Here is a 189,937-nt window from a genome sequence, read left to right as displayed (position 1 = left end):
TGTCGACGATGACGGTTGCGCAGATGCGTGACTATGTTGATGCCTACATCGACTTCTATATCCACCGTCGGTTGAAGTCGACACTCGGCAAAGGGTGCACCACCATCGCCGAGCACCGGCAAGCATTAAGTGCGTAACAACGAGACAACGTCCCCCAAAACGCACTCCAACTTTTTGTCCGCACCCCCGAGCCGATTAGCTGGATCCTGGTAGCTGGATCCGCGAAGGCGGCGTGCGGGCGGCCAAGCCGCGGCTGGGCGGGACGACGTCGATAGGCAATATGCTCTGCACTATGGCAGTGAACATGACGATCAACCTCAACGACGCGACGTTTTCCGACTTGGTCGCGCTGGTGGATGCCGCGCGCGTCGCGGGCGTGGACCCGCGAACCGCTCTCGAACTCGACGGCGAAACGCTCAGCCTCACCGTGGAGCCAGGCGCCCGCACCGCCGAGCCCGTGCGGGAGAAGCCGGAGACCGGCCGCACCCTCGCGCCGCTCGGGGACGCCGCGATCCGCTCGGTGGTGGATATTTTGACCGGGCGACAGGAACCGCCCCGGACGTAGCGGCGTATGCCGTAGAATTCGCGGGGTGGACTACATCTCAACTCGCGACGCAACGGCGAAGGCACGCTCCTTCACAGACATCCTGCTCACAGGCCTCAGCCCCGACGGCGGCCTGTTCATGCCGGCGGTGTACCCGTCCCTGACCCCCGAGCTGCTCGGCGAGTGGCGCGAGCTTCTGCTTCACGACGGCTACGCAGCCCTCGCCGCCGAAGTGCTCAAGCTGTACGTAGACGACATTCCGGCGCGCGACCTTGAGGCGATCGCGCGCCGGGCATACCGCACCCCCGTGTTCGCCGACGAGGAGATCGTGCCGGTGACCCGCCTGCACGACGGCCTGTTCATCGGCCACCTCTCCGAAGGGCCGACCGCCGCCTTCAAGGACATGGCGATGCAGCTGCTCGGCGAGCTGTTCGAGTACGAGCTGGGCCGGCGCGACGAAGAGATCAACATCCTGGGCGCCACCTCCGGCGACACCGGTTCGTCCGCGGAGTACGCAATGCGCGGGCGCGACAACATCCGCGTGTTCATGCTAACCCCGGCTGGCCGCATGACGCCGTTCCAGCAGGCGCAGATGTTCGGTCTCGACGACCCGAACATCTTCAACATCGCCCTCGAGGGTGTCTTCGACGACTGCCAGGACGTGGTCAAGGTGGTCAGCGCGGACGCGGCGTTCAAGTCGAAGTACGCCATCGGCGCGGTGAACTCCATCAACTTTGCGCGCCTGCTCGCGCAGGTGGTGTACTACATCGCCTCGTACCTCAAAGTCACCGACGCCCCTGCTGAGGGCGAGGATCCGCAGCGCGTGTCGTTCTGCGTTCCCACCGGCAACTTCGGCAACGTGTGCGCAGGCCACATTGCCAAGCAGATGGGCCTGCCCATCGACCGTCTCATCGTCGCCACCAACGAAAACGACGTGCTCCACGAGTTCTTCACCGACGGCGAGTACCGTCCCCGCACCGCCGCGGAGACCCACGCGACCTCCTCGCCGTCTATGGACATCTCGAAGGCCTCCAACTTCGAGCGCATGATTTTCGACGCCACGTCCCGCAACTCCAACCTCACCAGCGAGCTGTTCGGCGCGAAGGTCAAGGACGGTGGCTTTGACGCTGCCGACCTCGGCGGCGAGGGCGTCATGGAGCGCATCCGCACCGAGTTTGGCTTCTGCTCCGGTACCTCCACCCACGCGAACCGCGTGGCCACCATCCGGCGCATCAACGACGAGTACGGCGTGCTGGTGGATCCGCACACCGCTGACGGCGTCTACGTCGCGGAGCAGCTAGCAGGCCAGGTGGACTCGCCGATCGTGGTGCTAGAGACAGCGCTGCCTGTGAAGTTCGCCGACACCATCGCCGAGGCGATCGGTGAGGCCCCCGAGGTGCCGGAGCGCTTTGCCAAGATCATGGACGCCGAGCGCCACGTCACCGACCTGCCCAACGACGTGGACGCGGTGAAGGCGTTTATCGCCGACGCCATCGAGCGCACTGACGTGTAAGGAGGACGCCATGGCGCAGGTGCAGTTTGCGGGCCCACGAGGACGGCAACGCCGCCGACGAGGGCGCGGCGGTTGACCAGCCCGAGTAACCACCCCGGGCAGTTCCCGCCCATGACGGGGCAGCGGCGGTCGGGGTCCACCGTCCGCGCGCGGCACACGGGGCTGCGCACCGGCGGGTGGATCACCATCATCGTGGCGACGGCGATGCTGGTGGGCATGGTGGTGTGGCTGGGCCTGAATGCATCCAAGGTGCCCACCGCCATGGTGGAGGAACGCCAGGCGCTCTCCGAGGTGCAAACACCGAGTGAGGTCGCTCCCGTCCCCGAGGACCCCGCTGCCTCGAACGTTCTCGTACCGGCGTTCGCGCCGTGGGCGCCGGGCACGAAGATTCAGGTCACGGACCACTACCCGGCACCCGGCGAGCAGTTCACGGCCCAGTCGTGCACTGTCGCGTTCTCGTTCACCGGCCAGGATGGCCGCGCGTACGCGGTGACGGCCGGCCACTGCGGCCACGAGGGGGACTTGGTCTGGCCCACGAACGCGTCCACGGCTTTTGATTACGCCTCGGAAGTCGGCCGCTTCATCTTCTCCGGCCTGTACAGCAGGCAGACCCCGGAGACGAAAGGTGCGGACGTGGGCATCATCGAGATCACGGACACGCAGCGCTACATGGACCTTGTCGGTGCGCCGATACCCACCGGCATCGGTGACAACCTCGGTCCCGTTGAACGGGTGTGCAAAACCGGTGCCACAACCGGCTACACGTGCGGTGCCTTCGAGGCCACCGAACGCGTGCAGATCGTCAATGTAGAACCCGGCGTGGAGGACGAGACGTTCGGCGACATCGCCGCCGTATGCGCCGCGTCGGGCGACTCCGGCGGGCCGGTGTTCGCCGACGTTAACGGCCGCGCCACCATCATCGGCGTCGTCTCAGGCACGGAGGCCGGCCGCTCGTCGGAGGAGTGCCGCGAAGGCATGGACAGCCCCCACTTGATGAGCTACTCCAACGCCGGGCAGGTCATGGCCGCCATCCGCCATGCCGTGCCCGATGCGGAACTCATTCCTCAGCGTTGGTGAACCGCGGCCAGCGCTTGATGGCCTCGCCGGTTTTCTTGTCGTTGTCCATCACGACGACCTCGTCGTCGGTGTAGCCGTTGAACGTAATGCGGTCGATTTCATCGGGCCGCTCCACCTCTTGCCACTGCTCGATCAGCTCGTCGGCGTCGTCGGTGTCGCCGACGTCCATCCAGTTCAAGGTGATCGTGTGGAAGTTGCCCTGAACGGGATAGACGGCAAATGACACGGAGTCGGCCCCCTCGTCCACGCCGAAGTCCATGAGCTGGGCGATGGTGGCCGGAGGGAGCGTCGAGAAGCAGAAGCCCCAGAAGTTGAACCGCATGCCGCTTTTCGACGTCAACGTCACCGTATCCAGGCAGTTCTGCTCCAACAGCCGCGACAGGTGGCCGGCGATCTCGGTGGTGTCGTCGAGCGCGCCGTTGACAATGTCGCCGCGCATCATGGCACCCGAGTCGGTCTTGCCCACGCGGACGTCGGTAATGAGGTGGGACCGGATGCTCGCTGCCACGTTGTCCGGGTTTGCGGGCGGCGGGTTGAACGGCCGCTCCGGCTGCGGCAGCCGCTCACTCTCCGCCACAGCTTCTGCGCCTGCGGTGTCTGCGGTATCGGCGGTATAGCCCGCCGCCATCGCCGCGCCGAAGACGACGAGGATCACCAGCGCGCCGTACACCACGGTGAACAGGGGAGCGGGGATGCGCTTCAGCCAGGGCTGCGGGGACGGCTCGGGCTCGGTGACGGCGGTGCTCATAGTTCTGGGGATTGTACACTTGCGCCTATGCCTATCCCGGAGTTCATCGTGGAGACCCGCAAGAAAATTGGCACCGACCTGATGTGGGTGCCATCCGTGTGTGCGGTGGTGCTGCGCGATTCCACGGTGGATTCGCAGTGGGCGGTGCCGGACGTGCTCCTTGTGCGCCGCGCCGACAACGGGCAGTGGACCCCGGTAACGGGGATCGTTGACCCAGGGGAGGAGCCGCACGTCGCCGCCGTGCGTGAGGTGCTGGAGGAGACCGGCGTGAAGGTCACCGCCGCCGCGATTGTGGGAGTGGGGTCTCACGGGCCTGTCACCCACTCCAACGGGGATCAGGCCAGCTACATGACGGTGCAGATCCGCTGCGAGCCGCTCGACCCGTCCGTGGAGCCGGTCGTCGGCGACGACGAAAACACTGAGGCGGGGTGGTTCCCGATCTCCCAGATGCCCGTGACGGATCCGAAGTGGCGCCTCGCCATCGGCGACGCAGCCGCGCAGCGCCGGCACCCGGGCAGCTTCGCGCCGCGCATGGGGTTGTCCAAGCGGTGAAGCTCGGTGTCGACGTCTCGGAGCACCAAGCCGGCCTGGACGTCTCCGCCTTCGATTTCGTGGTGGCCCGCACCACCGACGGCACCTACCAGGACGAATGCTTCGCGTCGTTTGCGCCGCACGTAACGGCGGCGTACCACTTTCTGCGCGCGCCGTCCGAGGGCACGTCCATCGACGCGCAGGTCGGCGCTGCGCTCGAGGTCCTTGGGGAACGCCGCGTGCCCGTGTGGCTCGACGTGGAAAGCCCGGCGGGGCTTTCGCTTCACGACGTCCGTTCCGCCCACCACGCCTTCACCTCCGCAGGCGCGCAGGTCGCCGGCGTGTATACGAATGCCTGGTACTGGAGGAAACACATGCTGCTGGCGGATGTGTCCGAGTTCGGTGCGCTGTGGCTGGCGGACTGGCGTGACAACCCCGTGGTGGACGCCTGCGCGCCGATCCCTGACCCCGGGGCATGGCCGCGCCCGTGGGGATTGCCTACGCCCGCGGTGTGGCAGTTCACCTCCCGCGGTCAGGCCGGCGGCGTGGAGGTGGACCTCAACCTGGCCCGGTAACCCGCGGGTGTGCCGTCTTAACGGGCCGAGGGCAGTGACTGGTTGCGGGCTTGTTCCCGGCGGCCCTCAAACACCCAGCTGAGGAAGCGGGCGGAGCATAGCGACCAGTGCACGAGCAGGAGTAGCGGCACGGTCAGGGCGACGACGTCGAGCCAGTGCTGCCCGCTGACCAGCGCCATCTGGTGGCCGCCCATGCTCACGGTTCCCGGCGGGAACGTGCACGACCACCACGCGGGGGAGTAGTCCACCCAGCGCGCCACATTCGGGTAGAACTTCGCCATGGCGTAGAGGCCAAGCGGGATGGCAAATAGCAGCGCGACGCGCCCGTAGTAGATGGAGAACGGGCCGGGGTAGAGGATCTGCATCGCCGTGGTGGATTGCCCGATGACGCCGAGCGGCACCCACGCGGTGGCGGACAGCGGCCCGGACAGGTCGACCTTGCCGTGCCACGCGGCCCAGTACACGCGGATGAAGGTCGGCACCGCGGTAAGCAAGGACATGAGGAAAAACACCGTGCCCAGCACGTGGTACAGCTGGCCGTAGTCGCGGGCCAGCCACCCGGCGACAGATGCGGAGATCATCGGGCCGACGAGTGGCAGGCCCCAGGTGAACCTCGGGTCGCCGTCGAAGCGGGAGAGCTGGATGCCCCAGGTGATGGCCGTGGTGGGCGCGCCGATCCAGAAGCCGATGAGGCGGTAGACGCCCTCGTCGGTGAGCCCGGAGAGCGCGGCGCCGAGCGCGAGGATGCCGATGAAGAACATGGACCACTCCGCCATCGTGGTGCGCCCGAAGCTGGGGTGGCGGTAGCGCGCGAACCCGAACACGAGCACGACCATGATGAAGCATGCGATGGCGGCAAAGAACGCGGCCGCGAAGTGCAGCTCCATCTCCACCAGCAAGCGCGAAACGATGGATGTGCCCATGAGGCTGCCACCCCACGCGGGGCCGGGCGGTGGGAGTTGCCGGAACTTGTCAGTCACTCAGGGCATGGTAATCCCTATGGCCTGACGGTGCTCGTCCGGCCCACCGGCAACGCCTGCCTAAGCGCCGGGCGCGGTACGGCTGCGCCTAGCCCACGTTCGCGCCGAACAGCGAGCCGATGGCGAATGTCGCCACGAGCGCCAGCGATCCACCCACCACGATGCGGGCCACAGACCGCGCAATCGGCGCCCCGCCCAGTTTGGCGGAAAGCGCCCCCGTCAGCGCCAGCGCAAGAAGCGTCACCCCGAAAATGGCGGCGATTCGCCATGAAACGGGGGCAAGCAGCGCCGTCGCAAAGGGCAGGCACGCGCCCAGCAAAAACGACAAGAAGGACGCAATCCCCGCGGACCACGGGTTGACCTGCGCTTCCTCGGACATCCCCATGGCGCGCTCGGAGTCGCGCTGCGAGGACACGGACACATACTCGCCGAGCGCCATCGAGACCGCACCGCCAATTACGGCCGCGAGGCCCGACATCGCGATCGTCGTCTGGTCCGACGTCGCGCCCGCAACGCCCACCACTACGGCGGCGGTAGAGACAATGCCGTCGTTCGCGCCCAACACCGCGGCACGCAGGCGGTTCAGCTGTTCACCGGTTCCGGGCTCTTGCCTATCGACGCCGAGCTCCGCCCCGGCCACCTTCATCTCGGTCATAAGGCCCATCTTGGCGGGCCGTGACGGGCGCGGCAAGCAAGTTCGGCTTGCCTTACTGCAGGTCAGGCTATGCAAACCTAGCAGTCGAAGTACATCTCAAACTCCTGCGGCGTGGGGCGCAGGCGGACCGGTGTGATCTCGTTGTCGTACTTCAGCTTGATGTAGGTCTCGATGAGGTCCTCGGTGAACACGTCGCCCTCGGTGAGGAAGTCGTGGTCCGCTTCCAAGGCCTGCAGTGCAGCCTCCAGCGAGGTCGGCGCCTGCGGGATGTCCTTGGCCTCCTCCGGCGGCAGCTCGTAGAGGTCCTTGTCCACCGGGGCGTGCGGCTCAATGCGGTTCTTAATGCCGTCGATGCCCGCCATGAGCATCGCCGCGAAACCGAGGTACGGGTTGCCGGACGGATCCGGGGCGCGGAACTCGATGCGCTTGGCCTTCGGGTTCGCGCCGGTGATCGGGATGCGGATGGCCGCGGAGCGGTTGCGCTGGGAGTACACCAGGTTGATCGGCGCCTCAAAGCCGGGCACGAGGCGGTGGTAGGAATTCAGCGTCGGGTTGGTAAAGGCCAGGACCGCGCCAGCGTGCTCGAGCAGGCCGCCGATGTACCAGCGGGCGATGTCGGACAGGCCGCCGTAGCCGGACTCGTCGTAGAACAGCGGCTCGCCGTCCTTCCACAACGACTGGTGCGCGTGCATGCCGGAGCCGTTGTCGCCGGCCAGCGGCTTGGGCATGAAGGTCACCGTCTTGTCGTACAGGGTGGCGGTGTTCTTCACGATGTACTTGAAGTCCTGCAGGTCGTCGGCCGCGTGCAGCAGGGTGTTAAAGCGGTAGTTGATCTCCTGCTGGCCGCCGTTGCCCACCTCGCGGTGGAAGCGCTCGATGTCAAAGCCGGCGGTTGCCAGGTTGCGCACCATTGCGTCGCGCACCTCGACGGTCTTGTCGTGCGGCGGGACGGGGAAGTAACCGCCCTTCACGCGGTTCTTGTAACCCAGGTTGGGGGAGCCGTCCGCCTCAACCTCATTGCCCCGATTCCACCAGCCTTCTGCCGCGTCGATCTCGTAGAACGCGGAGTGGCCCTCTACCTCGTAGCGGATGGAGTCGAACAGGTAGAACTCGGCCTCCGCGCCGATGGAGCAGCTATCCGCGATGCCGGTAGAGCGCAGGTATTCCTCCGCTTTCTTGGCCACGTTGCGCGGGTCGCGGGAGAACGGCTCGTGGGTGAACGGGTCGTTGACGAAGAACTTCACGTTCAAGGTCTTGGAGCCGCGGAATTGGTCCAGCTTGGCGGTTGCGAGGTCCGGCATCAGCGTCATGTCGGATTCCTCGATGGTGGTGAAGCCGCGGATGGAGGAGCCGTCGAACGCGAGGCCCTCCTCCATCACGTTTTCGTCAAACATCGATGCCGGGATGGAGAAGTGGTGCTCGATGCCGGGCACGTCGGTGAAGCGCACGTCAACGAATTCCACCTCCTCGTCGGCGATGAATTTCTTGACGTCTTCGATGTTGTCGAAGGCCACGGGCGGTACTCCTCGTCTGTTGGCTGACACAAGTGTTTTCAAGTCTACGCGCGCAGACCGCTACGCTTCGTAAGCATGGCTGCTAATCGACGACATGACTGGCGCAACGGCCCGGAAATCCCGAACCAATTCACCGGCGAGGACACGATGCCGGAGTACCCGGGGGAGTTTCTCGGCATGCCGAAGGAGGGGCCGGGCGCGCAGGCGTCGGTAATGCGCAGAATGGGCGGCGTGTTCATCGACTGGGCCATTTGCGCGGTCGCCGCGTCGTTGATCGTGCAGAATACTGACGCGCTCGGCGACAGGTACACCGCCACGTACCTGCTGTGGATTGTGTTGGGCATCATCTGCGGCTGGCTGTTTGCGCGCACCCCTGGCATGGCGGTGCTGGGGATGGGTGTGGCGCGGGTGGACAAAGAAGCGCCCGTGGGGTTCTGGCGCGCGGCGGTGCGCACCATCCTCACGGGCTTTGTGCTGCCGGCCGCGTTGGTGGACGCCGACGGTCGCGGCATGCACGACCGGGCCACAACCACGACCGTGATCCGCACCTAGTTGTTGATGGGGCGCTCTTCGCCGACGAGCTGGTGGCCGAAGTCGATGTAGCGCGAGAACGCCCAGTTCGGGTCGGTGAGCATGCGCCCGACCGAGAGGCCGCCGGCGATAAACAAGACGACGAACGACACCTCCGTGAAGCGGGACAGCGCGTTAATGATGTCGCCCACTGCGAAGTTGTGCACCGCGGCGTAGATGACGGTGCCGGGGATGGTGACGGTGGTGCGCGGTATCTTCGCCACCCGCCCGAGGATCCCGCCAGCCACGCCGATGAGCAACGCCGCGCAGAACGCGGCCGGCCGCCAACAGTAAAACGCCGAAGCGGAGGCAGGTGCTCGCTTCGGCGTTCATGCGCGGGTTGGGCTCGGTCACTTGCCGCCCTTGCGCTCCTGCATGCGGCGCATCTTGCGGTTCATGCCGGCCATGTTTTGCGCCTGCTTGGGCAGGGGGCCGCCCGGCAAGCCAGCGGCCTGGGGGCCGCGGCCGCGGGAATCCATGGCGTCGAGCTTGGCGGAGAGGTTGTACACCTCGTTCTTCTGGTAGTTCTTCGGCAGCTTGAGCAGGTGCTTCTGCAAATCCCTGGTGCGTACCTGGCCCTCGCCATCGCCCGCGTACACCTCGTGGACCGGCACTCCGGCCAGCAGGCGTTCAACGCGCTTGTGCTCCTTGGCCATGAGCGGCTTGAGGCGGTTCGGGTTGCCTTCGCCGACGAGCACAACGCCCGGGTTGCCCACCACGCGGTGGACGGTGTCCATGTGGGTGTTTGCCTGCACGCCGGTCTTGGTCAGCCACACGATGCCCATCGTGTTGCGCATGTTCTCCAGCGTCCAACCGGCTGCGCCGGGGGTGTCGCCGACCTCGTCGTACATGGACTTCTCCAGCCGGCGGGAGAAGACAAACATGGCCAGCACCGCGCCGAGCAGCAGGCCGAGGACGAGCATGAACCACTGGCCGCCGAACAGCAGGCCGATGAGGAAGAACAGCAGCCCGCCGCCGAGGACGCAGGCGAGCATGATAGGAATCAGCGCCTTGTCGCGCTTGCGCTGGATGTCAAACGCCTGCTTGAGCTGTGAGCGCGTCGCCTTGCCCTTTGCGCGCTTCGCGGCGCGCTGTTCCTTCTTGGCGGCCTTCGCGGCCGCCTTGTCCTGCGTCGTAGCCATGGCCCTAACTGTATGCCACAGCCACAACGCAGGCCAAAGACACTTAGCGGGTTGCCACCGGGTGGTCGGCGGATGCGCCGTACTTCTTCAGCAGCGTGGAGGCCTCCTGGGCAGTGTCGCCTTGCGAGGTTTCGGCCAGGTGCTTCAGGTTCTCCGGCAGTGCCAACCCGCGGTGGGCCATCGCTTCGACGTACAGCTTGCCGGCGCGGTAGGAGGAGCGCACCAGCGGGCCGGACATGACGGCACCGAAGCCCATCTCGTAGGCGGCGTCGCGGTACTCGATGAACTCTTCCGGCTTCACCCAGCGGTCGATCGGGTGGTACGTCGGGCCCGGGCGCAGGTACTGGGTGATGGTGATGATGTCGCAGCCGGCGTCAACCAGGTCGGCGAGTGCCTCGAGCACTTCCTCGCGGGTCTCGCCCATGCCCAGGATGAGGTTGGACTTGGTAATCAGACCGAAGTCGCGCGCCTGACGGATGACGTCCAGGGAGCGGTCGTAGCGGAACGCCGGGCGAATGCGCTTGAAGATGCGCGGCACGGTCTCCACGTTGTGGGCGAAGACCTCGGGGCGCGCCTCGAAGACTTCCTGCAGCAGGTCAGACTTGCCGGAGAAGTCCGGGGTGAGGTTCTCCACACCGGTGTGCGGGTTAAGCTCGTGGATCTTGCGCACCACCTCGGCGTACAGCCACGCGCCCTCATCCTCCAGGTCGTCGCGGGTCACGCCCGTGATGGTGGAGTAGTTGAGGTTGAGGCTTCGCACCTCTTCGGCCACACGGCGCGGTTCGTCGCGGTCCAGGGGATCGGGGCGACCGGACGCAATGTCGCAGAAGTCGCAGCGGCGGGAGCAGCGGGAACCGCCGATGAGGAAGGTGGCCTCACGCGACTCCCAGCATTCGTGGATGTTCGGGCAGCCGGCTTCCTGGCACACCGTGTGCAGCCCGGCCCCTTTGACCTTTTGCTTCATGTCCTCGTATTCGGGACCGGTCTTGACGGAGTTGCGGATCCACCGCGGCTTTTTCTCAATAGGAGTTTCGGAGTTGCGCGCCTCAACGCGCAAGAGCTTGCGGCCTTCTGGTGCTACAGTCACACCCTTACCGTACCTTCCGTGTCAAACCCTTTGAGGGGTCTGGCCGGGTAGCGAAGGTGTGGTCCGCTACCACCAGCTCACCGGCCAGCGCGCGTTCGAGCTCGCGCACCACCGGAGCTGCCATCTCGCCCGGTGTGACGTCGCGGCCAAGCTCGAACGAGAGGGTCGTCACGTCGGCGTCGTCGATACCGCAGGCCACGATGTGGTCGTAGTGCTCGAGCGTGTTGTTGCAGTTCAGACTGAGCCCATGCATGGTGACCCCGCGGGTGATGCGGATGCCCAGGGCGGCAATCTTGCGCTCGCGTGACGACGCCTTCGGGTCCGCCGCCCGAGTCTCTTCAGGCACCCACACCCCGGAGCGGCCGTCGACGCGCCCCGCGGTGGTCACGCCAGCCGCTCGCACAGCCTGGATGAGGGCCTCCTCGAGCCTGCGCACGTAGTCCACCACGTCGACCGGCTCGGCGAGCTTGATAATCGGGTACACCACGAGCTGGCCCTCACCGTGCCAGGTGATGCGCCCGCCGCGGTCCACGGGCACCACCGGCACGGGGTAGGCGGGGTCGGGCATGTCCTCCGGCTGCGTGCGCTTGCCGGCCGTGAACGTGGAGGGATGCTCGAGGACGAGCACGGTGTCCGGCAGCTCGCCTTTGGCTCGTCGAGAAGCGATGTCCGCTTGGAGGTCCCACGCCTCCTGGTAGTCCACGAGCCCCAGCTCGCGCACGTCGATGGGCGCAGCTGAGGCTCGGATGGATCGGTCGGCGGGGAAGAACGGGTCGCGCGGGGCTGTCATTTTCCCAACCCTAGTCCCCGGCGGGGGCGGGGACTACACGCCGTTGGCGGAGCCGTACTCGTCTGCGCTGAGCAGCGGTCCGACCTCCTCGACCTCCACCTCGAAGAGCCAGCCCTCGCCGTAGGGGTCGTTGTTGATGGCCTCGTAGGCGCCGTCGATGTCCTCGTTGACCGCGGTGACGGTGCCGGTGACGGGGGAGTAGAGGTCGGAGACCGACTTGGTGGATTCGATCTCGCCGCAGGTCTCGCCCGCGGTGACGGTGTCGCCCACCTGCGGCAGCTCCGCGAAGACGACCTCTCCGAGGCGATCCGCGGCCACGTGGGTGATGCCCACTCGCACGGTGTTGCCGGCGGCGTCATCCGGGGTGGCGTTGATCCACTCGTGGTCCTCGGAGTAGTAGAAGTCAGGCTGCAGTGCCATAATTATGCGTCCTCTCGGGAGTAAAAGGGGGTTGGTGCAATAGTAAACGGGTAGCGGCGGCCGCGGATGTCGATCTCCACGTCCGTGCCCAGCTCCGCGCGCTGCGGATCCAGGTGCGCAAGCGCCACCGGGTGACCCAGGGTCGGCGACGGCTGGCCGGAGGTGACCACGCCGATCTTTTCGTCGGAGCCCGCGAGGAACACCTCGGCGCCCGCACGGGCGGCGCGGCGCTGCTCGGAGGTCAGGCCCGCGATGACCACGCTCGGCGCGCGGCCGGTGAGCGCCTCCTTGCCCACAAAGTCCGCCTCCTTCGTCGCAATCGCGCGGCTCATCCCAGCTTCCACCGGGGTGATGTCGGCGGTGAGCTCCTGGCCGTAGAGCGGCATCGAAGCTTCGAGGCGCAGCGAGTCGCGCGTCGCCAGGCCGCACGGGGTGCCGTGATCGATGACGGCGTCCCACACCTTCTGCGCGTCCTCGCGGGTGCAGAACAGCTCGAAGCCGTCCTCGCCGGTGTAGCCGGTGCGGGCGACGATCGTTTCAACGCCGTCGAGGGTCATCCACGCGCTGGAGTAGTAGGCGAGGGCGGAGGCGTCGTCGCTAAGCAAAGGCTCCAACACCTCAAGCGCACGCGGACCCTGGACCGCAACCAGCGCGAACGCCTCGGAATTGTTGCTGAGCTGCACCTCGAAGTCGCCCTGGCGCGCCTCAAACGCCGCCCACACCGCGTTGGTGTTCGCGGCGTTGGGCACGACCATGAAGTGGTTCTCGCTGAAGCGGTAGGTGATTAGGTCATCGATGATGCCGCCGTCCTCGGCGACGATCATGGAGTACTTCGCCTTGCCGTCCTTGAGTGCGGTGAAGTTGGAGATCAGCGCGTAATCCAAAAATGCGGCGGCATCGGGGCCCTGGATGGTGATCTCGCCCATGTGGGACAGGTCGAAAATACCCACGTCGGTGCGTACCGCGCGGTGCTCCTCCAGCTCCGAGCCGTACTTCAGCGGCATCTCCCAGCCGCCGAAATCGGTGAAGCTCGCACCAAGCTTTTCGTGCGTGGCGTGCAGCGGGGTCTGTGGCATGGGGTGCTCCTTAGTACTTGGCGTTCTTCTCGGAGACCGCAACATCGACGTCCTCCACAACTTCCGGCGTGATGTCGAATGCCTCAGGCGGCGGGCAGGCGCACTGGAGGTTGCGGTCGCCGAAGGCTTCGTCGATACGCCGCACTGGCGGGAAGTACTTCGCGTGCACGAGGGAGTCGACTGGGTACGCGGCCTTCTCGCGGGAGAAGTCGTACGGCCACTCATCGCGGATCACGCTGGCGGCGGTAAACGGCGCGTTGTGCACGACGGACTTCTCGTACTCGATGCGGCCGTCGATGATCTCCTGGATCTCGGCGCGGACAGAGCGCATCGCCTCGATGAAGCGGTCAAGCTCGGCCAGGTCCTCGGACTCGGTCGGCTCCACCATGAGTGTGCCGACGACCGGGAACGCCAGGGTGGGGGCGTGGAAGCCGTAATCGATCAGGCGCTTGGCCACGTCGGCCGCAGTCACACCGGATGCATCCGTCAGCTCCCGCAGGTCCAGGATGCACTCGTGGCCCACCAGGCCGTCGTTGCCGGTGTAGAGCACGGGGAAGGAATCGTTCAGCGCATGGGCGATGTAGTTCGCGCCCAGGACCGCGTGCTCGGTGGCGCTGCGCAGACCGGCGGCGCCGGACATGGCGATGTAGGCCCAGGAGATGGGCAGCACGCCCGCCGAGCCGTACAGGGTTGATGCCACCGGCACCCCGCCGTCGGCGTCCGCGGACGTGTCGGTCGGGTCGCCCGGCAGGAATGGAATGAGGTGCTCGCCCACACCGATCGGGCCTACGCCCGGCCCGCCGCCGCCGTGGGGGATGGTGAACGTCTTGTGCAGGTTCAGGTGGGAGACGTCGCCGCCGAAATCGCCCGGGCGGGCGATGCCGGTTAGAGCGTTCATGTTCGCGCCGTCGATGTAGACCTGGCCGCCGGCTGCGTGCACCTTGTCGCAGACCACGCGCACGTCCTCTTCGTACACGCCGTGCGTGGAGGGGTAGGTGAGCATGATCGCGGCCACCGCATCGCCGTGCTGCTCCAGCTTGGCGTCGAGGTCCGCCAGGTCGATGGAGCCGTCGTCGGCGGTCTTGACCACCACAACGCGCAGGTTCGCCAGCGTCGCCGACGCCGCGTTCGTGCCGTGCGCGGACGCCGGGATGAGGCAGATGTCGCGCTCGGCGTCACCGTTTGCGACGTGGTACCCGCGGATGGCCAGCAGGCCCGCCAGCTCGCCCGTGGCGCCGGAGTTCGGCTGCACGGACACTTCCGCGTAACCGGTAATCTCCACAAGCCAGGTGCGGATCTCATCGATCAGTTCGCGCCAGCCCGCGGTGAACTCGTCGGGCGTGTAGGGGTGCACGTCGGCGAAACCCGGCCACGTGATGGCCTCGAGGCCCGCCGTCGGGTTGAGCTTCATGGTGCACGACCCGAGCGGGATCATCGTGCGGTCTAGGGCGAGGTCCTTGTCGCCAAGGGCGCGGATGTAGCGCATCATCTGCGTTTCGGAGTGGATGCGGTTGAACGTCTCGTGGGTGAGGAACGCGGTGTCACGCGCGAGCGCGGCGGGGATGCGGGTGTCGCCCTCGGCAGGCGTTGCGCCGAAGCCCTCCAGAAGGGCGGCGACGTCGGTGTCGGTGGTGTCCTCGCCGAAGGACACGCCCACGGTCGTCTCGTTGATTGCGCGCACGAGGTAGCCCGCGGCAGCAAGCTTGTCGACGACCTCCGGCGCCCGCTCAACCTGCACCGCGACCGTGTCGAAGAAGTCGGCGTGTTTCACCTGCACACCGCTGGCCTCCAGCGACGCCGCGAAGTCGGCCGCGCGCTCGTGCACGGCGCGCGCGATGTTCTTCAGGCCCTCAGGGCCGTGGTAGACCGCGTACATCGACGCCGTGACAGCCAGAAGCGCCTGCGCGGTGCAGATGTTTGAGGTGGCACGCTCGCGCCGGATGTGCTGCTCGCGGGTCTGCAGCGCGAGCCGGTACGCGGGGTAGCCCTCGGCATCCTTCGACACGCCGACCAAACGGCCCGGCATCTGGCGCTGCAGCTTCTCGCGCACCGCCATGTACGCCGCGTGCGGGCCGCCGAAAAACAGGGGCACACCGAAGCGCTGGGTGGTACCGATCGCGATATCCGCACCGAACTCGCCGGGCGATTCCAACAGCGTGAGGGCCAGGATGTCCGCATCCACGGCGACCAGGCCGCCGCGCTCGTGGATCGCATCGATCACCGGGCGCGGGTCCGCGATGTCGCCCTCGGTGCCCGGGTACGCGAAGACCGCGCCGACCAGGTCTTCGCCGACAACGCCCTCCGTGAGATCTGCAACCTCGACCTCGAGGTCGATGGCGCGGGCGCGCTCTGCCGCCACCTTGATCACCTGCGGGTGCAGGCGCGCATCCAGGAGCACCCGGCGGCCCTTCTTCACCACGCGGGACATCAGCCCCACGGCCTCTGCGGCGGCGGACGCTTCGTCGAGGAGCGAGGCGTTCGCGATGTCCAAGCCGGTGAGGTCCTGCACCATTGTCTGGAAGTTCAGCAGCGCCTCCAGGCGGCCCTGGGAAATCTCGGCCTGGTACGGCGTGTACGCGGTGTACCAGCCGGCGTCTTCGACCACGCCGCGGCGGATCACTGGCGGCGTGAGCGTGGAGGAGAAGCCCTGCCCGTAAAACGCGCGCAGGACCGTGTTCTTGCCGGCGAGCTCGCGCAGTCGGGCCTGGGCCTCGTACTCCGTCAGCGCCTCCGGCAATTCGAGCGGCCGCTCCGCCACGATGCCGGGCGGCACTGCCGCGGCGATCAGAGCGTCGATGGAGTCGTAGCCCAGCGCACCCAGCATCTGCTGCTGTTCCTGCTGGTCGGGGCCGATATGACGGGAGATATAATCCAACTGAAGCTCCTAGCGTTGAAAGTCATACAACGCGCCATCTTAGCCACCCAGCCCCTGCTAGAAGCCCTTTTGCACAAAGCTGTCTAGAATTCGTCCACCGCGGCGTCGCCGAACAGCCACGTCACCGCGATCGCGCCGGGATCCGGCACATCCTTCGCGGATTCGCCGAGATAGGAGGCGCGGCCCTTCTTTGCCTGCATACCGCGGGTGGACTTTGCGCCCTCGACCGCTGGGCCGAAGACGAGCTCGAGCACCTCCTGGACCGACCCGCGGGAGTCCTTCGCCGCCCGGGCTGCCGGCGCCAGCGCGTCGACAAGGGTGTTGTCGCCCTCCTTCGCGCCGCCGAGCTCCGTGATCGCATCCACGCCGCGCTGCAGCCCTTCCGCCAGTGCCGCCGCAAATTCGTCGCCGTCCGCGGCGCGCGAATCCACGCCTGCCGCCTCGAATGCGTCCGCCATCTCGCGGAAGAACGTTCCTAACACCGCGCCAGACGTACCTCCGGCGCGCACCAGCATGCGGTGGGCGAAGAAGCTCAACACCTCTGCGTCAGCGCCGCGCACAGGCGTCTCGACGTCACCGAAGGCTGCCTCCATATTCTGGCCGAAGTCGCCGTCGCCGGCCTCGCGGTCCAGCACAGTCAAGTCGTCGAAACTGCGGGAGAGACGCTCCACGAACGCGGTGAGCCAGGTGTTTTCCTCGCCTTCGTCGGGCTGGGCCTCGTCGTCGACCATGCGCGCATCGGCGTACTCGGGCTCGCGCACGACGCCGGGCCAAGCGGGGGCGGAGGTCTCGGCGTCGATGAGCTCGATCAGCTCGTCATCCAGCGCCGTGACGGTAAGCGAGATGCCCGCCATGTTCAGAGACGTGACAAGGGTGCCGCGCATACCGCGGCGCACCTTCAGCCCGCGTTGCGTCAACTGTTTGAGGGCCTCACCGAAGACGAGGTCCTGCTCCAGCTGGCTGGTGCCGCCGAGCCCGTTGACAAAGAGCATGACGTCGTCACCCTCGACTCCCGCGTCGCGCAGCGACTGCAGGACCCCGTCAAGCAGCTCCGCCACCAAGGCCTGCGCAGTGGGTTGCGCCTGCGCGATATCGCGGCGCTCCACTCCGGGCTCGCCGTGGATGCCGACGCCGACCTCGATCTGCCCCTCGTCTAGGTCGAAAGTGTCGCGGTCGCTAGTCGGGGAGTGTCCCGGCTGCAGCGCTACCGCCATGCTGCGGGACTGGTCCGCGGCGCGCTGGGCGATGCCGGCCACGGTGCGCAGGTCGTCCCCGCGGGCAGCTGCGGCGCCAGCGACCTTTTCCACAATCACAGTCGCGCCGGTGCCGCGACGGCCGGGGGAATCGTCGTTGTCAATCTCGGTGGCCACGTCGTCGGCGATCCGGACGTGCTCTACCTCCGCCTGGGCGTGGTTGGCCGCGACGGTGAAGTTCATGACGTCGCCGGTGTAGTTCTTCACCACATGCACCACGCCCGCGCCGCGGTCTGCCCACTCGGTGGCGGCGTCGATCTGTACAGCGTTGGGGGAGGTGAACAGTAAGCCCGGGCAGGCTGCGTCGAGCATGCCCTCGCCGATGAAACCGGCGTGCATCGGCTCGTGGCCCGACCCGCCGCCGGAGATGACCGCGACGCGGCGCGCGCCAGCGGAGGTGTCGGGAAGCGAAAGCCCGACGAAGCCCTCGTCGTGCCACTCGGCGCATGGGTGAGCGGCGACGAGGCCGCCGAGGGCCTCCCGCATGAAGTGATCGGTGGTGTTGCGGAACGATTTGAATGTGTGCGTCATACCGCCACTTTATGTGCGCGCGAAAAACCCGGCACCGAGCAGGGTGCCGGGTTACGCGCAAACGGGGTTAAACGTCGAGGTCAGCCTCGAAATCACCCTGCTCGATGCGGTCCTTGATCGTGGTTACGAAGCGGCCTGCATCCGCACCGTCAATCAGCTGGTGGTCGTACGTGAACGGCAAGTAGCACATCTGGCGGATGGCGATGGAGTCGATGCCGTCCTCCGTCACGATGACCGGCCGCTTCTCAATCGCAGCGGTACCCAGGATGCCGGCCTGCGGCGGGGTGAGCACCGGCGTATCCAGCAGCGCGCCCTCGGAACCGATGTTGGTCACGGTGAAGGTTGCGCCAGACAGGTCGTCTGGGCGCAGCTTCTTGTTGCGGGCGCGGTCCGCCAGGTCGGCGATTGCCTTCGCGATCTCCGCCAGGTTCATGTCCTGCGCCTTCTTGATCACCGGCACCAGGAGGCCCTGCGGCGTATCGACGGCGATTCCGATGTTCACGTCCTCGTGGTACGTGATCTCCTTCGCGTCAGCGTCGTACGAGGCGTTGACGTTCGGGTGGGAGACCAGCGCTTCGGCCGTAGCCTTGATGAAGAACGCCAGGTAGGTGATGTTCGCGCCGTGCTTCTCCACGAACGCGGGCTTAACCTTCTTGCGCAGCTCGGCGACGCGGGTGACGTCGACCTCCTGCACGTGGGTCAGCTGCGCGGTGGTCTGCAGCGACTCCACCATCTTCGCGGCGGTGATCTCGCGGATGCGGTTCACGCGCTGGGTGGTGCCGATGAGCTCAGCCTTGGCCGGGTCCACGGACTTGGTCGACCAGTTAGCGCGGGCGCCCTTCGGCTCCTCCGTCTGTTCCTCCGTCGCAGACGAGGAAGCAGATGCGGCCTCGGTTGTGCCACCCTCGGCTGCGGCCAGCACATCCTGCTTGCGGATGCGGCCGCCGACGCCGGTGCCCTCGATAGCGTTGAGGTCCACACCGTGCTTGTCCGCAAGCTTGCGCACCAGCGGGGTGACGTACGGGACGTTGCCGCCGTTGTTGACCTTGGCGGAGGCGTTCTTGGACTCGGTCTCCTGCTTCTCAGCCTTGGCAGGCTTCTCTTCGTCCTGCTTCGGCTCCGGCTTGGCTTCCGCTTCTTCTTCCTGCTCGGCGGGCTCGTCGGTGGTTTCGGGCTCGTCGGCCGTCTCAGTCTCGTCGTCGTCCTCAGCTGCAGCTTCCGCGTCGCCGATGATCACGATCGCCTGGCCCACCTCAACGGTGTCGTCTTCCTCGGCGAGAATCTCCAAGATGGTGCCCTCGACCGGGGACGGGATCTCGGTGTCGACCTTGTCGGTGGAAACCTCGAGCAGCGGCTCGTCCACCTCGACCAAGTCGCCGACTGCCTTCAGCCACGTGGTAATGGTGCCCTCGGTGACGGACTCGCCCAGCTCCGGCATCTCGACCTTGGTGGACTCGCCAGAGCCCTTCTTGTTCTTGGAGGAAGACTTCGCGGCGTCTTTCTTCGGGGCATCTTCCGGGTTGTCGCCCTCGCCCTCCGCGGAGTTGTCGTCCTCGACCTTCTCGTCCTCGTCTGCGACGTTGTCCTCGGCTGCGCCGTCGTTCGAATCGTCGTCGGAGTCGTCGTCAGAGGCGTTGCCGGACGCGGCGGCGTCCGCGTCGCCAATGCGCGCAATCACGTCGCCGACCTCGACGGTGTCATCCTCGTCAGCGAGAATCTCGATCAGGGTGCCCGCAACCGGGGACGGGATCTCGGTGTCGACCTTGTCGGTGGAGACCTCGAGCAGCGGCTCGTCCACCTCGACCTCGTCGCCGACTTCCTTCAGCCACGTGGTGATGGTGCCCTCGGTGACGGATTCACCCAGCTCCGGCATAGCAACGTCGGTGGCGTCGCCGGAAGACTTCGGAGAGGATTTCTTCTCCTCGTTCTTCGGCGCCTCGTCCTGCTCCTCAGCGTCGGCGTCGTTGTCCTCAGCGTCTTCCGCCTCGTTAGAGGCGCCGGAGTCGGAAGAGGTATCCGCTTCCTCGCCCTCGTCACCGATGATGGCGATGACATCGCCGATCTCAACGGTGTCGTCCTCGTCAGCCTTGATCTCCAGGATCACGCCGGCGACGGGGGACGGAATTTCGGTGTCGACCTTGTCGGTGGAGACCTCGAGCAGCGGCTCGTCGACCTCAACGGTGTCGCCGACTTCCTTCAGCCACGTGGTGATCGTGCCTTCGGTGACTGATTCGCCCAGCTCGGGCATCTCAACTGAGTGCGCCATTTTGTAAAGTCTCCTCATCGAAACGTTGGAAGCTATTCAGGCACAAAGCGTACCCGGAACATGCACCGTCCGTTGCCCAAGGGGTGACCTTTTCTGCCCCGGGTGCACCGTATGATGTGGAGCGTGTTCAACCTGTTCGGCAGAGGCAAGAAGGCTGTGGCGTTCAGACCGCCCCGCGCGCCGGGACAAACGGCCCGCGCCGAGGATGCGCAGTACTTGCGCGAGTGGGTTGCGGGGCGCGCCTACGTGGAGGGGTTCGTCGAGCCGGAGACCATGGTCAACGAAATGTCCGTCGTGCTGGTCGACGAGCAGGGCAACTACACGCGCCGTCGCATCGGCGGACCCAAGGGCGTCGACCACGTGGCGAAGATGCTGGGTATCACCCTGTACGACGTTGAAGAGACCGGCTATCCAGATCGCATGCGCAGGAAGATCGAGCAAGAGCGCATCCTGCGCAAGCGGGAGGAGCAACGGCGGCGCCGCGCGAAGTTCGAGCGCGGCGAAAACCCGTATAGCTAGCGAGCGTGCGCTACTGCGTCTTCGCGAGACGCGTCAGCGCCTCGACGATGGTGCGCACAGGCGCGCCAGTGGCCCGCTTCGGGGTGTAGCCGTGCGGGCTGCCGCCGTTCCACGCTGGCCCGGCCACGTCGATGTGCGCCCACTCGATATCCTCGGGCACGAAACGGGACAGGTACAGGCCCGCGAAGAGCATGCCGCCAGTCCTTGCGTTGTGCGTGTTGCGGATGTCAGCGATGGGGGACGTCAGCTCTTCTTCCTGCTCCTCCAGAAGCGGCATGGCCCACGCCTGCTCGCCGACGTTGCGGCCGGACTCCGCGATGAAATCGCGGAACTCGTCGGAGCCCATCACGCCGGCGGTGCGCTTGCCCAGAGCGACGAGTTGCGCCCCGGTGAGCGTGGCCGTTTCGATGAGGTAGGACGGCGCATCCTCGCAGGCGCGCGCGATGGCGTCGGCAAGCACGAGGCGCCCCTCCGCGTCGGTGTTGATGACTTCGCTAGTGATGCCGCCGTAGTGGGTGATCACGTCGCCCGGGCGGGTGGCGGTGCCCGATGGCATGTTCTCGGCTAGGGGCAGCCAGGCGTCAACGCGTACAGGCAGCTCGAGGCGGGCTGCTGCGGCAATGACGGCCAGCTGCGCAGCGGAGCCGCCCATGTCTGAGATCATGTCCTCCATACCGGAAGCGGGCTTGAGCGAGATGCCGCCGGTGTCGAAAGTGATGCCCTTGCCCACCAGCGCCACCTTCGTGGGCGCGCCCGCGGGCGCCCAGGTCAGGTGCACCAGGCGCGGCGGGCGGGTGGAACCGCGGCCGACGCTCAAGATGCCGCCGAAGCCCTGCTGCTCCAGCTGCGCTTCGTCCAGCACCTCAATATCCAACCCGGCAGATTGCGCGACTTCTCTCATCACGCCGGCGTAGCTTTCCGGGTAGAGGTAGTTCGCCGGTGTGTTCACTAGGTCGCGGGCCAGGTTCACGGACTCGGCCACAATCACCGCGGCGTCGTGCTCCGCCTGGTCTGCGCCGATGACGGTGATCTCGGTGGTTTGCGGCGTCTCAGCGTCGCTGTTTTCGCCGCGGACATCGGCAGTGGACTTCAGGCCGGCGTAGACGTAGGCGCCCAGCAGCAGTCCTTGAACCACGGGGCCCACGCCAAACTCCGTGGACACGGCTGCGTGCTCCACGTTGTTTAGCGCACGCGCAGCAGCGCCCGCAGCGCGTCGCACGGCCTCGTCGTCAATGTCCGACGCATCGCCGAGGCCGAACGCGATGACCAGGCTGCCGTCGATAAGCAGGCGCGTGACCTCGCCCGCAGCGCCCTTGGCGCCGACGGCGACCAGCGCCTCAAGCAGGCCCGAGGGGGCGAGCACGGTGACCGGGACCTCAATGCCGTCCTCGCCGCTGGCCACCGGGACAAGCAGTGCCGCCCCGTCGGGGACAGCCGTGCCGGGGCTTGTGTGCACCGTGGTGCCATGTGCTGGGAGGCTGAGTTCAAACGCCATGAGAAATCCTTTCACCGTGCGGGCAGTTCCGCCCACCGAGCGTACTCAAGCGGGGAGTACCCTAAGCCCTATGGCTGAGATTGAGTTCACAATTGCCCCGACCGATAACCCCACCCCAGACGACGAGCGCAAGGAGATTCTCGCAGACCCGGCGTTCGGCCAGCAGTTCACAGACCACATGGTCTCCATCGACTGGACGGAAGGGGAGGGCTGGCACAACGCGCAGGTGCGCGCGTACCAGCCGGTAACGCTGGACCCAGCCTCCAACGTGTTCCACTACGGCCAAGCCATCTTTGAGGGCCTAAAGGCCTACCGCCACACCGACGGCAGCATCACCGCCTTTCGCCCGGAGCAAAACGCGCAGCGCATGAACCACTCTGCGCGTCGCCTGGCAATGCCGGAACTGCCCGAGGAGACGTTCCTTGAGGCCGTGCGCCAGATCGTGGAGATTGATAAAGACTGGGTGCCGGAGGCGGGCGGCGAGGCGTCGTTGTACCTGCGTCCGTTCATGATCGGCACGGAAAAAACGCTCGGCGTCAAGCCGTCTTCGAGCTACACCTTCTACATCATCGCCTCGCCCGCCGGCGCGTATTTCACCGGCGGCGTGAAGCCGGTGAGCGTGTGGATCTCTGAGGACTACGTCCGCGCGGCCCCCGGCGGCACCGGCGATGCGAAGTTCGCCGGCAACTACGCCGCGTCCCTGCTCGCGCAACAGCAGGCAGCGGAAAAGGGCTGCGACCAGGTGGTGTGGCTGGACGCGATCGAGCGCACCTACATCGAGGAAATGGGCGGCATGAACCTCATGTTTGTCGAGGGCACGGGCGACACCGCACGAATTGTCACGCCTGAGCTGTCTGGTTCGCTGCTGCCGGGCATCACCCGCAAGTCGCTGCTGCAGGTCGCCGCGGATCTGGGCTACGACACCGAGGAGCGCAAGATCACGGTGGAGGAGTGGCGCACCGGCGCGCAGGACGGCACCATCTCCGAGACCATGGCGTGCGGCACCGCCGCCGTGATCACCCCGGTGGGGACGGTGAAGTCCAACGAAGGTGAATTCACCATCAACGGCAACGAGGCCGGCGAGATCACCATGGCCATGCGCGAGCGCCTCCGCGGCATTCAGACCGGCGATGCGGAAGACACGCACGGCTGGAACACCGTACTTGTCCCCGGGGACAGCGAGCGCTAGACGCTTCTCGACGACCCTTCGGCCAGCACCTCGCCCGCGAGTTCTGCGGCGAGGTTGAGCTGGGGCAACGCGGCCAGGGCACCTGCGCCCTGGCCCGTTTTCATCTCCAACGCCAGCACCGGCTTCAGGTCAAGTGCCTCAAGCCAGCCAACATGCGCCGGTTCCGCGGTGACTTGGCCAGCGATGAGCCACGCTTTGACTCCGGGCGCAAGGCGCTCGGCCACGTAGGCGGCGGTAGCGGGGTAGGCCTCGCCGATGAGCACCGGCGTTCGGCGGGCGGCCGCGCGGGCGATCAGGCCCACCAAAAACGCGAAGTCCGGCCCGGTCAGCTCCGCGCACACGCGCTCAGTGTCGTCGCGGAAACCGCGCACACGGAACATGGCGTCGCGCACTGCGGCGGCTTTGACCTTCCACACGTTGTCGTTGATGCCGGAGCCGCGGCCGATGGCCTTGACCGGCTCAGTGCGGGTGAAGGTGCCGTACACCGCGGCAACGACGGTGGTGTTGCCCACGCCAATGTCGCCAGGGATGATCAAGTCCGCCCCCGAGTCGATCTCGGAATCGGCTACCTCTGCTCCCGCCGCGAGTGCGGCCTCCCACACCTCGGGGGAGATTGCGGGCTCCACGTCGATGGCGCCAGTGGGAGCATCGAGGTAGTCGTCGACAAAGCGTAGGCTGGCCCCGGCTAACCGCGCGGCGGCGTGAGCAGGCCCGCCGCCAGCGCGCAGTTCCTCCGCTTGTGTGGCTCCAGCGTCGGTGGCCCATGCGGACAAGCCACGCGCGGCGACGCCGTGGTTGCCCGCAACGACCACGGCACGCGGGCGGACAAACGGCCCCGGCACATCCTTGCCCTGGACAGAAGCGATCCACGCGGCGAGAGAGGCGAGCCTGCCCAGCGCGAGACCGCTGACGGAACCCGCGAGCGCGTCGGCGACGGCGTGTGCGTGCGACTGCTTCGGCGCTTCAACCGGCTGGAACTCCATGGATTACACCTTCGCGCCGACGGCCACGCGCGGCTTCGGTGTGCGCCAGTTTCGCGGCTGGGTTGCCCGGGAGAAGGCGTACATGCCGATGCCGAAGCCTGTGTCCGCTTCAGGGAACTTCTCTCGAACAGCGCGGTTGGCTCGGCTGCCGATGATGAAGCCCTCGATGAAGATGGTGAGCATAAACAGGAGGCTGAGCAGCGACAGCACGGCGGACACGCGCGGCAGCCATGTGCCGATCAGCATGATCACCAGCAACACAAGCGCCGCCGGCATGACGTAGTTGTTAAAGAAGCGCTTCGAGTCCACCCAGTCGCGCACGAACCCGCGGACTTCGCCGCGGTCGCGGTCGGTGAGGTAGCGCTCGTCGCCAGCGTCGATGCGGGCCTGGATCTCGCGGTTGCGCGCGCGGTTTTCTTCGCGGACCTTCTTCTTGTGCGCCTTCCATTCCTCTTTGGACATGGATTTCTTCAGCTCTTTTTCGCGCTGACGCATCTGGGCCGGGGTCGCGGCGTTCGGGTCGCGCACCACACCGCGCTTGATCTCTTGGTCGATGCGCTTCGGCGTCGGGCGGCCCTTCGGCGGGGTGTAGCCTTTCGGCAGCTTATTCTCGGCTTTTGCCTCCGTCTTTACCTCTGCACTGTGCTGGGTGTCGGGCAGCTCGACCCTCGTCGAGCCCGCGGTGGTTGCCGCGTCTGTGCTCTGCTCGGTTTTCTGCCAGGGAAGTTTCACGCTCATAAGGCTACAAGGCCTCCCGACGCGTGGGGAATAGCCCGGTCGGCCGGCCGGTTGTAGTACGTGCGACGAGTGGCGCGTAGCATGGGCGCACACTCCGTAGAGAAACTCCACGAGCTTCTCGTAGCTTGACGTCGACGCACTAAGGAGACTGCAATGACTGCCCCTACCTCTACTACCGGTGTAAACCTCACTGAGGCCGCCGCGGCGAAGGCGAAGGCCCTGCTTGACCAGGAAGGGCGCAATGACCTGTCGCTGCGCATCGCGGTCCAGCCGGGCGGCTGCGCTGGTCTGCGCTACCAGCTCTACTTCGACGACCGTGACCTGGACGGCGATAAGGCCGACGAGGTCGGCGGCGTGCGTCTCGTCGTGGACAAGATGAGCGTGCCGTACCTGATGGGCGCCACCATCGACTTCGCGGACACCATCGAGCAGCAGGGCTTCACCATCGACAACCCGAACGCAGGCTCCTCCTGCGCCTGCGGCGACAGCTTCAACTAAGCGCCGCCTGCTTAGCGACGAAGAGCACCTCCGGCCCGCCCAGGACCGGGGGTGCTTTCACGTGCCTGGAGGAACTAGCTGCCCAGCGACATCACTAGGTTGATGCTGGTGGCGGTGATGGCGATGCCGAACACGAACGCGTAGATGCTGTGCACCAGAGCGACGCGGCGCATCTCCGATTGCGTGATGGCCGTGTCCGAGATTTGATAGGTCATCCCCAGTGAGAACCCCGCATACGCAAAGTCGAGGTACGTGGGGTCTTCCTCCTGGTTGAACTCCATGCCGCCAACAGGAGAGTGAGCGTAGTAGACGTCGGCGTAGCGCAGGATGAACACCGTGGTGATGAGCAGCCAGCTCGCCGCGACCACTGCCAGAGCCGCCAGCCCGGTCGCCCACGCCTCAAGGCCCTTCGCCCCGGCGGCATCCACCATGAGGAGTCCGACGGATGCGAGCGCCGTAAGCGTGGCCAGGTTGACCAGCAACACACGCGAGATCTTCGACGGCTCCTCGGAACTGGCGTAGGCCGCGGTGCCGGAGGCGTCGAGACGCGAAATGTGCCCCCACACCAGGACCAGGTAGACGATCGTGGCGACGCCCCAGCTGTAGGCGGGCGAGCGCCACGGGTCGGTCAGTGCCGCGATCAGCGGCATCGCCGCGGCCATGACCGCGACGAGCACGATGTTGTGGCGACGAGCGAGCGTCTTCCGGGAGCGGCCACGCACGGTTACAGCTGAACAGGGTAGTCCTTGTGCTCAATCTGCGGGTCGATGCGGTGCTCGACGAAGATACCGTGCCACACCATAAACGCAAGCACCGTCCACAGGCGGCGGGAGTGGTCGGACACGCCGTCGCGGTGCTCTTTTAGCATCTCCAGGACCTGGTCCTTGGCGAAGATGTCGTCGGTCTGGGACTCGCGGATCGTGTCCTGGGCCCAGCCGAAGAGTTCGTCGCCAGCCAGCCAGTGGCGCATCGGCACCGGGAAACCCAGCTTCTTGCGGTGCAGGACGTGCGGGGGCACGATCTGCTCCATGGCCTTGCGCAGCGCGTACTTGGTGGTTCCGCCTGCGATCTTTTGGTCGTACGGGATCGTCTGTGCGACCTCGAAGACCTCCTTGTCCAAGAACGGCACGCGCAGCTCCAGCGAGTTAGCCATGTTCATCTTGTCGGCCTTCACCAGGATGTCGCCTCGCATCCAGGTGAACAGGTCGAGGTTTTGCATGCGCGCGACCGGGTCCATCGCCGTCGAAGCGGCGTAGATCGGTGCCGTCACTTCGCGGTGGTCCCACTCGCGCTTCGCCCACGGGAGCACCCGCTGCAGCTGGCCGAAGTTAAAGGAGCGAGCGTTGCCGTAGTAGCGGTCCTCGATCGAGGTGGTGCCTCGCTCCAGCAGGCTCTTGCCCTTCACGCCGTCTGGCAGGACGCGGCTGAGGCGGTTCAGCCCCTTGTTCAGTGCGCTCGGAAGCTTCTCAAACGGAGCAAGGGAGAGCGGCTCCTTGTAGATGGTGTAGCCGCCGAAGAGCTCGTCCGCGCCTTCACCGGAGAGCACCACCTTGACGTGCTTTCGGGCCTCCTGCGCAACGAAGAACAACGGCACCAGCGACGGGTCTGCCACCGGGTCGTCCAAGTACCACATGATCTTCGGGATGGCGTCCGCGTACTCTTCCGGCGACACGATCTTCACGATGTGCTCGACACCGATCGCCTCGGCCGACTCCGCGGCCACGTCGACCTCGGAGTAGCCTTCGCGCTCGAAGCCGGTAGTAAACGTGAGCAAATTGGGGTTGTGTCGCTTAGCCAGGGTGGCAATTGCGGTGGAGTCGATGCCGCCGGAGAGGAACGACCCGACGGTGACGTCCGCGCGCATGTGCTTTTCAACCGAATTTTCGAGGGCACGCGCGATCCGGTCGTACAGGTCCTGCTCTCGGCCCTTCACAACCGGGGTAGGGGTGAAGTGCGGCTTGAAGTACCGGTCGGAATGCACCTCGCCGCCCGGCTTGAGGGTCACGGTGCACCCGGACTCCACGCGGCGGATCTCGCGGTGGAGGCTCTCCGGCTCCGGCACGTACTGCAGGTCCACGTAGTGCTCAATCGCCCGGCGATCAAGTTCCAGGCCTAGACCCAGTGCTGGTGCCATCTCCAGAATGGACTTCTTCTCAGAGGCGAAAACCGTGCCTGCGGCAGTAGTCGCGTAGAACAGCGGCTTGATGCCGAACTGGTCGCGGGCGGCGAACATCGTCCGGGTCTCGGTGTCCCAGATGACAAAGGCGAACATGCCGCGCAGGTGCTCGACAACATTGGCTCCCCAGTGGTGGTAACCCACCACAATCGGCTCCCCGTCGCCTTCGGTGTTGAAGGTGTAGCCGGCAGCGGCAAGTTCCTCGTGCAGCTCGACGTAGTTGTAAATCTCACCGTTGAACGTCAGCGCGTAGCGCTCCGGGTTATCCGCGGGGCCCCAGCGAAGCGGCTGGTGGGAGTGCTCGATGTCGATGATGGCCAAGCGGTTGAAGCCGAAGACGGCGTCTTCGTCGTTCCAGGTGCCTGCGGCGTCGGGGCCGCGGTGGTACATGCACGGCAGGGCGTGCCCGACCGGATCAACGAACTTGGCTGCGTTTGCGTCCGCGGAAAGCAGGGCAAGAAGGCCACACATATCGAAACCTCTCCGTATGTATAAGGTGCGCCGCCGCAAGCGGCGAAGAGTCCCCTCAACAATAGGGTTCTCGCCGCCTTTTCCGTGAACCGGAGACGCCAAACTTTCGCCGTGCCCCATAAGGGGGCCAACTTATGGATGAACTTTTTACCCCGTATGCGGCGACGGCGGAGCTATCGCGTCGCTAAGCAGTTGCTTACCGACGATCCTCCGGCCAGCACCGCTACCCGCAGCGCCGGGATTCAGACGGCCTATGCCAGATGAACTATTCTGGCCGGGTAGGAATGTTCTGTCGTAAACATGGGCATTCAATGTTTTTAGTGTGGACAGGAAGGCAGACACACGTGGATAAGGAAGTAAACCGCGGATTCGCCAAGAAAGCCGGCGTCGCGGGCGCGCTCCTGCTTGGCAGCCTTGCGCTGACGGGCTGCGACGTTGCTGCGCCGGATGCGCTCGCGAACATCCTCGACATGGGCTGGCCGGATCCGGTCACGCCCGAGGGCACCCAGATGTACAACTTCTGGGTTTGGACATGGCTCGCCGCCTGGATCATCGGCATCATCATGTGGGGCCTGTTCATCATGGCCATCGTCCGTTGGAACCGGAAGGCCCGCGAAAAGCAGGGCGCCGGCGAGTTCCCGAAGCAGCTGCAGTACAACGTCCCGCTGGAGCTGACGCTGACGGTTGTGCCCATCGTCATCGTGATGATCCTGTTCTTCTTCACCGTTCAGGCCCAGACTCAGACCACCGCGCTTGATAAGGACCCGAAGGTGACCGTCGACGTCACCGGCTACCAGTGGAACTGGAAGTTCGGCTACGCCGAGGTCGACGGTGATCTGACCGAAGACGGCCAGGACTACGACGGCCTGGATACTGAGCGACAGGCGCTGGCCGAGGAGACGAAGTTCGATGCGGAGGACGCGCATAACGCGAACCCGATCCACGGCACCTCCATGGGCGACCTCTCCTACCTGAACTTCAACGAAATTGAGACCCTGGGCTCCACCGAAGAGGTCCCGGTGCTGGTACTGCCGACCGACACCCCGATCGAGTTCCGCCTCGCATCTGGCGACGTGAACCACGCGTTCTGGGTTCCGGAATTCCTGTTCAAGCGCGACGTCTACGCGCACCCGGAAAGCAACCAGCAGCAGCGAAAGTTCCAGATCGAGCGCATCGAGGAAGAGGGCGCATTCGTCGGCCGTTGTGCCGAGATGTGCGGTACGTACCACGCAATGATGAACTTCGAGGTTCGCGCTGTGAGCCCGGAGAAGTTCGAGCGGTACATCCAGTTCCGCCGCGACAACCCCGGCGCACCGAACTCTGAAGCCCTGCGTTCCATCGGCGAAGAGCCGTACGCCACCTCCACCCACCCGTTCGTCTCCGACCGCACCGCAACCCGCGACGGCGAGAACACTGTCGACCCGAACGCGAACGTTTAAGAAAGAGAGAGCGAAGCCATGGGAACTGGATCAAAGGTTTTCTACGCCATCGGCACCTTCCTTGCCTTGATGGCTGTGTTCTACATCCTCGCCACGTCGTGGATTGGTGAGGACGCGTACCTGTTCGGCATCGAGTGGATCGGCTCCGTCGGCCTCGTGCTGGCCGCCGTCTTTTCGTTCATGCTCGCCGGCTACCTCAACATCACCGAGCGCCGCATGGACATCGTCCCGGAGGACTGGGAAGAGGCTGAGATCGAGGACGGCGCCGGTGTGCTCGGCTTCTTCTCCCCGGGTTCCATCTGGCCGTTCGCCATGTCGATGTCCATCGGCGTGCTGGGGCTGGGCATTGCCTTCTGGCAGCTCTGGCTGCTGGCCATCGGTGCGGTCCTGTTGATCGGCACCACCGCGATGCTGAACCTGCAGTACGGCATCCCGCGCGAGAAGCACTAACAGCGCGACGGCAAAGCCCCGCCACGGTGATCCGTGGCGGGGTTCTTCTGTATCTCTGGCGCCATCAACCGAAAGTTTGTCCCCCCACGAGCGTGAGCGCCGTGCGCGTTGCGTGTGAGATGCGGCACAACTGGGAACTCTCGGGTTACTTGTAGGCCCTAGCTTCCAGCACGGGTGAAAAACGGCATCGGATGAAAGGGGCGGGGGAGTGGCCCGATGACCAGCAGGGATCGCGTCGTAAATTCCCGCAGAAAGTTCCCGTCGGCTCGAAGTTCATGTTTTCGCAACATCGACGTGCGCGAAAAGCGCAGGCTGGGGTGTCGTTCACAGGGAAATTACGGGGGTGAGTGAGATGAATATCAGGGCGAGATAGGGGATAATCTCCTCCGTGACGACCGCAATGACAAACCAAGATATGGCGACGCCGCAAAATCGCGTCCCAGCGCTGAACCGACCGAACATGGTCAGCGTGGGCACGATCGCGTTCCTCGCCCAAGAGCTCATGTTCTTCGCCGGTTTGTTCGCGATGTACTTCACGTCGCGCGCAAACGGCCTCGCCGCAGGTGACTGGAGCAATCAGACGGACCACCTGAACGTTTTGTTCGGTGGCATCATCACCGTCGTGCTGATTGCCTCCTCGTTCACCTCCCAGTTCGGTGTGTTCGCCGCAGAGAGGGGTGACGTGTTCGGCCTGCGCAAGTGGTTCACCGTGACCGTTGTGCTGGGCGTCATCTTCCTCGGCCTGGTGGCATTCGAGTGGACCGAAATGGTGATGGCGGGTGTGACCCCCCAGTCCAGCGTGTACGGCTCGGTGTTCTACATCATCACCGGCTTCCACATGGCCCACGTGACCGCCGGCATCATCGCCTTCATCGTCGTTTTGATGCGTGTGGCGAAGTCGAAGTTCACCCCGGCTCAGGCAACCGCCGCGATGGCCGTTTCCTACTACTGGCACTTCGTCGACGCCATTTGGATCGGCGTGTTCATCACCCTGTACCTCGTGCAGTAGCTCAGCTAAGCCGCACAGGTACCGGACAAATTCTGAAAAGTCGCTAAGGGAACACAATGGAAAACTCACCCAAGAAGAAGCGCCAGGGACGCAAGACGCAGCGCACGCTCGCTGGCGCAGCTGCCCTGACGCTGGGGTTGACCGGCGCGGGGCTGCTCGCGTCCGCGCTTACCCCCGATACGCAGGTGGCTACCGCTGCCCGTGACGACCAGGCGATGATCCAGGAGGGCAAGGACCTCTACGACGTTGCTTGCATCACGTGCCACGGTGCGAACCTCCAGGGCGTGGAGGACCGCGGTCCGTCGCTCATCGGTACCGGTGAAGGCGCCGTGTACTTCCAGGTCAACTCCGGCCGTATGCCGATGATGTCCAACGGCGCCCAGGCTGAGCGCAAGCGCCCGCGCTACACCGAGGAACAGGCACTCGCTCTCGCTGCCTACGTTGCAGCGAACGGCGGCGGCCCTGAGCTGGTCTACAACGAGGACGGCTCGCTCGCGATGGAAGAGCTGCGCGGTAAGGACTTCGACGGGCAGATCCAGGCTGCAGACGTCGCCCGTGGCGGCGAACTGTTCCGCCTGAACTGCGCGTCGTGCCACAGCTTCACTGGCCGTGGTGGCGCTCTGTCCTCCGGTAAGTACGCGCCTGAACTGGACCCTGCGAACGAGCAGGAGATTTACCAGGCGATGCTCACCGGCCCGCAGAACATGCCTAAGTTTTCCGACCGCCAGCTGACGGCGGACGAGAAGAAGGACATCATTGCCTTCATCAAGTCCACCAAGGAGACCCCGTCCCAGGGCGGCTGGGACCTGGGTGGCCTCGGCCCGGTCTCTGAAGGTATGGCGATGTGGATCATCGGCGTGACCTTGGTCGCTGCCGCTGCTATGTGGATTGGATCTCGCTCATGAGTGAAGTGAAGAAGAATTACTCGGTAGAAGAGCTCGACCGCATGAACAATGCCGAGCTCGCTGCTCTTGGCACCGAGCTTGACGACGTGACGGTTGCGTACCGCAAGGAGCGTTTCCCGGTTGAGGGCGACCCGCGCGAGAAGTCCGCTGCCACCGGCATCGGAATCTGGCTGACCATCTCGGTCATCAGCGCACTCGCGTTCCTCGGCGTCTACCTCTTTTGGCCGTGGGAGCCGAAGTTCCACGGCGACGATGGGCTGTGGGTATACACCCTGTACACCCCGCTGCTCGGCCTGACCTCCGCGCTCGCATTTTGCGGCCTCGGCATCGCCATCATCCAGTACGTGAAGAAGTTCGTGCCGGAGGAGATTGCGGTGCAGCGCCGCCACGACGGCCGCTCCAGCGAGCTGGACCGTCGCACCACTACCGCACTGCTGAACGACGCGTGGGAGACGTCGACCCTGGGTCGTCGCAAGGCACTGCAGGGCCTTCTCGGCACCGCGGGTGTCCTCGCGGGCCTGATGGTCATTGCTCCTCTCGGCGGTCTGGTCAAGAACCCCTGGAAGGTCCGTCACGAGCTGGATTACCACGGCGACGGCACTCTGTGGACGCACGGCTGGACCATCCAGGACCAGGGTGTGAAGGTGTACCTTGGCCGCGATACCGGTGCGATCGCCGAGCTGCACGAGAGCGAGACCGGCTCGCACTACTCCACGGCGGGTGTGTCCCGTCTGGTGCGTATGCGCCCGGAAGACCTCGCCGCTGCTGCAATGGAGACGGTCTTTCCCCTGTACCCGGAGGACGTCAACGACGGTTCGGAGTACGACCCGGAGCGCGACGTCTACGAGCACCACATGCACTCCATTCACGGCCCGCGCAACCCAGTTATGCTGATCCGCCTGCGTTCGCAGGACGCTGAGAAGGTTGTGGAGCGCGAGGGCCAGGAGGACTTCCACTACGGCGATTACTACGCCTACTCCAAGATCTGCACGCACATCGGTTGCCCGACCTCGCTGTACGAGGCGCAAACCAACCGCATTCTGTGCCCGTGCCACCAGTCGCAGTTCGACGCGTTGCAGTACGGCAAGCCGGTCTTCGGCCCGGCCGCTCGCGCCCTGCCTCAGCTGCCTGTGACTGTTGACGAAGACGGTTACCTCATCGCCAACGGGAACTTCATTGAGCCCGTCGGCCCGGCATTCTGGGAGCGTCAGTCCTAATGAGCACTAAACTTGAGCAAGCCGCGGACAACGTTGATTCGCGCTACACCATCTCGGGCGTGCTGCGCCCGCAGCTGAACAAGGTCTTTCCCACCCACTGGTCCTTCATGTTGGGTGAGATGGCGCTGTACAGCTTCATCATCCTGCTGCTGACCGGTATCTACCTGGCACTGTTCTTCGACCCGTCGATTACCAAGGTCATCTACGACGGCGCGTACCTCCCGCTGAACGGCGTGGAAATGTCGCGCGCGTACGCCACGGCCCTGGACCTCTCGTTCGATGTCCGCGGCGGCCTGTTCGTCCGCCAGATGCACCACTGGGCCGCGCTGATGTTCATGATGGCGATGTTTGCCCACATGATGCGCGTGTTCTTCACCGGCGCGTTCCGTCGCCCGCGTGAGGCTAACTGGCTTATCGGTGTGACCCTCGTGCTGCTGGGCATGATCGAGGGCTTTATGGGTTACTCGCTGCCGGACGACCTACTGTCCGGTGTTGGCCTGCGCATTATGTCCGCGATCATCCTGGGCCTGCCCATCATCGGCACCTGGATTCACTGGGCGATCTTCGGCGGCGACTTCCCGTCGGACCTCATGCTGGATCGTTTCTACATCCTGCACGTGCTGATCCTGCCGGGCATTATCCTCGCCCTCGTTGCAGCGCACCTCGCGCTCGTCTGGTTCCAGAAGCACACCCAGTTCCCGGGGCCGGGACGCACCGAGAACAACGTTGTCGGTGTGCGTATCCTCCCGGTGTTCGCAACCGAGGCAATCGGCTACATGATGGTGGTCTTCGCCGTCCTTGCTGGCATGGCGGGTCTGACGTCGATCAACGCGATCTGGAACCTGGGCCCGTACAACCCGTCGCAGGTTTCTGCTGGTTCCCAGCCGGACGTCTACATGTTGTGGACTGATGGCGCCGCCCGTGTCATGCCGGCGTGGGAGCTCTACCTCGGCAACTACACCATCCCGGGCGCGTTCTGGGTTGCACTGCTGTGTGGCCTAATGGTCGTGCTGCTGATCACGTACCCGTTCATCGAGCAGAAGGTCACCGGCGACACCGCCCACCACAACCTCCTGCAGCGTCCGCGCGACGTCCCGGTGCGCACCGGCGTTGGCGTGATGGGCTTGACCTTCTTCCTGCTGCTCACGATCTCGGGTGGTAACGACCACATCGCGCACTTCTTCAACATCTCGTTGAACGCGATGACGTGGTTTGGCCGCATCGGCTTGATCGTCCTGCCGCCGCTGGCCTTCTTCATCACCTACCGCCTGTGCATTGGCCTGCAGCGCTCCGACCGTGAGGTCCTGGAGCACGGCATTGAGACCGGTGTGATCAAGCGCCTGCCGAATGGCGCGTTCGTGGAGATCCACCAGCCGCTCGGCCCGGTGGACGAGCACGGCCACCCGGTGCCGCTGGAGTACGCCGGTGCCCGTGTGCCGAAGCAGATGAACCAGCTTGGCTTCGCGGACTCCGACACCATCGGTAAGTTCTCGCCCGCTGAGCTCGGCGTAACCGAGCGCGTTCGCGACGCCGAGGAGCAGAAGCACCACGAGGCCGTTGAGACGATGCGTGCCCTCGAGGAGACGAAGGACCGCTTCGACCGCGACGCAACGCACAACAGCGCTGAATAACCTCGCGAGTTTGCCCACCTAGCGGTCGCGTACAAACCCCCTTTTCCCGGGCCCGGGAAGAGGGGGTTTTACTTTGTTACAGGCCGATAAAGACGGTATGTGATGAAGCGCACAACCTCTAATTAGAAACCGACTCGGGCCGGCAAGGCGGTGCCGGGGGAGTTGTGGTGGGCGAGCGCAAACGCACTGTTCAGACGTATATTCCTGCGATTCGGGGCCGGCTGTACAGGGTTGGCAACGGGCGCGGCGACAGCCACGCCGGCAACCCGAACCTGTTGATAACGGAACAATAACGCTGCGGCGGTTGGACACGGATGTTGCCGTTTCGTAACCTGTTCGAGACATTGCGACAACAACCGTTGGCAGCATGTACCGCAAACAACATATAAGCCGTTACCCAGGTTGACGCTCCGCACACCCGCGGGCCGCCCGCCGAGGGGACCGGGGAACCACAGTGGGGCTCACGCTCCCGTGGGGCGCAGGGCCTTTTCTCAACACCCCGCCCGACAGCTAACCCGGTTGGCGAAGAGAAGATATGGAGAAAACTATCGTGGCAAAGCACCGTCGCCAGGAGAACACCGCAGCGCGCGCAGCAGCGGCTACCGCCGCTATCGCAGCTGGCGCAGCACTGGTCGCGCCGGCCGCCGCCTCCGCAGCAGAGGTCCGTGTTCCCAACACCCCGGTTTCCGTCGAGGTTCCGGGCATTGAAAACGTCCCGGGCATCGCAGCCATCCCGGGCATCGAGGCGTGGATCCCGTCCCTGGCGGGCCAGTCCGCTAACGCAAGCATCCAGAACGCTATCGCGTCCGTGAAGGCAATCCCGGGCGTGTCGAACATCCCGGGCTTCAACCAGTTCCTCAACACCGTGGAGCAGCAGGCACTCGCAGCAGTGCCGGCACCGACGAAGCAGACCTACTCGGCTCCGGCCGCTGCGCCCGCGCCGGTGCGCCAGCCGTCCGTCGGCGAGCGCATCGTGGCCATCGCCCAGTCCAAGATCGGCTCCCCGTACGTGTACGGCGCCGCCGGCCCGAACTCGTTCGACTGCTCTGGCTTCACCTCGTGGGTGTACGCACAGGTGGGCAAGACCATCCCGCGCACCTCCCAGTCCCAGGCGTACTCCGGCCAGCGCGTCGCGCTGAGCGACATCCAGCCCGGCGACATCGTCGCCTACTACGACGGCGCATCCCACGTTGCCATCTACGCCGGCAACGGCCAGATCATCGATGCGCTGAACTCAAGCACTCCGGTCGGATACCGCAGCCTGCACATGATGCCGATCCACTCTGTGGTTCGCTTCTAGGCCAATCCCCCTAACGCCCCGCTACCGTACGGCCAGCGGGGCGTTGCTCATTCGAGGCCAGTTTTCACATCAGTCACGTCCGGCGCATTTTGCTTTGCGACGGCCTTCGGAACAGCTATAGTTTGTTCGTTCTCGTCAGCACATGAAGAGGTATACACGTGGGTAAGCACTCCCTTCGCCGAAACCGCTCCCGTTCCGTAACCACTGCGGTCCTTGCAGGCGGCATCGTCGCATCTACCGCGCCGCTGCTTCCCTCCGCGCACGCCGACGACGTGGATGCGCTCATCGAGCAAATGGAGTCCGCCTCCCACGACGCCACCGCCAAGGCGGAGGAGATTAAGGGTCTGGAGGACCAGATCGCGGATTCTGAGGACAGGGAGCGCTCCGCCATTGCTCGTGCCACAGAGGCCAAGGCGCAGTTGGAGGCGATCCGTGGCGACAGCGACGCGCAGCGCAAGAACGTTGGCGACATCGCTCAGTCGCGTTACCGTGTCCCGGCAACGGACGCGCTGCTCACCACCCTCGGCTCCGGCACCCCGCAGGACGCGATCGACCGCTCTGCGTACTTCGCAGCGCTGAACAGGAACTCCCAGCGCGCCTTGACCGAGCTGAACGACGCGAACCGTGCGGCCGCCGACCGCGCGAACGCTGCGAACATCGCAGTGGCGGAAGCGCAGTACGTCCGCAACGAGCTTGACGGCAAGCGCAAGAAGCTGGAGCAGGAGCGCGCGGAGCTGGACCAGCGCGTCGCCGACATTGAGCGCCAAGTGGACAGCTTGAATGAGGCCGACCGCGAGCGGTGGGTCAAAAAGGACAATCCTGTCGAGACCTCGGCACTACCGGCGGTGGATTCCGGCATTGTCGCCGCAGCCATGGCGCAGCTGGGCAAGCCCTACGGTTGGGGCGCGGCTGGCCCAGACGCGTTCGACTGCTCCGGTCTCATGATGTGGGCCTACGCACAAAACGGCATCAGCATCCCGCGCACCTCCCAGGCCCAGCTCGCTGGTGGCACGCCGGTTTCGCTGGACGCACTGCAGCCCGGCGACATCATCGGGTACTACCCGGGTGTGACGCACGTGGGCATGTACATCGGCGACGGCATGGTGGTCCACTCGTCTGACTACGGCATCCCGATCCAGGTTGTTCCCCTGAACAGCATGCCGGTCCAGGGTGCCGTGCGCTATTAAGACGCTACTGGTTACCAATGACTTCCCGCCCACCGTGGGCGGGATTCAGTCGTATTTGCGGGACTTCGCCGCGGAGCTCGCCCGGCGGGTGGGGCCTGAGTCGCTGGTGGTGTTCGCCTCCACGCAGGATGTCGCCGCGGCGCGCAAATGGGATGCGTCCGTGCCGTACACGGTGGTCCGCTGGCCGCACCACGTGATGCTGCCTACGCCGTCGACGGCGCGTGAAATGCAGCGCCTCATCCGCACGCACGGCATTGACACGGTCTGGTTCGGCGCCGCTGCGCCACTTGCCCTCATGGGGCCCGCGGCGAAACGGGCAGGCGCCTCCACCGTTATCGCCTCCACGCACGGTCACGAGGTGGGCTGGACCAAGGTCCCTATCGGCCGCCAAGCGCTGCGCGGTATCGGGCGCAGTGCGGATATCGTGACCTACATTTCGAACTACACCTTGCAACGACTCCGCCCGGCATTCGGCAGCGGCCCCAGATTTGTTGCGCTCCCGTCGGGCGTGGACACGGCGTTCTTCCGGCCGGCTACCGTTGCCCAGCGCACCGCCACCCGCGAACGCCTGGGCGTCGGCGATGCGCCGCTCGTTGTCTGTTCGTCTCGGCTGGTCGCGCGTAAGGGGCAGGATGTGCTGATACGGGCGCTGCCGGAGGTTCGTCGTCAAGCGCCCGGCGCGCGGCTCGTCATTGTTGGAACGGGGCCTGATGCACGACGGTTGCGCGCGGGCGCCGGGGAAGAGGTGGTGTTCACGGGCGCCGTGCCGGGGGAGCAGCTGCGCGACATCGTGGCGGCTGCGGACGTATTTGCCATGCCCGCTCGCACCCGCCTCGGCGGTTTCGACGTTGAGGGCCTCGGCATTGTGTACCTCGAAGCCCAGGCGTGCGGCGTGCCGGTGGTCGCAGGTCGCTCCGGCGGCGCGCCCGAAACTGTTACGCCCGAAAGCGGGGTAGTGGTGAACGGGCGCGACACCGGCGAGGTCGCACGGGCGATCGGGGGGATGCTTGTCGACGCCCAAGGGCATGCCCGCATGGGTGCAGCCGGGCGTGCCCATGTCGCCGAGCGCTTCTCCTGGGACGTGCTCGGCGACCGGCTAGCAGCGTTATGCGGGGCGGCGCAGCCGGGGGGCTAGACTGCCTTGACATGGTTGCTCACTCACCCGTGACCGTCGGTTTTGATATTGGCGGCACGAACACCCGCGCCGCCGTGGTGGATGCGACAGGCGCGATTGTGGAATCGCTCGGCACCCCCACGCCCCACGACGCCGAGGGGCTTACAGACACGATCGTGCGCATGGTGGGGGACCTGCGAGCGACACACGATGTTGGCGCTGTCGGCGTCGCCGTCGCCGGATTCTTGGACCCGTCGTGCGAGGTCGTGCGGTTTGCGCCCCACCTGGCGTGGCGGGACGATCAGCCCGTGCGCCGGGATCTGGAGGAGGCGCTGGGCCTGCCGGTGCGCCTGGAGCACGACGCCAATTCCGCGGCCTGGGGTGAGTACCGTTACGGCGCGGGGCGCGACCTGGGAACGTGGGTCTTTTTCGCCGTCGGTACCGGTATCGGCGCGACGCTGATGCACCGAGGTGAAATTTACCGCGGAGCGTTCGGCACCGCCCCGGAGTTCGGGCACATCACCGTCGTACCGGGCGGGCGGGTGTGCTCGTGCGGAAAGCAGGGCTGCCTGGAGCGCTACGCATCCGGCACGTCGCTGGTGGATTGCGCGATCGACATCGCCACGGAGGGCAGCTTCAAGGATTCGGCGGTGTACCGGGCGGTCGTCGAAAAGCGGGCGAGCGGGCACGACATCATGGCTGCGGCGCGCGGCGGCGACGAGTTGGGGCTCGCGGCCCTGGACAGCTTTGCAACGTGGCTGGGGCGCGGGCTGGCGATAGTCGCGGACGTGCTCGATCCTGCCCACATTGTGCTTGGCGGTGGAGTCAGCGACGACGCGGATTTGTTCTTGGACCACGCCCGCGCTTCCATGGAAGCGAACATTGTGGGTGCCGGCTACCGCCCACTGCCGGAGATCCTGTGCGCTGAGCTGGGGTCCCGGGCGGGTATGATCGGTGTCGCTGATTTGGCCCGCGAACTGCTGTAGAAGGCGAACAACGATGAACAACAAGTGGTATTCCCTGTTCAAGGTTTTGCTCGGGCCGCCCCTGTTGGTGTGGAACCGTCCCACTATCGAGGGCGCGGAGAATATCCCCGACGAAGGGGCCGCGATCTTGGCGTCCAACCACCAAGCGGTGCTGGATTCCTTCTATCTGCCGCTGCTCGTGCGCCGTCAGATCACGTTCCCGGCCAAAAAGGAGTACTTCACCACGCCGGGTCTTACCGGGCGCATCCAGAAGTTCTTCTTCTCTTCGGTGGGCCAGATCCCCGTCGACCGCGGTGCGAAAGACGCCGGCGACGCGCTGCAGGCGGCGGCCAAGAGCGTGCTGGACAAGGGCGACCTCCTCGGTATCTACCCGGAGGGCACGCGTTCCCCGGACGGCCGCGTGTACAAGGGTCGCACGGGGCTTGCCCGCATCGCGATGCCGAGCGGAGTCCCGGTTGTCTTGATCGGCATGATCGGATCCGGAAAAGCCAACCCCATCGGCACCACCATTCCGCGCCCCGCCAAGGTGCGGATCCTGGTGTCCGAGCCGATTGATCCGCGGGCGTGGGCCGTGGAGAACGGTTTCGACCCCGACTCGCGCGAGGTCATGCGGCCGTTCACCGACTATTGCATGCGCCGCCTCGCGGCAATGGTGGGGGAGGACTACGTAGACGTCTACGCCTCTGACGTGAAAAAGGCGTTGGAGGAGACGGGGGATTACCCAGAGGAGGCGCGCCCGTGAACAGATCCCTCATTGTCCGCTTCGTCCTCGTTGCCGTCGTGGTGGCGTTGTACCTGGTTGCGTCCCAGGCCGGCTGGTACCCGAAGCTGGCGGGGCCGATCGCTGTGGCCGCGGTGGCGGCGGTGATGTTTTGGCCGCGCCGCGACCGGGGGCCGAAGGGGCCGTCGCGACGCGAGCTGCTCAACGACATACGGGCGGAGCAGCGCAAGTAGATGCGGTATTTCTACGATACGGAGTTCATCGAGGACGGCTCCACGATCGAACTAGTCTCTATCGGCATCGTCGCAGAAGACGGCCGGGAGTTTTACGCCGTCAGCAACGAGTTCGATGCCTCGCGCGCCAATGAGTGGGTGCGCGACAACGTGCTGAGCAAGCTTCCGCGGGCTTCGCACCCAGCCTGGAAGCCGCTGCGCCAGATCCGGGAGGAGGCCCACGCGTTCCTCGCCGCCGGCCGCGGCGTTCCGGAGCTGTGGGCGTGGGTCGGTGCGTACGACCACGTCGTCTTCGCACAGCTGTGGGGTGACATGTCCGGGTTGCCCAAGGATTTGCCGCGGTACACCCGCGAGCTCAAGCAGTACTGGCAGATGGCGGGTAAGCCTCGTTTGCCCAAGGTGCCGGACGGCAACCACGACGCGCTCGTTGACGCGCGCCACAACCTGCGAAAATTCCGCGTGTGCATGGAGGCGCTGCCTCTCGACTCCTCCGGCGCCGCGTCCGGATAGTGAGATCAGGCCGCCGTAGTCTGGGAACCTGCAGGTGAAAAGTATTGTGGCGCAGGGATAAATCGTGCTACTACTAAACGGGTGAGTTGGACTATTGACATCCCGAAAGACGTGCTGCCGGATCTGCCCCCGCTGCCGGGCGACCTGAACGAGCAGTTCCAAGACGTTATCTCCCGCGACGCCAAGCAACAGCCTTCCTGGGACCCTGCCCAGGCTGGGTATGTGCGGAAGATCCTCGAGTCCGTGCCCCCGGTGGTCCTCGCACCCGAGGTGGAGCAGCTCAAGGCCAACCTCGCGGATGTCGCCTTGGGCGAGGCCTTCATGCTGCAAGGCGGCGATTGCGCCGAGACGTTCGAATCCAATACCGAGCCCCACATCCGCGCGAACGTGCGCACACTGCTGCAGATGGCGGCGGTGCTGACGTACGGCGCGTCTATGCCGGTGGTGAAGCTGGCGCGCATCGCCGGCCAATACGCCAAACCGCGGTCCTCCGACTTAGACGGCAACGGCTTGCCCAACTACCGCGGTGACATTGTCAACGGTGTGGAGCCCACCGAAGAGTCCCGCCGTCACGACCCGGCCCGCATGGTGCGCGCCTACGCCAACTCGTCGGCCGCGATGAACCTCGTGCGCGCCCTGACCACGTCTGGCACGGCTGACCTGCATCACATCAACGACTGGAACCGCGAGTTCGTCTCCAACTCCCCGGCTGGGGCGCGCTACGAGGCGCTCGGCCGCGAGATTTCCCGTTCCCTCGCGTTCATGGACGCCTGCGGCGTGCGCGACGACAACCTTCGCACGTCCGAGGTGTACGCCTCCCACGAGGCACTGCTTGTGGATTACGAGCGCGCGATGCTCCGTCTCGCCACCGATTCCAGCGGTGAGACCAAGCTCTACGACCTGTCGGCGCACCAGCTGTGGATCGGCGAGCGCACCCGCGGCATTGACGACTTCCACGTCAACTTCGCCGCCATGATCTCCAACCCCATCGGCATCAAGCTCGGCCCGACCACCACCCCGGAGGAGGCTGTCGCCTACGCCGACAAGCTCGATCCGAACCGCGAGCCCGGCCGCCTCACCATGGTCATCCGTATGGGCCAGGACAAGGTGCGCGACGTGCTCCCCAGCATCGTGAAGGCGGTGGAAGCGTCCGGCCACAAGGTGGTCTGGCAGTCCGACCCGATGCACGGCAACACCTTCACCTCCTCCAACGGTTACAAGACGCGTCACTTTGACAAAATCTTGGACGAGGTGCAGGGCTTTTTCGAGGTCCACCGCGAGCTGGGCACACACCCGGGCGGCATCCACATCGAGCTCACCGGCGAAAACGTCACCGAGTGCCTTGGCGGCGCCCAAGACATCACCGACGTGGACCTGCCGGGACGCTACGAGTCCGCCTGCGACCCCCGCCTGAACACCGAGCAGGCCCTCGAGCTGTCCTTCCTGGTCGCGGAGATGCTGCGCTACTAAGGCGCTTTAGAACAAGGGGACGATGATCTCGGGGATTTCGCCGTACATCCCCGAGCCAAACCACCACGCGCCCAACCCGATGGCCACGACGATGCCGATGGCCAGCACCGTGTAGATGGCCACGCCGATCGGGGAACGGTTCGACACCGGGCTGACGGTGGGCCGCTGAGGCGAGGGCTGTCGGGGCGTAGGTGCAGGCGCTGGCACCCGCTCCACCGGGGCCTGCGGCGCGTCCGCGGGGGGTGGCACCGCTGCCGCAGCAGGCCGCTGGTCGCGGGAGGGAGCCGGTGCCTCTGGGGAAGGCCGAACCGCAGGCGCGGAGACGCGCGTCGGGACGCCGTCGCCCGGAAACAGACGCTGACGGGTGACAGTCGGGGCGGCTTCCGCCGGGGGAGCCGAAGGGTCAGCAGCGGCGAGCCCGAAATTCGTCGGATGCTCGGCGGCACGGTGCGCGGCCGAGTTTCGGGGCGCAGGCACCGTGTAGGCGGGCAGGCGCAGCTCGCGGGACACGTCGTCGAGCGCAGCGAGGAAATCGGCCGCGTCGTGGAACCTGTCAGCCGGGTTTCGAGAGGTGGCGGTGGCCACCAGCTCGTCGAAAAGCTTCGGCACGCCGGCGATGAGCGCGGACGGCGCAGGCACGTCCGACCGCAGCCTCGCGTACGCGTGCGCGAGGGGTGTATCACCGTCGAAGGGTGTTTGCCCCGTGAGAAGTTCGAACAGCACGAGGCCTGCGGAGTACACGTCGGATGCGGCGGTGGTGGGGCTGCCGTCGACCTGCTCGGGGGATAGGTAGGCGACCGTGCCCACGATCTGGTCGGTGGATTGAGTGGTTTCCGCAGCGGCGCGCACCAAGCCGAAGTCAGAGAGTTTGACGCGGCTGGACGCGTCGATGAGCACGTTGTCGGGCTTGATGTCGCGGTGGACCATCCCCTTCTCGTGCGCAACCGCTAGACCGGTGAGCATGCCGCGCATCACCGCTGCTGCCGCGTGCGGCGGCATGGGACCGCGCTCGGCGAGGAGTTCGCGCAGCGTGCCCCCGGTGATCAGCTCCATGACCAGAAAAACCTCGTCGCCCGAGGCGGAGAAGTCGTAGACATTGACCAAGTTCGGGTGGCTGAGCTGCGCCATCGCGCGAGCCTCCCGGCGGAAGCGTTCGCGGAACACCTCGTCGTGGACGTACTGCTCGTGCATCACCTTCGCCGCCACTTCGCGGCCCAAGCGCCTGTCCACGCACCGGTAGACGGTGGCCATCCCCCCATGCGCGATTGGGCGGTCGACGACGTAGCGCCCGTCCAATGTCGTGCCTGCACCCAAGGTAGCCATGCGCACCAGCGTAGAATCGCCAACCGTGAGTGCACAAACGAATCTTGAGCAATTGCTTGCCGACGAAACATTGCTGCCGTTCCCGGATGTCGCCGACGTTCTCGGCGTGCCAGTGACCAAGGTGCACGACTACATCGGTGCGAAGAAATTGGTGCACTACGTCCGGGATGGGAAGAAGGTCATCCCGGCGAGCCTGCTGGGCGAGGACGGTTTGAACAAGTTCGTCTCCGGCGCGATCACCGTGCTTTACGACGGCGGCTACGACGCCAACGAGATCTTGGCGTTCCTATTCACGCCGGACGAGACTCTGCCGGGGCGTCCTGTCGATGCGCTTCACGGCCAGAAGGCCCGCGAGGTGATTCGTCGCGCGCAGGCCATGGCGTTTTAGGCACGTCACGGAACAACCATTCCACCGCAATTACGGCGCCGATCGCGGCTAGAGCGAGAAACCACGCGTCGTAGAGGCGGTGGTTTCCGCTTCCCTGGAACGCCAGGGCGACCACGATCGACGCCCCGGCTGCCCCCTTGACCACCCACGGCGGCGGGCGGAACGTGCCGGTCAGCGAGATGAGTGAGGCGTAGTACCACGGCAACGTCACAGCATTCGCGGCAAACGCCACAGCGTAGGCGGCGGTGGTGCCAGCGACCGCGCGCGGCTCGTAGGCGGTGCCGGGCCGGGGGCGGAACAGCCACCACACTGCAACCAGCCCCACCAGCATGAGCACGGAGAAAACGGAGCGGGTCCAGCTCAGCGCGGTGTTGTAGCGGAACGTGTCGTCGAAAAGCTGCAGCAACGGGGTGAGCAGCTCGGCGGCGAACGTGGGGCCGGCGAGCGGGTTAATCACTTTGGAGTTGCCGGTGATCTGCGCCAACCAGCCCCAGGTGGTGCCGGAGGCCACGGTGACCACGTGGATCACGGCGGCGTTGACGACAAGCGCCCATGCGCCGGAGACGACGAGCATGCCCGCGCGCCCGAGGGCGGTGGAGCTATGCCGCTGGACCATCAGCCACACCACAAAGGGCAGCGCGATAGCTGCGGTCGCTTTCAGCGAGACCGCCAGCGCGATGAGCGCTATCCCAGGGGTGCACCAGCGTCCCCGCAGGCAGGAGAGCAGGCCAAGGCTGACCAGCCCAACCATCACGGCCTCGTTGTGCATGCCGCCGATCAGGTGCAGCAGCATCACTGGGTTGGCCACGCCGAGCCAGAGCGCGAGAGCGGGATCGCCACCGATTGCTTTGGCGATTCGGGGGACGGACCACACGATGAGCGCGAACCCGGCCACGGAAATCAACCGGTACGCGATTAACCCGGCGGTGACGTTGTCGCCGACAAGCGTCGTCACCGCCTTACCGAGTCCGAGGTGAAGCGGGCCGTAGGGGGTTGTGGTGTTGCGCCAGTCGTGGGAGACCTCCCAGAGAAACGGGCCAGGGTTGACGGCGGCGCCCTCGGAGTACGGGTCGAAGCCGTCGCGCAGCATCGCCCCCTGCATCAAGTACGAGTACACGTCCCGCGAGAGGATCGGCGCGCTGCACGCGAGCGCTCCGGTCCACCACCACACGGTGCGCCGCAATTGCCGTTCAGACGGCCGTGCCTTCCACAGCATCACCCACGCCGCGACGAGTCCGACGATGCCGGCGGTGAGCAGGAGGTCCATGAGTCCGCGGCCGTGGCCGAACGCCAGGAAATCCAGCCCGAGCTCCCGCAGTACCCCACCGCGGTAGCGGGTCGCGCCCGCGCCGAAGGAGCCAACCGCGATGAGCACGCATGCCGCGAAGCCGAGCACGTGAGGATGACGCCGCATCACTTGCGCCGGGCTGTGGCTTTGTGCGCGAGAGCCGTGAGCGCGTCCACGGCAGCGTCGTTGATACCTGCGTCCTCCAGATACTCGAGGCCCGACGCGGTGAGCTGCTCAATGCGCTGCTCCACCGCGTCCTCGGCACCGCTGCCGCGGATGAGCTGCGCTAATCGACGCAACTTCGCGTCGTCCGCCGTCTGGCCAATTCCGGTGCGCAGCTCCTCAGCGCCATCCGGGTCTGTCTCCGCCAAGAGCCCCACGGCAGTGGCGAAGAGCTCGGTGCGCTTGCCCTCCCGCAGGTCGTCGCCCGCCGGCTTGCCCGTGATAGCTGGGTCGCCGAACACGCCGAGGAGGTCGTCGCGTAGCTGGAATGCGATACCGACATCGCGCCCGTAGCCGCGGAACGCGTTAATAGTCGCCTCATCCGCACCTGCCAGCGCTGCGCCGAGGTGGAGGGGCCGCTCTATGGTGTACGCCGCTGTTTTGTAGCGGTTGACGCGGTTGGCCATCTCCACGGATTCGCTGCGCAGGCTTTCTAACATCATGTCCAGCAGCTGGCCGCCGATGACCTCGGTGCGCATGCCCACCCACGGCTCCGCGGCCCTGACGAGGGCCTCTTGGGACACACCGGAGTAGCGCCACATGTCCTCCGCCCAGGCCAACGCGAGATCGCCCAGCAGAATCGCCGCATTCGTGCCGTACGCCTCGGCGGAGCCGAGGAGATCGCGGTCGCGGTGCTCGGCTTCGAGGGCGCGGTGCACGGTGGGGTTGCCGCGCCGGGTGTCGGAGGCGTCGATGATGTCGTCATGTACGAGCGCACACGCCTGGATCAGCTCCAGCGCGCTCACTGCGCGCAGTACGGCGTCGGGGTCTTCTGCGCCGCGCTCCAGGCCGCCGGCACCAGCAAAACCCGCCCAGCCGTAGGTCGGGCGGACGCGTTTGCCGCCGCCGAGCACGAACGCCTGGAGGTGGCTCACTGCGTGGGCGACAGGCTCACCGATGGCCGCGATGGCGTCGGCGCGCGCGTCAAAGAAGGCGGCGAGGTTGCGCTCAACCCGCTGCGGGATCTCCGAGAGTTCCAGATGCGTTGTGGCCACGTTTTACAGCTCCTTGTGCCCGTTATCCGATACGTCAGTCACCCTACCCAGTGTGTTGTGGAGATCGAGGGCGAGGATGGCAAACGGCCGGCCGTCGCCCTCGTAGAAGAAGTTCCGGGCTACGTCCGTAAAGCCAAATTTGCGGTAGAGGCCGAAGGCGTTGTTCGCCTCTCCGGCGACTTCTGGGGTGGAGAGTAGGGCCCATCGGGCCGTCACCTCCCGCAATAACGCCGCCAGTAATTGTGCGCCGATGCCCTCGCTTTGCCGGGAGGGGGCGACGTGCACCTCCGCCACTTCGAAATAGTTGTGCAGCATGTCGCGGTCAAGGGCGCTCAGCTCACCCTTCGCCTTCATCGCGCGCACCAGTTGCTGGTCCCACCAACGCTCCCGCGTGCCCAGGAAGCCGTATGCGACGCCCACGACGACGTCACCGTCGACAGCCACCAAGGCAGTAAACCCGGGGGAGCGGACCTCGCCCTTCCACACCTGGATGCGTTGTGGCCGCATCGAAGGGGCGTACCCCATGGCCTCTATATAGATGTCGACGAGCGCAGGGGCGAGCATGATGAACTCGGCGGGGGTGAGGCGCTGAATGGTCGCAGTCATGTCTCTATCGAAGCACTTGTATAGCCGGCGCGGGGCAACGGCATGCGGACGATGTCGAACGTACGTTCGAAACGGCGCAGGGCGTGTCGAACGAGTGTTTTAGATTGGGCCCATCGCACAAACAGGAAACGCCTCGAGGCAGGAGGAACCGGACATGGCAAGCGTAGTTTCGGCAACGACGGGATCGGTCTACGGGGCTGGCGCACGTGTCAGCCGTGCCGGCCAGTTTCTCGCGGCCGCGGAAAGCCTCATCGCCCAGGCGCACGACGACTTCGAGGCCGGCCGGCACGACCTCGCAATGGAAAACGCCTACCGTGCGGCACTTCGCGTCGCCGGTGCGCGCAGCGCCCAGTCGCCGGTGGTCCGCAAACGGAAGCGCCTGCCCACCAACGCCTGGGACAAACTCGCACTCACGGGCGCGGCTGGCGCCGACTGGGCGGCCGTGTTCAGGCGCTACTCTGCGCAGCGGGGCAGGGTGGCGTCCGGGATCGATCTCAACCCGGGGTCCGCGGTGGTGTACCGGCTGCTGGCGGATGTTGAGGACTTCTACTCTGCGACTGTGGCGGGTGAGTCTGCAGTCGCTGCGTAACCGTAGGGGTGGGTGCGGGGAACAATCTGCGTACGATGGCCGTTATATGAGCAATTGCAGTCCGCCAACGGCATCTGGAGAGTGAGCAGTGTCTCTTTCTGAGCAGGAAATGCGGGCGTTGCGCGAAATCGAGCAATCGCTCTTCGCGGACGACCCGAAATTCGGCAGCAGCGTGGTCACCGATTCTGGTGTGGGTTCTGCCCCGAAGACCGGTCAGCTCACCATGCGCAGCCTGGCACTGATTGTGCTGGGTCTCGTGTTACTTCTCGGCGGCGTTGCCCTTGCGAGCCTGAGCATCTGGACTGTCGTTCTGAGCATCATCGGTTTCGCAGTCATGCTTTTCGGGGGCGTCATGGCGCTGCGCACACCCGCGCAGGCCGCGTCGGTGACATCGCGCGCGTCGAAGCGGTCGAAGCCACGCTCGCAACGTGGCGCAAGCATGGAGGAAAGCTTCCGCCGGCGTTTCGAGGACCGGCAGTAACCCTTCACTGGCGCCCCTATCTCCTGCGCCCTCCCGTCACCGGGAGGGCGCTTTTTCGTGCACCCGATTAATCTCCCACTTCTCCCCACAGTGACGCATTGTGGCGCTAGTTCGCCCGTCGGCCCCCGTACAGCCGGTGAAAATTGCGTCTTTTGAGGTTGCGTCTGCCTCAAGTGAGTGGTGTTACTCGCGGCGGCGGGAAGTTCCCCCACTTGACTATTTACTCATTTACCTGCAACAACAGCCGTTTCCAGTGAGAAGTTTCGCGTAGGTGTGGCGTTTGTGGGGAGAAGTGGGTTAAAGTGGGGCGCAGCGGAGTGAAATGGCGTGCATCTTGACTACGTGCGCGCCGTGGAACGAAGCCGAGAAAATTTCACAGCCAACGTCTGAAAGTGAAGGAAGGTAGGTCACCGGATGTTTCTGGGTACCTACACCCCCAAGCTGGATGACAAAGGTCGCCTGACGCTCCCCGCGAAGTTCCGAGAGGATCTTGCGGACGGGTTGATGGTGACTAAGGGGCAGGACCACTCTCTCGCGGTGTATCCGCGCGACGAGTTCGCCGCCCGCGCCCGTAAGGCCGCGGCGGCATCCCGCACGAACCCGAAGGCACGAGCGTTCATCCGAAATCTGGCTGCCAGTGCGGATGAGCAATCGCTGGACGGGTCTGGCCGGATCACCTTGTCCCCGGCGCACCGCGAGTACGCAAACCTGAGCAAGGAATGCGTGGTCATCGGTTCCGTGGATTTTCTCGAGATCTGGGACCTCGAGTCCTGGAATAAGTATCAAGAAGAAACCGAAGCCGCGTTCTCCGCGGCGGACGACGACGACATTCTCTCCGGCCTGCTGTAGGACTGACTACCCGGCAGCGGACATCGATAAGGAGAGTGTGTACGGACTCTGTCCGGGGCGTGAAGCGTTCTGGTGTACTTCCCCGACATCAGAACAGCCGCCCCGGGCAGGGCTCTACGCGCTCCCCGCACTGCATACACACAACGCGACTCAACGGGACACGGAGGGCACGACATGGCGAAATTCACGCTCGCTGACGACCCGCACGGTCACGTTCCCGTTCTGCGTGACCGGATGGCTGAGCTCCTCGCACCGGCTGTCGAGGCCTTTGGTCAAAACGCTGTGCTTGTGGACGGCACCCTCGGGGCGGGGGGACACTCTGAGCATTTCCTCACCGTCTTTCCCCACGCCCGTGTGATCGGTGTGGACAGGGATCCGGATGCGCTCCGTCAGGCGTCGCAACGCTTGGCTGCATTCGGTGACCGGTTCGTGGCTGTGCAAGCCCGCTTCGACCACATCGACGACGCCGTTGCAGACAGGCAGGGCCCGATCTTTGAGGCAGCCCGAGAACACGGCATTGCCGGCGCACTGTTCGACTTGGGCGTGTCCTCCATGCAGCTCGACCAGGAAGAACGCGGTTTTTCCTACCGTGGTGACGCCCCGCTGGACATGCGGATGGATCAAACCGGTGGCATCACGGCGGCTAAGGTCCTAAACACCTACAGCCACGGCGACCTGGCACGCATCCTGAAGACCTACGGCGACGAAAGGTTCGCGGGCAAGATCGCCTCCGCGATTGTGGCGGAGCGCGAGCGCGAGCCGTTTGACCGCGCAGCACGGCTGGTGGAGCTGCTGTACGACACGATCCCCGCCGCCACCCGCCGCACCGGCGGGCACCCCGCGAAGCGGACCTTTCAAGCGCTGCGCATCGAGGTCAACCGGGAGCTGGAAGCGGTGGAAAACGTCGTGCCCGTCATCACAGACATGCTGGGTGTCGGCGGCAGGGCCGTGTTCATGAGCTACCAGTCGCTGGAAGACAAGATCGTCAAGGCCGCGTTTTCCAAACTCACCGCGTCCAAGACGCCCGCAGGGTTACCGATGGATCTGCCTGGCTCAGAGCCGGCGTTTCGCACCGTGACCCGGGGCGCGGAAAAAGCCGATGCTGCAGAGATCGAACGCAACCCGCGCGCCGCGCCCGTACGGGTGCGCTGCATAGAAAAACTTCGCCCCACCGATTAGCCCCGACACCACCTACCCAGCCCGCAAAGGACGGACACCATGGCCGCACGAGCAACGCGATCTGCAACGCTGAACCGCACCTCGCGCCGAAGCGAGCAGTCTTCTGCCCGCACCATGCCTGGTGTCAAACCGCATGAGAAGCACTCAAGGTCTCGCGGCCGTTTGGGGTCGAACCAGGTGGTGTCTGTGCGCGGACGCCGGGTGGCCACTGCCAAGGCCCGCACCAAGTTCTCATCCCTGTCCCAAATTGCGCTGCCACTGCTGTTCGCCGGTATTGCGGCGGCGATGATTTTGTCCGGTATTGCTACCGCCCAGACCTTTGCCATCCAGAAGTTGCAAGCGACCGAGCAGCAGCTTGCAAACGAGGTGGAGTCGCTGAACCGCGATCTGGAGGACCGGCAATCTGCAGCCTCGCTGGCACAGCGTGCGGACGCCATGGGCATGGTTGTCCCTGGCGAGCCCGGAGTCGTCGCGGTGGGTGAAACCGGGCACGCGGAGGAGCAACGGCCGTACAACCCAGAGTCCGCCACCAAAATTGTCGACGTTAACGGGACGGGGTCGCCTGCTTCGCGGGCATCGTCTGACGAGCGCGCGACGAAGGAGCTGGAGGATTCCCTGACCCAGCGACCGGGCCGCTCCGCGGAGGCGCCGCGAATTGCCAACCTCGCGCCGTATCAAGCGAACGTCCCCGCTCAGCCATAGCGCTGGGCGTGGCGCACCGCTGCACGAGCAAGAGGCGGTGCATGATTGACGGCGGCAGAGACAAACCTGCAGTGGCATAACGGAGGCGGACGAAGGAGGTGGGGCAGTGAACAAGACAGGCGGAAACACCGGCGTACAAGGCACGGGACCCCGTCGCGGCCAGCCCAGCTCACAGCAGAAGGCTCCGGTATCTCAAAAGCGCATCACGGGCACGCGCGTCTATTGGCTCGGTGTGGCGTTTTTGGCTGTCGCGGCGCTGCTCATCGGGCGCCTCTTTTGGGTGCAGGTAATCATCGGCGACGAACTGCGCGAGCAAGCCAACGACCAGCGAAGCCGTACCTACGTGGATCGCGCCCGTCGCGGCGAGATTGTCGACCGTGACGGCAATACGATGGCGTACACCATGCAGGCCAGGTCCCTGACCGTTTCCCCGGTCCAGCTGCGAAGCGAGCTGAAAGAGCAGCAAGAGCTGGAGTTGCGCATGGACGGCCTGTCCGATGCTGACATTGCGGCGCAGGTGGACGCGCGCGTCGAAGACGTGCTGCGGACCATGGCCAACGAGATCCCGGGGATGATCGGCGACGGCGAGGTCAAAGGCGACGCGCCGGCCAGCACGGCAACCGGGGAACCCACCACGCAAGTGGGCCAGGTCAGCGCGAAAGAGATTCTGGACAAGCTGCACGCAGATTCCAGCTACGAAGTGCTCGTGCGCAATGTTGACCCGGACGTCGCGGCGACAGTGGCGGACGCATTCCACGGCATCGCAGCCGACCACCAAGACATTCGCCAGTACCCGAACGGCGCGGTCGGCGAAAACATCATCGGCAAAGTCTCGATGGACGGCCAGGGGCAATTCGGGCTGGAGGCTGCGAGGGACGCTGACCTCACCGGGATCGACGGCCGCTCGACCGAGGACGTCTCGGCCGGCGGGCAGTCCATCCCTGGATCCCTGCGCGACGTGGTCCCGGCCGTTGAAGGCTCCCGTATTGAGCTCACGATCGATCTGGACCTGCAAACCTATGTGCAGCAGACACTGGAGCAGGCGAAGGCCAACTCGCAGGCCAAGGATGCCCAAGCCGTCGTGCTCGACGCGCACACGGGCGAGGTGTTGGCCATGGCCAACACGGGCACCATCAACCCCAATGGGAATATCGAGCAGCAGCTCAAGCAAGGCAAGGGATTTGAAAACCCCAACGTGTCCCACCCGTTCGAGCCCGGCTCGGTGGCGAAGGTCATTACGGCCGCAGCCGCGATCGACCAGGGCTTGACGGACCCGTATGAGGTGCACCAGGTTCCCGGGTCAATCGACATGGCCGGCATTACCGTCCGGGACGCATGGGAGCACGGCGTCATGCCGTACACCACCGCTGGCATCTTTGCTAAGTCCTCGAACGTGGGCACGCTGCAGCTCGTGCAGCGCCTGGGCGAGGAACGCTACTGGGATTACCTCAACCGCTTCGGCATCGGCCAAAGCACGGGCGTCGAGCTGCCGAACGAATCGTCCGGCCTGCTCCCGGTGCTGGAGCAGTGGTCGGGTGGCACCTTTGCCAACCTGCCTATCGGCCAAGGCATGAGCTGGACGGCGCTGCAAATGGCGGGCGTCTACCAGGCCCTAGCCAACGACGGCGAGCGGATCCAGCCGCGCATCATTTCCAGCATCACCGGCCCGGACGGCGAGGAGATCCCGCAGCCCGCGCCGGAGCGCACTCGCGTGGTCAGCCCGGAAGCAGCCCGCACTACCGTGGACATGTTCCGCGCCACGTTCCAAGAAGACCCCGCAGGCGTGGATAACGGCACTGCGCAGGGCAACAGCGTGGAGGGGTATCAATTCTCGGGCAAGACGGGCACCGCACAGAAGGTCAATCCGGACACCGGCGCCTACTCGCAGAGCGCGTACTGGATCACGTTCGCGGGCATCGCGCCTGCGGACGACCCGCGATTTGTCGTGGCCGTGATGCTGGACGAGCCGCAGCGGGGCGTGCTGGACGGCGGAGCCGGCGGGCAGTCGGCCGCCCCGGTGTTCAAGCAAATTGCTGGCTGGCTGCTCAACCGCGAGAATGTGCCGTTGAGCCCGCCCGCCGAGCCGTACAGGCTGCAGGGGGAGTGACGGGGAAACGATGGAGGAAGACAGGATGACAACCCCAACCACCACGCTGCAGGACCTCGCGCGCATTGCAGACGCGCGCATTGTCAACCCTCCGAGCGCGACCATGCCGGTGACGTTCGTCGGCCTCGACTCCGCCAACGTCGAGCCTGGCGGGTTGTTCGCTGCCCTGCCGGGCACGCGCGTGCACGGCGCAACCTACGCGTTCGATTCCGCGGCGGGCGCCATCCTGACCGACGAAGCCGGCCTGGCCATCATCCAGCAGACGGCGGATCGCCGGCCGGTGCTGGTCGTCGAGGATGTGCGGGCGATTTTGGGCCATGTCGCGGCGGAGGTGTACGGGCACCCGTCGAGAAGCTTCACGTTGCTGGGGGTCACAGGCACCTCCGGCAAGACCACGACCACCTACATGCTGGAAAAGGGCCTCACCGCAGCCGGTTGCAAGGTGGGGTTGATCGGCACTACGGGCACGCGGATCATGGGCCGCGATGTCGCGACTGAGCTGACCACGCCTGAGGCGCCGATGCTGCAGAGGCTGTTTGCGCAGATGCGCGACGAGGGGGTCACGCATGTGGTGATGGAGGTCTCCTCCCACGCGCTCATGCTCGGGCGCGTGACGGGGTCCGACTTCGACATCGCCGCATTTACCAATCTGTCTCAGGACCACCTGGATTTCCACCCGACCATGGAGGACTACTTCCAGGCCAAGGCGCTCTTCTTCGACCCGGCAAGCGACCTGCGCGGCAAGCGCAGCGTCATCTGCATCGACGACGAGTGGGGCACGCGCATGGCGGCGCTCGCTGACAACCCGGTCACCGTTGCCACCACCCGCGCCGCGGACGTCACTGCTGATCTCGTTAGCGTCCGCGACCAAGGGTCGCAGCGCGTCAGGCTCAACGCCGACGGCAGCCACGAGTTCACGCTGCCCATGCCGGGCGCATTCAACGTCGCCAACGCCGCGCTCGCAGCCGCAGTGGCAACAACCGCCGGCGTCGATGTGGACGCGTTCCTCAGCGGGCTGGAGCGGGCAGCGGTGCCGGGGCGCATGGAGCGTATCGACGAAGGCCAGCCCTTTGTCGCCGTCGTGGACTACGCCCACAAGCCGGCAGCCGTCGGCGCGGTGCTGGCCACCCTGCGTGGCCAGGTGAGCGGTCGCGTCGGCGTCGCTGTCGGCGCCGGCGGGGACCGTGACTCCTCGAAGCGACCGCTGATGGGGGCGGAGGCCGCGAGCGGCGCAGACTTTGTGGTTGTGACCGACGACAACCCGCGCACGGAGGACCCGGCCGCCATTCGCGCGGCGGTTCTCGAGGGCGCCCGCGGCGCCGGCACCGACGCCGAGATCGTCGAGGTCGGCCCGCGCGGGGAGGCGATTGACGCCCTTGTCGCCTGGGCCCAGCCTGGCGACGCAGTGATTGTGGTGGGCAAGGGCCACGAAGTGGGTCAGCTTGTGGGCACGCAGAAGCTGCACTTCGACGACCGGGAAGAAATGCGCAGGGCGATACAGGAAAAGGAAGCGCAAGCATGATTGACATGACGCTGGCACGCATTGCTGAAATCACCGGGGGGCGTCTGAGCCCGGAAGCGGATCCGGACGCGCGCGTCACTGGGTTCGTCGAGTTCGATTCCCGCAAGATCGGTCCCGGGGGCTTGTTCGTCGCATTCCCGGGCGCCCGCGTGGACGGGCACGATTACGTGGACAAGGCCGCACAGGCAGGTGCCGTCGCGGCGCTCACTACGAAGGAGGTGGGAAGCCCTGCGGTGATCGTCGAGAAGCTCCCGCCCCGCGAAGGCGACAACTCGGACTTGGCCGCCAACGACCCCGACGGCTCAGCCGCGGGCGTGGTCGACGGCATGTCCAAGCTCGCGGCCGCGGTCGCGCGTGAGCTCAGCGACGAACACGGGCTGACCATCGTCGGCGTGACCGGTTCGGCGGGAAAAACGTCCACGAAGGACTTGATCGCGGCGGTGCTGTCGCGCGCGGGTGAGACGGTTGCGCCTCCCGGCAGCTTCAACAACGAGATTGGTCACCCGTACACCGTGCTGCGCTGCACCGAGGACACCGATTTTCTGGTTGCGGAGATGTCGGCCCGCGGCATCGGCCACATCGCGCACCTAGCCACCATTGCGCCGCCGAAGATCGGTGTGGTTCTCAATGTTGGCTCCGCCCACATCGGGGAGTTCGGCTCGCGGGAAAACATTGCCATCGCGAAGGGCGAGCTCGTCGAAGCGCTGCCGGCAGATGGCGTCGCGGTCCTCAACGCCGACGACGATTTGGTGGCCGGAATGGCGCCACGCACGGCAGCCCGGGTGGTCACGTTCTCCGAGACCGGCAACACGAAAGCTGACTATTACGCCACCGACGTAGAGCTCGACGCCGTCGCTCGCGCGTCGTTTACCATGCACACCCCGAACGGGTCCCCGCAACGTGTGGAGCTCGGCGTCTTCGGCGCCCACCAGGTCGGCAACGCCCTCGCTGCGGCGGCGGTCGGCGTGGAGCTGGGCGTGGACGAGGTCACTGTCGCGAAGGCGCTCTCCAGCGCGCACTCCGTCTCGGTCAACCGTATGGACGTCAACACCCGAGCGGACGGCGTGACCGTGATCAACGACGCCTACAACGCCAACCCGGAATCTATGCGCGCCGCGATCGCAGCCTTGGGGTACACCGCCGCGGCCCGGCCGGGAGTTCGCTCGGTAGCGGTGCTGGGAGAGATGGGCGAGCTGGGCCCGGACGCGGTGGAGCAGCACGCGCTGCTTGCCGACGAGCTGGCCCGCTACCGGGTGACCCACCTCGTGGCCGTCGGGGACTCAGCATCGATGGCAGCGCTGCACGAGCGCGCCGTCGCAAACGGCATTAACGCCACCACTGTCTCGGACACCGAGGCTGCCGCACAAGCCGTCGGTGCGCTGCTGGCCTCCCCGCCGGCGGGCGAGGACAACTGGCACGAGCGCTCAGACCGCGATGTCGTGCTGGTCAAGGCCTCCAACGCTGCCCGGCTGTGGGTGGTGGCGGAAGCGCTCCTGCAGGGGCATACGCTTAGGTAGACACGCGACAAGAGAACATAGCAAGGCACGCATACCCATGGTTCAAGTTATCTGCGCCGGGATTATCAGCTTCCTGGTTTCGATCTTTCTCACCCCCACGCTTATCCGGTACTTCAACCGCAGGGCCATGGGGCAGGAGATCCGTGAAGACGGCCCGGCCTCGCACGCGCGCAAGCGCGGCACCCCCACGATGGGCGGTCTGGCCATCCTTGCTGGCATCACCTTGGGGTACTTGGGCGGTAGCCTCGCAGCGGTGCTGACCGGTCACACAGCATTCACGGCGACCGGCTTGATCGTGCTGTTTCTCACGCTGTCGCTCGGCCTCGTCGGGTTCGCCGACGACGGCATCAAGCTGTTCATGCACCGCAACTTGGGCCTGAACAAGACCGCCAAGCTCGTGGCGCAACTAGCTATCGCGCTCGTCTTCGGCATCTTGATTCTCCGCTTCCCGGACGAAAACGGGCTGACCCCGGGCTCACAGTTCTTGAGCTCCGTGCGCGACATCGAAACGATGAACCTCACCCTCGGCGGCGGGGTGATCGGCACGATCTTCTTCCTCATCTTCATCTACCTCCTGCTCGCGGCGTGGTCCAACGCCGTGAACCTCACCGACGGGTTGGACGGCCTGGCCGCCGGCACCACCGCGCTGGTGATGGCGGCGTACGTGGGCATCACGTTCTGGCAGTTCCGCAACTCCTGCGACGCGGTGGCCACCACCGGCTGCTACAACGTTCGCGACCCGCTCGATCTGGCTATCTTGGCCGCGTCCGGCTTCGGCGCCTGCGTCGGCTTCCTGTGGTGGAACGCCGCCCCGGCGAAGATCTTCATGGGCGACACCGGCTCGCTCGCCCTTGGCGGCTTGGTCGCCGGTTTGTCCGTGGGCTCGCGTACCGAGTTGCTAATGGTCATCATCGGCGCGCTGTTCGTCCTCGAGGCCGCGTCCGTGGTCATCCAGGTGGCGTCGTTCAAGTCCACCGGTAAGCGCGTGTTCCGCATGGCGCCGTTCCACCACCACTTTGAAAACGGCGGCTGGCCGGAGACCGCGGTGGTTGTCAGGTTCTGGATTATCTCCGCGATGGCGGTCATGCTGGGCCTGGCGGTCTTCTACGGTGAATGGCTGTCCCAGAACGGGGCAAACCTATGACGGCCCCTATCCTCCCCGAGTACACGCTCGTTGCCGGCGCCGGTGTGTCCGGCCTTGGCGCCGCGCAGCTGCTGCAGCGCGCCGGGGTCCGGTTCACGGTGGTCGATGACAGTGCTGAGCGCCGCGGTAACGCCGCAGCCAACGGCTATGACACCTGCACGGGCGACGAGGCCCGCGCGCGCTTCGGCCAGGTGGGCCTCGTCGTCACGTCCCCAGGGTGGCGCCCGGACGCGCCCTTGCTTGTCGACGCGATGGCGGCCGGCGTCGAAGTCATCGGCGACGTGGAGCTGTGCTTCCGACTCGACCGCGCGGCCGTGTTCGGCCCGCCGCGCACCTGGCTGGTGGTCACCGGTACGAACGGCAAGACCACCACGACCGGCATGTTGGCGCAGATGATGGATGAAGCCAGCAGGGACACGGGGCTGCGCGCAGGCGCGTGCGGCAATATCGGAGTCGCGGTGGGGGAGGCGATGCTCTCGCCGGAGCGGCTGGATGTGCTGGTGGCGGAACTGTCGAGTTTCCAGCTGCACTGGTCGAGCGCCCTCATGCCCGACGCCGGCGTGCTGCTCAATCTCGCCGCCGACCACATCGACTGGCACGGAAGCTTCGCCGAATACGCCGCGGCAAAGGCGAAGGTGCTCAAGGCATCGGTTGCGGTGGTGGGCATCGACGACGCGGAGGTCGCCCGCCTCGCCGCAGAGACCGGACGCACCGACATCATCGGGTTTACGCTGTCCGAACCCGAGAATGGTCAGGTCGGCGTTTCGGGCGGACGCATCGTCGCCAAGCTGGACGGGACGACGGTAGACATCGCCAGCGCAGACGGCATTGAGCCCGCGGGTGCGGCGGGGGTGCTCGATGCGCTCGCGGCTACCGCGGTGGCGCTGACGCAGGGGGCGACCCCCGAGCACATCCAGCGGGCACTGGATGCCTACCAGGTTGAGGGGCACCGGGGCTCAGTCGTGCACTCCGCTTGCGGTGTTGACTGGGTGGACAATTCCAAGGCAACCAACCCGCATGCCGCCGATTCCGCGCTGACAGGGGCTGGCCCCGTGGTGTGGGTGGCGGGAGGTCAGCTCAAGGGGGCATCCGTCGACGACGTGGTGAAGGACCACGCAGGACAGCTCCGTGCGGTTGCGCTTCTGGGGTCGGATCGCGAGCTCATCCGCGCCGCCGTCGAGCAGTACGCCCCGGGCGTGCCGGTGTTCGTCTCCGATGCAAGTGACCCGGACGAGGCCATGGACGAGGTCGTGGCGTGGGCGGCTACCCAGGCGCGATCTGGTGACACGGTGCTGCTCGCACCGGCCGCCGCCAGCCTTGACATGTTTTCCGGTATGTCGGCGCGTGGCGACGCGTTTGCCGCAGCCGCGATGCGACACTGGTACCCGGACAACAAGTAAGCTCAACTAGAGGTTGAGATATTCTCGCGGATGCAATCGACGCTCCGGATCGAAAGGGCAGCATGACGGTTCCACGCGCACAACGGGCACGCGCACAACGGCCGGGCGCGCCGCGCACGCAAGCGGCGCCCGCTCCTGAGTCGAAGCTCAGCGCAGCTGTTAGGCGCATCCGAAGCGCGCTCGATGCCCGCCCGCTGATCGACTACACGATGATCCGCAGCATCGTGCTATTCCTCGCCGGTCTCGGCGTGGTAATGGTGATGAGCTCGTCCATGGCCACCTCATTCGCCGCCAGCGCCAGTGTGTGGGCGCAGGCCGCTCGCCAGTGCTTTATGGTCTTTCTGGGGCTCGGCGCCTTCTGGGCCGCGTTGCAAACTCCGCCCGAGCGACTGCGCAACCTGTCCAACTGGCTGATGGTTGTGGCCGTCGTCTTGCTGGTTGCCGTGCTCACTCCGCTGGGCACAGGCCGCGAAGAGGTGGGCTCGCAATCCTGGCTCGTCGCCGGCCCGATACGCGTGCAGCCCTCCGAGTTCGCCCGCGTCGCAATCGCCATGTGGGGCGCGAAAATTTTGGCCAACAAGGATCCGCGACGGCTGCTCAAGGCAGACAACGGCTTCGCCGCATTCATTATGGTTTCCCTCGTGTGCGTCACGCTGATCGCCATGCAGGGGGACATGGGCATGGCCTTGTCGCTTGCCGTCGTGGTCGCCTTCATCCTCCTGTTTGCGGGCGTGTCCCTGAAAGCCGTCGGCGTGGTAATCGCCTCCGGCTTCATCGCGCTTGTGGCGATCTTTTTGTCCGGCAGCTTCCGCTCGGACCGCTTCCACGTGTACTTCGACGCCCTGCATGGCCATTTCGACGACGCCAAGGGCGTCGCCTTCCAATCCCACCAGGGTTTCTTATCGCTGGCGGACGGGCACATCTTCGGCGTGGGCCTCGGCCAATCCCGCGCCAAATGGTTCTACCTGCCGGAGGCGCGCAACGACTTCATCTTCGCCGTCATCGGGGAAGAGCTGGGCCTGTGGGGTGGTGCCCTGGTGATCCTCCTCTTCGCGCTTCTGGGCTACTTCGGCATGCGCACGGCGCGCCGTGCGCAGACGCAGTACCAGACCCTCATGGCCGCGTCGCTGACCGCGGCGGTCGTGTCCCAGGCCTTCATCAACATGGCGTACGTCATCGGGCTCCTTCCGGTCACCGGCATCCAGCTCCCGATGCTGTCTGCCGGCGGCTCCTCGGCGGTGTTCACCCTCGGCGCGATGGGCGTGCTGGCGTCGGTCGCACGCCACGAGCCGGACGCCGTGTCGTCCATGCAGAACTACGGCCGCCCCATGTTCGACCGCATCCTGTGCATCGGGGAGCCGCGGGCGCCGAAGCAGCGGCACCCAGCCGCCACCCCCGCGCCCCGCCGGAAGCGCTACGGCACCCCGGTGACGCAGTCGGCGCGTGGCTACCATGGTCAGCCGCACAGACCCACGCCGCGACACTAGGAGAGCAATGACTACCGAGAATTTCAGCGTCGTCGTCGCAGGCGGCGGCACCGCGGGCCACATCGAACCCGCGCTGGCCGTGGCAGAGGTGCTTCGCGACGCCTACGGGGCCAACGTTGTGGCCTTGGGTACCGAGCGCGGGTTGGAGACCACCATCGTGCCTGCCCGCGGGTTCGAGCTCGCACTCATCGACCCAGTGCCGATCCCGCGCAAGCAGCCGTGGAAGCTGGCAGCGGTGCCATTCAAACTGAACCGAGCTGTGCGCCAGGCCCGGCAGGCCATGCAGCGCGCTGGGGCCGACGCTGTGTTCGGCACGGGCGGATACGTCTCCGCGCCCGCCTACCTCGCGGCCAAGTCGCTCGGACTGCCCTTCTTCGTACTGGAAACCAACGCGCTGGCTGGCATGGCCAACAAGCTCGGCGTCAAGCTCGGAGGAACGGGCTTCAACGCAGTGGCGAACTCCGGCATGGCGGGCGACGTTGTCGGGGTGCCCGTCCGCCCGGGCGTGGGCGTGGACCCGGACGGCGCAAAGCGCGAGCGCGGACTGCGCGTGTGGGGGCTTGACCCGCAGCGGCCCACCATCTTGGTCACCGGCGGCTCGCAGGGCGCCGTGAGTATCAACTCCGCGATTGCCGACGCGGTAGAGCCCCTCACCGCCGCGGGCTACCAGATCGTGCACGCGTACGGCCGGAAGAACGACGCGCCCGCCACACACGAGCATTACACCGCCGTGCCCTACATCGACGATATGGAGGCGGCCTACGCCGTCGCGGACGTGGTGGTGTGCCGCTCCGGCGCGATGACGGTGGCGGAAAACTCCGCTGCGGGCCTGCCCGCCATCTACGTCCCCTTGCCGCACGGCAACGGGGAACAAGGATTGAACTCCGCCCACCTCGTGGCCACCGGGGCTGCGCTGCGCATCGACGACGCGGCGTTGAGCGGCGAAGCGCTCGTCGAGAAGCTGCTGCCGCTGCGCGACCCGGAGGCCCGCGAGGTGATGCGCTCGGCGCTGCAGGACTCGGGCGCGGGCAGCGTGGCCGAGGACCTCGCCGGGCGTGTTGCAGCTGCAGCTGGAAAGGACAGAACATGACCGATCTCTCCCGCGTCCACCTCATTGGCATCGGCGGCGCCGGCATGTCCGGTGTCGCGCACATCTTGCTTGACCGCGGTGCCACCGTAACCGGCTCTGACGCAAAGGATTCCCGCCCAGTGCGCGCCCTCAAAGCGAAGGGCGCAACGATTGCGCTCGGCCACGACGAGGCCAACCTGGAGCTGTCAGGTCAGCTGCCCACCGCTGTGGTGACCAGCTTCGCCGCCATCCCGCAGGACAACCCGGAGCTCGTGCGCGCCAAGCGCGAGAGCATCCCGCTCCTGCGCCGCTCCGACCTGCTCGCGGAGCTGATGGAAGGCTCGACGCAGCTTCTGCTCGCCGGCACGCACGGTAAGACGTCCACCACCTCGATGGCGGTGGTGGCGTTGCAGGCTGCGGGGGAGGACCCCTCGTTCGCCATCGGCGGCCAGCTCAACCGGGCCGGCACTAATGCCCACCACGGACGCGGCGAGGTGTTTGTCGCAGAGGCCGACGAGTCGGATGCGTCGCTTCTGCGCTACTCGCCGGATGTCGCCGTGATCACCAACATCGAGCCCGATCACCTCGATTTCTACGGCACGAGGGAGAAATACTTCCAGGTTTTCGACGACTTCGCCGACCTCGCCAAGCACGTCGTGGTGTGCTTGGACGACGACAACGCCGCGCAGTGCGGCGAGCGCGCCATGGAGCGAGGGCTGACCGTCTCCGGGTACGGCACCGCCGAGGCCGCCGCGCGCCGCCCCCGCATACCCGCGGGGGCGGTGGTCACCGGCGAGCGTCAGGAGGGCGAGCACGCCGTGATCGAGGTGGAGCTTCGCACCGGGCGCGTCTCCGGCGACGTGATGTACACCATGGCCATTCCGGGCCGTCACATGGTGCTCAACTCCGCCGCCGCCCTGCTGGCGGGCACGCTCGTGGGTGCGGACCCGGCCAAGCTGGCCCAAGGGCTGTCCGAATTCACCGGCGTGCGCCGCCGCTTTGAATTCAAAGGCGACGTCGACGGCATCCGTGTCTACGACGACTACGCGCACCACCCCACAGAGGTCGACGCGGTGCTCACCGCCGCGCGCGACAAGGTCGTAGCCGAAGGCAAGGGCGGCCGGGTAATCGTGTGCTTCCAGCCGCACCTGTACTCGCGCACCCGTGAGTTCGCATCCGAGTTCGCCGCGGCGCTGTCGCTAAGCGACGAGTGCATTCTGCTGGACATCTACGGGGCCCGCGAAACGCCGGTGGAGGGGGTGACCTCCCGCATTATCGCCGAGCAGATGACGGTTCCGGTGCGGTTGGAACCGGACTTCTCCGCGGCGCCGGCCACCGTGGCGTCGGTGGCGAAGCCCGGCGACCTCGTGCTCACGATGGGCGCGGGCAGCGTGACCTTGCTTGCCGACGAGATCCTCGACGCCCTGCGGGAGGCGTAGATGTCGCGTCGCGCCATTGCCATCCTCATTGGTTGCGTCGCGGTCGTCGCGGCTGTCGTGGCGGCGCTGCCGTTTACCCCCGCGATGCCGGTGGACGCGGTCAACGTTGAAGGCTCCGTGAATCTGCCCCCTGCGGAGGTCGAGTCGCTCTCAGGCATCGAGGTGGGCACCCCGATGGGGCGGGTGGACGTGCGCGGTGCCGCGCACCGCGTAGCCGGCAACCCCTGGGTGGAATCGGCCACCGTGAAACGGCAGTGGCCTAACGCGGTGGACGTCACGGTCGTGGAGCACACCCCCGTGGCGTGGATTGACCAAGATGGCGAGCCGCATTTGATCAACAGCGAGGGCGAGGACTTCGTTGTGGCGCAGCCCCCGGTGGGCGCGGTGCAGCTCGTGGGTGTCGCCGAGGATCAGATGCGCGACGCGGTCGAGGTGGCGTCCTCGATCACCGATGCAGCGCGCCCGCAGGTCCGCGAACTGACCACTGAAGGAAACCACAGCTTCGTGCTGAAACTCGATGGCGAGCGCACGGTGGTCTGGGGCGCGGCGGAGGACGACCGGAACAAGGCGCTCGCGCTCGAAACCGTGCTGCAGTTGCCGGGACAAACATTCAACATTTCCAACCCGGAACTGGTCACCTCGCGCTAAACGCGCAGGTCACAACCCTAAAGTAAAGGTTTAGGGTTGTGACACGCCGACCCAGAAAACAAATTCCGGCACGCTTTCGCACAAGATGGACAGCAACTGTCAGAACCAACTTGTGAAAGGCGAGACCACCACCATGACCTCTCCCGCCAACTACCTCGCCATGATCCGCGTCGTCGGAGTCGGCGGCGGCGGCGTCAACGCCGTCAACCGCATGATCGAGGAAGGCCTGAAGGGCGTCGAGTTTGTTGCCATCAACACCGACTCCCAGGCGCTGCTGTTTACCGATGCCGACACCAAGCTCGACATCGGACGCGAGGCCACCCGCGGCCTCGGTGCGGGTGCGAACCCCGAGGTTGGGCGGACGTCTGCCGAAGACCACAAGCAGGAAATCGAGGAATCCCTGAAGGGGTCCGACATGGTGTTCGTCACCGCCGGCGAGGGCGGCGGCACAGGCACCGGTGCGGCTCCTGTCGTGGCTGGCATCGCCAAGAAAATGGGCGCGCTGACCATCGGTGTGGTGACCCGCCCGTTCACCTTCGAGGGCAAACGCCGCACCCGCCAGGCGCTGGAGGGCATTGAGAACCTCAAGGAGGTCTGCGACACCGTCATCGTCATCCCGAACGACCGCCTGCTGCAGCTCGGCGAGGCCGAGCTTTCCATGATGGAAGCCTTCCGCGCCGCGGATGAGGTGCTCTACAACGGTGTCCAGGGCATCACCAACCTCATCACCATCCCGGGCATGATCAACGTGGACTTCGCCGACGTGCGCTCCGTCATGGCGGACGCTGGTTCCGCGCTCATGGGCGTCGGCTCCGCCCGCGGCGAAAACCGGGTGATGACGGCAACCGAGCAGGCCATCAACTCCCCGCTGCTGGAGACCACCATGGAGGGCGCGAAGGGCGTGCTCATTTCGGTGGCCGGCGGTTCCGACCTGGGCCTGATGGAGGTCAACAATGCCGCATCCATCGTGGAAGAGAAGGCGGACGAGGACGCCAACATCATCTTCGGCACCATCATCGACGACAACCTGGGCGACGAGGTGCGCGTGACCATCATCGCCACCGGCTTCGACGAGAAGGCCAACGCCCGCCCGGCCGAGCCCGCGGAGCACGAGGCGCCGCAGCGCGAGCAGGCCTCCTCCCGAGTTGTGGAAGCGGAGCCCGCCAAGGATGAGTACCAGGCACGCCACCGCTACGAGGCCCCCCGCGGCGGCCTGTTCACCGACCGTGACAGGGACCGCGACGCGCGCGAGCGCCGTGACGGTGGCTTCGACGGCGGTTTCGACGGCGGATTCGACGATGTGGATGTGCCGGACTTCATGCGCTAGTTAAGCTGGCTGGCATGCCAGATCTTTCCACCCGCCCCGTCCGCATGGTGTTCACCTCCCGTGTGGGCGGGGTTTCCGCTGCTCCCTACGACTCCTTCAACCTGGGCACGCACGTCGGCGACAACCCGGAGGACGTCGCCGCGAACCGCTCGCGCTTGGCGGGCATCCTCGGGTTGCCCGCCGACCGCTTCGTGTGGATGGAGCAACTGCACACGAACACAGTCACGCGTGTCGACGCGCCTTCGGCCGTCCCCGTGGAAGCCACCGATGCCCTGGTGACGCGTGAAAAAGACCTCGCGCTGTGCGTGCTGGTGGCCGACTGCACCCCGGTGCTGCTGTCGGACCACACCGCCGGCGTGATCGGGGTGGCCCATGCCGGGCGGATGGGCGCGCGCAACGGCATTGTGAAAAACACAGTGCAGGCAATGCTGGATTTGGGTGCCCAGCCCGCCCGGATCCAGGTGCTCTTGGGCCCTGCCGCCGCGGGTGCGTCCTACGAGGTTCCGGAGGACATGGCCGCGGACGTGGAGAAGCATTTGCCCGGCTCCCGCACGACAACGACGCGGGGCACCGCCGGTATCGACGTGCGCGCGGGCTTGGTGCGCCAGCTGCTGAGCCTGGGCGTTACCCACATCGACGCAGATCCGCGCGACACCATCACCGACCACGATTTCTTCTCCCACCGCCGAGACGGCGTCACCGGACGCCAAGCCGGAGTTATTTGGATGCCCCATGCCTGATCTTTCCCACACCCTTGAACAGAACATCGCTGACGTCCGCCACGCTATCCACGATGCCGAGCGGGCGGCTGGCCGTGCGGAGGGGAGCGTCGAGCTGCTCCCAGTGACAAAGTTTCACCCAGTCGAGCGCATCGTCGAGCTCGCGGAGCACGGGTTCAACCTCGTGGGGGAGAACCGCGAGCAGGAGGCGCGCGACAAGGCATCCCACCTTGCGGGCCGCTGCGGCATTGCCATGATCGGGCAGATCCAGACCAAGAAGGCCAATGCGGTAGCCCGCTGGGCGGCGGAGGTGCACTCGCTGGATTCGGTGAAGCTGGCCAGCGGATTGGAGCGCGGGATGGGCCTCGCGCTCGAGCGAGGCGACCGCACCACAGAGATACTCCCGTGCATGGTGCAGCTGTCATACGACGGCGACGCGGCACGCGGAGGCGCGACTCCTGAGGACGTCCCGGCTGTCGTGGACGTCGTGGAGGGGGCCCGCCACTTGGAACTGGCCGGTTTCATGGTCGTTCCGCCGCTCGACTCGGAGCCCCGTGAGGTGTTTGCCCAGGCCCGCGCGCTCACCGACGCTTACGCCACCCAGCTTGGACGGGGGTTGCGTCTTTCCGCAGGTATGAGCGGTGATTTCCGCGAGGCCATCGCCTGCGGATCGGATATCGTGCGTGTCGGAACAGCCCTCCTCGGCCCCCGGCCCGTACGCTGAACCCCACTTCACCGCCCACGAGCATGCCTGCGTAAAAGGAGCCCCCTGCATGTCCTTCTTTGACAGCGCCAAAGACTTTTTCGGCCTCGGCCCCGTCGACAACGGCGAGGACGACGCGTACTACGACGACCCGCAGTACCACCCAGGCGCGGGTGCGGCTGCCGGCTCCACCGCCTACGACCGCACCGAGCGCCTCGAGCGCGCTGAGCGCCCCGAGCGCCCCTCCCGGGTCGAGCGCGCACCCATCGGCGAGCGTCACGACTCTGTGCGTGAACCCGTGCGCCCCAGCTACCGCTCAACCACCCACATTGTCACCGCCGCTCCGCGCAACTACAACGACGCCAAAGAGATCGGCGAGCCGTTCCGCGACGGCGATGCCGTGGTGATGGACCTAACCGACCTAGACGCCGCCGACGCCAAACGCATCGTCGACTTCGCCGCCGGCCTGTGCTTCGCCCTGCGCGGCAACATGCACAACCTCTCCCGCGGGGCGGAGACCCGCAAGCGGGTCTTTGCAATCGTCCCGGAGAACGCGAAACTGGACAAGGACGACTTGATGCGTGCTGCCGGCTTGCGGTAGCCGCTAGGGTGATGTGGCGTGGCACTTTTCGGAGCAATTCTCTACGCCCTAGTGGGGCTGTACTCACTGCTGGTGATCGTGCGCATCATCGTCGAAATGGTGGAGGCGTTTTCCAAGCAATTTGACCCGCCGCACTGGTTCATCATGGTGGTCGAGCCTGTCCTCAGGGTGACGGATCCTCCCGTGAACGCCCTGCGCAAACTTATTCCGCCTCTGCGGTTGGGCGGCAGCGGGGTGGGTCTCGACGTCAGCGTGATTGTGCTGTTCTTCGCGCTCGCGGTGGTGCAGATGCTCATCGGGGCAACGATGATCAACCCCGCACTGCGATAGCTGTACTTGAGCTTTACCCCGGCCTTCCGGGCAGGTTGGACTACACTCGTCGAACGAAACGGTTACAATTCAGCAGATAACGCTTCGCGCGAGCGAGTACTCACACGATTATCGAAGGGAACGCAAATGCCGCTGACACCAGCAGACGTGCACAATGTCGCTTTCAGCAAGCCGCCGATTGGCAAGCGGGGTTACAACGAAGACGAGGTGGACCAGTTCCTCGACCTCGTGGAGGACACCCTCGCACAGCTGCAGGACGAGAACGACGAGCTTCGTGCCCGTGCGGAAGAGGCTTCTGGTGGCGCAGCTACAGCAACGTCGCAGGCCCCGGCTGCTACCCGTTCCGATGTCGACGAGAACGCTCTGCGCTCCAAGATCGAGGCTGAGCTTCGCACCAAGTTCGACGAGGAGCTCAACTCGCTCAAGCGCGACAACGAAAAGCTGGAGCGTGACCTGCGAACCGCTCGCACCGAGCTGGACAACGAGAAGAAGAAGGCCGCCCGCGACCGGCAGCAGGCAGAGGCGGATCGCGCCGCTGCGGGCTCCAGCCAGCGCGTGAAGGACACCGACGCCCGCGCTACCTCCAAGGCGGCAGCCTCACAGGATGCGGCCGACACCGGTGCTGAGTCCGACTCTTTGGGCCAGAGTCACATGCAGGCTGCCAAGGTGCTTGGCATGGCGCAGGAGATGGCGGACCGCCTGACCTCCGACGCAGAGCGCGAAGCATCCACCTTGGTGTCCGAGGCCCGTGAAACCGCGGATCGTGAGATCCAGGAGGCGAAGGCCAAGGCGAAGCAGGTGCTTGACGACGCTGACACCCGCTCCCGCTCGCAGCTCCAGGAGGCGGAGACCCGCTCCAAGCAGCTCGTGACTGACGCGCAGAAGAAGGCCGAAGAGACCACGAACGACGCCAACTCCCGCGCCGAGGCACAGATCCGCCAAGCGGAGGAGCAGGCCAATAAGCTGAAGTCCGAGGCCGAGCGCAAGCACACCGAGATCATGAACACGGTGAAGCAGCAGCAGACCGCGCTGGAGAACCGCATTGCGGAGCTTCGGACCTTTGAGCGCGAGTACCGCACCCGCCTGAAGACCATGCTGGAGTCCCAGCTTGAGGAGCTCGAGGCGCGCACCACCACCGCGCCGAACGAGAAGTAACACCTCGTTCTTCACAAACGCCCAGCATCGTTGTACGATGCTGGGCGTTACTCGTAACACGCGTTGATCCGGCCATCACCGGGGAGCGTTTCCGGAAGAACGGCCACTGCGCTTATTAGACCCGGACGTCGCATACGGAAGACGACACTTCCTTCACCGCAATGAAGTGGGGGCGTGTGCCCCAAGCAGGGTGGTACCGCGCAACACTGCGTCCCTGCACGGCTGAAGGAGGAGTAGCCATGGTTGGCAACGTCTACCCAAAGGTTGACATGACGGGCGGCAGCGACCGCTTCCCGGACATGGAGCGCGTCGTGCTGGATTACTGGGGCGCCGACGGCACGTTCAAGGCCTCGCTTGAGCAGCGCGAGGATTGCGAGGAGTACGTCTTCAACGACGGCCCGCCGTTCGCAAACGGCATGCCCCACTACGGACACCTGCTCACTGGCTACGTCAAGGACATCGTGCCGCGTTTTCGCACCATGGCCGGGTACCACGTCCCGCGCGTCTTCGGCTGGGACTGCCACGGTCTGCCTGCGGAGCTGGAGGCGGAGAAGCAACTGGGCATTACTGATAAAGCCCAGATCGAGGACATGGGCTTGGAGCAGTTCAACGAGTACTGCGCGAAGTCAGTGATGCACTACGCGGGGGAGTGGGAGGACTACGTCACTCGCCAGGCGCGCTGGGTCGACTTTGAAAACGGCTACAAGACCATGGACCCGGAGTACATGGAGTCCGTCATGTGGGCGTTTAAGGAGCTCTACGACAAGGGCTTGATCTACCAGGGCTTCCGCGTCCTGCCGTACTCCTGGGCCGAGCACACTCCGCTGTCCAATCAGGAGACCCGCCTGGATGACTCTTACCGTGACCGCCAGGACCCCACCGTCACCGTCACGCTGCCGTTGACCGGCGGCCGGGAAGGATTCGCGGGGGCGGAGACGTGGGCACAGCACCCCGAGCTTCACGACGCGGCTGCGATCGCGTGGACCACCACCCCGTGGACCCTGCCGTCGAACTTGGCGCTCGCCGTCCACCCTGAAGTGGAGTACTCGTTGGTGACGGTCGGTGCGGACGGGGCCGAAGGTTTCGTCGATAAGCAGCTGCTGCTGGCGACGAGCTTGCTCGACGCGTACGGCAAGGAGCTCGGCGACTACGACGTGGTGGCCACGTACGTGGGTGCCCAGTTGGAGGGCTTGGAGTACGAGCCAGTCTTCGACTACTTCCGCGACCACGACAACGCGTTTATGATCCTCAACGCCGACTACGTCACCACCGAAGACGGCACCGGTATCGTCCACCAGGCGCCGGCGTTCGGTGAGGACGATATGCTCACCTGCCAGAAGTACGGCATCGACCTTGTCATCCCTGTGGATGCGGACGGCAAGTTCACCTCGCTCGTGCCCGAGTACAAAGGCAAGCTGGTCTTCGACGCCAACCGCGACATCATCCGCGACCTGCGCGCGAAGGGGAGGGTGGTCCGCGATCAGACCATCGTGCACTCCTACCCGCACTCGTGGCGCTCCGGCGAGCCGTTGATCTACATGGCCCTGCCTGCGTGGTTTGTGAAGGTGACGGATATCCGTGACCGCATGGTGGAGCTGAACCAGGAGATCGAGTGGATCCCTGAGCACATCCGCGATGGCCAGTTTGGCAAGTGGCTCGAGGGTGCGCGCGATTGGAACATCTCCCGCACCCGCTACTGGGGCTCGCCGGTGCCGGCGTGGGTGTCCGACAACCCGGAGTACCCGCGTGTGGACGTCTACGGCTCCTTGGACGAGCTGGAGCGCGACTTTGGCACCCGCCCGAAGTCGCTGCACCGCCCGCACATCGACGAGCTGGTCCGCCCCAACCCGGACGACCCGACCGGTAAGTCCATGATGCGCCGCGTGCCGGACGTGCTCGACTGCTGGTTCGAGTCCGGTTCCATGCCGTTCGCCCAGTACCACTACCCGTTTGACAACCGCGAGGAGTTTGAGACCCGCCAGCCGGCGGACTTCATCGTGGAATACTCCGGCCAGACCCGCGGCTGGTTCTACGTGCAGCACGTGCTGTCCACCGCGCTGTTTGACCGCGTGGCGTATAAGAAGGTGGTCGCGCACGGCATCGTGCTCGGCTCGGACGGACAGAAGATGTCTAAGTCCAAGGGCAACTACCCGAACGTGATGGAGGTCTTCGACCGCGACGGCTCGGACGCCATGCGCTGGTTCCTCATGTCCTCTCCGATCCTGCGCGGCGGTAACTTGATCGTCACCGAGCAGGGCATCCGCGAGGGCGTGCGCCAGGCACTGTTGCCTATCTGGAACGCCTACACGTTCCTGCAGCTGTACTCCTCCGAAGAGGCGCAGTGGTCGGTGGACTCGGACAACGTGCTGGACCGCTACATCCTGGCCAAGACGCACGACCTCGTTGCATCCGTGGGCGAGGCGCTGGAGGACACCCGTATCGCGGACGCGTGTGACGAGGTCCGCCGCTACGCCGACACGCTGACCAACTGGTACGTGCGCCGCTCACGCGACCGGTTCTGGGAGGGGCAAGAGGCGCACCCGGAGGCGTTCAACACCCTCTACACGGTGCTGGAAATCGTTTCCCGCACGGTGGCGCCGCTGCTGCCGTACGTCTCCGAGGTGATCTGGCGCGGCCTGACTGGCGGGCGCTCGGTGCACCTGACGGACTACCCGGAAGCCGCGAACCTGCCGGCCGACGCAGAGCTCGTCGCAGCGATGGACGCCACCCGCGCGGTGTGCTCTGCCGCCTCGTCGGTGCGCAAGTCGAACAAGCTGCGCAACCGCCTCCCGTTGCCGACGCTCACCGTCGCGCTGCAGGACGCGGCCAGGCTCGAGCCGTTCCGCGACACCATCCGCGACGAGGTGAACGTAAAAGACGTGGTACTGACTGACGACGTCGATTCCGCCGGATCCTTCGAAGTTGTGGTCAACGCGAAGGTGGCCGGCCCCTCGCTGGGTAGGGACGTGCAGCGCGCGATCAAGAACGTCAAGGCAGGCAACTACGAGCGACGCGGCGACGATGTGGTTGTCGATGGCGACATCGTGCTCACCCCGGAGCTCTACACCGAGCGCCTGGTGGCAGAGAACCCGGAGAGCACCGCCCGCGTGGACGCGGACGGCACGGTCGGCTTGGTGGTGCTGGACACCGAGGTCACCGAGGAACTCGAGGCCGAGGGCTGGGCGGCAGATGTCATCCGTGGTCTTCAGGACGCCCGCAAGCGAGAGGGCCTCGAGGTGTCCGACCGCATCGCGGTCGTGCTTGCGGTGCCGGCCGAGAAGGAAGCGTGGGCTCGCACGCACGCCGAGCACATCGCCTCCGAGACGCTGGCGACGTCCTTTGACGTAGTCACTGAGCCGGTGGACGGCCACGACGTGGTGGAGGGCGTCACCGCGACCGTGCGCAAGAACGGTTAGCTCGCGGACCTTCGCGCTATGCCGCTGCATAGTGGTTTCCTAAACGAGGCCACTATGCAGCGGCATGGTTGTTGCGGGGGGGAGGGGAGCACGGGCCGGTCCTATCACTATGCAGTGGCATAGTTTTTCCTCAACGTGTTCGGCTAACCGCATTCCGGAATTCCGCTGAGTTGTCCTCTTCAGTAGTCATTTTGATTACAACTCTTGATTCGAACATATGACCGTCATATAACGGGAGTACAGCTTCAAACGAGGGGTGTGAACATGACAGCTGCAGTGGACGAACAAGCGCAGGCTCGAACGGGTGGTCTATCAGCGGACCTACTCGAAGAGCAGATCAAAGGTAACCATCTCACGGCGAACCATCACAGGGCGTGGATGCTCGACGCGGTGGGGCAATTCGACGAGCAGCAGCTCGCGGAAACGTACGGGGAAAAAACGACGGCGACTTGGCTCCGTCGCGAACTCAACCTCCCAGAAGCAACGGCGTTTGAGTATGTACGCGTGGCACGGGGATTGCGGAAGTACCGGCGGCTGTTCCACGCGTTTGAATCCGGGGTGATGCCATATTCGACCGTCCGTTTTCTCCTGCGGTTCCTCGAGGAAGAGAGCGAGGAAGAGCTCGTACAGCTGGCGCTCTCTCTGGCTTTCTCCGACCTGAAGTTGGTACTCGCGGGGGCGGGGCCGAAGGACCACGAGCCGACGGAGCCGTACGCCCGCGCGCGCGAGTGCGACGACGGCATGATCGCCTTCGAGTCCCGGCTGCCTGCGGTGGCTGGCCAAAAGTTACTGTCGGCGCTCAAGATCGCGCAGCTGGCCTGTTTCGGCCTCGAAGATCTCGACCCAGCTCACCTGCATGATCCCGAAAAGGCGCAGATGCTTATCGACGACGCAGCTGACGCCGACGACGCCGTCCCAGCCGAGCAGGACCGTCAGCCGCGCAGACGCACCAAAATCAGCGCCGAGAGCATCGCCAACACTGTGTCTCGCTTCGGTCCGCCGGAGAAACAGGACGTCTACGGCGCACTAATGGCCATGATCGACATGGTCAGATCGAACCCGGCCAGCCCGCTGCGCAGCCCCGGCGTGCAAGTGAACCTGATGGTGAACCAGGAAGGGGGTTGCTGGATGCCCGAAAACCGCGCAGCCCGGTCCGAAGATGTGCGAAGCTACCTGGCCAACGCGATGGTGCGCCTACACCTGCTGGACAAAAATGGACTCACTATCAACGTCGGGCGCTCCCAGCGGTTCGCGACGGACGGCCAAGTGCAGGCTCTGCTCGCGGTATGGGGCTATCAGTGCGCGATGCCCGGGTGCTCCCACCGCCGGTTCATCGAGATACACCACCTCAGGGAATGGGAATTCGGCGGGAGGACCGATATGGATAACCTCATCCCACTGTGCTCGAGCTGCCACTCGCAGGTAAGCCACGGCGTGATCACCATCGAGATTGCGGGGCCCGACCTGATTTTCACGTTTAACGACGGGGCGCGGTTCGTCTCACGCGACCGGGGGTTACCCAGGCGGATGGACTTCGTCACCGGATCGTCGTTCGACGAGTGACGGGATTGGTGTTCGGCGTTCAGGGTGGTGCACAGTGGTGGGCATGAATCGCTGGGTGCTGCACATCGACATGGATGCGTTCTACGCGTCCTGCGAGCAGCTGACCCGGCCCACGCTGCAGGGCCGCCCCGTGCTGGTCGCCGGCGTATCCGGGCGCGGTGTTGTCGCCGGGGCGAGCTACGAGGCGCGTAAATACGGCGCCCGCTCGGCGATGCCGACGCACCGTGCAGCGCGCCTCGTCGGCAGCAAGGCAGTGCTCGTCTCACCGCGACGGCCCGTCTACGCCGCGGCGTCGCGCCGGGTGTTTGAGGTGATTGGCAGACACGTCGACGTGGTGGAGCAGCTTTCCATCGACGAGGCGTTCATGGAGCCAGCAGACCTTGTCGGGGCGAGCCCCGAGGAGGTTGAGGAGTGGTCGAACGGGCTGCGGGCGGCGATTAAGGAGGAAACGGGGTTGCCCAGCTCTATCGGGGCGGGACCCGGTAAGCAGTACGCGAAGATCGGCTCGGGGCGCGCGAAACCGGACGGTGTGTTTGTCATCCCGCACGACAGGCAGCTGGAGATTTTGCACCCGATGCCGGTCAACGCGCTGTGGGGAGTCGGCCCCGTGACTGAGACCAAGTTGCTCGCCGCGGGGATTGAAACGATCGGCGATCTGGCCCGCTTGAGCGAAAAGGAGCTAGACATCGCCATCGGCGGGGCGGTAGGCAAGCAGCTGTGGTGGCTGGCGCGCGGGGTAGACGAGCGCCCAGTTGCACCGCGTGCCGTGTCCAAACAGATCTCCTCGGAGCACACCTACCCGCAAGACCTGAGCACCGCCGCGGAAGTGGACGCTGCTCTGGAGCGCGCGGCTGCAGAATCCCACCGACGGCTGCGCAAGGACGGCCGCGGCGCGCGCACGGTGACGGTGAAGCTGCGGATGGCGGATTTCCGCATTGAGTCCCGCTCGGCGACCTTGCCGTACGCAACCGACGACGCGGAGACGCTGCTCGCCACCGCGTTTCGCATCGTGCGTTACCCGGATGAGGTGGGGCCGATCCGCCTCGTGGGGGTGTCCTACTCCGGCCTCGAGGACACGCTGCAGGACGTGCTGTTCCCAGAGCTGGACCAGGCGATTGTGAAGCCGGCGCCCGTGACCGCGGATTACGAAACCGGCGTCAGCGACCACGAAACCCGCTTCGACACCGAGGTGCAGGAGGAAGCGGCACCGACGCAGGGGATCTGGCGCGCCACGCAAGACGTCTTTCACCCGGACTATGGGCACGGCTGGGTGCAGGGGGCGGGTAAAGGCTGGGTAACGGTGCGGTTTGAAACCCGCGCGACTGGGCCAGGCAGGATTCAAAGCTTGCGAGCGGATGACCCAGCATTGCAGCCGGCGGACCCGCTTGACTCCCTGGACTGGGACGACTGGTTCTCACAGCAGTGAGCGGGGGTTTACCCCTGTCGCCAGCGCGGTCGCCAGAGCGATCCGCGCCTGGCCTGCGCTGAGGTAGCCCGCCGGAAGCGCGCCGAGGCTCCCAAGCGTCGAGCCGCCCCCCGCGCCCCCGTACGCGAACGAGACCTCGCCGTACGGCACTGAGGTCGCGACCACTACCGGCACCCCGCGACGTAGTAGCTTTGCGACGGCTTCGCCCATCTCGGCTGACACGTTGCCGGAACCGAGGGCTTCCAGCACGAGCCCGTCGATAGGCGGTAGTGCATTGATGAGCGCGTCGTCGGCGCCGGCCCACGCCCGGATGATCGGGATGCGTACACCCTCGAGTGGGGCGGGAGGAACCGCCATGGGGCGGGGCAGCACGCGCGGGCCCGTGAGGGTGAACGCATCCTCGGCGGTGGTCTGTGTTTTCAGCAGCCCGCGCGCCGGGAGAGTCGCGCCCGCGAAATGCACGATGACGCCGCGGCTGTGCGTGGTGGCGGCGGCCTCGATGGCGCCGCGCAGGTTGGCTGGGCCGTCCGGGTTGGGATGATCTGCCGGCCGCATTGCGCCGGTGAGCACCACTGGGCGGCGGTCCGAGTGGACGAGGTCCAGTGCAAGCGCCGTCTCAGCCATGGAGTCGGTGCCGTGGGTGACCACGACTCCGGAGACGTCACCGTCGCGAAGCAAATCCCGCACAACAGCGCGCAGCAGGTCCACTTCACGCAGGCCCATGGACGAAGAATCCAGGCTGGCAATGTCAATCGCGCGCACGTGACGGGTGGTGCCGCAGGACGCGACGAGCTCATCTGCGGACAGTGTCGGGACGAGTGCTCCGCGAGCATCTTTGGTCGAGGCGATCGTGCCGCCGGATGAGATAACTACCACGCTCATGCAGACAGAGTGCCAGAAGCGAGCGGGTGTGCAGTAACGTGAAGCCGGAGATTTACGCTACGCAAGGAGATCTACGTGAAAGCACCGAAACTTGTCGCAGCCGCGGCCGCCGCTGGACTTGCACTGGGCCTGGCGGCTTGCTCCGAGGATTCGGACACGCCTGAGACTACGACTGAAACCCAGGCGGTGACCTCCGAGGCCGCGCCGGCAGCGGAGATGCCCACGGCGGAGGAGCTCAACGCCGTGCTCCAGCGCGCGGCGGACCCGAACTTGCCTATCTCGGAGCGCGCGAACACGGTGCAGGGCGGCGAGACCTCCCCGGAGCTGTTTGATCTGATGACGCAGTCGCAGCAGCAATCCGGCGCGAACTTCCAGGTGGTCAACCCGGTGCTGCCGGGCTACACCGCCAACTCCGTGCTGGCCACCGTGAACTTCACCCGCCCAGACGCCGAATCCCAGCTGGCGGAAGACGTGGAGTTTGTCCACGAGGACGGCAACTGGAAGATCTCCCAGAGCTGGGCCTGCTTCCTGGTTAGCAACACGCTTGCTCCGGAGCAGGTGCCGGACATGTGCAAGACCAACGCCCCCGCGGCTCCTGAGGCGCCTGCAGAGGCACCCGCCGCGCCGGAAGCCCCGGTTGAGGCTCCTACTGAGGCGCCGGCAGCGCCGAGCCTCTAGCTACTCGACGCCGTACTGCACCGCGCGGGTGATGTCCTGGACCACCCGCGCTTTTTCGTCCCCGCCGTAGATGAGGCGGGTGGTCCAGGCGGACTGGCCGGACACCGGCAGCGGACGGGACAGGTCCACCACCAGCTGCCCTTGCGAGGTGGTGCTGGCTGATTCAACTTCCACGTCCTGCCCGTCGACGGCCACGCTGTCGCGCTGAGGACGCTCTTCAACTGCCACATCAAGCGTCAACCTGTCCCCATCGCGGGAGACCAGGGTGTAGGTGGTGATGCGCGACGTTGCTGCATCACCGGCGACGCGTCGCTGGACCGACCAGCTCGCGCCGGGCCCGATCGGCTCATCCGGGAAAATGACTGCGTTGTTGACAAGGGCGAGTAGCGCGGTTTCCACCTGCTGCAGGCCGCGTTCCGGTGCGCCGTCAGGAGCGAGCAGCTTCAGGCTGGAAATGCTCCCTGAGTCGTCGGCGCGCCAGCTCATGTGGAACCCCTCGGCGGCCGCAACGTCTTGTCCCACGTCCAAATTGGAGTGCTTGCCGGAGCCGACGGTGAAGTCGATGCGCGTGTCGGCATCCTCCTCACCGTCCTCCGGTGCCGGGGCCTCGGTGCTTTCGGCGGCCAGTGGCAGGGTGGTTGTGTCCACGTCGCCGCCCGCGGGTGCCTCTGGCGCAGTACTATCGCCGGGCTGGGCGACGTGCTGGTCCACGCCGGAGGAAAGGGCGACGGTGGTGTCCCATTCGCCGTCGGGGAAGTAGCGCACCTCCTGGGGGTTGTCACCGGGGTTGAGGAGGGTGACCGAAGGGGCGTCGATAGGAAATGCCGGTACCCCGGCCACTGGGTCGTCGTCGGAGGGGGAACATGCGGTCAGGGTGAGAGCAAGGCCGGCGGCGGCGGTGATTATGCGGAGGCTGCGGAACATTCCTCCGAAGCTACCTGGCCCGGGTGCCACCGGCTAAAGTGATACGGCGATGGATCACGCAATTACTCCGGCAAGACCCGCACGTACAGCACCGCGCCACCTCGGCCTCGTGGTGGCCGTCATACTCGCTGTCGCGGCAGTGGACCAGCTGATTAAGCAGCTCATGCTGGGATGGCTGGAGCCCGGCGTGGCGCAGCCAGTGATCGGGGACTGGTTCCGCTTCTACCTGCTATTCAATCCCGGCGCGGCGTTCTCCATGGGGGAAGACTTCACCTGGGTGTTCACAGCGATCCAACTCGCCTTTGTCGTCGGCGCGCTGTGGTTCGCGCCTCGGATGGGCAATCGGTGGGAAGTGCTCGGTCTGGCGTTGGTGGCTGGGGGAGCGCTGGGCAACCTGTGCGACCGACTGTTCCGGGACCCCGGCTTCTGGTTCGGCCACGTGGTGGACTACATCTCTGTGGGCGACTTCGCGGTATTTAACCTCGCCGACGCCGCCATCACCGTCGGTGTGGGCGTGTTCATTCTGGCCACGCTCGCAACCGAATTGAGGGGAGCCGGCGATGAGCGGTGAGTTTCGGGCTCTGCCCGTGCCCGAAGGGCTCGAAGGCATGCGGGTTGACGCGGCTATTGCCAAACTGTTCGGCGTCTCCCGGGCCGTCGCAGCGGAAATGGCCGCGGAGGGCGATGTGCTCGTCGATGGCGCGGCAACGCAGAAATCCGACCGTGTCGCGTCGGGCGCGATGCTGGAAGTCACCCTGCCGGAGCCGAAGCGCACCCCTCAGCCGGTGACGGAACTCGTGGAGGGTCTGGAGATTCTCTACCACGACGCCGATGTCATCGCGGTGGACAAGCCGGTGGGCGTGGCTGCGCACCCCACGCTCGGATGGGAAGGCCCCGATGTCGTGGGCGGCCTGCAAGCGATGGGCTTTACCCTGCCGGATGCCGGGCCGCCGGAGCGCCAAGGCATCGTGCAGCGCCTCGACGTGGGAACCTCCGGCGTGATGGTCGTGGCCGCCAGCGTGCCCGCGTACTCCGCCCTTAAACGCGCCTTCAAAGAGCGGACGGTGGATAAGACCTACCACGCGCTGGTCCAGGGGTTGCCCGACCCAATTGAGGGCACGATCGATGCGCCCATTGCTCGCCACCCCTCGGCGGGTTGGAAGTTCGCCGTCGCGCACGGTGGCCGGCCCAGCGTGACGCACTACAGCGTCATCGAGGCGTTTCGGCGCGCAAGCCTGTTGGATATTCACTTGGAAACCGGCCGCACCCACCAGATCCGTGTCCACATGTCCTCCGTGGGGCACCCGTGCGTGGGCGATCCGATGTACGGTTCCGACCCCAATCTGGCCCGGGAACTCGGCTTGAAGCGGCAGTGGCTGCACGCCACCAAATTGGGCTTCACCCACCCGCGCACCGGCGAGTACATGGAGGTCGTGTCGGACTACCCCGACGATTTGCGCGCTGCGCTGGAGAAGGTTCGGCAGGGCTAAATGCGGGCGGCGATCGTTGCTGCGGCGGCGCTTGTGGTCGCTGGTTTTTGGGCGGTGGGTGTCGCCGTGCCCCCGGAGCCGCCAGTGCCGCAGGGAGATGAGCTCGGCCCGCTGCCGGGCGAATCCACCCAGGCGTACGTGCAACGGGCGGAGGGAACCCTCGACCACGAGGACGCCTCGTTTTCGCTGGTCACGTTCGCCCTCCCCCTCGACGCGCCTGCAGCGGTGGCGGCGCTCCAGCCGGCCCCGCGCGTGAGCGCACTCGTTGTTGCCGGCGAGGCTCCGATCGTCGTCCCGGAGCCGTCGCCAGGCAGCTCGCGTATCGACGTCCTCCGGGCCGCCACCACGCAACCCCTCACCAGCGCCGTGGTGTACGCCACGCGAGAAGAGCTCCGTCGGATCACGGACGATTACCGCGTGCTTGCAGTGGAAATGCTGCCGGCTGATGCGGTGTGGGGTGCCTTCACACTCACCCGGTCAGCGACGGGTGGACGTGTATAGTTTTGCAACGTTGCATGCAGGCCCCTTACGCGAGGAGATCTCTTGACTTCCCACACCGACAGCTCGACCGCACGCAGGCGTTTTACTCGCGCGGGGCTTGCGCTAGTGACCACTTCGACGCTCCTTCTCGGCGCCTGCGGCTTCGGCGGCGGTGACAACGACGCCGATGGGGACGGCCTGAAGCCGGGCGACTACACGGTGGCCTCCAATGAGGGAGTCTCAGATAGCGTTGTGGTCAACGGGACGATTGAACCGGTTCGCTCCGTGAACATCACGACCCCGGTGCAGTCCGAGGTGGAAAAGGTGGCAGTGAAGGCGGGCGACCGCGTCCAGCCGGAGCAGTTTTTGGCATCCCTCAACTCCGAGCAGCTCGAGCGCCAGCTGGAGGTCCAGCAGAAGCAGCAGGCGAACGCGCAGGCCGATGCGCAGGCGGCGGTGGACCAGCTGCAATCCCAACTCAACGCCTACCAGGCGGGGTTGGATAACGGCACAAACCCCACGATCCGGGCTGCTCAGGCGCAGCTGAACCAGGCGCAGGCGGCCTATAACGCCGCCGTCGCCGCAAACGGCGGAGCTCGTTTGGTCAATCGTGGCGTGGACGCCATCGAGCGCGCTGCCGGCGGCATCTCCTCGCACTTGCCGGGTGTGCGGACCGCTGCGCCGGTGCCGGCGCCGATGCCGGCGCCCGGTGTGGTGGCGCCGCCCGAGGTGGTGGGTGCGCAGGCTGCTCCCGCCGCGCCGAACCAAGGCGTAAGTCAAGGTAACACCGGCGGGTTAACTGCGGACCAGCTGGCGCAGCTCACGGCCGAGAATGGCGGCGCTGCTGCGGGCTCCGGGGCGGGCGTGGCAGTGAGCACCGACGAAGCGTACGCGGCGTTGGAAGAGGCGAAAGCCAACCTCGCTGCTGCGCAGGCACAGGCCGCTCAGGAGCGCGACCAACTGCGAGCGGAGCTGGATTCGGCGTGGCGCCAGGCGGAGGCGGCTCAGCTCGGTGACGGCGACGGCACCCTGGAGTACCAGGTGCGCGAATCCACGGTGTACGCGCCGCTGGCGGGCCTGGTCACGAGCGTGGACGTGCGAGAAGGCGACATTCCGCAAGGCAAACTCATGACGATCGCGGATGATTCCCGCCTGGTGATCCGCACCGATGTGCGCGAGGCGGACATTCCCAACATTGCGGAGGGCGACCGCGTGGAGTTCACCTCCACCGCCACTGGAAAGAAGAAGTTCAACGGCCGGGTCTCGCGGATCGCCCCGGCGGCCGATTCGGTCTCCGGAGGGAACCAGAATCCGGCCATAGAGATGGGTGGCCAGGCGGCCAAGTCCAGCGAGGTCACGTTCCCCGTTGAAATTGAGATCACCGGCGACAAAGAAGGCCTGCTCCTCGGCGGCAGTGCGCGCGCCGAGATCATCACCGCCGAGGCCAAAGATGCCCTGAATGTCCCGCGGGATGCGGTCTACGGCGAGGACAAGGACCAGAAAGTGCTGGTGCTGGCCACTGAGGACGACGACGCGACCACCGGCACGGTGGAGGAGCGCGCGGTGCAAACGGGCGCGTCCAACGACGTTGACATCGCAGTGACGGGCGGCGACCTCAAGCCGGGCGATATCGTGATCAACTGGCCGGACGAGTACATGGACCGCACCGGTGAGAAGGTCGAGATCAACGACCCGAACTTCGATGGGGAGAAGGTGCGCGAGGCCCGCGAAAAGAAGGAACGCACCACGGCCACGGTGACGGTCACTAGCACCCGCCGGGCCGCCGAGGAGCAGTAAATGACTGCGCCCACCTCCTCAGCCAAGCACAGTGACATGGCCGATTCCGGCCTGCTCATCGACATGCGCAACGTGGTCAAGACGTACAACGAGGGCGAGCCGAGCGAGCTCACCGTGCTGCACGGTATCGACTTCTTTGCGGATCAAGGCGAGTTCGTCTCCATTGTCGGGCCATCCGGCTGCGGCAAGTCCACGTTGATGAACTTGATTGGCATGCTGGACCGCCCGACAAACGGGGCCTACGCCTTCAACGGCGAGCCGGTCTACGCGAAGGAAGACAAGGAACTCGCGGCCTACCGCAGCCAGAACATCGGCTTCATTTTCCAAAACTTCAACCTGATCGGCCGGATCGATGCGCTGCAGAACGTGGCGATGCCGATGATGTACGCCGGCGTGGAGCGAAAGGAACGCGAGGAGCGCGCAGCTGAGCTGCTCAACCGCATGGGCATGGGCGACCGCCTCCACCACAACCCGAATGAGCTTTCAGGCGGGCAGAAGCAGCGCGTTGCGATTGCGCGCAGCCTCGCTAACGACCCTGACCTGCTGCTGGCAGACGAGCCCACCGGCGCCCTGGATTCTAAAACCGGCCGCATGGTGATGGACCTGTTCCACGAGCTCAACCAGGACCTCGGCAAGGCCATCGTCTTCATCACCCACAATCCCGAGCTGGCGGAGGAGACCGGGCGAGTGGTGGAAATGATGGACGGGCGTATCGCGGCCGTGCGCGAACCGGAAGGCGCGAAGTAGATGAACATCCGCGAATCCGTGCGGTTGGCCGTATCCAGCCTGAACACGAACAAGCTGCGTTCGCTGCTCACCCTTCTGGGCATCATCATCGGCATCATGGCCGTGATCATCATCATGACGCTCGGCCGGGCGCTGGAAAACGACGTGATGGGTGGGCTTGAGGACGCGGGTACGACGACCTACCCGGTCATGATCCACGAGCGCGCGGAGGAAGGGGAAGGCTCCGATGACCCGTTCGCCGGTTTTAGCTTGGCCCCGCCGTCGGACGAGCGCGACGGCATGACCATCGACGAGTTAAACGAACTCGCCGCTGCTTTCCACGGCCGCGTGCAGGGTGTGGATATCGAAACCTCCAGTGACGGTGAGGCAGCCCTCGATGACACCACAGCGAGCGTCAGCGTCAATCCGGTACTCGCTGCGTCCCTCGATATCCGCAGCCTGAACGTCCAGTACGGCCGCGGCATCTCGCAGGACATGATCGATAGCCAGCGGCCCGTGGCGGTGGTGTCGCCCGAGCTCGTGGAGGCGCTGTTCGGCGGCGATGCGACCTCGGCCCTTGGCTCCCGCTTCGATGTCGAGGTGAACAACAACACCAGCGTGTTCACCATCGTCGGCGTGCTGGAGGAAACCGGTGACAGCCCAGCGTTCGGCCAATCCGCGTTCGCGCAAATCTACATCCCCATCACGTCGGCTGAGCGGGTCGGGATGGAAGTCGATTGGGTGCCGTCGTTTAGCGTTCGCTCCGCGGCGAACGAAGACCCGGAAGTGTTCCGCAGCGACCTGCAGTCCTATCTAGACCGGAAGTACGCCGGCAATGAGGACTACGAGGCCGAGGTGTTCGACATCTCCGCGAGCCTCGAGGGGCTGACCACCATCTTCCGTACTCTGTCGACGGTGCTGTCCGCGATCGGCGGTATCTCGCTTCTCGTCGGCGGCATCGGGGTGATGAACATCATGCTCATCACGGTCACCGAGCGCACCCGCGAAATCGGCGTGCGCAAGGCCCTCGGCGCCACGCAGAGCGACATCCGTGTCCAGTTCATCGTGGAGGCGATGCTGGTGTGTCTCATCGGCGGCATTATCGGGGTGATCCTCGGCGGCGCAGTCGGCTTGATCGCAAGCTCCGCGGTGCTGGAGATGACGTGGCCGCCGCTGAGCGCGGTGCTCTTCTCACTGCTGTTCTCGCTGGCTACCGGCGTGTTCTTCGGCGCGTACCCCGCGTCGAAGGCGGCGAAGATGCAGCCTATCGACGCGCTCCGCTACGAATAACCGAACAGGGTTTCGAGGGGATTCGCCGGTGTCGGCGTGCCGTCTAAGATGACCCGCATGGCCAAAAAATCCTCCTTTGTGCACCTGCATAACCACACAGAATTTTCCATGTTGGACGGCATGGCCAAGGTGGATCTTCTGGCCGAGGAAGTCTCCCGCCAGGGCATGCCCGCGGTTGGCATGACCGACCACGGCAACATGTTCGGCTCCAACGCGTTTTATCGCCGCATGGTTGACGCGGGCGTGAAGCCGATCATCGGGATCGAGGCGTACATGGCGCCGGAATCCCGGTTCAACAAGAAACGCGTGCTGTGGGGCACGCCGGACCAGAAGCCGGACGACGTCTCCGCCTCGGGCGCGTATCTGCACCAGACCATGCTGGCGGAAAATGCCACCGGTCTGCGCAACCTGTTCAAGCTGTCCTCCCTGGCCTCGTACGAGGGCCAGCTCGGCAAGTGGCCGCGTATGGACGCGGAGCTGATCGCTGAGCACGCCGACGGGATCATCGCCACCACGGGCTGCCCCTCGGGTGACGTGCAGACGCGCCTGCGTCTGGGTCAGTACGACGCGGCGTTGGAGGCCGCGGCGATGTGGCAGGACATTTACGGCAAAGACAATTACTTCCTCGAGTTGATGGATCACGGGCTGCACATCGAGCGGCGTGTGCGCGAGGACCTGCTTCGCATCGGCGAAGCGCTGGACCTGCCTCCGCTGGTTACTAACGACTGTCACTACGTCTTGGAGTCCCAGGCCCCGGCGCACGAGGCGATGCTGTGTGTGCAGACCGGTAAGACGCTGCTGGATCCGGACAGGTTTAAGTTCGACGGCACGGGTTACTACATCAAGTCCGCCGAGCAGATGCGCGAATTGTGGGATTCCACCGTGCCTGACGGCTGCGACAACACGCTGTGGATCGCGGAGCGCGTGGGCGATTACGGCGAGCTGTGGGAGGAGCACCCGCACGACCGGATGCCCATCGCCGACGTGCCGGAGGGCCACACCCCGACAACGTGGTTGCGGGAGGAAGTGCTGCGCGGGCTGAAGGACCGCTTCGACGGGGGAGAGGTGCCCGAGGAGTACCTCAACCGCGCAAGTTACGAAATCGACGTCATCGACATGAAGGGCTACCCGTCCTACTTCCTCATCGTCGCCGAGCTGATCAAGCACGCCCGCGAGGTCGGCATTCGTGTGGGGCCCGGCCGTGGCTCGGCCGCCGGCTCTCTGGTCGCGTACGCGCTGACCATCACCAACATCGACCCGATGGAGCACGGGCTGCTGTTCGAGCGATTCCTCAACCCCGAGCGCCCGTCCGCGCCGGATATCGATATCGACTTTGACGACCGCCGCCGCGGCGAGATGATCACCTACGCCGCTGAGCGTTGGGGCGAGGACAAGATCGCCCAGGTGATCACGTTTGGCACGGTGAAGACGAAACAGGCCATCAAGGACTCGGCGAAGGTGAACTTCGGTCAGCCCGGTTTCCAGATGGCGGACCGCATTAACGGCGCGCTGCCCCCGGCGATCATGGCCAAGGACATTCCGCTGTCGGGCATCACCGACCCTGACCACGACCGGTACGCGGAGGCCGCGGAGGTGCGCTCGCTCATTGAGACCGACCCCGACGTGGCGAAGATCTACGAGACGGCGCGCGGGCTGGAAGGCGTGGTCAGGCAAGCAGGCGTGCACGCATGTGCCGTGATCATGGCGTCGGTGCCGCTGATGGAGCACATCCCGATGTGGAAGCGCCCAGCCGACGGCGCGATCATCACCGGCTGGGATTACCCGGCGTGCGAGGCCATCGGTCTGTTGAAGATGGACTTCCTGGGCCTTCGCAACCTCACCGTGCTCGGCGACGCGTTGGAAAACGTGCAGAAAAACCGCGGCGAGACCATCGACCTCGAGGCGCTCGACACCGACAACCAAGCCGTGTATGAGCTTCTGTCGCACGGCGACACCCTGGGCGTGTTCCAGCTCGACTCTGGTGGCATGCAGGAACTGCTCAAGCGCATGAAGCCGACGGGCTTCAACGACATCGTGGCGTCTCTGGCCCTGTACCGCCCCGGCCCGATGGGTGTCAACGCCCACTGGGACTACGCGGACCGCAAGAACGGGCGCAAGCCGATTACACCGATCCACCCGGAGCTGGAAGAGCCGCTCAAGGACATCCTGGACGAGACGTACGGCTTGATCGTCTACCAAGAGCAGATCATGAACATCTCGCAAAAGGTGGCCAACTATACGGCCGGCCAAGCGGACGGCTTCCGCAAGGCCATGGGTAAGAAGAAGCCCGAAGTCTTGGCCAAGGAGTACGAAACGTTCTCCGCGGGCATGTTCGCAAACGGCTACTCCAAGGAGGCGGTGGACGCACTTTGGGGCACGATCGAGCCGTTCGCGTCCTACGCGTTCAACAAGTCCCACGCCGCGGGATACGCGCTCGTGTCCTACTGGACCGCCTACATGAAGGCGAACTACACCGCCGAGTACATGGCCGCGCTGCTGACCTCTGTGGGCGACAAGAAGGACAAGTCGGCCATCTACCTGTCCGATTGCCGCCATTTAGGTATCAGCGTGCTGCAGCCGGACATCAACCAGTCCGAAGAGAACTTCATCGCTGTCGGCGACGACATCCGTTACGGCCTCGCCGCCGTGCGCAACGTCGGCGCCGAGGTGGTGGAGTCCATCAAGAAAACCAGGAAAGAAAAGGGGAACTTCACCAGTTTTTCCGACTACCTGGACAAGATCGAGCTGCTGGCTTGCAATAAGCGCATCACGGAATCGCTGATCAAGGCAGGAGCATTCGATTCCCTCGAGCACCCCCGCAAGGGCCTCATGCTCATCCAAGAGGACGCAGTGGACTCGGTGTTGTCCACCAAGAAAGCCGCAGACAAGGGCCAGTTCGACCTCTTCGCAGGCTTGGGCGGCGACGGCGGGGCAGAAAACGCGGCCTTTGCGATAGAGGTGCCGGACGACGAATGGGACCGGAAGCACAAACTCGCGCTGGAGCGCGAAATGCTCGGCTTGTACGTCTCGGGCCACCCGCTCGACGGCTTCGAAGAGGCGATTGACGCGCAGACCGACACCCAGCTGACCACCATCCTCTCCGGGGAATTGCGCAACGGCGCCGAGGTGACTATCGGTGGCTTGATTTCGTCGGTGGACCGCCGATTCTCTAAGAAAGACGGCTCGCCGTGGGCCATCGTGACTATCGAGGACCACCATGGGGCTCAGGTGGATGTGCTCCTGTTCAACAAGGTGTACGCGCTCGTTGCGCCGCAAATTGTTGAAGACAACATCATTTTGGTGAAAGCGCACGTGTCCATCCGAGACGATCGGATGAGCCTCTTCGGCGACGACGTAAAGGTGCCTGAACTCGGCCCCGGTAACGGAGCTGGATTGCCGCTGCGGCTGACCATGCGCACGGACCAGTGCACCGTCGACACCATTGCCAAGCTCAAGCAGGTGCTTGTCAATAACCCGGGCGACTCGGATGTGTACTTGAACCTAGTCAACGGGGAACATAGCCAGCTGATGGTCTTAGGGGACCACCTCCGCGTCGCGAGGTCGGCGAGCTTGATGGGGGACCTCAAAGCGACGCTGGGGGCCGGCATCTTGGGTTAACAGCGGGCGCGCGGCGTGCGGACTGACGCCGCGCGGCGTCGTTATGGGGCGGGCTTTACAGGAAAGCCTTGGTGGCCCGTTTGAGGGCCTGCTGCAGACCAGGGACGGCACCAATGAGCACCACCAGCGCGCCCACGACAGTGCTAATAGCGGTGACCCAGACGGAAATCTTCGCGATGGCTTCAAGAGCGTCCTCCTCGTAGGAGGACGGCTGCATCCACTTCGGAGGAGTGTATTCCGGCTCCTCTGGCTCGGGGGTCGAGGAGGTTGTCGGAGTGGCGGTCGTGTTCTCAGGAGTGGACGACCCAGCCTGGCTTCCGGTGCTCGGCGCCTCGGTCGTGGCAGTGGTTGTCTCAACCGTGGTGGACTCAGCCGTGGAGTCGGCGGCTGCGGCCCCCGCGAGGGAGCCGGCGGTAATGGCTGCGGCCGCGAAAGACGCGGCGAAGATGCGGGACTTCATAGTTGCCTTTCCTTGATCAGAAGAGATGTGGTGAGCAGGGGGCTCGGAAGCACACTGTGTTCGAACGCGCCGTTGCTAGGGCAGCGGCCGTGGGTTAGGTATCTTCCGTGTCTCCTTGTACGCAGCTGAACAATCTCGCTGCGTGGGCTGTGTCATGCGTGGCACGTTGATGAACGTAACAGTGCTGTGGCAGCCGCGCAGCGCAAACGGCGAATTATCAACGCCGTCTGCGTTCTACTTCGTCATCACGGTCGCGATCACATTGCCCAACGCGCCAAGTGCGCCGACGACGATGGCTAACGCGGCGAGCGCAATTGCAATCACACCGCCCTTGGAGAGGCTGCTCGTCGACGGCGAGGGGGCGGTCTCGTCCGGTTGCTCGATGAGGGAGTCCACCTGGAACACGGTGGTGGTGCCCGAGACCTCGTTGCCAACGAGCAGCAGGTTGTGGCCGTTCGGGGAGTCTTTTGCCGGCACGAACGCCAACCCCTCCGCACCGAGGTCACCGACCTTGCGCAGGCCCTCCTGCACCGCATCGTCACCGTCTTCCGCCAGCTCTTCCATGTTCACGGAGAAGTCGCGGTTGTTGATGTAGGCCTGGTACGTCGGGTGTTCCGGGTCTGTGATGTCGTAGACCATTACGCCGCCGAGACGTTCAAACCCAATGAACGCGTGGGTGCGGCCGTTGATCTCGCCGACGGTCACGCCCTCCGGCTCCGGGCCCTTGTCGTCGGAGCGGGAATCAAGCTCGTTGTCTGTGTGGCTGGCGTTGAAATGCTCCGGCAGCAGCTCGGCGGTAATCTCTTCGAACTGAACCCCCGAGTCGAACACACGCTTTCCGTCCGTGGTGAAGATGGAGAAGCTGCGGCCGCCGAAGGTGTACAGGTCTTCGTAGCAGGTGCCGTCCTCGTTCAATCCGAACGCGGTCGTGATCTTCAACCGACCCGCGTTCTCGTCCTTCTGGAACTCCTGGATTTGCTCGGCGCTCATCCCGGCGTAGCCGTCGCAAAGCGGAGGAAGCTTCTTGCTGCCGAGCTTGCTGATGCGCACTTCCTCCGAGTAGGCCTCCCAATCGCGGGCGTCGCCCTCATTGGCAAGTACTAGGTAGGTGGTGCCGTTGACCTCGTACGCTGCGATGGAGTCCGGCTGCAGGATGCCTTTCACCGGCGCTTTGCGGATGTCGATCTTTTCGTCCTTGCCTGAGTAGTCCATCGGCACCTCCCGGCGATCGGTGTAGCCAAGCGGCCAGACGTCCTCAACGGTTGCGGTGGCGATGTCAACCACCGCGATGGCGTTGTTTTCCTGGAGCGTGACGTAGGCTTTCCCGCCGGACACGGCGATGTACTCCGGCTCAAGGTTTTGCGCCTTGGTCTTGGAGTCGCCGACCTGACCGAAGACGTGCACGCCCTTTTCCGCGAGAGTGCCTTCGAAAGCGTTGAAGTCCGCGGTTTGCACGGCGTCCTGGGGCGCAGCGGCAACATCAGAAGGCAGCTTGATGACGGCGACGCTGCCCTCCGGATCGTAGGAGTAGTCCTCGGCGGGCTCGCCCTCGTTCGCCACCAGGGCGTATGCGCCGTCCGGGGTGATGGTGACCATGTCGGGAAGCGCACCCACGGCAACTCGGCCGAGGACGGCACCGAGCTCGTCCGCGCTGGCATCGAAGAAGATCAGCTCGCCGTTGTCCGTCTTATTCTCCGGCTCGACGGTGGCCACCGCCAGGCCGTCGCGTCGCACCGCGACAGAATTGATGGTGGTGTTCTCGCCGCCGGAGACCTCGCCGACCTTTGTGGGTGTAGCTGGGTCGGAGGCGTCCAAGACGTCGATCTTTCCGCTGAGCGCATTGACTGTGAGGATGCGCCTGGAGTCCGCGTGGAACGCGACGATCTCCGCCGCAGATTTGTCGAACGCGCCAGCGCCGTACGAACCGAGCACCGAGATATCGGCCGTAGCGCCGTCAGCGATCTGTTTTACAGGCTCGCCGACGACGGCTGCCCCGGTGTGTTGCGTCAGGCCGAGCGTGAGTGCGGTGGCGCAGGCCGCAGCGAGGCCGGTGCGAGAAATGGAGGGCGTTGACATTGGCAGACCTTTCATTTGCGCTGGACGGAGCGATACGTGCTCATGTGTACCGGCTGAAAGTGGGCAGAAAGTTTCGGTCAGGTGGCGTGGAAGTGAACGACGGTGGCAGGCGTAAACTCCCTAACCATGCGCACAGGCACTACAGATCAGTCCGACGCCACCTTCGACGCCGTCCACGCAGCCGATATCCGGTTCGCGCAAGGGCGAATCTCGTCGGTGATTTCGCCTACCCCGCTGCAATACTGCCCGCGTTTGTCTGAGCTGTACGGCGTGGAGGTCTACCTGAAGCGCGAGGACCTGCAGGACGTGCGCTCGTACAAGATCCGCGGCGCCTACTACGGCATCTCCCGGCTCAATGAGGACGAGCGGGCAGCCGGTGTCGTCGCGGCCTCCGCCGGCAATCACGCCCAAGGTGTCGCGTACGCCTGCCGCGCCATGGGGATTCAGGGCAAGATCTTCGTGCCCAAGCCCACTCCGAAGCAGAAGCGCGACCGCATCCGTGTGCACGGCGGTGACGCCATTGAGCTGGTGGTGACGGGCAATACGTTCGACGAGGCGGCGCAGGCCGCTCGCGAGGACGCCGCCGAACGCGGCGCGACGGTGATCGAGCCGTTCGATTCCCGCGACACGGTGATCGGCCAGGGCACCGTCGCCGCGGAAATCGTTGCCCAGCTGGCCAGCATGGGCAACGAGCTGGATACGGTGCTCGTCCCGGTGGGCGGCGGCGGGCTCATCTCCGGCGTGGTGTCCTACCTGGCGGATCTGTCCCCGGCGACAAAGGTAGTGGGGGTTGAGCCGAAAGGTGCGGCGTCGCTAGGCGCAGCACGCGCGGCGGGGGAGCCGGTGACCTTGGAATCCATCGACCCATTCGTGGACGGCGCGGCGGTCAAGCGCATCGGCGACATCCCCTGGCACATCGTCAACCAGCACGAGGACTCGATCGCGCTGTACGCGGCGGACGAGGGCGCGGTGTGCACGGAAATGCTCGGGCTGTACCAGAACGAGGGGATTATCGCCGAGCCCGCTGGCGCGCTGTCCGTGGCTGGCCTGGGGCTGGCGGATGTGGCCCCGGGCTCGACGGTGGTGTGCATCATCTCCGGCGGCAACAACGACGTGCTGCGCTACGCCGAGGTCATGGAGCGTTCACTGGTGCACCGGGGCCTGCGCCACTACTTCCTGGTCAACTTCCCGCAAGAGGCCGGCCAGCTGCGCCACTTCCTCAACGACGTGCTCGGGGAGGAAGAAGACATCGTGCTCTTCGAATACCTGAAGAAAAACAACCGCGAGACAGGGGCGGCGCTCGTCGGCATTGAGCTCGAGCACGCGGAAGATCTCGGGCCGTTGCTGGAACGCATGGACGCTTCCCCCATCGGCTGCCGCCGGTTGGAGCCGGGCACCCCGGAGTACGACTTCATCGTGGCGGGCTAGGGCAGTGGAGCAGTCCTACACCCGCCCTGCGGCGGAGCTTGCCACCTCCGAGTTCGAGGTCAAACGCTCCCGGTTCATCGGCTGGGTTGCGCGCGCCGAAACCGAGCAGCAGGCGCGCGACGTCATCCAGGCAGCCAGGGAGCGCTACCCCGACGCGCGCCACCACTGCTCCGCCTTCATCGTGCACCAGGAGGGGGCTCAGCCGATCGAGCGCTCCTCTGACGACGGGGAGCCGTCCGGCACCGCCGGCAAGCCGATGCTCGAGGTGCTCAAGGGCTCCGGACTGCGCGACGTCGTAGCTGTGGTCATCCGCTACTTCGGCGGCATCAAGCTCGGAACCGGCGGGCTGGTCAGCGCCTACACCGAGTCCGTCACCGAGACGCTGAAGCGCGTGACACCCGTGACCCGGGAAATCCGGGAGTTAGGCACCGTCGAGTTCCCGCACGCGGAGGCCGGGCGCATCGAGTCCGAGCTCCGCGCAGCCGGCGTCGACATCGTGGACGTGTCCTACGGCCGCGCCGCCGAGTACACCCTCGCCTACGCCCCCGGGGAGCGCGACCGAATCACCACGCTGCTCGCCGCGGTCACCCACGGCGGCGCCGAGATGAAAGATGCAGGCCACCGCTGGGTCGAGCGGGGCGGATAAGGCGCTACACTTAAGCCCCATGACCATGCAGCCGCGCCCCAACGACCCGATTGCTCAGCGGAAAGCCGCTGTGCGCCAGTACTCCCGCAACGCCGTCATGTGGGCCGGCGGCGGCGTCGCCGGCGGCATCGCGTTCGGGTTGATCTTCGGTTCCTGGACCATCTTCGCACTCGGCCTGATTGTCGCCGTTGCGGGCGGGTTCTCCAACTGGAACAAGGTCCAGCGCATTGTGAACCACAAGGATGAGGTCTAGTTTGACCCAGCCAACTGTGTCGGCCGTGCGCATCGACGTCTGGCTGTGGGCCGTCCGCATCTTCAAAACCCGCAGCCAAGCCGCTGAGGCGGTGCGCGCCGGGCACGTCAAAATTGACGGCAAGGCCGTCAAACCTGCTGCACAGGTGGTGCCGGGAGAGACCGTGCGCGTGTGGAAGGACCACCGCGAGCTCATCCTCGAAGTGGCGGCCACCGTGAGTAAGCGAGTCGGAGCCCCGATAGCCCGGTCCTGCTACATCGACCACTCGCCGCCGCCCCCGCCGCGCGAGCTGTTTGCCGCGCCGCCGGTGCGCGACCGCGGCACGGGCCGACCGACCAAGAAAGAGCGCCGCGAGACCGACCGCTTGCTAGGTCGGCGGAAGTAGCTACTCGCCGCGCAGCAACGCTAGACGGGTAGTCAGGCGCTTGCGGCGCACCTGCGGGCGGTTGCCGGCATCCCACGTGCGTTCAATGTGCTCGGTGCCGTAACGGTTGAGCAGAAGATCGTCCACCACGCGCACCTGCCCCGGCACGAACGGGTACGACAGGGAGTTCGACAGCGCCTCAATGTCTGCCGGGTTAATCAGTTCCGCGACCTCAGAGACATGCTCTATGCCGTGGGCTCGCAACAGCTCGGTGCAGAACCGGTAGTCCCCGGCGCGTGAGAGGGGGAACTGGTTGCCTAAGAGCACCGTGAGGATGCCGGGCAGTGTCTCCGGGGAGATCTCCGCGTCAACGTCGGTGTTGACCTTCTCCTGCGGGTCGGCCACGGCGGCGATCTGGTCGAATTGCTGGTCCGCGAGCTCGATCAGGCCAGCCGCCAGGGTAAACGCGCGGTCGACTTGCGGGTCCAGCTTCTCGGCGGCGCGCTTGTAGCGAATGTCGTGCTCGAACTCCGCCCAGGCGTGCTGCAGCACGGTGCGGATTTGCACCTCGAAGACCTGCCCCACGTAGTCTTCCAGTCCCTCGGACTGGTGTTCCACGCGCACGACCAAGTGGTGCGAGCCGTAGCCGAAGCCGCCCGCCACGCGCGTCTCCTCGGCCTTGTCCACGCTGCGCAACACCTCGAACTGGTCCGCCAGCAGCCGCTGCACGGCGGGGATCTCGGTCGAGTGCAGAACCGTGATGCGCGCGCCGACAATGTCCTTGATGTCGTTCCAGGGGTCCGGGTAGATCAGCTCACCGTCTGCGCGGGTCTTGCGCGCTTTTTCCTTCAACGAGGTCCACGACTTCACGCGTGCATCCACGCGGTCGAAGTTCACGCCGGCGTCGCGCATGAGCTCGTGCAGCGCGTGGCGGAAGGTCGTCGCGGCGTCCTCATGTTCGCGCACCCAGGCGAAATACGTTGACCCGAGGCGGGCGATGGTGTCGTCCACCGCCTTGTTCCGGGGTGTTGCCGCCTTGACGCGCTGTTTTTCAGTGCTCATAACGGCGGGCTAGCTTACCTGCTCAGCAGCGCGACGGGCAGCTCGGCACACAGTTCTGCCATGGGCACGCGGCCGGAATATGTTCGCCCGCTGAAGCTGTCGGTCCAGATCCCGTCGGGCAACGTGACAGCAGTGCCGCGCCACCCGCCGTCCCGCTCAAGCGCGAGGGGCTCGCGGGTGGCCAAAGCGATCACCTGGGCTTCGCCGTCGCCCGTGCGGGCCATGCCGACGACATGCTGGCTCGCGTCGCCCTCGGCGAACACCCCGGCGTACCCGCCGCCGAGAAACAGTTGCGGACGCTCGCGCCGCAGCGCCAACGCCTCGCGCACCACTCGTTGCTTGGCAACGTCCTCCGGCGAGCCGGCGGCAGCGCTTCGCGCCGCGTAGTCCACGAATCGCCGGTTGTCCGGGTCCACCAAGGAGAAATCGAAAAACTCCGTGCCCTGGTAGGTGTCTGGGATGCCGGGGCTGACGAGCTGAAGGAGTTTGCGCCCCAACGAGACCGCCACGCCGCCCGAATGCAGCTTCAGGGCAAAATCGGCGAGCATCCGCGTCGCGGGCCCGTGGGTCAGGTGCGCGATCCATTCGGTCATCTGGGCCTCGTAGGCGTGGTCGCTGTCGTACCAGCTAGACAGCATGTCGGCCTCGCGCACGGCCTTGACCGCATAGGCCTGCAAACGCTGGGTGAAATCCTCGGTCACCCGGCCGTCGCGCGGCCACGCACCCAGGAGGTTGTGTAGGAGAAACAGCCCGGTTGCGGTGTCAGGCGGCGGCGTGAGCGCAAAAACCTCCTCGACCAGCTGGTCGAACTCTCCCGGCAGCTCTGCGATCTCCAGCATGCGGGCACGGGTGTCCTCGCTGCGCTTGGTGTCGTGGGTAGTCAGTGTGGTCATCGCGCGGGGCCAGAGCTGCGCGCGCTCGTCCTGCAGGAGGTGGAACTCTGACGTGCTTACCCCGAAGCGGCCGGGTGCGCCGCCGACTTCCTGCAAAGCCACCAGACGGCAGGCGCGGTAGAACAGGGTGTCTTCCACACCTTTGGCCATCACCGCGCCGCAGACTTGCGCGAAGCGGTGCGCGGCTTCGCCGTGCGCTGCCAGCGCGGAGGCAACGAGGTCCAACGCGGCGCGGTTGCATGCGCGCGGGCTCTGGGCCAGCTCTGCGATCACCGCCGAGGTGACGCGGGACAGCGAGCGGTAGTCGGCGCGGTACACCGGCATGCGGGCAACAAGCGCCACCAGCACCTCGGCGAGATCGGCATCGGTGACCGCGGCGCCCGCGGGGGAGAGGTTATCGTGGCGCACCGCGCGCGCCAGCCGGCGTACTTCCGCAGCGAGCTCTTCCTCCGCTACGCGCGCCTTCAGCGCCCGCTCGGCCACCTCGACGGCCGGCTGGTCCCAGCGAGCGCCGCTGTAGCGGTACGCCGTGTCGCCGAGTGGACCCGCGGCGTCTGGGTTGACAAATACGCCGTCGAACTCGCGCAGCGCGTCGTAGCCGGTGGTGCCGTCGATGTTCAACCGCGGGTCCAACGGCTCGTCGGCGGCGAGGATCTTCTCCACGATGAGCCAGGCGTCGTACCCGACGAGTTCGCGCAAGCGGGTGAGGTAGCCGAACGGGTCGGTCAGGCCGTCTGGGTGGTCGACGCGAACGCCGTCGATAAGCCCCTCGCGCACGAGCTTGCGGAGTGTGGCGTGGGTGGCGTCGAAGACGCTTTCGTCTTCCTGGCGCACGCCGGCGAGGCCGTTGATGGAGAAGAAGCGGCGGTAGGAAATGATGCCGTCGCGCCAGTACATAAGCCGGTAGTGCTGCCGGTCGTGGACCGCCACCGGATCGTCGTCCAGCCCGGCGTAGCTCCCGGGCGCGAGCGGGAAGACGTGGTCGTAGTAGGTGAGCACGTCCTCGCCGTCGATGCGCGACAGCGCGATCGCCGCTGCGTCGTCGGGCGAGCCCAGCACCGGCAGGCCCAGCTTGCCGTCGGCGCCGTTGTCCTGGGCCCAGTCGATGTCGAAGAAGTGGGCGTAGTCGGAGTCTTTTCCGTGCTTCAACACGTCCCACCACCAAGGGTTGCGGCGCGGGACCTCGACCCCGAGGTGGTTCGGCACGATGTCCACCACCAGGCCGAGGCCCGCCTCGTGCGCAGTGCGGGCGAGCAGACGCAGGCCGTCAATGCCGCCGAGCTCCGGGTTGACCACCGTGGGGTCGATCACGTCGTAGTTGTGGTTCGACTCCGGTGCAGAGGCGAAGATGGGGGAGAGGTACAGATGCGACACCCCCAGGCTGGCCAAATACGGCACGATGTCGGCCGCCTGCGCGAAGCCGAACTCGCGGCCGTCAGGGTCGGCGTGGGGCCCGCGGAGCTGGAGGCGGTACGTGGAGGTAATCGCGCGTTTCACCCCTCACACCCTAATGCGAATCCGCGCCTCGCAGCAGGGGAAAGCCCACGGAGTACGTCCACACATCCGCACCCGGCAGGCGCGCGGAGAGCTCCGATGCATCGGTGTCGAAGACGAACAACTCGCACCCGTCGCGGCTGGCGTACACCAGCCCGGTGCCGGGCCGCAGCACCGCCTCGAAGTGCCGGTGCAGCAACGAAAACGGCTGCGGGTGGGCGAGCCACCACGCTGCCGGGACCCCGTGGCCGTCCACCTCGAAGCCGCGGGGAAGGTCGGTGCCGCCGAGGGCCACGGAGGGACAGCGGACAAGGAATTCCGCGCCGTGCGGGCGCTGCGCCTTCTCGGTCAACTGCGCCGCCGCCGCGTTCCACAGCTGGTGTGCGCTGCACCCCGCAGCGCCGATGTCCTGGTGCGTCAGGCCGGTGCCGGAGGGCGAGTCGAACATGCACACTAGCCCCGGGGACAGACTGATGTAGGCGGTGGAGGCCGCGAACCCGGCCTGGATGCAGGCGCGGGATCCGGCGCTGTCGAGACGCGCGAGGCGCAACGTCACCCCGTCGAGGCGAGCGGGAGCAGTGGCTGTCAGGTGCATGCCTACTTAGACGCGCCCGGCCCCCGCGCGGTTCCTTGCGGCGAGGAAAACCCGCCGCGGCCGCTACTCGCTCAGCCCCAGCACCTCGAGCAGCTTGTCGGCGGGCCAGATCTGGATGTCCTGGCCCTTGTCGTTCAGCTCGCGCGCCCGCTTCTCCTTCGAGGTCATCGTGGCCCACTCGCCGACCACCAGCACCGTGGTCTTCTTGGTCACGTTCTTGCCCACCTGCGCGCCCTGCTCCGCGATCTTGGCCCACAGCTCGCCCTTGTCATGCGGCTCGAATTCGCCGGTCAGCGTGACGTGCTCCCCGTAGAGCGGCGCGTTTGGGTCTGCCTCAGTGTTTGGCTCCGGCACGGTGTCGGGCGTGGCCACGGATTGCCACGGCGCAGGCTTCGAGCCGGAGCTTGTGCTTGCCGACGAGCGCTTCGCCGGCCCCGCCTGGTTGGATCCTTGCGGCGCTGCGGTCGCTGCAACCGCCGCGGCGACGCCGCCGTGCGCGGCCTTCTCCGCCTGCATGGCTCGGCCGGCGCCGGAGCGGTCCCGCAGCACGGGCGTCACCCGCGTCTCGTCGATGGAGCCGAGGGTAAAACCTGAGTCGTGCACAAAGCTCATCACGCTGCCGGTGTGGCCTGCGGCGCGGGCCAGGCCCACCATCACACCCGCGCACGCTGCGGCGTCCTCGCACGCGTCGTGGTGGTGGGCCAGCTCCACGCCGAAGTGCTCGGCGAGCGCGGGTAGACGGTGGTTGGCCACGTCCAACTTGGTCGCGCGCGCTTGCGCGAGGGTGCAAGCAAATAACATTTGCGGGGTCTCCACGCCGGAGGCGCGGCAGGCATCGCGCAGCGCGGATACGTCAAACTGCGCGTTGTGCGCCACGAGGGGCAGGTCGCCGACAAACTCGACCATGCGTGCAATGCAGTCGCGCACGTCCGGGGCGTCCGCCACGTCGTCGGCCGTGATGCCGTGCACCGCCACGTTGTCCTTTGCAAACTCGCTCAGCGCGGCCGGGGGCTTACACAGCCACGACGCGCGGTCCACTTCCTCGCCGTCGATGATTTTGACCAGGCCGATCTGGCAGATTGAGCCCCAGCGACGGTTCGCCGTCTCGACGTCGAACCCGACGAAGGAAAACCCCGGAATGCCGGCGCCGCCGGCAACGGTGTCTGTGGCCGGGGCGTCGCCGCGCTTCGCTTCGTCGAGAAGCTCTGTGAGCTCGGCAGGGCCATCCTCGTCGCCGGGAGCAAACCAGATGGCAAGCGAGTTCTCACCGGCGTCGATGTCCACCCGCGTGCGCGACCACACGTCGCCCGGGGTGACCGATGTGTGTTTGATGTCGGCGATGGCCACCTCGCGGCTGGCACTGCTGCCGCGCAAGGACGCGGCGAGCGCGGTGGGGGTGATGGTGAGCGAGTTGTTGGTGACGGTCAGTGTTGCGCCGTGCGCGGTGATCATTACAGGTTGGCCTCCACGTTTCCTTCGCCTGCGGGTGGCTGGGTGCGGCGCAGGACCACCGTCGAGCGCTGGCCGACGGTGACGGTGCCGCCCGACGGCACCGGCGCGGCGTCCTCCCGCACGCCCCGTGCCTGCGTGGTGTCCACGACAACCTCCCACTCGTCGCCAAAATCGGCCCCGGGCACCGTGAAGTCGATGTCTTCGTAGTGGGCGTTGAACAGGAGCAGGAAGGAATCATCCACGACTCGCTGGCCCCGCGCGTCCGGCTCGGCAATGGTCTCGCCGTCGAGGAAGACCATGAGCGCGCGGCCAAAGGAGGCATTCCAGTCGTCCTGTGTCATCTGCCCGGCCTCCGGGGTCAGCCAGGCAATTTCGCGGCCGTGCTCCCCGTCGCCCAGCGCGCCGCCCGCGAGGAAGCGGCGGCGGCGGAACACCGGGTGCTCGCGCCGCATCGCGATCAACCTGCGGGTGAAATCGTGCAGCTCGCTGGCGGTTTCCAGCATGCCCCAGTCCATCCAGGCGATCTCGTTGTCCTGGCAATAGACGTTGTTGTTACCGCCCTGGGTGCGGGCGATCTCGTCGCCGTGGGCGAGCATCGGGGTGCCCTGGGAAAGCAGCAGCGTGGTCAGGTAGTTACGGCGCTGGCGGGAGCGTAGCTCAAGCACCTGCGGGTCGTCGGTTTCGCCCTCCACGCCGCAGTTCCAGGACCGGTTGTGGCTCTCGCCGTCGCGGTTGTCCTCGCCGTTCGCCTCGTTGTGCTTCTCGTTGTAGCTGACCAGGTCGTTGAGGGTGAATCCGTCGTGGGCGGTGATGAAGTTGATGGACGCGGTGGGGCGGCGACCGTTGTGCTGATACAGGTCGGAGGAGCCGGTGAGGCGGGAGGCGAACTCGCTGAGGGTGGAGTCTTCGCCGCGCCAGAAGTCGCGCATGGTGTCGCGGTACTTGCCGTTCCACTCGCTCCACAGCGCCGGGAAGTTGCCCACCTGGTAGCCGCCCTCGCCCACGTCCCACGGCTCAGCGATGAGCTTCACCTGGCTGACCACCGGGTCTTGCTGCACCAGGTCGAAGAAGGTGGCCAGACGGTCCACGTCGGAGAACTCGCGGGCAAGCGTGGACGCGAGGTCGAAGCGGAAGCCGTCCACGTGCATCTCCGAGACCCAGTACCGCAGCGAATCCATAATCAACTGCAGCGAGTGCGGGTAGCGCACGTTAAACGAGTTTCCGGTGCCGGTGTAGTCCATGTAGTGGAACTTGTCGTCGTCGACAAGGCGGTAGTACGCCTCGTTGTCGATGCCACGGAAGGCGATGGTTGGCCCCATGTGGTTGCCCTCGGCGGTGTGGTTGTACACCACGTCCAGGATCACCTCGATGCCCGCCTCGTGGTAGGCGCGCACCATTTGCTTGAACTCCGCGACGGCGTCGCCCGGGGTGGAGGTGGAGGCGTAGCTGTTTTCGGGCGCGAAGAAGCCGAACGTGTTGTAACCCCAGTAGTTGCGCAGGCCCAGGTCACGCAGGCGGTCATCCTGCAAGAACTGGTGGACCGGCAGCAGCTCGATCGCGGTCACGCCGAGGTCTTTGAGGTAATCCACCATCACCGGGTGCGCCATGCCCGCGTAGGTCCCGCGCAGCGGCTCCGGGATGTCGGGGTGCGTCTGCGTCATGCCCTTGACGTGGCATTCGTAGATCACCGACTCTTCCTCCGGAATCTTCGGCGCGCGGTCGTCGCCCCAGTCGAAGAAGGGGTTGATCACCACGGAGAGCATGGTGTGGCCGAGCGAGTCCTCCTCGTTGCGGCCCGTGCCAGGATCCTCGGCGCCAACATCGTAGGAAAACAGGGAGGAATGCTGGTCGAACTCCCCGTCAAAGGCCCGGGCGTAGGGGTCCACCAGCAGCTTGCTGGGGTCGCAGCGTTTGCCGTTCTCCGGGTCCCAGGGGCCGTGGACCCGGTAGCCGTAGCGCTGCCCAGGCTGCACGCCGGGCAGGTACGCGTGCCAGACGTGGTTGTCCACTTCCTCCAGCGGGATGCGGGTCTCCACGCCGTCGTCGTCGATCAGGCACAGCTCCACGCTCTCTGCAACGCCGGAAAAGAGCGCGAAGTTGGTGCCCGCGCCGTCAAAAGTGGATCCGAGGGGGTACGCGGACCCGGGCCACACGATGGTGTCAGTCATGGGGTCACAGCTTAATGCGCCCTCACCCGCTTTGCTTTAGCCCGTCGAGCAAGAACCCCACCGCCGCGGCGTGCTCTGCCTCGCCCGCGGCCTCGTCAACGTCGGCGCTGCCCGCGTCCGCAGGTCCGGTGGCCTGCGCGAGCTGCGCCGCCGACTGGTGCACCGCCGCACTGCCCAGCGTCAGGTGCAGCAGCGCCTGGCCCACGATGCGCGCGTTGCTTGCCGACGCCGCTTCGCCCACCGCCGCCTGCACCGAGGCCGTAAACCGCGCTTCGATCGTTCCCCGCACACGGGCGTGCGGCTGGCTCATCGCGGCGATCACCACCTCGGCACCGTCGCGCACCCCAAGTACCGCGCCCCGCAACTCGGCGCTTAGCCGCGCCGGGTCGGGCAACGGCCCGTCCAAAAGCTGCTGCACGATCGCCTCACCCATGCACGCGATGAGCTGCTGCTTGCTGGCAATGTGCCAGTACAGCGCGCCGGGCGCGACTCCCAGGGACGAGGCAACCCGGCGCATCGAGACATCCGCAAGCCCGTACTCGGCGAGAATGCGCAAGGCCGCTTCTGTGATGCGCTGAGGGGTTAACTGCATAGGTTCAACATAGACGGGCCGCCGGCGTGGCCAGGCTGTGCTCGTCCTCACAGGGAGTGCTCAGGAATCTTGCACACGCATTCGACGAGCGCGACAGCCAGCAGTTGGTACTATTCGCCCCAGGCTTTTACTGCGACGGCGCGCGCTAACGTGCCTTCCCACGTGGTCGCAGGTGCCAGCCCGCGCCGAACGACAGGTCGCGTCCGACAACGAAAGGTCCAGGTACACCGTGAAGTTGCAAACGAAACAAAGCGTCGCGCTGACCGCGGCGGCGCTTGCCCTTGTGGCCCCGCTGACGGCCTGCGGGTCTGACGACGAGGGCAGCTCCGGTGGCCTGTCCACCGCTGCAGAGGCCCCCGCCTCCGCGTCTGCGGCAAACGCATCCACCGAGGAATCTGCAGACGGTGCTGATAACGCTGATGACACCGAGGAGCCCACTGCCACCGAGACGACGACCAAGCGCGCGGCGAAGGACGACGCGTCCGAGGGTGCTGGCACGGACGGCGCGTCCGAGGGTGCTGGCACGGATGGCGCTGCCCAATCCGGCCACGGCGGGCAACCCGCGACACTGGCCAATCCTTTTGAAAACGGGGTGCCCCAAAACACCAACCAGCCGCTGCCAAGCGGCACAGCCGGCTCCGACGAGGACCGCAAGCAGATGGAGGCGACGGCCCGCGCAGTTCTCAACCCAGGTTCCTGGGCAAACTGGGCGTCGGCCATTTTGGATAACTCCTGCAAGGCCGTATCTGATCAGATGATGCAGGAACTGGAGCGTCAGGGGCTGACCCTGCAGCAGGTCGAGGAAGCCAGCCGCCTCGCCGAGCAGCAGGGGCAGGGGCTCGACATGTACGAGACCGATGTCAGCATCTCCGACGTCCGTGTTGACGGCAATCGCGCGTCTGCGAGCTTGACCGCCCGCAGCGAAAAGGGCGAGGAAACCTCGACCATGATCTTCCAGAAGGAAGACGGTCGTTGGAAACTGTGCAACTAAAGCGCAGGTCTGCACTGGGCGCCGGGGCTGGGCTCCTGGCGCTCGGTTGTGTTTTAGGCATCCTCGGCGGCGCGGTATGGGCGTTGGTGCGGCCGGCCTACGTCGGCCAAGTCGAAGGCTCCGGGGTGCAGGTGGACCAAGCGCTTAGCCCGGTGAACGTGGAGTTTGCGGGTTACGGCTCCTTCGCCCTGCTTACGGCGCTGGCGGGGGTTATTGTGGCCGCGGCGGCAGTCAGGGCAACCCGCAAAGGCAAGACTGCTGGGGGAGTTGCGTGGCTGTTGTGGGCTGGCGTTGTGAGCGCGATAGCGGCATTTGCCCTGTACGTGTTTGGGGATTGGTTTGTCGCGCTCGCGCATCCGCTGCCGGATCCGGAGGCGCTTGCTAACGGCGACTCGGTGACCTTGGTCCCTCCCGTGCGCCCCGGCGCCGCGTGGGCGGCTGGGCCTTTCGCGGCGGTGCTGGTGTGTTGGACCGCAAACCTCCTCGCGTACTCCCAGGAAGGGTAACTCAGGGACTGCCAGGCCAGTCCACCACCGACTGCCCGGAGACCTGCTGGCTCACGTGGTCGATCGCGGCCAAACACGCCGCCATCGCCGAGATGACGAACTCGGCAATCTGAGAAGGGGTCGCCCCTTCGGCCACCATGAAGGTTGATTCCGCGTGCATGTGCACTACTCCGTCGAATTCGTGCAGGTACGCCGCGGTGGCGCAGGTCCGCTCGTTGACGTCGTTGCACACAAGCCACAGCGGCAAAAAGTCGGACAGCGCGTCGCGGCCCGTGTCCCACATGCCGGTAACGCGGGCGTAGCGAGACCCGGGCTCACCGTCGATGGTCAGCGCGAACGCGACACCGTTGACTCCGGTGGCGATAATGCCGTCGTGGTCCACGCCGTAGCTGAACGCCAGCCGCTCGAGCGCGGCCGTGAGGTCGTGCACATCCACGGGGCCGAGCGCGTCGTCGACCGCGCTGTACAGCTCGGGGACGGCGGCGACATCCGGGTCAGTGTCCCGGGGCAGGTGGCGCAGCGACGGGTGGCGCCCCAGCAGCACGTCTGAGTCCTGCAGTCGCATGAGCTGAGGCGGCAGGGGTTGGTCTAAGCCCGCGTCGAGAAAGCGCTCGCGCAGCTGCAGGTAGAACGCGGCGGCGTGCTCGAAGCAGTCGATCAGTTCGGCGGCCAGCTGCTCGTCGCTAAGCCCGTGCTTGATATGTATTCCGCGACGCATGTTCACCCGCACATCTCCGGACTCCGCGAGGCGGTACGAGGCGCAGGGGCCGACACGGTCGTGGTTCCAGGTGTTGATGAAGCGGGCGAGTGCCGTGGAGTGCTCGAAATCGGTGGGAATCCGGTCCATGGTGTCGAATACCAGGCACATCGGCCGGTTGTAGTCCACCCAGAAGGACGCGATGAACGCGTGCGCGCCCACGACGAGGCGGTCGGGGCGCACCAGCGGTTCGAACCCGAGGCTCTCAAGCAGGGACGCAACCCGCTCGAGCTCAACTTCAGTCGGGTGCGTGTTTTCGGCGGGCGCAGCGTGCTTTCCCATGGAGTGAGCATAGCGCTCGAAGATGAGGCTGAGCCGGCCGCGTGCTGTCTGAGGTCTACAATGTCGGCGGTATCACGTCGGATGTACAAGGTCGGATGTACAAGGAGGTCATTGCGGTGTCCGCAGTCGGGAACCCGGTTCTGGTGGTCGTGCTCAGCCTTGTGGCGGGGCTTCTCGTCGGTGGAGTGTGGTCTAGCTACCAACGCGGCGCGTCCCGGGCCGCCACCGCTGTGTTGGCGTCACTGGCCGTGATGGCGGTCGTCCTTGCGGTGCTCGTCCTCGTGGAGGTGATGTGAGGTGGCATGGTCCAACGCACCGCTGACCCGCGGCGAGGTTGAGTCCCTGACCAACGTGTGGCGCGCCCGCGGCCTCGTTCCAGTGCTCATCGCCGTCGCCTCGGCCTTCGCGGCGTGGGCGCTGTTGCTGCCTGTGGTGCCCACCGCTGTCATCGACGCCGATCAGCCGGCTTCTCTGGCTGGCCTGTCCACCGGAGTGTTCATGCTGGCCACGGTGATCACCCAGGTCTTCGTCCCAAAGGCGTTGAAAACCGTCGGCTACCGTTGGGTTATCGCGGTCGCGTCGTTGCTGCTGGGCATCCCCGCGCTGGGCTACATGATCGGGATGGAGCCGGCGCCCCTGCTCACCGTCAGTGCTATCCGCGGCGTCGGATTCGGCGCACTGTCCGTCGCTGAAGCCGCGATCGTCGCCGAGCTGGTTCCGCTTCGGCTCCTCGGTAGCGCCACCGGCATCTTCGGCGTGGTGGTGGGCCTTGCCCAGATGGTCGCGCTGCCGTCCGGCCTGGCGTTGGTGGATGTCATCGGTTACAACGCGGTGTACATCATCGCCACGGCTATCGGCGCGGTCTCGCTCGCCGCGTGTTTTGCTATCCCCACCATCCCGACGCCGGAGCCGGACGCCGAGACCGGGCAAAGCGTCCGCGTGCCAATGTGGCACCTCGCGCTCGTTCCGGCCCTGGCCCTGATGTTCGTCACCACCGCCTACGGCGCGATCACGAACTTCCTGCCCGTTTCCATGCGCGAGCTGGACCCAGTCTCCGGCGCGGCGCTTGCCGGTGTCATGCTCGGCGCGCTCAACTTCGCGGCGATGATTTCGCGGTACGTGGCAGGGCGCATCATGGACCGCCGCGGCTACCCGGGCACCGTGCTCATTCCGTTCCAAATCACCGCCGCCATCGGTGTCGCGCTCATGGCCGTCATTCTCTTCATGCAGCTGCCGGCGTGGACGATGCTCATCGCCGCGCTGTTTTACGGTGCGGGCTTCGGGGGTGTGCAGAACGAGGCGCTGACGTTGTTGTTCTACCGCCTGCCGCGCCACAAAACGTCGGAGGCGTCCGCGGTGTGGAACATCGGCTTCGACGGCGGCACTGGCCTGGGCTCCGCCGTCTACGGCATGTTGGTGACGCAGATGGCGTTCGCGCCCGTCTTCGGCATCGCCTCGGGCGTGATCGCCATCGGTTTGGCCATCACGTTGCTTGACCGCCAGCTGGGCCGCCACCGGGTGGTGGAAGTGAATAACCTCTCGGCGCGGCTCAAGGCGGTGCAGGCCCCGCGGCACTACCCGCGCAGGGGCCGGTAGGCGGCGCGGGGCTACACTACGCACTCATGAGCGACGCATCTCGCACCCCGACACCGCCGACCGTGGCGGTGTTCGACGCTTTCGCAGGCAACGATGTTTGCATTCAAGAACTGCGCGTCGCGCTCGCTTCGTGCGGCGTGAATGCCACTGTCACGGCGGATCCGGCCGAGGGGGTCGCATCCGACGGGCTGGTGTTGGCGGCAAGCGGCGACGCGTCTGCGGCGCTGCAGGCGTTCAATCGCGTCCACGCGCCCCGCGTGGTCGGGCAGCGCCTCGCCGGCTCCCGCCCGGTGCTCGCCGTCGGCGCCGCCATGGACGCGTTGTTCGAGCGAGACGCGCAAGGTCAGGCTGGGTTCGGTGAGTGGCCCGGAGGCGTCGCTAAGCTGGCGGCTCCGGTCGAGCGTGCCACGGTCGCCGCGGCCGAGGGATCCCGGATGCTCGCTGGCGGCGAGGAGTTCGTCTTTGACGCGGGGACCGGTGTGAGCAGCTTTGAGCTCGCGGAGGACGAATTTATCGCGTACCCCACGCTGAGCTGGGTCGAGGGCCTGCCCGTGCTGGCGGCGGTAGAGAACGGGCCGCTGTGGGCCGCGCGGTTCCACCCGGAGCGTTCCGGGGAGGCTGGTTCGGACGTGCTGCGGCGCTGGATCGGGCAGCTGGGGTAGCGCCGTGGCGGACACGAGGGGGAGTTTGCAGGCTGCGGAGGCCGCGGTCGACGCTGCCCGCGAAATCTTCATCAACGAGTTGGGTGCCGCGCCGGCGTTGACCAAGGGCCCCGGAGACTTCGCCACTGCCGCCGATCTTGCCGTGGAGAAGCTGCTGCGGCGAGAGCTCACAGCGGCGACCGGATTCGGGGTTGTCGGCGAGGAACAGGGCGGGCGGTTGAGCGAGCGCGCGTGCTGGGTGGTCGATCCGATAGACGGCACGTCGAATTACTCCGTGGGCAACCCTAACTGCGCGATCTTGGTGTCTCTGCTGCGTCACGGGCAGCCTGTCGCTGCGGTGGTCGATGCCCCGCTGCTGGGCATGCGGCTGACAGCTATCGACGGCGAGCCGGTGCACCTCAACGGCCGCGCGCTGCCGCCAGTGGAGGCGGCAGACGCCGCTGTGCAGCACGTCGGTATCGGATCCCTGTATTCCCGGGACCGCGACCACCTGCCGTCGCGCGAGCGGGTGGGCCTCGCCCGCGAGTTGACGCAGGCGGGCTTGCGGCCGCGCATCAGTGGCTCGGTGGGCATCGACCTCGCGTTTGCGGCCCAGGGGATCTACCAAGCCGCGGTGAGTTTCTCCCCGCATGTGTGGGACAACGCGGCGGGAATCCTGCTCGCCCGCAGCGCCGGAGCAGTGGCCACGGCCGGCGACGGGAGCCCCTGGGAGCCCGGGAAAGCCGGGGCAGTAGTCGGCACCGCACGTGCCCACGCCGCAGTCATGCGCGCAGTAGAGACGGCCCGGGCAGGCAAAGGCGAAGGCGAGGAAGGCAAGTAGATGACAACAGAGAACACGCCGGACAAGAAGGCCGCGAGAGCTGGCGCGGCGTTGCTCGGACTTTCGGGCGCATTGACCTGGTTCGCTTCCCGGCTGGAGTGGGTAAACGCCCAGTACAACGACGACATCTCGGGCGGCGGCACGGTAACGGTCAACGGGACAGACTGGTCCACGGAGACTACCGCCATCGCGGTGCTCCTGCTTGCCGGCATGCTGGCGGCCTTTGCCCTCCGCCGCCTTGGGCGGCGCATTGTGGGTGGCATTTGCGCGGCGGCCTCGGCGGGGTTGTCGGTGCCGGCGGTGACGCTGCTCGTCTCCGGCGCGGACCCGGAACGCGTGCACACGCTGCTGACCGCGGGCGCAGACCGCACCCAGCAGGCGTCCTCCGCCCCGGCGATCGCCGAATGGGCGGAGATCACCTCGGTGGCGACGCAGCCGTTGGGCCCCGTGCTGACACTCATTGCTGCGCTGCTCGGCGTCGCAGGTGGGCTTGTGCTGCTTGTGCGCCCGGGCACCGACTCGCCGCGGCAGAATAAGTACGAGAAAGAGACCGTGCGCCGGGAGAGGGTGCACGCGGACTTGGAGGAGGACCCGAACTCGGGACGGGTGCTGTGGGACGCCATTAGCGCTGACATCGACCCGACGGATCCACGTGGCGACGGCGGCCAGGATTTCCCCTCCCACAAGGGCACCAGCTAGCCTTACCCCTAACAGAGTCCTAACAGGCCATGCCCCTTGCGACTGGGAGGTAGCCATGCCGGCACCGGGCACACTCGACGATGTCGTCGCTGGTGTGGTTCGCGACGTCGCAAAGCGGGAGGCAGCCGTTTCCTTCCAAGAGATCAAAGCTCGATCACGCGACATGGCGCCGACCCGGGATGCACGGGCGGCGCTTTTGCGTCACGGGTGCAGCGTGATCGTGGAGATCAAACGCAATTCCCCAGTATTCGGCCCCACCGGCGCCGGCTACGCGCCGGTCGACGCGCTCGCCCGCGACATCGAAGCAGGCGGCGCCCACCTCATCGCATGCCAAACGGAGCGTCTGCGTTTCGACGGCTCCCTGGCAGACATGGCTGAGGCCCGGGCCGCAGTGGAGCTGCCGATGGTGTGCCGCGACGTCATTGTGGACCCGTACCAGATCCACGAGGCCCGCTGCTACGGCGCCGACGCCCTCCCGCTCCAGGTGGGGATCCTGGACCAGCACCGTCTCGAGGCGCTGGTGGACCGCGCCGAATCCCTCGGCATGGTGGCGGTGGCGGAAGTGCGCACGCCGGAGGAGGCGGACAAGGCCCTTCGCGCCGGGGTGTCCGTGGTGGCGGTGAACTCTTGGACGTTCGACACCAACGACTTGAACCGGAACGCCTTTGCAGAGATCGCCCCGGGTCTTCCGAGCGAAGTGATCAAGATCAGCCTCGGCGGGGTGTCTAACCCGCGCGACCTCATCGATGCGGCCTCCTGCGGCGCCGATGCCGTACTTGCCGCCGAGGCCGTCATGGCCGCGGACGATATATTCGCCGCAACCCGCAGCCTCGCCGCGGCGGGGCAGCACCCCGCGTGCCCGTCCCGGCGCTAGATGGCACACTGATTGGCGTGCAAACGCTGAACCTGGCCAACATTCCGTCGCCGCCCCAGGGTGTGTGGTACCTCGGTCCCATCCCGATTCGCGCATATGCCCTGTGCATCATCACTGGCATCATCGTGGCGATGGCGATCTCGCTGCGGCGCTACAAGGCGCGCGGCGGCAACCCGGAGACGGTGTGGGACGCGGCGATTGTGGCCATCCCCGCCGGCATCATCGGCGGGCGTTTGTACCACGTGATCACGGACCACCAGAAATACTTCGGCGAAGGCAAAAACCCCTGGCAGGCGTTGAACATCACCGCCGGCGGGCTGGGTATCATCGGCGCGGTCACGCTCGGCGCACTTGCGGTGTGGGTGATGCTGCGCAGGAAGCATCTGCCAATGGCCCCGTTCGCCGATGCAGTGGCGCCGACGGTCATCCTCGCTCAGGGCATAGGCAGGCTGGGCAACTACTTCAACCAGGAGCTCTACGGCGCCGAGACGGATGTGCCCTGGGCGCTGGACATTTACTACCGCGTCAATGAAGCGGGCCAGTACGCACCACTGACCGGCCGCTCCACCGGCGAGGTGATCGCGAGCGTGCATCCGACGTTCTTGTACGAGTTGATCTGGAATGTCGCAGTCTTCTTCGTGCTCATTTGGGCGGACAAGCGGTTCCGCCTCGGCCACGGCCGGGTATTTTGGCTGTATGTCGCCGGATACACCCTCGGTCGCTTCTTCATCGAGTTCATGCGCCGCGACGAAGCGAACCTCATTCTCGGTCTGCGGGTGAATACTTGGGTTTCCGCCATGTTGTTCATCGTGGCCGTAATCTTCTTCCTTACCAGGCCAAAGGGGAAGGAAACGCCCGCTGAGGTGGACCCGGAGTTCACCAGCTCCTCCACGGCGGAGACGGAGGATGACGAGTACCGTGGGGCGGGAAACCGCACGCAAAACACCTACGAAGGCGAGGTTGGTACACGTGGATAGAAGAACAAAGATCGTCTGCACCCTCGGCCCGGCAGTGGCTAGCAAAGACGCGATTCTCGGTCTCGTGCGCGACGGCATGGACGTGGCGAGGCTGAACTTCTCACACGGCGACTACCCGGACCACGAGCAGAACTACCGCTGGGTGCGGGAGGCCACGGACGAGACCGGGCACGCCGTCGGCATCCTCGCCGACCTGCAGGGCCCGAAGATCCGCTTGGGCCGGTTCGAGGGCGACGGGAAAACCTACTGGGAGACCGGCGAAACCGTCCGCATCACCGTCGACGATGTCGAGGGCACCCACGACCGAGTCTCCACCACGTATAAGCAGCTTGCCCAGGACGCGAAGCCGGGGGACCGCCTGCTCGTGGACGACGGCAAGGTCGGCCTCGTGTGCACGGAGGTGGACGGCAACGACGTCGTCTGCCACGTCACCGAGGGCGGCCCGGTGTCCAACAACAAGGGCGTCTCGCTGCCGGGCATGGACATTTCTGTGCCGGCGCTCAGCGAGAAAGATAAGGCGGATCTGCGTTTCGCGCTTCGCCTCGGCGTGGACATCATCGCGTTGTCGTTCGTGCGCTCGCCTGCAGATGTGGAGCTGGTGCACGAGATCATGGACGAGGTTGGTAGGCGTGTGCCCGTCGTGGCCAAGCTGGAAAAGCCTGAGGCCGTCGACGCGCTGGAGTCCATCATCCTCGCGTTCGACGCCGTGATGGTCGCGCGCGGCGACCTCGGCGTGGAGATCCCGCTCGAGCAGGTGCCGGCCGTGCAAAAGCGCGTGATCCAGATTGCGCGCGAGAACGCCAAGCCGGTGATCGTCGCAACGCAGATGCTCGACTCGATGATTGAGAACTCCCGCCCGACCCGCGCGGAGGCCTCCGACGTTGCCAACGCGGTGCTCGACGGCGCAGACGCGGTGATGCTCTCCGGCGAGACGTCGGTGGGCGTGGACCCGCACAATGTGGTGCGCACCATGGGCCGCATCGTGCGCTCCGCTGAGGCCATGGGGACCGTGCCGCCGCTGAACCACATCCCGCGCACCAAGCGCGGCGTGGTGTCGTACTCTGCCAACGACATTGCGGACCGGCTCAACGCGCGGGCGATTGTCACCTTCACCACCTCGGGCGACACGGCCCGCCGAGTTGCGCGCCTGCACCCTGAACTGCCGCTTCTGGTGTTCACCCCGGTGCAGCAGGTGCGCTCGCAGCTGGCCATGACGTGGGGCGCGGAGACGTTCCTGTGCGAGGACGTGCACGGCACGGACGACATGATCAAGGTGGTGGACAGGCAGCTGCTGGCCATGGAGCAGTACAACGAGGGAGACACCATGGTCGTCGTCGCAGGCACGCCCCCGGGGGTTTCCGGCACGACGAACACCATCCACGTGCACCAGCTGGGCGAGGACACCCGCCTATAGTACGAATGGTGCCCGGCTAGTCTTGGTGCCATGACTGGAATCCAGGTACGAGGCGCCCACCTGCACAACCTCCGCAACGTCGATGTGGACATCCCGCGTGGCACACTCGTGGCGGTGACCGGGGTGTCGGGTTCCGGCAAATCCTCCCTCGCGTTCGGCACCATCCACGGCGAGGGCCAACGGCGCTACCTTGAATCGGTGGCGCCGTTCGCGCGCCGCTTGATCGGCTCAGCGGTGGACCCCCAGGTCGGTGCCGTCGAGGGCCTGCCGCCGACGGTCGCCTTGGAGCAGTCCACCTCCGGCGGCGGTGCGCGCTCCACGGTGGGTACGGTCTCCGCGCTCTCCAACAGCATCCGGCTGCTGTACTCGCGCGCGGGCGACAACCCGAAGGGCTTGTACTCCGACTCCTTCTCGCCGAACACCCCCGAGGGGATGTGCCCGACCTGCCAGGGCACCGGCGTGGTCCACGAGCCGACGGAGGCGTCCATGGTGCCGGATCCCACGCTGTCCATCGAAGACGGGGCAATCCAAGCCTGGCCCGGCGCGTGGGCGGGCAAGAACTTCCACGATATTTTGCAGGCGCTGGGCTACGACCTGGATTCGCCTTGGCAGGATCTGCCCCGGAAGGATCGGGACTGGATTCTGTTCACCGACGAGCGTCCCGTTGTGACCGTGAAGCCCGTGCGCGGAGAGGACCACATCCAGCGGAACTACAAAGGCACGTGGCGTTCGGTGGCGTCGTACCTGACCAACACGCTTGCCGAGACAAACTCGGACACGCTGCGCAAACGGGTGTTGTCCTACATGGAGTCGCACGTGTGCGAGACGTGCCACGGCCGCCGCCTCAACCCCGAGGCGCTCAAGGTCACCTACGCGTGGATGCCTATCGACGAGCTGGGCGCCCTGCCCCTGGACCAGGTCTACGAGGTGCTCGACGCGCAGGAGCCGTCTGCAGGTTCCGCGGAAGACCTGCTGCTCAAACAGATCCTGCCCGCGCTGCAGTCCGCGCTTGACCTGGGGCTGGCCCACCTGAGCCTAGACCGCCCAGCGCCGACGTTGTCTGCGGGCGAGCTGCAGCGCATCCGTCTGTCCGCTCAGCTGCGCTCCGGTCTCTTCGGCGTGGCGTACGTGCTGGACGAGCCGTCCGCCGGCCTGCATCCGTCTGAACGCGGCGCGGTGCTCGACATCTGCCGCCGCTTCATCGACGCAGGGAATTCCGTGCTGCTGGTGGAGCACGACATGGAGCTGGTCGCCCAGACGGACTGGCTTGTGGATGTCGGCCCGCTAGCCGGCGAGCGCGGCGGCGAGGTGGTGTATTCCGGCCCCACCAGCAAGTACACCGGCGACGCACCGACCGCCCGCGCGCTGGCCAACCGCACACTTTCGCTCAACGACGACCCGCGCCCCGCGGCCGGCGAGCTGTCCCTGTCCGGCGTGCGGGCCCGCTCCATCGACGGGCTGGACATCGCGTTCGGGCTGGGCCAGTTCACCGCCGTGGCGGGTGTGTCCGGCTCCGGAAAATCCACGCTTGTCAGCACCGTGCTTGCCGGTGTGCTGCGCGAAGCGGCGTCCTCCGTCGTTGAGGAGGACGACGACGCCGTCGATGGCGCGGGGGCGGGGGATGCCGGATGGAGCGTCGATACGCGGGCCGGCTTCGACGCCGTGAGCCGCGTCGTGCAGATCACCCAGAAGCCGATCGGCCGCACGCCCCGCTCGACGCTGGCGACCTACACTGGCCTGTTCGACGGCGTGCGCAAACTGTTCGCAGGCACCGACGAAGCGAAGCGGCGCAAGTGGACCGTGTCGCGCTTCTCCTACAACGTGAAGCAAGGCCAGTGCCCGACCTGCGGTGGCGCCGGCAAGATTGAGGTGGAACTGGTGTTCCTGCCTGGGTCGTACACCACCTGCCCTGACTGCGGCGGCGCGCGCTACAACGACGAGACCCTCGAGGTGACCTGGGAGGGCCTGACCATCGCGGACGTGCTGGAGCTGACTGTCGACGAAGCCGCGGACGTGTTCGCCGAGGAGCCACGGATTCTGCGCGCAGTGGAAACCCTGCAGGCGGTGGGGCTGGGCTACCTGCGCCTGGGCCAGGGCGCGCCGGAGTTGTCCGGCGGTGAGGCGCAGCGCATCAAGCTGGCCACTGAGCTGCAACGCTCCCGCAACGCGCGCCGGGGCCACACCGTGTACCTGCTGGACGAGCCGACCACCGGTTTGCACCCGGCTGACGTGGCGCTGCTGGTCAACGAACTGAATAGCCTGGTCGATGCAGGCCAGAGCGTGATCGTTGTCGAGCACGACCTCTCCGTAATCGCCCAAGCCGACCGCGTGATCGAGATGGGCCCGGGCGCCGGCGCCGACGGCGGGCAGATCGTCGCCACCGGCACCCCTGCGGAGCTGGCCAAGTGCGATACCTCGACCGGGAAGGTGCTCGCCGAGCGTTCGGCGTAGGTTGCTGTCGGTTGTATTGACTATGCAGCTGCATAGTCCCGGAGTCGTCCCTCGCGATGCTTCGAAGGTGTGGGTTCCTAAACGAAACATGCAAAAGTTCACAATTGGTACGGTTGTTCAGCTTTAAACGTGAAGGTCAGAAACTTATAAGTATTGACACATGTAAATTCGTACAAACTCGGGCTGGCGAAGGGGGCTCGCTTACTATGCAGCCGCATAGTTTTTGGACCCGGCCGGTCCGTGTCACGGAAGATCGGTTCAGCGCCGTTGACTATGCGGTTGCATAGTCCCCGTGGGCCCGCCCACTATGCAGCGGCATAGGTTTTCAGCATCCCGGCCATTCGACCGTGAAGCCACCCCACCACCAGTCGCGCCATTCGTAGAAGCTGGGGTGTGCCGGGGGAGTGATCACGGCGTCGCCGGCGTGCAGTTCGCGAACCGGGCTGATGCCGTGCAGGGAGTTGAGGAACCACAGGGGGCGCTCGGCCGCGAGTTCGGGTTTGAACCGACGCCGCTCGATGCGAATACCTCGCCCCTGGGCCCGCGCAACAACCTGGTGCAATGTCACGCTCGGCAGCCACACTCCGTCGGGAACGCACAGGGTACCGCCGTCCCACATCACCAGTGCGCCGGTGGTGGTCTCCAGCATGGAGCCATGCCTATCGACGATCACCGTGTCGTCCGTCCCCTCCACCTGGTACCGCGAACGGTACGCGCGAAACGCGGCGAAGTCGGGGCCCTTCACCTCGGGACGTGCGCGCGGGTCCGAGGCAGGCGCATAGGTCAGCGAGGTGGTGGGGCGCGGGGGAGGGGCGGGGCGGACGTCGAGAAGCAAAAGCCCTTGCGACAGCGCGACGCGGGGAAACAGCTCGCCGTCTCGCAGCAGTGGCATCATCGCGTCGACGAACCCGTCGGGCAACGGGCCAGCAGATCGGGCGAAACGCTCCAGGTGCAGGTGAAGGCCGTTGGTACGGCCGTTCGAATGGCGCCACGAGTCGGCGACGTCGAGGGGGCCGTCGGGGACGCCGCACTCGACGAAGTCGCCGCGCCAGGCGTACCTACGCATCCCATGCTCCCAGCACGGACTGGGCCTTGAGGTTGCGCTCGGCGAGTTCGGACTCGGGGTCGGAGGCCAGCACGATCGCGCCGCCCGCACCCACGGTGACGGTGTTGCCTGCGCGCACGGCGGTGCGGATAACCACAGACAGGTCGGCCTGGCCGTCGAAGCCGAAATAGCCCAGCGCGCCGGAATAGACGCCGCGCGGGGAGGTCTCTAAGCGGTCGATGATCTCGCAGGTGCGCAGCTTCGGCGCGCCAGTCATGGAGCCGGGCGGGAACGTCGCGCGCACGGCGTCGACCGCGGTGAGGCCCTCCCGCAGGCGGCCGGTGATGGTGGAGACGAGCTGGTGCACCGTCGCGTAGGTCTCCACCTGCATGAGCGCGGGCACGCGGACGGTGGCGGGGTCGCACACGCGCGCGAGGTCGTTGCGCAGCAGGTCCACGATCATGAGGTTTTCGGCGCGGGTTTTGTCGTCGTCAAGCAGCGCGGGGTCTTGATCAGCGGCGATGGTGCCCTTAATCGGTTTGGCCTCCACGTCGCGGCCGCGCACGGTGAGGAAGCGCTCGGGCGAGGCGCTGGCAACTTCCACGCCGTCGAACACCAGGTGCGCGGCGTACGGCGCCGGGTTGTGCTTACGCAGCTCGCGGTAGACGCTGCCCGCGGCCGGCGCAGTGTAGGTGTCGGTCAGGCACACCTCGTAGCTCTCGCCCGCGCGCAGCAACTCCTGCGCCGCCGCGATGCAACCGAGGTAGTCGGGGTTGCTCCAGGAGCCGCTGCCTATCGACGCCCCTTCGGTCCCCGCCCCATCACCGGCCGCGCTCTCAAGCGCCGCCTCGAGTCGGTCCAGCAGGGCCTCGGACCCCCCGCCGGCGAGGGCGCACAGGTGCGCGACCTCGGCCTGGTGGTCGTACACGATGAAGGATTGCGGCCGGACAAAGTACGCGTCCGGGTAGGGGGAGCGGTGGCGCAACGTGATCGGCATGGTCAGCTCGGCGCACTCGTAGCCGAGGTAGCCGATTACCCCGCCGGTGAACGGCAAATCGGGCGCGTCGTGGATGGGGGTGGAAAGTTCCTGCTCGAGGTCGCGCAGAATGTCGCCGTCGCCAAGCGTGAAGGGGATGGAGCGGGACAGCGCGCCCGCGGTGTCGCCGAGGATGGAGAAGTTGCCGCGCGCATCGGCGGAGTCGAGAAAGAACGCGTCGTTGCCGCTGCGCCTGATGGCGTCGAACACCCGCTGGCAGTCGATGCCGCCGGGCACTGCGCGGTGCAGCAGGCGCCAGCCGCCCAGGAAATTGCGCATGATGGCCGCGCCGTGCTGCGTGAGCACAGACTCGGGGTGGAACTGCACACCCCAGTGGGGAAGCCCGTCCACTTTCAGCGCCTGGACCACGCCGTCCTCGCTGCGCGCGTGGACCGTGACGCCTGGAACCTCGTCGACGTGCAGGGAGTGGTAGCGCACCGCCTCGAAGCCTTGCGGGATGCCGGCGAAGATCCCCTCGCCGGAGTGGGTGAGCGTGGAGACGAACCCGTGGCGCGGTTCGGGCGCCCGGGTCACGGCCGCACCGGCGAGCATGGCCAGCCCTTGGTGGCCGAGGCACACGCCCAGCAACGGAACCTGCGCCTTCGCCGCCGCCTCGATCACGCGCCGGGAGGCACCGAAATCCTCGTCCCGCTCTGGGGTGCCCGGACCGGGGGAGATCACAACGTGACTGAACTCGCCGGCGCGGACGCGTTCCGGCAGGCCCGCTGCCTCGCCGGCGGGCACGACGAGGGGCTCGTGCCCGGCCACCTCCGCAATAAGGTGGGCGAGGTTGAACGTGTATGAATCGTAATTGTCAACGAGCAGGATCATCGCAGTGGAATCGTATAGCGTTGAGGCGCATGGACGCCACCATCCGGCCCGCCGGCGCCGCCGACGCAGCCATTGTTGCCCACGTGCACAACCGTTCCCGCGCCGCGGCCTTTCGCGGGCGCATTCGCGACGAGGCACTGGACAACGTGGCGGTGCTCGAACGTGAATGGGCTGCATACTTCCAGGACCCGGATGGGCGCGTCGCCATCGCGGAAGTTGATGGCCAGCCTGTGGGCATGGCGTACGCCATCCCCGGCGAGCGCACCGAGCTGCGTAACCTCTACCTACTGGCGGAGGCCGCGGGCACCGGCGTGGCCCCCAAGCTCATGGACGCGGTGATCCCGCCGGGCCAGCCCGCGTTCCTCTGGGTCGCGGACTTCAATGAGCGCGCTCAGGCGTTCTACCGCAAGCACGGCTTCGCCTTCGACGGCGAAGAAACGCACCATGAGGGCGACAACGTCACCCTCAAGCGCATGGTGCGCGACTAGCCGCTCGCCGGCTCGTTGCCACTAATCGCGGTCGGCTCGATCTTCCACACGTCCTCGGCGTAGTCGCGGATCGTGCGGTCGGAGGAAAAGCGGCCGGACTCGCAGATGTTGACCCAGCACTTGCGTGCCCACCCGTCCGGGTCGGCGTAGAAGTCCGCGGCCATGCGGTCGCGCGCCTCGCGGAATGCTGCGAAGTCCCCGAGGACGTAGTAGACGTCGCGCTCGCCGTAGCCGTTGTCGTCAAGCAGCGAGGCGCGGATATCGTGGAAGACACCGGTGCCGCGGTCGTCGAGTGTTCCGTCCACAAGTGCATCGAGCGCGCGCATGAGGCCGGGAGTCTCCTCGGCCACCTGGCGCGGGTTGTAGTGCGCTTTCAGCTCCGGCAGCTCCTCTTCCCGCGCGCCGAAGATGTAGGCGTTGTCGTCGCCGACGGCGTCCACAATCTCCACGTTCGCGCCGTCCATGGTGCCGAGGGTGAGCGCGCCGTTCATCATGAACTTCATGTTCGAGGTGCCGGACGCCTCCTTGCCGGCGGTGGAGATCTGCTCCGAGACATCCGTGGCCGGGATGATCCGCTCTGCCGGGGAGACGTTGTAGTTTTCCACGAACACCACGTGGATGTACTGCGAGGCCACAGGGTCGTTGTTCACCAGCTCCGCAATGGTGTTGATGAGCTTGATGATGCCCTTCGCGGTGACGTAGCCGGGCGCGGCCTTGGCACCGAAGATGAAGGTGCGCTTCGGTACATCCTGCTCGCCATCGACGGTGATGCGGAAGTACAGATCCAGGATGTACAGCGCGTTCATGAGCTGGCGCTTGTACTCGTGCAGGCGCTTGATCTGGGTGTCAAAGATGGAGTCCGGGTCGATCTGCATGCCCTGGTGCTCGGCGATCCAGTCGGCGAAGTCGCGCTTGTTCGCGGCCTTGATCTCGCGCAGTTCGCGCAGCACCTCCGGGTCGTCGATATGTGGACGCAGCTGTTGCAGCTTGGACAGGTCGGTGACCCACTCGTCGCCGCCCGCGAGGCGGTCCAGCAGCGCCGATAGCCGCGGGTTGCACATGCGCAGCCAGCGGCGGGGGGTCACGCCGTTGGTCTTGTTGTTGAAGCGATCCGGGTAAAGCCCGTGCCAGAAGCCGAGGGTGTCGCGTTTGATGATGTCGGTGTGCAGCGCCGCCACACCGTTGACGGAGTAAGAGGCGTAGCAGGCGATCCACGCCATGTGCACTCGCCCGTCGTGCACCGGGGAGTAGTAGTGCGCGGTCTCCGGGTCGATGCCGCGCGACTCCATGTCCAGGCGGTAGCGGCGGTCAATCTCCTCCACAATCTCCCAGATGCGCCAAAACAGCTGCTTGAAGATGGCTTCCTCCCACGTCTCCAACGCCTCCTGCAGCACCGTGTGGTTGGTGTAGGCGAAGGTGTGGGTGGTCACTTCCCAGGCGTCGTCCCAGCCGAGGCCGTGCTCGTCCATAAGCAACCGCATCAGCTCGGGGATGCCCAGGACCGGGTGGGTGTCGTTGAGCTGGATGGCGTTGAAGGTGTGGAAGTTTCGCAGGTCGTCGCCGTGGGCGGCGCGGTAGTCGTCGATAAGCTCCTGCAGCGAGGCGGAGACGAAGAAGTACTGCTGGCGCACGCGGAGGAGCTTGCCTGCGTAGGTGGAGTCGTTCGGGTACAGCACGCGGGTGATGTCGTGGACAGCCTCGCGCTCCAAGATGGCGTCGGCGAACCGCTGGGAGTTGAACGCGTCGTAGTCGAACTCGGCGATCGGGGACGCGTCCCACAGGCGAAGCGTGCCCACGTTGTCGGTGCCGTAGCCCGTGATCGGCATGTCGTAGGGGATAGCGCGCACGTGCATGTCGTCGAACTTCACAATGCGCTGCTCCGAGCCGCGGCGGATGATGAAGGGGTAGAACGACTCCTTCCACGCGTCCGGGTGCTCGCGCTGGAAGCCGTCTTTGAACTCCTGGCGGAACAGCCCGTAACGGTAGAGCAAGCCGTAGCCGGTCAGCGGAAAATCCTGCGTGACGGCAGAGTCTAGGAAGCAGGCGGCGAGGCGGCCCAAACCGCCGTTGCCCAGCGCCGCGTCGTGTTCCGCCTCCAGCACCTCGGTGAGCTCGAAGCCGTTCGCTTCCGCGGCGACTTTGGCCTTATCGACGAGCCCAAGGTTGGTCAAGTTATTCAGCAGCGCCCGGCCCTCGAGGAATTCCGCCGAGAAGTACGCGGCGCGGCGGGTGCCTTTGTAGGCGTCGCGGGTTTGCTCCCAGTTGTCGGCGAACTGCTCGACGGTGGCGGCGGAAAGTCCTGTCCAGAACTTTTTCACCGTGGCGTTATCCGGGGCGCTTCCGGCGAATGCGCGGACGTGGCCTTCGACGGTCTGCTCGAATGCTGGTGTGGTGGCAGTCATGGGCCCCGAGCGTACCGGCGGACGTGCTGACGTGCGGGTGAGTGCGGTGCGCAGTTACTTGGCCAGGTAGCTCAGCACCGCGGTCACACCTGCGCGGGTGGCGGAGTCGATGGTCGGCTCGTACTCCGGCAGGAACGTGGACATGTGGTTGACCGGCACGTCTTCACCGACCCGGTCGTCTTCCACCGCCTTATCCCAGATGTCGCGCGGCGTGCAACCGATGAGCCAGAAGAAGTACGGCGCGCCGAAGGCCTGGCCGATGACGGGGAAGTCCTCCGAGACCGTCTTCGGGTCCGCGGTCACGGACGCGTCGCCGAAGACGGCGTCGAACTGCTCGCGCACCCGGGTGAACACGGCCTCGTCGTTGTCCAGCAGCTCGCCGTGGGCGAAGTAGGTCACCGTAGCCTCGTCCAGCGATCCCGACGCCAGCACCTCCGCGTGCACGACGCGCTCGATCGCTGCGTACACCCGGGCCTTCACCTTGTCGGAGTAGAAGCGACAGTTCAGCACGAGTTCCGCCTCGCCCGGGATGATGTTGTTGGTCGTGCCAGCATGCAAGCTGGCCACCGTGACCACGGCGAAATCCGCCGGGTCCACCTCCCGGCCGACGATGGCCTGCAGGCGCGCGATGATCATCGCGGCCGTGTACGTCGGGTCGACAGAATTGTGCGGCATCGAGCCGTGCGCGGCGCGCCCCGGGATGCGGATGCGGATGGAATCGCACGCGGCGAACTGCGGGCCGGGCTTAGACATCACCTCGCCGGCGCGCCCGGGCATGACGTGCTGGCCGAAGACCACGTCGGGGGTGGGCACCTTGGCGGTCAGGCCGTTATCCGCCATATCCTGGGCGCCGGCACCGATCTCCTCGCCCGGCTGGAACAGCGCGATGAACGTGCCGGACCAGTGCTCGCGGGTGTGGTCTAGGACGTCGCACATGCTCATCAGCGCGGTGGTGTGGATGTCGTGGCCGCACGCGTGCATGGTGCCGACCGTTTGGCCGTCGGTAGTCTGCACAGTCTTGTGCGAGGCGTAGGGCGCGCCGGTCTGCTCTGTCACGGGCAAGCCGTCAAAATCCGCGCGGTGCATCACGGTCGGGCCGTCGCCGTTTTTAAAGACCGCGCAGATGCCGTATTTGCCAATTGGTGCGATGACCTCGCAGCCGAACCGGGACAGCTCCATCATGAGCCGGCTGTAGGTTTCTTGCTCCTGCATGGACAGCTCCGGGTTCGCGTGCAACAGCTCGTAGAGACGGCGCTGCCACACCTCGTCCACGAAGTAGGAACGCACAATGTCGGAAACAGTACTCAAAAGTCACCTTTCTTAATCGGAGTCTAAGCCGGGGTTGTAACGCAACAGATTCGGCGCCGGGACGCACTCCTCGCCGATGCGGATGGAAGCGGACACGTGGCCGCGCCCGCGCAGTGCGCGAAGCGCGTCGGTGACCTGGTCGCGCACATCGAACGGTGAGACCGTGTTCACGTAGATCTGCGTCGCGCCTTCAAAACCGGCTGGGGTGGAGACGCGCCACTTCACGTTGATGCGCCACGGCATGGCAACGTCGAGGCCCACAGGGCGGTAGTGCCACTCCTCGTTGGTGGCCACCTGCGCGCCGGTGGCGGCGTGCGCGGCGTGCAGCAGGTCGGAAACGGCGCGCACCTCCTCGGGTGCGTGCTCCCACGGCTCGCAGACACGGGATTTTGCATACACCGTCATGGTGGGGAAGCGGTGGCCCACACCGGCGACGAGGATGGCGTGGTCGTTGTCCGCAATGACGAGGCCCTGGGAGAAAGCGAGGTCGACGCCGAAGTCGTTGAACAGGTTCGCATTCCGCCGCAGCCCCAAGGCCTCCGCCTCCACAACGGGGCCGTATTCGTCGATAGCCACGAGCTGCTTATGCAGGTGCTCTTTCGACGCTCCGGCTGGTGAGAGCCAGTTTTGAAACACCGCCACGTAGCGCGCGTAGGTGTGCCGCTGGACGAGGTCGCGCAGCGCGTCCACCGTAAACGCGATGAAGCGGTAGTGCTCCTCAGCAGAGAGCTGTCCGGAGCCAGCCAGTTGCGCCGAGTTATCCGCGCCATCGACATAGTGGCGGCGAGCGATGATCACGTCGTGGCCGCCGCCGAAATACGCGGGAGCAAGCTCCAGCAGCTGCTCATCCGTGACGTCTGTGTCGTGCCCGGCCGCGTCCAGGCGGGCGCGCGCCGTTTGCAGCACGTGGCTCCGACCCGCCGGGTCGGCCAGGTAACGCTCCATGTGCGCACGGCGAGCCGCGGGCATGGTGTAGCCGTAGTTTCGCTGCCAATAGTCGTAGGGGACGATCTCGAACCGATTGGGCACCCGCCGAAACTCCGCACCGGTCGCGTCTAGCTCGTCGGGCATGACATCGCGCAGGATTGCAAACCCGTCGCCGTCCGCCACCAGACGGGAGCGTTCCGGTGGAGTGCGCAGCTTGTTCGCCTCGCAGAGATCGCAGGCGGCCGCGTGCGCGCCGGGCTCAAGCGGTGCCGGAGAGGCACTTACGTGGGTCAGGGGCTGGCTGGCGCGCCCAGGTACGGTCCACACCTGCTCGCCCGTAAAAGGGTTGACCTGCTTCACCGTCCCGTCCGCCGTTGACCGCAGCGCACGATTTCGGGCGTGCGCTGGGTCTACGGATGGGTCAAACATGCCCTCACCCTACCGGTTAGCCTTAGACCCATGTCTATGATCCAATTTGACGTTCTTGTCCCGCCCGCCGCTGCCGGCGAGGTCAGGGACGCGTTCCAGCGCGCCTTAGACATCCTCGTGCGCCGCGAGATGCTCGCGTCCGGCACCGTAGCGATGCAGCGCGTGCGTATCGACGACTCCGTTCGCGCCGAACTGGCTGAAACCTACGAGCGGGACAGGGGCGAGCCCGCCGACGGGGCCGAAACGCACCGCTACCGCATCGACGTCGAGGGCGCAGAGAGCCTTAACAGCCTGGCCATGGGCCTGTCGCGCATTCTTACCCCGAAAGCTGAGCTGCCGCGCGACCCGGTCATGCTGGAAGACCAAGACCGCTTTGAGGCGCCGTCGATCTACCCCTGGACGGTGGAGGTGTTCAGGTAGGCCACCGCGATCTCCGCCCCGGCCTGGATCAACTGCTCGCGCACGTCATCGGTCTCCGGCAGCACCACGGCGATGGTGCCGTCCGCCGGCTGCTCGTCGAACCGTCCCGCGGCGACGGCAAACACTGCGCCGGCCTCGCGGGCCAGCTCGCCCACGACGGACGCGACCTTGCCGGTGCCCGTTTGTCCGTCGTAGCGGCCTTCGCCGGTGATCACCAGCGCCGCGCCGTCGATGTGCTCGGTGAGCCAGTTGGACTCTGCAACAACGCGCGCCCCGGGCAGCACATGCACGTGGGACGCGTCGCCGTGCAGCATGGTGGACAGCCACGTGATGCCGATGCCCACTCCGCCCGCGGCGCCCAAGCCCGGGGTAGCGGGGTCCACATCGGCGACCTCGCACAGGCGCGCGAGACCGCGATCGAGCACTTCGACGTCTGCGTCGGCGGCGCCCTTTTGCGGCGCGAACACGTGGGCCGCGCCCTCGGGGCCGGTGGCGGGGGCGGTGGTGTCCGTGAGCAGCACCCACTCCACCGCGCCTGCGGGCACGTTGACCTTGGCGGTGTCAAAGCTTGCTAGATGCTCGAGGGCACCGCCTCCGGGTGTGAGCTGGTAGCCGGCCTGGTCCAGTGGGTTCACGCCGAGGGCCACGAGGATGCCGGTGCCGCCGTCGTTCGTTGCTGTGCCCCCGAGCCCCAGTACGATGCGCTCTGCGCCGCGGGTTTGCGCATCCGCGATGAGCACCCCGGTGCCGTACGTGTCCCCGGTCAGTGGGACCGGGTCATCTTGCACGGCGGGTAGGCCGGAAGCCGCGGAAACGTCGATGTAGGCCGTCTTTGTGGCCGCGTGGTAGGTGTATTCGGCTTCGGTGAGGCGGCCGGCTGCGGTTGTCGTCGGCAGGCGCACGCGTTCGCCCTCGAAGAGTGCGGAGGTGCCTTCGCCGCCGTCGGCCATCGGGGTGAGCACGATCTGCGCGTCGCGGATGACCGAGCGCACGCCCTCGGCAAGCCACTCGGCGGCTTCGGCCGCCGTGGCGGTGGACTTGAATGAATCCGGCGCCACCACGACTTTTGGCGAGGGGGCGGGGTCGAACGGAGCGGAAGCGGGGGAAGTCATGGAACAAATTTTACTGAGTTGCGCAAAAAATCCTCCCCTCTGGTTCTTCCTGGAGTAACATTCCCCGGGTACGCAATTCTGCACCCCTATAGGTATTGGAGGATCACGCCGATGAGCGCAATTGACCAGGAAGTCGCCGGCTACTACCAGAAGCTGCTCGAGCGCAACGCCGGCGAGCCGGAGTTCCACCAGGCGGTGGCCGAGGTGCTCGAATCGCTCAAGATCGTGCTGAGCAAAGACCCGCACTACGCCGACTACGGGCTGATCGAGCGGCTGTGCGAGCCGGAGCGCCAAATCATCTTCCGCGTGCCGTGGATGGACGACGACAACAACATCCGCGTCAACCGCGGTTTCCGCGTCCAGTTCAACTCGGCGCTCGGCCCCTACAAGGGCGGACTGCGTTTCCACCCGAGCGTGAACCTGGGCATCATCAAGTTCCTGGGCTTCGAGCAGATCTTTAAGAACTCCCTGACCGGCCTGCCAATCGGCGGCGGCAAGGGTGGCTCGGACTTCGACCCCAAGGGCCGGTCCGAAGGCGAGATCATGCGCTTCTGTCAGTCCTTTATGACGGAGCTGTGGCGCCACATCGGCGAGTACCGCGACGTCCCGGCCGGTGACATCGGCGTCGGCGGGCGCGAGATCGGCTACCTCTTCGGCCAGTACCGCCGCCTGGCCAACCAGCACGAGTCCGGTGTGCTCACCGGCAAGGGCCTCACGTGGGGCGGCTCTCTCGTGCGCACCGAGGCCACCGGCTACGGCGCCGTGTACTTCACGGACGAGATGATGAAGGCCAACGGCGATTCCATCGACGGCTCCAAGGTCATCGTCTCCGGCTCCGGCAATGTGGCGATCTACGCCATCCAGAAGGCGCAGGAACTCGGCGCGACCGTCGTCGGGTTCTCCGACTCCTCCGGTTGGGTGGAGACTCCCAATGGGGTGGACGTGGAGCTTTTGCGCGAGGTGAAGGAGAAGCGCCGTGGCCGCGTGGCCGAGTACGTCGATGAGGCGACCGGTGCGACCCTGCACACGGACGGTTCGATTTGGGACCTGAAGGCCGACGTGGCCCTGCCGTGCGCGACGCAGAACGAGCTCGGCGGCGACAACGCCCGCACGCTGGTGGACAACGGCGTGCGTTACGTGGCTGAGGGCGCGAACATGCCGTCCACCGCCGAAGCGATTGAGGTCTTCCGCGAACGCAAGATCGGCTTTGGCCCGGGCAAGGCCGCCAACGCCGGTGGCGTGGCCACCTCTGCGCTGGAGATGCAGCAGAACGCGTCGCGCGACTCCTGGTCCTTCGATTACACCGACGACCGCCTGCAGAAGATCATGTCCAACATCTTCACGGTGGCCAAGAACACCGCGGAGGAGTACGACCGCGCCGGCGATTACGTGGTCGGGGCCAACATCGCGGGCTTCAAGAAAGTGGCGGACGCGATGCTCGCCCAGGGCGTGATCTAGGGGGCCAGCAGGTACGCTGGAGCACCATGTACCGCGTTTTCGAAGCCCTGGATGAGCTAGTTCAGACCCTGGAGCAGGCCTACGGCGTGCCGATGACCTCCAATTGCATGGTGCCCCGCAACGAGATGCTCGGGCTTCTCGACGACCTCCGGAACGCCATCCCCGTCGACCTCGACGACGCGCAGGACGTTCTGGACAAACAGGACGAGATCCTGCGGGGGGCGCAGGACCGCGCGGACGTGCTGGTCGGCACCGCGGAGGAGGACGCGGAGCGCATTCTCAGCGATGCGCACTCCGAGGCAGAGTCCATGCTCAGCGACGCGCAAGCGCAAGCCTCTGCGCTCATCACTGACGCGGAGGACGAGTCCGACAGGATGGTCACCCAGGCTCGGAACGTGGCGGATACGACCGTGGACAACGCCCAGCGGGAAGCGGACAGCATCCTCGAGTCCGCCAACGCGGAATACCAGCGCTCTGTGGACAAAGGGCTGGCGGAGCAGGAGCGACTCATCTCCGAGTCCGAGGTCATCCGCCGTGCGGACGAGGAGGCGCACCGCCTGGTGGACGACGCGTCGGCGGAGTCCAACCGCCTGCGCGCGGAGTGCGACGACTACGTGGATTCGAAGCTCGCGGAGTTCGAGGACGGCCTGCGTTCCGTCCTGCAAACCGTCTCCTCCGACCGCAGTGCGCTGCGACGCGGCGCAGGAGCCTCTGGGGCCGCCGGGCGGACCCGACGCACCGATCGTGTGGATCGCGCGCACGGTGGTGAGCGGGTGGAGTACTCCGAGCGTTCCCGCGGCTACGGCGAGGAGTACTAAACGGGGTAGTCTGTGGTCGCTATGGCTACCAATCCTTTCGTATTTGATGTCACCGACGTGCTGGGTGGGGACGGCACGCCCAAGACCGTGACACAGACGGGTCCCTCCCCGTCGCGCATTGGCCCGGAAATGATCGCCATCCCGGAAGGTCGCGAGGTTGAGGTCGAGGCCACCCTCATCCCGCTCGGCTCCGGGGTCATGGTGGATGCGACCGCGACCGCGACGCTGCAGGGCCAGTGCGTGCGCTGCTTGAAAGAGCTCACCCCCACCAAGACCCTGCGCGTTTCAGAGGTATTTTCCGCGTCCGACGACTTCATCACCGGCGACGACGAGGTGGACGAGGACCAGGGTTCCGGCGACGAGATCCGCCAGGTGGTGGACAACACCGTCGACCTCGAGCAAGCGTTCGTGGACGAGGCCGGGTTGAACTGGCCCTTCAACCCCACCTGCGAGCCGGAGTGCGCGGGCGATACGGATGTCCCGGCGCCGGACGCGGTGGAGGGCGAAGACAACGACTTGGTCGACCCGCGCTGGGCTGGCCTGGAGAAGTTCCTGTGAGCCGCTCACGCAAGCCGAAAGTCAGCGCTGACGAGCGGTGGGAGCAGGCCTTTGACGCCGTCGACCACGCGCCGCTGCTGGAACGCCTCGGCGTGGACATCGACCGCGACGGCCTGAAGCTGGCGCTGACGCACCGTTCCTTTGCCAATGAGCACGGCCACCTGCCCAACAACGAGCGCCTGGAGTTCGTCGGTGACGCGGTGCTCGGCTTGTCCGTGGCCACAAAGCTGTTTGAGCTTTACCCCTCACGGCCCGAGTCCGACTTGTCGCCGATGCGCGCCGCAATTGTGTCCCGGTACGGCCTCGCGGATATCGCCCGCGAGATCGACCTGGGCAGCCACGTGCTCATTGGCAAAGGTGAGGCCCTCACCGGCGGACGCGAGAAGGATTCGATCCTCGCCGACACCACCGAGGCCATCTTCGGCGCGATCTACCTGCAGCACGGGTTTGCCACCGCGCGCGACGTGATTCTCACGCTTTTCGACGAAAAGCTCCGCACCGCGACCGTCAGCAAGAAGCACCACGACTGGAAGACCGACCTGCAGGTCCGTCTCGCCGAGCTCAAGCTTCCCGTGGCGGAATACGTCTCACAGGCCTCGGGCCCGGAGCACGACCAGACCTTCACCGCGGACGCGCTCGTGGACGGCGTCTCCCGCGGCACGGGCACGGGGCCGAACAAGAAGCTGGCTGAGCAGGAGGCGGCCCACCAGGCTGTGCTTTTCCTGCGCGACCACGCCGCGGAGGCCGTGCGCGGGAATGCCTGAGCTACCCGAGGTCGAGGTCGTCCGCCGCGGCCTTGACGCCCACGTCTTTGGTCGCACCTTCGCGCGCGTCGAGGTGCTGCACCCCCGCGCCGCGCGCGGCAACACCGTGGACTTGGAGACCGCCCTGCCGGGCCTGACCATTACGGGCACCGGACGGCGCGGCAAATACCTGTGGCTCACGCTAAGCGACGGCGCCGCGCTGCTCGTGCACCTGCGCATGAGCGGGCAAATGCTTGTCGCGGCGCACGGCACCGTGACCTCGCCGCACCTGCGCATCCGCGCAGACATCGGGGACGCGGAGTTGGATTTCGTGGACCAGCGCACCTTTGGGTACTGGCAGTACACCCCGCTTATCGACGGCGTTCCGCAGCCCGCCCTCCACATCGCCCCCGATCCCTTCGAGGCGGAGTTCAACCTGCGCGACGCGGCCCGTGCGATGCGGCGCAGGAAGTCCCCACTCAAAAGCGTGCTGCTCAACCAGGAAGTGGTCAGCGGCATCGGCTCGATCTATGCGGACGAGGCCATGTGGGCCGCGCGGCTCAAGCCGTGGCGCAGCGCCAAGACCATGCGTCAACGCGACGCAGAGGCGGTCCTGGAGGCCGCGCGCGAGGTGATGGCCCGCTCGTTGGAACAGGGAGGCACCAGCTTCGATTCGCTGTACGTCAACGTCAACGGCGCTTCGGGGTACTTCTCGCGCTCGCTGAACGCCTACGGGCAGGCCGGCAAACCCTGCCCCCGGTGCGGGACGCCGATCGAGCGAGTGACCATCGGCGGACGCTCCAGCTACTTCTGCCCCGTCTGTCAGGTGGTGTAGCGCTGGGGTACGGTTAGGCGACATGGTTGATCAGTCAGCATTCAAGGAAGCGATGAGCCAGCTGGCTGCCGCGGTGGCGATCGTGACCACAGGCACGGCGGCAGAGCCGCACGGCACCACAGTCAGCGCGTTCATGTCGCTGTCGCTTGAGCCCCCGATGGTGCTGGTGTCGCTGGACCGGAAGTCCTCGCTGCTGGCGCAGTTGGCCGAAGGATCGTCGATAGGCATCAACGTGCTCTCGACGGAGCAAAATGTGCTGGCGCGGCGGTTCGCAGACAAGACGCTCGACCGGTTCGCGGGTGTGCAGTGGGCCATGGCGGACGGCGCGCCGCAGCTGGCGGGGGACCACACGTGGGTTGCCGGGACGGTTGCGCAGATTATCCCTGCCGGCGACCACTTCCTTGTGCTGGTGGATGTGGACGCGGCCGAGGTGAACGCGAACTGCCCGCTGTTGTACTGGCAGCGCGAGTTTGGTACCCACGGCGCGATCACGCCGGGGGAAGTGCGCCCGAAGCTGGCGGAGGGCTAGCCTCCGGCTGCGCTTCATTGTGTGAGGTGGGCAACCCGGGGATACACTGCCCGCCATGGATGCAGCCACTACTTTCGTCGAGGATTCGCTCAACGGCGTGATCTGGAACCTCGTGCCATGGTTCTTGGTCGCGGCGGGTGTCTACTTCGGCCTCCGCACACTCTTTGTCCAGATCCGCATGGTCCCGGACATGTTCAAGGCGGTCTCGGAGAGGCCTAAGGGCAAGGACCGGGAAGGACGGGACCTCGACGAGGAGTACGGCGGCCTCTCCGCCTTCAAGGCGTTCACCATCTCCGCGGCCTCGCGCGTGGGCACCGGTAACATCGCTGGCGTCGCGCTGGCGATCTCCATCGGCGGGCCGGGCGCGGTGTTTTGGATGTGGATGCTGGCGCTGCTCGGCGGAGCGACGGCGTTTGTGGAATCGACCCTGGCGCAGTTGTGGAAGACCAAGGACTCGGATGGCAACTACCACGGCGGCCCGGCGTATTACATGACGCGCGGATTGGGGTGGAAGCCGCTGGCCGTCATCTTCTCGGCGTTTTTGGCTGTCACCTACGGCTTTGTTTACAACGCCATCCAGACCAACTCGATTGCGGAGGCCGTCGGCGGATCGCTAGGCAACGATTCGGTGGCGCTCAAGGCGGTCGTCGCGGGTGTCATTGCGGTGCTCACCGCGCTCGTTATCTTCGGCGGTGTCACCCGCATTGCCTCCTGGACCCAGGTCATCGTGCCGTTTATGGCGGGTGCCTACATCCTCATCGGCATCGCGGTGGTGGTGATTAACTGGCGGGAAATCCCGGGCATGGTCGAGCTCATCGTGGGCCACGCGATCGGGCTGGAGCAGGTCGCGGGCGCGGGCGTCGGCGCGGCCTTCGCACAAGGCATGCGCCGCGGGCTGTTCTCCAACGAGGCCGGCATGGGTTCGGCGCCGAACGCGGCCGCAACCGCAACGGTGTCGCACCCGGTGAAGCAGGGCTTGGTGCAGACCCTCGGTGTGTACTTTGACACCCTGCTGGTGTGCTCGATCACTGCGTTCGTCGTCTTGCTTGGCCCGGCCGTGACCTACGGCAGGGACGACATCCAGGGTGCGTCGCTGACACAGTCCGCGTTGGCGGATTCGGTCGGCGCGTGGGGCGCCCACGCCATCACGTTAATTCTGTTCTTCCTGGCGTTCTCCTCCGTCATCGGCAACTACTACCTTGCGCAGGCGAATCTGCAGTACCTCACCGATTCCAAGGCGGCCATGACGGTATTTCGCCTCGTTGTCATCGGCTTTGTCATCTTCGGCGCGTTCGGCTCCGTACCGCTCGTGTGGGCGCTGGGCGACACGATGGCCGGCCTGTTGGCCATTTTCAACATCATCGCCATCGTGCCGCTCGGTGGCGTGGCGCTGAAGCTGCTGAAGAACTTCAATGAGCAGCGACGCCAGGGCGTGGACCCAGTGTTCCACCGCGACATGCTCCCGGAGATCGCGAACGTGGAGTACTGGGACGGGTCTGACCCGGTGACGCGCCGCAGCGAGGAGGACCGCATCGCCATTCGCCAGGACTACGACCGTCGCTAGTCCCAGCTACGCTTGGGCGGCATGGCAACAACGCGCATGACTGCTCACGTCCGTGGCCACGTTCAGGGTGTGGGGTTCCGCTGGTGGACCCGCTCCCGCGCCCTCGAGCTGGGTTTGGCCGGCTACGCGAAGAACCTTGCCGACGGCAGGGTTGAGGTGGTTGCGGAGGGGGCCGAAGGTGACGTCGAGAAGCTGAGGCAGCTGCTGGAGGAAAAGCCTTCAACCGCGGGGCGCCCCGGCAGTGTGGAGCACGTGCAGGCGCAGTACGGCGAGCCGAAGGGTGCTGCGGGGTTCGACGAGCGCTAAACGCTCTCAAGCCGGTAACATCCACAAAATGCACCTCAAATCGCTGACGCTCAAAGGATTCAAGTCCTTCGCGTCGGCGACCACGATGAAGTTTGAGCCCGGCATTTGCGCCGTGGTGGGGCCGAACGGCTCTGGCAAGTCCAACGTGGTGGATGCGCTCGCGTGGGTGATGGGTGAGCAGGGCGCGAAGAACCTGCGCGGCGGCAAAATGGAAGACGTCATCTTCGCCGGCGCCGGCGGGCGCAAGCCGCTGGGGCGCGCGGAAGTGACGCTCACCTTCGACAACACCGACAAGCGGCTACCCATCGATTACACGGATGTGGCCATTACCCGCCGCATGTTCCGCGACGGCGCCTCCGAGTACGAAATCAACGGCTCCAAGGCGCGCCTGATGGACATTCAGGAGCTTCTGTCGGATTCGGGCATCGGCCGCGAGATGCACATCATCGTCGGGCAGGGCAAGCTCTCCGAGATCCTGGATTCGCGCCCCGAAGAGCGCCGCGCGTTCATCGAGGAGGCCGCGGGTGTGCTCAAGCACCGTCGCCGCAAGGAAAAGGCGCAGCGCAAGCTCAGCGGCATGCAGGCGAACCTGGATCGCCTCACCGACCTCACCGAGGAGCTGGGCAAGCAGCTTAAGCCGCTGGCGCGCCAGGCCGAGGCCGCCAAGCGCGGCGCGGCGGTCCAGGCGGAGCTGCGGGATGCGAAACTCAAGCTCGCCGGCGACCAAGTTGTGCGGCTGCGCGCCACGTTTGCCGACGCCGAGCGCGCCGCTGAAATGCTGGCGGAGCAGGTCGAGACCGTCAACGCGACGCTGGAAACCGCGGTGGATGGACTGGAGGCCTTAGAGGCCCGCCAGCACGAGCTGCAGCCGCAGGCTGAACAGGCGCAGCAACTCTGGTTCTCGCTGTCTACCCTGGCCGAGCGCGTCAGCGCGACCCAGCGCATCGCCTCGGAGCGCGCGCGGAACTCGAACGCCTCGGTGCCGTACTCGGGCCAGAATCCGGATGAGCTTGAGGCGCGGGCCTCGCTTGCGGACGAGCGCTACGCAGAAGCCCTCGAGGCGGCCGAAGAAGCCGCCGAGAAGTTGGAGGCCATCCGCGAGGAAGTCGCCGAGCGGCAGGAGGCGTTTGACGAGGCCGAGCGCGAACACATGGCCCAGGTGCGCGCGATTGCGGACCGCCGCGAGGGCGTGGTGCGGCTGATCGCGCAGGAAGAATCGCAGGCGGCCGCAGTTGAGGCGGCCGGGGCGGAGGTCCGCCGCCTGGAAGAAACCCTCGCGGAGACCAAGGAGCGCGCCCGCCAGGCCGCAGCCGAGGTGGTGGAAGTGGAGGAGCGCATCGCACACGTCGAGGCGGAGCGCTCGCCTCTCGACGACGCATTCGCCCGTGCCCACACCGAGTCCGACGCCGCCGACAAGCGCCTAGACCAGCTGCGGGCGCAGCAGCGCGAGCACGAGCGCGCGGTGGCCACGCTGCAGTCACGCATTGACACGCTGGCTGAGCAGGCACCGAAGCGCACGGCGCAGGAGGTTGTGGAGGATTTCCCGGTGCTTGCCGGACTTATCACGGTGGAATCCGGCCTGGACCGGGCTGTGTCGGCTGCGCTCGGGCAGCATGCGGAGGCGCTAGCCGGCGACGTGTCGGAGGAGGCGGTCGAGGCTCTGGCGTCGGCGGCCCGGACCGTTGTCGTCGAGCCCCGGGGCGGGACCACCTGGCGCCTGGACGTCGACGGCGATATTGACTGGCTGCTGGACCATATGGAGCTGGACGCGTCGGTAGTTGGCCCGGTGACGCGCCTGCTCGCCGACGTGGTGCTCGCCCCCGACGTCGCGGCGGCCCGCGCTGCCGTGGGGCAGGATGCGCGGCTTCGTGCCGTCACGCCCGACGGTGTGCTGGTGGGCGAGGGCTGGGTCGCGGCTGGAACCGGTCAAACCTCTACCGTCGAGGTCGCCGCGCGCATCGAGGCGGCTCGGAGCGAACTCGCCGACGCGCAGCAGCGGCTCGACGAGCTGGCCGGCACGCTCGAAGGCGCGACCGTGGCTGCCGACGAAGCGCGCGTCAACGCCGCCTCCGCCAAGGCCGCCCTGCGCGAGCACGACACGGAGTTGGAATCGTGGCGCCGCGACCGTGCCCGCCTGGCGAAGCAGGCCGAGGCTAACAGGACGGAACACGAGCGCGCCGCGGCTCGGGCGAACGAGGCGGACGCTCGATTGGCGCAGCGCCGCGCGGAGCTGGAAGAAACACGTGACCGCCTCACCCGCGTGGACACCGATGTGGCGGCATCGCCGGAGGAGCCCTCGACGCAGCAGCGCGATCATGCCCGCAGTGCGTTAAATCAGGCCAAGTCGCTGGAGATGGAGGCCACGTTATCTTCCCGGACCGCGCAACAGCGCGCGGAGGCGGAAGCGGGCAGGGGTGACGCGTTACGCCGCCAGGCAGAAGCGGAGCGACAGGCCAAGGCACGCCACGACGCCGCGATGGCTCGGCGCCGGGCGGAGGCGGAGCTGGCCGGCGCCGTCGAGAAGCACGCGCGCGATCTCGTCGCCCGCATCGAGGATGCGCTTGCCCGAGCCACTGCGCAGCGCGACGAGCTGACCTCGCAAGTGAGCAGCCTGCAAGGGAAGGTGCAGCAAGCGCGCCAGCAGGTCAACGCCACCCGGCAGCAGTTGGCGCGACTGACCGATAGCGCCCACCAGTCCGACATCGCCCGCTCGCAGGCGCAGGTGCGCATCGACGAAGCGGAGGCGAACGTCACCTCGTCCCTCGGCATCGCGGTGTCCGACCTGCTCGCGGACTACACCCCGGGCGACGACTTTGACCGCGCGGCCGAGCAAGCCAGGTTGAAGCGGGCAGAAAAGGACCTGCGGGCGCTGGGCAAGGTCAACCCGCTCGCGCTGGAGGAGTTCAAGGCGCTGGAGGAACGCTACACGTTTTTGAGCACCCAGCTCGACGACGTCATCCAAGCACGGAAAGACCTCACCGGGGTCATTGAAGACGTGGACGCGCAGATTCTGCAGCTGTTCACCGATGCGTGGGCGGATGTGGAAGCGGAGTTCCCGCGCGTGTTCCAGACCCTGTTCCCCGGCGGCGAGGCCCGCCTCGTGCTCACCGAGCCGGACGACATGCTTACCACCGGCATCGAAATAGAGGCCCGGCCGCCGGGCAAGCGCGTCAAGCGCCTGTCCTTGCTCTCCGGCGGGGAGAAATCGCTCACGGCGCTCGCTTTCTTGGTGGCGATCTTCCGCGCGCGCCCCAGCCCGTTCTACGTGCTCGACGAGGTGGAGGCAGCGCTTGACGACGTCAACCTCCGGCGCCTCATCGCCCTGCTGGAGGAACTGCGCCGGGATTCCCAGCTCATTGTGATCACCCACCAAAAGCCCACCATGGACGTAGCGAACGTGCTCTACGGCGTGACCATGCGCGGCGACGGCGTCACGCGGGTGCTCTCCCAGCGCATGCAGCCTGCGGGGGCAGCTCCGGGAGCCGAAGCGACGTAGCGCAGCCCCGTGTCGGCGCGGCTGGCACACTAGTGGGTATGAACACCACTGTCCTATGGATTGTCATTGCGGTCATCGTCATCGCGCTGATCATTGCCGGCATCGTCGTGGCCGGGAACAAGCGCAAAGCGTCGAAGACCGTCTCGTTTGAAAAACCCGAGGAGCCGAAGCAGCTCACCCAGCAGGAGAAGTCGGGCAACTACCAAGCGAAGGGTGGCTTCAACTTCGCGCAGGTGGACGCCCAGCCGAAGCAGCCAGAGCCAATTCGGCGCGAGCGGCCGGCGTCTGCGTCTGCCGCCGCGCCCTCCGCTGGGGCTGCTGCTCAGTCCGACGCACAGCAAGAGAGCGTGATTGAACGGGCCATCGGGCAGGACGAGGCGCAACATGCTCCCGTCCAGGAGGAAGCGAAGGCAGAACCGTCGGCAGAGCCTGCGGAGCCCGTCGAGAAGCCCGAGGCGACCCGAGCCGCAGCTGACGAGGAGCTGCAGGCGCAGGAAGAGGAGCTGCCGGTGGCGGAGGACGTCGCCGAGCCTGCTGAACCTGCCGAGCCAGCAGAAAGCGCACCGGTCGAGGTGGAGCCCGTTGCGGAGGATCCCGCAAGTGAGGAGCCCACTGCGGAGGAGGCAGAGGCGGAAGAAGCGGCGGTCGCCGCTGCAGCCGCCGCCGTGAAGAGCGCTGAAGAAGCCCGCGAGACCGGGGCGCCGGTCTCCGACGATGCCGTCATTGTCGAGGCCCCTTCCGAGGAGCCGCTGGATCAGATCGAGCCGGCCGCGGGGCGCATTGGCAAACTGCGAGGGCGCCTGTCCCGCTCCCAGAACGCGATCGGCCAGGGCCTGCTGGGCATCCTCACCGCCGGTGACCTCGATGAGGACGCCTGGGAGGAGATCGAGGACACGCTGATCATGGCAGACCTGGGCGCAGACTTGACCATGAAGGTCACGGAATCTCTGCGCGAGAAGATCGCCGAGCGCGGCGTGGAGACGGAGGAAGAGGCACGCGCGATGCTGCGCGAGACCCTCATTGAGGCCGCTCGCCCCGATCTCGACCGATCCATCAAGGCCATGCCGAACGACGGCAAACCGGCGGTGATCCTCGTCGTGGGCGTGAACGGCACCGGCAAGACCACCACTACCGGCAAGCTGGCCCGCGTGTTGGTGTCCATGGGCCACTCGGTTGTCCTCGGCGCGGCCGACACCTTCCGCGCTGCGGCGGCGGACCAGCTGGAGACGTGGGGCAAGCGCGTCGGCGCCTCCACCGTGCGCGGCAAGGAAGGAGCGGATCCGGCCTCCGTCGCCTTCGATGCCGTCGCAGCCGGTGTCGCGGAGGGCGCCGACGTCGTGCTCGTCGACACCGCGGGCCGCTTGCACACCTCCACTGGCCTGATGGACCAGCTGGGCAAAGTGAAACGCGTGGTGGAAAAGAAGAGCAACGTCGACGAAGTGCTGCTGGTGCTCGACGCCACCGTCGGTCAGAACGGCATCATGCAGGCGCGTGTGTTCCGCGAGGTCGTCGATATCACCGGCGTCGTGTTGACCAAGCTCGACGGCACCGCGAAGGGCGGCATTGTCTTCCAGGTGCAGGAGGAGCTCGGCGTGCCGGTGAAGCTCGTGGGACTCGGCGAGGGGGCGGACGACCTCGCGCCGTTTGAGGTGGAAAGCTTCGTGGACGCCCTACTGGGGTAGGGGGGCAGAACACGGCCGTAGAGACGCGGCCCGGTCGAGCGTGGCACGCTGCCACGTTTGGCTGGGCCGCGTTTTTGTTCCGCGGCGCCACGCATCTATGGCCTTCGTCACATCTATGAACTTTTGTGCCCGAGCGGATACCTGACGGTTTACAGTTACCGCAGTCGATTTCAATAGATCGACAGGTAGAAAATATCCAGGGAAATCGAAGCGGAAAGAGGTGAGGAATGTGGGCGTAGATGAAGTAGCGGCTGCATCCGGAAACGCGAGTTGGATGTTGGTCTCGGCCTCGTTGGTGCTGCTGATGACGCCGGCGCTGGCGTTCTTTTACGGAGGAATGACCTCGCGCCGCAGTGTGCTGAACATGATGATGATGTCGTTCACGGCGTTGGGTGTCGTGGGGGTCGTGTACGTGCTGTGGGGCTGGTCGATGTCGTACGGAACGCAGTCGCTCGGAGGGGTAGTGGGCAACCCGTTCCAATTCTTCGGACTGCGGGATTCGATCGTGGATGCAGACGGTAACTACGTTGCCGGCAAGAACGGCTACGCCAATGTCATCGACATCGGTTTCCAGATGACCTTCGCCGCGATTTCGACCGCGATCATCTCCGGCGCGATCGCGAGCCGGGTGAAGATCGGGGCGTGGATCGCCTTCGCCGCCGCGTGGACGACGTTCGTGTATTTCCCGCTCGCCCACATGGTGTGGGGCGGCGGGCTGCTCAGCGGGGCGACGGACTCGATCGCCGCGAAGATGTTCGGCGCGGGCGACGACGAGGCACTGATCGCGCCGATCGACTTCGCCGGCGGCACGGTCGTGCACATTTCCGCGGGTGTCGCGGCGCTCGTTCTAGCCCTCGTCATCGGTAAGCGTCAAGGGTTCCCGCAGACGAACTCGCGGCCCCACAACCTGCCGTTGGTCATGCTCGGCACCGCGCTGCTGTGGTTTGGGTGGTTCGGGTTCAACGGCGGTTCGGCGCTCGCTGCTGACGGCCTCGCGGGCCTCGCGTGGCTGAACACCGCAGTGGCTGCGGCGGCGGCGATGCTCGGGTGGCTGTTTGTCGAGCGGCTCAGGGACGGTGCCGCGACGACGCTCGGCGCATCATCCGGCGTGGTCGCCGGGCTGGTCGCCATCACACCGGCGGCAGGGGCGCTCTCTCCGCTGACCTCGATCGTCCTCGGAGCCATTGGCGGCATCCTCGCCTGCTACGGGGTCGGTCTGAAGTACCGGTTCAACTACGACGACTCGCTCGACGTCGTCGGCGTCCACCTCGTCGCGGGTCTGTGGGGCACTATCGGCCTGGCCTTCTTCGCCAACGACCGCGGCATCCTCACCGGCGGCGGCGCGGACGGGTTCCGCCTGCTCGCGGTGCAGACGGTGATCGCGCTGTGCGCGGTGGCCTTCGCGGGTGTGGTCACCTACCTCATCGCCCGATTGATCGGGGCGACGATCGGGTGGCGCGTGTCCAAGGAGCACGAGTTTGAGGGGGTGGATTACTCGGTCCACCGCGAGACCGCCTACGACGTGGGCGGGCCAGGATTACGCCCGGGCGGCGTGCCGGCGGGCAACGCCTCGGCCGCGCAGCTCGGCCTCAACGAGGCGCGGGCCCAGCACGGGCACGAAGACGGAACGACGTCGCAAAGCAACTAACCCGAAAGGAGTAGGACAATGAAGCTTATAACCGCAGTAATCCAGCCGTTCACGCTCGGGGATGTGCGCGAAGCGCTCACCGCGGTCGGGGTCAGCGGCATCACGATGACCGACGCGCAAGGCGCCGGCCGCCAGATCGCGAGCGTTGAGTACTACCGCGGCACGAGGTACTCGTCCGCCTTCGTGCAGAAAGTGAAGGTGGAGGTGCTGGTCACCGATGAGCAGGAGGACGCCGCGATCGACGCCATCTTGCGCGCGGCCTATACCGGCGAGGTCGGGGACGGAAAGATCTGGGTCAGCGACGTTAGCCGCGTCGTCCGGGTGCGCACCGGCGAGCGAGACGACGAAGCTATCTAGGGGACGCGGATGTGTCCCGTTGTGCTCGGACGCGTTAGGCTTGTGCGGACGTATTGAGCTACAGAGGGAGTGCACACCGTGTTCGAGTCACTGTCCGACCGCCTCCAATCAGCCCTCGGCGGCCTGCGCGGCAAGGGCAAACTCACCGAAGAAGACATCAACGCCACCGCACGCGAAATCCGTCTCGCGCTGCTGGAGGCGGACGTGTCGTTGACGGTCGTACGAGCGTTTATCAAGCGCGTGAAGGAGCGCGCGCTCGGCGCCGACGTCTCCGCAGCGCTGAACCCTGCGCAGCAGGTGATCAAGATCGTCGACGAGGAGCTCACCAACATCCTCGGCGGCGAAACGCGCCGGCTGAACATGGCGAAGAACCCGCCGACGGTGATCATGCTGGCGGGCCTCCAGGGCGCGGGTAAAACCACCCTCGCCGGGAAACTGGCGAAGCACCTTTCCAAGCAGGGGCACACCCCGATGCTCGTCGCGTGCGACCTGCAGCGCCCGGGTGCGGTGCAGCAGCTGCAAATCGTCGGTGAGCGCGCAGGCGTGCCGACGTTCGCGCCGGACCCGGGAACGTCCCTGGATTCGTTCGACCACGAGATGGGCACCTCCCACGGCGACCCGGTCGCGGTGGCGCAGCAGGGCATCGAGTATGCCAAGCAGCAGAAGAACGACGTGGTGATCATCGATACCGCCGGCCGCCTCGGTATCGACGACACGCTGATGACGCAGGCCCGCAACATCCGCGACGCGGTGAACCCGGACGAGGTCCTTTTCGTCATCGACGCCATGATCGGTCAAGACGCGGTGAAGACCGCAGAGGCGTTCGCCGAGGGCGTGGACTTCACCGGCGTGGTGCTGACCAAGCTGGACGGCGACGCACGCGGCGGTGCGGCCCTTTCCATCCGCGAGGTCACGGGCAAGCCGATCCTGTTCGCCTCCACCGGCGAAAAGCTGGAGGACTTCGATGTCTTCCACCCTGAGCGTATGTCCAGCCGCATCCTGGGCATGGGCGATTTGCTCTCGCTTATCGAGCAGGCAGAGCAGACCTACAACGAGCAGGACGCCGAGGCAGCGGCGAACAAGCTGGCCTCCGGCGAACTCACGCTCGAAGACTTCCTTGATCAGCTGCTGATGATCCGCCGCATGGGGCCGATCGGCAACCTGCTGAAGATGATGCCGGGCGGCAAGGCCATGAACGAGATGGCCGACATGGTCGACGAGAAGCAGCTCGACCGCATCCAGGCAATCATCCGCGGCATGACCCCGGAAGAGCGCCGGGATCCGAAGATCCTCAACGCGTCTCGCCGCAAGCGCATCGCTAACGGCTCCGGCGTGAAGGTCGCCGACGTCAACCAGCTGGTGGAGCGCTTCTTCGAGGCGAAGAAAATGATGGGACAGATGGCCAGCCAGTTCGGCCTGAGCGGGATGCCCGGCATGGGCGGCCGCTCGGCGACGAAGAAGAAGCCGAAGGGGCGCAAGGGCAAGAACGGCAAGCGTAAGGCACCGAAGCGCGGCGGCGGAATGCCGGGAATGCCCAAGATGCCGGGGATGCCTGGGATGCCGGGCGGGATGCCCGACCCGAAGGAGCTGGAGAAGCTGCAGCAGCAGTTACCGGCAGGCATGCAGGGGATGGATTTGAACAACTTGGATTTCGACGAAGCAATGAAGCGCATGCAGAAGGGCAAGTTCTTCTAGTCGTCTTCCCTAGCGGGGGGCTTACCCAGGCCTGCCGTTCTGAATCCAGCTAGTAGGACCCAGCTATCCGGCCAAAAACCGCAAGATAGCTGGGTCCATGAAGCTGGATCTGGCGAGCCCGCGGTCAGCGCGTGTGGGTGGGCCGGGTTTAGGGGGTGGCCGGAGGGGCGTCGGTAAGCGAGAGCTCCGCGAAGATGGGGGAGAGCACATCCCACAGCAGCGGGGCGAGCGACTCGGCGTAGGCGTTGGAGATGTGGTTCTGGTCGCGGTAGATGTAGACGTTGCCGATCTGCGGCGGGCAGACGCCGTCCGGGCAGTACCAGCCGGCGGTGTCAATCTCCCACTGGTTGAAGCTGCCGTCTAGGACCTCCGCGGCCGGGTCCTGGGGGGCGTAGATCATCTCCGCGGGCATGGAGCAGGCGTATTCCGGGTAGCCCATGACGATGCAGATGTTGGGGTCCATGGGGTCGCCGTCGGGGTTGAACATCCACGGGTTGTCGCGCAGACCCACGAACGGGATGCCCAAATCCGAGAGTCGCTGCCAAAGCTGGATGTAGGCGTCCGGGGCATAGTCCGCAGACGCGACACCCTGGCCAGCGAAACCGACTGGCCGGGTGGAGGTGGAGATCACCATGTCCGGCTCGAGGTCGATGATTTCCTGCAGCGCGTTTTCGCCCCACTCAGCGCATACGGGCGAGACGATCTCGTTGGCCGGGTTTCCTGGCCCTCCCACAACCAGTGGACACTCCTGGCGCACGAAGGTGGCGATCTTGAAGTGGTGCTCTCGGCCCAGCTGATCGAGGGGGATGATAAACGGCTCGATGTGGGAACCTCCGGCGAGCACGACCGTGGTGTCCGCGTCGAGGTCGCCGTAGACACAGTCGGGGCCGGGCATGACATCGGGGCCTTCGGGCAGGAAGATCATGCAGTCCTCTTTCCCGATAGGTGGGAAGATTCCCGCGATGAGGTTCGGGTTCGGTCGTGCCTTCCTGTCCGGCACCTCCGCGCCCTGCAGCGCGCGGGCGCCTGGGTAGCGCTCCGGGTCCAGCGACCTCTCCTCACGGTCAACGCGGTGTTCCCAGTACGGCTGCACGGCCAGGGCGGTGGCGAACAGTGCGCCCGCCAGCACCCCACCCACCGCGCGGGCGGCGCCCGGCACGGTGCGCAGCGACGCTTTCGCGTCCGCAACCGGGTCGTCGTCCCCGCGTGGGCGCGGGCGGTGCTGGCGCAGCGGCTCTTCCACCAGCGTGTGGGTCACATGGGCGAGGCAGAGGGACACGAGGATGACCAGTGCACCCAGCCAAGCTGGCGGGGTGGCGTAGCCGCCGATGACGGTGACCAGAATGAGCAGAGGCCAGTGCCACAGGTAGAGCGAATACGCCACCGAGCCCAGCCACGTCATGGGGGCGGAGGCCAGGACGCTGGAGACCGGATTCGCGTTTCCAGACAGGATCACCAGCGCGGCGCCGGTGAGCGGGATCAAGGCCACGGGGCCTGGGAACGCGAGCGACGTGGGCACAATCAGGCCGGTTACGGCGATGAGCGCCACGCCCAGCAGGGAGGTCAGCCACGCGGTGGTTTGAGGCAGGAAGCGGTGAGCCGGCACGAACGCGAGCAGCGCGCCCAGCGAGAGCTCCCAGGCGCGGGAGAAGGTGGAGTAATAATTCTCGCCCGTTCCCTCCAAGCCGAAGCGCGACGCCCAGGCGAAAGACGCAACGGTAATCGCCGCCAGTACCGTGATCGCGGCGCGACGGGCGTAGACCGGATTCGCACGCAGCTTCACCACCGCAACGGCGACGAGCCAGCCCATCGCGATGCCAAACACGTAGAACTGCCCCTGCACCGACATGGACCACAGGTGTTGCAGCGGGGATGTGTCCTGGCTTGCCGCTGCGTAGTCTGCGTTTTGTGCCACGAGCTCCCAGTTTTGGAAGTACAGCATCGAGGCGGTGACTTGGCGGGCCAGCTGGGGGTTCATCAACTCGGGGGCGACCGCCAAGACAAGGGCTATGACGACAACCACCACCAGCGCAAGCGCGGGCACCAATCTGCGAATGGTGCGCCACAACGGCCACCAGGGGTTCAGGTTGGGGTTGGGGCGCAGCGCGTAACGCAGCTGGCCGCCGAGGAAGAAGTACCCCGAAAGCAGAAGGAATACGTCCACGCCACCGGAGACCCGGCCGACGAAGACGTGGAACACAACCACCAACGCGATCGCGAACCCGCGCAGCCCGTCTAAGTCGACGCGGTAGGCGGAAGAGCCTTTTACCGACCGCGGTGCGGGCACTGCTGTCGTCGTCAACCGCGTCTCCAACCTGTCACTTCCGTTCATCGGCAACTTACGTCACAAACGAATATTGACCCTACCGCCCCGCCCACGCGGGGCCGAACTGACATACCCGCTGGTTTTGGTCTGCAGGTGTGGCCCGCGTAAAGTGTCACAGGTTGTCGGGCGCCTTGCGTTGCGCCGGGCACGACAAGTCCATAACTGCGTACGCGCCGGATCCGTCTGCACCCAGCGAGGGAGAACCTCACCGGGAAGGTCGCCCGGCCAGGCACGCGCAGGGTAAATAAAAAGGGTTGAACCGGCTCGTCGACAAGCGGCGAGTGTCTGTACTGCCCAGTGACCTACAAGGAAGTACACCATGGCTGTAAAGATCAAGCTGCAGCGCGTTGGCAAGATCCGCAACGCGCAGTACCGCGTTGTCATCGCGGATGCCCGCACCCGCCGCGACGGTGCCGTCATCGAGAACATCGGCATCTACCACCCGAAGGAGGAGCCGTCGCTCATCCGCATCGATTCCGAGCGCGCTCAGTACTGGCTCGGCGTTGGTGCCCAGCCGACCGAGCCGGTGCTCGCGCTGCTGAAGGTGACCGGCGACTGGCAGAAGCACAAAGGCCTCGACGGCGCTGAGGGCACCCTGAAGGTGGCCGAGGAGAAGCCTTCCAAGCTCGACCTGTTCAACCAGGCGCTGGAAGAGGCCAAGAATGGCCCGACCGCTGAGGCCATCACCGAGAAGCGCAAGAAGGCCAAGGAAGAGGCTGAGGCGAAGGAGGCCGCCGACGCGGCTGCAGCCGCCGAGGCTGAGGCCGCTGAGGCTGAGGGTGAGTCCGCCGACGCAGAGGCGTCCGAGGAGAACTAGGCGCCCTTTGCCTATCGACGCCACCCCCGTTCCGCGCGCAACGTGCGGAACGGGGGTTTTGCGTTGGAGCACCCGAGCGCTGCGGGATAGGCGCGCGGGCCTGCTACCGTAGCCACTCATGGAGTTGCAGATTGGCCGAGTGGTCAAGTCCCACGGCGTGAAGGGTGAAGTTGCCGTCGAGTTGCTGGCGGACGAGTCGGAAGAGCACATTGTCCCCGGCGCTGTGCTCACCGGCCGTCAGGCTGGCAAGGAGCGGCAGCTCACGGTGAAGACGGTGCGCCCCCACCAGCAGCGCCTCCTGGTCACCTTCGAGGAAGTGCCGGACCGGACTGCAGCCGACAGTTTGCGCGGGATGAAGTTCGCGGCCGAGCCGCTGGATCGAGATGACGACTCGGAGGGGTACTACAACCACGAACTCATCGGGCTTCGCGTGCGCCACGACGGCGACGAAGTGGGCGAGGTCACCGGCGTGATGGACACGCCGAACCGGAAGATCCTGGAGATCGATTACCGCGGCAAAGAGGTGCTCGTCCCGTTTGTTATGGACTTCGTGCCGGAGCTCGACGTGGAGGAGGGCTTCCTCACCATCACCCCGCCGGAGGGCCTGCTGGATGTCTAGCCTGCGCCTCGACGTCATCACCATATTCCCCGAATACCTGGACCCGCTGCGGCACGCGCTGCTGGGCAAGGCGATCGAGCAAGGGATCCTTGCCGTCGGCGTGCACGACCTGCGCGACTGGGCCACAGGGAACCACAAGTCCGTGGACGCCCCGCCGCTCGGCGGGGGCCCAGGCATGGTGATGAAGCCCGAGGTGTGGGGGCCTGCGCTTGACGACGTCGCCACGGGCCGCGCCGGAACCGATCTCGAGTCTGCAGCGGCGCACCGCAACGACAAGCCGCGCCACGACGAGGTGCATGCCGTCGCGCCCCGGCCGTACGACGGTGGGGAAGACACCTCGAAACCGCTGCTGATTGTGCCGACCCCGGCCGGCAAGCCGTTCACCCAGGCGGACGCGCAGGCGTGGTCGCGCGAGGAGCACATCGTGTTCGCGTGCGGGCGCTACGAGGGCATCGACCAGCGCGTGTTCGAGGACGCCGCAAAGCGCTACCGGGTGCGCGAGGTCTCCATCGGCGATTACGTGCTCATTGGCGGCGAGGTCGCCGTCTTGGTGATCGCGGAGGCCGTCACGCGCCTCATCCCGGGCGTGTTGGGCAACACCGAGAGCCACGAGGACGACAGCTTTTCCGACGGGTTGCTCGAAGGGCCGAGCTACACCAAGCCACGGGTGTGGCGAGGGATCGAGGCACCGGCGGTGCTCACGTCCGGCGACCACGCCAAAGTTGCGACGTGGCGGCGCGAACAGTCCCTGAAACGCACCCGTGACGTGCGCCCGGATCTGCTGGAGGCAACGCCCCTCAGCGACGAGGACCGTTTCATGCTGGATGCCCGCGAGGTGGTCACGACGGTCAGGGTGGATGGGGCGAAGCGCGTCGTTATCAAGCAGCTGCGCCGGGCCTTGAAGCAGGCGGGTTACCGCGCCCCGGAGATCGCCCTTGAGGGCGACACCCTCACCGTTACCGGACGCACCGCGCTCGCGCTCGAGGAGGCGACACGGGCGGTGGAAAAGGCGCTGCCGCCTGGGATGTATCGCTCCGGGAGCACGGTGCAGGTTTAGCCTGACGCCGCCGACTACACTCGCCCGAATGACATCAATCGCAGCCACCATCGCGAAAGAACTACAGGTGCGGGACAGCCAGGTCGAGCAGGCGCTGAAGTTGCTGGCCGAGGGCAACACTGTCCCGTTCATCGCCCGCTACCGCAAGGAAGCCACGGGCGGCCTCGATGACGCGCAGCTGCGCCACATCGAGGAGCGCAACACCTACCTGGTTGAGCTTGCGGAGCGGAAGCAGGCGGTGCTGGAAAGCATTGAGGCGCAGGGCAAACTCACCGATAAGCTTAAGCGCGAGATCCTCGCCGCCGATTCCAAGGCGCGCGTGGAAGACCTCTACCTGCCCTACAAAAAGCGGCGCAAGACGAAGGCGGACGTCGCGCGCGAGGCAGGACTTGAGGCGTTGGAGCAGCAGCTTATCGACGACCCTTCGGCGTCCCCCGAAATCCTGGCCGAAGCCCACCTATCGGAAGGCTTCCCGGATGCGAAATCCGCGCTCGAGGGCGCCCGCGCCATCCTGGTGGACCGCTTCGCCACTGACGCGGACTTGGTCGGTGAGGTGCGCGACCGCGTTTATAAGCAAGGCACCATGCGTTCTACGGCCGTGGAAGGCAAGGAAACTGAGGGAGCGAAGTTCGCGGACTACTTCGAGTTTTCGGAGCCGTTTGCAAACCTCCCGAGCCACCGCATCCTTGCGCTCCTGCGCGGCGAGGCCGAGGGCGTGCTGACCTTGGACATGGATCCCGGCGACGAGGCCGTGTACGAGGGCTTGATCGCGGAACGCTTCGATCTGCCGGTCAAGGAGTCGGAGTGGCTGGCCAAGGCCGTGCGCTGGGGGTGGCGCACCAAGCTCCAGGTTTCCGCGAACCTGGACACGCGCATGCGGCTGAAGGAAAAGGCGGAGGAGGGTGCGCTGCAGGTGTTCAAGACCAACCTGTGCGACGTGCTGCTCGCCGCCCCGGCCGGCCAGCGAGCCACCCTGGCGTTGGACCCCGGCTACCGCAATGGCGTGAAGTGCGCGGTAGTGGACGAGACCGGCAAGGTGCTGGCGACCACCATCGTCTACCCGCACCAGCCGCAGAACCGCTGGGACGCCTCGCGCGCGGAGCTGGCGTCGCTCGCGGCGGAGCACGGCGTGGAGCTGATTGCCGTGGGCAACGGCACGGCGTCGCGCGAATCGGAGAAGCTCGCCGGCGAGGTGGCGGACCTCATCGCCGAGGCGGGCGGGAAGCGCCCCACCCCGGTGGTCGTGTCCGAGTCGGGCGCGTCGGTGTATTCCGCCAGCGCGATTGCGGCCGAGGAGTTCCCGGATATGGACGTTTCGCTGCGCTCAGCGGTGTCCATCGCGCGCCGTTTGCAGGACCCGCTGGCGGAGTTGGTGAAGGTGGATCCGAAATCCATCGGTGTGGGCCAGTACCAGCACGACGTGAACCAGACCGCGCTGGCGCAGACGCTGGATGCGGTGGTGGAGGACGCGGTGAACTCCGTCGGCGTGGATGTGAACACCGCCTCCGCGCCGCTGCTTGAGCGCGTCGCAGGGCTCTCCGGCACGGTGGCCAAGAACATCGTCGCCTACCGCGACCAGAACGGCCGCTTCACCACCCGCAAAGAGCTGGGCAAGGTGCCGCGCCTCGGGCCCAAGGCGTACGAGCAGGCCGCGGGCTTCCTGCGTATCCGGGGCGGGGCGAACCCGCTCGACGGCTCTGCAGTCCACCCGGAGGCGTACCCGGTGGTGGAGCGCGTCGCCCAAGCAACGGGCCTAAGCACGGAGCAGCTCATCGGCAACACCGCGGTGCTGTCGAAGCTCGCGCCGGCGGACTTCGCGGACGGCCAGTTCGGTGTTCCCACCGTCACCGACATCCTCGCGGAGTTGGACAAGCCCGGCCGCGACCCGCGCCCGGAGTTCAAAACCGCCGAGTTCAAAGAGGGCGTCAATGAGGTGAAAGACTTACAGCCCGGCATGATCCTGGAGGGCACGGTGACCAACGTCGCCGCGTTCGGCGCGTTCGTGGACGTGGGTGTGCACCAGGACGGGCTTGTCCACGTCTCGGCGATGAGCCACAATTTTGTTTCCGACCCGCACGAGGTGGTGCGCTCCGGCCAGGTGGTGAAGGTGAAGGTCATGGACGTCGACGTGCAGCGCCAGCGCATCGGCCTAAGCCTGCGCCTCGACGACGAGCCGGGCCAGCCCGCCCCGAAGAAGGGGAGAGCGGAGCGAGGCGGCAAGAACGGTGGCAAGAACCATGGCCGGGGCGGTGGCCGGCGACAGGGCGCGCCGGAGGGGCGTCGCCAAGCATCCGGCTCCATGGCGGACGCGCTCAAGCGCGCCGGATTTGGGAACTGACCGGCGCGTATGTAACATTTGCCGGGTTGTTGTAATCGACACGAACCGGCCGAGCGCCCCGCAGGGGAAGTGCCGCCAGGGTCCTCTGTCCGAACACGTAAAGGATTGCTTTCATGAGCAACGGCATCATTGATCTTGTCGACGCAGGCCAGCTGCGCGACGACATCCCGGATTTCCGCCCGGGCGACACCCTCGACGTCCACGTCAAGGTGATCGAGGGTTCTGTTACCCGTACCCAGGTCTTCACCGGCTTCGTGGTCCGCCGTCAGGGCGACGGCATCCGCGAGACCTTCACCGTGCGCAAGGTCTCCTTCGGCATCGGCGTTGAGCGTACTTTCCCGGTGCACTCCCCGAACCTGGAGAAGATCGAGGTTGTCCGCAAGGGCGACGTCCGCCGCGCGAAGCTGTACTACATGCGCGAGCTGCGCGGCAAGGCTGCCCGCATCAAGGAGCGCCGCTAGTTCTGCGCCGCCCCCGCGCCCCGTCCGAGTCGTATCGGGTGGGGCGCTTCGCTTGTCTTTGCACCATGCCCGCGCCATGTCCCAGCGTGCTGGGGCGCGCCCGGGCGGTGCTAACGTATCCCGGGTGACCAACGTGAACGGACCCGCAGGCGGGCAGCAGCCCAACCAGCCTGCACAGCCCCACAACCCTTACGCGCAACAGCGGTACGCGCCTGCGCAGCCCGCTCGAGCGGGGCGCATACCGGCGGGGACGCAGGAAGAGAACAAGGAACTTCCTTGGTATGTGGAAATTCCGGTGGTGGTGGTGCTGACGCTGCTGATCATGTTTGTGATCCAGACGTTCATCGGCCGCCTCTACGTCATTCCGTCCGCCTCCATGGAGCCCACGCTGCACGGGGAGAACGGCTCGGGCGACCGCATTTTCGTGGAGAAGGTCAGCTACTACTTCTCCGACCCGGAGCCGGGCGATGTCATCGTGTTCGCCGGCACGGATTCGTGGAACACGGGCTTTGACTCCAACCGGTCTTCCAACCCAGTCGTGCGCGGGATGCAAGAAGTCGGCTCCTGGGTCGGGCTGGTGCCGAAAGACGAGAACACGCTGGTGAAGCGTATTATCGCCACCGGCGGTCAAACCGTGTCCTGCCAGGCGGGGGATCCCGCCGTGATGGTCGACGGCAAACCGATCGACCAGTCCTACACACTGCAGCCGAACTTCTACCCGGTGGATCAATCGCAAGGGTCCGACGCCTGCGGTGGCCCGTACTTCGGCCCCGTGACGGTGCCGGAAGGCCACTACTTCATGATGGGCGACAACCGCACCAACTCGCTCGACTCGCGCGCGCACATGGGCGACGAGCTCCAGGGCACCATCCCGGAGGAAAACATCCGCGGCAAAGTCAAGGCTGTAGTCTTCCCGCTCAGCCGCATGCAGGGTGTCGACGACCCGGACATCCAGCAATGATGCTGTGCGCCGCTTAAAGCAGCTGCGCACCTACGAGGTCGCGTTAGAAAAGGCGGGCCTCGGGCCGGTGGCAGGGGTGGACGAGGCCGGCCGCGGGGCCTGTTTCGGCCCCATCACTATCGCCGCGTGCGTGCTGCCGCCAGCGCCGCAGCGCGCGCTGGAGGGCCTAACGGACTCAAAGAAACTCACCGCGCGAAAGCGCAGCCTGCTTTTCGACGCGCTGGTCGATACCGCGCTCGCGTACTCCGTCGTGCACATTCCGGCGGCCGAGATAGACCGCCGAGGCATCCAGGCGGCCAACCTTGACGGCGCGCGCCGCGCAATTTCGGGCCTCTCCGTGCAGCCGGGCTATGTGCTTGTCGACGCGTTCCGTATCCCCGGCCTGGTCGCACCCCAGCTGCCGGTGGTGGGCGGAGACTACACCGCCCGCTGCATCGCCGCCGCCAGCGTGCTGGCCAAGGTGAGCCGTGACCGGCTGGTTAGCGAAATGGCCGAGCGCTTCCCCGAGTACGGCCTGGAGGGGCATAAGGGCTATTCAACGAAGGCGCACATGGACGCGGTGCGCCGCCACGGCGCGAGTCCCGAGCACCGCTATAGTTATGCGAACGTCAGGGACGCTGACGTCTTCTACTCGCAGTCCAGCATGAAGGGGCACGCATGAGCGCAGAGGATCTTGACAATTACGAGGCGGACGTCGAGCTTTCCCTCTACCGCGAATACCGCGACGTAGCCAGCCAGTTCTCCTACGTGGTGGAAACCGAGCGGCGTTTCTACCTGGCCAACGGCGTCAAGCTCATCCCGCACACCGAGGGTGGGGACGTGTACTACGAGGTCTTGATGTCGGACGCCTGGGTGTGGGACATGTACCGCGCGGTGCGCTTCGTGCGCTACGTCCGGGTAATCACCTACAAAGACGTCAACATCGAGGAACTGGACAAGCCCGAGCTGACCTTCCCGGAGTAAGTACCCGGAGTCAGTACAGGGAACAAACGGCGGGGTAGCGGACGAGCCGGAACGCGGCAGATTTCCCTGTCGGCGGAACCGCCACGGTGCTTCCGAAGTCTGATAGAGGACCGATTCTTGGAACTCTAAGACACGCGGGAGGGACCATGCAGGTGGATTACCAGGCCCAATACGAGCTGGGCCGCGCAGGGGAGCGGGCTGCGATCAGGTGGTACGAGGATGAGGGGTACACCCTCCTCGGGCACCGGCAGCGAATGCGGGCGGGGGAGATCGATGCCGTCGTTGAAGACGACGACGGCACGGTCGTCTTCGTGGAGGTGAAGTCGCGCCGCGGCAGCGCGTTCGGCGCAGCTGAGGCGGTGACAACGAAGAAGCTGGCCACCATGCGCAGGTGCGCGGCCCAGTGGCTCGAAGAGCACTGCGCAGACGCGTATCGGCCGGTCCGTTTCGACGTGGTCGAGGTGGTCTTCGCGGGCGAGGATTACATCCTGCGGCGCTACCCGGGGGTCGAAGATGGCGCTTGCTAGCACGGTGAGCGCGACCGTGGAGGGCGTCACCGCACGCCTGGTCACGGTGGAGGCAAACGTCGGCGCCGGCCTGCCGGGGATGCACATGGTGGGCCTGGGCGACGCGGCGGTGAAGGAATCCCGTGAGTGCATCCGCACCGCGATTGCGAACTCGGCGCTGCCGTGGCCGCGCACGAAGATCATGGTGTCGCTCTCGCCGGCGCACCTGCCCAAGGCGGGCTCGCACTTCGACCTTCCAATCGCGCTGGCGGTGCTGGGCAGCCTGGACCCGCGCGCGGAACGGGTGCTCAGGGCAACGATGTTCTGCGGCGAGCTCGCCTTGGACGGCACGTTGCGACGGGCCGAAGGCGTGCTCCCGATGCTGCTCGCAGCCCTGCACGACGCTGACAATGCCGTGGACACGATCGTCGTGCCGCGCGCCAATGCCGCCGAGGCGGCGCTGCTGGGCAGAAGCAACGTGCTCGTGGCAGATTCGCTCAAGCATGTCTGGGAGTGGGTGACAGGGGCCGTCCAGCTGGACGTGGCCTCGGCGCCGGTGCGCGAGGCGACACAGGTCGCCGTGCCCGACTTCTGCGATCTCGCCGGGATGACCGAGGAACGCGAGGCGCTTGAGGTCGCCGCCGCGGGCGGCCACCATGTCATGATGATCGGCCCACCCGGATCCGGAAAGTCCATGCTGGCAGAGCGCCTGCCATCGGTTCTGCCGGACCCCACGGTCGAGGAGGTGGTGGAAGTCACTGCCATCCACTCCGCTGCGGGCATCTCTGGGGGAGACGTCGTCGACGCGCGGCCGTTTGTCGCGCCGCACCCGTCCCTCACGCGCGCGGCGCTGATCGGCGGGGGCAGTGGCACGCCGACGCCCGGGGCGGTGAGCCAGGCGCACCGCGGGGTGCTCTTCCTCGACGAGGCGTCGGAGATCCAAGCGCACGTGCTCGATTCCCTGCGTATCCCGTTGGAAAAGCGAGAGGTGAGGCTCACTCGCGCCCGCCGCGAGGTGGTGTACCCGGCAGATTTCCAGCTGGTGCTGGCTGCCAACCCGTGCGCTTGCCAGCGGATCGAGGGGCGCTGCACGTGCAGTTCTCCGCAACGGGCGCGGCACCTGAGCAACATCTCGGGCCCGCTGAGGGATCGCATCGACGTGTTCCTCACCACCTCGGCCGAGGCGTCGGTACTCAGCCCCAAAGATGCGGAGCCGTCCAGTGCGATCGCGCGGCGGGTGGTGGCCGCCCGGGAACGCGCGGCGGCCCGCTGGGCGCAGGCAGGGCTCGCGGAGTCCGTGAACGCGCGCGTCCCGGCGACGCTGATCAGGCGGCACTTCCCGGCGCGGGAATCGGCGATGGCGCTGCTGGAATCTTCCCTCTCGGAGGGGACGATCACGCAGCGTGGCGCGGATAAGTGCCTGAAGCTCGCCTGGACGCTCGCGGACCTGGAGCAGGCGGACCAGCCGGACATCGACCATGTTTACCGCGCCGTGGACATGCGCGCGAACCCGCAGGAGGTGGCCTAAGTGTCTGCGCCAGAATCCTGGGCCTACCTCAGCCGTGTGGTCGAGGGACCCTCGCACCACATCCAGGCACTGCTCAGCATGGGAAAATCCGCGGACGAGATCGCGCACGGTGTGCGCACCCGCGCCACCTGGATCGGCGGCCTGCTCGCGCAGACTGAAAACCGCTTCACCTGGGACCGGCCCGCCGAAGATATCGAGCGCGCGGCCGAAGCGGGCTTCACGCTGCTCACGCCGGATAGCGCGCAGTGGCCCGCGGACGCCATCGAGCGCTCGTTCGCCCGCCAGCAGACTGGCGCGGCCGCCAAGGTCAGCCACCAGCCGGACGGGATCGCCCCGCACGCGCTGTGGGTGCAGGGGAACCCCAACCTCGCGGGGCTGCTCGCGCATTCGGTCGGCGTCGTGGGCACGCGCCACGCAACCAAATACGGTCACGCGGCCACCAAAGACCTGGTCACCGGATTGGGCGGGCACAGGTACACGATCGTCTCCGGCGGGGCACTGGGCATTGACACCGTCGCGCACCAAACGGCGCTCGACGTGCAGACGCCCACTATCGTGGTCGCCGCGTGCGGGCCGGGGGAGCACTACCCGCGCTCCAACAAAGCGTTGTTTGAGCGCATCGTGGCCAGCGGGTCTGCCATCGTGACGGAGTATCCGTTCGGCACCACGCCTGACCGGCACCGCTTCCTCACCAGAAACCGTCTGGTTGCGGCGCTGACCCTCGGTACCGTGCTGGTGGAAGCGCCGTTTCGCTCCGGGGCGCTCAACACCTTGAAGTGGGTCAACACGTTTAACCGGAAAGCCATGGCGGTGCCGGGCCCGATCACCGACGCGCAGTCGCTCGGTGCCAACTTGGCTATCCAGCGAGAAGAAGCGCTGATGGTGCTCAACGCCGGCCAGGTGCACGAGCAGCTCACGGCGGTCGGAGAGTTCGATGCCGACGAGCAGCTGGAAATGCAGTTCCCGCCGAGCGTGACGCAGCAGCTTTCCCGCAATGAGCTGCGCGTGTACGACGCGCTTCCGCCCGTGGGCCAACAGGGCCGCGAGGCTGAGGAGGTTGCCGCGGACTCCGGGCTCACCATCGCGCTGACGGTGCACATCCTCATGGATTTGTCGCAGCGTGGGTTAGTGGAGCGCGACCGGCGTCGCTGGTCGCGGGCAGAGCAGCTGGCTGTGGGAGGGGAGTAAGCTGCCGTGACATGAGTGCACAGCCGGGACAGTTGCAGGCAGCGGTGGACGACTTCGCCGAATACGCCGAACTCGTCCTCGGCCGCTCACCACACACGGTCAAGGGCTACGTGGCGGATCTGCGAGGACTGAGCGACTACGCGGCGACGTTCAACGAGTTCACCCTTGACGCGCTGCGGCAGTGGCTGGCGGGTGCCCTCGCGGCAGGCAAGAGCCGGGCGACACTCGCTCGGCGCACCGCAGCCGCCAGGGCCTTTTCTGCCTGGGCCTACCGCCAGGGCTACATCGAAAGCGACGCCGCAGCCCGGTTGAAGGCCCCCAAAGTCAACCGCCCTTTGCCCACAGTGGTGCAAGGGGAGCGTGCCGCAGAGCTCGTGGAGGTGCCCCAGGACGACGGGGCTCATCCGGCGGAGCACCTGCGCGACCGGGCAATGCTTGAGTTGTTGTACGCCACGGGCATGCGCGTCGGCGAGCTCACCGGGCTCGACATCGGTGACGTCGACCTCGCCCGGGGGCTCGCCCACGTGACCGGCAAGGGCAACAAGCAGCGCGTCGTGCCCTTCGGCAACGAGGCCTCGGCGGCCGTTGCGGCATGGCTGGAGTCTGGCCGCGACGAGCTCGCCGGTGACACCCCCGCAATGTTTGTCGGCACCCGCGGCGGGCGCGTCGACCAGCGCCAGGTCCGGCGGGTGGTTGAGCGCGCCGGGCGCGGCGCGGGCGTGGAGCACGTCGGCCCGCACACGTTGCGCCATACAGCGGCGACCCACATGCTCGAGGGCGGTGCCGACCTGCGCGTGGTGCAGGAGATGCTCGGGCACACCAGCTTGCAGACCACGCAGATTTACACGCACGTCTCCGCGCAGCGACTCAAGCGAATCTACGACCAGGCGCACCCTCGCGCGTAGGTGACGCAGGAGAACCGTCGAGCGGCTTGAGCCGTATGCGCGGCGGCTGCAGCAACGTCAGCGGGTCAATGTAGGTGTCCTTGCCGGTTCGTGCGCCCCAGTGCAGGCCATCGTGCGCCCCGGAGAACGTTGTGGGTGCCCGGGTGAGCGTGCCCACGGGCTGCCCTTCGCGCACTGCATCGCCTGGGGCAAGATCCGAGCGGACAGGCTGGTAGGTGGTGCGGATCCCGCCGGCGTGGTCAATGGCGAGGACGGGCGTGCCAGCCACCGAGCCGACAAACGCGACAACGCCGTCACCCGCCGCGAGCACCGGCTGGCCAGCGCGCAATGGTAGGTCGACGCCCCGGTGGCCGGGCTTCCAGTTCTGGTCCGGTATGTCCGCGGGACGGCTCACCCCGCTCGAGTGCGCGGTGCCGGCGACCGGGTCAACCCACGCGGCGGCAGGTGCGGCGGTGAGCAGGAACAGGGCGGTGGTGGACCGGAGGATCGTCGATAGTCGCATGCTGCGATCAGACCACTTCACCGCTGCAGTGAGAAGGGGCGCAAGCGGTTCTGTGGATAACGCCTCGGCCGCGGCGGGGTTATCCACATGAAGACGCAGATGAGATTAGGTTTTGCTGGGAAAGCCAGGTAGGGTTGCACCGGCAGCTTTTCTGGGCTGACAACGCGCGCCGGATCATGCCTGCTCAGCGACGGTCCCTCTCACAGGGTGCGGGGCGAGCACGGTGCTAGGGCGCGGGATAAAAACCCGCGCGTGAGACTTGCAAGATAACCGAACTATTTTCTCCGAAGGAGATAGAACCATGGCAGTTGTAACCATGAGTGAACTCCTCGACGCTGGTGTGCACTTCGGCCACCAGACGCGTCGCTGGAACCCGAAGATGCGCCGCTTCATCTTCACCGACCGTAACGGCATCTACATCATCGACCTGCAGCAGACGCTGACCTACATCGATGAGGCCTACGAGTTTGTCAAGGAAACCGTCGCTCACGGCGGCACCATCCTGTTCGTCGGCACCAAGAAGCAGGCACAGGAGCCGATCCAGGAAGAGGCGCAGCGCGTCGGCATGCCGTACGTGACGCACCGCTGGCTGGGCGGCATGCTCACCAACTTCCAGACTGTGTCCAAACGCATTGGCCGCATGAAGGAACTGCAGGCGATGGACGCGGCCGAGGACGGCTACGCGGGCCGTGGCAAGAAGGAAGTCCTCATGCTCACCCGCGAGCGCATCAAGCTCGAGCGTGTGCTGGGCGGCATCGCCGACATGACCAAGGCGCCGTCCGCGCTGTGGATCGTGGACACCAACAAGGAGCACATCGCGGTCTCCGAGGCGCAGAAGCTGCGCATCCCTGTCGTGGCCGTGCTGGACACCAACTGCGACCCGGACGTTGTGGACTTCCCGATCCCGGGCAACGACGACGCTATCGGCGCAGTGAAGTTGCTCACCCGCATCGTGGGCGAGGCTGTTGTCGCAGGTAAGCAGCAGCGCGAGGAGCGCCAGCTCGCTTCCGCTCGCGACGCCGCCGGCGACACCGACGCGAAGCGCCAGGCTGAGGCCTCTGAGGCTGCCGCTCAGGCCGCCGCATCCGACGACGTGTCCGCCGCCGACGCTGCGAAGGCTGCCGCCGCCGCAGAGACCGCCGCTCCGCAGGAGGTCGCCGAGGTTGAGCAGCCGGCAGCTGTGCGCGCCGCTGAGCAGGCGAACGAGGCTGAGGCCGCCAACCAGACCGGCAAGGTCGACGAGGGCATCCAGATCTCTGGCACCGAGTCCGCCACCCAGGCGTAGGCCACGCAGTACGGATCCTTTGATCTGAACCCTCGCGCACCCCGTGTTCGCCAGTGCCTGCCGGTCCGACCGGTGGGGCACATGGCGGGCGCGGGGTGTTTCGCGTGTGAAGGCGCCCTAAACCGTGCGCCAGCCGTGCCGCCGTGGAAAACGTCGGCTACGCTATTAACGGTTATTCATCTTTACGCAACACTTCTATGAGGAGGATCGCCCACTATGGCGAACTACACTGCTGCTGACGTCAAGAAGCTCCGCGAGACCACCGGCTCCGGCATGCTCGACTGCAAGAAGGCACTCGAAGAGACCGACGGCGACTTTGACAAGGCCGTTGAGAACCTCCGCATCAAGGGTGCAAAGGACGTGGGCAAGCGCGCGGAGCGCAACGCCCTCGAGGGCCTGGTTGCCGTCTCCGGCAACACCATCGTTGAGATCAACTCCGAGACCGACTTCGTGGCCAAGAACCAGGAGTTCAAGGACATCGCCGCCCAGATCGCGGACGCAGCAGCCGCTGTGAAGGCGAACTCTCCGGAGGAGCTGGCCAACGCGGATGTCAACGGCGAGACCGCCCACGACGTGCTGGAGCGCCTCTCCGCCAAGATCGGCGAGAAGCTGGAGCTGCGCCGCGCCGCTACCGTCGAGGGCGAGAAGGTTGAGCCCTACCTGCACCAGAAGGCTGCAGACCTGCCGCCGGCTGTCGGCGTCCTGGTTGCCTACACCGGCGACAACGCCGAGGCTGCCCACCAGGTTGCTCTTCAGATCGCCGCGATGAAGGCTCGCTACCTCAACAAGGAGGCCGTGCCGGCCGACGTTGTTGAGAAGGAGCGCGCGGTCCAGGAAGAGATCACCCGCAACGAGGGCAAGCCGGAGGCTGCCATCGCCAAGATCGTTGAGGGCCGCATGGGCGGCTTCTTCAAGGACGTTGTGCTGCTGGATCAGCCGTCCCTGTCCGACTCCAAGAAGACCGTGCAGCAGTACGCCGAGGAGAACGGCATCGAGATCACCGACTTCGTCCGCTACGAGGTTGGCCAGGCGTAAGCGTCTGTAATCCTTTCGACGCCCCGTACCCCCACCGCCCTCAACGGGTGGCTGGCCGGGTACGGGGTTTCGTCGTGAGGCACGCGCCACCCGAGCGCGGTTCGGTGCCGGTGCATGCGCGGGGCTACTATCGTCTGCGAACATGTCCACACCCCGCCGCGCAAAGGAGCGATTCTCGGTGACTGACCTCAATCCCACCCGCACAGGTTTCAAGCGAGTGATGCTGAAGCTGGGCGGTGAAATGTTCGGCGGAGGCAAGGTCGGCATCGACCCGGACGTGGTGGAGTCCGTCGCGCGACAGATTGCGGAGGTCGCGCGCGGGGGCACCGAGGTCGCCGTCGTCATCGGCGGCGGCAACTTCTTCCGCGGTGCCGAGCTGCAGCAGCGCGGCATGGACCGCGCCCGCTCCGACTACATGGGCATGCTGGGCACGGTCATGAACTGCCTTGCGCTGCAGGACTTCTTGCAGCAGATGGGTGTGGACTGCCGCGTGCAGACCGCTATCAACATGGCGCAGATTGCAGAGCCGTACTTGCCGCTTCGCGCGGCGCGCCACCTGGAGAAGGGGCGCGTGGTGATCTTCGGCGCTGGTATGGGCATGCCGTACTTCTCCACCGACACCACCGCGGCGCAGCGCGCGCTCGAGATCGGCTGCGAGGTGCTGCTGATGGCCAAGGCGGTCGACGGCGTCTTCGATTCCGACCCGCGCGAAAACCCGGACGCGGAGCTCTTTTCCGAGATCTCGCCGCGGGAGGTCATCGAGCGGGGGCTGAAGGTTGCAGATGCGACTGCCTTCAGCCTCTGCATGGACAACAACATGCCGATCCTCGTGTTCAACCTCTTGGAAGAGGGCAACATCGCGCGCGCCGTCTCGGGCGAGCAGGTGGGCACGCTCGTCGCGTAACCCGCCGCTTAGCGGCTCACCTCGCGCTCAAGGAGTGCTTCCGCCTCCTGCGCGAGGCGAAGCAGTTCCGGCCCCGTGAGCCGTAGGCTGCCCAGGTGCACGCCGCCAAGCGCGATCGCCGGGGTGCCTAACACATTGAACACGGAGCACCACGGCGACCAGTGGGTCTGCGCGTGGAAACTCTCCTCGGGGGCAAGGGCCGGGAAATAGCCGAGGGGCGGGGGATCGTAGGCGACGGTGGGGGAGAGCACAGCATCAACATTCCATTGCCGCGCAACGATGCCCGGAAGTGCGCGGGCGTGCGCTTTCGCAGCATCCACCTGCTCGGTCTCGAGCCGCTGGGCCTGCCGCACCAGCCACTCGATGTAGACGCTGTCCAGCGGGTTCACGTCCCGGAACGCATGCGTGATCAAGGTGGTGAAGTGCGCGTAGGTGGCCCCAGACTCCGCGTACGGGCCAATCTCCACCACCTCGTGCGTGCGGCCCAATAGCGCCGCGAGCTTCTCGACGTCAGCTCCGCGCCGCTGCGCCACCTCGGGGTCGGCGAACACACCCTTGGTGAGCACGCCGATCCGCAACCGGCGACCGGCTGGCGGCTCCCACCCAGTGAGCGTGCACAGGTCCGCCACATTGCGGGAAAGGAAGCCGTGCGCGGGCAGCTCGCGGCTGGCCAGCTTCAGCCCCGTCACGCCGCACGCCGCCGCGGGCACGCGGATCGAGCCGCCGGCGTCCGTGCCGTGCGCGGCGCGCGAGATCCCGTCCGCGACCACTACTGCCGCGCCAGCAGAGGATCCGCCAGGCGTGCGGCCGGGGAAGGCGGGGGACTCCAACACCGGCACGCCGGGGCGCTCCGCGTAGCAGGTTGCGCCGAGCTCGGAGGTCAGCGTTTTGGCGTCGATAATTGCCCCCGCGTTGAGGAGCTTCAGCACGAACGGGTCCGTCTCGCGCGCGACGTAGGCGCGGGCCGGGTTGCCGTTCGTCGTGGGCATGCCCGCGACATCGGTGCCATCTTTGACGGGGATGTGCCAGCCGGTCAGCCGCCCGCCGGGCGGGCCCGCCAGCACAGCGCCGGGGTGGGCGACGTACGTGAAGGCTGGGTGCGGCATGGCGACAGTCTAGGCAGGCGCGCAGCGCTGGTAAGTTAAGGGGGACGCAAACCCGAGAAGCGATAGGGGTAGACCCATGATTGATGACGTTTTGCTGGATGCTGAAGAGCGCATGACCTCCTCCGTCGAGCACACCCGAGATGAGCTGGCCAGCATCCGCACCGGCCGTGCGAACCCGGCAATGTTCAACGGCGTGATGGCGGACTTCTACGGTGCCCGGACGCCGATCAACCAGATGGCCACCATTTCGGTGCCGGAGCCGCGCATGCTCCTGATCAAGCCCTACGACATGTCCACCATGGGCGAAATTGAAAACGCGATCCGCAACTCCGATCTCGGCGTCAACCCGACGGATGACGGCCAGGTGATCCGCGTGACCGTTCCGCAGCTCACCGAGGAGCGCCGCAAGGACCTGGTCAAGCAGGCGAAGCAGAAGGGCGAGGACGGCAAGATTGCCATCCGCAACGTCCGCCGCCAGGGCATGGAAGCGCTGAAGAAAATTCAGAAGGACGGCGACGCGGGCGAGGACGAGGTCAACACCGCAGAAAAGGCCCTGGACAAGACCACCCAGGGGTACGTCGCTCAGATCGACGAGATTGTGCAGCGCAAGGAAAACGAGCTGCTGGAGGTCTAGGCCGACGTGTCCCTGCCGCGAACGCACACCACGCACGGTGCCGAGGCCGCGCCCAGCCGCTGGCCCACGCGTGCACCGAGGCCGAAGAACAAGGCCGGGCGCAACCTGTCGGCGGCAATTGCCACAGGGGTGGTGCTCGGCGCGCTGGTGATCGCGGCGGTGTGGATCGGGCCGGTGGCTTGGTACCCGCTTGTCGCCGTGGCGGTCGCGTTGGCGATGTGGGAGGTCATGACACGGCTGCGCGAGGCCGGCTACATCCAGCCCCGCACGCTGCTGATCATCCTCGGCCAGGCCATGCTCTGGTTGTCGGTGCCGTACGGCACGTCCGGCCTCGTCGCCGGGTTCGCCTTCACCGTGCTGGTGGTGATGTTCTGGGGCATGTTCCACAGGGGGCGCCACAGCCAGCCAGAGAATTATCTGCGGGACACCGCGGTGGCGATTTTCGTGCTGGCCTGGATCCCGCTCTTCGGCACCTTCGCTGCCATGATCTCCGGGATCACCGAAGCAGGCGTGGATGGCTCGGCCTATATCATCGCGTTCATGCTCTGCGTGGTGGCCAACGACGTCGGCGGGTACGCCGCGGGCGTGATGTTCGGCTCCCACCCGATGGCGCCCGCGGTCAGCCCGAACAAGTCGTGGGAGGGGTTCGCGGGCTCGCTCGTCGCCGGCATCATCACCGGCGTGCTCGTGGTGGCGCTGCTCATCCACGGGCCGTGGTGGATGGGCATCGTGCTTGGTGTTGCCCTGGTCATCTGCGCGACAATGGGCGACTTGGTGGAAAGCCAGTTCAAGCGTGAGCTGGGTATCAAGGACATGTCTCACCTCCTGCCCGGCCACGGGGGAATCATGGACCGCCTCGACGGCATGCTTCCGGCCGCCGCGGCGACGTACATCCTGCTCACCACCATCTCGCTGATGAACGGCGCGTAGGCGGCCCGCAAGATTCGTACTCGGCGCTCTAACGTGCAAAGATGGGGCGCACTATGAGCGATTTCCCCCACATTCAGCTGCTCGCGCCGAAGCGCGGCATGCCGCCGAAGCACTTCGCGGACCTGAGCAAAGACGAGCGCATCGAGGCGCTGCAGGAGCTGGGCCTGCCCAAGTTCCGCGCCGACCAGATCGCGCGGCACTACTACGGCAAGTTTGAGGCGGACCCGTTGACCATGACGGATCTGCCCGAGGCGCAACGCCAGGCGGTCAAGGACGCGCTGTTTCCAACGCTGCTCACCCCCGTGCGCACTGTGGAGACCGATGAGGGCGACACGACCAAGACGCTGTGGCGGCTTCACGACGGCATTCTGCTGGAATCCGTCCTGATGCGCTACCCCGGCCGCGCCACGTTGTGCATTTCCTCCCAGGCAGGGTGCGGTATGGCGTGCCCGTTTTGCGCCACCGGCCAGGGCGGCCTAGACCGCAACCTTTCCACGGCCGAAATCGTGGACCAGGTCCGTGCGGCCGCGGCCATGATGCAGGCCGAGGGCTCGCGGTTGTCCAACATCGTGTTCATGGGCATGGGGGAGCCGCTGGCCAATTACAAGCGCGTGGTCTCTGCCGTGCGCCAGATTACCCAGCCGGCCCCGGACGGCTTTGGCATCTCCCAGCGCAACGTCACCGTCTCCACGGTGGGGCTGGCCCCGCAGATCCGCATGCTCGCGGACGAGGGCCTGTCGTGCACCCTAGCCGTCAGCCTGCACACGCCTGACGACGAGCTCCGTGACGAGCTGGTTCCCATGAACAACCGCTTTGCCGTCGCCGAGGTCCTCGACGCCGCCCGGTACTACGCCGACCAGACCGGCCGTCGCGTCTCCATCGAGTACGCGCTGATCAGGGACATGAACGACCAGGATTTCCGTGCGGACATGCTGGGCAAGAAGCTGCACGCCGCGCTCGGCTCGCGCGTGCATGTGAACGTGATCCCGCTCAACCCCACCCCGGGGTCCAAGTGGGACGCGTCGCCAAAGGCGCGGCAGGACGAGTTCGTCCGCCGAGTGGCCGCGCAGGGCGTGCCGTGCACCGTGCGCGATACGAAGGGCCAAGAGATCGCGGCCGCGTGCGGCCAGCTCGCCGCGGACGAGAAGGCAAGCTAGCCGGATACGAGAAAACCGCCAGCCGGGTGGCTGGCGGTTACGTCGTCGATACGCAGCTAGATGCGCGAGTGCTTGCCGCGGGGCTCCACGGTGACGACCTCCACATCCTCGCGCTCGGTCGGCGCGGCAACCGGGCGGGAAACGGAACCCTCGACCGCGCGCTCCTCGCCGCGTGCCGGACGCAGGTGCGCAACGCGGGACGGCTCGATGTTCAGGGCGCGGAGCTGGGAATCGGTGAGGTTCTCGTACACATCGCCGGACAGGGAGGCTTGGTTGTAGATCCAGTCGGGTTCCTGGTGGCCCACCGGCTTGTTGTGGGCGGTGACGGTGCGGACCTGGTTGAGCTTGGGCTTGGTCGCCTGCAGGATCAGGCCGAGGGCGATCAGCACGGCAAGCACGACAAGCCAGATGGTCTCAACGTGGCCCTCGTGGTTGCCAAAGTTGTAGGCAACGAGGAACAGCACGGAGATCCAACCGGCGATCTGGATGGTGCGGTCGGTGAACGCGCTCCAGCCGAAGCGTGCGGACGGAACGTCCGCCTCGGAAACACCGTTGTACACCTGGGGTGCGTTGTCCTTCGCGTGGGCCACTGGAATGCTCCTTCAAAGCGTGGTTGGCGGTTGGCAAAATTGGCAAAAACTGTCAGCGCCCATCATCTCACACCACAGGTGCGGACGGTGACACCTCACCCCCATTGTGTTCAAACTTTCGCACCACCGCTCGCGCGGTGACTGCCGCGTGGTGCCGGACGGCGGCGGTGCGTGCAACAATATGGCGCGTGAAGAATGTAGTGATCCTGGGCTCGACCGGTTCCATAGGCACGCAGGCGATTGAGGTGATCCGCGGCCACCGCGACCAATTCAACGTGGTGGGGATTGCCAGTGGGGGGTCGAACCCCGAGCTGACGGTCCAGCAAGCCCGCGAGTTCGGCGTGAGCGCGGACTGCGTCGCCGTGCGTGATGCGGAGGCGGCCAAGGAGGTGTCCGAAGCACTCGGCGGTCCCGTTATCACCGGCGAGACCTGTGCTGCCGAGCTGGTGGAAGTATCCCAGCCGGACCTTGTGCTCAACGCGCTCGTCGGATCCTCCGCTGGCTTGCCCGCAACGCTGGCCGCGCTGAAGTCCGGAGCGGCCCTTGCCTTGGCAAACAAAGAGTCGCTGGTCGCCGGTGGCCGCTTCGTGCTGCAGGCCGCGCGCCCGGGCCAGATCGTGCCCGTGGATTCGGAGCATTCCGCGATGGCGCAAGCGCTGCGCGCGGGCAGCCGCGGCGAGGTGGAGCGCTTCGTGCTCACCGCCTCCGGCGGCCCGTTCCGCGGCAAGACCCGCGCCGAGCTGATGGACGTCACCTACGAGCAGGCCGTGGCCCACCCGACGTGGGCGATGGGGATGATGAACTCGTTGAACTCCGCGACGATGGTGAACAAGGGCCTGGAGCTCATCGAGGCGTCACTGCTGTTCGACGTGGAGCCGGACAAGATCGACGTGACGGTCCACCCGCAATCCATCGTGCACTCGATGGTCACCTTCGCGGACGGCGCCACTATTGCGCAGGCATCCCCGCCCTCGATGAAGCTCCCAATTTCGCACGCGCTGAATTGGCCGCACCGCATCCCGGGCGCGCAGCCCGCGCTGGACTTCTCCCAGGCGTCGGAGTGGACCTTTGAGCCGCTGGACGACGACGCGTTCCCGGCCGTGAAGCTGGCCCGCCACGCGGCGCAGGAGGGGGACCCGTACCCCGCCATTTACAACGCGGCCAACGAGGTAGCCGTCGACGCGTTCGTGGGCGGGCGCGTGAGATTCCCCGAGATCGTGGACATCGTCGCCGAGGTGTTAGACGGCGCCAGCGACTTCGCGGAGGCCCCGGCTGACGTGCAGTCCGTGATCCGCACTGAGGACCGCGCCCGCGAACGTGCGAGGGCCGCGGTTGCCCGCGTCGCCGGCGCATAGCGGCGGAAGGCTCTTGTGAGTGCTCTAGGCATTATTGGCTTCGCGCTTGCGATCGCCCTGTCGATCGCGCTGCACGAAGCCGGGCACATGTTCACCGCCCGCGCCTTCAACATGCGCGTGCGGCGCTACTTCATCGGTTTCGGCCCCGCCGTGTGGTCCACCACGAAAGGTGACACGGAGTACGGCATCGCGGCCCTGCCGTTCGGCGGGTTCTGCGACATCGCGGGAATGACCGCGATGGATCCGCTCACGCCGGAGGAGGCGCCCCACGCCATGGTGAACAAACCGGCGTGGCAGCGCGTGGCTGTGCTCGCCGGCGGCATCGCGATGAATCTGCTCATCGGCGTTGTCATCACGTACTTCGTCGCGGTCTTCTCCGGCATCCCGAACCCGGACGCCGACTTCACCCCGCGCGTCGGCCAAACCGTCTGCGTGGCGGACCAGGTGGACACAGACACCCTCGGGGAGTGCGCGGGCGAGGGCCCCGCCGGCCAGGCGGGTGTGCGCCCGGGGGACACGCTCGTGGCAATCAACGGGCGGGAGGTTGAGCAGTTTGGGGATCTGCGGGACGCCGTCGCCAAGCAGCCCGGCGAAACCGTGGAGCTGGAGGTCCTGCGCGACGACGAAACGCTCACCCTGGACGTCCCAGTGGAGGGGGTGCAGCGCATCGACCCTGCGACCGGGCAACACGTCACTGTTGGCGCGGTGGGCATTGTCGCGGCGCCGGTGGTGGATGCCGTGAAGCAGTACGGCCCGCTCGAGGCTGTGCCCGCCACGGCGCGGTTTGCGTGGCAGATGCTGGAGGCGACCGTCGACGGCATCGTGGCGTTTCCCGGCAAGATCCCGGGCGTGGTCGCTTCAATCTTCGGCGCCGAGCGCGACATCGAAGGCCCCATCAGCGTGATCGGGGCATCACGCACCGGCGGCGAGCTGGCAGAGCAGAACATGTGGTCAGCGTTCTGGATGCTGCTGGCCAGCCTGAACTTCTTCCTCGCGCTGTTTAACTTGGTGCCCCTACCGCCGCTGGATGGCGGCCACATTGCGGTGGTGCTCTACGAGAAGGTGCGCGACGCTGTACGACGCCTTCGGGGGCTCGGCCCAGGCGCTCCCGCCAACTACGAAAAGCTTATGCCGTTGACCTACGCCATGGCCGCGCTGATGCTCGGCGTTGGTGTGCTGGTGATGGCTGCTGACGTGGTCAACCCCGTCCGAATATTTGGTTGACGGTGCTAGAGTTAGCCACCATGAACACCCCCATCGGATTAGGTATGCCAGAGGGCCCGGCACCGACCTTGGCGCCGCGCCGCAAAACCCGTCAGCTGATGGTGGGCGATGTCGGCGTGGGCTCCGACCACCCGATTTCAGTGCAGTCGATGACCACCACTAAAACGCACGACATCAACGCCACACTGCAGCAGATCGCGCAGCTGACAACCGCGGGCTGCGACATCGTCCGCGTGGCGTGCCCGAAGACGGTGGACGCGGAGGCGCTGCCTGCAATCGCCGCGAAGTCGCCGATCCCGGTGATCGCGGACATCCACTTCCAGCCGAAGTACATCTTCGCGGCTATCGACGCAGGCTGTGCCGCGGTGCGCGTGAACCCGGGCAACATCAAGGAGTTCGACGGCCGCGTGAAGGAGGTCGCGCAGGCGGCCGGCGACGCGGGCATCCCGATCCGCATCGGCGTCAACGGCGGCTCCCTGGATCCGCGGCTGCTGGAGAAGTACGGCAAGGCCACCCCGGAGGCACTGGTGGAGTCCGCGATCTACGAGGCCGGGCTGTTTGAAGAGCACGGTTTCGGCGACATCGCGATCTCTGTGAAGCACTCCGACCCGGTGCTCATGGTGGAGGCGTACCGCCAGCTGGCGGAGAAGACGGATTACCCGCTGCACCTCGGCGTGACCGAGGCTGGCCCGAAGTTCATGGGCACCATCAAGTCCTCCGTCGCGTTCGGCGCACTGCTTTCGCAGGGAATCGGCGACACCATCCGCGTGTCCCTGTCCGCGGACCCGGTCGAGGAAATCAAGGTCGGCGACCAGATCCTGCAATCGCTCAACTTGCGTCCCCGTAAGCTCGAGATCGTCTCCTGCCCGTCTTGCGGCCGTGCGCAGGTGGACGTGTACAAGCTGGCCGAGGAAGTCACCGCAGGCCTCGACGGGATGGAATTCCCGCTGCGCGTCGCCGTGATGGGGTGTGTGGTTAACGGCCCGGGTGAGGCGCGCGACGCCGACCTGGGCGTGGCGTCCGGCAACGGCAAGGGCCAGATCTTTGTCAAGGGCGAGGTTGTAGAAACCGTGCCGGAGTCCAAGATCGTGGAGACGCTGATCGACTACGCGCACCGGATTGCCGAGGAAGAGGGCCTCGAGGAGGTCGCGGGGGCGAAGGCCGAGGTCAAGGTCACCCGCTAGCATGCTCCGTCGCAGTGTGGCGGGGGTTGTGGCGGTTGCACTCGGGGCGGTACTGGGCAGTTGCACTCCGCGCCCCAATGACGCGGAGCCAGCCGCTGAATCCTTTCTGGGCGCGTTAGAGAAACGCGAGGTTAACGCGTCGCTCGTCGATAATGCGGGGGCTGCCGAGTCTTCCCTGCACGACACGTGGGACGGCCTCCAGGCGGAGGGCCTGAGCGCGTCCCTCCTGGGTGTTACCCAGGACGGCAACGTAGCCACCGCGTCCTACGAGCTGCGCTGGGACCTCCCGCGCGAGCGGGACCTGACCTACACGGCGCAAATGACGCTGACCCAAAGCGGTGACGCGTGGAACGTGCGTTGGCAGCCTTCGATGCTCCACCCGCGCCTCGGGGCGAACCAGCACCTAGAACTGCGTTCGGTCGCGCCCGAGCAGGCGAGCGTGGTCTCAAGCGACGGGGTGGAGCTGCTCAGGCCCGGCACCGCGCACCGCGTGTTGGTGGATACCGACACCATGCGCTCGGCGCGCTCCGCGGCGTCCGCGATCAGCGCGGCACTGGCCGCGGCACACGAGACGGATCGGGGCGTCCCCCTGCGCGACCCGGACGGCCTGGCCAACGAGCTGTCCGCGGCGACCGGGACGTACTCGGTGGCCGTGGTCCCCGCGCCTGCGCGCGACGCGTTTGAGTCTGCGCTTGCTGGCGAACCGGGCGTGCGGCTCAACGAGGAAGCCGCGATGGTGAATACGGAACCGGATTTCGCCCCGGACATCATGGCTCGCGTGGGGGAGCTGGTCCGCGACGACCTCGAGGGCGATGCCGGGTGGAGCGTCGATGTGGTCAACGAAAACGGCGCGTCCTACGAGGAAGTCAAACGCGTCGACGCGGCTCCCGCGCCAGCCGTCCACATCAGCCTCGACCATCGGGTGCAGCGCGCCGCCGAGGACGCGCTCGAGCCAGTGGCCGGGCAGCAAGCCATGATTGTGGCTCTCCGCCCATCGACGGGCGGGATCCTCGCGATTGCGCAGACGCCTGCGGCAGACGCCGAGGGCAACCTGGCCACCATGGGCCAATACCCCCCGGGGTCCACGTTTAAGATCCTCACCGCTTTTGCGGCGCTGACGAAGCAGGGCCTTGAGCCCGCCTCGGCGGTGCCGTGCCCTGGGGCCATGAATATCTACGGCCGCACCGTGACAAACTACGCGGGGTTCAGCCTCGGCACAGTGCCGCTGGAAACGGCGTTCGCGCGCTCGTGCAACACCACCTTTGCGGACATTTCGACGAAACTGGCGCCGGGTGAGCTGAACGCGCTGGGCAAACAGTTCGGCCTTGGCCTGGATATGCAGATCCCCGGTGTGGAGACGATCACGGGCTCCATTCCGGAGGGGGAGGAACCCCTTGACCGCACTGAGGCCGGGTACGGCCAGGGCCTGGACTTGGCCAGCCCGTTCGGCATGGCCCTGGTCTCCGCCACCGCGGCGCGGGGTTCGTTGCCGGAGCCGTACCTGGTGGAGGGCGAGGAAACCCGGGTCAATGAGACACCGGCGCCAGTGGACGCGAAGGCTATCGGCGAGCTCCGCCAACTCATGGCCGCCGTGACCGCGCCCGGCGGCACCGCGGGAGGTATGAGTGCCAGCGGCGACATCCGCGGCAAAACCGGCGAGGCGGAAATCAACGGCGGGTCGCACGCGTGGTTCACCGGATACAGGGCGGACGACGACATCGCCTTCGCTACCTTGGTGGTGCTCGGCGGCGGCTCGGAAGCCGCGGTCGCGGTCACTGACCGGATGCTGGTCAACCTGGGCTCGCCAAACGAATAGACCTCTTCCGTGCGCTTTGCCCGTTTGACCGCGGGACTACCATCGAAGCCATGAATCAACGAGGCTTACTTACCCCGGGAAAACCCACGCCGGAGCGCGCGGTACCGAAATCCATTGAGCGTCCAGAGTACGTGTGGAACGACGACGTCCAGGAAAACATCGGGGAGCCGTTCATCCAGACCCCGGAGACGATCGAGGCGATGCGCGAGGCCAGCAAGATCGCGGCCAACGCGCTTGCACTGGCGGGCGCGGCCGTGGCCCCCGGCAAGACCACCGACGAGATCGACGGGATTGTCCACGACTACCTCATCCACCACGGCGCGTACCCGTCCCCGCTCGGCTACCGCGGCTTCCCCAAGTCCAGCTGCATCTCGCTGAACGAAATCGTCTGCCACGGCATCCCGGACACGACGGTGATCCAGGAGGGCGACATTGTCAACATCGACGTCACCGCCTACAAGAACGGGGTGCACGGCGACACCAACGCCACCTTCTTCGCGGGCCAGGTTGCACCGGAGCACAAGGACCTCGTGGACCGCACGTATCAGGCGTTGATGCGCGGCATCAAGGCGGCCAAGCCCGGGCGGCAGATCAACGTAATTGGCCGAGTCATCGAGTCGTACGCCAAGCGCTTCGGCTACAACGTGGTCACCGATTTCACGGGCCACGGCGTCGGCCCCACCTTCCACAACGGGCTGGTCGTGCTGCACTACGACTCAGACGCCTACACGGACGTGTTGGAGCCGGGCATGACCCTGACCATCGAGCCGATGATCAACCTCGGCGAGCTGCCGTACCGCATCTGGGACGACGGCTGGACCGTCCAGAACATCGACGGCGAGTACACCGCCCAGTTTGAGCACACGCTGGTGATCACCGACGAAGGGAACGAGATCCTTACTATCCCCGACGCAGATGTTGCCGCGGGGCAACACATGCTGGGGGAGTGACCCATACCGTCGGGCGGCAGCGCCGGCCTTCCGCGTAGCTGCGCGGCAGCGGGAAACCCCCGTCACAGCGTGACGGGGGTTTGAGCTTTCAGCCGCAGGGCTTAGAGCTGAGGCAGCGGGAACTCCGGAAGCTGGACCAAGCCGTTGTAGGAGGCGAAGTTCACGCCGGCGATGACCAGGCCAACGAACGCGCCGATGCCGGTGATGGCCGTAGCGTCGATCCACAGGCGAGCCCACTGGGGAAGCACCTGCCAGTAGGTCTCTTTACCCGCTGCGTCGGTGATGTCGAACTTTTCTTCCCGGTCGCCCTTGGGCAGGAACTGCGAGGAACCCTGGCCATTGCGGAGGCCTTCAAAGCCATCGGAGATGATCTCCTTCACCGACTTGTCGCCGTCGCATGCGGTGCCCTTGAACAGCACGCCCAGCGGGCCACCTTTGTCGTACTGATCTCGCTCCTTGTAGCACTCTACCTTGCCCTGGCCTGTTGCATCTTCGCCGGCACCCTCCTCATTCGCGAAAGCGGCGGTGGTGCCGGTAGCGGCGATGGCGAGGGCGGTTGCGGAAGCGAGGGCAGCGTTGCGGAAGTTACGCATGTCGGTCTCTCTCTCAGATTCTCAAGTCTCGGAAGCGGGCAGCCGCTAGCGGAAGTTGATCGGGCCGTGGACGATGAAGTTGTAGGCGGGGCCGACAACGAGGCCGAAGAAGGCGGCGGCGCTGTTGAAGACCAGCAGGCCGTACAGCAGCTTGGCCCACGCCGGCTGCGTCTCGAAGCCCTCTTTCTGGACGCCGAAGATTTCGCGACCATCTGCTTCCTGGTCAGACTCGAGGTGCTTGCCGATCTTGTGGGAAAGGGAGGGGCCACTCTCTACCTTCGTGGGCTCGGTATCAGCGGATGCCACCGCGGTGGAACCGAACGTCACGGCGAGGGCGGTAGCGCCGGCGAGGGCTACCTGGCGGAAATTGCGCATGAAACGAAATCCTTCTCTGCTAGTGCTTGCACGACGCCCGGGTGAAATCCGAAGAAGTCCAGGGGCTGCGGTCCCCTGGGCCGGAAGCAACCCTGTGCTGGGCTCGGCCCCGGTGTCAGCAATGAAGCTAGCGCAAAACTGCGAGAAAGATGTGAGTTGTCGTGGGAAACATTCACAATTCGAATAGAACGCGTCCCAGGAGTGAATCCGGGGTAAACGCCCGGTTAATCGACCTGTCTCCACGTGCGCATTTCCGCTGCAGCACGAGAAACTGCTGTTAACCTTCCGTCACCCCCCGATATGGGGAAGGCTAGACGCCTTTGAACTCCAGGTCGAGACCGAGAATCGCGTTTTCCGTCACCTCGGCCAGGGAGGGGTGGATCCAGTACTGGGAACGGGGGAACTCCCTGAGGTCGAGGCCGTAGGTCATCACAGTAATCATCTGCTGGATCAGGGTGGAGGCCTGGGGGCCCATGTAGTGGGCGCCCAGCAGGGCGCCGGTGGAGCGGTCCGCCACCAGCTTGACTACACCGGTGGAGTCCTCGAGGCCCCAGCCGTAGGCCACGTCGCCGTAGTTCTGCACCTTCACCGTGACGTCGTAACCGGCGTCCACCGCCTGGTCTTCGGTCATGCCCACCGTGGCGATTTGCGGGTGGGTAAAAATCGCGGACGGTACGTGATCGTGCGGTAGCGGCACGAGCGAGGTTTCGTCGCCGCCGTTCCACGCTGCCAGGACGTTGTGGGTAACGGCGCGCTGCTCAGCGTTTGCCACGTGCTTGAGCTGGTACGGCGAAGACAGGTCGCCGAGGGACCAGACCCCGTCTGCAGTGGTGCGCCCGTACTCGTCGACGGCGACGCGGCCGTCAGAGTGCGTGTCGATGCCGCCGGCGCTCACGTTTAACGTGTCGCTGTTCGGCACGCGACCGGTGGCGATGAGGAGGGCTTCGGAGGTGACCACGGTGCCGTCGTCAAGTGTCAGCGCGACGCCCGCGTCCGTCTCGGCAGCGTCCGTGATGGTGCGGCCGATGTGGGTGGTGTAGCGCTCGGCGGCAATCGCGTTGAACGGCTCCGCGATGTCTTTATCCAGCTTGCGCAGCAGCTGCGAGCGGCTGATCACGGTCACGTCCGTTCCCAGTGCGTCAAAGACGTGCGCGAACTCCATGGCGATGAAGCCGCCGCCGACAATGGTGAGCGATTTGGGCTGGTGCTCAAGCCGCATGATGTCCTCGTTGGTGTGGAACGGCACGTTGTGCGCCCACTCGGGAATGAAGGGCCGGGCGCCCGCGGCGAGGATGATCGTCTCGGCGGTGATGAGCTCTTCCTCGCCGCCCCGGCCCGTCTTCAAGGTCTTCGGGGCGACAAACGACGCCTCCATGTCGTAGACGGCCACGTTCGGGCAACCGTTGCGGCGGTAGTCTTCGCCGCCCTTCGAGATGAGGTCGATACGCCTGTCAAAGACACGCTCCACAATCGCCGGCCAGTCGGCGCCCTTGAACTCGAGGTCCACGCCGAGCTTTCCCGCCTCACGCGCCGCAAACGCGTGCTCCGCGGCGAGCACGTACATCTTGGTGGGGATGCAGCCCACGTTCAGGCACGTCCCGCCGAACGCCCCTTTTTCCACCATCGCGACCTTCTTGTCGTCGAAGTCCGGGGTGAGGATGGAGTTACCCGAACCCGCCCCCACGATGATCACGTCGTACTGCGTTGCTTCCTGTGTCTCGTCCGTCACGTCGGGCATGGAATCATCCTCCAAAAGAGTTGCGGGTTAGTTGCGGCCGTCGAGCCACGCGAACACCGACTTAAACGCGGCCTCGCGGGCGAAACGCTCGGAGAGGAACACGTCGTGGCGGGCGCCGTCGACGACCTCTATCTCAGCATCTTTGGCCAGTGTCGGTGCCCAGCGTTGAATCTGGTCCACATCGAGCACTGTGTCCGCCGTATCGGCTGCGGGCGAATAGTTCTCACCGAGGTAGGAGTGGGAGGACCGCAGCGTCAACGTGGGCACACCGGTATCAACGTTTCCAGCGTGGATCTGTTCCTGGCCCTTGATCACCGCGCGGATCCATCCGAGGTACTTGCGGTGGCCGTCAATGGGCTTCCACGCAGTGTTGAAGTCCCACTCGCCGTGCTCGTCCTTGTGGATGGACCGGCCGTACGTGCCCTCCCCGCCGTGCGGCAACGGCAGCGACGGAAACACCGCACCGAGCGTGTTCAGCACGGGCTTCAACACCGCGACCTGCCACGACGGGAATTGCAGGTCCAGCCACGGGCTGTTCAGAATTATGCCCGCGAGCTTGGCGTGCTCTTCCGGTTCCTCGCGGCGCAGGTGGTCCGCCCACAGCGGCACGATCAACCCGCCAGTGGAGTGGGCCAGCACCACTACCGATCCGTGCTCCCGGGCCAGGATATTCAGCGCCTGCGTCAGTTCCGGGAAGTAGCGGCGCATGCTCAACGTAAAGTGCGGACGCTCGCCCTTGCGCAACGCGCGCCCGCACCTGCGCAAATCCAGCGCGTAAAACGGGTAGCCGTGCGCAGCGAACTCGTCCGCAACGTGGGTGTGGAAGAAATAGTCGGACATGCCGTGGACCCACAGCACCGCCGGCTTTCGCGTGGAGCTTTCCGACGCGCGCACGTCCCGCACCAGCACCGCCTCCACGCGAGTGCCGCTGTCGGGGTCCTTGCCCTGGGGGAGCACGGCTTGTTCAAAGCCGCTGCCGAGGACGTCTGGTTGCCAGTTCAGTTCGATCTCGCGGTCAGTCATGTCGACGATGATACTGACAGCTACGGGGACAACCTGTGGCCGTCGTCAAGCCGTTGCACCCTTGTGAGCAAGGGGGACGTAATATGGTCACCACTCCCAAACGTTCAAACCCTCAAAGGATGACTACGTATGTCTGACAACGGTGGTAAAAAGTACGCGGACGAGGTTGACATCCTGCACGTCGGCGCCGGCATCATGAGCGCCACGCTGTCCTCGATGCTGCACGAGCTGGAGCCGGACTGGTCCCAGATGGTCTTCGAGCGCCTCGACGGCCCGGCGGGAGAGTCCTCCTTTCCGTTCAACAACGCGGGCACCGGCCACTCGGCCCTGTGCGAGCTGAACTACACGCCGGAAAAGAACGGCCGCATCGACGTGTCCAAGGCGATGGCGATCAACGAGAAGTTCCAGCTCTCCCGCCAGTTCTGGTCCTACCAGGTGGAAAACGGCGTGCTCACGGAGCCGCGCGCCTTTATCAACCCCGTCCCGCACGTCTCGTTCGCGCAGGGCGAAGACCAGATCAAGTACCTGCGTAAGCGCTACGACAAGCTCTCCGAGAACCACATGTTCCCTGACATGCAGTTCACGGACGACCGCGACACCTTCGCCGAGAAGCTGCCGCTGATGTCCAAGGGACGCGACTTTGACGCGGAGCCGGTGGCGATCTCTTGGACCAACGTTGGTACCGACATCAACTACGGCTCCCTCACCGAGCAGTTCCTCGACGCGGCGAAGAAGAACGGCACCGAGATCCGCTACGGGCGCGAGGTGACCAACATCAAGCGCGAGGGCAACTTTTGGAAGGTCACCGTCAAAAACGTCCACACCGGCGACAAGCAGGTTGTGCGCGCCCGGTTCGTGTTCGTCGGCGCCGGCGGTTACGCCCTCGACCTGCTGCGCAAGGCCGGCGTGCCGGAGGTCCACGGCTACGCGGGCTTCCCCATCTCCGGCATGTGGCTGAAGACCACCAACCAGGAGTTGGTGCAGCAGCACAAGGCGAAGGTCTACGGCAAGGCGAAGGTGGGCGCGCCGCCGATGTCCGTGCCGCACCTGGACCTGCGCGTGGTCGACGGCGAGGAGTCCCTGCTGTTCGGCCCGTACGGCGGCTGGAGCCCGAAGTTCCTGAAGGAAGGCTCCTACCTGGATCTGTTCAAGTCCATCCGCCTGGACAACATCCCGTCCTACCTGGGCGTCGGCGCGACCAACATCGGCCTGGTGAAGTACCTGGTGCAGGAAATCTTCCGCGACTTCGACGGCAAGGTGGACATGCTGCACGAGTACTACCCGGACGCAGACGGCAAGGACTGGCAGGTTGAGGTCGCCGGCCAGCGCGTGCAGGTGATCAAGCCGGCCGCGTTCCCGCGCTTCGGCACCCTCGAGTTCGGCACCGCCCTGGTCAACGACCAGAACGGCACCATCGCAGGCGTGCTCGGTGCCTCCCCGGGCGCTTCCATCACCCCGGCCGCGATGATCGAGCTGTTGGAGCGCTGCTTCGGCGAGCACATGATCGACTGGGCGGACAAGCTGCACGAGATGTTCCCGACGTACGGCAAGTCCCTCAAGCGCGACAAAGAGGCCTACGACGAGCAGTGGGCGTGGACCCAGAAGACCCTGGGTCTCGACACCGACGAGAACACGCTGTAGCGCTCGCTTGCCGCTCTACAGAGGGATGCGGCGGCTCTACGTCCCGCAGAAGGTGACGTAGGGCAGCTGCCCCTCAGGCCGGGCCATCCATTTGGGCCCGGCCTTTTCGTTGTACGGATCGCTCACTGCGGCGAGCAGCTCGTGGTACCTGGTGTAGTCGCCGTGCAGCTCCGCGGCGTCGATCGCGTCCTGCAGCATCTGGTTGCGGGGGATGAAGATGGGGCCCGGCTCGCCGTTGATGCCATGCTCGCGGTTGTAGGTAGTGATATCCGCCGCCGCGTTGAGGCCCTCGTGGTCGTCGCCGATCCAGCGCTGCCAGGCGGTGTCCCATTCCGCCTGAACTGTTTTGACGTACTCGTCCACCGTGTCCGCCCCGAGCAGGGGGTAGAGCGCCTCGGCCAGGCGCGCCATGTTCCACGCGATGATGTTTGGCTGGTTGCCAAAGGCGTAGCGCCCTTGGCGGTCGATGGAAGAAAAGCTTGCGGACCCGTCGAAGCGCTCGGTAAAGGCGCAGGGGCCGTAGTCGATGGTCTCGCCCGAGAGCGCGACATTGTCGGTGTTCATCACGCCGTGGACAAACCCGAGGCGCATCCAGTGGGCCACCAAATCGAATTGGCGGCGGGTGACAGTGCGGAGCATGTCTTCGGCGTCGTCGAACCCGGCGGCCTTCACCACCTTTTGCGTGAGGGCCTCGGATTGCGTCGCGGCGTACTGCACCGACCCGACGCGCAGGTGGCTTTCGGCGACGCGGACCACGATGCCCCCGGGAACCGCCCCGTTTTGCCGGATCACGGTGCCCCCGGTGCTAAGCACCGCAAGCGAGCGCGTGGTGGGCACGCCGACTGCGTGCATGAACGCCGAGACCAGGTGCTCGCGCAGCATCGGCCCGATGGCGCCAACGCCGTCGGTACCAGGGCGAGAAAAGGCGGTCAGCCCGGAGCCCTTGAGCTGGATCTCGCGGCCAGCGATGTCGCCCAGCAGGAGGGCGCGGCCATCACCCAGCAGCGGCACGAACTGGCCGAACTGGTGCGCGGCGTAGGCCATGGCGTGGCCGCCGTAGCCACCGGAGAGGAGCTTTAGGCCGTCGTCAGACTTCAGCCATGCGACATCGAGTCCGAGCTCCTGGGCGAGCGGCTCGTTCAGCGCAACAAGCTGCGGATTCTCAAATTGGGTGCCCGTCTCCTCGTGCGCGAGTTCCGGGAGTGCGTCGGCGAGCGTGTGGGCGAGCTGGGGTCGTTGCATAGCTCCACCCTAAACTGAATGGCTATGACTACAGGCCACATCACTCTTGTCGGCGGCGGCCCTGGCGCGTGGGACCTGCTCACCATCCGCGGCCTGCGCGCGCTGCAGGCTGCCGACGTGATCCTCGCCGACCACCTGGGCCCCGCAGCGGAGTTGGGCGATTTTCTGGACCTGACCGGCAAGGAAGTTGTCGACGTAGCAAAGCTGCCGTACGCGAAGCAGGTGGCGCAGGAGCGCATCAACGAGATGCTGGTCGACTATGCGCACCAGGGCAAGCACGTGGTGCGGCTTAAGGGCGGCGACCCGTACGTGTTCGGCCGCGGCTTTGAGGAGCTGCAGGCGTGCGCGGCAGCCGGGCTGGAATGCTCGGTCGTGCCGGGTGTGACCTCCGCGGTGTCGGTGCCGGCGGCGGCCGGGGTGCCGGTGACCCAGCGAGGCGTCACCCACGCGTTCACGGTCGCATCCGGCCACCTGCCGCCGGGGCACGAGAAGTCGCTGGTGGACTGGGGCGCGCTGGCCCGCGCAGGCGGGACCATCGTGGTGGTGATGGGCGTGCGCAACGTGCGCGCGATCGCGGGGGCGCTGGTGGAGGCCGGCCTCGACGCAGCGACGCCCGCCGCCGTGATCCAGGAGGGCGAGACCGACGCGCAGCGTGTCTTTTTTGCCACTGCGGGGACGCTGGCCGACGTGATGGAGGCCGAAGGCGTCGGTGCGCCCGCCGTGTACGTCTTTGGGGAGGTCGCGGGTCTTGCGCACGCTGGATAGCTTGATCTGGGATGTCGCGTTCGGCGGAGCTGGTTCTCAGGGTGTGCAGGAGGAGTGGCTGGGGACCGTCCTGATCTGCCACGACCCGACCATGGACCTCACCCGCGCTGCCGTGGCAAAGGGCGCGCCGGTGGTTTTCCTCGACCCGGACTATTCGCGCAGCCAGGAAGCCCTGGCGCTCGGCGCCGAGGTAGCCGGGGACGTGCGCCTAGACGAGTACCTGACCGGCGCGTCCGGCTCAGCGGTCGCGGTCGGGGAGATGCCGAAGTCGCTGGCGCGGCTCAACTACCTGGCGCGATCCATCGCGGGCGCGGGTTACCACGACGTGCGCGTCGTGCTCGGCGCAAACAACAAGCACCTCTCGCGCGGTATGAACGCGGTGCTGGCGGAGTCGTTCACGGACGTCGGTGCCTCGCTCGGCCGCGGCAAGTTCCGTTGTCTGGTCGCTTCCGGGCCGCGGGAGGTGACCTATGAGCCATTGCGTAACGACGGCCTCGTCGCCGTCGGCGGCGTTTTCTCCGGCGCGAAGGCAGACCGGGGCGGGGAGTTGCTGCGCTCGTGCCTACCCGGCGAGTGCGGCCGCCTGCTGGACCTAGGATGCGGCAATGGTTCGGTCACCCGGGGGCTGGGCGGGCTGGCAACGGACGCGGATGCCGACGCGGTGCTCTCCGCCCGCGCCATTGGGTTGGAGGCGACGTGGGACGACGCCGGCTCGCGCTGGCCGGACGCGTCCTTCGACACCATCGCGCTCAACCCGCCGTTCCACGACGGCACCACCGTTGACGCCACGTTGGTGCAGCATCTGCTCGACGCCTCCGTGCGCCTGCTTGCCCCCGGCGGTTCGCTGTATCTGGTGCACAACTCGCACCTGCGTTACCGCGGTGAGGTGGAGCGCCGGTTCGGTGCCGTGGAGCAGGTCGCGCGTGACACGACGTTTACGGTGCTCCGGGCAACCCGCTAGCCCAGGAGGGCGGGGAGGGCCCCTGCGGCGGTGCCTTCGATGACGATGTCCGCCAAGTGCGACAAGTCCGTGCGCATCGGCGTGACCTCGATGATGGGGATTTCGCGCGCGTGCGCCATGAGCGGCAGCCCGGCGGCGGGGTAGACCACCCCGGACGTGCCCACGATCACCAGCGCGTCCGCGGTGCGCATACGTCGCTCCGCCTCCTTCCACTCCGCTTCTGGCAGGGCCTCGCCGAACCAGACCACGCCGGGGCGCACTGGGCCTCCGCACACCGGGCAGGCCGGGGGAGTGATCGCAGCCACGGGTTCTGTGGGCAGGTTGATGGGCTGGGCGAAGTGCTCGTCGCAAAGCGAGCAGCGAAAGTCGAACAACGAGCCGTGCAGGTGGACGACGTCCTTGCTGCCAGCGCGCTCGTGGAGATTGTCAATGTTTTGCGTGGTCACCGTTACCTTCGCCGACTTTGCGACGGCGATGTGGCCCGCGTTCGGTTCCGCCTGCTGCGCGAGGTGAGCGCGCCACAGATACCAGGCGAACATGGTGTCCGGATCGTCGTGCCACGCGTCAATGGATGCCATATCCTGCGGGTCCACGTTCTCCCACAGGCCGGTCTGCGCGTCGCGGTAGGTGGCGATGCCGCTGTCGGCGCTCATGCCGGCGCCGGTGAAGACCTCGATGTGGGAGGCGTCCGCGAGAAGGGCGCGCGCGGCGTCGAGTGTCGAGGAGGCAGTCATAGGTGCGACGGTACCTGCAGCAGGTGGGCCGTGTTAGCTGATCCGCTGAGGGCGGCCACGGTCGAGGAGATACTGGCCCAGGTACGGCTGAGCGAATTCGATGAGGCCCCACCCGGCAGGGGTGATCAAGTCGCGTTCAATCAGGCGGGCGCGAATGTCGGACAGCGACGTTGCTGGGCGGCCGAGGGCCTCCGCCAACGCGGACGATGCGATCTCAGACGAGCGGGTCTCGTCCTCGATCTCGGCCATCGCACGCAGGTACTCCATCTGCCGCGCCGGGACATCCCTAAGCGCCGGCTGGAGGACCTGGACGCCGAGGCGTTCAAGCGTGCGCGGGATCGCGGCGGACACTGCATGGGCGTCGATGTTGTCCACCCCGAGCTCGTCGGCGGCCTCCCACGACAAAAAGCCGAGCAGCTGCACGAGGTAGGGGTAGCCCTTGCTGAACTCGGCCGCCCGCTTCGCGTCGGTGAACAACCTCCCGCCGTCGCGCGCCGTGTCTGCAAGCGCAGCGTGCGCGTCCTCCAGCGTGAGTGGGCCGAGTTCGTAGTGGCGGGCGCGTCGGAGAAACGTCGCGCCGGGCAGGTCGAGCAGCGTGTTGATCCCGTGGGTCAGTCCGGCCATCGCCACCGCAACCGGGAGATCATCACGCACCAGGTCCTGGTACGCCACGGCGACCTGGGTGAGGTCTTCCGGTGAGGCGTCTTGCACCTCGTCAATGGTGATGAGCACCCCGGTGCTGCGGAGGTGGGAAATGAGCTCCCGGAGCTGGGTGGTCAGCCTGGGCGCCGGGTCGTGCGACTCCACCTCGGTGCGCACCGAGCCGATGCCTGCGACAGACACCCCAGTGATCTGGCGCCGTTGCGGAGGGGACAGCCTGTTGATTGCTTCGGGGATAGCGGACTGGATGAGCGACTCTGCGATCTGTTCCCGCGCGGACGCGCGAAGCACGATCCAGCCGTGACGCGACGCGATATCCTCGAGCTCCGTGAGCAGCACCGTCTTGCCGATGCCCCTGGACCCCGAGATGAGTATCGACCGGTCCGGATTACCTGCGGAACCTAAGATGGCGCGCTCGAAATCGGTGAGCACCGTGGCGCGGCCGGCCCAGACAAGGGGACTCGCGCCGAACGTCGGGCGGAAGGGATTGTTCATACTGGTCAGCATAACGCGACCGATAAACCGATAAATTTGATCCGGCCGATAAACCGATAAATTGCGGGCCGCGACGGCTTAGCCCCCGCTACATCACGAAAGGAAGCACGACGCACACGCCGATTGTCGCAACCACAGCAAGCGCCAGCCGTCGCGCGTAGCGCTTGCCCGGCGCGTGCGCGGTGTTCACCGCGATCTTGCCCGGGTTCGACGGCAGCACCGCCGCGACCATCGGGTCGTTCGGCGCCGAGTAGGTGCCCATCCCGCCCTGGTAGCGCAGCTGCTCGTTGCGCGCCTGTTCCTCCGCGTCCGGTTCGATGCCGTCCTTCGCGGACGTCACGCGCATCCCCATCGCCACCACGTACACGATAAAGCCGACCCATAGCGCGATATCCAGCCAAATAGGCAGGTTCACGTCGGGTACGACCATGGTGATGTTCAATACCGCGAATAGCGCGGCCATCGCGAGGATCATTTTGGAGACCATGTCAGCGGATGTGTCGCAAAGCTTCTCGACGCGCCGGGCCACCGTCTCCGAAAACGGCAGCGCGTCCTCCGCCGGAACGTCGACGGTGCGTCGGGCAAACGCCCGCGGCGGCAGCAACAGCGGCATCACCGCAGAGACGACGATGCCGATGATGATCAGCGCAGTCGTGCTGAGCAGCGTCTTGGGAGCGAATCCGTCCGCCTCGCCGGTGGGGCCGATGTGCACCGGCACTGGGTCGGGGATTGCGTCCCAGCGCAGCAAGATGTAGGCGAACCCGGCGGCGTAGATCAGCGCGGCCACAGCGTAGCGACGGTAGTGGGCGGGCATAACGCTCAGGCTACACACGCATCGTGAGCAGCGTGCCGTCGACAGCAACGTCGAAGCCCGCGGCGGAAGCGATGTCGGCAACATCCTCGGCCGACGCTGCGTCATGCGGCGCAAGCGCGCGGGCCAGCTCGCCCTTGTACTGCTTGTTAAAGTGGCTGACCACTTTGCCGTTGTCTGCCTGCTCCACGCGCACCGTCAGCGCTCCCGCGACCGGCCCGAGCTGCTGGTAGGCGCCGGAGCGCATGTCCAGCACGAAGTCCTGCTGGGCGAGCACATCGCTTACCGATGTGCCCCACCACGCCCTCATGGTCTTCCCACCCACCTTGGTTCCGCCGGAGACGCGGTAGCGCGGAATCATGTCGCCCGCGCGCACCAACCCAAACAACGCCGAGCCCACGGCCAGGCGGGACACGGCCTCATCAGCCAAGGTCGACGCGTCAAGCGCGTCGTAGAGCACCCCGGTGTAGCGCCGGATCGCGGGCATCACCGGCGCCGCGCGCAGTGCGAGGTTCTCTTCGGCTTCCGCGCGTTTGCCGGCGGGGATTTTCAACTCGTGCATCTGGGTGTCCACGGGGGTGGCCGTGAGGACGTCGATAAGCGATGTGCGCACGGGGTCGAGGGAGGGAAACGACAGGCGCATGGGCGCGTCAGTGCCGCCGGGCGCTTTGGTTTCAGAAGGTGGGAGCACGATCAGCATGGGCCAAACCCTAGCGGTAAGCTTTCCAACCATGATTACACGCCTGTCCACGCTGTTCCTGCGCACGCTGCGCGAAGATCCCGCCGACGCTGAGGTGCCCAGCCACAAGCTGCTGGTGCGCGCTGGCTATGTGCGCCGCGCCGCGCCGGGTGTGTACTCCTGGCTGCCGCTGGGCCTGCGCGCCCTGCGCAAGATCGAGGGCGTGGTGCGCGAGGAGATGGACGCAATGGGCGGCCAAGAACTCCTCTTCCCGGCGCTGCTGCCGCGCGAGCCCTACGAGGCCACCAACCGCTGGACCGAGTACGGCGACGACCTGTTCCGGCTGAAGGACCGCAAGGGCGCGGACATGCTGCTCGGCCCCACGCACGAGGAGATGTTCACCACCGCGGTGAAGGACCTGTACTCCTCCTACAAGGACTTCCCGGTCACGCTGTACCAGATTCAGACGAAGTACCGCGACGAGGCGCGCCCCCGCGCCGGCATCCTGCGCGGGCGCGAGTTTGTGATGAAGGACAGCTACTCCTTCGACATGACGGACGAGGGCCTGGAGCAGTCATACGCCAAGCACCGGGCCGCGTACCAGCGCATCTTCGACCGCGTGGGTCTGCGCTACGAGATCTGCAAGGCTACGTCGGGCGCCATGGGCGGCTCCGCGTCCGAGGAGTTTCTGGCGTACTCCGACAACGGTGAGGACACCTTCGTCATCTCCACCGCGGGCGATTACGCGGCCAACGTCGAGGCTGTGACCACGGTTGCGCCCGAGCCGCGCTCCTTCGACGGCCTGCCCGAGGCGGTCGAACACGATACGCCGTCCTCCGAGACCATCGCCGCACTTGTGGAGTGGGCGCAGGGCGCCGGCGTGCTTATCGACGGCCGCTCCGCCGAAGCCGCCGACACCCTCAAGTGCATGATGGTGAAAGTCGACGACCCGCGCGAAATCGACGAGGACGGTCAGCCGGTAGGCCCGCAGCTTGTCGGCGTGCTCATCCCGGGCGACCGCGAGCTGGACGAGAAGCGGCTCGAGGCGTCGCTGGAGCCCGCGACGTTCGAGCTCGCCTCCGAGGAAGACTTTGCCAAGAACGACTTCTTGGTCAAGGGCTACGTCGGCCCGCGCGCCCTGCTGGCAAACGGCGTGCGCGTGCTGGCGGACCCGCGCGTGGTGGAGGGCACCTCCTGGATCACCGGCGCCGACGCCCCGCAGCGGCACGTGGTGGGCTTAGTGGCGGGCCGCGACTTCACCGTTGACGGCTACGTCGAGGCTGCGGAGATCAAGGAGGGCGACCCGTCCCCGTCCGGTAACGGCACCGTGGAACTCGCCCGAGGCATCGAGCTGGGCCACATTTTCCAGCTCGGCCGCAAGTACACCGAGGCCATGGACGTGCAGATCCTGGATGAGAACGGCAAGCGCGCAGTGCCCACCATGGGCTCCTACGGCATCGGCATCTCCCGCATGCTCGCGGTGGTGGCCGAGCAGCGCCACGACGACAAAGGCTTGCTCTGGCCGGTCGAGATCGCGCCGTACCAGGTGCACGTGGCGGTGGCGAACAAGGACGCCGCAGCACTTGAGGCTGGCGACCGCATCGTGGCGGAGCTTTCCGACGCCGGCCTCGAAGTGCTGTTCGACGACCGCTCCAAGGTGTCACCGGGTGTGAAGTTCAAGGATGCCGAGCTGCTCGGCATGCCGTTTATCGTCATCCTCGGCCGTTCCTTCGCCGACGGCGTGGTGGAGCTGCGTATCCGCGGCGGCGAGACGCTGGAGGTGCCGGCCGACGAGATCGTGGCCAAGGTGCAGGAGCTCGTCCGCGGGTAATTTCGCCGGGATGGGCGTGCCGCTAGGCGCGCTGGGCGTGGGCGGCGAGGCGGATAGCGTCCTCGCGCCACTGCGCAGACTCGGCGCGCGCGGCTGTAAAGCGCCACTCTTTGACCAGGTCCGCCTGTAGGGAGCTCGCCAGCTGGGCAGCTTCCTCGGCGGTGGCCGGCTCGGCATAGCCGTCGGCGAATTCGTAGCCGGCGGCGGGGACAGGGGCCTCATCATTTGTCGAGCCAACTACGCGCGCGAGAGCCGCGGCGCGTTGCTGGGACGCTTCGCGCAGCTCGCCAATGCGCGCCCTCTGCTCTACGTCGGCGGAGGCGAGTGCGATGCCGAGACCGTAATCGAGGGCGTTTTCCCGGCTCAGCATGTTCCGGGCTGCCTCGTTGTCGGCGGCGTTCGTCACATCTGCGGCGACCGCCTCGAGGTGAACGGGGGTGAGCGTCAGTGCGTCGATAGCCTGGGCGACAACCAGGTCCACCGACTCGGCGGGAACCGTTCGCGCGGCCGCGACAGTGTTTTCGACCAGCGCGTCGGCGTCCGCCGCGGCAGGGAGATCCGCGTCGCCGTAGGCCGTGTCGCACGAGCTGGGGGTTTGACCGTTCGGGTCAACGCCGCACAGCCTGCGCGCCTCGCCACGCAGCTCCTCCTCGTGGCGCTTGCGCATCTCGGCCCACTGCCCGCCGGCAGGCTCGCCGACGGCCGAGTCTGCGGACGCCTGCTTCGCCAGCGCCATGATGTCGCCGTTAGCACGCGGGCCGACAACGTCCATCACCGTGCAGCTGGACAGCACGAGCGCGGCGGCTGGCAGCAGGAGGAGTTTCTTCACCCGCTGCACGTTACACGCTAGGTTTGTCGGCATGGCTTTTCCCACAAACGAGGCACTTGAGCGCTTGGTCGAGCCGGTGGCGAACACCCACGGCATGGATGTCGAGGCAATCCGCACGGTGAAAGCTGGCAAGAAGTCGCAGGTGGTGATCGCGCTTGACTCGGATACGCACCCAACGCTCGATGAGCTTGAGGCGGTGTCCAACGAGCTTTCCCAGCTTTTCGACGACGCCGAGGAACGCGGCGAGGTGAACTTCGGCGCGGGCTACACCCTGGAACTGACTACGCCGGGCGTTGATCTGCCGCTGACGGCTGCGCGCCACTTCCGCCGCAACCGCGGGCGCAAAGTGAAGGTGGGCGAAGAGCTGTGGCGCCTCGGCCCGTTGAACGCGGACGAGACGCAGGTGGCGCTGGTGCGAGCGACGAAGAAGGACGAAGAGATTCGTATTTCGTCGGTTTCTGAATTGTCCGGCGCAGTGGTAGAAATTGAGTTCAACGCGCCGCTGGCAGCAGAAATGCAGCTCGCGGACCGCGCATTTGAAGATCTTGAGGCCGCTGCGACGGCAGGGAAGGAAAACAAGTGAATATCGACTTGAACGCGCTGAAGGCGATCGAGGAACAGCAAGGCATCCCCATGGACGACCTCCTGGGCACCATTGCGAACGCGCTGCTGTTTTCCTACCGCGAGTTCAAGGAGGGGGAAGCAGAAGAGGCTGCCAAGGCCCGCGTAGACATTGATACCGAGACCGGCAACGTCGCGGTCATCGTCAGCGAACTGAACGCTGACGGTGAGGTCATCTCCGAGTATGACGACACCCCGGTGAACTTCTCCCGCATCGGCTCGGTGGCGGTGCGCGACGCGATCAAGGGCCGCCTGCGCCAGGCCGAGGCCGGCCGCGTGTACGACGAGTACGCCGGCTTCGAGGGCAAGGTTGTTTCCGGCATTGTGCAGCGCGACGCCCAGGCGGAATCGCGCGGCCTGAACATCGTCCAGCTCGGCACCGAGGCGGATCCGCAGGACGGCATCTTGCTGCCCGCGGAGAAGATCCCGGGGGAGCGGCTGAAGCACGGCGACCGGATCAAGGCCTACGTGGTCGGCGTGAACAAGGGCGATAAGCGCGTGCAGGTGAACCTGTCGCGCACCCACCCGGAGCTGGTGCGCGGCCTGTTCGCGCTCGAGGTGCCTGAGGTGGCGGACGGCTCCGTGGAGATCGTGGGCATCGCCCGCGAGGCTGGCCACCGTTCCAAGGTGGCGGTGCGCGCAACGGTGAAGGGCGTGAATGCGAAGGGCGCATGCATTGGCCCGCGCGGCGCCCGCGTCACCAACATCATGCGGGAGCTCGGCGGCGAGAAAATCGACATCATCGATTGGGACGAGGATCCGGCGAAATATGTGGGCAACTCGCTCGCGCCGTCGAAGGTAGTAAGCGTGGAGGTGCTCGACCGCGAGGCCCAGGCGGCCAGGGTGACTGTGCCGGACTACCAGCTGTCCCTGGCTATCGGTAAAGAGGGCCAAAATGCGCGGCTGGCCGCCCGCTTGACGGGCTGGAAGATCGACATTCGCTCCGACGCCGACGCAGCGCAGTAGCGCTCGAGCCGTATTCACTGGAATACACAACGGAATCACACCGTTGTAACCATCAAACCCGCTGGAAATATAGATCCGGCGGGTTTTGGCGTAGAGTGTTCTACGGCTTTTGTGTCCGCACACTTTGGGTGCGGCGGCCGAGTGAGCAGATGAAGGAAGGGATCGCGAATGGGCGTTGCGCGTAAGCAGCCGATTCGCACCCGCACCTGTATCGCCACCCGTACCGCGCAGCCGGATACCCAGCTGCTGCGGGTCGTCGCCGACCCGGAGGTGCCGGGGCGGATCCTCGCGGACCCGGGAAGGAAACTTCCTGGCCGTGGCGCGTGGATCACGCCCTCGCTGGACGCAGTCGAGCTGGCGGAACACCGTCGTGCCTTCGGGCGCGCGCTCCGTCTGTCCACCGCGGTGGACCTAGGTCATGTACGTACGTACCTTGCGTCGTCGCAAAGCAACTGCGGCGAGGTGAACGACCCAGACGAACAAGGAAAGACTGAACACTGATGAGTCCGCAACGATGAAGCAGCATCAGCGATGAATGTCACTGACCACGTCTAGGGGCAGGTAGCCGAAGGGCACCGCTCCTAGCACCAACCAAGAGGAGATACGTGTCCGGAAAGCTACGCGTTCACGAGTTGGCCAAGCAGCTCGGCGTAACAAGTAAGGAACTGCTCGCCACGCTCAAGGAGCAGGGCGAGTTTGTAAAGACGGCGTCGTCGACGATCGAGCCGCCCGTTGTGAAGAAGATGAAGGCCCACTACGCCAAGCAGAACGGCGGTGGGGATGCGGCTGACCAGAACAAGGAAGAAGCCGCGCCGAAGAAGCCGCCGCTGAAGAAGCCCGGCCAGAACCGCGCGAAGCCCGCCGCGCCGAAGCCGGCTGGCGCGCCGAAGCCGGGCGCGCCGAAGCCTGCCGCAAAGCCGGCGGCTGCGAAGCCTGGAGCTCCAAAGCCGGCCGCACAGCCCGCCGCAGCTCAGTCGGCTCCGAAGCCGGGCGCGCCGAAGCCGGCTGGCGCTCCGAAGCCGGGTGCGCCAAAGCCTGCCGCGCCGAAGCCTGCTGCAAAGCCGGCGGCTGCGAAGCCTGCAGCTCCAAAGCCGTCCGGTGCACCGAAGCCGGGCGCGCCGAAGCCCGCGGCACCGAAGCCGGCTGCGAAGAACGACGGCCCGAAGCCGGGCGCGATGCCGCGCCCGGTAGCCAAGCCGGGGCGTCCGCGCGTGGCCAACAACCCGTTCTCCTCCAACGCCGGTGGCGGGCAGCGTCCGCCGCGTCCGGGTGGTGGACGTCCGGGCCAGGGCCAGGGTCGCCCGGGGCCGGGCCAGGGTGGTCCGCGTCCGGGTGGCGCACGCCAGGGCGGTGGCTCCCGTCCGTCTCCGGCTGATATGGCTGCTGGGCCCTCGCCGAAGCAGATGCCGTCGAAGGCGGCAACTGGCGGTCGCGGTCGCGGCGGCCAGGGCGGTGGCCGTGGGCGTGGCGGCCAGGGTGGTCCGAACCGGGGCGGCTTCGGCGGCCCGGGCGGCGGTTTCCGCGGACGCGGTGGCCGTCGTGGCGGCACCGCTGGTGCTTTCGGGCGCCCGGGTGGTGCGCCGGGTAAGCGCCGCAAGTCCAAGGGCCAGAAGAGGGCCGAGTACGAAGAGATGCACAAGCCGAACGTCATTGGTGGCGTTCGTCTGCCTGACGGCGGCGGCAAGACCGTTCGTTTGCGTCAGGGTGCGACCCTGTCTGACTTGGCTGAGAAGATCAATGCCGAGGCATCGTCGCTCGTGCAGGCGCTGTTCAACCTCGGTGAGATGGTGACCGCGACGCAGTCCGTTTCCGAGGAGACGCTGCAGCTGCTGGGCGCCGAGATCAACTACGAGGTGCAGATCGTCTCGCCTGAGGACGAGGACCGCGAGCTGCTCGAGTCCTTCGACCTGCAGTTCGGCGAGGACGAGGGCGGCGAAGAGGCGCTGGAGCAGCGCCCGCCGGTGGTCTCCGTCATGGGCCACGTCGACCACGGTAAGACCCGTTTGCTGGACTCCATCCGGCACTCGAACGTGGGCCGCGGCGAGGCCGGTGGCATCACCCAGGGTATCGGCGCGTACCAGACCGAGGTCACCTTGGAGGACGAGCCCCGCAAGATCACGTTCCTGGATACTCCGGGCCACGAGGCGTTTACCGCCATGCGTGCCCGCGGTGCGAAGTCGACGGACCTGGCAATCCTCGTGGTGGCCGCGGACGACGGCGTGATGCCGCAGACGGTTGAGGCGATCAACCACGCCAAGGCGGCGGAACTGCCCATCGTGGTCGCGGTGAACAAGGTAGATAAGCCCGAGGCTCAGCCGGACAAGATCCGTGGTCAGCTCACTGAGTACGGCCTGGTTCCGGAGGAGTACGGCGGCGACACCATGTTCATCGACATCTCGGCGAAGCAGGGCACGGGCATCGACGACCTCCTGGAGGCCGTCTTGCTCACCGCAGATGCTGCGCTCGAGCTGACGGCGAACCCGGACATGGACGCACAAGGTGTGGCCATCGAGTCCCACCTGGACCGCGGCCGCGGCCCGGTGTCCACCGTCATCGTGCAGCGCGGCACGCTGCGCGTCGGCGATTCCATCGTGGTCGGCGGCAACTTCGGCCGCGTCCGCCGCATGGTCGACGAGTGGGGCAACGACGTGGAAGAGGCGGGCCCGTCCCGTCCGGTGCAGGTCCAAGGCCTCAACGGTGTCCCCGGCCCGGGCGACAACCTGCTCGTGGTCGAGGACGACCGCGTGGCGCGCCAGATTGCCGCCCAGCGCGACGCACGCCACCGTGCGGCGATGCAGGCGCGCAGCAAGAAGCGTGTGTCCCTGGAGAACCTGGATCAGGCCCTCAAGGAGCGCAGCCAGCTCAACCTCATCCTCAAGGGCGACAACGCGGGTTCCGTGGAAGCCCTGGAGGAGGCCCTGCTCAAGATCGAGATCGACGACGAAGTCGAGGTCAACATCATCGACCGCGGCGTCGGTGCCGTGACCCAAACCAACGTCACCCTCGCGGCGGCGTCGGACGCCATCATCATCGGCTTCAACGTCCGCGCTGATGGCAAGGCCACCGAGGAAGCGAACGCCGAGGGCGTGGAAATCCGCTACTACTCGGTGATCTACCAGGCCATCGAGGACGTGGAGAACGCGCTCAAGGGCATGCTCAAGCCCATCTACGAGGAGCGCGATCTGGGCGAGGCGGAGATCCGCCAGATCTTCAAGGCCTCCGCTGTCGGCCTCATCGCCGGTTGCATGGTCACCGAGGGCAAGGTCAAGCGCGGCGCCAAGCTGCGCTTGGTCCGCGACGGCAACGTCATCACGCCGGACGCGACCATCGAGTCGCTGCGCCGCGAGAAGGACGACGCCAACGAGGTGGCCAAGGGCTACGAGTGCGGCATGGTGCTGTCCTACCCGGATATCCAGGTGGGCGACCTCATCCAGACCTACGAGATGGTCGAGGTGCCGCGCGGCTAGCGCCTGCACGCTTGAGGCAGTAAGCGGACCCCCGTCCGGCGCATGGTTGCGCTGGGCGGGGGTTACACTATTGAAAGTTTTGGACAAAGGAGTTGAGTATGGCTGAGAACCCTCGCGCGCAGCGTCTGGCCAAGCAGATTCAGACGATTGTCGCATCCGCCATCGAGCGCGAGATCAAGGATCCGCGCCTGGAGCTTGTCACCGTCACCGACGCCCGCGTCACCGGGGATCTCCACGACGCCACCGTGTACTACACGGTGCGCGGGCGCGACATCAACGACGAGCCGGACCACGACCAGGCTGCGGTCTCGCTGAACCGTGCCCGTGGCCAGATCCGCAAGATTGTCGGCGATCAGCTCAGCGTGCGGTTCACACCAACCATCTCGTTCGAGCGCGATACCGTCCCGGAGTCCTCCGCCCACATGGAGGAGCTGCTGAACCGGGCTCGCGCGCGCGACGAAGAGCTGGCCAAGCTGCGCGCGAACGCGAAGCCGGCGGGGGAGAGCAACCCCTACAAGCACACGGGCGACGATGCCTAAACCCCCAAGGTATTTCCCGGAGGCGGCGGCGCAGTTCGAGGCCGTCGCCTCCCGTGTGCGCCGCGCTGCCAAGGTCTCAGTGGTCGCGCACATCAAACCGGATGCGGACGCGATCGGTTCCGCATGCGCGCTGGCCGCGGGCTTGCGGAAACTGGGTACGGACCCGCAGGTCTACATCGGTCAGCCGCTGCCGCACTCGTCGAATATGCGTACTATCCCGGGCGTGGACGAGATCCTCTACGATCAACCGCTGCCTGCGGACGGGCTAGTGGTTACGGTCGATTGCGCCTCTGCGGACCGCACGGGGTCGCACATGCGCGCGATTCTCAGCGACCCGTCCCGGGTGGTGGTGATCGACCACCACAACACCAACCCAGGTTTCGGCGGGATGAACCTGATTGTGGAAAGCGAGTCCACCACCGTCATGGTGCGGGAGTTGCTGGGTTACCTCGGCGCGGAGCTCGACCAGGACATCGCCTACGGCTTGTACGCGGGCCTTGTCACGGACACCGGCAGCTTCCGCTGGGGCACGCCGCGCATGCACGAGCTGGCGGCAGAGCTAATGCAATTCGGCCTGAACACACGGCAAATCGCGATGGACCTCATGGACACGATGGGCCCAGTGGATCTGCAGTTAATGGGGGCTGTGCTTTCCAAAACCCAGATCGTTCCCACGAAAGGGTTCTCGCTCGCGGTGCTGACCATCCCGGCGGGGATACATTCCCGGATGAGCCAGACAGCGGTGGAGGCGATTATCGATTACGCCCGCTCGCTCGAGGGCACGGACGTGGGCGTCGTGCTGAAAGAGCAGGCCCCTAAATTCTGGGCTATGTCCCTGCGCTCCACCGTGGTGGATGTCTCCGCTGTCGCGCAGCGCCTCGGCGGAGGCGGGCACCGGGCAGCAGCGGGCTACTCCGCCGCCGGCAGCCGCGACGCGATCATCCGCGAGCTTATCGACGCCTTCCCGGAGCACCCCTCGGCCCATGACTAAACCGCGCTCTACAGCCGGCCGCTCCGTCGGCCGCGACATTCTCCTGCTCGCATTGCCGGCGCTGGGTGTGCTGGCCGCCAATCCGCTGTACCTGCTGCTGGATACGGCCATCGTCGGGCGCCTCGGCACTGCGCAGCTCGCCGCCCTGGCGGCAGGTGCGGCAATCCAGTCCACGGTGACTACCCAGCTGACGTTCCTGTCGTACGGCACAACCGCCCGCAGCTCCAGGTTCTACGGGGCGGGGCAACGCGACAAGGCGGTGGCGGAGGGTGTCCAGTCCACGTGGGTGGCCTTGGGCGTCGGCACGCTGCTGGCCCTCGTTGTGGGGGTGTTCGCCCAACCGCTCGCGCAGGCGCTGGCCGGGGATTACGACACGAGTGTGCGGGCCGCGCAATGGATGCGCGTGGCCTCCCTGGCTGTGCCGATGACGCTGGTGATCATGGCGGGAAACGGGTGGCTGCGCGGGGTGCAAAATACCCGTTTGCCGTTCTACCTCACCCTCTGCGGGCTCATCCCAGGCGCCGCGTTGCTGCCGGTTCTCGTGGGACGCTACGGGCTGGTCGGGTCGGCGGTGTCCAACGTCATTGGCATGGGGATAACGTCGCTGCTGTTTGTCGCGGTGCTTGCCCGTGAGCACCGCAGCTACGGCGGGAGCTGGGCGCCGCGGTGGGATGTGATTAAACAGCAGCTTGTGCTGGGGCGGGATTTGATTCTGCGGTCGCTGTCGTTCCAGGTGTCGTTGCTCACCGCAGCGTCCGTGGCGGGGCGTTTCGGCGTGGTGGCGCTGGCCGCGCACCAGCTCATGCTGCAGCTCTGGAATTTCCTCACCCTCGTGCTGGACTCGCTTGCTATCGCGGCGCAGACGCTCACGGGTGCCGCACTCGGCCGCGGGGGCGCGGCGCAGGCCCGGGCGGTGGGGCTGCAGGCGCTACGGTACTCGATGATTTTTGCTGTGGTGTTGTCCGGCGTGTTCGCGGTCTTCGGTGCCCAGATTCAAGGGCTGTTCACCTCGGACCCGGAGGTCATGGATACGCTGCGGGTGCCCTGGCTCTTGCTCATCGCCATGATCGTTGCGGGCGGGGCGGTCTTCGCCCTCGATGGGGTGCTGCTCGGCGCCTCGGACGCGGCGTTTCTGCGCAACCTCACGCTGTTTTCGCTGCTAGCCGTTGCACTGCCGATCATTGTGGCCTCCGGCATCTTCGGATGGGGGCTGACCGGTATCTGGGCCGGGCAACTCGCCCAGGTTGTTGTCCGGCTGGTTGGTGTGGTGTGGCGCTTTAGGTCCATGCGGTGGGCCGTGTCTGGTGCCGATGGTAGGAATGAGGAATGACCAGCACGCTTTGGGCCGTCAGCGACCTGCACGCGGCGGTGAAACGCAACGCCGCGCAGATTGACGCCATCCGGCCCGCTGACCCGTCGGACTGGCTTATCGTCGCCGGCGATGTGGCCGAGCGCCCGGAGTTGGTCGTGCAGGTGATGCGGGAGCTGGCGGACAGGTTCGACACCGTGATCTGGGTGCCGGGCAATCATGAATTGTTTTGCCGCTCCGCGGACCGGCACCGGGGCCGTGACAGGTACACGATGTTGGTCCAAGCCATGCGCTCCATCGGCGTGATCACGCCCGAAGACCGTTACCCGGTGTTCAGCGGGGTGACCATCTGCCCGTTGTTTACCCTCTACGATTACTCGTTTCGCGCCCGCGACCTCACCGTCGACGAAGCACTAGCGGTCGCCCACAAGAACAATGTGGTAATGACGGACGAAATGGCCATCGCTCCCTTCGTGGATATCCGCGCCTGGTGCTGGGACCGGCTCGCCTACACCACGAAGCGGCTCTCCCGCATTACCGGCCCCACGATCCTGATCAACCATTGGCCGCTGGTGCAGGAGCCGGTGCAGCAGATGCGGTGGTCCGACATCGCGCTGTGGTGCGGCACCCGGCACACGCGGACGTGGCCGCAGCGGTACGGCGCGCAGGCCGTCGTCTACGGGCACCTGCACATGCCGGGGGTGACAACGGTGGACGGCGTTCCGCACATTGAAGCCTCGCTCGGCTACCCGCGCGAGTGGGAGCGTTACCCGTCCGCCCGGCCGTTCCCGTATCCCGTTATGGAGGTAGAGAAGTGATGCACGACATTGCCCTCTTTCCTCCTGAAGCCCGGTGCGTCTTCTACCTCACCGGCAACGCTGGACGCGCAGTGGACCTCACCAGGTACGAGCACCTGCACCCCGCGGAGCGTGACGTGGTCAGCTCGGCTGTGGACGTGCGTAAGGGCGAATTCGGCGACGCCCGCTGGTGCGCCCACCAGGCGCTGCGGGAACTCGGTCTGAAGTCCGCCGGCGCTATCCTGCGCGGGGAGCGGGGGATGCCCCTGTGGCCTCGCGGGTACACCGGCTCGCTCACGCACACCGACGGGCTGCGCGCGGCGGTGGCAGCCTCCACCCGCCACGTGCGATCCCTGGGCCTCGACGCCGAGCCGGCCGAGCCGCTGCCCGAGGGGGTGCTGCGCTCCATCGCGAGCGAGACCGAAGCCGCAATGGTGCGCCAGATGCAGGCGGACGGATACGGCTGGGCGGATCGCCTCTTGTTTTGCGCCAAGGAGGCCACCTACAAGTGTTGGTATCCCATGACGCGGCGGTGGCTGGGCTTCGACGAGGCCGAGATTGAGCTGCGTCCCGACGGCACGTTCATCTCCCAGCTCTTGGCGCGCCCGTCCCCAGTGCCGGTGTTTGAGGGGCGGTGGGTGCACCGCCACGGCTACGTGGTCGCATCCACCTACGTGCGCTAACCGCCGGATGCTTACTCCAGGGCGCTTACTCCTCGGGTACTGCATGGACGGGGGGGGTGCTGACTATTTCTTGGACCACTGGGGGCTTTTATACGCTCAGTGCCTGTCGGTACTGGGCGATGGTTGTATATCCTTCGGTCAGCGTCGACTTCAACCGTTCGTGGTTGTAGAAATCGACG

At 66.2% G+C, this 189,937-nt stretch carries 172 protein-coding genes, 2 pseudogenes and 1 riboswitch; of the genes and pseudogenes, 121 read left to right on the top strand and 53 right to left on the bottom strand.

Annotated elements, in window-relative coordinates:
- Positions 1-292: 292 nt before the first annotated feature.
- The 3 genes from HF989_RS05470 (at position 293) to HF989_RS05460 (ending at position 3,134) form a co-directional block, all read left to right on the top strand.
- A complete protein-coding gene (locus tag HF989_RS05470; protein ID WP_168684602.1) occupies positions 293-565 on the top strand; it encodes a hypothetical protein in 273 nt (90 codons plus the stop codon).
- A gap of 25 nt (positions 566-590) precedes the next feature.
- Positions 591-2,057: a threonine synthase gene (thrC, locus tag HF989_RS05465; RefSeq protein WP_168684600.1), complete on the top strand. Its 1,467-nt coding sequence runs from the start codon at positions 591-593 to the stop codon at positions 2,055-2,057.
- A gap of 72 nt (positions 2,058-2,129) precedes the next feature.
- Positions 2,130-3,134 carry a S1 family peptidase gene (locus HF989_RS05460; protein ID WP_246233809.1) on the top strand — a complete coding sequence of 335 codons (1,005 nt, stop codon included), beginning with the start codon at positions 2,130-2,132 and terminating at the stop codon, positions 3,132-3,134.
- On the opposite strand, the gene HF989_RS05455 is transcribed toward HF989_RS05460, so the two are convergent.
- Entirely contained in the window at positions 3,115-3,882 is a 768-nt protein-coding gene (locus tag HF989_RS05455) for a hypothetical protein (protein WP_168684598.1), read from the bottom strand. The two genes, HF989_RS05460 and HF989_RS05455, sit on opposite strands and share 20 nt — an antisense overlap.
- A gap of 27 nt (positions 3,883-3,909) precedes the next feature.
- On the opposite strand from HF989_RS05455, the gene HF989_RS05450 reads away from it, so the two are divergent.
- Both HF989_RS05450 and HF989_RS05445 read left to right on the top strand, forming a co-directional pair.
- Positions 3,910-4,434: an NUDIX hydrolase gene (locus HF989_RS05450; protein ID WP_168684596.1), complete on the top strand. Its 525-nt coding sequence runs from the start codon at positions 3,910-3,912 to the stop codon at positions 4,432-4,434.
- Positions 4,431-4,988: a GH25 family lysozyme gene (locus HF989_RS05445; RefSeq protein ID WP_168684594.1), complete on the top strand. Its 558-nt coding sequence runs from the start codon at positions 4,431-4,433 to the stop codon at positions 4,986-4,988. The genes HF989_RS05450 and HF989_RS05445 overlap by 4 nt, the downstream gene beginning before the upstream one ends.
- Positions 4,989-5,005: 17 nt before the next feature.
- On the opposite strand, the gene HF989_RS05440 is transcribed toward HF989_RS05445, so the two are convergent.
- The 3 genes from HF989_RS05440 to glnA form a co-directional block, all read right to left on the bottom strand.
- On the bottom strand, positions 5,006-5,968 hold the full coding sequence (locus HF989_RS05440) for an SLAC1 family transporter (RefSeq protein ID WP_168684592.1): 963 nt from the start codon (positions 5,966-5,968) through the stop codon (positions 5,006-5,008).
- Positions 5,969-6,056: 88 nt separating this feature from the next.
- Positions 6,057-6,623 carry a VIT1/CCC1 transporter family protein gene (locus HF989_RS05435; protein ID WP_425482991.1) on the bottom strand — a complete coding sequence of 189 codons (567 nt, stop codon included), beginning with the start codon at positions 6,621-6,623 and terminating at the stop codon, positions 6,057-6,059.
- Between the two features lie 77 nt (positions 6,624-6,700).
- Positions 6,701-8,137: a type I glutamate--ammonia ligase gene (glnA, locus tag HF989_RS05430; RefSeq protein WP_168684590.1), complete on the bottom strand. Its 1,437-nt coding sequence runs from the start codon at positions 8,135-8,137 to the stop codon at positions 6,701-6,703.
- A gap of 75 nt (positions 8,138-8,212) precedes the next feature.
- On the opposite strand from glnA, the gene HF989_RS05425 reads away from it, so the two are divergent.
- A complete protein-coding gene (locus tag HF989_RS05425) occupies positions 8,213-8,689 on the top strand; it encodes an RDD family protein (protein ID WP_168684588.1) in 477 nt (158 codons plus the stop codon).
- Here HF989_RS05425 and HF989_RS05420 read toward each other — a convergent pair.
- The 9 genes and pseudogenes from HF989_RS05420 to sucB form a co-directional block, all read right to left on the bottom strand.
- A pseudogene (locus HF989_RS05420) lies at positions 8,686-8,973 on the bottom strand (threonine/serine exporter family protein); the annotation flags it as partial. The gene HF989_RS05425 and the pseudogene HF989_RS05420 sit on opposite strands and share 4 nt — an antisense overlap.
- An 84-nt stretch (positions 8,974-9,057) precedes the next feature.
- Entirely contained in the window at positions 9,058-9,849 is a 792-nt protein-coding gene (locus HF989_RS05415; protein WP_168684584.1) for a DUF4191 domain-containing protein, read from the bottom strand.
- A 43-nt stretch (positions 9,850-9,892) separates the two neighbouring features.
- Complete coding sequence (gene lipA, locus HF989_RS05410) at positions 9,893-10,936, bottom strand: lipoyl synthase (RefSeq protein ID WP_168684582.1); 1,044 nt, start codon at positions 10,934-10,936, stop codon at positions 9,893-9,895.
- Between the two features lie 4 nt (positions 10,937-10,940).
- Entirely contained in the window at positions 10,941-11,726 is a 786-nt protein-coding gene (gene lipB, locus HF989_RS05405) for a lipoyl(octanoyl) transferase LipB (protein ID WP_168684580.1), read from the bottom strand.
- Positions 11,727-11,759: 33 nt separating this feature from the next.
- Positions 11,760-12,146 carry a glycine cleavage system protein GcvH gene (gene gcvH / locus HF989_RS05400; RefSeq protein WP_038612441.1) on the bottom strand — a complete coding sequence of 129 codons (387 nt, stop codon included), beginning with the start codon at positions 12,144-12,146 and terminating at the stop codon, positions 11,760-11,762.
- Positions 12,147-12,148: 2 nt separating this feature from the next.
- A complete protein-coding gene (gene gcvT, locus HF989_RS05395; protein ID WP_168684578.1) occupies positions 12,149-13,222 on the bottom strand; it encodes a glycine cleavage system aminomethyltransferase GcvT in 1,074 nt (357 codons plus the stop codon).
- A gap of 10 nt (positions 13,223-13,232) precedes the next feature.
- A complete protein-coding gene (gene gcvP, locus HF989_RS05390) occupies positions 13,233-16,097 on the bottom strand; it encodes an aminomethyl-transferring glycine dehydrogenase (protein WP_168684576.1) in 2,865 nt (954 codons plus the stop codon).
- An 83-nt stretch (positions 16,098-16,180) separates the two neighbouring features.
- Positions 16,181-17,881: a dihydroxyacetone kinase family protein gene (locus HF989_RS05385; protein ID WP_168684574.1), complete on the bottom strand. Its 1,701-nt coding sequence runs from the start codon at positions 17,879-17,881 to the stop codon at positions 16,181-16,183.
- 67 nt (positions 17,882-17,948) lie between these two features.
- Positions 17,949-20,147, bottom strand: a complete 2,199-nt coding sequence (sucB, locus tag HF989_RS05380) for a 2-oxoglutarate dehydrogenase, E2 component, dihydrolipoamide succinyltransferase (protein WP_168684572.1) — start codon at positions 20,145-20,147, stop codon at positions 17,949-17,951.
- Between the two features lie 123 nt (positions 20,148-20,270).
- Here sucB and HF989_RS05375 point away from each other — a divergent pair, with 123 nt between their 5' ends.
- On the top strand, positions 20,271-20,666 hold the full coding sequence (locus HF989_RS05375) for an oxidoreductase (protein WP_168684570.1): 396 nt from the start codon (positions 20,271-20,273) through the stop codon (positions 20,664-20,666).
- A gap of 10 nt (positions 20,667-20,676) precedes the next feature.
- Here HF989_RS05375 and HF989_RS05370 read toward each other — a convergent pair whose 3' ends face one another.
- On the bottom strand, positions 20,677-22,161 hold the full coding sequence (locus tag HF989_RS05370) for a leucyl aminopeptidase (RefSeq protein ID WP_168684568.1): 1,485 nt from the start codon (positions 22,159-22,161) through the stop codon (positions 20,677-20,679).
- 70 nt (positions 22,162-22,231) lie between these two features.
- Between HF989_RS05370 and HF989_RS05365 the strand changes: the two genes are divergently transcribed.
- Entirely contained in the window at positions 22,232-23,350 is a 1,119-nt protein-coding gene (locus HF989_RS05365) for a branched-chain amino acid aminotransferase (RefSeq protein ID WP_168684566.1), read from the top strand.
- Here HF989_RS05365 and HF989_RS05360 read toward each other — a convergent pair.
- Entirely contained in the window at positions 23,347-24,333 is a 987-nt protein-coding gene (locus tag HF989_RS05360) for a nicotinate-nucleotide--dimethylbenzimidazole phosphoribosyltransferase (RefSeq protein ID WP_168684564.1), read from the bottom strand. The two genes, HF989_RS05365 and HF989_RS05360, sit on opposite strands and share 4 nt — an antisense overlap.
- Positions 24,334-24,336: 3 nt before the next feature.
- Positions 24,337-25,065 carry a DUF3043 domain-containing protein gene (locus HF989_RS05355; RefSeq protein ID WP_425482990.1) on the bottom strand — a complete coding sequence of 243 codons (729 nt, stop codon included), beginning with the start codon at positions 25,063-25,065 and terminating at the stop codon, positions 24,337-24,339.
- 159 nt (positions 25,066-25,224) lie between these two features.
- Here HF989_RS05355 and HF989_RS05350 point away from each other — a divergent pair, with 159 nt between their 5' ends.
- Positions 25,225-25,569 carry a HesB/IscA family protein gene (locus tag HF989_RS05350; RefSeq protein ID WP_038612422.1) on the top strand — a complete coding sequence of 115 codons (345 nt, stop codon included), beginning with the start codon at positions 25,225-25,227 and terminating at the stop codon, positions 25,567-25,569.
- A 74-nt stretch (positions 25,570-25,643) separates the two neighbouring features.
- Here HF989_RS05350 and HF989_RS05345 read toward each other — a convergent pair whose 3' ends face one another.
- Both HF989_RS05345 and asnB read right to left on the bottom strand, forming a co-directional pair.
- Positions 25,644-26,291 carry a DUF1345 domain-containing protein gene (locus tag HF989_RS05345; RefSeq protein WP_168684560.1) on the bottom strand — a complete coding sequence of 216 codons (648 nt, stop codon included), beginning with the start codon at positions 26,289-26,291 and terminating at the stop codon, positions 25,644-25,646.
- Positions 26,292-26,293: 2 nt separating this feature from the next.
- The gene (gene asnB, locus HF989_RS05340) at positions 26,294-28,216 is read right to left on the bottom strand and encodes an asparagine synthase (glutamine-hydrolyzing) (RefSeq protein WP_168684558.1); all 1,923 of its coding nucleotides are present in this window, start codon (positions 28,214-28,216) and stop codon (positions 26,294-26,296) included.
- Positions 28,217-28,560: 344 nt separating this feature from the next.
- Here asnB and ctaC point away from each other — a divergent pair, with 344 nt between their 5' ends.
- From ctaC to HF989_RS05270, 14 genes are all read left to right on the top strand, one after another.
- Positions 28,561-29,655, top strand: a complete 1,095-nt coding sequence (gene ctaC / locus HF989_RS05335) for an aa3-type cytochrome oxidase subunit II (RefSeq protein WP_168684556.1) — start codon at positions 28,561-28,563, stop codon at positions 29,653-29,655.
- 18 nt (positions 29,656-29,673) lie between these two features.
- The gene (ctaF, locus tag HF989_RS05330; protein ID WP_038612412.1) at positions 29,674-30,105 is read left to right on the top strand and encodes an aa3-type cytochrome oxidase subunit IV; all 432 of its coding nucleotides are present in this window, start codon (positions 29,674-29,676) and stop codon (positions 30,103-30,105) included.
- Positions 30,106-30,493: 388 nt separating this feature from the next.
- A complete protein-coding gene (gene ctaE / locus HF989_RS05325; protein WP_343033554.1) occupies positions 30,494-31,114 on the top strand; it encodes an aa3-type cytochrome oxidase subunit III in 621 nt (206 codons plus the stop codon).
- Positions 31,115-31,170: 56 nt separating this feature from the next.
- Positions 31,171-32,019: a cytochrome bc1 complex diheme cytochrome c subunit gene (gene qcrC / locus HF989_RS05320; protein ID WP_168684554.1), complete on the top strand. Its 849-nt coding sequence runs from the start codon at positions 31,171-31,173 to the stop codon at positions 32,017-32,019.
- The gene (qcrA, locus tag HF989_RS05315; protein ID WP_168684552.1) at positions 32,016-33,236 is read left to right on the top strand and encodes a cytochrome bc1 complex Rieske iron-sulfur subunit; all 1,221 of its coding nucleotides are present in this window, start codon (positions 32,016-32,018) and stop codon (positions 33,234-33,236) included. The genes qcrC and qcrA overlap by 4 nt, the downstream gene beginning before the upstream one ends.
- Positions 33,236-34,867, top strand: coding sequence for a cytochrome bc1 complex cytochrome b subunit (gene qcrB / locus HF989_RS05310; protein WP_168684550.1), 1,632 nt, complete (start codon positions 33,236-33,238; stop codon positions 34,865-34,867). Before qcrA ends, qcrB begins: the two co-directional genes overlap by 1 nt.
- 413 nt (positions 34,868-35,280) lie before the next feature.
- Positions 35,281-35,404, top strand: a riboswitch (cyclic di-AMP (ydaO/yuaA leader).
- Between the two features lie 13 nt (positions 35,405-35,417).
- A complete protein-coding gene (locus HF989_RS05305) occupies positions 35,418-36,167 on the top strand; it encodes an NlpC/P60 family protein (RefSeq protein ID WP_168684624.1) in 750 nt (249 codons plus the stop codon).
- Between the two features lie 158 nt (positions 36,168-36,325).
- Complete coding sequence (locus tag HF989_RS05300) at positions 36,326-37,354, top strand: NlpC/P60 family protein (RefSeq protein ID WP_343033553.1); 1,029 nt, start codon at positions 36,326-36,328, stop codon at positions 37,352-37,354.
- Positions 37,350-38,489: a glycosyltransferase gene (locus HF989_RS05295; protein ID WP_168684620.1), complete on the top strand. Its 1,140-nt coding sequence runs from the start codon at positions 37,350-37,352 to the stop codon at positions 38,487-38,489. Before HF989_RS05300 ends, HF989_RS05295 begins: the two co-directional genes overlap by 5 nt.
- Positions 38,490-38,500: 11 nt before the next feature.
- Positions 38,501-39,454, top strand: a complete 954-nt coding sequence (locus tag HF989_RS05290; RefSeq protein WP_168684548.1) for an ROK family protein — start codon at positions 38,501-38,503, stop codon at positions 39,452-39,454.
- A 13-nt stretch (positions 39,455-39,467) separates the two neighbouring features.
- Positions 39,468-40,196 (top strand): lysophospholipid acyltransferase family protein, encoded by a 729-nt coding sequence (locus tag HF989_RS05285; RefSeq protein ID WP_168684546.1) that lies wholly within the window; start codon positions 39,468-39,470, stop codon positions 40,194-40,196.
- Entirely contained in the window at positions 40,193-40,408 is a 216-nt protein-coding gene (locus HF989_RS05280; RefSeq protein WP_168684544.1) for a hypothetical protein, read from the top strand. Before HF989_RS05285 ends, HF989_RS05280 begins: the two co-directional genes overlap by 4 nt.
- Entirely contained in the window at positions 40,409-40,918 is a 510-nt protein-coding gene (locus tag HF989_RS05275) for a polyadenylate-specific 3'-exoribonuclease AS (RefSeq protein ID WP_168684542.1), read from the top strand.
- An 81-nt stretch (positions 40,919-40,999) separates the two neighbouring features.
- The gene (locus tag HF989_RS05270) at positions 41,000-42,388 is read left to right on the top strand and encodes a class II 3-deoxy-7-phosphoheptulonate synthase (protein WP_168684540.1); all 1,389 of its coding nucleotides are present in this window, start codon (positions 41,000-41,002) and stop codon (positions 42,386-42,388) included.
- 6 nt (positions 42,389-42,394) lie between these two features.
- Here HF989_RS05270 and HF989_RS05265 read toward each other — a convergent pair whose 3' ends face one another.
- Positions 42,395-43,711: a protein kinase domain-containing protein gene (locus HF989_RS05265; protein WP_168684538.1), complete on the bottom strand. Its 1,317-nt coding sequence runs from the start codon at positions 43,709-43,711 to the stop codon at positions 42,395-42,397.
- Positions 43,712-43,736: 25 nt separating this feature from the next.
- On the opposite strand from HF989_RS05265, the gene HF989_RS05260 reads away from it, so the two are divergent.
- Positions 43,737-44,099, top strand: coding sequence for an Rv2175c family DNA-binding protein (locus tag HF989_RS05260; protein WP_038614245.1), 363 nt, complete (start codon positions 43,737-43,739; stop codon positions 44,097-44,099).
- On the opposite strand, the gene HF989_RS05255 is transcribed toward HF989_RS05260, so the two are convergent.
- From HF989_RS05255 to HF989_RS05245, 3 genes are read right to left on the bottom strand one after another with little or no spacing between them, the layout of a single operon-like run.
- Positions 44,002-45,513 carry an alpha-(1->6)-mannopyranosyltransferase A gene (locus tag HF989_RS05255; protein ID WP_168684536.1) on the bottom strand — a complete coding sequence of 504 codons (1,512 nt, stop codon included), beginning with the start codon at positions 45,511-45,513 and terminating at the stop codon, positions 44,002-44,004. The two genes, HF989_RS05260 and HF989_RS05255, sit on opposite strands and share 98 nt — an antisense overlap.
- Complete coding sequence (locus HF989_RS05250) at positions 45,513-46,604, bottom strand: polyprenyl synthetase family protein (RefSeq protein WP_168684534.1); 1,092 nt, start codon at positions 46,602-46,604, stop codon at positions 45,513-45,515. The genes HF989_RS05255 and HF989_RS05250 overlap by 1 nt, the downstream gene beginning before the upstream one ends.
- A gap of 3 nt (positions 46,605-46,607) precedes the next feature.
- Positions 46,608-47,210 (bottom strand): GNAT family N-acetyltransferase, encoded by a 603-nt coding sequence (locus HF989_RS05245; RefSeq protein WP_168684532.1) that lies wholly within the window; start codon positions 47,208-47,210, stop codon positions 46,608-46,610.
- Positions 47,211-47,364: 154 nt separating this feature from the next.
- Here HF989_RS05245 and HF989_RS05240 point away from each other — a divergent pair, with 154 nt between their 5' ends.
- The 23 genes from HF989_RS05240 (at position 47,365) to HF989_RS05130 (ending at position 74,583) form a co-directional block, all read left to right on the top strand.
- Positions 47,365-47,799: an SAV_6107 family HEPN domain-containing protein gene (locus tag HF989_RS05240; RefSeq protein ID WP_168684530.1), complete on the top strand. Its 435-nt coding sequence runs from the start codon at positions 47,365-47,367 to the stop codon at positions 47,797-47,799.
- 88 nt (positions 47,800-47,887) lie between these two features.
- Positions 47,888-48,280, top strand: coding sequence for a DUF3040 domain-containing protein (locus HF989_RS05235; protein WP_168684528.1), 393 nt, complete (start codon positions 47,888-47,890; stop codon positions 48,278-48,280).
- A gap of 414 nt (positions 48,281-48,694) precedes the next feature.
- Entirely contained in the window at positions 48,695-49,129 is a 435-nt protein-coding gene (gene mraZ, locus HF989_RS05230) for a division/cell wall cluster transcriptional repressor MraZ (RefSeq protein ID WP_168684526.1), read from the top strand.
- Positions 49,130-49,303: 174 nt separating this feature from the next.
- A complete protein-coding gene (gene rsmH, locus HF989_RS05225; RefSeq protein ID WP_168684524.1) occupies positions 49,304-50,308 on the top strand; it encodes a 16S rRNA (cytosine(1402)-N(4))-methyltransferase RsmH in 1,005 nt (334 codons plus the stop codon).
- A gap of 39 nt (positions 50,309-50,347) precedes the next feature.
- On the top strand, positions 50,348-51,010 hold the full coding sequence (ftsL, locus tag HF989_RS05220) for a cell division protein FtsL (protein ID WP_144242440.1): 663 nt from the start codon (positions 50,348-50,350) through the stop codon (positions 51,008-51,010).
- Positions 51,011-51,212: 202 nt separating this feature from the next.
- Complete coding sequence (locus tag HF989_RS05215) at positions 51,213-53,117, top strand: peptidoglycan D,D-transpeptidase FtsI family protein (protein WP_343033555.1); 1,905 nt, start codon at positions 51,213-51,215, stop codon at positions 53,115-53,117.
- Positions 53,118-53,142: 25 nt separating this feature from the next.
- A complete protein-coding gene (locus tag HF989_RS05210) occupies positions 53,143-54,639 on the top strand; it encodes a UDP-N-acetylmuramoyl-L-alanyl-D-glutamate--2,6-diaminopimelate ligase (RefSeq protein WP_168684521.1) in 1,497 nt (498 codons plus the stop codon).
- Entirely contained in the window at positions 54,636-56,156 is a 1,521-nt protein-coding gene (locus HF989_RS05205; protein WP_168684519.1) for a UDP-N-acetylmuramoyl-tripeptide--D-alanyl-D-alanine ligase, read from the top strand. Before HF989_RS05210 ends, HF989_RS05205 begins: the two co-directional genes overlap by 4 nt.
- Positions 56,157-56,193: 37 nt before the next feature.
- A complete protein-coding gene (gene mraY / locus HF989_RS05200; RefSeq protein WP_168684517.1) occupies positions 56,194-57,300 on the top strand; it encodes a phospho-N-acetylmuramoyl-pentapeptide-transferase in 1,107 nt (368 codons plus the stop codon).
- Positions 57,297-58,700 carry a UDP-N-acetylmuramoyl-L-alanine--D-glutamate ligase gene (gene murD, locus HF989_RS05195; protein WP_168684515.1) on the top strand — a complete coding sequence of 468 codons (1,404 nt, stop codon included), beginning with the start codon at positions 57,297-57,299 and terminating at the stop codon, positions 58,698-58,700. Before mraY ends, murD begins: the two co-directional genes overlap by 4 nt.
- A gap of 62 nt (positions 58,701-58,762) precedes the next feature.
- Positions 58,763-60,187: an FtsW/RodA/SpoVE family cell cycle protein gene (locus tag HF989_RS05190; protein ID WP_168684513.1), complete on the top strand. Its 1,425-nt coding sequence runs from the start codon at positions 58,763-58,765 to the stop codon at positions 60,185-60,187.
- Positions 60,188-60,194: 7 nt separating this feature from the next.
- On the top strand, positions 60,195-61,277 hold the full coding sequence (gene murG / locus HF989_RS05185) for an undecaprenyldiphospho-muramoylpentapeptide beta-N-acetylglucosaminyltransferase (RefSeq protein ID WP_168684511.1): 1,083 nt from the start codon (positions 60,195-60,197) through the stop codon (positions 61,275-61,277).
- Complete coding sequence (gene murC / locus HF989_RS05180) at positions 61,274-62,695, top strand: UDP-N-acetylmuramate--L-alanine ligase (RefSeq protein ID WP_168684509.1); 1,422 nt, start codon at positions 61,274-61,276, stop codon at positions 62,693-62,695. Before murG ends, murC begins: the two co-directional genes overlap by 4 nt.
- The gene (locus HF989_RS05175; protein ID WP_168684507.1) at positions 62,696-63,343 is read left to right on the top strand and encodes a cell division protein FtsQ/DivIB; all 648 of its coding nucleotides are present in this window, start codon (positions 62,696-62,698) and stop codon (positions 63,341-63,343) included.
- A gap of 133 nt (positions 63,344-63,476) precedes the next feature.
- A complete protein-coding gene (gene ftsZ, locus HF989_RS05170; RefSeq protein WP_038614228.1) occupies positions 63,477-64,670 on the top strand; it encodes a cell division protein FtsZ in 1,194 nt (397 codons plus the stop codon).
- Between the two features lie 14 nt (positions 64,671-64,684).
- Positions 64,685-65,410, top strand: a complete 726-nt coding sequence (gene pgeF, locus HF989_RS05165) for a peptidoglycan editing factor PgeF (protein WP_246233806.1) — start codon at positions 64,685-64,687, stop codon at positions 65,408-65,410.
- The gene (locus HF989_RS05160) at positions 65,403-66,113 is read left to right on the top strand and encodes a YggS family pyridoxal phosphate-dependent enzyme (protein WP_168684505.1); all 711 of its coding nucleotides are present in this window, start codon (positions 65,403-65,405) and stop codon (positions 66,111-66,113) included. The genes pgeF and HF989_RS05160 overlap by 8 nt, the downstream gene beginning before the upstream one ends.
- 49 nt (positions 66,114-66,162) lie before the next feature.
- On the top strand, positions 66,163-66,693 hold the full coding sequence (locus HF989_RS05155; RefSeq protein WP_038612343.1) for a cell division protein SepF: 531 nt from the start codon (positions 66,163-66,165) through the stop codon (positions 66,691-66,693).
- 18 nt (positions 66,694-66,711) lie between these two features.
- Complete coding sequence (locus tag HF989_RS05150; protein ID WP_038612340.1) at positions 66,712-67,023, top strand: YggT family protein; 312 nt, start codon at positions 66,712-66,714, stop codon at positions 67,021-67,023.
- A 126-nt stretch (positions 67,024-67,149) separates the two neighbouring features.
- Complete coding sequence (locus tag HF989_RS05145) at positions 67,150-68,178, top strand: DivIVA domain-containing protein (protein WP_168684503.1); 1,029 nt, start codon at positions 67,150-67,152, stop codon at positions 68,176-68,178.
- Positions 68,179-68,417: 239 nt separating this feature from the next.
- Positions 68,418-71,594: an isoleucine--tRNA ligase gene (ileS, locus tag HF989_RS05140; protein ID WP_168684501.1), complete on the top strand. Its 3,177-nt coding sequence runs from the start codon at positions 68,418-68,420 to the stop codon at positions 71,592-71,594.
- A 264-nt stretch (positions 71,595-71,858) separates the two neighbouring features.
- Complete coding sequence (locus tag HF989_RS05135; protein WP_168684499.1) at positions 71,859-73,157, top strand: HNH endonuclease signature motif containing protein; 1,299 nt, start codon at positions 71,859-71,861, stop codon at positions 73,155-73,157.
- A gap of 43 nt (positions 73,158-73,200) precedes the next feature.
- Positions 73,201-74,583 carry a DNA polymerase IV gene (locus tag HF989_RS05130; protein WP_168684497.1) on the top strand — a complete coding sequence of 461 codons (1,383 nt, stop codon included), beginning with the start codon at positions 73,201-73,203 and terminating at the stop codon, positions 74,581-74,583.
- Here the strand turns inward: HF989_RS05130 and HF989_RS05125 are convergent.
- Positions 74,572-75,465 (bottom strand): asparaginase, encoded by an 894-nt coding sequence (locus HF989_RS05125; protein WP_168684495.1) that lies wholly within the window; start codon positions 75,463-75,465, stop codon positions 74,572-74,574. The genes HF989_RS05130 and HF989_RS05125 overlap by 12 nt on opposite strands.
- A gap of 75 nt (positions 75,466-75,540) precedes the next feature.
- Between HF989_RS05125 and HF989_RS05120 the strand changes: the two genes are divergently transcribed.
- Complete coding sequence (locus tag HF989_RS05120; RefSeq protein WP_168684493.1) at positions 75,541-76,143, top strand: WKL family lipoprotein; 603 nt, start codon at positions 75,541-75,543, stop codon at positions 76,141-76,143.
- On the opposite strand, the gene HF989_RS05115 is transcribed toward HF989_RS05120, so the two are convergent.
- Positions 76,144-77,067: a hypothetical protein gene (locus tag HF989_RS05115; protein ID WP_168684491.1), complete on the bottom strand. Its 924-nt coding sequence runs from the start codon at positions 77,065-77,067 to the stop codon at positions 76,144-76,146.
- A 49-nt stretch (positions 77,068-77,116) separates the two neighbouring features.
- Between HF989_RS05115 and lspA the strand changes: the two genes are divergently transcribed.
- The 7 genes from lspA (at position 77,117) to dnaE (ending at position 86,468) form a co-directional block, all read left to right on the top strand.
- Positions 77,117-77,638: a signal peptidase II gene (gene lspA / locus HF989_RS05110; RefSeq protein WP_168684489.1), complete on the top strand. Its 522-nt coding sequence runs from the start codon at positions 77,117-77,119 to the stop codon at positions 77,636-77,638.
- Positions 77,628-78,557 (top strand): RluA family pseudouridine synthase, encoded by a 930-nt coding sequence (locus tag HF989_RS05105; protein ID WP_168684487.1) that lies wholly within the window; start codon positions 77,628-77,630, stop codon positions 78,555-78,557. The genes lspA and HF989_RS05105 overlap by 11 nt, the downstream gene beginning before the upstream one ends.
- A complete protein-coding gene (locus tag HF989_RS05100) occupies positions 78,558-79,058 on the top strand; it encodes a hypothetical protein (protein ID WP_168684485.1) in 501 nt (166 codons plus the stop codon).
- Between the two features lie 105 nt (positions 79,059-79,163).
- Positions 79,164-80,834: an efflux RND transporter periplasmic adaptor subunit gene (locus HF989_RS05095; protein ID WP_168684484.1), complete on the top strand. Its 1,671-nt coding sequence runs from the start codon at positions 79,164-79,166 to the stop codon at positions 80,832-80,834.
- Positions 80,835-81,581, top strand: a complete 747-nt coding sequence (locus HF989_RS05090) for an ABC transporter ATP-binding protein (protein WP_425482989.1) — start codon at positions 80,835-80,837, stop codon at positions 81,579-81,581. It abuts the gene before it with no gap.
- The gene (locus HF989_RS05085; RefSeq protein WP_168684482.1) at positions 81,582-82,850 is read left to right on the top strand and encodes an ABC transporter permease; all 1,269 of its coding nucleotides are present in this window, start codon (positions 81,582-81,584) and stop codon (positions 82,848-82,850) included.
- A 57-nt stretch (positions 82,851-82,907) separates the two neighbouring features.
- Positions 82,908-86,468, top strand: coding sequence for a DNA polymerase III subunit alpha (gene dnaE, locus HF989_RS05080; protein WP_168684480.1), 3,561 nt, complete (start codon positions 82,908-82,910; stop codon positions 86,466-86,468).
- A 55-nt stretch (positions 86,469-86,523) separates the two neighbouring features.
- On the opposite strand, the gene HF989_RS05075 is transcribed toward dnaE, so the two are convergent.
- Both HF989_RS05075 and HF989_RS05070 read right to left on the bottom strand, forming a co-directional pair.
- The gene (locus HF989_RS05075; protein ID WP_168684478.1) at positions 86,524-86,928 is read right to left on the bottom strand and encodes a hypothetical protein; all 405 of its coding nucleotides are present in this window, start codon (positions 86,926-86,928) and stop codon (positions 86,524-86,526) included.
- A 234-nt stretch (positions 86,929-87,162) separates the two neighbouring features.
- Positions 87,163-89,004: a choice-of-anchor I family protein gene (locus HF989_RS05070; protein ID WP_168684476.1), complete on the bottom strand. Its 1,842-nt coding sequence runs from the start codon at positions 89,002-89,004 to the stop codon at positions 87,163-87,165.
- Positions 89,005-89,130: 126 nt separating this feature from the next.
- Between HF989_RS05070 and ilvA the strand changes: the two genes are divergently transcribed.
- The 4 genes from ilvA to HF989_RS05050 are packed head-to-tail and all read left to right on the top strand — an operon-like array spanning position 89,131 to position 91,716.
- Positions 89,131-90,432: a threonine ammonia-lyase IlvA gene (ilvA, locus tag HF989_RS05065; protein ID WP_168684474.1), complete on the top strand. Its 1,302-nt coding sequence runs from the start codon at positions 89,131-89,133 to the stop codon at positions 90,430-90,432.
- A 4-nt stretch (positions 90,433-90,436) separates the two neighbouring features.
- Positions 90,437-91,078: a YigZ family protein gene (locus tag HF989_RS05060; protein WP_168684472.1), complete on the top strand. Its 642-nt coding sequence runs from the start codon at positions 90,437-90,439 to the stop codon at positions 91,076-91,078.
- Positions 91,079-91,097: 19 nt separating this feature from the next.
- Positions 91,098-91,331 (top strand): hypothetical protein, encoded by a 234-nt coding sequence (locus tag HF989_RS05055; protein ID WP_168684471.1) that lies wholly within the window; start codon positions 91,098-91,100, stop codon positions 91,329-91,331.
- Positions 91,321-91,716 (top strand): RNA-binding S4 domain-containing protein, encoded by a 396-nt coding sequence (locus HF989_RS05050; RefSeq protein ID WP_168684469.1) that lies wholly within the window; start codon positions 91,321-91,323, stop codon positions 91,714-91,716. Before HF989_RS05055 ends, HF989_RS05050 begins: the two co-directional genes overlap by 11 nt.
- On the opposite strand, the gene HF989_RS05045 is transcribed toward HF989_RS05050, so the two are convergent.
- From HF989_RS05045 to HF989_RS05020, 6 genes are all read right to left on the bottom strand, one after another.
- Positions 91,717-92,757, bottom strand: a complete 1,041-nt coding sequence (locus tag HF989_RS05045; RefSeq protein WP_168684467.1) for a GTP pyrophosphokinase — start codon at positions 92,755-92,757, stop codon at positions 91,717-91,719.
- 14 nt (positions 92,758-92,771) lie between these two features.
- Positions 92,772-95,147: a malto-oligosyltrehalose synthase gene (gene treY / locus HF989_RS05040; RefSeq protein ID WP_168684465.1), complete on the bottom strand. Its 2,376-nt coding sequence runs from the start codon at positions 95,145-95,147 to the stop codon at positions 92,772-92,774.
- 10 nt (positions 95,148-95,157) lie between these two features.
- Positions 95,158-95,739 carry a hypothetical protein gene (locus tag HF989_RS05035; RefSeq protein WP_168684463.1) on the bottom strand — a complete coding sequence of 194 codons (582 nt, stop codon included), beginning with the start codon at positions 95,737-95,739 and terminating at the stop codon, positions 95,158-95,160.
- A gap of 63 nt (positions 95,740-95,802) precedes the next feature.
- Positions 95,803-97,191: an exonuclease domain-containing protein gene (locus HF989_RS05030; protein ID WP_168684461.1), complete on the bottom strand. Its 1,389-nt coding sequence runs from the start codon at positions 97,189-97,191 to the stop codon at positions 95,803-95,805.
- Positions 97,191-99,359 carry a glycogen debranching protein GlgX gene (gene glgX / locus HF989_RS05025; protein ID WP_168684459.1) on the bottom strand — a complete coding sequence of 723 codons (2,169 nt, stop codon included), beginning with the start codon at positions 99,357-99,359 and terminating at the stop codon, positions 97,191-97,193. The genes HF989_RS05030 and glgX overlap by 1 nt, the downstream gene beginning before the upstream one ends.
- A 22-nt stretch (positions 99,360-99,381) precedes the next feature.
- Entirely contained in the window at positions 99,382-99,951 is a 570-nt protein-coding gene (locus HF989_RS05020; protein ID WP_168684457.1) for a TetR family transcriptional regulator, read from the bottom strand.
- A 229-nt stretch (positions 99,952-100,180) separates the two neighbouring features.
- On the opposite strand from HF989_RS05020, the gene HF989_RS05015 reads away from it, so the two are divergent.
- Both HF989_RS05015 and HF989_RS05010 read left to right on the top strand, forming a co-directional pair.
- The gene (locus HF989_RS05015; protein WP_168684455.1) at positions 100,181-100,942 is read left to right on the top strand and encodes a hypothetical protein; all 762 of its coding nucleotides are present in this window, start codon (positions 100,181-100,183) and stop codon (positions 100,940-100,942) included.
- The gene (locus tag HF989_RS05010) at positions 100,924-101,448 is read left to right on the top strand and encodes a hypothetical protein (RefSeq protein WP_168684453.1); all 525 of its coding nucleotides are present in this window, start codon (positions 100,924-100,926) and stop codon (positions 101,446-101,448) included. Before HF989_RS05015 ends, HF989_RS05010 begins: the two co-directional genes overlap by 19 nt.
- Before the next feature lies 1 nt (position 101,449).
- Here the strand turns inward: HF989_RS05010 and HF989_RS05005 are convergent, their stop codons facing one another.
- On the bottom strand, positions 101,450-102,487 hold the full coding sequence (locus HF989_RS05005; RefSeq protein WP_168684451.1) for a YbjN domain-containing protein: 1,038 nt from the start codon (positions 102,485-102,487) through the stop codon (positions 101,450-101,452).
- A 116-nt stretch (positions 102,488-102,603) separates the two neighbouring features.
- Between HF989_RS05005 and HF989_RS05000 the strand changes: the two genes are divergently transcribed.
- The 9 genes from HF989_RS05000 to HF989_RS04960 are packed head-to-tail and all read left to right on the top strand — an operon-like array spanning position 102,604 to position 111,980.
- Positions 102,604-102,783 carry a hypothetical protein gene (locus tag HF989_RS05000; protein ID WP_144242438.1) on the top strand — a complete coding sequence of 60 codons (180 nt, stop codon included), beginning with the start codon at positions 102,604-102,606 and terminating at the stop codon, positions 102,781-102,783.
- Between the two features lies 1 nt (position 102,784).
- Positions 102,785-104,083, top strand: a complete 1,299-nt coding sequence (locus HF989_RS04995; RefSeq protein ID WP_168684449.1) for an MFS transporter — start codon at positions 102,785-102,787, stop codon at positions 104,081-104,083.
- A 26-nt stretch (positions 104,084-104,109) separates the two neighbouring features.
- Positions 104,110-104,745, top strand: coding sequence for a type 1 glutamine amidotransferase family protein (locus HF989_RS04990; RefSeq protein WP_168684447.1), 636 nt, complete (start codon positions 104,110-104,112; stop codon positions 104,743-104,745).
- A gap of 4 nt (positions 104,746-104,749) precedes the next feature.
- Positions 104,750-105,565 (top strand): inositol monophosphatase family protein, encoded by an 816-nt coding sequence (locus HF989_RS04985; RefSeq protein WP_168684445.1) that lies wholly within the window; start codon positions 104,750-104,752, stop codon positions 105,563-105,565.
- A complete protein-coding gene (locus HF989_RS04980; RefSeq protein WP_168684443.1) occupies positions 105,566-106,264 on the top strand; it encodes a TIGR02234 family membrane protein in 699 nt (232 codons plus the stop codon).
- Positions 106,265-106,319: 55 nt separating this feature from the next.
- Positions 106,320-107,138: an indole-3-glycerol phosphate synthase TrpC gene (locus HF989_RS04975; protein WP_168684441.1), complete on the top strand. Its 819-nt coding sequence runs from the start codon at positions 106,320-106,322 to the stop codon at positions 107,136-107,138.
- Between the two features lie 17 nt (positions 107,139-107,155).
- Positions 107,156-108,115: a prolipoprotein diacylglyceryl transferase gene (lgt, locus tag HF989_RS04970; RefSeq protein WP_168684439.1), complete on the top strand. Its 960-nt coding sequence runs from the start codon at positions 107,156-107,158 to the stop codon at positions 108,113-108,115.
- Positions 108,108-109,529 carry a pyruvate kinase gene (gene pyk / locus HF989_RS04965; RefSeq protein WP_343033551.1) on the top strand — a complete coding sequence of 474 codons (1,422 nt, stop codon included), beginning with the start codon at positions 108,108-108,110 and terminating at the stop codon, positions 109,527-109,529. The genes lgt and pyk overlap by 8 nt, the downstream gene beginning before the upstream one ends.
- A 30-nt stretch (positions 109,530-109,559) precedes the next feature.
- Positions 109,560-111,980, top strand: a complete 2,421-nt coding sequence (locus HF989_RS04960; RefSeq protein WP_168684435.1) for an excinuclease ABC subunit UvrA — start codon at positions 109,560-109,562, stop codon at positions 111,978-111,980.
- 325 nt (positions 111,981-112,305) lie between these two features.
- Here the strand turns inward: HF989_RS04960 and HF989_RS04955 are convergent, their stop codons facing one another.
- A complete protein-coding gene (locus HF989_RS04955) occupies positions 112,306-113,046 on the bottom strand; it encodes an aminotransferase class IV (protein ID WP_168684433.1) in 741 nt (246 codons plus the stop codon).
- Positions 113,039-114,892, bottom strand: a complete 1,854-nt coding sequence (locus tag HF989_RS04950) for a chorismate-binding protein (RefSeq protein ID WP_168684431.1) — start codon at positions 114,890-114,892, stop codon at positions 113,039-113,041. The genes HF989_RS04955 and HF989_RS04950 overlap by 8 nt, the downstream gene beginning before the upstream one ends.
- Positions 114,893-114,921: 29 nt before the next feature.
- Between HF989_RS04950 and HF989_RS04945 the strand changes: the two genes are divergently transcribed.
- Positions 114,922-115,380, top strand: a complete 459-nt coding sequence (locus HF989_RS04945) for a GNAT family N-acetyltransferase (RefSeq protein ID WP_168684429.1) — start codon at positions 114,922-114,924, stop codon at positions 115,378-115,380.
- Here HF989_RS04945 and HF989_RS04940 read toward each other — a convergent pair.
- The 3 genes from HF989_RS04940 to HF989_RS04930 are packed head-to-tail and all read right to left on the bottom strand — an operon-like array spanning position 115,377 to position 120,446.
- Positions 115,377-117,782, bottom strand: a complete 2,406-nt coding sequence (locus HF989_RS04940) for a glycogen/starch/alpha-glucan phosphorylase (RefSeq protein WP_168684427.1) — start codon at positions 117,780-117,782, stop codon at positions 115,377-115,379. The two genes, HF989_RS04945 and HF989_RS04940, sit on opposite strands and share 4 nt — an antisense overlap.
- Positions 117,783-117,836: 54 nt before the next feature.
- Positions 117,837-119,090: an amidohydrolase gene (locus tag HF989_RS04935; protein WP_168684425.1), complete on the bottom strand. Its 1,254-nt coding sequence runs from the start codon at positions 119,088-119,090 to the stop codon at positions 117,837-117,839.
- A gap of 12 nt (positions 119,091-119,102) precedes the next feature.
- A complete protein-coding gene (locus HF989_RS04930) occupies positions 119,103-120,446 on the bottom strand; it encodes a DUF4921 family protein (RefSeq protein WP_168684423.1) in 1,344 nt (447 codons plus the stop codon).
- Between the two features lie 30 nt (positions 120,447-120,476).
- On the opposite strand from HF989_RS04930, the gene HF989_RS04925 reads away from it, so the two are divergent.
- Positions 120,477-120,866 (top strand): hypothetical protein, encoded by a 390-nt coding sequence (locus HF989_RS04925; protein ID WP_168684421.1) that lies wholly within the window; start codon positions 120,477-120,479, stop codon positions 120,864-120,866.
- Here the strand turns inward: HF989_RS04925 and HF989_RS04920 are convergent.
- A complete protein-coding gene (locus HF989_RS04920; RefSeq protein WP_168684419.1) occupies positions 120,836-121,978 on the bottom strand; it encodes a glycerate kinase family protein in 1,143 nt (380 codons plus the stop codon). The two genes, HF989_RS04925 and HF989_RS04920, sit on opposite strands and share 31 nt — an antisense overlap.
- A 111-nt stretch (positions 121,979-122,089) precedes the next feature.
- Here HF989_RS04920 and gdhA point away from each other — a divergent pair, with 111 nt between their 5' ends.
- From gdhA to ffh, 13 genes are all read left to right on the top strand, one after another.
- Positions 122,090-123,436, top strand: coding sequence for an NADP-specific glutamate dehydrogenase (gdhA, locus tag HF989_RS04915; RefSeq protein ID WP_168684417.1), 1,347 nt, complete (start codon positions 122,090-122,092; stop codon positions 123,434-123,436).
- 26 nt (positions 123,437-123,462) lie between these two features.
- Positions 123,463-124,254, top strand: a complete 792-nt coding sequence (locus HF989_RS04910) for a DivIVA domain-containing protein (protein WP_246233805.1) — start codon at positions 123,463-123,465, stop codon at positions 124,252-124,254.
- 21 nt (positions 124,255-124,275) lie between these two features.
- Positions 124,276-124,812: a YceD family protein gene (locus tag HF989_RS04905; RefSeq protein WP_168684416.1), complete on the top strand. Its 537-nt coding sequence runs from the start codon at positions 124,276-124,278 to the stop codon at positions 124,810-124,812.
- Entirely contained in the window at positions 124,809-125,576 is a 768-nt protein-coding gene (gene rnc, locus HF989_RS04900; RefSeq protein ID WP_038612229.1) for a ribonuclease III, read from the top strand. Before HF989_RS04905 ends, rnc begins: the two co-directional genes overlap by 4 nt.
- Positions 125,569-126,390 carry a bifunctional DNA-formamidopyrimidine glycosylase/DNA-(apurinic or apyrimidinic site) lyase gene (mutM, locus tag HF989_RS04895; protein ID WP_168684414.1) on the top strand — a complete coding sequence of 274 codons (822 nt, stop codon included), beginning with the start codon at positions 125,569-125,571 and terminating at the stop codon, positions 126,388-126,390. The genes rnc and mutM overlap by 8 nt, the downstream gene beginning before the upstream one ends.
- Positions 126,391-126,412: 22 nt before the next feature.
- Positions 126,413-126,919: a flavin reductase family protein gene (locus HF989_RS04890; protein WP_168684412.1), complete on the top strand. Its 507-nt coding sequence runs from the start codon at positions 126,413-126,415 to the stop codon at positions 126,917-126,919.
- Between the two features lie 55 nt (positions 126,920-126,974).
- Positions 126,975-128,483 carry an alanine/glycine:cation symporter family protein gene (locus HF989_RS04885; protein ID WP_168684410.1) on the top strand — a complete coding sequence of 503 codons (1,509 nt, stop codon included), beginning with the start codon at positions 126,975-126,977 and terminating at the stop codon, positions 128,481-128,483.
- A 21-nt stretch (positions 128,484-128,504) separates the two neighbouring features.
- Complete coding sequence (locus HF989_RS04880) at positions 128,505-128,789, top strand: acylphosphatase (RefSeq protein ID WP_168684409.1); 285 nt, start codon at positions 128,505-128,507, stop codon at positions 128,787-128,789.
- A 28-nt stretch (positions 128,790-128,817) separates the two neighbouring features.
- Positions 128,818-132,285 (top strand): chromosome segregation protein SMC, encoded by a 3,468-nt coding sequence (smc, locus tag HF989_RS04875; protein WP_168684408.1) that lies wholly within the window; start codon positions 128,818-128,820, stop codon positions 132,283-132,285.
- 38 nt (positions 132,286-132,323) lie between these two features.
- Positions 132,324-133,967 carry a signal recognition particle-docking protein FtsY gene (ftsY, locus tag HF989_RS04870; protein WP_168684407.1) on the top strand — a complete coding sequence of 548 codons (1,644 nt, stop codon included), beginning with the start codon at positions 132,324-132,326 and terminating at the stop codon, positions 133,965-133,967.
- Between the two features lie 229 nt (positions 133,968-134,196).
- Positions 134,197-135,615, top strand: coding sequence for an ammonium transporter (locus tag HF989_RS04865; RefSeq protein WP_168684405.1), 1,419 nt, complete (start codon positions 134,197-134,199; stop codon positions 135,613-135,615).
- An 18-nt stretch (positions 135,616-135,633) separates the two neighbouring features.
- Positions 135,634-135,972 (top strand): P-II family nitrogen regulator, encoded by a 339-nt coding sequence (locus HF989_RS04860; RefSeq protein ID WP_168684403.1) that lies wholly within the window; start codon positions 135,634-135,636, stop codon positions 135,970-135,972.
- Positions 135,973-136,050: 78 nt separating this feature from the next.
- Positions 136,051-137,667: a signal recognition particle protein gene (gene ffh, locus HF989_RS04855; protein ID WP_168684402.1), complete on the top strand. Its 1,617-nt coding sequence runs from the start codon at positions 136,051-136,053 to the stop codon at positions 137,665-137,667.
- 148 nt (positions 137,668-137,815) lie between these two features.
- Here ffh and HF989_RS04850 read toward each other — a convergent pair whose 3' ends face one another.
- Positions 137,816-139,969 (bottom strand): acyltransferase family protein, encoded by a 2,154-nt coding sequence (locus HF989_RS04850; RefSeq protein ID WP_246233804.1) that lies wholly within the window; start codon positions 139,967-139,969, stop codon positions 137,816-137,818.
- Between the two features lie 343 nt (positions 139,970-140,312).
- Between HF989_RS04850 and rpsP the strand changes: the two genes are divergently transcribed.
- From rpsP to HF989_RS04790, 12 genes and pseudogenes are all read left to right on the top strand, one after another.
- Positions 140,313-140,810, top strand: a complete 498-nt coding sequence (gene rpsP, locus HF989_RS04845) for a 30S ribosomal protein S16 (RefSeq protein WP_168684397.1) — start codon at positions 140,313-140,315, stop codon at positions 140,808-140,810.
- A gap of 118 nt (positions 140,811-140,928) precedes the next feature.
- Positions 140,929-141,429, top strand: coding sequence for a ribosome maturation factor RimM (gene rimM / locus HF989_RS04840; RefSeq protein WP_168684394.1), 501 nt, complete (start codon positions 140,929-140,931; stop codon positions 141,427-141,429).
- Positions 141,422-142,252, top strand: a pseudogene (gene trmD / locus HF989_RS04835) (tRNA (guanosine(37)-N1)-methyltransferase TrmD); the annotation flags it as partial. The gene rimM and the pseudogene trmD, both read left to right, overlap by 8 nt.
- Positions 142,253-142,514: 262 nt before the next feature.
- The gene (locus HF989_RS04830) at positions 142,515-144,824 is read left to right on the top strand and encodes a Tex family protein (protein ID WP_168684389.1); all 2,310 of its coding nucleotides are present in this window, start codon (positions 142,515-142,517) and stop codon (positions 144,822-144,824) included.
- A gap of 113 nt (positions 144,825-144,937) precedes the next feature.
- Positions 144,938-145,285: a 50S ribosomal protein L19 gene (gene rplS, locus HF989_RS04825; protein ID WP_038612195.1), complete on the top strand. Its 348-nt coding sequence runs from the start codon at positions 144,938-144,940 to the stop codon at positions 145,283-145,285.
- 124 nt (positions 145,286-145,409) lie between these two features.
- The gene (gene lepB / locus HF989_RS04820; protein WP_343033550.1) at positions 145,410-146,246 is read left to right on the top strand and encodes a signal peptidase I; all 837 of its coding nucleotides are present in this window, start codon (positions 145,410-145,412) and stop codon (positions 146,244-146,246) included.
- Between the two features lie 4 nt (positions 146,247-146,250).
- A complete protein-coding gene (locus HF989_RS04815; RefSeq protein WP_168684383.1) occupies positions 146,251-146,907 on the top strand; it encodes a ribonuclease HII in 657 nt (218 codons plus the stop codon).
- Positions 146,904-147,209 carry a DUF2469 domain-containing protein gene (locus tag HF989_RS04810; protein WP_038612190.1) on the top strand — a complete coding sequence of 102 codons (306 nt, stop codon included), beginning with the start codon at positions 146,904-146,906 and terminating at the stop codon, positions 147,207-147,209. Before HF989_RS04815 ends, HF989_RS04810 begins: the two co-directional genes overlap by 4 nt.
- A gap of 146 nt (positions 147,210-147,355) precedes the next feature.
- Positions 147,356-147,736: a YraN family protein gene (locus HF989_RS04805; RefSeq protein ID WP_038612187.1), complete on the top strand. Its 381-nt coding sequence runs from the start codon at positions 147,356-147,358 to the stop codon at positions 147,734-147,736.
- A complete protein-coding gene (locus HF989_RS04800) occupies positions 147,723-149,243 on the top strand; it encodes a YifB family Mg chelatase-like AAA ATPase (protein ID WP_168684382.1) in 1,521 nt (506 codons plus the stop codon). Before HF989_RS04805 ends, HF989_RS04800 begins: the two co-directional genes overlap by 14 nt.
- Positions 149,244-150,431, top strand: a complete 1,188-nt coding sequence (locus HF989_RS04795) for a DNA-processing protein DprA (protein WP_343033549.1) — start codon at positions 149,244-149,246, stop codon at positions 150,429-150,431. It abuts the gene before it with no gap.
- 11 nt (positions 150,432-150,442) lie between these two features.
- Positions 150,443-151,336, top strand: a complete 894-nt coding sequence (locus tag HF989_RS04790) for a tyrosine recombinase XerC (protein WP_168684379.1) — start codon at positions 150,443-150,445, stop codon at positions 151,334-151,336.
- Here HF989_RS04790 and HF989_RS04785 read toward each other — a convergent pair.
- On the bottom strand, positions 151,299-151,925 hold the full coding sequence (locus HF989_RS04785; RefSeq protein ID WP_343033548.1) for a M23 family metallopeptidase: 627 nt from the start codon (positions 151,923-151,925) through the stop codon (positions 151,299-151,301). The genes HF989_RS04790 and HF989_RS04785 overlap by 38 nt on opposite strands.
- Before the next feature lie 214 nt (positions 151,926-152,139).
- Between HF989_RS04785 and rpsB the strand changes: the two genes are divergently transcribed.
- The 3 genes from rpsB (at position 152,140) to pyrH (ending at position 155,062) form a co-directional block, all read left to right on the top strand.
- The gene (rpsB, locus tag HF989_RS04780; protein WP_168684377.1) at positions 152,140-153,123 is read left to right on the top strand and encodes a 30S ribosomal protein S2; all 984 of its coding nucleotides are present in this window, start codon (positions 152,140-152,142) and stop codon (positions 153,121-153,123) included.
- A gap of 216 nt (positions 153,124-153,339) precedes the next feature.
- Positions 153,340-154,158: a translation elongation factor Ts gene (tsf, locus tag HF989_RS04775; protein WP_038612171.1), complete on the top strand. Its 819-nt coding sequence runs from the start codon at positions 153,340-153,342 to the stop codon at positions 154,156-154,158.
- A 142-nt stretch (positions 154,159-154,300) separates the two neighbouring features.
- The gene (pyrH, locus tag HF989_RS04770) at positions 154,301-155,062 is read left to right on the top strand and encodes a UMP kinase (protein ID WP_051952267.1); all 762 of its coding nucleotides are present in this window, start codon (positions 154,301-154,303) and stop codon (positions 155,060-155,062) included.
- A gap of 8 nt (positions 155,063-155,070) precedes the next feature.
- Here pyrH and HF989_RS04765 read toward each other — a convergent pair whose 3' ends face one another.
- Positions 155,071-156,168, bottom strand: coding sequence for an amidase family protein (locus HF989_RS04765; protein ID WP_168684375.1), 1,098 nt, complete (start codon positions 156,166-156,168; stop codon positions 155,071-155,073).
- A 76-nt stretch (positions 156,169-156,244) separates the two neighbouring features.
- Here HF989_RS04765 and frr point away from each other — a divergent pair, with 76 nt between their 5' ends.
- The 3 genes from frr to rlmN are packed head-to-tail and all read left to right on the top strand — an operon-like array spanning position 156,245 to position 158,889.
- Positions 156,245-156,802, top strand: coding sequence for a ribosome recycling factor (gene frr / locus HF989_RS04760; protein ID WP_168684373.1), 558 nt, complete (start codon positions 156,245-156,247; stop codon positions 156,800-156,802).
- A gap of 12 nt (positions 156,803-156,814) precedes the next feature.
- Positions 156,815-157,732 carry a phosphatidate cytidylyltransferase gene (locus HF989_RS04755; protein WP_168684612.1) on the top strand — a complete coding sequence of 306 codons (918 nt, stop codon included), beginning with the start codon at positions 156,815-156,817 and terminating at the stop codon, positions 157,730-157,732.
- Positions 157,733-157,785: 53 nt separating this feature from the next.
- Positions 157,786-158,889 carry a dual-specificity RNA methyltransferase RlmN gene (gene rlmN / locus HF989_RS04750; protein ID WP_038612160.1) on the top strand — a complete coding sequence of 368 codons (1,104 nt, stop codon included), beginning with the start codon at positions 157,786-157,788 and terminating at the stop codon, positions 158,887-158,889.
- A 56-nt stretch (positions 158,890-158,945) separates the two neighbouring features.
- On the opposite strand, the gene HF989_RS04745 is transcribed toward rlmN, so the two are convergent.
- Positions 158,946-159,479, bottom strand: a complete 534-nt coding sequence (locus tag HF989_RS04745; RefSeq protein WP_425482987.1) for a DUF2631 domain-containing protein — start codon at positions 159,477-159,479, stop codon at positions 158,946-158,948.
- A 179-nt stretch (positions 159,480-159,658) separates the two neighbouring features.
- On the opposite strand from HF989_RS04745, the gene dxr reads away from it, so the two are divergent.
- From dxr to map, 5 genes are read left to right on the top strand one after another with little or no spacing between them, the layout of a single operon-like run.
- Positions 159,659-160,834: a 1-deoxy-D-xylulose-5-phosphate reductoisomerase gene (gene dxr, locus HF989_RS04740; RefSeq protein ID WP_168684608.1), complete on the top strand. Its 1,176-nt coding sequence runs from the start codon at positions 159,659-159,661 to the stop codon at positions 160,832-160,834.
- A 15-nt stretch (positions 160,835-160,849) separates the two neighbouring features.
- Entirely contained in the window at positions 160,850-162,058 is a 1,209-nt protein-coding gene (locus tag HF989_RS04735; protein WP_168684371.1) for a site-2 protease family protein, read from the top strand.
- 20 nt (positions 162,059-162,078) lie between these two features.
- Positions 162,079-163,242: a flavodoxin-dependent (E)-4-hydroxy-3-methylbut-2-enyl-diphosphate synthase gene (gene ispG, locus HF989_RS04730; RefSeq protein ID WP_168684369.1), complete on the top strand. Its 1,164-nt coding sequence runs from the start codon at positions 162,079-162,081 to the stop codon at positions 163,240-163,242.
- A 1-nt stretch (position 163,243) separates the two neighbouring features.
- A complete protein-coding gene (locus tag HF989_RS04725; protein WP_168684367.1) occupies positions 163,244-165,058 on the top strand; it encodes a penicillin-binding transpeptidase domain-containing protein in 1,815 nt (604 codons plus the stop codon).
- A 50-nt stretch (positions 165,059-165,108) separates the two neighbouring features.
- Complete coding sequence (gene map, locus HF989_RS04720; RefSeq protein WP_168684365.1) at positions 165,109-166,008, top strand: type I methionyl aminopeptidase; 900 nt, start codon at positions 165,109-165,111, stop codon at positions 166,006-166,008.
- Positions 166,009-166,109: 101 nt separating this feature from the next.
- Here map and HF989_RS04715 read toward each other — a convergent pair whose 3' ends face one another.
- From HF989_RS04715 to HF989_RS04700, 4 genes are all read right to left on the bottom strand, one after another.
- Positions 166,110-166,601: a hypothetical protein gene (locus HF989_RS04715; RefSeq protein WP_168684363.1), complete on the bottom strand. Its 492-nt coding sequence runs from the start codon at positions 166,599-166,601 to the stop codon at positions 166,110-166,112.
- A 45-nt stretch (positions 166,602-166,646) separates the two neighbouring features.
- On the bottom strand, positions 166,647-166,976 hold the full coding sequence (locus HF989_RS04710; protein WP_168684361.1) for a hypothetical protein: 330 nt from the start codon (positions 166,974-166,976) through the stop codon (positions 166,647-166,649).
- Positions 166,977-167,286: 310 nt separating this feature from the next.
- Positions 167,287-168,714 carry a mycothione reductase gene (gene mtr / locus HF989_RS04705; RefSeq protein WP_168684359.1) on the bottom strand — a complete coding sequence of 476 codons (1,428 nt, stop codon included), beginning with the start codon at positions 168,712-168,714 and terminating at the stop codon, positions 167,287-167,289.
- 27 nt (positions 168,715-168,741) lie between these two features.
- On the bottom strand, positions 168,742-169,737 hold the full coding sequence (locus tag HF989_RS04700) for an alpha/beta hydrolase (protein ID WP_168684357.1): 996 nt from the start codon (positions 169,735-169,737) through the stop codon (positions 168,742-168,744).
- 129 nt (positions 169,738-169,866) lie between these two features.
- Between HF989_RS04700 and mqo the strand changes: the two genes are divergently transcribed.
- Positions 169,867-171,378: a malate dehydrogenase (quinone) gene (mqo, locus tag HF989_RS04695; protein ID WP_168684355.1), complete on the top strand. Its 1,512-nt coding sequence runs from the start codon at positions 169,867-169,869 to the stop codon at positions 171,376-171,378.
- A gap of 36 nt (positions 171,379-171,414) precedes the next feature.
- Here the strand turns inward: mqo and HF989_RS04690 are convergent, their stop codons facing one another.
- Positions 171,415-172,620: a protein adenylyltransferase SelO family protein gene (locus tag HF989_RS04690; RefSeq protein ID WP_168684353.1), complete on the bottom strand. Its 1,206-nt coding sequence runs from the start codon at positions 172,618-172,620 to the stop codon at positions 171,415-171,417.
- 24 nt (positions 172,621-172,644) lie between these two features.
- Between HF989_RS04690 and cobA the strand changes: the two genes are divergently transcribed.
- Positions 172,645-173,385, top strand: coding sequence for a uroporphyrinogen-III C-methyltransferase (gene cobA, locus HF989_RS04685; RefSeq protein WP_168684351.1), 741 nt, complete (start codon positions 172,645-172,647; stop codon positions 173,383-173,385).
- 1 nt (position 173,386) lies between these two features.
- Positions 173,387-174,346, top strand: a complete 960-nt coding sequence (locus HF989_RS04680) for a class I SAM-dependent methyltransferase (protein WP_246233803.1) — start codon at positions 173,387-173,389, stop codon at positions 174,344-174,346.
- Here the strand turns inward: HF989_RS04680 and HF989_RS04675 are convergent.
- The 4 genes from HF989_RS04675 to HF989_RS04660 form a co-directional block, all read right to left on the bottom strand.
- Positions 174,343-175,080 (bottom strand): NAD-dependent deacylase, encoded by a 738-nt coding sequence (locus HF989_RS04675; protein WP_168684348.1) that lies wholly within the window; start codon positions 175,078-175,080, stop codon positions 174,343-174,345. The genes HF989_RS04680 and HF989_RS04675 overlap by 4 nt on opposite strands.
- 33 nt (positions 175,081-175,113) lie before the next feature.
- Positions 175,114-176,235, bottom strand: a complete 1,122-nt coding sequence (locus tag HF989_RS04670; protein ID WP_168684346.1) for an ATP-binding protein — start codon at positions 176,233-176,235, stop codon at positions 175,114-175,116.
- Between the two features lie 88 nt (positions 176,236-176,323).
- Complete coding sequence (locus HF989_RS04665) at positions 176,324-177,049, bottom strand: DUF1648 domain-containing protein (RefSeq protein ID WP_168684344.1); 726 nt, start codon at positions 177,047-177,049, stop codon at positions 176,324-176,326.
- A 10-nt stretch (positions 177,050-177,059) separates the two neighbouring features.
- Positions 177,060-177,746 (bottom strand): YaaA family protein, encoded by a 687-nt coding sequence (locus HF989_RS04660; protein WP_168684342.1) that lies wholly within the window; start codon positions 177,744-177,746, stop codon positions 177,060-177,062.
- A gap of 31 nt (positions 177,747-177,777) precedes the next feature.
- Between HF989_RS04660 and HF989_RS04655 the strand changes: the two genes are divergently transcribed.
- The gene (locus tag HF989_RS04655; protein WP_168684340.1) at positions 177,778-179,556 is read left to right on the top strand and encodes a proline--tRNA ligase; all 1,779 of its coding nucleotides are present in this window, start codon (positions 177,778-177,780) and stop codon (positions 179,554-179,556) included.
- Positions 179,557-179,578: 22 nt separating this feature from the next.
- Here HF989_RS04655 and HF989_RS04650 read toward each other — a convergent pair whose 3' ends face one another.
- Positions 179,579-180,385, bottom strand: a complete 807-nt coding sequence (locus HF989_RS04650; protein WP_343033547.1) for a DUF4439 domain-containing protein — start codon at positions 180,383-180,385, stop codon at positions 179,579-179,581.
- 31 nt (positions 180,386-180,416) lie between these two features.
- Between HF989_RS04650 and rimP the strand changes: the two genes are divergently transcribed.
- The 9 genes from rimP to HF989_RS04605 all read left to right on the top strand — a co-directional run bounded on the left by rimP (position 180,417) and on the right by HF989_RS04605 (position 189,758).
- The gene (rimP, locus tag HF989_RS04645; protein ID WP_168684339.1) at positions 180,417-180,968 is read left to right on the top strand and encodes a ribosome maturation factor RimP; all 552 of its coding nucleotides are present in this window, start codon (positions 180,417-180,419) and stop codon (positions 180,966-180,968) included.
- Positions 180,965-181,972 (top strand): transcription termination factor NusA, encoded by a 1,008-nt coding sequence (gene nusA / locus HF989_RS04640; RefSeq protein ID WP_168684337.1) that lies wholly within the window; start codon positions 180,965-180,967, stop codon positions 181,970-181,972. The genes rimP and nusA overlap by 4 nt, the downstream gene beginning before the upstream one ends.
- Positions 181,973-182,140: 168 nt before the next feature.
- Complete coding sequence (locus HF989_RS04635) at positions 182,141-182,473, top strand: YlxR family protein (protein WP_168684336.1); 333 nt, start codon at positions 182,141-182,143, stop codon at positions 182,471-182,473.
- Between the two features lie 104 nt (positions 182,474-182,577).
- Positions 182,578-185,439: a translation initiation factor IF-2 gene (infB, locus tag HF989_RS04630; RefSeq protein WP_168684334.1), complete on the top strand. Its 2,862-nt coding sequence runs from the start codon at positions 182,578-182,580 to the stop codon at positions 185,437-185,439.
- A 98-nt stretch (positions 185,440-185,537) separates the two neighbouring features.
- A complete protein-coding gene (gene rbfA / locus HF989_RS04625) occupies positions 185,538-185,978 on the top strand; it encodes a 30S ribosome-binding factor RbfA (protein WP_168684332.1) in 441 nt (146 codons plus the stop codon).
- Entirely contained in the window at positions 185,971-186,969 is a 999-nt protein-coding gene (locus HF989_RS04620; RefSeq protein WP_168684328.1) for a DHH family phosphoesterase, read from the top strand. Before rbfA ends, HF989_RS04620 begins: the two co-directional genes overlap by 8 nt.
- Positions 186,962-188,299 carry an MATE family efflux transporter gene (locus HF989_RS04615; protein ID WP_168684324.1) on the top strand — a complete coding sequence of 446 codons (1,338 nt, stop codon included), beginning with the start codon at positions 186,962-186,964 and terminating at the stop codon, positions 188,297-188,299. The genes HF989_RS04620 and HF989_RS04615 overlap by 8 nt, the downstream gene beginning before the upstream one ends.
- The gene (locus HF989_RS04610) at positions 188,296-189,096 is read left to right on the top strand and encodes a metallophosphoesterase family protein (RefSeq protein ID WP_168684322.1); all 801 of its coding nucleotides are present in this window, start codon (positions 188,296-188,298) and stop codon (positions 189,094-189,096) included. The genes HF989_RS04615 and HF989_RS04610 overlap by 4 nt, the downstream gene beginning before the upstream one ends.
- Positions 189,096-189,758: a 4'-phosphopantetheinyl transferase family protein gene (locus HF989_RS04605; protein WP_168684320.1), complete on the top strand. Its 663-nt coding sequence runs from the start codon at positions 189,096-189,098 to the stop codon at positions 189,756-189,758. Before HF989_RS04610 ends, HF989_RS04605 begins: the two co-directional genes overlap by 1 nt.
- Positions 189,759-189,937 lie beyond the last annotated feature (179 nt).

It is taken from the genome of Corynebacterium mucifaciens (genome assembly GCF_012396315.1).
GTDB classification, from domain to species: Bacteria; Actinomycetota; Actinomycetes; order Mycobacteriales; family Mycobacteriaceae; genus Corynebacterium; species Corynebacterium mucifaciens.
Note: the sequence above shows the minus strand (reverse complement) of the source record. Positions and strands in the feature narration are given on the sequence as shown.

What these genes read in the sequence shown, in the direction of transcription:
- HF989_RS05470 (WP_168684602.1), top strand. Translation starts at nt 293, where the DNA reads ATGGCAGTGAACATGACGATCAACCTCAACGACGCGACGTTTTCCGAC.
- HF989_RS05455 (WP_168684598.1), bottom strand. Translation starts at nt 3,882, where the DNA reads ATGAGCACCGCCGTCACCGAGCCCGAGCCGTCCCCGCAGCCCTGGCTG.
- HF989_RS05450 (WP_168684596.1), top strand. Translation starts at nt 3,910, where the DNA reads ATGCCTATCCCGGAGTTCATCGTGGAGACCCGCAAGAAAATTGGCACC.
- HF989_RS05435 (WP_425482991.1), bottom strand. Translation starts at nt 6,623, where the DNA reads ATGACCGAGATGAAGGTGGCCGGGGCGGAGCTCGGCGTCGATAGGCAA.
- HF989_RS05425 (WP_168684588.1), top strand. Translation starts at nt 8,213, where the DNA reads ATGGCTGCTAATCGACGACATGACTGGCGCAACGGCCCGGAAATCCCG.
- HF989_RS05415 (WP_168684584.1), bottom strand. Translation starts at nt 9,849, where the DNA reads ATGGCTACGACGCAGGACAAGGCGGCCGCGAAGGCCGCCAAGAAGGAA.
- lipB (WP_168684580.1), bottom strand. Translation starts at nt 11,726, where the DNA reads ATGACAGCCCCGCGCGACCCGTTCTTCCCCGCCGACCGATCCATCCGA.
- gcvH (WP_038612441.1), bottom strand. Translation starts at nt 12,146, where the DNA reads ATGGCACTGCAGCCTGACTTCTACTACTCCGAGGACCACGAGTGGATC.
- gcvT (WP_168684578.1), bottom strand. Translation starts at nt 13,222, where the DNA reads ATGCCACAGACCCCGCTGCACGCCACGCACGAAAAGCTTGGTGCGAGC.
- HF989_RS05385 (WP_168684574.1), bottom strand. Translation starts at nt 17,881, where the DNA reads ATGACGCACACATTCAAATCGTTCCGCAACACCACCGATCACTTCATG.
- sucB (WP_168684572.1), bottom strand. Translation starts at nt 20,147, where the DNA reads ATGGCGCACTCAGTTGAGATGCCCGAGCTGGGCGAATCAGTCACCGAA.
- HF989_RS05370 (WP_168684568.1), bottom strand. Translation starts at nt 22,161, where the DNA reads ATGGCGTTTGAACTCAGCCTCCCAGCACATGGCACCACGGTGCACACA.
- HF989_RS05365 (WP_168684566.1), top strand. Translation starts at nt 22,232, where the DNA reads ATGGCTGAGATTGAGTTCACAATTGCCCCGACCGATAACCCCACCCCA.
- HF989_RS05360 (WP_168684564.1), bottom strand. Translation starts at nt 24,333, where the DNA reads ATGGAGTTCCAGCCGGTTGAAGCGCCGAAGCAGTCGCACGCACACGCC.
- HF989_RS05350 (WP_038612422.1), top strand. Translation starts at nt 25,225, where the DNA reads ATGACTGCCCCTACCTCTACTACCGGTGTAAACCTCACTGAGGCCGCC.
- asnB (WP_168684558.1), bottom strand. Translation starts at nt 28,216, where the DNA reads ATGTGTGGCCTTCTTGCCCTGCTTTCCGCGGACGCAAACGCAGCCAAG.
- ctaF (WP_038612412.1), top strand. Translation starts at nt 29,674, where the DNA reads ATGGGAACTGGATCAAAGGTTTTCTACGCCATCGGCACCTTCCTTGCC.
- qcrC (WP_168684554.1), top strand. Translation starts at nt 31,171, where the DNA reads ATGGAAAACTCACCCAAGAAGAAGCGCCAGGGACGCAAGACGCAGCGC.
- qcrA (WP_168684552.1), top strand. Translation starts at nt 32,016, where the DNA reads ATGAGTGAAGTGAAGAAGAATTACTCGGTAGAAGAGCTCGACCGCATG.
- qcrB (WP_168684550.1), top strand. Translation starts at nt 33,236, where the DNA reads ATGAGCACTAAACTTGAGCAAGCCGCGGACAACGTTGATTCGCGCTAC.
- HF989_RS05290 (WP_168684548.1), top strand. Translation starts at nt 38,501, where the DNA reads ATGGTTGCTCACTCACCCGTGACCGTCGGTTTTGATATTGGCGGCACG.
- HF989_RS05285 (WP_168684546.1), top strand. Translation starts at nt 39,468, where the DNA reads ATGAACAACAAGTGGTATTCCCTGTTCAAGGTTTTGCTCGGGCCGCCC.
- HF989_RS05275 (WP_168684542.1), top strand. Translation starts at nt 40,409, where the DNA reads ATGCGGTATTTCTACGATACGGAGTTCATCGAGGACGGCTCCACGATC.
- HF989_RS05265 (WP_168684538.1), bottom strand. Translation starts at nt 43,711, where the DNA reads ATGGCTACCTTGGGTGCAGGCACGACATTGGACGGGCGCTACGTCGTC.
- HF989_RS05255 (WP_168684536.1), bottom strand. Translation starts at nt 45,513, where the DNA reads ATGCGGCGTCATCCTCACGTGCTCGGCTTCGCGGCATGCGTGCTCATC.
- HF989_RS05245 (WP_168684532.1), bottom strand. Translation starts at nt 47,210, where the DNA reads ATGACTGCGACCATTCAGCGCCTCACCCCCGCCGAGTTCATCATGCTC.
- HF989_RS05240 (WP_168684530.1), top strand. Translation starts at nt 47,365, where the DNA reads ATGGCAAGCGTAGTTTCGGCAACGACGGGATCGGTCTACGGGGCTGGC.
- mraZ (WP_168684526.1), top strand. Translation starts at nt 48,695, where the DNA reads ATGTTTCTGGGTACCTACACCCCCAAGCTGGATGACAAAGGTCGCCTG.
- rsmH (WP_168684524.1), top strand. Translation starts at nt 49,304, where the DNA reads ATGGCGAAATTCACGCTCGCTGACGACCCGCACGGTCACGTTCCCGTT.
- ftsL (WP_144242440.1), top strand. Translation starts at nt 50,348, where the DNA reads ATGGCCGCACGAGCAACGCGATCTGCAACGCTGAACCGCACCTCGCGC.
- HF989_RS05210 (WP_168684521.1), top strand. Translation starts at nt 53,143, where the DNA reads ATGACAACCCCAACCACCACGCTGCAGGACCTCGCGCGCATTGCAGAC.
- HF989_RS05205 (WP_168684519.1), top strand. Translation starts at nt 54,636, where the DNA reads ATGATTGACATGACGCTGGCACGCATTGCTGAAATCACCGGGGGGCGT.
- mraY (WP_168684517.1), top strand. Translation starts at nt 56,194, where the DNA reads ATGGTTCAAGTTATCTGCGCCGGGATTATCAGCTTCCTGGTTTCGATC.
- murD (WP_168684515.1), top strand. Translation starts at nt 57,297, where the DNA reads ATGACGGCCCCTATCCTCCCCGAGTACACGCTCGTTGCCGGCGCCGGT.
- HF989_RS05190 (WP_168684513.1), top strand. Translation starts at nt 58,763, where the DNA reads ATGACGGTTCCACGCGCACAACGGGCACGCGCACAACGGCCGGGCGCG.
- murG (WP_168684511.1), top strand. Translation starts at nt 60,195, where the DNA reads ATGACTACCGAGAATTTCAGCGTCGTCGTCGCAGGCGGCGGCACCGCG.
- murC (WP_168684509.1), top strand. Translation starts at nt 61,274, where the DNA reads ATGACCGATCTCTCCCGCGTCCACCTCATTGGCATCGGCGGCGCCGGC.
- HF989_RS05175 (WP_168684507.1), top strand. Translation starts at nt 62,696, where the DNA reads ATGTCGCGTCGCGCCATTGCCATCCTCATTGGTTGCGTCGCGGTCGTC.
- ftsZ (WP_038614228.1), top strand. Translation starts at nt 63,477, where the DNA reads ATGACCTCTCCCGCCAACTACCTCGCCATGATCCGCGTCGTCGGAGTC.
- pgeF (WP_246233806.1), top strand. Translation starts at nt 64,685, where the DNA reads ATGCCAGATCTTTCCACCCGCCCCGTCCGCATGGTGTTCACCTCCCGT.
- HF989_RS05160 (WP_168684505.1), top strand. Translation starts at nt 65,403, where the DNA reads ATGCCTGATCTTTCCCACACCCTTGAACAGAACATCGCTGACGTCCGC.
- HF989_RS05155 (WP_038612343.1), top strand. Translation starts at nt 66,163, where the DNA reads ATGTCCTTCTTTGACAGCGCCAAAGACTTTTTCGGCCTCGGCCCCGTC.
- HF989_RS05145 (WP_168684503.1), top strand. Translation starts at nt 67,150, where the DNA reads ATGCCGCTGACACCAGCAGACGTGCACAATGTCGCTTTCAGCAAGCCG.
- ileS (WP_168684501.1), top strand. Translation starts at nt 68,418, where the DNA reads ATGGTTGGCAACGTCTACCCAAAGGTTGACATGACGGGCGGCAGCGAC.
- HF989_RS05135 (WP_168684499.1), top strand. Translation starts at nt 71,859, where the DNA reads ATGACAGCTGCAGTGGACGAACAAGCGCAGGCTCGAACGGGTGGTCTA.
- HF989_RS05130 (WP_168684497.1), top strand. Translation starts at nt 73,201, where the DNA reads ATGAATCGCTGGGTGCTGCACATCGACATGGATGCGTTCTACGCGTCC.
- HF989_RS05125 (WP_168684495.1), bottom strand. Translation starts at nt 75,465, where the DNA reads ATGAGCGTGGTAGTTATCTCATCCGGCGGCACGATCGCCTCGACCAAA.
- HF989_RS05115 (WP_168684491.1), bottom strand. Translation starts at nt 77,067, where the DNA reads ATGTTCCGCAGCCTCCGCATAATCACCGCCGCCGCCGGCCTTGCTCTC.
- lspA (WP_168684489.1), top strand. Translation starts at nt 77,117, where the DNA reads ATGGATCACGCAATTACTCCGGCAAGACCCGCACGTACAGCACCGCGC.
- HF989_RS05105 (WP_168684487.1), top strand. Translation starts at nt 77,628, where the DNA reads ATGAGCGGTGAGTTTCGGGCTCTGCCCGTGCCCGAAGGGCTCGAAGGC.
- HF989_RS05100 (WP_168684485.1), top strand. Translation starts at nt 78,558, where the DNA reads ATGCGGGCGGCGATCGTTGCTGCGGCGGCGCTTGTGGTCGCTGGTTTT.
- HF989_RS05090 (WP_425482989.1), top strand. Translation starts at nt 80,835, where the DNA reads ATGACTGCGCCCACCTCCTCAGCCAAGCACAGTGACATGGCCGATTCC.
- HF989_RS05085 (WP_168684482.1), top strand. Translation starts at nt 81,582, where the DNA reads ATGAACATCCGCGAATCCGTGCGGTTGGCCGTATCCAGCCTGAACACG.
- dnaE (WP_168684480.1), top strand. Translation starts at nt 82,908, where the DNA reads ATGGCCAAAAAATCCTCCTTTGTGCACCTGCATAACCACACAGAATTT.
- HF989_RS05075 (WP_168684478.1), bottom strand. Translation starts at nt 86,928, where the DNA reads ATGAAGTCCCGCATCTTCGCCGCGTCTTTCGCGGCCGCAGCCATTACC.
- HF989_RS05070 (WP_168684476.1), bottom strand. Translation starts at nt 89,004, where the DNA reads ATGTCAACGCCCTCCATTTCTCGCACCGGCCTCGCTGCGGCCTGCGCC.
- ilvA (WP_168684474.1), top strand. Translation starts at nt 89,131, where the DNA reads ATGCGCACAGGCACTACAGATCAGTCCGACGCCACCTTCGACGCCGTC.
- HF989_RS05055 (WP_168684471.1), top strand. Translation starts at nt 91,098, where the DNA reads ATGACCATGCAGCCGCGCCCCAACGACCCGATTGCTCAGCGGAAAGCC.
- HF989_RS05050 (WP_168684469.1), top strand. Translation starts at nt 91,321, where the DNA reads ATGAGGTCTAGTTTGACCCAGCCAACTGTGTCGGCCGTGCGCATCGAC.
- HF989_RS05045 (WP_168684467.1), bottom strand. Translation starts at nt 92,757, where the DNA reads ATGAGCACTGAAAAACAGCGCGTCAAGGCGGCAACACCCCGGAACAAG.
- HF989_RS05035 (WP_168684463.1), bottom strand. Translation starts at nt 95,739, where the DNA reads ATGCACCTGACAGCCACTGCTCCCGCTCGCCTCGACGGGGTGACGTTG.
- HF989_RS05030 (WP_168684461.1), bottom strand. Translation starts at nt 97,191, where the DNA reads ATGATCACCGCGCACGGCGCAACACTGACCGTCACCAACAACTCGCTC.
- glgX (WP_168684459.1), bottom strand. Translation starts at nt 99,359, where the DNA reads ATGACTGACACCATCGTGTGGCCCGGGTCCGCGTACCCCCTCGGATCC.
- HF989_RS05020 (WP_168684457.1), bottom strand. Translation starts at nt 99,951, where the DNA reads ATGCAGTTAACCCCTCAGCGCATCACAGAAGCGGCCTTGCGCATTCTC.
- HF989_RS05005 (WP_168684451.1), bottom strand. Translation starts at nt 102,487, where the DNA reads ATGGGAAAGCACGCTGCGCCCGCCGAAAACACGCACCCGACTGAAGTT.
- HF989_RS04990 (WP_168684447.1), top strand. Translation starts at nt 104,110, where the DNA reads ATGAGCGACGCATCTCGCACCCCGACACCGCCGACCGTGGCGGTGTTC.
- HF989_RS04980 (WP_168684443.1), top strand. Translation starts at nt 105,566, where the DNA reads ATGACAACAGAGAACACGCCGGACAAGAAGGCCGCGAGAGCTGGCGCG.
- HF989_RS04975 (WP_168684441.1), top strand. Translation starts at nt 106,320, where the DNA reads ATGCCGGCACCGGGCACACTCGACGATGTCGTCGCTGGTGTGGTTCGC.
- HF989_RS04960 (WP_168684435.1), top strand. Translation starts at nt 109,560, where the DNA reads ATGACTGGAATCCAGGTACGAGGCGCCCACCTGCACAACCTCCGCAAC.
- HF989_RS04955 (WP_168684433.1), bottom strand. Translation starts at nt 113,046, where the DNA reads ATGCGTAGGTACGCCTGGCGCGGCGACTTCGTCGAGTGCGGCGTCCCC.
- HF989_RS04950 (WP_168684431.1), bottom strand. Translation starts at nt 114,892, where the DNA reads ATGATCCTGCTCGTTGACAATTACGATTCATACACGTTCAACCTCGCC.
- HF989_RS04945 (WP_168684429.1), top strand. Translation starts at nt 114,922, where the DNA reads ATGGACGCCACCATCCGGCCCGCCGGCGCCGCCGACGCAGCCATTGTT.
- HF989_RS04940 (WP_168684427.1), bottom strand. Translation starts at nt 117,782, where the DNA reads ATGACTGCCACCACACCAGCATTCGAGCAGACCGTCGAAGGCCACGTC.
- HF989_RS04930 (WP_168684423.1), bottom strand. Translation starts at nt 120,446, where the DNA reads ATGTTTGACCCATCCGTAGACCCAGCGCACGCCCGAAATCGTGCGCTG.
- HF989_RS04925 (WP_168684421.1), top strand. Translation starts at nt 120,477, where the DNA reads ATGTCTATGATCCAATTTGACGTTCTTGTCCCGCCCGCCGCTGCCGGC.
- HF989_RS04920 (WP_168684419.1), bottom strand. Translation starts at nt 121,978, where the DNA reads ATGACTTCCCCCGCTTCCGCTCCGTTCGACCCCGCCCCCTCGCCAAAA.
- gdhA (WP_168684417.1), top strand. Translation starts at nt 122,090, where the DNA reads ATGAGCGCAATTGACCAGGAAGTCGCCGGCTACTACCAGAAGCTGCTC.
- HF989_RS04910 (WP_246233805.1), top strand. Translation starts at nt 123,463, where the DNA reads ATGTACCGCGTTTTCGAAGCCCTGGATGAGCTAGTTCAGACCCTGGAG.
- HF989_RS04905 (WP_168684416.1), top strand. Translation starts at nt 124,276, where the DNA reads ATGGCTACCAATCCTTTCGTATTTGATGTCACCGACGTGCTGGGTGGG.
- mutM (WP_168684414.1), top strand. Translation starts at nt 125,569, where the DNA reads ATGCCTGAGCTACCCGAGGTCGAGGTCGTCCGCCGCGGCCTTGACGCC.
- HF989_RS04890 (WP_168684412.1), top strand. Translation starts at nt 126,413, where the DNA reads ATGGTTGATCAGTCAGCATTCAAGGAAGCGATGAGCCAGCTGGCTGCC.
- HF989_RS04885 (WP_168684410.1), top strand. Translation starts at nt 126,975, where the DNA reads ATGGATGCAGCCACTACTTTCGTCGAGGATTCGCTCAACGGCGTGATC.
- HF989_RS04880 (WP_168684409.1), top strand. Translation starts at nt 128,505, where the DNA reads ATGGCAACAACGCGCATGACTGCTCACGTCCGTGGCCACGTTCAGGGT.
- smc (WP_168684408.1), top strand. Translation starts at nt 128,818, where the DNA reads ATGCACCTCAAATCGCTGACGCTCAAAGGATTCAAGTCCTTCGCGTCG.
- ftsY (WP_168684407.1), top strand. Translation starts at nt 132,324, where the DNA reads ATGAACACCACTGTCCTATGGATTGTCATTGCGGTCATCGTCATCGCG.
- HF989_RS04860 (WP_168684403.1), top strand. Translation starts at nt 135,634, where the DNA reads ATGAAGCTTATAACCGCAGTAATCCAGCCGTTCACGCTCGGGGATGTG.
- rpsP (WP_168684397.1), top strand. Translation starts at nt 140,313, where the DNA reads ATGGCTGTAAAGATCAAGCTGCAGCGCGTTGGCAAGATCCGCAACGCG.
- rimM (WP_168684394.1), top strand. Translation starts at nt 140,929, where the DNA reads ATGGAGTTGCAGATTGGCCGAGTGGTCAAGTCCCACGGCGTGAAGGGT.
- HF989_RS04830 (WP_168684389.1), top strand. Translation starts at nt 142,515, where the DNA reads ATGACATCAATCGCAGCCACCATCGCGAAAGAACTACAGGTGCGGGAC.
- rplS (WP_038612195.1), top strand. Translation starts at nt 144,938, where the DNA reads ATGAGCAACGGCATCATTGATCTTGTCGACGCAGGCCAGCTGCGCGAC.
- HF989_RS04810 (WP_038612190.1), top strand. Translation starts at nt 146,904, where the DNA reads ATGAGCGCAGAGGATCTTGACAATTACGAGGCGGACGTCGAGCTTTCC.
- HF989_RS04805 (WP_038612187.1), top strand. Translation starts at nt 147,356, where the DNA reads ATGCAGGTGGATTACCAGGCCCAATACGAGCTGGGCCGCGCAGGGGAG.
- HF989_RS04800 (WP_168684382.1), top strand. Translation starts at nt 147,723, where the DNA reads ATGGCGCTTGCTAGCACGGTGAGCGCGACCGTGGAGGGCGTCACCGCA.
- HF989_RS04790 (WP_168684379.1), top strand. Translation starts at nt 150,443, where the DNA reads ATGAGTGCACAGCCGGGACAGTTGCAGGCAGCGGTGGACGACTTCGCC.
- rpsB (WP_168684377.1), top strand. Translation starts at nt 152,140, where the DNA reads ATGGCAGTTGTAACCATGAGTGAACTCCTCGACGCTGGTGTGCACTTC.
- tsf (WP_038612171.1), top strand. Translation starts at nt 153,340, where the DNA reads ATGGCGAACTACACTGCTGCTGACGTCAAGAAGCTCCGCGAGACCACC.
- pyrH (WP_051952267.1), top strand. Translation starts at nt 154,301, where the DNA reads ATGTCCACACCCCGCCGCGCAAAGGAGCGATTCTCGGTGACTGACCTC.
- HF989_RS04765 (WP_168684375.1), bottom strand. Translation starts at nt 156,168, where the DNA reads ATGCCGCACCCAGCCTTCACGTACGTCGCCCACCCCGGCGCTGTGCTG.
- frr (WP_168684373.1), top strand. Translation starts at nt 156,245, where the DNA reads ATGATTGATGACGTTTTGCTGGATGCTGAAGAGCGCATGACCTCCTCC.
- rlmN (WP_038612160.1), top strand. Translation starts at nt 157,786, where the DNA reads ATGAGCGATTTCCCCCACATTCAGCTGCTCGCGCCGAAGCGCGGCATG.
- ispG (WP_168684369.1), top strand. Translation starts at nt 162,079, where the DNA reads ATGAACACCCCCATCGGATTAGGTATGCCAGAGGGCCCGGCACCGACC.
- HF989_RS04725 (WP_168684367.1), top strand. Translation starts at nt 163,244, where the DNA reads ATGCTCCGTCGCAGTGTGGCGGGGGTTGTGGCGGTTGCACTCGGGGCG.
- map (WP_168684365.1), top strand. Translation starts at nt 165,109, where the DNA reads ATGAATCAACGAGGCTTACTTACCCCGGGAAAACCCACGCCGGAGCGC.
- HF989_RS04715 (WP_168684363.1), bottom strand. Translation starts at nt 166,601, where the DNA reads ATGCGTAACTTCCGCAACGCTGCCCTCGCTTCCGCAACCGCCCTCGCC.
- HF989_RS04710 (WP_168684361.1), bottom strand. Translation starts at nt 166,976, where the DNA reads ATGCGCAATTTCCGCCAGGTAGCCCTCGCCGGCGCTACCGCCCTCGCC.
- mtr (WP_168684359.1), bottom strand. Translation starts at nt 168,714, where the DNA reads ATGCCCGACGTGACGGACGAGACACAGGAAGCAACGCAGTACGACGTG.
- HF989_RS04700 (WP_168684357.1), bottom strand. Translation starts at nt 169,737, where the DNA reads ATGACTGACCGCGAGATCGAACTGAACTGGCAACCAGACGTCCTCGGC.
- mqo (WP_168684355.1), top strand. Translation starts at nt 169,867, where the DNA reads ATGTCTGACAACGGTGGTAAAAAGTACGCGGACGAGGTTGACATCCTG.
- HF989_RS04690 (WP_168684353.1), bottom strand. Translation starts at nt 172,620, where the DNA reads ATGCAACGACCCCAGCTCGCCCACACGCTCGCCGACGCACTCCCGGAA.
- cobA (WP_168684351.1), top strand. Translation starts at nt 172,645, where the DNA reads ATGACTACAGGCCACATCACTCTTGTCGGCGGCGGCCCTGGCGCGTGG.
- HF989_RS04675 (WP_168684348.1), bottom strand. Translation starts at nt 175,080, where the DNA reads ATGACTGCCTCCTCGACACTCGACGCCGCGCGCGCCCTTCTCGCGGAC.
- HF989_RS04670 (WP_168684346.1), bottom strand. Translation starts at nt 176,235, where the DNA reads ATGAACAATCCCTTCCGCCCGACGTTCGGCGCGAGTCCCCTTGTCTGG.
- HF989_RS04665 (WP_168684344.1), bottom strand. Translation starts at nt 177,049, where the DNA reads ATGCCCGCCCACTACCGTCGCTACGCTGTGGCCGCGCTGATCTACGCC.
- HF989_RS04660 (WP_168684342.1), bottom strand. Translation starts at nt 177,746, where the DNA reads ATGCTGATCGTGCTCCCACCTTCTGAAACCAAAGCGCCCGGCGGCACT.
- HF989_RS04655 (WP_168684340.1), top strand. Translation starts at nt 177,778, where the DNA reads ATGATTACACGCCTGTCCACGCTGTTCCTGCGCACGCTGCGCGAAGAT.
- rimP (WP_168684339.1), top strand. Translation starts at nt 180,417, where the DNA reads ATGGCTTTTCCCACAAACGAGGCACTTGAGCGCTTGGTCGAGCCGGTG.
- HF989_RS04635 (WP_168684336.1), top strand. Translation starts at nt 182,141, where the DNA reads ATGGGCGTTGCGCGTAAGCAGCCGATTCGCACCCGCACCTGTATCGCC.
- rbfA (WP_168684332.1), top strand. Translation starts at nt 185,538, where the DNA reads ATGGCTGAGAACCCTCGCGCGCAGCGTCTGGCCAAGCAGATTCAGACG.
- HF989_RS04620 (WP_168684328.1), top strand. Translation starts at nt 185,971, where the DNA reads ATGCCTAAACCCCCAAGGTATTTCCCGGAGGCGGCGGCGCAGTTCGAG.
- HF989_RS04615 (WP_168684324.1), top strand. Translation starts at nt 186,962, where the DNA reads ATGACTAAACCGCGCTCTACAGCCGGCCGCTCCGTCGGCCGCGACATT.
- HF989_RS04610 (WP_168684322.1), top strand. Translation starts at nt 188,296, where the DNA reads ATGACCAGCACGCTTTGGGCCGTCAGCGACCTGCACGCGGCGGTGAAA.
- HF989_RS04605 (WP_168684320.1), top strand. Translation starts at nt 189,096, where the DNA reads ATGCACGACATTGCCCTCTTTCCTCCTGAAGCCCGGTGCGTCTTCTAC.